Annotated in this window: 188 protein-coding genes, 4 tRNA genes, 10 pseudogenes and 1 CRISPR repeat array (2 of these 203 cut by a window edge); of the genes and pseudogenes, 113 read left to right on the top strand and 89 right to left on the bottom strand. The window is 41.4% G+C overall.

The window, feature by feature from the left end; translation table 11 throughout:
• On the bottom strand, positions 1 to 1,277 hold the 5' portion of the coding sequence (gene lepA / locus J5A56_RS10570) for a translation elongation factor 4 (RefSeq protein ID WP_021671350.1). The gene continues 505 nt to the left of window position 1, outside the view; 1,277 of the gene's 1,782 nt are visible here — the first part of the coding sequence; it begins with the start codon at positions 1,275 to 1,277; its stop codon lies off the left edge, out of view.
• A gap of 179 nt (positions 1,278 to 1,456) precedes the next feature.
• Here lepA and J5A56_RS10575 point away from each other — a divergent pair, with 179 nt between their 5' ends.
• The 3 genes from J5A56_RS10575 to J5A56_RS10585 all read left to right on the top strand — a co-directional run bounded on the left by J5A56_RS10575 (position 1,457) and on the right by J5A56_RS10585 (position 3,972).
• Entirely contained in the window at positions 1,457 to 1,849 is a 393-nt protein-coding gene (locus tag J5A56_RS10575; RefSeq protein ID WP_021671351.1) for a hypothetical protein, read from the top strand.
• 180 nt (positions 1,850 to 2,029) lie between these two features.
• Positions 2,030 to 3,550 carry an ImpB/MucB/SamB family protein gene (locus J5A56_RS10580; protein WP_021671352.1) on the top strand — a complete coding sequence of 507 codons (1,521 nt, stop codon included), beginning with the start codon at positions 2,030 to 2,032 and terminating at the stop codon, positions 3,548 to 3,550.
• Complete coding sequence (locus tag J5A56_RS10585; protein WP_021671353.1) at positions 3,547 to 3,972, top strand: hypothetical protein; 426 nt, start codon at positions 3,547 to 3,549, stop codon at positions 3,970 to 3,972. The genes J5A56_RS10580 and J5A56_RS10585 overlap by 4 nt, the downstream gene beginning before the upstream one ends.
• Positions 3,973 to 4,787: 815 nt before the next feature.
• Here J5A56_RS10585 and J5A56_RS10590 read toward each other — a convergent pair.
• From J5A56_RS10590 to dnaN, 14 genes are all read right to left on the bottom strand, one after another.
• Positions 4,788 to 5,279: a ferritin gene (locus tag J5A56_RS10590; protein WP_021672278.1), complete on the bottom strand. Its 492-nt coding sequence runs from the start codon at positions 5,277 to 5,279 to the stop codon at positions 4,788 to 4,790.
• Between the two features lie 349 nt (positions 5,280 to 5,628).
• Positions 5,629 to 6,645 carry a branched-chain amino acid aminotransferase gene (locus J5A56_RS10595; protein WP_021672277.1) on the bottom strand — a complete coding sequence of 339 codons (1,017 nt, stop codon included), beginning with the start codon at positions 6,643 to 6,645 and terminating at the stop codon, positions 5,629 to 5,631.
• Between the two features lie 123 nt (positions 6,646 to 6,768).
• On the bottom strand, positions 6,769 to 6,957 hold the full coding sequence (xseB, locus tag J5A56_RS10600; RefSeq protein ID WP_021672276.1) for an exodeoxyribonuclease VII small subunit: 189 nt from the start codon (positions 6,955 to 6,957) through the stop codon (positions 6,769 to 6,771).
• A gap of 39 nt (positions 6,958 to 6,996) precedes the next feature.
• Entirely contained in the window at positions 6,997 to 8,301 is a 1,305-nt protein-coding gene (gene xseA / locus J5A56_RS10605; protein WP_021672275.1) for an exodeoxyribonuclease VII large subunit, read from the bottom strand.
• 28 nt (positions 8,302 to 8,329) lie between these two features.
• A complete protein-coding gene (locus J5A56_RS10610) occupies positions 8,330 to 9,751 on the bottom strand; it encodes a S8 family peptidase (RefSeq protein ID WP_036920063.1) in 1,422 nt (473 codons plus the stop codon).
• Positions 9,752 to 9,847: 96 nt separating this feature from the next.
• A tRNA-Lys gene (locus J5A56_RS10615) sits at positions 9,848 to 9,920 on the bottom strand.
• 39 nt (positions 9,921 to 9,959) lie between these two features.
• Positions 9,960 to 10,032, bottom strand: a tRNA-Lys gene (locus J5A56_RS10620).
• A 780-nt stretch (positions 10,033 to 10,812) separates the two neighbouring features.
• Complete coding sequence (locus tag J5A56_RS10625; protein ID WP_021672273.1) at positions 10,813 to 12,228, bottom strand: threonine/serine ThrE exporter family protein; 1,416 nt, start codon at positions 12,226 to 12,228, stop codon at positions 10,813 to 10,815.
• Between the two features lie 785 nt (positions 12,229 to 13,013).
• Positions 13,014 to 14,717, bottom strand: coding sequence for a tetratricopeptide repeat protein (locus tag J5A56_RS10630; RefSeq protein WP_021672271.1), 1,704 nt, complete (start codon positions 14,715 to 14,717; stop codon positions 13,014 to 13,016).
• 20 nt (positions 14,718 to 14,737) lie between these two features.
• Positions 14,738 to 16,411: a DNA repair protein RecN gene (gene recN, locus J5A56_RS10635; RefSeq protein ID WP_021672270.1), complete on the bottom strand. Its 1,674-nt coding sequence runs from the start codon at positions 16,409 to 16,411 to the stop codon at positions 14,738 to 14,740.
• 63 nt (positions 16,412 to 16,474) lie between these two features.
• On the bottom strand, positions 16,475 to 17,401 hold the full coding sequence (locus J5A56_RS10640) for a DUF4835 family protein (RefSeq protein ID WP_231370820.1): 927 nt from the start codon (positions 17,399 to 17,401) through the stop codon (positions 16,475 to 16,477).
• Positions 17,337 to 18,548, bottom strand: a complete 1,212-nt coding sequence (gene coaBC / locus J5A56_RS10645) for a bifunctional phosphopantothenoylcysteine decarboxylase/phosphopantothenate--cysteine ligase CoaBC (protein ID WP_021672268.1) — start codon at positions 18,546 to 18,548, stop codon at positions 17,337 to 17,339. Before coaBC ends, J5A56_RS10640 begins: the two co-directional genes overlap by 65 nt.
• A 4-nt stretch (positions 18,549 to 18,552) precedes the next feature.
• Positions 18,553 to 19,407, bottom strand: a complete 855-nt coding sequence (locus J5A56_RS10650; protein WP_021672267.1) for a 3'-5' exonuclease — start codon at positions 19,405 to 19,407, stop codon at positions 18,553 to 18,555.
• A gap of 95 nt (positions 19,408 to 19,502) precedes the next feature.
• Positions 19,503 to 20,627, bottom strand: a complete 1,125-nt coding sequence (gene dnaN / locus J5A56_RS10655) for a DNA polymerase III subunit beta (RefSeq protein WP_036920061.1) — start codon at positions 20,625 to 20,627, stop codon at positions 19,503 to 19,505.
• Positions 20,628 to 20,838: 211 nt separating this feature from the next.
• Here dnaN and J5A56_RS10660 point away from each other — a divergent pair, with 211 nt between their 5' ends.
• Positions 20,839 to 21,240, top strand: a complete 402-nt coding sequence (locus J5A56_RS10660; RefSeq protein ID WP_021672265.1) for a DUF3127 domain-containing protein — start codon at positions 20,839 to 20,841, stop codon at positions 21,238 to 21,240.
• Positions 21,241 to 21,824: 584 nt separating this feature from the next.
• Here the strand turns inward: J5A56_RS10660 and J5A56_RS10665 are convergent.
• On the bottom strand, positions 21,825 to 24,197 hold the full coding sequence (locus J5A56_RS10665) for a mechanosensitive ion channel family protein (RefSeq protein WP_021672263.1): 2,373 nt from the start codon (positions 24,195 to 24,197) through the stop codon (positions 21,825 to 21,827).
• Between the two features lie 185 nt (positions 24,198 to 24,382).
• On the opposite strand from J5A56_RS10665, the gene J5A56_RS10670 reads away from it, so the two are divergent.
• The 11 genes from J5A56_RS10670 (at position 24,383) to J5A56_RS10720 (ending at position 36,463) form a co-directional block, all read left to right on the top strand.
• On the top strand, positions 24,383 to 25,297 hold the full coding sequence (locus J5A56_RS10670) for a hypothetical protein (RefSeq protein ID WP_021672262.1): 915 nt from the start codon (positions 24,383 to 24,385) through the stop codon (positions 25,295 to 25,297).
• A 732-nt stretch (positions 25,298 to 26,029) separates the two neighbouring features.
• Positions 26,030 to 26,380 (top strand): NADH-quinone oxidoreductase subunit A, encoded by a 351-nt coding sequence (locus J5A56_RS10675; RefSeq protein WP_013264896.1) that lies wholly within the window; start codon positions 26,030 to 26,032, stop codon positions 26,378 to 26,380.
• A complete protein-coding gene (locus tag J5A56_RS10680) occupies positions 26,371 to 27,294 on the top strand; it encodes an NADH-quinone oxidoreductase subunit B (RefSeq protein WP_021672052.1) in 924 nt (307 codons plus the stop codon). The genes J5A56_RS10675 and J5A56_RS10680 overlap by 10 nt, the downstream gene beginning before the upstream one ends.
• 18 nt (positions 27,295 to 27,312) lie before the next feature.
• Positions 27,313 to 28,887 carry an NADH-quinone oxidoreductase subunit C gene (locus J5A56_RS10685; RefSeq protein ID WP_021672053.1) on the top strand — a complete coding sequence of 525 codons (1,575 nt, stop codon included), beginning with the start codon at positions 27,313 to 27,315 and terminating at the stop codon, positions 28,885 to 28,887.
• A gap of 44 nt (positions 28,888 to 28,931) precedes the next feature.
• Complete coding sequence (gene nuoH, locus J5A56_RS10690) at positions 28,932 to 30,029, top strand: NADH-quinone oxidoreductase subunit NuoH (RefSeq protein ID WP_021672054.1); 1,098 nt, start codon at positions 28,932 to 28,934, stop codon at positions 30,027 to 30,029.
• A gap of 5 nt (positions 30,030 to 30,034) precedes the next feature.
• Complete coding sequence (locus tag J5A56_RS10695) at positions 30,035 to 30,571, top strand: 4Fe-4S dicluster domain-containing protein (RefSeq protein ID WP_021672055.1); 537 nt, start codon at positions 30,035 to 30,037, stop codon at positions 30,569 to 30,571.
• A gap of 12 nt (positions 30,572 to 30,583) precedes the next feature.
• Positions 30,584 to 31,123 carry an NADH-quinone oxidoreductase subunit J family protein gene (locus J5A56_RS10700; protein ID WP_021672056.1) on the top strand — a complete coding sequence of 180 codons (540 nt, stop codon included), beginning with the start codon at positions 30,584 to 30,586 and terminating at the stop codon, positions 31,121 to 31,123.
• Complete coding sequence (gene nuoK, locus J5A56_RS10705; protein WP_021672057.1) at positions 31,120 to 31,428, top strand: NADH-quinone oxidoreductase subunit NuoK; 309 nt, start codon at positions 31,120 to 31,122, stop codon at positions 31,426 to 31,428. Before J5A56_RS10700 ends, nuoK begins: the two co-directional genes overlap by 4 nt.
• Positions 31,429 to 31,440: 12 nt before the next feature.
• Positions 31,441 to 33,495: an NADH-quinone oxidoreductase subunit 5 family protein gene (locus tag J5A56_RS10710; RefSeq protein ID WP_021672058.1), complete on the top strand. Its 2,055-nt coding sequence runs from the start codon at positions 31,441 to 31,443 to the stop codon at positions 33,493 to 33,495.
• A gap of 4 nt (positions 33,496 to 33,499) precedes the next feature.
• On the top strand, positions 33,500 to 35,011 hold the full coding sequence (locus J5A56_RS10715; protein WP_021672059.1) for a complex I subunit 4 family protein: 1,512 nt from the start codon (positions 33,500 to 33,502) through the stop codon (positions 35,009 to 35,011).
• Between the two features lie 12 nt (positions 35,012 to 35,023).
• Positions 35,024 to 36,463 carry an NADH-quinone oxidoreductase subunit N gene (locus tag J5A56_RS10720; RefSeq protein WP_021672060.1) on the top strand — a complete coding sequence of 480 codons (1,440 nt, stop codon included), beginning with the start codon at positions 35,024 to 35,026 and terminating at the stop codon, positions 36,461 to 36,463.
• A gap of 386 nt (positions 36,464 to 36,849) precedes the next feature.
• On the opposite strand, the gene J5A56_RS10725 is transcribed toward J5A56_RS10720, so the two are convergent.
• Positions 36,850 to 37,323, bottom strand: coding sequence for a transposase (locus J5A56_RS10725; RefSeq protein WP_021672061.1), 474 nt, complete (start codon positions 37,321 to 37,323; stop codon positions 36,850 to 36,852).
• 338 nt (positions 37,324 to 37,661) lie between these two features.
• Positions 37,662 to 38,219 carry an outer membrane beta-barrel protein gene (locus J5A56_RS10730; RefSeq protein WP_021672062.1) on the bottom strand — a complete coding sequence of 186 codons (558 nt, stop codon included), beginning with the start codon at positions 38,217 to 38,219 and terminating at the stop codon, positions 37,662 to 37,664.
• Positions 38,220 to 38,482: 263 nt separating this feature from the next.
• Between J5A56_RS10730 and kdsA the strand changes: the two genes are divergently transcribed.
• The 3 genes and pseudogenes from kdsA to J5A56_RS10745 all read left to right on the top strand — a co-directional run bounded on the left by kdsA (position 38,483) and on the right by J5A56_RS10745 (position 41,644).
• Complete coding sequence (kdsA, locus tag J5A56_RS10735; protein WP_021672063.1) at positions 38,483 to 39,241, top strand: 3-deoxy-8-phosphooctulonate synthase; 759 nt, start codon at positions 38,483 to 38,485, stop codon at positions 39,239 to 39,241.
• Positions 39,238 to 40,209 carry a KpsF/GutQ family sugar-phosphate isomerase gene (locus tag J5A56_RS10740; protein WP_021672064.1) on the top strand — a complete coding sequence of 324 codons (972 nt, stop codon included), beginning with the start codon at positions 39,238 to 39,240 and terminating at the stop codon, positions 40,207 to 40,209. The genes kdsA and J5A56_RS10740 overlap by 4 nt, the downstream gene beginning before the upstream one ends.
• Before the next feature lie 140 nt (positions 40,210 to 40,349).
• Positions 40,350 to 41,644, top strand: a pseudogene (locus J5A56_RS10745) (phospholipase D-like domain-containing protein).
• Positions 41,645 to 41,669: 25 nt separating this feature from the next.
• Here the strand turns inward: J5A56_RS10745 and J5A56_RS10750 are convergent.
• Positions 41,670 to 42,284, bottom strand: coding sequence for a response regulator transcription factor (locus J5A56_RS10750; RefSeq protein WP_021672066.1), 615 nt, complete (start codon positions 42,282 to 42,284; stop codon positions 41,670 to 41,672).
• 54 nt (positions 42,285 to 42,338) lie between these two features.
• Positions 42,339 to 43,295: a helix-turn-helix transcriptional regulator gene (locus J5A56_RS10755; RefSeq protein ID WP_021672067.1), complete on the bottom strand. Its 957-nt coding sequence runs from the start codon at positions 43,293 to 43,295 to the stop codon at positions 42,339 to 42,341.
• 715 nt (positions 43,296 to 44,010) lie between these two features.
• Here J5A56_RS10755 and J5A56_RS10760 point away from each other — a divergent pair.
• The 4 genes from J5A56_RS10760 to J5A56_RS10775 all read left to right on the top strand — a co-directional run bounded on the left by J5A56_RS10760 (position 44,011) and on the right by J5A56_RS10775 (position 47,938).
• A complete protein-coding gene (locus J5A56_RS10760; RefSeq protein WP_036919951.1) occupies positions 44,011 to 45,159 on the top strand; it encodes a replication initiation protein in 1,149 nt (382 codons plus the stop codon).
• Positions 45,160 to 45,273: 114 nt separating this feature from the next.
• Positions 45,274 to 46,215 (top strand): hypothetical protein, encoded by a 942-nt coding sequence (locus tag J5A56_RS10765; protein WP_021672069.1) that lies wholly within the window; start codon positions 45,274 to 45,276, stop codon positions 46,213 to 46,215.
• 15 nt (positions 46,216 to 46,230) lie between these two features.
• Positions 46,231 to 46,932, top strand: coding sequence for a hypothetical protein (locus J5A56_RS10770; protein ID WP_021672070.1), 702 nt, complete (start codon positions 46,231 to 46,233; stop codon positions 46,930 to 46,932).
• A 418-nt stretch (positions 46,933 to 47,350) separates the two neighbouring features.
• The gene (locus J5A56_RS10775) at positions 47,351 to 47,938 is read left to right on the top strand and encodes an SMI1/KNR4 family protein (protein ID WP_021672071.1); all 588 of its coding nucleotides are present in this window, start codon (positions 47,351 to 47,353) and stop codon (positions 47,936 to 47,938) included.
• A gap of 298 nt (positions 47,939 to 48,236) precedes the next feature.
• On the opposite strand, the gene J5A56_RS10780 is transcribed toward J5A56_RS10775, so the two are convergent.
• From J5A56_RS10780 to J5A56_RS10825, 10 genes are all read right to left on the bottom strand, one after another.
• A complete protein-coding gene (locus J5A56_RS10780) occupies positions 48,237 to 48,779 on the bottom strand; it encodes a 5-formyltetrahydrofolate cyclo-ligase (RefSeq protein ID WP_021672072.1) in 543 nt (180 codons plus the stop codon).
• Positions 48,779 to 50,455, bottom strand: a complete 1,677-nt coding sequence (locus J5A56_RS10785; protein WP_021672073.1) for a S41 family peptidase — start codon at positions 50,453 to 50,455, stop codon at positions 48,779 to 48,781. Before J5A56_RS10785 ends, J5A56_RS10780 begins: the two co-directional genes overlap by 1 nt.
• A gap of 155 nt (positions 50,456 to 50,610) precedes the next feature.
• Complete coding sequence (locus J5A56_RS10790) at positions 50,611 to 51,114, bottom strand: dCMP deaminase family protein (RefSeq protein WP_021672074.1); 504 nt, start codon at positions 51,112 to 51,114, stop codon at positions 50,611 to 50,613.
• A 104-nt stretch (positions 51,115 to 51,218) separates the two neighbouring features.
• Positions 51,219 to 53,306, bottom strand: a complete 2,088-nt coding sequence (locus J5A56_RS10795; protein WP_021672075.1) for a M3 family metallopeptidase — start codon at positions 53,304 to 53,306, stop codon at positions 51,219 to 51,221.
• Between the two features lie 435 nt (positions 53,307 to 53,741).
• On the bottom strand, positions 53,742 to 54,407 hold the full coding sequence (locus J5A56_RS10800) for a Crp/Fnr family transcriptional regulator (protein ID WP_021672076.1): 666 nt from the start codon (positions 54,405 to 54,407) through the stop codon (positions 53,742 to 53,744).
• A gap of 54 nt (positions 54,408 to 54,461) precedes the next feature.
• Positions 54,462 to 55,478, bottom strand: a complete 1,017-nt coding sequence (locus J5A56_RS10805) for an FAD:protein FMN transferase (protein ID WP_021672077.1) — start codon at positions 55,476 to 55,478, stop codon at positions 54,462 to 54,464.
• A 138-nt stretch (positions 55,479 to 55,616) separates the two neighbouring features.
• Entirely contained in the window at positions 55,617 to 56,309 is a 693-nt protein-coding gene (locus J5A56_RS10810; protein ID WP_036919944.1) for a DUF6048 family protein, read from the bottom strand.
• A complete protein-coding gene (locus tag J5A56_RS10815; protein ID WP_021672079.1) occupies positions 56,263 to 56,766 on the bottom strand; it encodes a DUF6452 family protein in 504 nt (167 codons plus the stop codon). The genes J5A56_RS10810 and J5A56_RS10815 overlap by 47 nt, the downstream gene beginning before the upstream one ends.
• A 76-nt stretch (positions 56,767 to 56,842) precedes the next feature.
• Positions 56,843 to 57,796 (bottom strand): glycosyltransferase family 2 protein, encoded by a 954-nt coding sequence (locus J5A56_RS10820; RefSeq protein ID WP_021672080.1) that lies wholly within the window; start codon positions 57,794 to 57,796, stop codon positions 56,843 to 56,845.
• A 52-nt stretch (positions 57,797 to 57,848) separates the two neighbouring features.
• The gene (locus J5A56_RS10825) at positions 57,849 to 58,388 is read right to left on the bottom strand and encodes a DUF4199 domain-containing protein (protein WP_021672081.1); all 540 of its coding nucleotides are present in this window, start codon (positions 58,386 to 58,388) and stop codon (positions 57,849 to 57,851) included.
• A 259-nt stretch (positions 58,389 to 58,647) separates the two neighbouring features.
• Between J5A56_RS10825 and J5A56_RS10835 the strand changes: the two genes are divergently transcribed.
• Positions 58,648 to 58,721 (top strand) — tRNA-Thr (locus tag J5A56_RS10835).
• Between the two features lie 392 nt (positions 58,722 to 59,113).
• Here J5A56_RS10835 and J5A56_RS10840 read toward each other — a convergent pair.
• The 3 genes and pseudogenes from J5A56_RS10840 to J5A56_RS10850 form a co-directional block, all read right to left on the bottom strand.
• A pseudogene (locus tag J5A56_RS10840) lies at positions 59,114 to 61,194 on the bottom strand (GDSL-type esterase/lipase family protein).
• An 814-nt stretch (positions 61,195 to 62,008) separates the two neighbouring features.
• Positions 62,009 to 63,634: a chaperonin GroEL gene (groL, locus tag J5A56_RS10845; RefSeq protein WP_021672083.1), complete on the bottom strand. Its 1,626-nt coding sequence runs from the start codon at positions 63,632 to 63,634 to the stop codon at positions 62,009 to 62,011.
• Between the two features lie 140 nt (positions 63,635 to 63,774).
• Positions 63,775 to 64,044 carry a co-chaperone GroES gene (locus J5A56_RS10850; protein ID WP_021672084.1) on the bottom strand — a complete coding sequence of 90 codons (270 nt, stop codon included), beginning with the start codon at positions 64,042 to 64,044 and terminating at the stop codon, positions 63,775 to 63,777.
• A gap of 222 nt (positions 64,045 to 64,266) precedes the next feature.
• Here J5A56_RS10850 and J5A56_RS10855 point away from each other — a divergent pair, with 222 nt between their 5' ends.
• The 6 genes from J5A56_RS10855 to J5A56_RS10880 all read left to right on the top strand — a co-directional run bounded on the left by J5A56_RS10855 (position 64,267) and on the right by J5A56_RS10880 (position 69,289).
• Positions 64,267 to 64,974, top strand: a complete 708-nt coding sequence (locus J5A56_RS10855) for a DNA alkylation repair protein (RefSeq protein ID WP_021672085.1) — start codon at positions 64,267 to 64,269, stop codon at positions 64,972 to 64,974.
• Between the two features lie 230 nt (positions 64,975 to 65,204).
• The gene (locus tag J5A56_RS10860; RefSeq protein WP_021672086.1) at positions 65,205 to 66,116 is read left to right on the top strand and encodes a sugar phosphate nucleotidyltransferase; all 912 of its coding nucleotides are present in this window, start codon (positions 65,205 to 65,207) and stop codon (positions 66,114 to 66,116) included.
• A gap of 159 nt (positions 66,117 to 66,275) precedes the next feature.
• A complete protein-coding gene (locus J5A56_RS10865) occupies positions 66,276 to 67,313 on the top strand; it encodes a DHH family phosphoesterase (RefSeq protein WP_021672087.1) in 1,038 nt (345 codons plus the stop codon).
• 59 nt (positions 67,314 to 67,372) lie between these two features.
• Positions 67,373 to 67,882, top strand: a complete 510-nt coding sequence (locus tag J5A56_RS10870; protein ID WP_021672088.1) for a nitroreductase family protein — start codon at positions 67,373 to 67,375, stop codon at positions 67,880 to 67,882.
• A gap of 251 nt (positions 67,883 to 68,133) precedes the next feature.
• Positions 68,134 to 68,511: a YccF domain-containing protein gene (locus tag J5A56_RS10875; protein WP_021672089.1), complete on the top strand. Its 378-nt coding sequence runs from the start codon at positions 68,134 to 68,136 to the stop codon at positions 68,509 to 68,511.
• A gap of 112 nt (positions 68,512 to 68,623) precedes the next feature.
• On the top strand, positions 68,624 to 69,289 hold the full coding sequence (locus J5A56_RS10880; protein ID WP_036919953.1) for a WG repeat-containing protein: 666 nt from the start codon (positions 68,624 to 68,626) through the stop codon (positions 69,287 to 69,289).
• Positions 69,290 to 69,353: 64 nt separating this feature from the next.
• Here J5A56_RS10880 and J5A56_RS10885 read toward each other — a convergent pair whose 3' ends face one another.
• Positions 69,354 to 69,758, bottom strand: a complete 405-nt coding sequence (locus J5A56_RS10885; RefSeq protein ID WP_021672091.1) for a hypothetical protein — start codon at positions 69,756 to 69,758, stop codon at positions 69,354 to 69,356.
• Positions 69,759 to 69,910: 152 nt separating this feature from the next.
• Between J5A56_RS10885 and uvrA (J5A56_RS10890) the strand changes: the two genes are divergently transcribed.
• Complete coding sequence (gene uvrA / locus J5A56_RS10890; protein WP_021672092.1) at positions 69,911 to 72,787, top strand: excinuclease ABC subunit UvrA; 2,877 nt, start codon at positions 69,911 to 69,913, stop codon at positions 72,785 to 72,787.
• Between the two features lie 549 nt (positions 72,788 to 73,336).
• On the opposite strand, the gene J5A56_RS10895 is transcribed toward uvrA (J5A56_RS10890), so the two are convergent.
• Genes J5A56_RS10895 through J5A56_RS10905 form a run of 3 tightly spaced genes read right to left on the bottom strand, consistent with a single transcriptional unit; the run spans position 73,337 to position 77,066 of the window.
• Positions 73,337 to 74,890 carry a peptide MFS transporter gene (locus J5A56_RS10895; protein ID WP_021671112.1) on the bottom strand — a complete coding sequence of 518 codons (1,554 nt, stop codon included), beginning with the start codon at positions 74,888 to 74,890 and terminating at the stop codon, positions 73,337 to 73,339.
• A gap of 8 nt (positions 74,891 to 74,898) precedes the next feature.
• On the bottom strand, positions 74,899 to 75,648 hold the full coding sequence (locus J5A56_RS10900) for a porin family protein (RefSeq protein ID WP_021671111.1): 750 nt from the start codon (positions 75,646 to 75,648) through the stop codon (positions 74,899 to 74,901).
• A gap of 26 nt (positions 75,649 to 75,674) precedes the next feature.
• On the bottom strand, positions 75,675 to 77,066 hold the full coding sequence (locus tag J5A56_RS10905; RefSeq protein ID WP_036919077.1) for an amino acid ABC transporter substrate-binding protein: 1,392 nt from the start codon (positions 77,064 to 77,066) through the stop codon (positions 75,675 to 75,677).
• A 213-nt stretch (positions 77,067 to 77,279) separates the two neighbouring features.
• On the opposite strand from J5A56_RS10905, the gene J5A56_RS10910 reads away from it, so the two are divergent.
• From J5A56_RS10910 to J5A56_RS10920, 3 genes are all read left to right on the top strand, one after another.
• A complete protein-coding gene (locus J5A56_RS10910; protein WP_021671109.1) occupies positions 77,280 to 77,963 on the top strand; it encodes a gliding motility-associated C-terminal domain-containing protein in 684 nt (227 codons plus the stop codon).
• A gap of 121 nt (positions 77,964 to 78,084) precedes the next feature.
• Positions 78,085 to 80,913 (top strand): excinuclease ABC subunit UvrA, encoded by a 2,829-nt coding sequence (uvrA, locus tag J5A56_RS10915; RefSeq protein WP_021671108.1) that lies wholly within the window; start codon positions 78,085 to 78,087, stop codon positions 80,911 to 80,913.
• Positions 80,914 to 81,091: 178 nt separating this feature from the next.
• Positions 81,092 to 82,279: an AGE family epimerase/isomerase gene (locus tag J5A56_RS10920; protein ID WP_021671107.1), complete on the top strand. Its 1,188-nt coding sequence runs from the start codon at positions 81,092 to 81,094 to the stop codon at positions 82,277 to 82,279.
• Positions 82,280 to 82,483: 204 nt separating this feature from the next.
• Here J5A56_RS10920 and tnpC read toward each other — a convergent pair whose 3' ends face one another.
• From tnpC to pheT, 4 genes are all read right to left on the bottom strand, one after another.
• Positions 82,484 to 84,163: an IS66 family transposase gene (gene tnpC, locus J5A56_RS10925; protein ID WP_249112090.1), complete on the bottom strand. Its 1,680-nt coding sequence runs from the start codon at positions 84,161 to 84,163 to the stop codon at positions 82,484 to 82,486.
• 63 nt (positions 84,164 to 84,226) lie between these two features.
• Entirely contained in the window at positions 84,227 to 84,571 is a 345-nt protein-coding gene (gene tnpB, locus J5A56_RS10930; RefSeq protein WP_211807225.1) for an IS66 family insertion sequence element accessory protein TnpB, read from the bottom strand.
• Positions 84,572 to 85,183: 612 nt separating this feature from the next.
• Positions 85,184 to 85,915, bottom strand: coding sequence for a YebC/PmpR family DNA-binding transcriptional regulator (locus tag J5A56_RS10935; RefSeq protein ID WP_021673062.1), 732 nt, complete (start codon positions 85,913 to 85,915; stop codon positions 85,184 to 85,186).
• A gap of 12 nt (positions 85,916 to 85,927) precedes the next feature.
• Complete coding sequence (pheT, locus tag J5A56_RS10940) at positions 85,928 to 88,396, bottom strand: phenylalanine--tRNA ligase subunit beta (RefSeq protein WP_021673063.1); 2,469 nt, start codon at positions 88,394 to 88,396, stop codon at positions 85,928 to 85,930.
• A gap of 280 nt (positions 88,397 to 88,676) precedes the next feature.
• Here pheT and ypfJ point away from each other — a divergent pair, with 280 nt between their 5' ends.
• From ypfJ to J5A56_RS13575, 5 genes are all read left to right on the top strand, one after another.
• Positions 88,677 to 89,561: a KPN_02809 family neutral zinc metallopeptidase gene (gene ypfJ, locus J5A56_RS10945; protein ID WP_021673064.1), complete on the top strand. Its 885-nt coding sequence runs from the start codon at positions 88,677 to 88,679 to the stop codon at positions 89,559 to 89,561.
• A 482-nt stretch (positions 89,562 to 90,043) separates the two neighbouring features.
• A complete protein-coding gene (locus tag J5A56_RS10950; RefSeq protein WP_021673065.1) occupies positions 90,044 to 91,078 on the top strand; it encodes a hypothetical protein in 1,035 nt (344 codons plus the stop codon).
• Between the two features lie 57 nt (positions 91,079 to 91,135).
• Positions 91,136 to 91,348, top strand: a complete 213-nt coding sequence (locus tag J5A56_RS10955) for a hypothetical protein (protein WP_021673066.1) — start codon at positions 91,136 to 91,138, stop codon at positions 91,346 to 91,348.
• A 30-nt stretch (positions 91,349 to 91,378) separates the two neighbouring features.
• Positions 91,379 to 92,230, top strand: a complete 852-nt coding sequence (locus J5A56_RS10960; protein ID WP_249112091.1) for a hypothetical protein — start codon at positions 91,379 to 91,381, stop codon at positions 92,228 to 92,230.
• Complete coding sequence (locus J5A56_RS13575; RefSeq protein ID WP_249112092.1) at positions 92,206 to 92,379, top strand: hypothetical protein; 174 nt, start codon at positions 92,206 to 92,208, stop codon at positions 92,377 to 92,379. Before J5A56_RS10960 ends, J5A56_RS13575 begins: the two co-directional genes overlap by 25 nt.
• A gap of 762 nt (positions 92,380 to 93,141) precedes the next feature.
• Here J5A56_RS13575 and thrA read toward each other — a convergent pair.
• Positions 93,142 to 95,575: pseudogene (thrA, locus tag J5A56_RS10965) on the bottom strand (bifunctional aspartate kinase/homoserine dehydrogenase I).
• A gap of 154 nt (positions 95,576 to 95,729) precedes the next feature.
• Between thrA and J5A56_RS10970 the strand changes: the two are divergent.
• Entirely contained in the window at positions 95,730 to 97,304 is a 1,575-nt protein-coding gene (locus J5A56_RS10970) for an NAD(P)/FAD-dependent oxidoreductase (protein WP_021673070.1), read from the top strand.
• A 224-nt stretch (positions 97,305 to 97,528) separates the two neighbouring features.
• Here J5A56_RS10970 and nadC read toward each other — a convergent pair whose 3' ends face one another.
• The 5 genes from nadC to J5A56_RS10995 form a co-directional block, all read right to left on the bottom strand.
• Complete coding sequence (nadC, locus tag J5A56_RS10975) at positions 97,529 to 98,395, bottom strand: carboxylating nicotinate-nucleotide diphosphorylase (RefSeq protein ID WP_021673071.1); 867 nt, start codon at positions 98,393 to 98,395, stop codon at positions 97,529 to 97,531.
• 15 nt (positions 98,396 to 98,410) lie between these two features.
• A complete protein-coding gene (gene nadA / locus J5A56_RS10980) occupies positions 98,411 to 99,403 on the bottom strand; it encodes a quinolinate synthase NadA (protein ID WP_021673072.1) in 993 nt (330 codons plus the stop codon).
• A gap of 71 nt (positions 99,404 to 99,474) precedes the next feature.
• The gene (nadB, locus tag J5A56_RS10985) at positions 99,475 to 101,064 is read right to left on the bottom strand and encodes an L-aspartate oxidase (RefSeq protein WP_021673073.1); all 1,590 of its coding nucleotides are present in this window, start codon (positions 101,062 to 101,064) and stop codon (positions 99,475 to 99,477) included.
• Positions 101,065 to 101,495: 431 nt separating this feature from the next.
• Positions 101,496 to 102,203 carry a response regulator transcription factor gene (locus J5A56_RS10990; protein ID WP_004359596.1) on the bottom strand — a complete coding sequence of 236 codons (708 nt, stop codon included), beginning with the start codon at positions 102,201 to 102,203 and terminating at the stop codon, positions 101,496 to 101,498.
• 40 nt (positions 102,204 to 102,243) lie between these two features.
• On the bottom strand, positions 102,244 to 103,800 hold the full coding sequence (locus J5A56_RS10995; RefSeq protein WP_021673075.1) for a sensor histidine kinase: 1,557 nt from the start codon (positions 103,798 to 103,800) through the stop codon (positions 102,244 to 102,246).
• Positions 103,801 to 104,497: 697 nt separating this feature from the next.
• Between J5A56_RS10995 and J5A56_RS11000 the strand changes: the two genes are divergently transcribed.
• Positions 104,498 to 106,825 (top strand): outer membrane beta-barrel family protein, encoded by a 2,328-nt coding sequence (locus J5A56_RS11000; RefSeq protein ID WP_021673077.1) that lies wholly within the window; start codon positions 104,498 to 104,500, stop codon positions 106,823 to 106,825.
• 320 nt (positions 106,826 to 107,145) lie between these two features.
• On the opposite strand, the gene tilS is transcribed toward J5A56_RS11000, so the two are convergent.
• The 3 genes and pseudogenes from tilS to J5A56_RS11015 all read right to left on the bottom strand — a co-directional run bounded on the left by tilS (position 107,146) and on the right by J5A56_RS11015 (position 110,530).
• Positions 107,146 to 108,516 (bottom strand): tRNA lysidine(34) synthetase TilS, encoded by a 1,371-nt coding sequence (gene tilS / locus J5A56_RS11005; RefSeq protein ID WP_021673078.1) that lies wholly within the window; start codon positions 108,514 to 108,516, stop codon positions 107,146 to 107,148.
• Positions 108,506 to 109,708: a class I SAM-dependent rRNA methyltransferase gene (locus J5A56_RS11010; protein WP_021673079.1), complete on the bottom strand. Its 1,203-nt coding sequence runs from the start codon at positions 109,706 to 109,708 to the stop codon at positions 108,506 to 108,508. Before J5A56_RS11010 ends, tilS begins: the two co-directional genes overlap by 11 nt.
• A gap of 148 nt (positions 109,709 to 109,856) precedes the next feature.
• Positions 109,857 to 110,530 (bottom strand): annotated as a pseudogene (locus J5A56_RS11015) (3'-5' exonuclease).
• 57 nt (positions 110,531 to 110,587) lie between these two features.
• On the opposite strand from J5A56_RS11015, the gene J5A56_RS11020 reads away from it, so the two are divergent.
• The 6 genes and pseudogenes from J5A56_RS11020 (at position 110,588) to J5A56_RS11035 (ending at position 116,221) form a co-directional block, all read left to right on the top strand.
• The gene (locus tag J5A56_RS11020) at positions 110,588 to 113,095 is read left to right on the top strand and encodes an FtsK/SpoIIIE family DNA translocase (protein WP_249112093.1); all 2,508 of its coding nucleotides are present in this window, start codon (positions 110,588 to 110,590) and stop codon (positions 113,093 to 113,095) included.
• Between the two features lie 45 nt (positions 113,096 to 113,140).
• Positions 113,141 to 113,755, top strand: a complete 615-nt coding sequence (locus J5A56_RS11025) for a LolA-like putative outer membrane lipoprotein chaperone (protein WP_021673082.1) — start codon at positions 113,141 to 113,143, stop codon at positions 113,753 to 113,755.
• Positions 113,756 to 114,025, top strand: coding sequence for a hypothetical protein (locus J5A56_RS13580; RefSeq protein WP_249112095.1), 270 nt, complete (start codon positions 113,756 to 113,758; stop codon positions 114,023 to 114,025).
• Positions 114,025 to 114,735, top strand: a complete 711-nt coding sequence (locus J5A56_RS13770; RefSeq protein ID WP_282958290.1) for a DUF5687 family protein — start codon at positions 114,025 to 114,027, stop codon at positions 114,733 to 114,735. Before J5A56_RS13580 ends, J5A56_RS13770 begins: the two co-directional genes overlap by 1 nt.
• 10 nt (positions 114,736 to 114,745) lie before the next feature.
• Positions 114,746 to 115,252, top strand: a pseudogene (locus tag J5A56_RS13775) (DUF5687 family protein); the annotation flags it as partial.
• 63 nt (positions 115,253 to 115,315) lie between these two features.
• Positions 115,316 to 116,221 (top strand): patatin-like phospholipase family protein, encoded by a 906-nt coding sequence (locus J5A56_RS11035; RefSeq protein WP_021673084.1) that lies wholly within the window; start codon positions 115,316 to 115,318, stop codon positions 116,219 to 116,221.
• A 28-nt stretch (positions 116,222 to 116,249) separates the two neighbouring features.
• On the opposite strand, the gene J5A56_RS11040 is transcribed toward J5A56_RS11035, so the two are convergent.
• A complete protein-coding gene (locus tag J5A56_RS11040; RefSeq protein WP_021673085.1) occupies positions 116,250 to 117,428 on the bottom strand; it encodes an IS4 family transposase in 1,179 nt (392 codons plus the stop codon).
• A 528-nt stretch (positions 117,429 to 117,956) separates the two neighbouring features.
• Here J5A56_RS11040 and J5A56_RS11045 point away from each other — a divergent pair.
• From J5A56_RS11045 to J5A56_RS11115, 16 genes are all read left to right on the top strand, one after another.
• Positions 117,957 to 119,837: an IS1634 family transposase gene (locus J5A56_RS11045; protein WP_211815511.1), complete on the top strand. Its 1,881-nt coding sequence runs from the start codon at positions 117,957 to 117,959 to the stop codon at positions 119,835 to 119,837.
• A 318-nt stretch (positions 119,838 to 120,155) separates the two neighbouring features.
• On the top strand, positions 120,156 to 120,851 hold the full coding sequence (locus J5A56_RS11050) for a CRISPR-associated endonuclease Cas6 (protein ID WP_021672601.1): 696 nt from the start codon (positions 120,156 to 120,158) through the stop codon (positions 120,849 to 120,851).
• Complete coding sequence (gene cas10, locus J5A56_RS11055) at positions 120,838 to 123,330, top strand: type III-A CRISPR-associated protein Cas10/Csm1 (RefSeq protein WP_211815512.1); 2,493 nt, start codon at positions 120,838 to 120,840, stop codon at positions 123,328 to 123,330. Before J5A56_RS11050 ends, cas10 begins: the two co-directional genes overlap by 14 nt.
• Positions 123,331 to 123,342: 12 nt before the next feature.
• On the top strand, positions 123,343 to 123,807 hold the full coding sequence (gene csm2 / locus J5A56_RS11060) for a type III-A CRISPR-associated protein Csm2 (RefSeq protein WP_021672599.1): 465 nt from the start codon (positions 123,343 to 123,345) through the stop codon (positions 123,805 to 123,807).
• The gene (gene csm3 / locus J5A56_RS11065) at positions 123,791 to 124,510 is read left to right on the top strand and encodes a type III-A CRISPR-associated RAMP protein Csm3 (RefSeq protein WP_021672598.1); all 720 of its coding nucleotides are present in this window, start codon (positions 123,791 to 123,793) and stop codon (positions 124,508 to 124,510) included. The genes csm2 and csm3 overlap by 17 nt, the downstream gene beginning before the upstream one ends.
• A 2-nt stretch (positions 124,511 to 124,512) precedes the next feature.
• Complete coding sequence (gene csm4, locus J5A56_RS11070; RefSeq protein ID WP_021672597.1) at positions 124,513 to 125,514, top strand: type III-A CRISPR-associated RAMP protein Csm4; 1,002 nt, start codon at positions 124,513 to 124,515, stop codon at positions 125,512 to 125,514.
• Positions 125,507 to 126,619, top strand: coding sequence for a type III-A CRISPR-associated RAMP protein Csm5 (gene csm5, locus J5A56_RS11075; protein ID WP_021672596.1), 1,113 nt, complete (start codon positions 125,507 to 125,509; stop codon positions 126,617 to 126,619). The genes csm4 and csm5 overlap by 8 nt, the downstream gene beginning before the upstream one ends.
• Before the next feature lie 3 nt (positions 126,620 to 126,622).
• Positions 126,623 to 127,021 carry a Card1-like endonuclease domain-containing protein gene (locus tag J5A56_RS11080; protein WP_211815513.1) on the top strand — a complete coding sequence of 133 codons (399 nt, stop codon included), beginning with the start codon at positions 126,623 to 126,625 and terminating at the stop codon, positions 127,019 to 127,021.
• On the top strand, positions 127,018 to 127,188 hold the full coding sequence (locus J5A56_RS11085) for a hypothetical protein (protein WP_211815514.1): 171 nt from the start codon (positions 127,018 to 127,020) through the stop codon (positions 127,186 to 127,188). Before J5A56_RS11080 ends, J5A56_RS11085 begins: the two co-directional genes overlap by 4 nt.
• Before the next feature lie 134 nt (positions 127,189 to 127,322).
• A complete protein-coding gene (locus tag J5A56_RS11090) occupies positions 127,323 to 127,742 on the top strand; it encodes a DUF1887 family protein (RefSeq protein ID WP_211815515.1) in 420 nt (139 codons plus the stop codon).
• Between the two features lie 11 nt (positions 127,743 to 127,753).
• Positions 127,754 to 129,082, top strand: coding sequence for a TIGR02221 family CRISPR-associated protein (gene csx2 / locus J5A56_RS11095; RefSeq protein ID WP_021672594.1), 1,329 nt, complete (start codon positions 127,754 to 127,756; stop codon positions 129,080 to 129,082).
• Positions 129,063 to 129,419, top strand: coding sequence for a hypothetical protein (locus J5A56_RS13585; protein WP_021672593.1), 357 nt, complete (start codon positions 129,063 to 129,065; stop codon positions 129,417 to 129,419). The genes csx2 and J5A56_RS13585 overlap by 20 nt, the downstream gene beginning before the upstream one ends.
• 18 nt (positions 129,420 to 129,437) lie before the next feature.
• Positions 129,438 to 130,883: an ATP-dependent DNA helicase gene (locus J5A56_RS11100; protein ID WP_021672592.1), complete on the top strand. Its 1,446-nt coding sequence runs from the start codon at positions 129,438 to 129,440 to the stop codon at positions 130,881 to 130,883.
• A gap of 60 nt (positions 130,884 to 130,943) precedes the next feature.
• Positions 130,944 to 131,921, top strand: coding sequence for a CRISPR-associated endonuclease Cas1 (gene cas1, locus J5A56_RS11105; protein ID WP_021672591.1), 978 nt, complete (start codon positions 130,944 to 130,946; stop codon positions 131,919 to 131,921).
• A 436-nt stretch (positions 131,922 to 132,357) separates the two neighbouring features.
• Positions 132,358 to 133,593, top strand: a complete 1,236-nt coding sequence (locus tag J5A56_RS11110) for a site-specific integrase (RefSeq protein ID WP_211796008.1) — start codon at positions 132,358 to 132,360, stop codon at positions 133,591 to 133,593.
• A gap of 14 nt (positions 133,594 to 133,607) precedes the next feature.
• The gene (locus J5A56_RS11115; RefSeq protein WP_004341614.1) at positions 133,608 to 133,967 is read left to right on the top strand and encodes a hypothetical protein; all 360 of its coding nucleotides are present in this window, start codon (positions 133,608 to 133,610) and stop codon (positions 133,965 to 133,967) included.
• A 48-nt stretch (positions 133,968 to 134,015) separates the two neighbouring features.
• Here the strand turns inward: J5A56_RS11115 and J5A56_RS11120 are convergent, their stop codons facing one another.
• Together J5A56_RS11120 and J5A56_RS13590 are read right to left on the bottom strand one after the other, a co-directional pair.
• Entirely contained in the window at positions 134,016 to 134,318 is a 303-nt protein-coding gene (locus J5A56_RS11120; protein ID WP_004341615.1) for a helix-turn-helix domain-containing protein, read from the bottom strand.
• Positions 134,319 to 134,355: 37 nt separating this feature from the next.
• Positions 134,356 to 134,634: a helix-turn-helix domain-containing protein gene (locus tag J5A56_RS13590; protein ID WP_004585710.1), complete on the bottom strand. Its 279-nt coding sequence runs from the start codon at positions 134,632 to 134,634 to the stop codon at positions 134,356 to 134,358.
• A gap of 221 nt (positions 134,635 to 134,855) precedes the next feature.
• On the opposite strand from J5A56_RS13590, the gene J5A56_RS11130 reads away from it, so the two are divergent.
• Together J5A56_RS11130 and J5A56_RS11135 are read left to right on the top strand one after the other, a co-directional pair.
• Entirely contained in the window at positions 134,856 to 135,209 is a 354-nt protein-coding gene (locus tag J5A56_RS11130; protein WP_036920189.1) for a helix-turn-helix domain-containing protein, read from the top strand.
• Positions 135,193 to 135,513 (top strand): helix-turn-helix domain-containing protein, encoded by a 321-nt coding sequence (locus J5A56_RS11135; RefSeq protein WP_021672582.1) that lies wholly within the window; start codon positions 135,193 to 135,195, stop codon positions 135,511 to 135,513. The genes J5A56_RS11130 and J5A56_RS11135 overlap by 17 nt, the downstream gene beginning before the upstream one ends.
• A gap of 75 nt (positions 135,514 to 135,588) precedes the next feature.
• Here J5A56_RS11135 and J5A56_RS11140 read toward each other — a convergent pair whose 3' ends face one another.
• The 6 genes and pseudogenes from J5A56_RS11140 to J5A56_RS11165 all read right to left on the bottom strand — a co-directional run bounded on the left by J5A56_RS11140 (position 135,589) and on the right by J5A56_RS11165 (position 148,808).
• Entirely contained in the window at positions 135,589 to 141,075 is a 5,487-nt protein-coding gene (locus tag J5A56_RS11140) for an Eco57I restriction-modification methylase domain-containing protein (RefSeq protein WP_211815517.1), read from the bottom strand.
• Entirely contained in the window at positions 141,062 to 141,493 is a 432-nt protein-coding gene (locus tag J5A56_RS11145) for a DUF1896 family protein (RefSeq protein WP_036920188.1), read from the bottom strand. Before J5A56_RS11145 ends, J5A56_RS11140 begins: the two co-directional genes overlap by 14 nt.
• Before the next feature lie 137 nt (positions 141,494 to 141,630).
• Positions 141,631 to 143,760: a type IA DNA topoisomerase gene (locus J5A56_RS11150; protein WP_021672576.1), complete on the bottom strand. Its 2,130-nt coding sequence runs from the start codon at positions 143,758 to 143,760 to the stop codon at positions 141,631 to 141,633.
• A gap of 34 nt (positions 143,761 to 143,794) precedes the next feature.
• On the bottom strand, positions 143,795 to 145,189 hold the full coding sequence (locus J5A56_RS11155) for a DUF3945 domain-containing protein (RefSeq protein WP_211796011.1): 1,395 nt from the start codon (positions 145,187 to 145,189) through the stop codon (positions 143,795 to 143,797).
• A gap of 173 nt (positions 145,190 to 145,362) precedes the next feature.
• Entirely contained in the window at positions 145,363 to 147,060 is a 1,698-nt protein-coding gene (locus J5A56_RS11160) for an ABC transporter ATP-binding protein (protein WP_021672572.1), read from the bottom strand.
• A 3-nt stretch (positions 147,061 to 147,063) separates the two neighbouring features.
• A pseudogene (locus J5A56_RS11165) lies at positions 147,064 to 148,808 on the bottom strand (ABC transporter ATP-binding protein).
• A gap of 204 nt (positions 148,809 to 149,012) precedes the next feature.
• Between J5A56_RS11165 and J5A56_RS11170 the strand changes: the two are divergent.
• The 8 genes from J5A56_RS11170 (at position 149,013) to J5A56_RS11205 (ending at position 158,991) form a co-directional block, all read left to right on the top strand.
• Positions 149,013 to 151,388, top strand: a complete 2,376-nt coding sequence (locus J5A56_RS11170) for a TonB-dependent receptor (protein WP_036920187.1) — start codon at positions 149,013 to 149,015, stop codon at positions 151,386 to 151,388.
• A gap of 18 nt (positions 151,389 to 151,406) precedes the next feature.
• Positions 151,407 to 152,588: a hypothetical protein gene (locus J5A56_RS11175; protein ID WP_021672569.1), complete on the top strand. Its 1,182-nt coding sequence runs from the start codon at positions 151,407 to 151,409 to the stop codon at positions 152,586 to 152,588.
• 125 nt (positions 152,589 to 152,713) lie between these two features.
• Positions 152,714 to 153,694: a helix-turn-helix domain-containing protein gene (locus J5A56_RS11180; RefSeq protein ID WP_004341627.1), complete on the top strand. Its 981-nt coding sequence runs from the start codon at positions 152,714 to 152,716 to the stop codon at positions 153,692 to 153,694.
• Between the two features lie 142 nt (positions 153,695 to 153,836).
• Positions 153,837 to 155,078: a hypothetical protein gene (locus tag J5A56_RS11185; protein WP_249112096.1), complete on the top strand. Its 1,242-nt coding sequence runs from the start codon at positions 153,837 to 153,839 to the stop codon at positions 155,076 to 155,078.
• Positions 155,079 to 155,104: 26 nt separating this feature from the next.
• On the top strand, positions 155,105 to 157,390 hold the full coding sequence (locus J5A56_RS11190; protein ID WP_021672567.1) for an efflux RND transporter permease subunit: 2,286 nt from the start codon (positions 155,105 to 155,107) through the stop codon (positions 157,388 to 157,390).
• 103 nt (positions 157,391 to 157,493) lie between these two features.
• The gene (locus tag J5A56_RS11195) at positions 157,494 to 158,297 is read left to right on the top strand and encodes an outer membrane lipoprotein-sorting protein (RefSeq protein WP_021672566.1); all 804 of its coding nucleotides are present in this window, start codon (positions 157,494 to 157,496) and stop codon (positions 158,295 to 158,297) included.
• Between the two features lie 111 nt (positions 158,298 to 158,408).
• On the top strand, positions 158,409 to 158,642 hold the full coding sequence (locus tag J5A56_RS11200; RefSeq protein ID WP_014709373.1) for a hypothetical protein: 234 nt from the start codon (positions 158,409 to 158,411) through the stop codon (positions 158,640 to 158,642).
• 22 nt (positions 158,643 to 158,664) lie between these two features.
• A complete protein-coding gene (locus tag J5A56_RS11205) occupies positions 158,665 to 158,991 on the top strand; it encodes an RteC domain-containing protein (protein WP_025070559.1) in 327 nt (108 codons plus the stop codon).
• A gap of 44 nt (positions 158,992 to 159,035) precedes the next feature.
• Here the strand turns inward: J5A56_RS11205 and J5A56_RS13780 are convergent, their stop codons facing one another.
• From J5A56_RS13780 to mobA, 5 genes are all read right to left on the bottom strand, one after another.
• A complete protein-coding gene (locus tag J5A56_RS13780; RefSeq protein ID WP_308339624.1) occupies positions 159,036 to 159,269 on the bottom strand; it encodes a PDDEXK nuclease domain-containing protein in 234 nt (77 codons plus the stop codon).
• Between the two features lie 12 nt (positions 159,270 to 159,281).
• Complete coding sequence (locus J5A56_RS13940) at positions 159,282 to 159,485, bottom strand: permease of the drug/metabolite transporter (RefSeq protein WP_211815600.1); 204 nt, start codon at positions 159,483 to 159,485, stop codon at positions 159,282 to 159,284.
• Between the two features lie 303 nt (positions 159,486 to 159,788).
• Positions 159,789 to 161,798 carry a conjugal transfer protein MobC gene (gene mobC, locus J5A56_RS11220; protein ID WP_211796013.1) on the bottom strand — a complete coding sequence of 670 codons (2,010 nt, stop codon included), beginning with the start codon at positions 161,796 to 161,798 and terminating at the stop codon, positions 159,789 to 159,791.
• Between the two features lie 186 nt (positions 161,799 to 161,984).
• Entirely contained in the window at positions 161,985 to 163,220 is a 1,236-nt protein-coding gene (gene mobB / locus J5A56_RS11225) for a conjugal transfer protein MobB (protein ID WP_021670803.1), read from the bottom strand.
• Complete coding sequence (gene mobA / locus J5A56_RS11230; protein ID WP_004341650.1) at positions 163,205 to 163,618, bottom strand: conjugal transfer protein MobA; 414 nt, start codon at positions 163,616 to 163,618, stop codon at positions 163,205 to 163,207. Before mobA ends, mobB begins: the two co-directional genes overlap by 16 nt.
• 796 nt (positions 163,619 to 164,414) lie before the next feature.
• Here mobA and J5A56_RS11235 point away from each other — a divergent pair.
• The 22 genes and pseudogenes from J5A56_RS11235 to J5A56_RS13610 all read left to right on the top strand — a co-directional run bounded on the left by J5A56_RS11235 (position 164,415) and on the right by J5A56_RS13610 (position 181,217).
• Positions 164,415 to 165,197 carry a ParA family protein gene (locus tag J5A56_RS11235; protein WP_211796014.1) on the top strand — a complete coding sequence of 261 codons (783 nt, stop codon included), beginning with the start codon at positions 164,415 to 164,417 and terminating at the stop codon, positions 165,195 to 165,197.
• Entirely contained in the window at positions 165,181 to 165,609 is a 429-nt protein-coding gene (locus tag J5A56_RS11240; protein ID WP_021672608.1) for a DUF3408 domain-containing protein, read from the top strand. The genes J5A56_RS11235 and J5A56_RS11240 overlap by 17 nt, the downstream gene beginning before the upstream one ends.
• A gap of 25 nt (positions 165,610 to 165,634) precedes the next feature.
• On the top strand, positions 165,635 to 165,988 hold the full coding sequence (locus J5A56_RS11245) for a DUF3408 domain-containing protein (RefSeq protein WP_036920215.1): 354 nt from the start codon (positions 165,635 to 165,637) through the stop codon (positions 165,986 to 165,988).
• Entirely contained in the window at positions 165,985 to 166,581 is a 597-nt protein-coding gene (locus J5A56_RS11250) for a hypothetical protein (RefSeq protein ID WP_021672606.1), read from the top strand. The genes J5A56_RS11245 and J5A56_RS11250 overlap by 4 nt, the downstream gene beginning before the upstream one ends.
• A 29-nt stretch (positions 166,582 to 166,610) precedes the next feature.
• Positions 166,611 to 167,351: a ParA family protein gene (locus J5A56_RS13855; RefSeq protein ID WP_036920211.1), complete on the top strand. Its 741-nt coding sequence runs from the start codon at positions 166,611 to 166,613 to the stop codon at positions 167,349 to 167,351.
• The gene (locus tag J5A56_RS11260; protein ID WP_021672603.1) at positions 167,339 to 167,941 is read left to right on the top strand and encodes a hypothetical protein; all 603 of its coding nucleotides are present in this window, start codon (positions 167,339 to 167,341) and stop codon (positions 167,939 to 167,941) included. Before J5A56_RS13855 ends, J5A56_RS11260 begins: the two co-directional genes overlap by 13 nt.
• Before the next feature lie 145 nt (positions 167,942 to 168,086).
• Positions 168,087 to 168,386: a DUF4134 domain-containing protein gene (locus J5A56_RS11265; RefSeq protein ID WP_004332848.1), complete on the top strand. Its 300-nt coding sequence runs from the start codon at positions 168,087 to 168,089 to the stop codon at positions 168,384 to 168,386.
• Between the two features lie 4 nt (positions 168,387 to 168,390).
• Positions 168,391 to 168,720, top strand: a pseudogene (locus J5A56_RS11270) (DUF4133 domain-containing protein); the annotation flags it as partial.
• A gap of 46 nt (positions 168,721 to 168,766) precedes the next feature.
• Entirely contained in the window at positions 168,767 to 171,253 is a 2,487-nt protein-coding gene (locus J5A56_RS11275; RefSeq protein WP_211815518.1) for a TraG family conjugative transposon ATPase, read from the top strand.
• Positions 171,254 to 171,402: 149 nt separating this feature from the next.
• Positions 171,403 to 172,032 (top strand): DUF4141 domain-containing protein, encoded by a 630-nt coding sequence (locus J5A56_RS11280; protein WP_004341668.1) that lies wholly within the window; start codon positions 171,403 to 171,405, stop codon positions 172,030 to 172,032.
• Positions 172,033 to 172,034: 2 nt separating this feature from the next.
• On the top strand, positions 172,035 to 173,111 hold the full coding sequence (traJ, locus tag J5A56_RS11285; protein WP_021670550.1) for a conjugative transposon protein TraJ: 1,077 nt from the start codon (positions 172,035 to 172,037) through the stop codon (positions 173,109 to 173,111).
• Positions 173,112 to 173,130: 19 nt separating this feature from the next.
• On the top strand, positions 173,131 to 173,754 hold the full coding sequence (gene traK, locus J5A56_RS11290; protein ID WP_036918453.1) for a conjugative transposon protein TraK: 624 nt from the start codon (positions 173,131 to 173,133) through the stop codon (positions 173,752 to 173,754).
• Positions 173,751 to 174,083 (top strand): TraL conjugative transposon family protein, encoded by a 333-nt coding sequence (locus J5A56_RS11295; protein WP_004341671.1) that lies wholly within the window; start codon positions 173,751 to 173,753, stop codon positions 174,081 to 174,083. Before traK ends, J5A56_RS11295 begins: the two co-directional genes overlap by 4 nt.
• Entirely contained in the window at positions 174,034 to 175,401 is a 1,368-nt protein-coding gene (gene traM, locus J5A56_RS11300) for a conjugative transposon protein TraM (protein WP_021670552.1), read from the top strand. Before J5A56_RS11295 ends, traM begins: the two co-directional genes overlap by 50 nt.
• Positions 175,402 to 175,439: 38 nt before the next feature.
• Positions 175,440 to 176,360 carry a conjugative transposon protein TraN gene (traN, locus tag J5A56_RS11305; RefSeq protein WP_021670553.1) on the top strand — a complete coding sequence of 307 codons (921 nt, stop codon included), beginning with the start codon at positions 175,440 to 175,442 and terminating at the stop codon, positions 176,358 to 176,360.
• Position 176,361: 1 nt separating this feature from the next.
• Complete coding sequence (locus J5A56_RS11310) at positions 176,362 to 176,946, top strand: conjugal transfer protein TraO (RefSeq protein ID WP_021670554.1); 585 nt, start codon at positions 176,362 to 176,364, stop codon at positions 176,944 to 176,946.
• On the top strand, positions 176,946 to 177,800 hold the full coding sequence (locus tag J5A56_RS11315; RefSeq protein ID WP_021670555.1) for a toprim domain-containing protein: 855 nt from the start codon (positions 176,946 to 176,948) through the stop codon (positions 177,798 to 177,800). The genes J5A56_RS11310 and J5A56_RS11315 overlap by 1 nt, the downstream gene beginning before the upstream one ends.
• 24 nt (positions 177,801 to 177,824) lie before the next feature.
• On the top strand, positions 177,825 to 178,286 hold the full coding sequence (locus J5A56_RS11320) for a DUF3872 domain-containing protein (protein WP_021670556.1): 462 nt from the start codon (positions 177,825 to 177,827) through the stop codon (positions 178,284 to 178,286).
• Positions 178,270 to 178,785, top strand: coding sequence for a glycoside hydrolase family protein (locus J5A56_RS11325; protein ID WP_021670557.1), 516 nt, complete (start codon positions 178,270 to 178,272; stop codon positions 178,783 to 178,785). The genes J5A56_RS11320 and J5A56_RS11325 overlap by 17 nt, the downstream gene beginning before the upstream one ends.
• Before the next feature lie 115 nt (positions 178,786 to 178,900).
• On the top strand, positions 178,901 to 179,779 hold the full coding sequence (locus J5A56_RS11330; protein ID WP_021670558.1) for a hypothetical protein: 879 nt from the start codon (positions 178,901 to 178,903) through the stop codon (positions 179,777 to 179,779).
• Positions 179,776 to 180,720, top strand: a complete 945-nt coding sequence (locus J5A56_RS11335; RefSeq protein ID WP_249112098.1) for a caspase family protein — start codon at positions 179,776 to 179,778, stop codon at positions 180,718 to 180,720. The genes J5A56_RS11330 and J5A56_RS11335 overlap by 4 nt, the downstream gene beginning before the upstream one ends.
• Positions 180,681 to 181,217, top strand: coding sequence for a hypothetical protein (locus J5A56_RS13610; RefSeq protein ID WP_249112099.1), 537 nt, complete (start codon positions 180,681 to 180,683; stop codon positions 181,215 to 181,217). The genes J5A56_RS11335 and J5A56_RS13610 overlap by 40 nt, the downstream gene beginning before the upstream one ends.
• A gap of 138 nt (positions 181,218 to 181,355) precedes the next feature.
• Here the strand turns inward: J5A56_RS13610 and J5A56_RS11340 are convergent, their stop codons facing one another.
• From J5A56_RS11340 to J5A56_RS11370, 7 genes are read right to left on the bottom strand one after another with little or no spacing between them, the layout of a single operon-like run.
• Positions 181,356 to 181,586, bottom strand: coding sequence for a hypothetical protein (locus tag J5A56_RS11340; protein WP_021670560.1), 231 nt, complete (start codon positions 181,584 to 181,586; stop codon positions 181,356 to 181,358).
• Between the two features lie 4 nt (positions 181,587 to 181,590).
• Entirely contained in the window at positions 181,591 to 181,845 is a 255-nt protein-coding gene (locus J5A56_RS11345) for a hypothetical protein (protein WP_021670561.1), read from the bottom strand.
• Between the two features lie 26 nt (positions 181,846 to 181,871).
• Positions 181,872 to 183,146: a PcfJ domain-containing protein gene (locus J5A56_RS11350; RefSeq protein WP_021670562.1), complete on the bottom strand. Its 1,275-nt coding sequence runs from the start codon at positions 183,144 to 183,146 to the stop codon at positions 181,872 to 181,874.
• 16 nt (positions 183,147 to 183,162) lie between these two features.
• Positions 183,163 to 183,693 (bottom strand): antirestriction protein ArdA, encoded by a 531-nt coding sequence (locus tag J5A56_RS11355; protein WP_021670563.1) that lies wholly within the window; start codon positions 183,691 to 183,693, stop codon positions 183,163 to 183,165.
• Positions 183,694 to 183,714: 21 nt separating this feature from the next.
• Positions 183,715 to 184,131 carry a PcfK-like family protein gene (locus tag J5A56_RS11360; RefSeq protein ID WP_004365304.1) on the bottom strand — a complete coding sequence of 139 codons (417 nt, stop codon included), beginning with the start codon at positions 184,129 to 184,131 and terminating at the stop codon, positions 183,715 to 183,717.
• A gap of 12 nt (positions 184,132 to 184,143) precedes the next feature.
• Positions 184,144 to 184,362 carry a hypothetical protein gene (locus J5A56_RS11365; RefSeq protein WP_004332867.1) on the bottom strand — a complete coding sequence of 73 codons (219 nt, stop codon included), beginning with the start codon at positions 184,360 to 184,362 and terminating at the stop codon, positions 184,144 to 184,146.
• 12 nt (positions 184,363 to 184,374) lie between these two features.
• Positions 184,375 to 184,584, bottom strand: a complete 210-nt coding sequence (locus J5A56_RS11370; protein ID WP_004366574.1) for a hypothetical protein — start codon at positions 184,582 to 184,584, stop codon at positions 184,375 to 184,377.
• A 638-nt stretch (positions 184,585 to 185,222) separates the two neighbouring features.
• Here J5A56_RS11370 and J5A56_RS11375 point away from each other — a divergent pair.
• From J5A56_RS11375 to J5A56_RS11405, 7 genes are all read left to right on the top strand, one after another.
• Positions 185,223 to 186,239, top strand: a complete 1,017-nt coding sequence (locus J5A56_RS11375; protein ID WP_021670755.1) for a CRISPR-associated primase-polymerase type B — start codon at positions 185,223 to 185,225, stop codon at positions 186,237 to 186,239.
• Between the two features lie 245 nt (positions 186,240 to 186,484).
• Complete coding sequence (gene cas2, locus J5A56_RS11380) at positions 186,485 to 186,955, top strand: CRISPR-associated endonuclease Cas2 (protein ID WP_021670756.1); 471 nt, start codon at positions 186,485 to 186,487, stop codon at positions 186,953 to 186,955.
• Positions 186,956 to 187,152: 197 nt separating this feature from the next.
• Positions 187,153 to 188,779: direct repeats of the CRISPR family, unit length 37 nt; unit sequence CTCCGAGAGTATCTTCCATTAAAACAAGGATTAAGAC.
• A gap of 606 nt (positions 188,780 to 189,385) precedes the next feature.
• Entirely contained in the window at positions 189,386 to 189,967 is a 582-nt protein-coding gene (locus J5A56_RS11385; protein ID WP_196801642.1) for a DUF488 domain-containing protein, read from the top strand.
• A complete protein-coding gene (locus J5A56_RS11390; RefSeq protein ID WP_021670762.1) occupies positions 189,960 to 190,448 on the top strand; it encodes a DUF488 domain-containing protein in 489 nt (162 codons plus the stop codon). Before J5A56_RS11385 ends, J5A56_RS11390 begins: the two co-directional genes overlap by 8 nt.
• A 237-nt stretch (positions 190,449 to 190,685) precedes the next feature.
• A complete protein-coding gene (locus J5A56_RS11395; RefSeq protein ID WP_155945324.1) occupies positions 190,686 to 191,306 on the top strand; it encodes a dual OB domain-containing protein in 621 nt (206 codons plus the stop codon).
• 226 nt (positions 191,307 to 191,532) lie between these two features.
• Entirely contained in the window at positions 191,533 to 192,822 is a 1,290-nt protein-coding gene (gene serS / locus J5A56_RS11400) for a serine--tRNA ligase (protein ID WP_021670765.1), read from the top strand.
• A gap of 170 nt (positions 192,823 to 192,992) precedes the next feature.
• Positions 192,993 to 195,362, top strand: coding sequence for a bifunctional dihydroorotate dehydrogenase B NAD binding subunit/NADPH-dependent glutamate synthase (locus J5A56_RS11405; RefSeq protein ID WP_021670766.1), 2,370 nt, complete (start codon positions 192,993 to 192,995; stop codon positions 195,360 to 195,362).
• A gap of 99 nt (positions 195,363 to 195,461) precedes the next feature.
• Here the strand turns inward: J5A56_RS11405 and queC are convergent, their stop codons facing one another.
• Positions 195,462 to 196,118, bottom strand: a complete 657-nt coding sequence (gene queC / locus J5A56_RS11410; protein ID WP_036918683.1) for a 7-cyano-7-deazaguanine synthase QueC — start codon at positions 196,116 to 196,118, stop codon at positions 195,462 to 195,464.
• 117 nt (positions 196,119 to 196,235) lie between these two features.
• Here queC and J5A56_RS11415 point away from each other — a divergent pair, with 117 nt between their 5' ends.
• The 5 genes from J5A56_RS11415 (at position 196,236) to J5A56_RS11435 (ending at position 201,617) form a co-directional block, all read left to right on the top strand.
• Positions 196,236 to 197,486, top strand: a complete 1,251-nt coding sequence (locus tag J5A56_RS11415; RefSeq protein WP_021670768.1) for a phosphoglycerate kinase — start codon at positions 196,236 to 196,238, stop codon at positions 197,484 to 197,486.
• A gap of 728 nt (positions 197,487 to 198,214) precedes the next feature.
• Entirely contained in the window at positions 198,215 to 198,853 is a 639-nt protein-coding gene (locus J5A56_RS11420; protein WP_021670769.1) for a SanA/YdcF family protein, read from the top strand.
• Between the two features lie 113 nt (positions 198,854 to 198,966).
• Complete coding sequence (locus J5A56_RS11425) at positions 198,967 to 199,326, top strand: LytTR family DNA-binding domain-containing protein (RefSeq protein WP_021670770.1); 360 nt, start codon at positions 198,967 to 198,969, stop codon at positions 199,324 to 199,326.
• Positions 199,327 to 199,333: 7 nt separating this feature from the next.
• Complete coding sequence (locus J5A56_RS11430; RefSeq protein ID WP_021670771.1) at positions 199,334 to 200,221, top strand: hypothetical protein; 888 nt, start codon at positions 199,334 to 199,336, stop codon at positions 200,219 to 200,221.
• A gap of 784 nt (positions 200,222 to 201,005) precedes the next feature.
• Positions 201,006 to 201,617 carry a type 1 glutamine amidotransferase family protein gene (locus tag J5A56_RS11435; RefSeq protein ID WP_036918701.1) on the top strand — a complete coding sequence of 204 codons (612 nt, stop codon included), beginning with the start codon at positions 201,006 to 201,008 and terminating at the stop codon, positions 201,615 to 201,617.
• 243 nt (positions 201,618 to 201,860) lie between these two features.
• Here the strand turns inward: J5A56_RS11435 and J5A56_RS11440 are convergent, their stop codons facing one another.
• The gene (locus tag J5A56_RS11440; protein WP_021670773.1) at positions 201,861 to 203,405 is read right to left on the bottom strand and encodes an alpha-L-fucosidase; all 1,545 of its coding nucleotides are present in this window, start codon (positions 203,403 to 203,405) and stop codon (positions 201,861 to 201,863) included.
• Between the two features lie 256 nt (positions 203,406 to 203,661).
• Between J5A56_RS11440 and J5A56_RS11445 the strand changes: the two genes are divergently transcribed.
• From J5A56_RS11445 to J5A56_RS11460, 4 genes are read left to right on the top strand one after another with little or no spacing between them, the layout of a single operon-like run.
• The gene (locus J5A56_RS11445) at positions 203,662 to 204,978 is read left to right on the top strand and encodes an MFS transporter (RefSeq protein ID WP_021670774.1); all 1,317 of its coding nucleotides are present in this window, start codon (positions 203,662 to 203,664) and stop codon (positions 204,976 to 204,978) included.
• A gap of 55 nt (positions 204,979 to 205,033) precedes the next feature.
• Positions 205,034 to 205,822 carry a glucosamine-6-phosphate deaminase gene (nagB, locus tag J5A56_RS11450; RefSeq protein ID WP_021670775.1) on the top strand — a complete coding sequence of 263 codons (789 nt, stop codon included), beginning with the start codon at positions 205,034 to 205,036 and terminating at the stop codon, positions 205,820 to 205,822.
• A complete protein-coding gene (locus J5A56_RS11455) occupies positions 205,822 to 207,810 on the top strand; it encodes a glucosamine-6-phosphate deaminase (protein WP_021670776.1) in 1,989 nt (662 codons plus the stop codon). The genes nagB and J5A56_RS11455 overlap by 1 nt, the downstream gene beginning before the upstream one ends.
• Before the next feature lie 24 nt (positions 207,811 to 207,834).
• Complete coding sequence (locus tag J5A56_RS11460; RefSeq protein WP_021670777.1) at positions 207,835 to 209,229, top strand: sialidase family protein; 1,395 nt, start codon at positions 207,835 to 207,837, stop codon at positions 209,227 to 209,229.
• 348 nt (positions 209,230 to 209,577) lie between these two features.
• Here J5A56_RS11460 and J5A56_RS11465 read toward each other — a convergent pair.
• From J5A56_RS11465 to J5A56_RS13785, 10 genes and pseudogenes are all read right to left on the bottom strand, one after another.
• A tRNA-His gene (locus tag J5A56_RS11465) sits at positions 209,578 to 209,653 on the bottom strand.
• 87 nt (positions 209,654 to 209,740) lie between these two features.
• Positions 209,741 to 210,127, bottom strand: a complete 387-nt coding sequence (secG, locus tag J5A56_RS11470; protein WP_021670778.1) for a preprotein translocase subunit SecG — start codon at positions 210,125 to 210,127, stop codon at positions 209,741 to 209,743.
• Positions 210,128 to 210,136: 9 nt separating this feature from the next.
• Positions 210,137 to 210,907: a hypothetical protein gene (locus J5A56_RS11475; RefSeq protein ID WP_021670779.1), complete on the bottom strand. Its 771-nt coding sequence runs from the start codon at positions 210,905 to 210,907 to the stop codon at positions 210,137 to 210,139.
• A 70-nt stretch (positions 210,908 to 210,977) separates the two neighbouring features.
• On the bottom strand, positions 210,978 to 211,514 hold the full coding sequence (locus J5A56_RS11480) for an LptE family protein (RefSeq protein ID WP_021670780.1): 537 nt from the start codon (positions 211,512 to 211,514) through the stop codon (positions 210,978 to 210,980).
• Between the two features lie 39 nt (positions 211,515 to 211,553).
• Positions 211,554 to 212,794 (bottom strand): annotated as a pseudogene (locus J5A56_RS11485) (sigma-54 interaction domain-containing protein).
• A 186-nt stretch (positions 212,795 to 212,980) separates the two neighbouring features.
• Positions 212,981 to 213,981: pseudogene (locus J5A56_RS11490) on the bottom strand (lysylphosphatidylglycerol synthase transmembrane domain-containing protein).
• Positions 213,982 to 214,028: 47 nt separating this feature from the next.
• Entirely contained in the window at positions 214,029 to 215,165 is a 1,137-nt protein-coding gene (locus J5A56_RS11495; RefSeq protein WP_021670783.1) for a PdxA family dehydrogenase, read from the bottom strand.
• 77 nt (positions 215,166 to 215,242) lie between these two features.
• Positions 215,243 to 216,304: a 23S rRNA (adenine(2503)-C(2))-methyltransferase RlmN gene (rlmN, locus tag J5A56_RS11500; RefSeq protein WP_021670784.1), complete on the bottom strand. Its 1,062-nt coding sequence runs from the start codon at positions 216,302 to 216,304 to the stop codon at positions 215,243 to 215,245.
• A gap of 328 nt (positions 216,305 to 216,632) precedes the next feature.
• Entirely contained in the window at positions 216,633 to 216,794 is a 162-nt protein-coding gene (locus J5A56_RS11505) for a hypothetical protein (protein WP_021670785.1), read from the bottom strand.
• A gap of 318 nt (positions 216,795 to 217,112) precedes the next feature.
• Entirely contained in the window at positions 217,113 to 217,247 is a 135-nt protein-coding gene (locus J5A56_RS13785) for a hypothetical protein (protein ID WP_021670786.1), read from the bottom strand.
• Between the two features lie 551 nt (positions 217,248 to 217,798).
• Between J5A56_RS13785 and J5A56_RS11510 the strand changes: the two genes are divergently transcribed.
• A complete protein-coding gene (locus J5A56_RS11510; protein WP_021670787.1) occupies positions 217,799 to 217,954 on the top strand; it encodes a hypothetical protein in 156 nt (51 codons plus the stop codon).
• Between the two features lie 160 nt (positions 217,955 to 218,114).
• On the opposite strand, the gene J5A56_RS11515 is transcribed toward J5A56_RS11510, so the two are convergent.
• Positions 218,115 to 219,092 (bottom strand): FecR family protein, encoded by a 978-nt coding sequence (locus J5A56_RS11515; protein ID WP_021670788.1) that lies wholly within the window; start codon positions 219,090 to 219,092, stop codon positions 218,115 to 218,117.
• Between the two features lie 241 nt (positions 219,093 to 219,333).
• On the bottom strand, positions 219,334 to 219,858 hold the full coding sequence (locus J5A56_RS11520) for an RNA polymerase sigma-70 factor (RefSeq protein ID WP_021670789.1): 525 nt from the start codon (positions 219,856 to 219,858) through the stop codon (positions 219,334 to 219,336).
• Between the two features lie 256 nt (positions 219,859 to 220,114).
• Between J5A56_RS11520 and J5A56_RS11525 the strand changes: the two are divergent.
• A pseudogene (locus tag J5A56_RS11525) lies at positions 220,115 to 223,452 on the top strand (SusC/RagA family TonB-linked outer membrane protein).
• A 4-nt stretch (positions 223,453 to 223,456) separates the two neighbouring features.
• Positions 223,457 to 224,989, top strand: a complete 1,533-nt coding sequence (locus J5A56_RS11530) for a RagB/SusD family nutrient uptake outer membrane protein (protein ID WP_081691251.1) — start codon at positions 223,457 to 223,459, stop codon at positions 224,987 to 224,989.
• A gap of 244 nt (positions 224,990 to 225,233) precedes the next feature.
• Here J5A56_RS11530 and J5A56_RS11535 read toward each other — a convergent pair whose 3' ends face one another.
• The 4 genes from J5A56_RS11535 to J5A56_RS11550 all read right to left on the bottom strand — a co-directional run.
• Entirely contained in the window at positions 225,234 to 227,276 is a 2,043-nt protein-coding gene (locus J5A56_RS11535) for a hypothetical protein (RefSeq protein ID WP_021670792.1), read from the bottom strand.
• 770 nt (positions 227,277 to 228,046) lie between these two features.
• Positions 228,047 to 229,438: a phosphoglucosamine mutase gene (gene glmM, locus J5A56_RS11540; protein ID WP_021670794.1), complete on the bottom strand. Its 1,392-nt coding sequence runs from the start codon at positions 229,436 to 229,438 to the stop codon at positions 228,047 to 228,049.
• 102 nt (positions 229,439 to 229,540) lie between these two features.
• Positions 229,541 to 230,179 (bottom strand): DUF4827 domain-containing protein, encoded by a 639-nt coding sequence (locus J5A56_RS11545; protein ID WP_036918704.1) that lies wholly within the window; start codon positions 230,177 to 230,179, stop codon positions 229,541 to 229,543.
• A 175-nt stretch (positions 230,180 to 230,354) separates the two neighbouring features.
• Positions 230,355 to 230,686, bottom strand: partial view of a patatin-like phospholipase family protein gene (locus J5A56_RS11550; protein ID WP_021670796.1) — the 3' portion only. It continues 535 nt past the right edge of the window; the window shows 332 of its 867 coding nt (coding positions 536–867); its start codon lies off the right edge, out of view; the stop codon is at positions 230,355 to 230,357.

Raw genomic sequence — 230,686 nt, forward strand, 5'->3', positions numbered from 1 at the left:
AGTTCACCTCGTTTATCAAGGCAAAGCGTCATGATGGGACCTATATACTCACTGGAGGTAATGATTGAAGCTTTGATATATGGTTCTTCAATATGGTCAATCATCGTCTGATCGGGAAGGCCAGATGGATTATGAACTTCTTTCTTATTTCCTTGTTTGTCATAGACCATATAGCTAACGTTAGGTACGGTGGTGATGACATCCATGTTGAACTCACGATCCAAACGTTCCTGTATAATCTCCATATGAAGCAGACCTAAAAAACCACAACGGAAACCAAAGCCTAAAGCCTGAGAACTTTCTGGCTGAAAGGTTAGGGAGGCATCATTCAACTGAAGTTTCTCCAAAGAAGCGCGTAACCCTTCATAATCATTCGGGTCGATAGGGTAGACTCCTGCAAATACCATCGGCTTTACCTCTTGGAATCCTTCAATAGCTTTCTTACAAGGATTGATGACATGTGTAACTGTATCACCCACCTTCACCTCAGTGGCATTCTTGATACCAGAGATGATATATCCAACTTCGCCCGTAGAGAGCTGTTGGGTTGGTACCATTTCCATCTTTAATACGCCCACTTCATCAGCTACGTATTCCATACCAGTTTGTACGAACTTAACCTTATCACCCTTTTTGATAACGCCATTTTCAACCTTACAAAGCGTGATAATACCACGGAAAGAATTGAAAATAGAGTCAAAAATAAGTGCTTGCAAAGGTGCTTTGATATTTCCAGTTGGTGCTGGGATACGCTTAATGATTGCTTCAAGAATGTCTGGCACACCCTCACCAGTCTTTCCACTTGCACGAATAATATCCTTTGGGTCACAACCAATAAGGTCAACAATCTCGTCCTCTACCTCCTCAGGCATAGCATTTGGCATATCAATCTTATTGATAACAGGGATAATCTCCAAGTTATGATCAATAGCCATATAGAGGTTTGAAATCGTCTGAGCCTGTACTCCCTGTGTTGCATCAACGATAAGCAATGCTCCTTCACAAGCAGCAATGCTTCGTGAGACCTCATACGAGAAGTCAACGTGTCCCGGAGTATCAATAAGATTAAGGACATATTTTTCCTTATCCAATGTATACTCCATTTGGATAGCATGGCTCTTAATCGTAATACCACGTTCACGCTCCAAATCCATATCATCGAGCATCTGCCCACCAGTAATCTTAATCGTCTGAGTATATTCCAAGAGACGATCTGCCAAGGTAGACTTACCATGGTCAATATGGGCAATAATGCAGAAATTTCTTATATGATTCATCCGTTTGTCTATAATTTCAACATGCAAATATAGTCATAATTATTGAGAATTAAGAATGTTAAAATAAGAAATTGCCTATTTTTTCTTATCTTTGCAACGGATAAATGGTTAGGCATAATATAAAAAGAGATATCTTCGCATAATGGTCCTAAACCAAATTAATATTAACTTCAAAGAGAATGAAACACTTACTTTATGCAGGCATACTGCTGCTCTCTCTCTCTGCTTGTCGTAACAGTTTGGAAGAAAGAGCAGCACAAGAATGTAAAGAATATACTGAGAAGAAATGCCCTACACCCGTAGTCAATGACACAAGAATGGATAGTATGGTATTTGAACCATCTTCTCGTACAATTCACTATTATTACTTGCTCGTCGGAAATGCTGATAATGAACAGGCTGTTATCTCAAAGAAAACGGAGTTAAGAAAAGCTTTAAATGATGCTTTGAAAGCTGATGCTGGCACCAAGGGATACAAGGACGCTGGTTTTAATTTCAGATACACCTATCGCTCAGGTAAAACTCCTTCAAAAGTTTTGTTGGATGAGACCTATACCGAAAAGGATTACTAAGGGAAATAAAGGATTTAAAAATCAAAGGGAGTTACAGAATTTAAGACATTATTTTGAATTGGCTGCAAAAAAACATGTCTTACCTTCTCTAATTCCCTTTAAATCAATAACTCTGGATAAAACAATCGATTTAAATTCTCTTATTCCTTGTTCACGCATCTAACTTCTAATCATACCAAAATGTCTTCATCAAGAAAGCCATCTACCAAAACTTACATTGCCATAGACCTAAAATCGTTCTATGCCAGTGTGGAGTGTGTGGAACGTGGACTTGACCCTATGACGACTAACTTGGTTGTTGCGGATGAAGGAAGAACAGAAAAGACAATTTGTCTTGCGGTTTCACCTTCTTTGAAAACACATGGTATTCCCGGACGAGCGCGTTTATTTGAGGTGATACAACGATTAAGAGAGGTCAATGAAGAGCGTAGCACCTTGACTGGAAAAGCACTAACAGGAAAGTCATATAATGCGAAAGAACTCGAACAGCATCCCAACTGGGCTGTTGACTATTTAACAGCAATGCCCCGTATGGCGCATTATATCAAACATAGTGCAAAGATATACAATGTCTACCTACGATATATTGCCCCAGAAGATATACATGTGTATTCGATAGATGAAGTGTTTATTGATGCCACTTCTTATCTCTTCAGCTATCGTATGACAGCCCACGAACTGGCAATGAAGATGATACGTGACGTACTACGTGAGACTGGTATTACAGCAACTGCTGGCATTGGTACAAATTTGTACCTCTGTAAGGTAGCGATGGATATTGTTGCAAAGCATATCCCAGCTGATAAAGATGGTGTACGAATAGCCGAATTAGATGAACAAAGCTATCGTGAAAAGCTATGGAACCATCGTCCACTGACCGACTTCTGGCGTGTTGGAAAGGGTATTGCACAGCGTCTTAATTCCTATGGAATAGACACGATGGGAAAGATTGCACGTTGTTCTATGCATCAAGAGGAACTTCTATATAAGCTTTTCGGTGTGAATGCAGAGTTGCTTATCGACCATGCTTGGGGATGGGAGCCTTGTACAATGGAAATGGTTAAGGCTTACCGACCAGAGCATAGTTCGATGAGCAGTGGTCAGGTTCTACAAGAGCCATATACCTTTCGTAAAGCAAGAGTTGTTGTACAAGAAATGGTTGATGCTATTGCGTTAGACTTAGTTGAGAAGCGTTGTGTTGCAGATCAACTCGTTTTGTCCGTTGGATATGACCGTGAAAGCCTTACTTCGATGGCTGGAAAGAGTTATACTGGACCTGTGGCTATTGACTGGTATGGGAGAAAAGTACCTAAAAGTGCCCATGGAACAGCAAATCTTCATCGATTTAGCTCCTCGTCTCGATTGATTAGTAAAGCTATTCTTACTCTTTATGATGATATTGTTGATAAACGTTTGTTGGTCAGACGACTAAGCATATCAACCAATCACGTCATTAGTGAGGAGCAAATGAAACATCAAGTCTCCAAACCCATTGAACTTGATATGTTCACTGATTATGAAGCAGTAAGACGAGAAAAGCATGTTGAAGAGGCAGAGTTAGCACGTGAACGTAAAATACAAGAAACCATTATTAATATCAAAAACAGATTTGGCAAGAACTCTCTTCTACGTGGTTTGAACTTTGATGAAGGCTCAACGGCAAGAGATCGTAACAAACAGATAGGAGGACATAAGGCATGACAGATAATTATGACGACATCATTCATCTTCCACATCATGTCTCCAAACGTCATCCGCAGATGAGTCTCTATAATCGTGCAGCACAGTTTGCCCCATTTTCCGCCCTTACAGGCTATGAAGAAGTTATTGCTGAGACAGCTCGACAGACAAATCCAAAGATAGAGATAATGGAAGATGACCGTCAACTGATGGACAGAAAGCTTTCAATTCTTACCACTTGTTTAGAAGAAGAACCAACAATTACAATTACTTACTTCCAACCCGACGGATGTAAGGATGGCGGGCAATACCTTACAATTAAAGGTATTGTTAAAGCTATTCATACCAATGAACGTATTATTATTTTGAAAGACAAAAAGAAAATAAGCATTGATGCTATTATCGGCTTAGAAGGAGAGCTGTTTTCTTCTTTCAAATTTTAGTCGCTTATCATAAAAATGGTTCTATAACGAATCGTGTGGGTAAATAGTTTTTCCTTGCCAGCGTTCCTATGTTTACTGGCTTAGATGAAGACGAATTAATCTACAAAAAGTATAAAGGAGTTTGAGCTAAACAAGCTTCTACACACCTCCTGTTTATTCTTAGTATTCCAACATCTTGCTCACAATTTATCCCCTGTCATCCTTATATCATAGTGAATTTAACCCTTCGCACCATATGTGCTAACCCTCCGCACCACATGTGCAGAGTAACAGCACCACAGCAAATGATGGTAAACATTCACAAACATAGTATGAATTAAGACCATAAGATATCCTATTCCGTTGGCTAAAGAGTAAAACACTAAAACTAAACTGAACAAATAATTTCTTTCTATGAATACAACAGATATTATTCTAATCGGGTCAAACAACCCACACGATTCGTTATAGAGCCATAAAAATAGGACTTGAAGATGACGGTAGTAAGACATACCTTCCTGTATTATTACAACTCACAAATATTATAGATCTCTTCAAAATTAAATGATTTTCTCAAGCAAGAGAATGAATGTATTGGGGCTTCTATAATTCAAAGAGACGCTTTACGTATAATACACATTATGATAAATAAAATAATTAGATCTAAGAATATTTTCCTATTTCGTCTTTCTATATTTGATTCTTTTGGTTTGATACCCTTTAATTCAATTGCACTTATAAAAGGATGTACCTAACAATGACATGGGAAGTCAATAAATATAAAAGTAGGAGGTAAATCTTACTTATGTGTAATATTTACCTCCTACCGATTTCTTTTAACTCTTACGAGCCTGCTCAAGTTTACTGTCAATATGTGCAACAGCATGACTTTCTAAGTGAGAGAATGAATCCAGAATGTCCTTAACATTCTTTTCCTCCTCTACCTGTTCATCAATATACTTTGCTATAAAGTTCTGTGATGCACGATCCTTCTCTTCATCAGCAACGTCTGCCAACTTATTAATAAGTTCTGTAACTTTCTGCTCATGCGCAAATGTGTCTATAAAAGCCTCCTTAGCATCAACCCAGCTTGTCTTAACAGCATCAATGCTGGTAATAATAACTTCACCACCACGGTGAAGAACAAACTGTGCCATATCCATTGCATGCTGTCTTTCCTCTTCTGCCTGCTTATACATCCAGCTTGAAAAACCTTTCCAGCCTTCCTTGCGGAACCAACAAGACATTTGTAAATAGAGGTTTGACGACCACATCTCTGCCGCAATCTGCGCATTGAACGCATCCTGCATTTTCTTTGATATATTCATTTCTTATCCTTTTAAATTAACAATTACTTACTACTTCGTTAGTCACTAATAATAATTCCAGCTACAAAAGTACTATTTTTTTGTTATTCTTCCAAATAAACAACTCTTAAATATTTTCTAATATTTGTTCATAAAAGAGTTAGCTGATTTCGTTTTACCGTGCAATTCATAAACTTAATTTCCTGTCACTCTTGTCATTTGTAATAGGCACTTAACTTGTTATATTACAGTAAGATAGATAAAATGTTAAAAATGACAGCAAATTGAATTAAAACAATTCTACGTTTTGATGCAATTCTTATTTTCAATATTATATCTCCTTGAGCATCTCTATCTGCTCGATCAAAGATTATTCAATTACGACTGTTGTCCAACCATGCTTATCTTCTATCGTACCATACTGAATATCACGAAGTGTCTCATAAAGCTTAGTTGACCATGGACCTGGCTTATTACCAAAGTTATAAACCTTACCTGTATCCATATCATCGAGATGAGAGATCGGAGAGATAACGGCCGCAGTTCCACAAGCTCCTGCCTCCTCAAAATTATCCAACTCATCTTCTGAAACAGGACGGCGTTCTACCCTCATACCCAAATCTTCCGCAATTTGCATAAGACTCTTATTGGTAATAGATGGCAAAATTGAACTTGACTTAGGCGTAATATAAGTGTCATTCTTGATACCAAAGAAGTTGGCTGCACCACACTCATCTACATATTTCTTTTCTTTTGCATCTAAATAGAATTCTGAAGCATAGCCTTGTTCATGAGCACGACTGTTAGCTCTCAGTGATGCAGCATAGTTACCGCCCACTTTATACATTCCAGTTCCTAATGGAGCAGCACGATCTACATCACGAACAATAACATAAGGATTGGCACAGAATCCGCCTTTAAAGTAAGGACCTACAGGAGTAACAAAGATCAAAAAGCAATATTCCTCTGCTGGACGAACTCCCACCTGAGCTGATGTACCAATTAACAACGGCCGTATATAAAGTGAGGCACCACTCTCGTAAGGTGGAATAAATTCCTGATTAAGACGAACAACTTTCTTAACCATTTCTGTAAATAATCCCGTAGGCACCTCTGGCATTACAATACCACGGCTTGTACTCTGCAGACGTGCTGCATTTTCTTCTACTCGAAAAACACGCACCTTTCCATCAGGACAACGATACGCTTTCAATCCTTCAAAGGCTTCTTGACCATAGTGAAGACAAGTTGCAGCCATATGCAGTTTAAGATATTCGTCTGAACAAACCTCTATCTCCCCCCAATGACCATTATGATAGTAACAGCGTACATTATAATCAGTTGGCATATAGCCAAAGGATAAATTTGACCACTCTATATTTTTCATATTATTTTCGTGTTAAGTTATTATTCATGACAATTATCTACAAAAGTAAGCAAAAATATCTTACCATGCAACCAAATGATAAGTTAATTAAACTTGCTTCTGGTAAAAAAAGAAGATAAAGGCTTATTGTTTCTCTAAAAGTTTCTGAATCTCGTTGTCAGTACGCTTCAGCTTTTGTTTACAAAGTTTCACTAACTCTTGTGCCTGTTTCAATTGGGCTGCCATAGAGTCAATATCAAGTTCACCATCCTCCATTTTGTTAACAATTGCTTCCAGCTGACGAACAGCTTCTTCGTATTTTATTTCTTTCATTGCTCTTTTACTTTTATTTTAGATGAAATATATACTCATTTAAGATAGACGTTCCACCCTACTTTCCACCTCTCCTTTTTCCAATCGTGTTATTATAGTGTCACCAATCTTTAGGTCCTTAGCATTACGAACGGTCTTTCCATTACATAAGGTGATACTATATCCACGCTTTAAGGGTAATGAGGGGTCGAGTAATCGTGCTCGTTGCTCAAGAATTTCAAGTCGATGTTGCTCAATAGACAACCGATTTTGTAGTGTGGGTAATATGCGACTTTGTAACGTACTAAGATGGAAATTAGTCTGTTTCATAGTTTCTTTTAACTTCATAAGAAAACGCTGAGACAAGCCATCAAGCCTTGCCTCCTGCTTTGTACGAACAACGGAAAACAACACAGGAATATGTATGCCAATATGCTGGACACGCATTTTCTCTACTTCCAATGCTCGTCTAACGCTGTCAACAATTTGAGTTTGTGCATTCTCAACTCTCATAAGCGTTGATGCAAGATGGTCAATGAGATAAGCTGCTGCTGCCGTCGGCGTTTTCACACGTTGAAACGACACCATATCCAAAACACTTTCATCACGTTCATGCCCAATACCTGTTACGATTGGAAGTGGGAAGTTTGCCACATTCTCTGCAAGGCTTAAAGTATCAAAGCCACTGAGGTCGGCTGTTGCACCGCCCCCTCGGATGATAACAACACAGTCGAAATCATCTTCACGACTGTTGATTTGGTTCAAAGCATTGATAATACTCTGCTCAACATGATCACCTTGCATGACTGCAGAAAATAACTCTACATGGAAGTAGAGTTCATACTCATTTGTTTCTAACTGATTGCAGAAGTCTCCATAACCAGCAGCTGTTTCAGAAGAAATTACAGCTATGCGTTGAGCAAAAATCGGAAAGTGAAGTTCTTTTTGTAATTCAAAAACTCCTTCAGCCTTCAACTGGCGGATAATCTCCTGACGCTTACGCATCATATCCCCCATTGTGTACTCAGGATTAATATCATCAACGATCCAAGAGAAACCATACTGAGGGTGGAACTGAGCATGAACTTGCAACATTACCTTCATTCCAGTCCGCACTTCCTGTCCTGTCATGCGTATAAAAGCAGGCTTAATAAGCATCCAAACATTACTCCAACACTTAGCTGAAGCACGTGCTATAGGTATATTGCTACCTTCGTTTTTCTCTATCAACTCCATATAGCAGTGTCCACGATTTTCTCGAGCTTCAGACAATTCTGCTTGAACCCAATAAGAACGTGACATTGTGCTATCTATAACATCTGCGACAAGACTGTTCAATTCAAAAAGTGAAAGTGCTTTTATCATCTTTCAATAATTTTTATAGAACAATTAACTACTGATTAAAGCAAGTAGCTGACTGATAAGCTGACCAAAAGTCAGGGATACCATAACCCATGATATTGTCTGGATATTGATAGTTATTTCCTGATTGGCGCACAAGGTCTATTATCTCTTTGGCTGGCTTGTTTGGAAATGCCTGCCATAAACAAGCAACCATACCAGCAATTAGCGGACAAGCAAATGAAGTCCCATTATCAGGAACAATATATCCCCTACCCGACACAACGTTCGTAGGACAACCATAAGCCATTACATCAGGTTTTACTCGATCATCAGCGGTAGGTCCAATTGATGAGAATGGAGCATTAACCCTATCGAGAGAAACTGCCCCAACAGTAAGAATATCATGAGCATCAGCAGGAACATTAATCTTCTTCCAAGTACCCATACCATCATTACCAGCACTATTAATAAGTATCATTCCCTTACTTGCTAAACGAGAAGCAACTTTTGAGATAGCAGCTGTCTGACCATCTAAATCTGCATATCGATAGTTCATTGATTTATCATCGAAACCATGATAACCCAAAGATGAACTAATAACATCTACACCAACAGAATCTGAGAACTCAACAGCAGCTATCCAGAAATCTTCTTCTGCAGAACTCTCTGTCAAATAATCTTCCGTCCGAAGTAGCCAGAAATCAGCTTTAGGAGCTGTACCTACAAAAAATGTAGGTTGATTCATTGCTATTGTGGATAATGTCTTGGTGCCATGATCCATCTCTTTATAGACATCATTGTCATAACCCGCAACAAAATTATGCGTACCTTTTATATTTATTTTTTTAAAAGCTGGGATTTTATCAACATTCATAAAACCTGCATCCAATATGGCTATTGTCATTCCTTGTCCCATAAAACCAAGGTCATGCAGTTTTCTGCCATTCAAGCTCTCAATCTGTCCCTTACCCATACCATAATAATCATGAATGGTTGAATCAAGAGATTGAAGTTCAGAATTATAACGTACTCTCTGAGAGAGTGGGCGAATAGAGTCTGGTGAGACAAAAACCAACTTACTATCTTTTACAAAAGACAACACTTTTAGGTCTTCCAATGTTTGTCGGTTGTCGCCACGCACAAGTACAGAGTTATTCCACTTACTTACGGCAACAACCTCTCCCCCATTCTTCTTAATTTGTTGAATATAATTAGGTGACACAGGAAGGTCTGTGGAATCAAGCTTCAACCCCTGACGTTCACGCCGCTGAAGAGAAGCTTTAGAAAGGAATTTCTCAGGCTTATCCAAGGAATATGGTGTTCCACTTTTATCCTTCAATGTAACACGGAACATATAGCATTTTCCTCCTGGATAAGCTATTCGCCCATCACTCTTTGTAGATGCACATAGACCAGTGCAGGACAAAATGAGTAGAAATATGATGTAACTTCTGAGATGAATTTGTTTCATAATCTGCAAACTTACACAAAATAATCGAATAACACCACCGAGATGAAAAGAAAATAAAGAAAAAAAAGGATTTCCTATCTCAGGAAATCCTATTTGTACACCCTTAGGGATTCGAACCCTAGACCCACTGATTAAGAGTCAGTTGCTCTACCAACTGAGCTAAGGGTGCATATTAAACGAAATGATCAGGGTTATAAAGCAATCTTTGTACACCCTTAGGGATTCGAACCCTAGACCCACTGATTAAGAGTCAGTTGCTCTACCAACTGAGCTAAGGGTGCTCATTTCGTTTTTGCGAGTGCAAAGGTATTACTTTTTTGCGAATTAACCAAACTTTTTTTCTTTTTTTATTCACAAATAGGTTTGCTATTTACGGTATAATTATAAATGTTTAATATAACTATATGATAATATGATGATTACAAACGACATAACTTTATGAGGATACTATCTTTTTTATGTATTCATAAATATCTTTCTCTCTCAAGATGTAAGAACTTACTTTTCTGATATACTTTATTTGGGGATTTACATTTACTGAGCAGAAGAACAGGAAAAGAATGCGATACCCTATCTATTCATATTTTTTTTACCGCTATCTAAATCATAATACTCCCTTGTTATTCCATAACTATGTAAAAGATTTTCGTCATCTTGAAATCAATATATGGTCATTTGGCTTCGAAGAGATGCCCACTTGGCTTGCAAAAGGTGCCCTTTAAAGCTCTTACTAACGCCCTTTTAGACCCCAATTAAGCACCTTTTGAAAACAGATTTGTAACTAATTGATTTTATGTTTGTTACAAAGCCACATTTTCTTTCTATTTTTGATTACAAGTATAGGTTCTTTTGCCGACCTCATGTAAAGTTATTTCATATTGCGCCAATCATCGTTCGCAATATAGAAAAAGACAAATCGTCAACAATACAATATGCAAAAAGCATCTACGCCTTTAACGAAAGATCCTTATTTTGCTCTTAAAACATTGATTATTTCATTAAAAAAGGATGAAACCTGCAATAGTTTCATCCTCATACCATTCTTATATAAAAATCTTCTATTATACATTATATTGATGCAAATCAACAAACTTTCCACGCTCACGACGCTCGTCTATCAGACGCTGTAACTTTGCGTTACGATGAGGTGCTATCCATTTTCTCGCAAAAATATTAGGTATAGCAACACCCAAAGCGATGCAAAGTAACACCAAAGAACCATTGATCGTAAACGTCATAGCATGTGTTACCTCCCCAACAACACCATGCATTCCCATAAAACCATAAAGTGCACGATACATAAGTACACCAGGTACAATAGGGATAACAGCAGGAATAGTGATACACTGGTGTGGTGTATGGAGGAAATGAACAGCTTTAATATTAATTATTGATATCAATGCTGAGCCACAAAGCGAACCAACAACAATACCTAATCCAAGTCCTACACTCCCTGATGAAGGCTCAAGGAATACGAAGTTTCGGGTACAAACACAAATAATACCACCCACAGCAATCCAAGGCATTAAACGATATGGAATGTTATAAATTGTTGCAAAACCCATAGCTGAGATTGCAGCTGCAATAGCATAAACATAGAAGGAGTGATGTGGGATTGTAGATAGATTTTTTACGAAGCCATCAAAGCAACCGCATTTAATTGCCAACATAATACCAAACGACATTGAGACAACTATAAGCATTGTGTTCATTGATCGGATTAGTCCAGTATTTATATAATTGTCTAACAAGTCATTAACTGCATTTATTAAAGGAACACCTGGCACAATGTAAAGTGCACAAGCCAAGAGTGGATGCCATGGAGTATGCGTAAACAGAATTGGACGTAGAAATTCAGGAAGTACCGCTTGAACACTTGGTGTTGAAATGAAAGATGATAACCAAGCGAGTACTGTACTTACGAAGGCTGCTACAGCAAAGTTTGCATAGATGTTTGAACCAGAATGATTCAAAAACATACGCAAACGATTACCCAGAATAGCAGCAATTGAAGCATAGCAAAAGGCAGTCCAGTCACAACCGAATTGAATACAGAAACCACCGCAGGCAAGTCCTGCACCAATAGCGATCATCCAGTCTGTATAATAGTGTTTACCATGGGCAATCTTCTCAAGTTCTTCTTCGTACTTATCCAATGAATAATCCTTTTGGATAGCACGCCATGAGAGTTTTGAGACTTCTTGAATAGCAAGCATATTAATTACATGCTTATCACAACGCTGCATCTTAGAGAAGCTATGAAATTCGTCACTCACATTTACCTGCAACATATAATAATCAATATTCATGTGTAGGTTCTCCTTTGGCAGTCCCAAATAAGCTGCGGTACGCTCCATGTTTCTTTTAACACGACTCGTATCTGCTGAACTTTCCATGAGGATTTGTCCGGTGCGAAGAAGCAAATCAAGTTTTCTACGAAGGGTTTTCTTGGAACAATCCATCTGTTTTTCGTCCATACAAAACAATCTTTTAATATTAAAAACTGTTGCAAAGGTACAACTTATTATTCATATTGGAAAATTACACTACTAAAAATCAAATCTTTAGCTTAATTATGATAGCAAAATATGCAAACAAGTATAATACCTGATAACGACAAACAAATAGACTTTATTTGTTCTAAAGCCACTCAAATGCTTTCTTTTTGAATTGAATCTTACACTCTTTTCACTCAGCCTTGACATCCTCTTTGCTCCCTTTTCACGATGCATAGACAAACTGCAAGTGTGCCGTCAATAATATACGTTGATTACCCAATGTTCTTTCTGCATTATACTTACGGACTATGAAAACGACAAGCCATACTTAGTAGGACGACACGCCAGTTCGTTTCACAGCGATGCATGAAACAATAAACTCAGGTCTTCTTCTTTCAGGCAAATCATGATAGCGAATATTATACATCCTCTCAATTATATATTTGTACTCATAGTAGAAATATTATTGTATTGTATATCAAATAATTACAAATTTGAATGTACAAATACAACCAATATTAATTCTATTTCACTTCTCCTTCTCAGAGACTTAGGAAGACATTTCAAACAAGTGAGAAACTTTAGTAACTTTATTTAAGGTGGGTTCTATTAATTAACTTTGTCATATTTCAGATTCTCTTCGAGAGCAAATTGATAGGGAACAACGAAGTTATGCGGACATAAAGACTGCGTAAACTGGCAATTTGCTCTCGAAGAGAATCTGAAATATGACAAAATGTAACCCAGGATTTAATCATTTAATTTCAGTGGGGATTGATAGAACCCACCTTATACTTCTGCAGGAAAGTATCTGCTTGCGTATTGCCGAGTTCCTTAGCCTTTTGAATATTTTTCAGACCTTCTTCTTTCTGTTTACTCTCACATTGCGCAATACCAAGAATAAGATAGGCATCAGGCAAAGAAGCATCAAGTTGGATTGCTTGCTGAGCAGCACTAATAGCAGCATCTATTTTATTCAGACGTAACAGGAGACTTCCTGCCTCTGTTGGATACAAGGCTTCCTTTGGGTCAAGTCGTGAGGCAATAAGAATATCCTGCAATGCTTGCTGCCACATACGAGCTTTCACTTCACACTGTTCGCGCATGTAATAAAAAGCGGCTCCAAGACGTCCCTGATTAAAATATTCATAGGTATAATAATCCTGCACAGCCTTGCGAAACTCTCCCATCTTCTCTAACTGCTGACCACGTGTATAAAAATATGGTGCAGAAGTAGAAACGTATGGTGTATCGCATAGTTCGATACTCTTATTAAGTAAGTCGAGAATCTCTTGGTCAGTAGCCCCCAAATGCTGACGACTCTGTGCCATCTCCAAGTAAAGTTCTGGATTATTAAACTTAGTCTTTGTTAGTGCTTCAAACTCTGTATATGCCTTTGCATAATCACCTTTTGCAAAGATAATCTGTGCCTGAAGATGTCTATATGCATCATTAGCTTTAGTTGATTGAGCTTTTTGAATCTCGTCTAAAGCTTTGTCAAGTGTCCAACCAACTGACTTTGTTTTTTCTTCAGAGTCCTGAGCAAGTGTACCACGATAAATAAGACGAGCATAGTTATAATGTGCTTCATCCTTTGCTGTCACCTTTCTAACAGCAGTTTGCATCGTCTTATCAGCATTAGCAATCTCACCCTTAGCTATCTGAATGTTCGCTAAAGCATAATAACCATCATTTGACTGTGGGAACTTTGCTATAAAATCATTGACAACAGCTTCATGTATGTTGGAAGGTTTTTCTGAGGAAAGCATCAATGCGACAACAGCCTCTTCTATCTTATTGGGTAAACCTATACAGATTCCACTTTGTCGAAGGGTGATATCGTTCTGTGATAGTCCGTTAACAGTAAAGTCATTCGCATAGTTTACATCTGTGGAACTCTGTGAATCACCTGATATATTGAACAAACCGATAACCTGTCCTTTCGTATTAAAGACTGGGGCACCATTCAACTTATCAGTAGCCGTAGACTTCAGAATAGCATAATTATACTTATCCATAAACTTTTCAACGTTTACCACATCAGCCTTCTCTGCATTGCCACTCTTTGGCATAGGCGTAATCCAGACTTCATCATTAGCCGAAACAGTTGTTGTCAAAGGAGCAGCAATAGTCTTACCATTCACTTGGAATTTAACAATATCATAAATCTCATTGGCACCAAGCAGACACTCCACTTCGTGTTTCTGTCCTTTAGCATCAATAATGACAGCCTTATCTGCCCCAATAAAGGGTTTCCAAGGGCTAATAGCAATACCGTCCGTACTGATACATACGCCATTAGATGTTGCCAAAATACTACCATCTGCTTTAAAAGTGGTCAATATAAAGGCCGCATCTGCAGCTTTCTTCACGGCACCAGGCTGAGCAGAAATGTTTGTAGAGATACCCAAGACGAGGGCAATGGTCAAAATTAAAGTTCTTAGTTTCATGTTCATTCTTTCTTTCATTGTATATTTTTAGCAAGGTGTTATTTTTTTCTCTTACTCAATTCTAACAATTCACGAGCATTCTGTAAAGCTGCATCAGAAACATCAGCGCCAGAAAGCATCTGTGCAATCTCATTCACGCGCTGCTCTCCAGTTAATTCACGCATGTGACTGTGCGTTCCTTCTGCGGTTTCTTTCTTCTCTACTTTATAGTGCGAACTACCCAAAGCCGCAATCTGTGGAAGGTGAGTAATGGAAATTACCTGACGGTTGTTGTCTCCCATTTCCTGCATGATAAGTGCCATCTTCTGCGCAATCTTACCACTTACACCTGTGTCAATCTCATCAAAAATAATGGTTGGTAACTTAACTGCCCCACTTACCATTGCCTTCAATGACAACATTACACGAGCAATCTCACCACCAGAAGCTACCTGTGCAACAGGTTCCATAGCCGTACTTGTGTTGGCAGAGAAGAGGAATTGGACCTTGTCACCACCATCCATTGCCAAAGGCTTAGGCAACAACTCTACCTTAAACCTGACATTCGGTATTCCAAGCGGAATAAGACGACTACTCATTTGTTCCTCAACCGTCTTGATTGCCTCACGCCTGAGTGCAGTCAACTTCTCTGCATGCTTCTCACATGCTGCACGCTTTGATTTCACTTCTTGCTCAAGCAACTCCAATTCTTCATCGCTGTTGTCAATATTCTTTAGTTGTTCAGCAATGTTATCACGAATCTCTATGAGTTCTTTCTCTGTAGAAACGTGAAACTTCTGTTCAAGTGTATTCAATAAATCAAGCTGCTGGTTTATGCTATCTAAACGAGAAGGATCAAAATCAATATTCTCAACTTCACTCCCAATCTCACCTGCAATATCCTTCAGTTCTATATGTACTGATGATAAACGCTGTTCAAGTTCTTGTGCCTTAGGATAAACCTTCTCAACATTTCCAAGATTATCAAGACTCTGTCCTAATTTGCGAAGGATTCCGTTATCATCGTCATTCAAAAGATTATCCGCCTCATAGAAAGCCGTTTTGATATCTTCTGAGTGTGAGAGAGTTTCACTTTCTTGTTCAAGTTCTTCTTGTCTGCCTTCTATCAAGCCTGCACTCTCCAACTCACTGAACTGAAAACGCATGAATTCTTCATTTTCCTGAGCTTGTGAAATATGCTCTTTAACATCAGAAAGACGGTGTTCTGCTTCTTTATAATCTTCATAAGCTGAACGATAAGCAGCCAATTCCTTACCATCTTGAGCAATAATATCCACAACATTCAGTTGGAAGTCATCTTTTTGCAACAAAAGATTCTGATGTTGTGAATGAATATCTATCAACTGTTCACCCAATGCACGCATCATCTGCAATGACACTGGAGTATCATTGATGAAGGCACGTGACTTGCCGGTAGATGTCAGTTCGCGACGAACAATGGTATCTTCTAGTTCAAAATCAATATCATGCTCTTCAAAGAAGGATTCAAAGCCATAGTTAGAGAGGTCGAAATGTGCCTCAATCGTACATTTCTTTTCTCCTTGCTTTATCTGTTTACTATCAGCTCTATTGCCCAATAATAAACCGATCGCCCCCAAGATAATACTCTTTCCCGCACCAGTTTCACCCGTAATAACAGAGAAACCCGAGTGGAAAGTAATATCCAACTGATCAATCAATGTGTAGTTTTTTATATATAGATGTTTCAGCATATATTTGCTAATTATAATAATTGAAGTTAAAGAATAGGATTCTTTCGCTTTACTATGAAGCTGCTATTGCTTTATTTTATCCCATGTAATATTCTGACTGGCATTAATACCAAATAGAATATCGTAGACCAACTCCTTTTCTTTTTGTGTTCCTTTGCCTTTGTATATATTAGCTAATTCATCCTTCTTATAGTCTGTCCATATTTGTGGCAACATACTTATTGGACGATTCTCATGTGCTTTCTTTAACCCATTCTCCAAGGCTGATGTAATATTTGTACGTCCACGTTCAACATTATTAGCCATCTCGTCCAATCCAGTCCTATAATAATCATACTGCAATTGACGGAAAGGCTTCATCGCACCATCAAGATAATCGTTAATGATAGCAAATCGGTTACGGGAATTATCAAAGGCTTTCCATCCTGTAAAATTAAGATTCTGTGCATTATTCGTAAGAATCATACAACGTTGTAGGATATCTTCTCCACCCATAGGAGAGAATGAATCCAAATTTAATCCTATAATAAGGTAAGCATAATAAGCTATCAGAGCCGTCAGCTGATTATCGACATTCTCCTCATTAAACTCAATTTGATCAAACTGAGCAAAGGTGAAATTAAAATCACCATCTTGATTATTATAGAGCGTAGAACTATAGGCAGCATTATAAACAGGGCGGTTTGCTTGTATCAAAGCAGAACAAGTAAAGAGGTTGCTACCTGGATCATACTTACTAACAGTAATATTAAAGTTACAGTTTATACGTTCATTTCTTTGAAACTGGTAATGAGTCCATTGACGTGTATTAATAAACTGTTCCAAAGTCTGTTGCAGATTCTCAAAGACAGAAGCATCCGTGCCCTGAATCTGATTATGATTCACGGTTACTTTTGCATTTAGCTCTTGAGCTGCTAACTCTCCTTTAGAGAATAGAAACAAGCTCGTCAATAATATCACGAGCCACTTCAGTCTTTGGTTTCTTGGCATAACTCTTCTTACCTTCTTTGTTGATAATCATTATTTGGTTATCATCTGTTTGGAAAGTTGTCCCTGGAATCCTCGTAGAATTCAAAACAATGAAGTCAGCATTCTTCTTTTCCAACTTTCTTTGGGCATTACTCTCTTCTTCATTCGTTTCCAAAGCGAAAGCAACAATACGTTGCTTTTCTCCTTTCATACTACCGATAGCTGCAGCAATATCCTGCGTAGGCTTCAGTCTTAACAGCAAGTCGTCACCCTCACGTTTAATCTTTTGCTCCGCAACCTCCTCTGGTCGGAAGTCGGCAACCGCAGCACAAAGTATTGCTGCATCACATCTTGGAAATTCTCTTACTGCAACATCATACATTTCCTTGCAGCTTTCAACATCAACTCGTTGAATACCATCAGAGCAAGTAAGACTTACAGGTCCTGCAACGAGCACAACCTTTGCTCCACGTCGGAAACATTCTTCTGCTAAGGCAAAGCCCATTTTGCCAGAAGAATAGTTGCCTATAAAACGTACAGGATCAATTTTTTCGTATGTAGGACCAGCTGTAATAAGAATCTTTTTATCTTTTAAATCTTCTGTATAAGATTGATTTTCGACAGAATCTGAGAAGAAGTTGTCCAAAGCTTTAACAATATTCTCAGGCTCTTCCATTCTTCCTTTTCCTTCAAGACCACTGGCAAGATATCCACTACCTGGCTCAATAATATGATTGCCAAAGCTACGCAGGGTTTCTATGTTCCTTAGTGTTGAAGGATGCTTATACATATCCAAGTCCATCGCAGGTGCAATGAAGACTGGTGCTTTCATTGAAAGATAAGTAGTAATTAGCATATTGTCAGCAACACCATTAGCCATCTTTCCCAACGTTGCAGCAGTACAAGGAGCAATAACCATTACATCTGCCCATAATCCAAGGTCTACATGAGAATTCCACGTACCATCTTTCTGCGAGAAAAACTCACTTATAGCGGGCTTATGGGTCAATGCTGACAACGTGATTGGAGTGATGAATTCTTTGCCAGCAGGTGTGATAACTACCTGCACCTCTGCCCCACTCTTTATCAGTTCACGGATAATAAGACAACTTTTATATGCAGCAATAGAGCCAGTTATACCTAATACTATTTTCTTCCCTTTCAGCATTACCTTACTTATTATTAAACTCTCTTAGGCGAATACGTGTCAAAATCTGCTTTGTATTATAAGTAAAATCACTTGCAAGCATCCAACTATAATAACCTGGGTCTTTGTGTAATACCTCTGCAACATCCCAGCCTTTGTACTTACCAAAGTTAAATACCTCATGACGACGTGGCTTTCCCGAAGCATCTAAAATCTGATTACCATCCTTATCCGTCATATCACACCATATTATACGACCCGCAAAGTCAACAAAGTCATTCATGCGTGAGAACTCTGCAAGCTCATCCATGTCGTTATTCAACATACGGTCTGCTTCCTCCTGCTTGCCAGGTGCATACATCTCAAGTTCACCCTGCAACACACGCCATGTAGCCTCAGTATCCTGATCAGCCTTATGTGCTTCAAAATCATCTTCCATCTTCTTACCACAATAGAATTTATAGGCGGCAGCAAGATTACGACGTTCCATCTTATGATAGATATTCTGTGCATCAATCAGTCGACTTTTTGAGAAATCAAAGTCAACACCTGCACGCAGAAATTCCTCGGCCAACATTGGTACATCAAAACGATTAGAATTAAATCCTGCAAAATCACATCCAAGAAACTTTTCAGCTAATTCCTTTGCTTTCTGCTTAAAGGTTGGTGCATCAGCCACATCAGCTTCAGAAATACCCGTCAACAAAGTTACCTCTGCAGGTATAGGCTTCTCGGGATTGATAAAAATATTCTCTCTTTCTTCCTTTCCATCAGGATAAACCTTGATGAAAGAAATCTGGATAATACGATCGTTTACAAGGTCAAGTCCTGTCGTTTCCAAATCGAAAACTATCAAAGGCTTTGTCAAATTCAGTTTCATACGTCTGTATATAGCCCTATATATAATTAGAAAGGAGAATGGCTATATAGAAGATACACAGCCATCCTCCCGATAAAATCTATTTAACTTTTTTCTTAATCGTTCAACAGCATCGGCATAATAAGCATGAGAATATCCTCATTCTCTGGCTGAATACCTGGTACGATAACACCAGCACGTGATGGGTCGGCCAATTGGATAACGACATCATCACACTCAAGGTTGTTCAAGATATCAAGCATACTTGAACCCTTGAAGCCAATGCTCATAGGATTGCCACCATACTCGCAGGTAACGTTCTCCTTAGCACTTGTTGCGAAGTCAATATCTTCTGCATTCAACTCCAACAAACCTGCTGACACGTGAAAACGAATCAGCTGCGAAGAATCACTTGCAAAAGGTAAAACACGGCGCAATGCACCAATCAATGACTTACGATCAATAGTAAGTTGATGAGGATTATCCTGTGGGATTACGCTATTATAATTAGGATACTTACCCTCTATCAAACGACAAGCAAGATTTCCTTCAGCAAAAGAAACCTCCGCTGAACGCTCATCAAAATGGATGACAACGTCACCACCATCCTTTGAAAGAACATTCTTCAACAATGAAGCTGGCTTCTTAGGAAGAACAAATGATGCAGGGATATCACTCTTAATAGAAAAAATCTTATTTCTGACAAGCTTATGACCATCGCTGGCTACAACAACCAAACCATCTTCCTTCAAGTCGAAATAAACACCATTCATTACAGGGCGAAGCTCGTCCTGCGCTGTTGCAAATAGTGAACGTGTCAAACTATCAGATAATTTATCAGCCTGAAGTGTAATGGTTGTGGCATTATCCGATACAGGCTGAGCTTTTGGATATTCATCAGCACCAAGAATTGGGAACGAGTATGAACCATTCTGATAGGTAACATAAATATTCATCTCATCCAAATTTGCATCCAGTATCAAAGGCTGTTCTGGGAGTTCCTTCACAGCATCAAGAATTGTATGATGATTTACAACAAAATCACCTTCGCCTTCACAACTCTCAAGATTCAATGTTCCGCGCATGACATTCTCACTATCTGATGCGGTAATAGTAAGCTGACCACCATGAACTTCAAACAAGAAGCAATCCAAGATGGGCAGAGAATTCTTGCTATTAATTACTCGAGAGAGAGTCAACAACCGGCTGCTCAATGCAGTGCTTGAAAGGTTAAATCTCATTAGTATCTATTTTAGTTAATATTCTGTTACACTTATTAGATATCCAGACGGCCGAAACAAGTCCACTACCATCTTTCAACTTCATCGTACAAAAATACAAAAAAGGGACGTGAAAAACAAAAATTAAGTATAAAAGTTTCGGTTTTTAGAACTATTTTAGTAATTTCGCAAACAGAATAAAGTAATAAAATAACCAAAACAAGTAAAATAAATGGATATACAAGGAAAAGTAATCGCTGTTCTTCCTGCACGTGAAGGAACTTCAGCACGAGGACCATGGAAGTCACAGGAGTATGTGATTGAGACACACGACCAGTATCCTAAGAAGATGGTTTTCAACGTCTTTGGTGCTGATAGAATTGAGCAGTTTGCTATCAAGGCTGGCGACGAACTCAATGTTAGCTTTGACATTGATGCACATGAATACAATGGTCGTTGGTTCAACAATATTCGTGCATGGAACATTCAGCGCGTTGATGCTACGGCAGCTATGGCTGGTGCACCTGTTGCTGCTGCGCCTGTTACACCACAGCCAGATTCTGCTGCGCCACAGGCAACTCCATTCCCTCCTGCACAGCCTGAAGAGAACTCTACAGATGACTTACCATTCTAATAGAATTGTGATTTTTCAATATAAATTGACAGACTCTCTAATTTAGCGAGTCTGTCTTTTTGTTTTATGAGACTTTGCCTTAGGAGGAAAAGGTTGGGAAATAGGTACACAAAAACTAATAATAAAACTCTTTCCAAACATTGGAAAAAAGTAATACCTAATAAGAAATATCTTTTACCTAAAATACAATATTAGTTTTGTTTTAAGTTGCTGTCACTTTTAACATTTCATATATCTTGCTGTAATATAACAAGGTAAGTGTCTATTAGAAATGATAGGAATGACAGAAAATTAAGTTTATGGATTGTCGGTAATACGAATTCGGCTAATTGATATAGATACTTTGCTGGTTCTTCAGAAATACGGAATGATGAAGTAAGTTACCCGATATAATAGGACACACAGAGAAAAGGAGAGTATGGAGGAAAACATTATCATCCAACATTCAACACTAAACATTCAACACCCATCACTCTTAATACTTGAAGTCCCATTCTTCTACCATGATACAAATGAACTAATCTTTTCACCTGGATAAGGCTATGTTATAGAGAAAGCTTGTGGATTGTCCCTAATTTGATAAGTTAATCCGTTAAGGCTTCGTTCTGATGTTTGATTGTAATCTCACGCTGTGGGAATGGTATTTCAATACCATTGTTGTTCAGCGTTTCATAGATACATTCCATGATAATGGCAATATCATTTGCTTGGGTGAATACGTTTAGCCAAACAATAATCTTAAGAGTAATACAGCTATCATCAAAGCTATTAAGTCTGATTATAGCATCTTGCCCCTTCTTTGTAACACCGAGTTTGTTAATTGCATCAATGAGTAATTCTCTAACTTCTTTTATGTTAGTTCCGTAAGCTACTCCAACTTCAAGTACTCCCACCTCATAACCATTGTTTTTGGTCATATTCTTATAATTCTTGGTGAATAGTTGTGAATTTTGGAAAGCGATAACAGAACCATCAAGGGCATCAATCATTGTTGAAGTATAGTTGATTGAACTTACCTTACCACGTATGCCATCGCAGATGATATAGTCACCAATTTTGATTCGCCCAGCCATCAATGATATACCATAATAGATATTCTCAAGAATATCTTTCATGGCGAAACCGATACCTGTTGATAGACCACCAGTCACTACTACCAACCATGTACTGCTGACTTTGAAGATGCCGAGTGTAATCAAGAGCCAAGCACCCCAAACCACAACTTGCAGGACATTGATATACATCGTTGCACGTGCTTCAGCCGTAGAGGGGTCATTATGTTGCAAGTATAACTTTATAGCGTCGCGAATAGTTTGGTTCAGATAATTAAAGATGAACCATAAGATAGCTACAATCGCTATCGAATAGACACTAATCTGTATCTTGTCAGAATCGATAAAGTTCGTGCGGAACAAGTCCCAAGTTAGCCCACTAAGATTAAATACATCCGTAGCCCAATAAATGGCAATAATAACAGAAATTACTAAAGCTGTCGGTATGAGGACAATATCAATAAGGCGAATAAGCCAAATTTTTGTTGATGATAGATTCTTAATTGGATGCTTCTCTCTGTACTGGTTCAGATAATCTTTAAAGAAAGCAATCGTAAGGATACAAGCTAACTGCATAGACCACCAGATTATTACCTGCACAGCTAACATTGTATATCCAATCCATGCACTTATAAGTGAGAAGATGAACACAAATTGAGAAATATAGGCAAAGTTCAAGTCGTAACGTGGTACCAGTCTATGGTACTTGTAAATCATTCTCGCCTGCCATAATGCATCAATGAATAATAGTGGCGTGAACAGTAACGTTACAACAGAGCTTGGAAGCATCACGATACGAAAAGCAATGACACAGAAGCCTATCATAATGAGTGGATAGTAAATGCGGTAAGCATTATGGGTTTGTGAACCATCTACACGTAGGAGCAAGGAAGCAAAGATGACGGACAGCATCCATGTATATTCTAATAAGAGGCTGCATGCCATGTGCACGAAGTTAGAGGGCGAGAACAATCGTATGATAACAAGGACAATGCTAAATGTGACGACAGAAGCAAGCATGATAATACAAGTACGCTTGGCAAGGAAGGCTTGACTTTTCTGTCCGAATCGATTGGTCTTCATTACTCTTGTTACAAGGAAACGGATACTCAGATAGTTGATGAGAATGGCTATCAACCCATAGAGAAGAATCATACTAAAGAGAGTAATAATCCATCTCACATCCCATTGTGATACTACGAGATTGTTTGGAGTGTATTTCTCAGAGAGCGTAGTGTTCATCTGACTAATATGGAAACCTGCCGTCTTGAGGAGTTTAAAATAATTGTCTTCAGCGTTTGTGAATATGCCAGATTGAATTTCATTATATCGTTTTTGTGCGTATGCATCAAGTGCCTGCAACTGCTGCTGACTATATTTGTAGTATTGGATGAATTCTTGATAAGAGTCATTGCGCTCCTTTAACATTCTTCGGATACTTACAGCAAGGGTAAGACATACATTGCGGTCAACTTTCATCTTAGTACTTAAACCGAAAGTGTACATCGTACTAAGTACGTTGACAAGCGAATCGTAACGTGCAATTTCTTCATTACTTTCCGTAATAAGGTCATGGAAAGGTCGAGTCTTTGTTTGGAAGTCTTTCCAAAGCTCTGTTGCCTGTTGGCAAGCATAGGTAAGGTCAAAAATGTTGTCAGTCTTCTGTGAATAGAGCATCAATGACACTTGAGCAGATTTTTCTCCAATTTCCTTCAGCTGATTTGCCACCTGTTCGGTAACATATCTTGAATTATTCAGCTGTTTCGTCTGTTCAAGATGCTGTGCTATCAATTCTTGACGTAGCACTTGAAGCGAACTTTTTAGAGAATCCTCTTGTAGTACAGCACTTGCTGGAAGTATGAGGGTATATAGGAATATGGTGATGAAGAATAGCTTTTTTCGCATATCTGTTTTGTTGTAAAGAATATTTTCTTTGATTATCTCAATGAACGCAAAGGTACGGAAAGTTTGTCATTTAGACCTATTTAATAATGTAAAATGATACTAAAGATGTATTTGTTTATGCTTTTCTTTGGTCATAAGATATATAAATGGAAAAAATAATGTAAGTTTGCAGAAAAAAACATACTATGATATTGATTGCCGATAGTGGAGGCTCCAAAACTGATTGGGCATTGGTTAGCTTGCCAACAGATACCTATAAGTGCGTTCTGAAAGCTCGCACACAAGGTTTTAACCCTTTTCACCAGTCTAAGGATTTCATCTTGATGACTTTAAAGCGAGAGCTAATGCCTGAGTTGTACAAGGCAGCAAACCAAAGTAACATCTTTTGTAATCAGGCGGATATAGCCAACAAGATTACACAAGTCGTTTTTTATGGAGCAGGATGTACAAAGGCTCTATCGTCCACCGTGAGTGAAGCATTAGCTGCTGCGTTTCCTTCTGCTTTGATAAAAGTGGAGACTGATTTGTTAGGGGCAGCTCATGCTGCGTGTGGACGTGAGGCTGGTATAGCCTGCATTTTAGGTACTGGAGCTAATAGCTGTCAGTATGATGGCAAACAGATAATGGCAAATATCCCCCCATTGGGTTATATCTTAGGAGATGAAGGAAGTGGAGCGGTACTTGGGAAGTTGTTACTAAATAGTATATTTAAAGGTGATTTATCGGAGGAGATTCGTGATTTATATTTAGAGTGGAGTGGACTGACCTATTCTGAAATCATAGATAAGGTTTATCGTCAGCCACTTGCAAATCGTTTCTTGGCAAGCTGTTCAAGGTTTATTAAAGATAATCTACAATATACAGAATTAGAAACCTTAGTAAAATTGAATTTTGATAATTTCTTTCAAAAGAATATACTGAAATATTCTAATACATCTCTTCGCTCAATTTCTGCAGTTGGCGGTGTTGCTGCAGCTTTTGAAGAACAATTAAGAAAAAGTGCTGGTAGGTTCAATTATCAAGTTGATAAGGTGCTTGCCTCTCCCATTGATGGATTGATAGAATATTATGGTTCTATAACGAATCGTGTGGGTAAATAGTTTTTTCCTTGCCAGCGTTCCTTTGTTTTATGGCTTTATGACTGAGAAGAAGAAGACGGATTAATCTACAAATATAAAGGAGTTTGAGCTAATCAAACTTCTACACACCTCCTGTTTATTCTTAGTATTACAACATTTTGCTCACAATTCATCCCCTGTCATCCATATATCATAGTGAATTTAACCCTCCGCACATGTGGTGTTAACCCTCCGCACCATATGTGCTAAGCACCAGCACAACATGTGCAGAGTATCAGCACCGCAGCAAATGATGGTAAACATTCACGAATATCGTATGAAATAAGACCTTAAAACATCCTTTTCCGTTGGCTAAAGTGTAAAACGCTAAAACTAAACTGAACAAATAACTTCTTTCTATGAATACAACAGATATTATTCTAATCGGGTCAAACAACCCACACGAATCGTTATAAAGCCAATATCATTCTTAGTTCATTTATTTTTACATCAGTTGATTGTTTGATGAACGTATAGATACACTCTGTTAGGTATCTTGCAATCAAGGGATAGTAAATGTGCTGCATAGATAAATTGTTTTTGCTGTGTTGAGACTTAATCTGCAAGGCGTTTGCAAAGTGGAGTTTGCAAAAAGTGGTATTTTTTCTACTTATTTTGCGTACGTTCTCAAATATTTTTGTATCTTTGCACACGTTTTAAAACAAGTATACTTAGAACAAGATTGAACAATTAAATTATAGCTATATAAAGTTTATGTATTTCACACTTTTTGTTACCGTTTTGATAACGGCCGCATTCTTGGTAGTAGCAGCTTATGCTATTGCTAAGTGGATTGGTCCGCGTTCATATAATCCGGCGAAGGGTGAGCCTTATGAGTGTGGTATCCCGACTTACGGAACCTCTTGGTTGCCAGTGCATATCGGTTACTACCTCTTTGCCATTCTTTTCTTGATGTTTGACGTGGAAACCGTATTCCTCTATCCATGGGCTGTTGTTGTAAAGACATTTGGACCACTCGCACTTGCTACGATTGGGTTCTTTATGCTGGTATTAGTATTTGGTCTTGCGTATGCTTGGCGGAAAGGAGCACTTGAATGGAAATAAGAAAGCCAAAAATCAAGTCTCTTCCATACGATGAATGGAAAGACAATGACACGCTTAGCAAGATGGCAAGCGAACTGAACGATGGTGGGACTAACCTCGTTCTCGGAAACTTGGATCAGCTTATAAACTGGGGGCGTAGCAACTCTCTTTGGTCACTCACCTTCGCTACATCATGCTGTGGTATTGAGTTTATGTCTGTAGGTTGTGCACGTTACGACTTCTCTCGTTTTGGTTTTGAGGTGACGCGTAACTCTCCACGTCAGGCAGACTTAATTATGTGTGCGGGTACCATTACAAACAAGATGGCACCAGCTTTGAAGCGTCTTTATGATCAGATGGCTGAACCAAAGTATGTAATTGCTGTTGGTGGTTGTGCTATCTCTGGTGGTCCGTTCAAGGATAGTTATCACGTTATGCGTGGTATTGACGAGATTATACCTGTAGATGTTTATATCCCAGGTTGTCCTCCACGTCCTGAAGCTATCATTTATGGTATGATGCAGCTTCAGCGTAAGGTTAAAGTTGAAAAATTCTTTGGTGGAACCAACCATAAGCAAACTACTGAGGAGCGTGAGTTGGGTAAGAGTAATGCTGAACTTATCTTCAGTGAGAAGTTAGGTATCAGTCCTGAAGAGATTAAAGAAAAGCGTGAAGCTGCTTGGGATGAATTAAAGAAACCTACTCCAAAGCCAGCACGTCCTGTGGTGAAGCCAACTGCTGCTGCAAAGCCTGATAATGCTCCTGCTAAACCAGCAGAGACTACAACTTCTTCTTCTGAACCTGTTGCACCAAAGAAAGATACGATTGTCGTTAACCAACCTGTAACAAAAGAAGATGTTGAGAAGTTGGGAAAGGAAATTGATCAGATTGATGCTGCAAGCAAGACTTCGGACGAGACTTCTACTAACAAATAATATATAAGGTACGCGAGAATGAAATTAGAAAATAAAGAATTCGGTTTTGATAGCTTTGCTTCAGAAATGGCAAAGCTAAAGAATGAGAAGCATTTCGATTACCTTGTAACTGTTGTCGGCGAAGACTTTGGTGCAGATGAAGGTCTCGGATGTATCTATATTCTTGAGAATACAAATACGCATGAACGTTGTTCAGTCAAGCAACTTGCAAAGAAAGTCGGAGAAGAATCTGTTATTCCTTCTGTCTACAACATTTGGGCTGATGCTGACCTGTTAGAGCGTGAGGTCTATGACTTCTATGGTGTTAAGTTCCTCGGGCATCCTGATATGCGTCGTCTCTATTTGAGAAATGACTTTCAAGGTTACCCACTCCGCAAGGATTATGACATGAATCCTGAAAAGAACATGTATACTACGGAGGATGATATAGAACTCAATACGACCTCAGAGTGGAATCTTAATAATATTGGTGAACTTGTTGAAACACAGCATCCGTTGTTTACTGATGATAACTTCGTTGTGAATATTGGTCCTCAGCATCCATCTACCCATGGTGTGCTTCGTTTGCAGACTGTGCTGAATGGTGAAACTGTAACCAAGATTTATCCACACTTGGGTTATATCCACCGTGGTATTGAGAAGCTTTGTGAGCAGTTTACATATCCTCAGACCTTGGCATTGACTGACCGTATGAACTATCTGTCAGCAATGATGCATCGTCATGCACTCGTTGGTGTTATTGAGGAAGGTATGGGTATTGAATTGTCGGAACGCATCCTTTACATCCGTACAATTATGGATGAGTTGCAGCGTATTGACAATCACCTACTTTACACATCTTGTTGTGCTCAGGACTTAGGTGCTCTCACAGCCTTCCTCTATGGTATGCGTGACCGTGAACATGTACTGAACGTAATGGAGGAGACAACGGGTGGTCGTCTTATCCAGAACTATTATAGAATAGGTGGTTTGCAGGCAGACATTGATCCAAACTTCGTTTCAAATGTCAAGGAACTTTGCAAATACTTACGTCCAATGGTTCAGGAGTATTTGGATGTTTTTGGTAATAATGTTATTACCCGTAAGCGTTTCCGTGATGTAGGTGTTATGGATGAGCAGGATTGTATTAATTATGGTGTAACTGGTCCTGCTGGTCGTGCAAGCGGTTGGAAGAATGATGTGCGTAAGAACCATCCATACGCAATGTATGACAAGGTTGAGTTTGAGCAAATTACCTTGACACATGGTGACTCTATGGATCGTTACTATTGTCATATTCAGGAAATTTATCAGAGTCTTAATATCATTGAGCAGCTCATTGATAATATCCCTGAAGGTGAATTCTATATTAAACAGAAACCAATCATCAAGGTTCCTGAGGGACAGTGGTACTTCTCTGTTGAGGGTGCAAGTGGTGAGTTTGGTGCATATTTGGATTCACATGGAGACAAAACAGCATATCGTTTGAAGTTCCGTCCTATGGGTCTAACACTTGTTGGTGCTATGGATAAAATGTTGCGTGGTCAGAAGATTGCCGATTTGGTGACAACTGGTGCTGCACTCGACTTTGTTATTCCTGATATTGACCGCTAACAAGGTTATCATTAAAGTAATCAATTAAGAATTAAAATCATACTATGTTCGATTTTAGAATAGTAACAACATGGTTCGATGAGTTGCTCCGCGTCACTTGTGGCTTGAGTAACTTTTGGACCGTTCTGATTGAGTGCGTTGCGGTGGGACTGGCAATACTTCTTGCTTATGCTCTGCTTGCAATCGTGCTTATCTTTATGGAACGTAAGGTCTGCGCCTACTTCCAGTGCCGTATCGGTCCTGTCAGAGTAGGATGGTGGGGTACCTTGCAGGTCTTTGCCGATGTGTTGAAGATGTTGATTAAGGAGATTTTTGCTGTTGATAAGGCAGACAAACTGCTTTATTATTTAGCTCCTTTCTTGGTAATCATTGCATCTGTCGGTACATTCTCTTTCCTTCCTTGGAATAAGGGAGCTAATATCTTAGACTTTAATGTGGGTATATTCCTTGTAACAGCTATTAGTTCAATTGGTGTTCTTGGAATTTTCCTTGCAGGTTGGGGTAGTAATAATAAGTATTCTGTCCTTTCTGCTATGCGTGGTGGCGTACAGATGATTTCCTATGAGTTGTCTTTGGGACTTTGCCTTATTTCTGCTGTTATCCTTACCGGTAAGATGCAGATTTCTGGTATTGTTGAAGCGCAAACAGGTCCTTGGCAATGGCTGATAATACAAGGGCATATCCCTGCCATTTTGGCTTTCCTTGTGTTCTGTATTTCTGGTAATGCAGAGGCTAACCGTGGTCCATTTGACTTGGCAGAGGCTGAGAGTGAGTTGACTGCTGGTTACCATACAGAGTATAGCGGTATGGGGTTTGGTTTCTACTATTTGGCAGAGTATCTTAATCTTTTTGTTGTATCAGGAATTGCAACTACTGTATTTTTAGGTGGTTGGGCTCCTTTGAACATTGGTTTAGATGGCTTTGATACTGTTATGAATTATATCCCTGGTCTCGTTTGGTTCCTTGGTAAAACATTCGTAGTAGTATTCTTGCTGATGTGGATTAAGTGGACATTTCCACGTCTCCGTGTCGATCAGATTCTGAAATTAGAGTGGAAGTATCTTATGCCACTATCATTGGTTATCCTCGTGTTGATGACCGTGTGTGTAGCAATGGGTTGGACATTCACTATTAATGGTTAAAGAGAATGGAAGATAAAAAACAATCATATTTTGGTGAGGTCGGGAGCGCAATCAAGACACTTGCTACAGGTATGAAGGTGACAATGAAGGAATACTTCACACCTAAATCTACCGAGCAGTATCCTGAGAATCGCAAAACAACCCTTCACGTCGCCAAGCGTCACCGTGGCCGTTTGGTCTTTAAGCGTGACGAGGAAGGAAATCACAAGTGTACTTCTTGTACAATGTGTGAGAAGGCTTGTCCTAATGGTACTATCAAGATTCTTTCTGAGATGGTTACCAATCCAGAGACAGGTAAGAAAAAGAAGCAGCTCGTTGATTATGAGTATGACTTAGGTGATTGCATGTTTTGTGAGTTATGTGTGAATGCCTGCAACTTCGATGCAATTGAGTTTACGAATGACTTCGAGAATTCTGTCTTCGATCGTTCTAAGTTAGTTCTTCACCTTGATAAAGAAGTCTATGAGGGCGGTTCACTGCCAGGACTTATTGAAGGTGGTGCTGACTGGAAGGTTGGAACATTCAATACTAAAAAGAAATAAAGGTTTAGAGATATGGCAAGATTAATTATGTTTGCGGTACTCGCCGTTATTATATTGGCTTCGGCCGTATTCTGCGTATCGACGAAACGTATCATGCGAGCTGCGACAGCATTGCTGTTCGTACTCTTTGGCGTTGCAGGTCTCTACTTCCTGCTTGATTACACATTCCTTGGTGCTACCCAAATCAGTATTTATGCTGGTGGTATCACAATGATGTATGTTTTTGCTATCCAATTGGTAAGTAAGCGTACATTGCAGGGACTTTCTGAGCGTTGGTTAGGAAAGCGTACTTTCCTTGCAGCCTTCATAGCTTTAGTTGGATTTGGAACAGTAGTACTCGTTATGTTGAAGAATGAAGTTCTGCGTCAAACTGTTGTGAACGGTGATTCTTTATCAAATGAGGTTACAATGGAAACCATTGGTCATAACTTGATGACAGCTGATAAATATGGTTATGTTCTCCCATTCGAGTTCATCTCTGTATTCCTTTTGGCTTGTATTATCGGTGGCTTGGTTATTTTGAATAACAAAAAGAAGGAGGAAAGCAAATGATACCAGTAGGATATTTCTTTGTCCTTAGTGGACTCTTGTTCTTTATCGGAGTATTTGGTTTTGTAACCCGTCGCAACCTTATTGCAATGCTTATCTCCGTAGAGTTAATTCTCAATAGTGTTGATATCAACTTTGCTGCATTCAACCGTCTGCTCTTTCCTGATGGATATGAGGGTATGTTCTTCACACTCTTCTCTATCGGTGTAAGCGCTGCAGAATCAGCTGTTGCACTCGCTATTATCATCAATGTTTACCGTCTTTTCCACAGCGATCAGGTGAACAGTATTGAAAATATGAAATTATAAAGAGAAACAAATATGTTTGATTACGCATTTTTGATACTTCTTCTACCGTTCCTAAGTGCTATTGTGCTTGGCTTGTTCGGAATGAAGATGCCTCGCAAGGTCGCTGGTATCATCGGCACTTGTATTTTGGGAACACTATTTGTGCTTAGCCTTTATACAGCTTACCATTATTTCTTCTATACTGGTGAATATACAGCTATGGGCGAGACTTTCAACGTAACTGATGGTCGTTTAGCAAATGGTACATACCCAACTGTTACAGTCTTTAATTTTACATGGTTGAAGTTTACAGAACTTCTGACATTCAACATTGGTTTACGCCTTTCTCCAATCAGTGTAATGATGTTGATAGTCATTACTACTGTCAGCTTCATGGTTCACATCTATTCATTCGGCTATATGGCTGAGCGTGATGAGAACTACAAGTTTGAGGAGTATGAGCATGGTTTCCAGCGTTTCTACGCCTACCTGTCACTCTTCACGATGTCAATGCTTGGACTCGTCGTTTCAACAAATATCTTCCAGATGTATCTCTTCTGGGAGTTGGTAGGTGTATGTTCATATCTATTGATAGGATTCTATTATCCAAAGCATACTGCGGTACATGCCAGCAAGAAGGCATTTATTGTAACTCGTTTTGCAGACTTATTCTTCTTGATTGGTATTCTGTTCTTCAGCTTCTATGTAGGAACATTCAACTTTGATCTCAACGTCAATCCTGGTCTTACAGAAACATTAAAGGGTTTGGCAAGTAATCCTACATTAACTTGGGTACTTCCAACAGCACTTTTCTTGATGTTCATTGGTGGTGCTGGTAAGTCTGCTATGTTCCCATTGCATATCTGGTTGCCAGATGCTATGGAAGGACCAACACCTGTATCTGCTTTGATTCATGCAGCTACAATGGTTGTTGCTGGTGTATTCCAAGTTGCATCATTGCTGCCTATCTATGTACAGTTTGGCGCACAGGAACAACTTCATTGGATTGCTTGGATTGCAGCTTTCACTGCTTTCTATGCAGCTGCAGTAGCTTGTGCACAGCGCGATATTAAGCGTGGTTTGGCTTTCTCAACCATCTCACAGATTGCTTATATGCTTGTTGCACTCGGTGTTTGTTTCTACGACAGCAAGCATGGTTCATTTAATAGTGCTGAGTATCTCCACCACGGAGGTCTTGGTTATATGGCAGCAATGTTCCATCTCTTCACTCATGCAATGTTCAAGGCTTTGCTTTTCCTTTGCTCTGGTGCTATCATTGTTATCATTGGAAGCAACTTCAAGGATTATATGGGTGGTTTGCACAAATACATGCCAATAACAAATATCTGTTTCTTGATTGGTTGCTTGGCAATTGCAGGTATTCCTCCATTTGCAGGTTTCTTCTCAAAGGATGAGATTATCTCTGCATGTAATGCACTTCCTGGTGTAGAAGGACAAGCTTTGAAGTGGATTATGACACTCGTAGCTGGTATGACAGCATTCTATATGTTCCGTCTCTACTACGTAATCTTTTGGGGTGAGTCTTATTACGAGCAGGACCCAGAGAATCGTCGTCGTCCACAGGAAGTTCCTTTCGTAATGTGGGGTCCATTGGTATTCCTCGCAATTATTTCTATCACTGCAGGTTGGATTCCATTTGGTCACTTTGTTAGTGCCAATGGTCTCAGCTACGATATCCACATCGATTGGAGTATCGCTACAACCAGTATCATTGCAGCAGTCATTGGTATAGCTCTTGCAACCTGGATGTATATGGGCAAAAAGCAGCCTGTTGCTGATGCTTTGGCGCGTACATTCCCACGTTTGCACAAAGCTGCCCTTAACAGATTCTATCTTGATAATGTATGGCAGTTCTTCACACACAAGATCGTGTTCCGTTGCTTCTCTATTCCAATAGCATGGTTTGATCGTCATGTTATTGATGGTACTTTCAACTTTATGGCTTGGGGTACACAGGAGGCTGGTGAGTCCATCCGTTCATGGCAGAGTGGCGACGTTCGTCAGTATGCCATATGGTTTATCACTGGTGCAGTAGCATTAACATTAGTATTACTTTGCTTGATTTAAAAAAATGAGTTGGATATTAACTGTATTTGTAATTATCCCCGTCCTGATGCTTTGTGGCCTTTGGGTTGCTAAGAATGATAATCAGGTACGTGGCGTGATGGTAGCCGGCTCTACGGCACTTTTGATAGGTGCTATCTGGCTGACCGTTTATTTCGTTCAGCAGCGCAACGCAGGTAATCATGATGCGATGCTGTTGGCAAATTCTGTCATGTGGTTTAAGCCTCTGAATATAGCCTTTTCTGTAGGTGTAGATGGTATCTCTGTTGTAATGATTTTGCTCTCCGCAATCATTGTCTTCACAGGTACATTTGCCAGCTGGCAGCTTGAACCAATGAAAAAGGAGTATTTCCTTTGGTTTGTACTCTTGTCTTCAGGTGTATTTGGCTTCTTTATCTCTACGGATATGTTCACTATGTTCATGTTCTACGAGGTAGCTCTTATTCCTATGTACCTCCTCATCGGTGTATGGGGTACTGGTCCAAAGGAGTATTCTGCAATGAAGCTTACTCTGATGTTGATGGGTGGTTCTGCACTTTTGGTACTTGGTATCCTCGGTATTTACTACTTCAGTGGTGCTACCACAATGGATGTAATCGAGTTGGCACGTTTGCACGCTATGCCAAAGGATGTACAGAACATTTTCTTCCCATTGGTGTTCATTGGTTTCGGTGTACTTGGTGCATTGTTCCCATTCCACACATGGTCTCCTGACGGTCATGCTTCAGCCCCTACAGCCGTATCAATGCTCCATGCTGGTGTATTGATGAAGCTTGGTGGTTATGGTTGCTTGCGTATCGCAATGTTCCTTATGCCTGACGCTTTAGAGATGTGGGCACCTGTATTCCTTGTGTTGACAACAATCTCTGTGGTATATGGTGCACTTTCAGCTTGTGTTCAGACCGACTTGAAGTATATCAATGCCTACTCTTCAGTTTCACACTGTGGCATGGTACTCTTCGCTTTGCTTATGACCACACAAACAGCTATCACAGGTGCTATTCTCCAGATGCTTTCACATGGTTTGATGACAGCCTTGTTCTTTGCATGTATCGGTATGATTTACCACCGTGCAGGAACACGTGATGTACGTTACCTTGGTGGTTTGATGAAGGTTATCCCATTCTTGGCAGTTTCTTACGTAGTAGCAGGTCTTGCTAACCTTGGTTTGCCAGGCTTTTCAGGTTTCGTTGCCGAGATGACAATCTTCGTAGGTTCATTTGAGAATGCAGGAACATTCCATCGTGTAGCAACAATCATTGCTTGTACAGCGATTGTTATCACGGCTGTTTATATCTTGCGAGTAGTAGGAAAGATCCTCTTCCAGACCATTCCAAATAAGAAGTTCTATGAACTGCATGATGCAACATGGGACGAGCGCTTCTCTATTGGTGCACTCATCTTCTGTGTAGCAGGTTTGGGTCTTTTCCCATTGTTCTTTGAGAATATGATTATGGATGCGGTTCATCCTATCTTTGATCACATTATCACATATATACCAAATTTGGGTAATCTTTAATAAACTGGCGAAATGAATTATAGTGATTTCTTTAAGATGATTCCGGAAGCAAGTCTTATTGCTATCCTGATTGTTTTGTTCGTTGCTGACTTTGCAACGGCAAAGACTGAAGAACGCAAGTGGTTCAACCCGCTGGCTTCGGTGCTCCTTCTGGCAAATACTTTTGTTTGTTTGCTCCCTATGGAAGCACAGACAGCATTCGGTGGTATGTATGAAACAACACCTGCTGTCGACGTAATGAAGGCAATCCTCTCAATGGGTACCTTTATCGTTGTTGTTCAGAGTCGTGTTTGGGCTGCAAAGAGCGGTAAAGAAGCTGAGTTCTATATGCTCATCGTTTCAACACTACTCGGTATGTTCACGATGATGAGCGCAGGCAACTTCTTGATGTTCTTCCTCGGTCTTGAAATGGCATCTGTGCCTTTGGCATGTACTGTTGCCTTCGATATGTATCGCAAGAACTCTGCAGAGGGTGCAGCTAAGTTTATCTTGACTGCAACATTCTCAAGCGGTGTAATGCTCTATGGTATCAGCTTCCTTTATGGTCAGTTCGGTACACTTTACTTTGCTGATATTGCAACAAAGATGGAGGCAACTCCATTGGTAATCATGGGTCTCGTGTTCTTCTTCAGTGGTCTTGGTTTTAAGATTTCTCTTGTTCCATTCCACTTTTGGACAGCTGATACCTATCAGGGTGCACCAACAACCGTTACTGGATATTTGAGTGTAATCTCAAAAGGTGCAGCAGCATTCACATTATTGAGCATTCTCTTTCATGTCTTTGGTGGCATGATGGACTATTGGCATGTGTTGCTGATGATTGTTGTTGTACTCTCAATTACTATTGCTAACCTCTTTGCCGTACGTCAGAGTGAGTTGAAGCGCTTCATGGCGTTCAGTTCTATCTCTCAGGCAGGTTATATTATGTTGGCTGCAGTTGGTAATGATTGGTCAAACTCTGTTGCTGCTCTTAGCTACTACGTTTTGATTTATGTTGTTGCTAATATGGCAGTCTTCACAATCATCTCCGTTGTAGAACAGAATAATGGTGGTAAGACGAATATTGATGATTACAACGGTTTCTATCAGACTAACCCACGCCTGAGCTTCTTGATGACCTTAGCGATGTTCTCACTCGGTGGTATTCCTCCGTTTGCAGGTATGTTCTCTAAGTTCTTCATCTTTATGTCAGGTGTTAATGGTGCTGATATTAACACAACGATGGGCGCATGGGCATACGGTGTTGTATTCATCGCATTGCTCAATACCGTTATCTCACTCTACTACTATCTCAAGATTGTGAAGGCAATGTATATTGTTCGCACAGACAATCCATTGCCAACCTTCAAGAGTGACTGTAACACTAAGTTTGCTTTGGCTATCTGCATGGCAGGTATCCTTCTCTTTGGTGTATGCAGCTTTGTATATGACTGGATTGCAGCCACGGTTTAATCGTTGCTGCATTATTAGTTAAGCAATATAAATCGCCTAAGGATCTACTCAGATTCTTAGGCGATTTTACTTACCAAGTATTGCTATTTCTAAATCAGTTCAGCATTACTTCGTCTTCTAACTTTACCTTGTAGTTCATTTTCTCCTCATATATAGTTTATGTGTACATGCTCCGCACATGTTGTGCTAACGCTCCGCACGTGTTGTGCTGTTGGTATGCACCAATGGTGCTGAGTACTAATAACATTGTAATGCAACGTGTGTAGGGGAGCCCCTCTTCATGTTTCTGAATTCTAAAGGACAACAGATTTGCTGTGAGGAATGCGATTAAGCGCACCCCTACAACGAACAACAGTTTGTAGATGAAGTTCCTCTTGGCTGTCAGTTCACTTATCTCTGCGATTAAGCATCTGTTTCTTACATCTTGTAAGTCCTTCAACCTTGGTTTCTTCGTTGGCAAGCGTAGCTGGATTGACCACTGCCTTTGCTATGGCTCCCATACTGTTCGACAAGTCTATTGTTATGTCGCTGACCTTTAGTCGGTTTTCCTCTGGCAACTGCCTTAACACAGTTATCACGTTGGATGGCTTTGTCTCTTTTACAATGGTTATTATCGTATGCTTTTTCCCATGCCTATCCTTGTTGTGGAGTATCGTGTATACCTCATGGCAGAAAGACGTCTCGCCTATGCCCAAATGCTCTCCCATGTTCTCGGGCAATAAAACTTGTTTGGAGGCGTACTCACGCTGCTCCCATGAACTGAAGTCGTTGATCACCTCCTTGTAATTTTTGGCAAACGTGCCATCATTTATCATGTATGTATGCAATAGTGACTTCGCTGTCACTGCTTCATTGTCCATCCGCTGCCTTAAAAAAGCGCAAGCTCTTTCGAGTATTGCGTCTTCCTGAGGGCTATGCTTCCCAACGGTACGATGTAGTTATGGTTATCTTCCGTTAGCCATCTACGGAGGCATACGTGTAAAAAAGAGAGTGTGTCAAAATACAATTACCATTTTGATAATATTACAGTTTGACACACTTCATTAAAAAAAGACCATTTCAGTACTCGATTTTGAGTAAAGAAATGGTCTTTTCTTTGCTTTTAGAAAAAACTACTTATACTTTGAAAGTTGTCAAGTTATTAATTTACATTTTGACACACCTTCTTCGATAACTATTGAATTTTCAAATCAATACCTTAGAAGTTGTAATATACACCGAAAGTGATATTATTACCGTTAAGAGAGGCACCCCAAACATTATTTGCCTTAGCACCACTTACATCATATTTAGCAGACTTCCATCCAACGAAACCAATGTGAGTTATAAAACTTACCTTTGGGCTAAGATTAACAGCAAGACCTGGTCTTAAACCTGCTTCCCATTCATTAATAGACGCAGAATTTACTCCAGAATGAGCGTGGTTATAATGAGTATAACCCAAACCACCATCAACGAAAGCATTCACATACTTTGAGCGTACGAGAGTGTAACGAGCGTATGGTGCAAGTTTGAAATAGTTACGAGATTCTCCCTCATATTGAACAGGATTACCTTTACCCCAACCGATTGTGGTACCAATTGCCCAATCCTCATTGACATTGTAACCAATCTCTGGAAGGAACTGATAAGTTGTAACAGCATCAGAACCATCAGTCTTAGAAGAAGCGATACCAACGCTACCACCAACATAAACCTGTGCATTTGCTGCAAGTGACACGAATGCTACTGCAAGTGACAATAAAATCTTTTTCATAATAGAAAACTTTTAAATTAATACTGAATTATATCTATTTTACCTTATGCCATATACCACTTTTAGCGGTAATAAGCACATTCTTTGAGTGTAAAGTGATTTAATTTAAATAACCAAATTTTATAAACAAGTTTTACCCTAATTATGTAAATGTAGGTTAAATACTTGTCCGTTCACCTTATTATATATAACTTTGTAGCCAATCCCGATAAGATTTTCCAATACATTCTGATGATAACAGAAGCACATTATATTATCAAATTATGATGAAAAAATCTACTTTCATTGCAGGTCCCTGCGTTATTGAAAGCTCTGAACTACTTAGCACAGTTGCTGAAGAGTTAGTTAGGCTGAATAAAAAATATGATATCAACATCATTTTTAAAGCAAGCTTTGATAAGGCTAATCGCACAAGTATAAAATCCTTTCGTGGTCCTGGACTTGACAAAGGTCTTGCCATGTTACAAAATATCAAGGAAAAGTACGGATTAAGATTACTGACTGATATTCATGAAAGCTATCAAGCTGAGCCAGTTGGAGAAGTTGTTGATGTTATCCAGATTCCTGCTTTCCTTTGTCGTCAGACAGACCTATTGGTGGCTGCAGCAAAGACTGGTAAGATTGTAAACATTAAGAAAGCACAGTTTCTTAGTGGTAGAGATATGCGCTATCCTGTACAGAAATGTCAGGAAAGTGGGGCTAAGGAGGTATGGCTGACTGAGCGCGGAAACAGCTTTGGATATAACAACCTCGTTGTTGACTTCCGTAATATTCCTGACATGAAAGAGATTGTACCAAATGTCATAATGGATTGTACGCATAGTGTACAGCGTCCAAGTGCTGGAGATGGGAAGACTGTTGGCGATCGAAAGTTTGTTCCTTCAATGGCATTAGCTGCCAAAGCTTTTGGAGCAACAGGCTATTTTTTTGAAGTACACCCTACCCCAGACGAAGGCTTGTCTGATGCAGCGAACATGTTAGAACTTGACAACTTAGATGAATTAATTGGAAAACTCGTATGAACGAAGCAGAACAAAGATTGACACAAGTCAGAGCATATGCTACACAATGCATTAAAGAGGAAGCTGATGCAACATTGAACCTAATCAACCAGTTGGATGAAAACTTTGATAAGGCCGTTAGCCTGATGTTTCATTGCACAGGTAAGGTTATTGTTACGGGTGTTGGCAAAAGTGGAAACATTGGAGCAAAGATAGCTGCAACGCTTTCTTCTACGGGCACACCAGCTTTCTTTGTTAATCCTCTGGATGTCTATCATGGTGATTTGGGTGTAATGACAAGGGATGACGTTGTGTTAGCATTGTCTAACTCAGGACAGACTGACGAATTACTCCGCTTTATCCCGATGGTACTTCACATGAAAATTCCAATTATCGGAATGAGTGCCAATCCTAATTCTTTGTTAGCAAAATATTCTACGGTTCATATAAAGGTTTGGGTTGAGAAAGAAGCATGCCCACTCAATCTTGCTCCTACAAGTTCAACGACAGCAGCACTTGTTATGGGTGATTCTTTGGCGATTGCCCTTATGCGTGTCCGTAACTTTAAGCCAAAAGACTTTGCACAGTTCCATCCAGGTGGAGAATTAGGTAAACGCTTGTTGACTACAGCACAAGACGTGATGCGCTCAGACGAGCTTCCTGTTATTCCGAAGGATATGCACTTAGGTGACGCTATCATACATGTAAGCAAGGGTAAACTTGGCTTGGGTGTATCACTTGAAAATGGGAAAGTAATCGGACTAATAACAGATGGAGATATCCGTAGAGCTATGGAGCGTTGGCAAGCAGAATTCTTTGACCATACTGTTAATGATATAATGACTAAAGAGCCAAAGATAGTCTTACAAACAACGAAGATAACGGAGATACAACAGATTATGCAGCAAAACAAGATACATACAGTGTTAGTATGTGATGAGCAAAGACACTTATTAGGTGTTGTTGACCATTATAGTTGTATGTTGTAAAGATAGTGTATTGCGATCTTATCTGCGATAGTTATATTGAGCAAAATAGCCTTCGTTTGCTTATAGGTTATTATTGCTATTGACGGAAAATGAGAGAAAGAAAAGTGAACTTAAATAGAAAAAAAGCCATCACATTGGTGATGGCATTATCTTATTTATTATTTCCAACATGTCTTTCAGCACAAAATGTGACAAAAAAATCTTTGATGAAAAGACATGAAACGATGATGAACAGAGCTGATTCTATGATTGTCAATCAGCTTCGTAAGAAGGGAGTACATTTCTCTCATAATAATTCTGTTACCCTTCTTACAACTGGAAAAGACAAGTTTAACGACCTTTTCAAGGCTATCGATCAAGCACGTTCAAGCATTCACTTGGAATACTTTAACTTTCGTAACGACTCTATCAACGAAGAATTGATACGACACTTAGCCGCAAAGGTAAAAGACGGAGTTGAGGTTAGAGCTGTCTTTGATGGTTTTGGTAATGCAAGTAATAACCGTCCCATGAAGAAACGCCATTTAAAATCAATTCGTGAGAAAGGGATTGAGATTTATGAATTTAAGCCAATGGCGTTCCCTTGGCTTCATGACATCTTCAATCGTGACCATCGTAAGATAGTTATTATTGATGGTAAGGTAGCTTATACAGGCGGAATGAATGTGGCAGACTATTATATTAATGGTACGAAAGTCGTTGGCTCATGGCACGATATGCATTGTAGAATAGAGGGAGATGAAGTTAACACATTACAAAACATCTTTCTTAGAATGTGGTATTTAGCATCAGGACAGAAGATACATGGTGCTAAACACTATCGTGGAATATCAAATACTGATTATATAAAAGGATTGAAACCAGACACCTGTGGGAGTGCAGGAAATAAGATGGTGGGTATTATCAATCGTGAGCCGCACATCTCAAAAGATATAATCCGCTACTTTTATGTTAATGCTATTAATGACGCAAAAGACAGTATAAAACTTATCAATCCATATTTTACCCTGAGCAGAGCCTTGAAGAAGGCTTTGAGGAATGCCGTAAAACGAGGCGTAAAAGTTGAGATACTGCTGAGTGTAAAGAGTGATATCCCATTAACTCCAGATTGTGGATTCTATAATGCACATCAACTAATGAAAGAAGGGTGTACGATCTGGATGTATGAAAAGGCTTTCATCATACAAAGATTATCACTGTCGATGGACAATTTTGTACGGTTGGTTCTGCCAACCTTAATGCAAGAAGTCTACGTTGGGACCGAGAAGAGAATGCCGTTATAGTTAACGCATGTACTACACATGAGTTGGATGTCCTCTTCGATACTCAAAAAAAAGATAGTTTTAAGCTTACAGAAACAAAGTGGAAACAATGGCGTACACCATGGCAGCGTTTCCGTGGATGGTTTGCCCACCTACTTTCTCCCTTTTTGTAACGAATAGAAATAGAAGATTGCAGTATTATATCTTATTGATATCAATATAACCATGCATCACTGCATAGATGGTCAAGGCTGATACACTCTTCATCCCAAGTTTATCCATTATATTCTTGCGATGAGTAATTACAGTGGTCAGACTGATATTAAGTTTTTCAGCAATCTCTTTGTTTATCAATCCTTGTACTATCAAGGACAAGACCTCTATTTCACGATTGCTAAGAATCTTGTTCTTTAACACCTGAGGAAGTTCTGGAAGATTCTTACCACCAGAATGACCATATTGTGCAATCTTTAGAATAGCTTTGACAAGTTCGTCTTCAGGAACATTAATACAGAAACTATGGAAACCTGACAGCTGAGCATTGGGATCCTTTGTAAGTGTAAGAACAATAGTCTTATGGATACATTGAGAGAAGAATTGTCTGTTCTCCAAGACAATTACTTGTGACACAAAATAATGATAATACGAATTTGGCTGTACATTCTCAAACTCTTGAAAACTTGAAAATGAGTCGACTGTCATGATAGGTATAACATTCTGTAATATATGTTTCAATCCCAACACGACAAGCGTATTGGAATCAACTATAGCTATCTTAGGACGTCCCATGTTCATATTAGCAGGATTTTCCATCGTTTTATTTATATAGTAACAGGGTGACTCACCCACTCTATTATTTGCTTTCTATTACAATTTTACACTACTTATATCCACAAGATTATTCACAATTGCATAGATTGTTAATCCTGCTGGTGAATGTATCTGCAACTTACGAGCAATATTACGGCGGTGTGTAATCACCGTGTTTGTAGAAATACACAGATGATCTGCAATCTCCTTGTTTGTCATTCCCTGTGCAACAGCAACAATAACATCCTTTTCACGATCACTAAGAACCTCGTTTGACACAGGACTCTTAGTAATCATATTCGAAATCTTTACGCTTACATCATTCTGCTTACTCTTTTGTTCTAAACGTCTAATTACTGGAATAAAGATTTCTTCTTCAACCAAAGCATGCTGTTCAAGCCATGCTTCACAGTTATAGATATCATATAAAGTGGCTGTGAGGCGGTTGTTATGATGTGCATCAGAAGGGAGGTACTTGATAATAATACTCTTCAATTCGCGCAACTTCACATCCGTTTGGCTATGATGCTTAGAATAAGTTTCAATATCGTATGCATCATTCGCCTCACCTTTCAGCAGTGTATCAACGTATGGGAACACATTCTTCTCTTCATATTGCATATGATTATGAATAGAATGAGCATATTCATCATAAAGACGGAGGATAAGACGAGCAAGGTTATCCGTTTCGTCCAAAGAAGCACTCAACTCCTTACGAATAAAAGGTAACTTATACTCAAGGTAATAAGTATGACTTGCTCTAAGATATTGCATAAGGGTTGGGATTGACAATCTATCAACATCATCAAACCCCTTGTATCCATTTATCGTAAAATTGACTACCGCCAAAAATGTGAAAGTATCTACATTTTGATCATCACAAACCTCACTCACAGTCTTATCGCCAAAGCCCAAACTGATACCAAAACTCCCTAAGCTCTGTAATAGGTCATAATTATCTCTGATAAGGTAAATCATCTTATCATCGGGCTCATACATTTTCTGATTCTTCATCTTGTAATTTTATAACGATATCGTATGCAAATAACAAAAAAAAGTCAATAATGCAATAGTTGCAGTAAAGTATTTAGTTTTTATCATTAATTATTGCCTCCCCAAAAGCACTATGTCTTAACTACAAAACAATCAACTATTTTCATAAATCTTCTCATAAAACACAATTACTTAAGTGGGTTCTATTAATTAGCTTTGTCATATTCCGAAACTATCTTCGAGGGCAAATTGATAGTGAACAAAGAGGTTATATGAGCATAATGGCTGAATGAACTAACAATTTGAACAAAAGAGGGTTCAAAAAGTGACAAAATGCAACCATTGATATAACGGAGGTGGGAATTAATAGCCCCCCTTAGTACTATCTGTCAAACTTTACCCTTATAAATAGATTGCTTCTTAACTATATACCTATTAATGACAACGACCACCCTCTCTTCCCATCTTCTGCCAATGTGATGTAGCCCATCACAGGTGGTGTTCACTGTCAACACCATTGGTGCGAAAGGCTAACACCAGTGGTGCGAAGGGTTAGCACCATACAAACTGATTATCAGAACATGTGCAACTTACTCTTAGGAAAACTCAAATTAAAACTCTTCAAATTACAAAGAAGAAACTATTTTTGTTATTTAGTGGTCAGATCCAAATAAAAGTGGTATCTTTGTGGCTTATAAAGTGTTATAAAAAACATGATAAAGCTAAGATAACAGATATGACAACAGATAAAACAGCTATTAGAAAGGTTACACGTAAGCGTGGAGCGAAGGCACAGAAGGCTCCACTAAAAAGCCGTACTATCTCGAACGATCTTATCCCAATAGAAGAAGAAACTTGGCTTCTTCAGCCAATTGCTGTGACGATGATGCGCCATGATTATTCACTTATTCAGGTGAGAATTTTGGTATCTATTGTTGAGAGTCTGCAGTCTATTTTACATGGTATTTTGAACAACAAGCGAGGTTTTCAGCTTGACTTATTCCACACTGATGAGTTGGATGAGGACGGACGTATGCCAATTAAATTACCTTTTAAGGAATTAGGTGTTGACCCCAATCACTATCCTCAATTGCGAAACTCACTGAAGATGCTTGCCTCTATTCCTGTAGAGATTCCTTATAAGACGGCTGAAGGAAGAAAATACACAAAGGCAACCAACCTTTGTGACGTATATATACCTGAAGACCGTTCTTATAACAAATATGCAATTCTAAAGCTTGATCATAGCGTAGCAGAGCGTCTTGTATCTTTAGACTTTGGTTATCATCGATTGGGCAAACAGATTGTTTTTGCATGTAAGAATCGTTATACCCAACGTATCTATATGTTTATTGAGTCATGGGTAGATAAAGGTCGTACTGTTATCAAGACATTCGAGTTCCGCAAGATGCTTCGTTTGGAAAACAACTACAAGAAATTCTCTGACTTCTGTCGTCGTGTTTTAGACCCAGCTATGCAAGAATTAAGAGAGCTTGCTGAGAAAGGCTTCTGCGATTGTCATTTTGAATATGAGAAGAAGTATGACCGTGGTCAGCGTGGTGGTGAACCAGATGAGCTTATCTTCATCATACACCGCACAAAGGATAAGATGAACGTACAGCTGCAAGAAATGACACAGAACCAGCGTCGCCAGTTCCAGCAGTATCTTGTACAATACTTTGATTTTACACCTGTTAATGCGCAAGCCATGGCTGAGCGTATTACAGCAGAGACCTATCAAGAGGCGGTACAGAAGCTGATGAGTCTGCGCGACCGGTTTACCAAGACTTTTGTTAAAGATAAAGCGGCCTACACATTTAAGAGCCTTGATGAGATGTTGAAATCAAAGGAAGTTCCCAACACTATTGTAGAGGAAGTGGAATAATATATAGGAGGTTTCCCTTACGGAATAGGAATTTACCTATTGGATATTTGAGACCAAAAGACTACTTTTGCAATAGAGATATAACATAAGTAGTCATTTTTAAAGGTTACAGATATGAAAAAGAATATTTTATATACATTCGCATTAGGGTGCTTAAGCCTTTCACTTTCTTCATGTGGCACATACTTCTCTGCCGGAGGTGGATATGGTGGTCCTATTTCCGTATATGATGATGGTTATAACGTTGGATACAGCAGTACATACGGCAGAATTGGATACGAAGAGGCACGACGACAAGCGCTCTTTTTATCAGACAAGATGGCCTATGAACTGGGCTTAAGTGATGCACAATATCAAGCTGTGTATGAAATAAATCTTGATTATCTCCTTAATATGCAGGGCGAACGCTCTCTTTATGGAGACTATTGGACACGTCGTAACAGCGATTTGTTCTATGTGTTGAATGCTCGCCAATATAACTATTATATAGGTGAAGATTATTTCTACCGCCCAGTTTATTGGTACAATAATAATTATGCTTATCGGGTTTACAATCGTTACAACGACCACAACTATTACTATCGTTCACGTCCAGCAGAATACTATACCTATCGCGGTGGACGAAACAGATATAATGAGAGTTATTATGCAGGGCGCTTTGGGGCACGCCGTAATCCACCTGCTGTAACGAATCGTACAAGAACTCCACAAGAGGTTTATCAGAATAATAGTTCGTGGAATAACCCTCAACAGAATAATGGGTATAGCAGCTTCGGCAATGCAAGAAGAGAGAATATGAACACTGCACCAAGCAGGTCTTATAACCAGCAGTTTGGAGGGGCAAGACAACAGTCAGAAAGACAGACTTACCAACCTCAACAACAGCAGTATTCTGCTCCAATGCCACAGCCATCAGGCAGTAACAATAGTTCATCATTTGGAAATGCTTCTCGCTCATCATTCCCAAGTGCTCCAATGAATTCAAATCAGTCTTCATCGGGCTCAACTCGTTCTGATGCGCCAACGAATAATAGTAGGTTCGGTGGACATAGATAGTAGAAAGATTAATATATGAAAATAACGGACATAAACCGCTCAAGAGTAGCCTCTGTAATGGTCAGAGGCTACTTTCATGCTTTCTTCTCAGGGCAAGCAGATGCCTTGTATCCTGGAAAGAAACGCTTAGAACCAAAGGAATACAAGCAATTGTTGGTTAACAATTTTGATAACCTTTCGAGTCAATTTGTATCTGTGCTCTTCCCTGTACTTATTCGTCTGAATTACTCAAATCTTGAGACTGTAACAGAAGATATGAAACGACGACATTTCTCAGAGACAACTTCTGCAAAGATTTTATTGCGTTATGCCTGTGGGAGTAAGGAGTTATATGACCTTGTAACAGCCGAATATCAAAAACAGATATTTGCTCTGCTTGACGGACATTTACAGTCTGCTGAAGACTATTTTGTTGATTGCCCTACTTTAGCACATGAAAACAACGTACCTGTTTCACTGGCTATCCGCTCTATCGTTCGTGTACAAATGCAAGCCTATGCAGCTGGAGTAACACAAGCAAAGACAGAGATTAATGGATTGCACCAGGCAACTGTATACCGTTTGATGATTGCAGGGATGATGACACTTTTGCATGAAGAGCCTGTAAAGTTTGAAGAGGAGAATTTAGAAATGATGTTCAGAAAGGTATCATTAAACTCTGATAACTTTGAACATCTCATGAATGAAATGAATCAAGCCTACGAAGACTTGGTCTAATACAAATTTTTCAAAACAAAGACTTTAGAGAGGTAGCACTGAAACACTTATATTATCCGTCACCATAAAGCAGCTATACAACCTCACTTTTACGGCTTTTAAGGTTAGAATTTCTTTTACATTTTATTCTACAAAGCCTGTTAGAAGACAATATAAAACATCTTTCTTTAACGCGCATATAATCAATTGTAAATCAAGACTTTACAATATAGAATAAGGAAAGGTGCTTAGTTGGCTTTTAAAAGGGCGTTAATCAGACCTCAAAAGGGCAGAACATCTTAGTAGGCATAATGTTGATTACAGGAATCCATCAAGTGGGAAGAAAATCAATAGAGATTAAATCAACTATTGTCAAATTCTTCATTTTTAATGATGAGCCTTTACCATAAATAGTATAGCGTATATAGAAAAATAGAATATGAATAAAACATATAGGGATTTAATTTATAGATTTCAGAACCTGGGTATTGAAGAATCCCAATCCACCGGTGCAATCCTTATAGGAAAAGCGCCCCATATAGCCCCCGAGGCTTGGCTAAACACCCTGTATCCTCCGCTAAGTAAGAACGATGTCCAAGCATTGGAGAAAGAATTAGGCATGGAAAATCCCATCGATTATAAAAAATTCTTGTTAGATGTAAGCAATGGGTTAAACATATTGGTTGGAACCTTTTGTTTAGACGGGTTAAGAAGAAACTATAAAAGAAGCACTGATGAAAGCCGCCAACCGTTTTCGATTATTACGGCAAACATTCGGGAAAGACCTAGAAATGCCGCAGACGACCATTTCTTTACAGGCGGTTATGACTGGGACGGTTCTTATCTTTATATAGATAAAAGAACAAGCACCGTGCACTATTGTGATAGAGACGATGCAACCTCCCTATTCCAATGGGAAACGTTCGAGCAAATGCTTATATCAGAGTTAAAGAGGATATACTCACTGTTTGATGAGAGGGGAAGAAAAATAGATGAAGACCTTTATACCACCCCAATTAAAAGGTAATATAAAGCCTCGTGATATTAGTCATATAAGGGTATCAGTGAACACCCATACAAGGGTATTGACGAACACCCATATAAGGGTATTTACGAACACTCTTATAAGGGTATTAACAACAGGTATACAATAAATCCGAATCGGAAACGTTATCTTTTACAAGACAATTAGTGCTTAATCGGAATCCAATTAAGCACTCTTTTATAATAAGAATATTTTTTGACATTATCTATAAAATCTAAAGATACAACACACTATCTTTATGTCTTATAGAAGATTGATTTTTTCACAGATTCTCATAATCTTAGTAGATACATTCATCTACCTTTATATCTGTCTCTTCAGTTGGTATGTTTGGAAGGAACTGAAAAGGGAAACAGATACCAACCTTATATGCCTTTGTGAGCAACAGAAGAAAACGGTCATAATAACCTTTTCCACGTCCAAGACGATTCCGCTCCTTATCAAAAGCCATGCCTGGAATAAGCGCAAATTCTATAGAAGAGAAATCCGTAAAAGCTTCACCTATAGGCTCAAGTATTCCATAACTACTCGTTTCAAAGGAATTTGGATTACGATAGAGTCGAAGTTCCATTTCGGTATCACTGATGACAACAGGAAGAAGGACAGTCTTTCCTTCATTATGAAGTTGCTTGATGAGGCCATGTGTATAAACCTCATCAGGCAATGAATTATACAGAAGAACTGTCTTAGCACTTTGTAGACGTGGGTGATTGAGTACTCGCTGAATAAGTGGACTTGACTCCTTTATCAATTCTTCTGTAGAAAACTGTTTCTTACGTGCCCTAACGTCTTTCCGTAAGGACTTTTTATCAAACTGTATCATCAACGTAGAGGGATTGTTTTACGTAAAGAACCAGAGTACTTCAATGTTTTCTGTTTCGGTTTAAGCAACAAGATAGAAGGCATGTGGAACACTTTGATGGCTTCCTTAACTGCTGCATCATTACGGTTTATATACTCTATCCAAGCCTGTTCATCAAGGATATTATAAATGATACGGCTGTTGAGATAGTCCTCCAAAAGTGAATGAGAACGCATAATCATCAAGTTGCGTCGGCGCAATCCATTCTTTTCTGCAAAGTTAACGAAGTCACTCACAAGATTCTGCTGCTCTAAGTAGTTAGCTAAAAGCTTCATCTCACCAAAGTTACTGAGTTTCTTTCTGTTACTATCAGTATAGTTAAAAGCATACTGAAGGATAAGTCCACTCATCACAGCCTCCTTATAATAAGAAGTTACCTTTGAAGTATCTTCTGGTACAAAGATATCTGGCGTAATACCACCGCCACCATATACGGTACGACCATTTACTGTATGATAAGCTGGTCCCTCATGTTTGATACTATCCTGAGAGAAGAACTCACCATGCTGATAACGTGTGAGAATATCATTCTCATAGTCAGCATTATCACCAGGCTTGAATGGCTTTTGAATACAACGCCCTGAAGGAGTATAATAACGTGCTATTGTCAATCGAATCAAACTACCATCATTAAACTGAATTTGCTGCTGTACCAATCCCTTACCAAAGGAACGACGACCAACAATCGTTGCACGGTCGTTATCTTGCATAGCACCAGCAAAAATCTCTGCAGCAGAAGCTGAACCCTCGTTGATAAGTACAACCATAGGAATATGTTGATAACTTCCCTTACCATCACTACGATAATTAACACGTGGACTCTTTCTTCCTTGTGTATAAACAATCAGACGATTTTTTGGAAGGAACTCATTTGCCATCTGTACAGCAGACTCCAAGATACCACCTCCATTATCACGAAGGTCAATAACTAAGTGATCAGCACCCTGAATATTAAGAGTCTGTAAGGCTGCTAACATCTCTGCATAAGTTCTTTCACCGAAGTTTTTGATACGAATATAACCAGTTGTATCATTAAGCATGTATGCTGCTGAAACGCTCTTTACAGCAATATCACCACGAGTAACAGTAAACATCTTAACACCATGTTCACCATAACGCTTCACACCGATCTTCACCTTCGAATCCTTCGGACCCTTAAGGCGGTGCATAGCTTCTTCGTTTGTTACATCTTTACCAACAAATGCTTTACCATTGATGCTAACAACCTTATCACCAGCTAATAAACCAGCCTTATCTGCTGGTCCATCTTTAATAACGTTTTGTATACATAATGTATCTTGACGAATATTAAATTCTATCCCAACTCCAGAGAAAGAACCCTTCAAGTCATCCGTTGCTAATTGAACATCTTTTGCACTAATATATACCGAATGTGGGTCTAATTCTGACAGGATCTCAGGAATAGCCTTATCGACAAGTTCGTCAATATTGACAGAATCAACGTATTGGTCATCTATAATATGCAACAGATTACTGAGTCGACTACTACCATTATTTATGATATTCAGTCGATTACCAGAGAAATGATTGGCATAGAATGTACCAATAAGAATACCGATAACAACACACAGTGCCATCAGTAGTGGTAGAAAACGATTGTTTTTATTCTGATTCATAAAAACCTAACCCTCGCCCTTTCTTGCAAAAGGAAAAGACTTAGAGGGATTCTATAATTACTTGTTATACTTTATTTTTGATATTAAAGAAGAATCATATTAGGTGCAAAAGCTATATGATTACAGTCCTACAGCTACTCTAATTCCTCCCTTTTCTATATAGATTCTGAAGAAGAGCAGCAGCTATCTTCAAGGCTTATATACTCCACTTTAACCCCTGCCCTTGTCAACAGGTCTATGCCATCTGTAAGACGATACTTCTCGGCATATACAACACGACGAATACCAGCTTGAATGATGAGTTTTGAGCATTCGATACAAGGAGATGCTGTCACATAAAGCGTTGATCCTTCGCTATTATTGCCACTTCGAGCAAGTTTCGTAATAGCATTAGCTTCAGCATGAAGGACATAAGGCTTTGTTACGCCCAACTCATCCTCACATACATTTTCAAAACCACTTGGTGTGCCGTTATAGCCATCGCTAATAATCATCTTATCCTTCACAACCAACGCACCTACCTGACGACGTTTACAATAGGAGTTCTCAGCCCAAATACGTGCCATACGAAGATAACGATAATCAACAGCAGTTTTATTACTTCCTTCTACAGAAGCAGAAGACGTTGAAATATGTTCTATCGAATGCTCATTAATCATTGTCTTGATAGTTTTTGTAAATAATCACGGAACAAAAGAAAACAGCAATTAGCCTTTCTTCTACGAAACAATATCTTTAAAGATAGTTCAACATTAAAAAGCTATTACTGCCCCTTGGTAAGACCATCTCTCTCTTTCAACGCATCAATAGTTGGCTCTCCGCCACGGAAACGCTTATAGAGTGTCATAGGATGTTCTGTTCCTCCACGTGAGAGAATATTATCTCTGAAACGCTGAGCAGTTGCCTGATTAAAGATTCCTTCTTTCTTGAATACGCTGAAAGCATCAGCATCAAGGACCTCAGCCCATTTATAACTATAATATCCAGCAGCGTAACCTCCTGCCATAATGTGAGAGAATTGCACAGTCATACATGTATCCGTACGCTGCTCTTCAATAATTGCTGGTGCCCACGCTTTCTTTTCAAATGGGATGATATCTTCTGTGAACTCGTTCTTCTGCGTGTAATAAGCCATGTCTAAAAGTCCGAAACTAACCTGTCGCAGACAAGCTGTTGCCGCACCGTAGTTACGACTCGCAATAACCTTATCAATCAACTCATCTGGCATTGGCTCACCAGTCTGATAATGGAAAGCAAAGGTACGAAGGAAGTCTTTCTCAACCGCAAAGTTTTCCATAAATTGTGAAGGTAGCTCGACGAAGTCCCACCATACATTAGTTCCAGACAAACTCTCAAATCGTGTATTGGCAAAAATGCCATGAAGGGAATGTCCAAACTCATGTAAGAAAGTTTCAACCTCGCCTAATCTCAGTAATGCAGGCTTATCCTCCGTAGGCTTAGAGAAGTTCATCACAAGAGATACATGTGGGCGAACATTCGTACCATCACGCTCAATCCACTGACCTTGGAACTCCGTCATCCATGCACCGTCACGCTTTCCTTTACGTGGGTGGAAGTCAACATAGAGTACAGCTAAATAACTACCATCCTTATCGCAAACCTCATATGGTTTTACATCTGGATGATAAACTGGTATATCCTTGTTCTCTTTGAAGGTAATACCATAAAGACGTGTAGCCAAGCCAAAGACACCCTTGATAACATTGCCTAAGTCTAAGTATGGGCGAAGCATCTCGGGATCAAGGTCGTATTTCTTCTTCTTCAGCAACTGACTATAATAAGCTAAGTCCCAAGGCTCCATTTTGAAGCCTGCACTTTCTTCTTCCTTAGCAAATGCTTCTACTTCCTTACGTTCCTGAATAGCTGTTGGCTTATAAGCCTCTATAAGGTCATTGAGGAGTTTATACACATTCTCAACCTTCGTAGCCATGCGATGTTTCATCACATAGTCAGCAAAGGTATCATAACCAAGAAGTTGTGCCATCTCTCTACGAAGATTTATCAGACGCTTACAAAGTTCAAGGTTATTTGTGTCGTTATCTTTTATACAAAGCGTATTGCGCGCCATATAGAGGTCTTTACGCAGTTCACGCTGAGTACTATACATCATAAATGGACCATAGCTCGGGGCATCCAAAGTAAATACCCAGCCTTCTAATCCATGCTCTTTCGCAGCTTCATGTGCCGCTTCACGTGCTGAATTAGGAAGTCCATCAAGCTGTTGTTCATCAGTAATATGCAGAGTATAGGCTTTATTCTCATTCAATACATTCTGTGAAAACTGCAGTGATAGCATTGAGGCTTCCTCAGTAAGCTTGCGCAAACGGTCCTTTCCTGCTTCATCCAACAACGCACCACTACGAACAAAGCCCTCATAACTTTTCTCTAACAAACAGTTTTCCTCTGGTGTCAACTCTCCATGATGTTCATAAACATGCTTGACACGCTCGAAAATCTTAGGATTTAAGCTAACATCATTACTATGCTTCGTGAGAATAGGACTCATTTTCTGAGCCAAAGCATCCATTTCATCATTGGTCTCAGCACTTAGCATATTAAAGAACACACTCTCCACACGACTTAGAAGGTCATAGTAATGTTTACGCCCCTTAACCTCATCCTCTGGTATAATCGTATTTTCAAAGGTAGGTTCATCAGGGTTATTGATAATCTTCTCAATCTGCTCGTCCTCACGTCGAATACCTTCCATCATTGCTTCTTCATAATCAGCAAGTGTAATACGGTTGAAAGGTACTGTATTATGTGGTGTATCGTAAGGTCGGAAGAAAGGATTTACACGTTCTTTCTCCCCTGTTATACTGTCTGTCATGTCTTTTCTTGCTTTCTCTTAATTTAATTTACAAAGGTAACTCAAAAAAAGGAAAATACTATATAAAGAGGTGGAATTTAACGCAATTTTGTTTCTATATTACGAGTAAAGCAATAAGTATCTGCTAATAGGAGTAAGTTTTGTTCAGACACCACTTATGTTTAATGTTAGAAAAAATGATATTATAGTAAGAAATATTCGAGATCGAAAAATCTTTAACAACAAACTCTCCATGTAAAAACGTCTTATTATACCATTCAAACGAGTGGGAATCCTTTGATAGTACTATTCTTTTTTACCAATAAGTAGCCTGTTTCTCAGCAATAAATCAGATGGTGCTTACCAACAGCACCAGTGGTGTTTACGACCAGCACCAATTGTGCTTACCAACAGCACTACATGTGATAGGTAACAACACAAAGATAAAAGTTAGTTCTATCCTCTTAAAGTCTCCAACTGTGGGACTATAATAATTCCCCTACTCATTGTCAATAGTCCTTCATTTTGTAAGGCATTGAGCATACGAGAGACATTAAGACGACTTTGATGTAGCTCTTTAGCAAGCTCTTCCATCCTTATTCTCAACACCTTACACCCAGCTTGTGTAAGGCAACGAAGACGCAGAAAGTTAACAAACTGCTGACGAATATCACTGGATTGTTGTCTCCATGGGATACGACTCATTCTCTGTGCCTGCATAGAAATACTGTTGAGAAGATTAAGACGGAAAATAAGGTAAGAATCAAGTAATCGTAAAACTTCTGCTTTATCCAACGAAAGCAAACTACAATCAGTATGCGCTATAAAATCCTTTGTATAACGTTGCTGTAATCCAAAGAGGTGTTCAGGCTGAATAACAGCAGGAGCAGAAAGTTCTTCTTCTATACGATAACGATAGTTATCAGCATAGCTAACGACACGAAGCGTACCACTCATCAGAAAGAAGAGTTGTGTACATTTATCATCCGTGCTTACAAGTGGCCTGTCAACTGCCAATTTATGAAAGCCAAACTTTGTTTGCTCCACAATATCAGACAATTCATCCGTACTTATACCGATAAAAAGTGGTAGTTCAATGAGTTTATCGTAGAGCTGAAGCATAACATTAATAAGAAATTATATAGCCGCTTTCTGCTTAGAAAGCGGCTATCTTCATTATTCTACAAACTTTCCTTTCATAGAATGGCTATACCATACCTGCAAATTACCTTTTGCATTTGAATAAATGAAATAAGCCATCAACTCTGGGTGACGCTCAAGCAATTTGCGTGATTTTTCAATTCCCATCACCATAAAGGCAGTAGCATAAGCATCAGCAGTAGCACAGTTTTTTGCTAAAACAGTAGCCGAAAGAAGCGAATGTTGTACAGGATAACCCGTTTTAGGATCAATCGTGTGTGCATATTTCTTTCCTCCTTTATAATAGAAGTTACGATAGTTTCCACTCGTAGCCATAGCCTTGTCAGTGACATTCAATACGGTTTGAATCTCTTGATTAACCTTCGCACTATCATCTGTTGGTTTTGTAACTCCAATCTTCCATGGCAGGCGTTGCTCACTATTACCCATCGTTACAATCTCACCACCTATCTCCACCATAAAGTTTTTAATACCATTACGACGTAAGAAACGAGCTACTATGTCTGATCCATAACCTTTAGCAATAGCAGAACAATCAAGCATTACACCTTTATTCGTCTTCTGAATGGTGTTGCTAACAAGTTTCACCTTATTATATCCAACTATTTGATGCAAACTATCAATCGCCTGCTTAGAAGGGTGTTGACCCGTCTTAAAGCCAAAGCCCCACATATTTACCATAGGAGCAACTGTAATATCAAAAGCCCCGTCTGTCTCTTTTGAAATTGACTCGGCGAGTGTAAAGACTTCTCTGAACATTTCATTTACCTTGACAGGCTTGTTCTGATTAATCTGTGATATCAGTGAATTGGTTTCAAAAGTTGAAAAGGTTTGGTTTACCTTCTTCAATTCTGCTTCTATCTGCGGTTGAAGGTCTTCATCGCTTTGGTAGGTTATATTATAAACTGTACCAAAGATAAAGCCCTTGTTATGCTGATAAGGCATTGAGTGCTGACAACGAACAATAGCTATTGAACCGATAATCAGCACAAGTAGAAAAGGTACTTGCCAATATATTTTTTTCTTATTCATATAATGTTTATTAATTAAGAGTTAAAGAGTAAATTAGAATTAGAAGAAAAAAGATGAGAATTAAGAGTTAATTCTTTTCTTAGCATAACGCTTAAAGCATATACAACTATTTCCTACTTATTATAAACAACTTACTCATTATAATTCAAATAATACATTAAAAGTCGCACCAAGTCGTGATGAACCTCCACGACCATAGCCTGGGACGTACCATGCTTCGCCTATATCGCCCATCTTATGAGCAAGGCGTAGTTTATAACGAACGCTCCAACCCATACGAATAGGACCAAAAATCTTTGCATCAACACTGCCAACAAGCTCTGCCCAGAGCTGACTTCCCTTATTACCAAGAGCACCATAAGATGATTGTGTTCCCCAAATAGGGTCAGCAATACCTGGACTAAGAACATCATACTTGAACGAGGTATACCCCACTCTACCGCCCACTAAGAAGCGATAGTCATCATGTTTATTCTTTAGCATATTGAAATCACAGCCCACACGCCCATAGGGTGCACTGGTCTTAAAGTTCGTCCCAGTAGTCTCGTCAGTCTTATCTGCCTGCCCAATGCCCGCCTCGATGATAGGAAAGTATCTATCCTTAATATTTACACGAAGCAAAGCCTCATACTGGCCGTATGAAGCAAGCCAGCGCATACTTGGTCCTACAAGGTCAACACCAACTGCTACTCCCCTAAAGAATGGAATAGTATCTTCCTTAACCTTTGGGACAGACGGTCGGTGCTGTGCTTTAGCTGTTGTTGGAAACAGCAGAAGCAAAGCATTAAGGATTAGTAAAACTGATAAGTATATGCTCTTTCGTACCATCATAATCAACGTTAGGATTACTGATTTCTATCTGACTTATACGCGTACCTTTTGCCGAAACAGCTGTAAGGGTATGGAAGAATACTGGAGGACAATCAACACTCTCAAAGTGACTTATATTCGTCTTCGATATTGTTACTGTATCTATCGTTGTCACACCTGCCTTACTCTTGAATACAAAGCGTAATTTATCGCTATCACCACTATAACTCATCGGTAAACTAAACTTCGTCGTATTGACCTGTTTGTTCAATAGAATGGTGTCGGTCCTGTTCTTACGTATAGCTGAGATAGTAAGTGTATCATGCAAAGTATCACCCTGAACAACATAATTAGCCCGAACACCATTGGTTACAGGACAGTCTATGTCAGAACAAGAACTCAGCCAACTTAGTCCTCCAAAAAGAAGTACAAAGGTACTGATACTGCTTACTATATGTCTGATTTTTCTATAGTTCATTATCTTTTATTGATATCTATATAAAGAGCAAACTGTACTAACCTCTCATCAGTTACCACTTCAGAAAGCTGTCACATTATATTTCTTTCTCAATCTGATAGTCATTCCGCTTTGGATTACTACGACTGATAAGGTCGCCTATAAAACCGGCAAGGAAGAGCTGTGTACCTAAAATCATCGCAACGAGTGCAATGAAGAACGAAGCATGATTTGAAAGCAAATCTCCATAAACGCCATTCACAAGCATTACCACCTTCTCAACAATCAACCAAAGAAATGCAATAAAACCAATGAAGAACATAAACGATCCCATCAGACCAAAGACATGCATTGGCTTCTTACCAAAGTTAGTAAGGAACCAGAGTGTCAATAAGTCCAGATAACCATTAAAGAAACGATTAATACCAAACTTTGATTTGCCATACTTACGTGCCTGATGGTGTACAACCTTCTCGCCGATACGTGCAAATCCAGCCTCTTTAGCAAGATAAGGGATATAACGGTGCATCTCTCCATACACCTCAATATTCTTTACAACATCACGACGATAACCCTTTAAACCACAGTTAAAGTCGTGCAAATTATGCACACCGCTAATCTTACGTGCCGTAGCATTGAAAAGCTTTGTAGGTATAGTCTTTGTCAATGGGTCATAACGCTTCTGCTTATAGCCACTGACAAGGTCGTATTTCTCCTCCATTATCATACGATAAAGCTCGGGTATCTCATCAGGAGAATCCTGTAAATCAGCATCCATCGTTATGACAACATCCCCTTTTGCAGCATTAAAACCACAATAGAGTGCTGGACTCTTACCGTAGTTACGGCGGAATTTTATGGCATGAACGTGTTCTGCATCCTTATGATGCAATTCCTCAATAACATCCCAGCTCCTGTCTTTAGAGCCGTCATTGATAAATATTATTTCATACGTGAAACCGTTAGCGTTCATTACGCGCTGAATCCACGCGTATAATTCTGGTAGACTTTCTTCCTCATTATAAAGAGGAATAATTACTGATATATCCATATTCTGAATTAGGAGTTTTCTATTAGATATGAGGAGTTAATTAAATTCTATCTTATGATGGTTGATTCTTTACTTTTTTAGACATAATTGCTGCAATAAATAGCGAGAAAAAACCACCCAATATCACTGCATATACAAAACTGCTGGCAGCCAAAGAGAATGGTTGGAAAGCTTCAGACAATGCCGTAATAAACTGTTTGTATGGAATACCTATAGCCGCAAGAAGACTTTTACCTTCGTTACTGGAATAGATATTAGTAACCATCATGAGTAATTTCCCTTTGTCGAGATACTCCATATAAAGCCACTGCAACAAACTGAAGATAATTGCAGAATTAAAGAAAACACGTAAACAATAGAACAGAGCACGACGAAAAGAGATAACTCCATTGCGTCCCTCCTCACGAAAAACCTTCAGTCGATAAGCTACAAAGAAAGGTGTCGAGAGAGAGAGTAAGAAACTAAATTGTGCCAAAACTGGTAGAACAGTCATACCCAATAAGCACGCAAAACTTGCCACCCAAATGATAGCAAGATAAATACCATCATAACGAGCATAAGCTGTCAGTTGTTTAAAATCTTCATTAATCATGCTACAAAAGTACTGATTATTTATTATAAATAATGTGGCAGTCTACCAAATTTATATTTTTTTGTTAAAAACAGAAAAAGTTCTGTATCCTTTTTGCCAGTATTAAATAAAATCTGTATCTTTGCACCCGCTTTAACAGCAATGAAAAAGCAGAAGACGGACAAGTCTCTTACGACCAGCTCCCTTTGAATCCCCCAGGACGGGAACGTAGCAAGGGCAGAAGGTTGTAGCGGTGCGATAGGAATCGCTTGTCCACCCCGCCTCTTTAGCTCAGTTGGCCAGAGCACGTGATTTGTAATCTCGGGGTCGTTGGTTCGAATCCGACAAGAGGCTCAAATTAATAGAATGACTAAGAACAGAGAAGAAGGTATGTCGTGAGGCATACCTTTTTTTGTATGCTCGGCATGAGCATTGCCTAACGCGTGGACCCCGAAACCCATGATTTGGGATCGCTGTAAATTAATAGAACTCTCTTTAATTGTTGTCTGGTAAATATCTTCCACACAAGTTATTCATTAGTAACTTATTACTATGGAGCTCACATGCCATGTTTTATCAATGTGCTGTTGCCCAACACGCATGGTGTCAGTGGTGAACACCATTGGTGCTATTGGTAAACACGCATGGTGCTAAGAGCTAAACACATTGCAACATGCTATCAAAGTGAGGACAACTTGTTGTAAAAAAGAGTCATACTGTGCCAGACAGCACTAAATGCAAAACACCTATTTCCTAATCGTCCATTGGAAGGTACTGCATGGTAATCCCACTTCATTCACAAGATTTGCACGTGTGAAAGGCTGCCAGCCATAACGGACAAAGCGAGGGCGTGTAACAGAAGACGACCTAACAAGAATCGTGTTAGGCGATGTTATCTGTGCTTCTGCAGGATAAAAAATACCATCTGCTCCTGACACCTCGAAACCAATAATATGACTACCATTAACTGACAGCGACTGCGCATGTGTAAATTGCAATTCAAGACCATTGTCTTTCACTAATACAAAATGGCAAACTGGTCCCTCAGACTCAATCTTATAATCATAACTATGGTGCAATGCCTGTAAGCCAAGACGATTTCCAACTGGTTTTTTATTGGTATAATGCACATCTAATGAGTCACCCACATCTGTTGTCACAACCATCCACGTGTTACGTAACGTTGATGCCATCCGACGCTGCGAGTCACGGAAACGTGGCCATGAAGGACGATTTAGACTGGAGAGTTGTACAAATAGAATGGTAATTCTGGATTATGGAAGAAACGACGCCAACTCTTCTCTAACATTGGGAAAAGTCGTTCGTGTATCTCTATGTTGTGTGCATTTGACTCACCTTGATACCAAACAACACCCTTGATAGCATAACCTTTCAAAGGTAACATACCAGCTTCAAACATATAAGCAGGTGCATAAGGATGACGTTGCAATGGATTCTTACTCACACTGATATTTTGTAAAGCTCGCTCACGCGCCCATTTCATTCCGTAGTCGCCATGAAACCAATCACGCAGAATAGCTGGCATACGCTGTTCTAACGTCTGGCGATCTATCCATGACTCAGTGGTCGTTCCACCAACAGCATTACAGATAATACCAACAGGGACCTGCAAGCTGTCAGCAAGTTTCTTTCCGAAATGATAAGCCACAGCCGAGAAATCACCCAAAGACTCACAAGAGCAGTTACGCCATGGTCCAATGCGAAGATACTGATGACGATTAACAGAGTCGCAAGCACCAGCCGACCATGCCACAGCAGTCGTTGGATAAATTGCAGACATATTAAAGAGATGTAAGCGAGTCTGACTATCAGCCTCATCTAAATCTTGCTTTCTACTCTGTACAGCATTCACAGGCAATTCCATATTCGACTGTCCAGAACAAAGCCATACCTCTCCAACATATATATCCTTAACCGTAAGCTTTTCTTTCTTCGTACTTATCATTGCTTTATAAGGTCCACCAGCCTTCTCTGCTGGGAAAGCAACTCTCCACTTCCCTGCTCCATCAGCTACCGAAGATAGCACACGACCATTAAAATTCACCTTAACAGTTTCGCCCGTATTTGCCTTTCCACGGAATACGATTGGTCTGTTACGCTGAACAACCATACCATCTGTATACAATGGAGAAAGTGCAAGACCTCCATAATTGCCTGTCAAAGCACCATATACGGTTTCAGCAATAATCTTAGCACCCTCAGCATTTGGATGGATAGCATCTGCAAAAAGGTCAGGACGGCTGTATAAAGGTGTATTCAAGTCAATCAATGGTGTTCGTGTAGCAGCAGCAACTTGTCGTATATGCTTCTGAATCTGCGCATGCCAGTCACGTGTACCACTATCAAAACGAGGGTGACGATCAAAGATAGGCGTCATAAGACAAATCCAAATCTTAGCCTTGGGATTTGCCTGACGAAAACTATCAATCAACTGGATATAATCAGCATTAAAATCCTCACTATGCTCTGGCCAGTTACGTGGATCAGTATCATTGAGTCCAAGATGAATAACAACAAGGTCTGCTTTGAAATCCAAAGCCTCTTTATACTCTTTTTGGTCAACATAAGGACGATGCCCGAGGTGAAGCAACGTAGTACCAGAGTGCCCGAAGTTTCTAACTTCATACCCTCTACCTAACATCTGCTGCAGTTGTGCTGGATAACAATTCTTTTCCCTATCGGTGATTGTCATTCCCCATGTCACACTATTTCCCACACATGCGACCTTAATCTTTCCACCTGCAACGGCAGTCAGAACCATAAGGAGTAGACCAAACAATACAATTGTTCTTTTCTTCATAATCATTTATAATGTAGTAATGAAAGATTTTGCTTTTTCTTAAAAACTTAACTCATGGATAAATTCCGTACAAAGGTAAATATAATATATGAATAAAGGATATACTCCAAATGACAAAAACGAAACTGTGGCAAATTATCATACAATAACATAAGAACATGATAAATCTTATAGACTACCGACAATTCTTGTAACATTACAATATCTTATTTCCTGAAAAGAAAAATATCATAAATTTCTAAACCTTTAAACTATAAAAAGTCCTTTGTCAGAAGAAGACCGGGACTTATTTTCTTCAATAAAGACAAAAAAATACATGTGTTCGCACACATTTTTTCAATGAAAAATAATCTACGAAAAGTTTGCATGAAAAGTAAAAATAACATATCTTTGTGCCTGTTATCCTGAAAACAATCTTTTACCTTTAAAAGACTAATACCTATTGAGTAATTAAAGCGATTCCCTGTGAAGGTCATCGCTTTTATTTTTTATCCCTTTATCAAATAGTTGTAGTTGGCATTACACACAATTAGCATGTAAAGAAATCCCAACCGCTTGTGTAAAATCAAACTTCCTGTCACTTCTATCACTTGTTGAAAACACTTAACTTATTAATTCACAGTGTAGTACACGAAATGTTAAAAGTGACAGTAAACTGAAATTAAACTTTTCTTGTAGATATGTGATAATCTCTCTCTTACTTGGGAATAGCCATATCTTCACTTAAGACCAAAGATACGATTACAATAGGTAGAAATAAAAAAGAAGACACCTTTTGATGCCTTCCTTTTTATTTATAATGTTTTAAAGAATATGCTTATTACATCATACCGCCCATGCCCGGAGCAGCTGGCATAGCTGGAGTATCCTCAACCTTATCAACAATGAGGCACTCAGTTGTCAGGAACATACCTGCGATTGAAGCAGCATTCTCAAGTGCAACACGAGACACCTTAGCTGGGTCGATAACACCTGCAGCACGAAGATCCTCATAAACATCCTTGCGAGCATTGTAACCATAGTCACCCTTACCCTCACGAACATTGTTTACTACCACTGCACCTTCGCCACCAGCATTAGCAACAATCTGACGGAGAGGCTCCTCAATAGCACGACAAACGATATTGATACCAGTCTGCTCGTCTGCATTCTCACCCTTAAGGTCCTTCAATGCTTCCTGAGCACGGATGTAAGTAGTACCACCACCTACAACAACACCCTCTTCCATTGCAGCACGAGTAGCGCAAAGTGCATCGTCAACACGGTCCTTCTTCTCCTTCATCTCTACCTCAGAGTTAGCACCTACGTAGAGAACAGCTACACCACCGGAGAGCTTAGCTAAACGTTCCTGCAATTTCTCCTTATCGTATGAACTTGTTGAGGCAGCAATCTCATTCTTAATCTGAGCTACACGATTCTTGATAGCTTCCTTCTCACCAGCACCATCAACAATAGTTGTGTTGTCCTTAGAGATAGTAACCTTCTTAGCTGTACCGAGCATCTCAAGAGTAGCCTTATCCAAAGAAAGACCCTTCTCCTCACTAATAACCACACCACCTGTCAATACTGCGATATCCTCAAGCATTGCCTTACGACGATCGCCAAAGCCAGGAGCCTTTACTGCACAAATCTTCAAACCTGCACGCAAACGGTTAACAACCAATGTTGTCAGAGCCTCAGAATCAACATCCTCTGCAATTACCAACAATGGACGACCACTCTCAGCTGCTGGCTGGAGGATTGGAAGGAAGTCCTTAACATTTGAAATCTTCTTATCATAGAGGAGAATATATGGGTTCTCCATATCACACTCCATCTTATCTGTATCTGTTACGAAGTAACCAGAAAGGTAGCCACGGTCAAACTGCATACCCTCAACAACTCCAATACTTGTCTCACGGGTCTTGCTCTCCTCAATAGTGATAACACCATCTTTAGAAACCTTACGCATAGCATCTGCAAGCAACTTACCAATTTCCGGGTCATTATTGGCACTTACAGTAGCAACCTGTTCAATCTTATCATAGTTATCACCAACAACCTCTGCTGAGTTCTTGATATGTTCAACTACCTTATCTACTGCCTTATCAATACCACGCTTGAGATCCATTGGGTTAGCACCAGCTGTAACATTCTTCAACCCTTCAGTAACGATAGCCTGTGTAAGGATAGTTGCTGTTGTCGTACCATCACCAGCATCGTCACCAGTCTTGCTTGCAACACTCTTAACGAGCTGTGCACCAGCATTCTCGAAGTTATCTTCAAGTTCTACTTCCTTAGCAACGGTGACTCCATCTTTAGTGATCTGAGGAGCACCAAACTTTTTACCAATAACAACATTACGTCCCTTAGGACCGAGTGTTACTTTTACTGCGTTTGCCAACTGGTCTACACCACTCTTCAAGAGTTCACGCGCATCTGTATCGAATTTTATCTCTTTTGCCATTTTCTTTATTCTTTATTATGTTTGTTTATGTTTTGCTTTCTGTTAATCTTTTTATAGTATAGAACATCTACTATATACACTATAATTGATAAACAAAAGCAGTTTTATTTCCTTTCACCTAAAAGAGGATAGGAGAAGCCTTACTCAACAACTGCCAACACGTCGCTCTGGCGCATCATTAAATATTTCTCACCATCATTCTCAAGCTCAGTACCAGCATACTTACCATAGAGGACCTCATCGCCAACCTTGAGAATCATCTCCTCATCCTTGGTACCATTACCAACGGCAACAACTTTGCCACGCTGTGGTTTTTCCTTGGCAGTATCAGGAATAATAATACCACCAACTTTTTCTTCTGCCTGTGCTGGAAGCACGAGGACTCTGTCTGCTAAAGGTTTAATTGTCATAATTGTATATGTTTTAAGATTTTAATTTTCAATCTGTTTGCGACCTGTCAACAAGTCGTTTCGTCTTTCATTATACGAAAACTATGCCAAAAGGACTTGCTGACAACTACAAGAATATAATCTGACAACCTGTCAGTTCTTCTTGCCATTTAGACTAAAAACAAAATAAAGAATTATCTTTGCATTAGAAAAAGAATATGGTAAAACATTAAAGAATTTATTATGAAACAGATTACTAAGACTATTACAAGTGAACTTCAAGCACTGTCAAATGCTGAAAAACGAGAGATTTTCCCGAGGTTCTTTAAGACTGGCAAAGGAGAATATGGAGAAGGCGACCGCTTCTTAGGTGTCACTGTTCCCAATATCAGAGCTATTGCCAAGCAATACAAGAACATTTCCTTGAACGAAATACGAGAACTGATACAATCAGAATGGCATGAGGTACGCCTCTGTGCTTTGCTTATTATGGTGGAGAAAAGCAAGAAAAAAGATGAGACCTTACGTCAACAGCTATTTGATCTCTACCTTTCTCAAACCGATAGAATTAACAACTGGGACCTTGTTGACCTATCTTGCCGCTTCATTGTAGGAGAATACCTACTCAACAAATCACGTGATATTCTTTATCAGTTAGCTCAAAGTCCACTACTATGGGATAATCGCATCGCCATCGTTTCAACCTATGCTTTCATTCGTAAAGGACAGTTAGAGGATACCTATGCACTGAGCGATATAATGATGCACCACCCACACGACCTCATGCACAAAGCTATTGGCTGGATGCTTCGTGAAACAGGTAAACGTAATCCTGAGCGTCTTTATGATTACGTTATGAACCATCGAGCAGACATGCCACGCACTATGTTACGTTATGCGATAGAGAAGTTTTCACCTACAGAGCGGTCCGTTCTCATGAAGCGTGTATAATAATTTCCTTTATCAGTTTATCAAATAGACAAACAAGAGTGCTCTGATATATACACAAATATTTGCAACATAGGTATAGTTAACTCGTGAATAAGCGATTTAGATTTTAGTTGAAGAAAAAACAACATATTTACTTCTCATAAATCATAAGACAAAATAATAATATATCCCATCTTTTTCTTACCTTTGCAATCAGAACATAATATATAGTTTAACGATATAAAAAGAAAATGAAACCTACATTATTACTCCTTGCGGCAGGTATGGGAAGCCGCTACGGCGGGCTGAAGCAGCTCGACGAATTAGGTCCTAATGGTGAGACCATTATGGACTATTCTATCTATGATGCAATTCAGGCAGGATTTGGTAAGATCGTCTTCGTTATCCGTAAGGATTTTGAGGAGCAGTTCCGCAGCCAAGTTCTTTCAAAGTATGAGGGTCATATCCCTGCAGAACTCGTATTCCAAAGCATTGATGCACTGCCAGAAGGATTCTCTGTACCAGAAGGTCGTGAGAAGCCATGGGGTACAAACCATGCTGTTTTGATGGCAAAGGATGTTATCAAAGAGCCTTTCTGCGTTATCAACTGCGATGACTTCTACAACCGCGACTGCTTCAAGGTTATTGGTAAGTTCCTTGCTGACCTCCCAGAGGGTGCAAGAGATAAGTATGCAATGGTTGGTTTCCGCGTAGGTAACACGCTGAGCGAGAATGGTACTGTTGCTCGTGGTATCTGCTCTACAGATGCTGAAGGAAACTTGACAACAGTTGTTGAGCGTACAGAGATTGAGCGCCGTGATGGAGAAATTAAGTATAAAGACGATAACGGTGAGTGGGTTGCTGTAGATGAGAATACTCCTGTATCTATGAACGTATGGGGTTTCACACCAGACTACTTTGATTATAGCGAGGCTTACTTCAAGGAGTTCCTCTCTGATCCAAAGAACATGGAGAATAAGAAGTCTGAATACTTCATCCCATTGATGGTAAACAAGCTCATCAACGATGGCACATCAACAGTAAAGGTACTCGACACTACCAGCAAGTGGTTTGGCGTTACATACGCTGCTGACCGTCAGAGCGTGGTTGACAAGATTCAGTCATTGGTTGACGAGGGTGTATACCCTGCTAAATTATTCTAACAGATACCCCCTGCTTGGCTACTATCACCGCAGACATCCTACGAATTCTTTCAAGGTGCAAGACGGATATCCAGGCAGGGGACTCATTTTCTTATCTCTACACACATCGGGCATAACAGCCCAACCATCTTCAAACACACATCAAAGCTTATAGCTATAATGGAATTAAACCTACTGAATCAAGAAGAAATTGCAACATTACGCAACCTTCTATCCAATGCGACAAATATCGTAATCTGTGCTCATAAGTCGCCTGATGGTGACGCAACAGGTTCGTCGCTGGCATGGATGCACTATCTTAAACAGATTGGCAAGACCAACGTTAAGATATGTATGCCTGACGCTACACCCGATTTCTTGCATTGGCTTCCAGGACATAATTCCGTTATTCGTTATGACAGACGACCAAAGGAGGTTGAGAAGGCGTTTAAGGAAGCTGACCTCGTTTGCTGTCTTGACTTCAACCAAAACTCACGTGTAGATGCAATGCAAGAGGTTTTGGAGTCTTCCACAGCCCCTCGCCTACTCATCGACCACCACTTAGAACCTGAAACAAACAACGCATTGACAGTCTCACATCCAGAAATGTCAAGTACATGTGAGATTGTCTTCCGTCTGATTAGTCAGTTAGATGGCTACGAGAAGATGACAACCCAATGTGCGTCCTGCATTTATTGTGGTATGATGACCGACACAGGTGGTTTCACCTATAATTCGTCACGCCCAGAGATATTCTATATTATCGGTCAGCTTCTTGCAAAGAACATTGATAAGGACGAGATTTATAACCGTGTTTTCCATAACTACTCTACCAATGCCCTCCGCCTCCGTGCACACATCATCCTCAACAAGATGAAGGTGATTGAGGAGTTGCACGCATCCTATTATACCGTAACAAAGGAAGAAATGGCACAATTCCATTTCATTAAGGGCGACATGGAAGGACTGGTTAACATCCCACAGCAGATAAAAGGGCTCAAACTAAGTATATCTTTGCGCGAAGACACAGAGAAGCCAAAGACCGTACTTGTGAGCCTTCGATCCTGCAATGGCTTCCATTGTCAGCCAATGGCTACAAAGTTCTTCAATGGTGGAGGTCATGCTGATGCTTCTGGAGGAAGATTGAACTGCACCATCGAAGAAGCTGAACAGATTGCTATTAAAGCTATCTTATATTATAAAGAAGAGTTGAAATAAACAGAAACTAACATCTGTTCTACCCCACTCTCCTCATCATCTTGCTTTAATTACACATTATGAATATTTTAGAACTATCCCAAAAGCGTTTTTCCGCACGTAAGTACAGCGACACACCTGTGTCAGAAGAGGACTTAAGATATATCCTTGAGGTGACACGTATGGCACCATCATCTGTAAACAAACAGCCATGGAAGTTCGTTATCGTGAAGTCAGAAGAGGCACGAAAGAAACTACAAGAATGTTACGACCGTGAATGGTTCAAGTCGGCACCACTCTACATCATTTGTATGCGTGAGGTTGAAAAGAACTGGATACGCCAAGAGGATAACAAGCAGCATGGTGATATCGACGTAGCCATTGCAACAGAACATCTCTGCTTAGCTGCAACAGAACGTGGTTTAGGCACTTGTTGGGTATGTAACTTCAATGTTGCCAAACTGAAAGAAACCTTCCTATATTCAGGTTATGAACCGGTTGCCATCATTCCTATCGGTCATCCTGTTGATGACTGTCCAATGAATGAGAAGAAAAGGAAGCCATTAGAAGAAATAATAGACATTATATAATCTTTATCAACGATTTCTGTTGTCTATTGAACATATTCCCATTGATTCGTCATTAGCATCTTATATTTATAACGTAACGACTATTACGAATCTATCGCCTTACCCTCAACCGATGTGCTGAGGTTTCGCACAATGACATATAACGTTAGCGTGAAAGTAAAGTGTAATTAAATTCAGATTCAAAACTAATTTTTATAAGATAAAAGCAGAGGAATAATCTGCATCTTATCATTCTAATTCAACAATTAATTATGCGTATTCTTGGAAATATCATCTGGTGGATTTTTGGCGGTTTAGAGGCTGCTATCGGTTATTTTACAGGTAGCTTGGTACTCGCCATCACCATTATAGGCATACCTGCTGCAATACAAACATTCAAACTTGGACTATTATGCTTATGGCCTTTCGGGTCAGAAGTAAGACAAGGGAAAAGCCTTTCGGGTTGTATCACCATTCCACTCAATATAATTTGGATTATTTTTGGTGGCTTATGGGCTTGGTTGACCCACATCTTCTTTGGTATTCTCCTTGGCATAACCATTATAGGAATTCCTTTTGCTAAGCAACACTTCAAACTGGCAAGACTATCTCTAACACCATTCGGTAAGGATGTTGTACTTAACCTTTAAGGACAACAACTAAAAAAAGACATTTGAAAATCATTTGAATAAAATTCTTTTAAATTCTTGGTAGAATTATCAAAAGTCAGTATCTTTGGCAAAAACAAAGGAGACAAAGCCCATGATTACGCAAGACAACTTCAACCAAGAATACGCTGACCCTATAGAGGAACAGCAGATTCGCCATTTCGTGTGCATAGAGATGGGACGACAGATACATAGATATATCAAAGCAATGCACGGTAGCAAACAACAGATGCTACGTTTTGAAGAGCATCTAAAAGACCTTCCTTTGAAGGAGAAGGAGGCTGCTATTGCACGCTATATAGATTTGAATCGTAAAGCCATTAAGGGATTAGATATGAAGATTATCTTAGCTCGTGCAATGGCAAACTACTCTGACACGTTCGAATATCTCGTTACATTGGTCAACGATAAACGAAAGATGGTGAAATACTTGAACCTTATCCGTGAAATCTATATCCAGTATCATGAGGTTATTGAGCGGAAAGGGAAATTTGGTATTCTCGACCATAGAGGTCGTACTCTCGTTGAACCGAAATATGAGTTCCTTCGCACTTGTTATGTCTATGTTGATGATTTGCGAACAATGCCGCTCATAGCACAATTAGATGGTAAGCTTGGTTTAATCCTTCCTGACGGGAAAAATACCATTGTAGCACCGTTCATCTATGATAGTATATCGTTGAGAGATGAACCACCTTACTTTGAAGCAAAGAAAGACAACAAGAAAGTCTTACTTAACACAGATGGTGAAGAGCAATAAATTTGAAAAGAGCTGTAACTGCCAATGCGGTTACAGCTCTTTTCAAATTACAATAAAATACGATTTAAACTTTCTTCAGCAAAGCAGTCAATCCTTGAAGCTGTTCCTGCCACATGGAAATCTTGCTATTTACCTTATCAAGATCAACGCCCTGATTTAGTTCTGGTGAATCACGTTGCTGCTGCAACAAGCTGATATACTGATTAACCAATGCAATCTTAGCTTTTATAGTCTTTTTCTTAGGGTAGCCACGCTTATCAACCTCTTTCTGATATTGTTCAGATATTGCGTTGATTCGTTGTCCACACTCTTCATACTGGCTCAACCACTGCTGGTAAGCTGCACTATTCTGCTTGTTTTCAAACTGTGTTGTGTTTGCAGATTCACCTATCTGCTTGTATGAGCTTTGTGCCATACCCATCATTGGAAGGACCAACAAAGCAATAACCAATAATTTCTTAACTCTCATAATTGTGTTCTTTTAAAATAAAATATCAGCTGCAAATATAAAGTAAATATCAGAAAGAACCAAAGTTTTTTTGTAATTTTGCATATTACTCTCCGTCCTTTAAATCACTTTTAAGAGTTTGTAAGGATAAATATAGAATAAAGTTGAATAATATGAATAAATATATTGAGGTAAAAGGGGCTAAGGTTAACAACCTAAAAGATATAAACGTGAAAATCCCTCAAGGTCAGTTTGTTGCTATCACTGGCGTATCAGGTTCGGGCAAGTCATCGCTTGCTTTCGACACACTCTACGCTGAAGGACAACGCAGATATGTTGAGAGTCTTTCCGCTTATGCCCGTCAGTTCTTAGGTAGAATGGCCAAACCAGAGGTCGATTTCATCAAAGGACTTCCCCCTGCCATAGCCATTGAGCAAAAAGTTATCTCACGTAATCCACGTTCGACAGTGGGTACTTCTACCGAAATATACGAATATCTCCGTCTTCTCTATGCTCGCATAGGTAGAACTTTCAGTCCTGTATCGGGCGAAGAGGTAAAACATCATTCTGTTGAAGATGTCATTGAGAAAGTGATGTCCTATTCTGAAGGTACAAAGTTCTGTATTCTTTCCCCTCTCCATATCATTGAAGGGAGAAGCGTACAAGCCCAACTTGAAATGGAGATGCAGGAAGGCTATGCACGTATCTATGTGGATAATGATTTCATTCGCATAGAAGACTGGCTTGAACAAAATCCTGCTGATGAGAGCAACAAAAGCAAAGCTAAAAACAAGGATAAAGACATCTATCTCGTTATTGATCGACTATCGGTCGATAAGTCCAAAGATACATTGACTCGACTCACTGATTCTTGTGAGACAGCTTTCTATGAGGGCGATGGCAATATGCGGTTGATGATTCTCCCAGCTAAACTAACCTACGATTTTTCAACTCGCTTTGAAGCTGACGGTATCCGCTTTGAAGAGCCAAACGACAATATGTTTTCGTTCAATTCTCCCCTTGGTGCCTGTCCTACTTGTGAAGGATTTGGGCGAGTTATAGGAATTGATGAGAAGTTAGTCATTCCTGATTCCTCTCTTTCTGTCTATGATGGCTGCGTACAATGTTGGCATGGTGAGAAAATGGCAACGTGGAAAGATGAATTTTGCAGACGTGCTGCAAAGGATAATTTCCCTATCTTTAAACCTTATTATGAACTAACAAAGGCTGAGAAAGAAAGCCTTTGGAAGGGTCTTCCAAGCGAAAGGAAGAAGGATATTCACGACCGAATCTGTATTGATTCCTTCTTCCAAATGGTAAAGGAAAACCAGTATAAGATTCAATATCGTGTTTTGCTAAGTCGTTATCGTGGTAAGACTGTTTGTCCTGACTGCCATGGAACTAAACTAAAGAAAGAAGCTACGTGGGTCAAGATAGGTGGTATGGCTATCACCGACCTTGTTGATATGTCTATTATCAACCTTAAAAAGTGGTTTGACAAGCTGGAACTAACAGAGCATGAGCAGGAAGTTAGTAAGCGATTGATGACCGAGATAACAAGTCGTCTGCAGTTCCTTTTAGATGTAGGATTGGGCTATCTCACCCTTAACCGCCAATCAAACTCATTGAGTGGTGGTGAGAGTCAGCGCATCAATCTCACAACTTCCCTTGGTTCTTCCCTCGTTGGCTCACTCTATATACTTGACGAACCATCTATAGGTTTACACAGTCGAGATACCGACCGACTCATCCATGTACTGAAAGAACTTCAAGCATTAGGTAACACGGTGGTTGTTGTAGAACATGATGAGGAAATCATGCGTGCTGCAGACTACCTGATTGACGTTGGACCAGATGCAGGTAGACTTGGCGGAGAGATTGTTTTCGAAGGTAAAGTATCTGATATCAAGCGAATAGAGGGAGATATTAAAGAGAAGAAAAATACTCAATCACTGCAACTGCTGGAGCAGTATCCTCATTCATATACCATTAAATACCTCACAGGAACGGAAGTTATCAACACACCTACAAGTCGACGCCCTTGGAATATGGCGATAGAATTGAAGGGAGCACGCATGAATAATCTTAAGGGTGTTGACGTAAAGTTCCCTCTGAATGTCTTTACTGTAGTGACAGGAGTCAGTGGTAGCGGAAAGTCTTCCCTTGTGAAAGGTATTCTCTACCCTGCTCTAAAACGTCATTTAGATGAAGTTGCCGACACACCAGGTGAATATTCATCTATCGGTGGTGACTGGAAACAGATTAAACACGTGGAGTTTGTAGATCAGAACCCTATCGGTAAGAGTACACGCTCTAACCCTGCAACATACGTAAAGGCATACGACGAAATCAGAAAGCTATTTGCAGACCAGCAGTTATCTAAGCAGATGGGCTTCACGCCACAATATTTCTCATTCAACACAGAAGGTGGTCGCTGCGAAGAATGTAAAGGTGCAGGTGTCATTACGGTAGAGATGCAATTTATGGCAGACCTCGTTTTGGAATGTGAAGAGTGTCACGGACAGCGTTTTAAGCATGAAATTCTTGACGTACAATTCCAAGGAAAGAATATCAACGACGTTCTGAATATGACAGTGTCTGAAGCTATTCAGTTCTTCGGTGAACACAAACGCAAAGCAATTGTCAACCGCTTGAAGCCTTTGGAGGATGTCGGACTGGGCTACATCAAACTCGGACAAAGTTCTTCTACCCTCTCTGGTGGTGAGAATCAACGTGTAAAACTCGCCTACTTCATTGGACAGGAACAGCAAGAGCCAACACTTTTTATCTTCGATGAGCCTACCACAGGTCTTCACTTCCACGATATTCAGCGTCTACTTCACGCCTTCAATGCCCTCATTGACCGTGGTCACAGCGTATTGGTTATTGAACATAACCTCGATGTCATCAAATGCGCCGACCACGTTATTGACCTTGGTCCAGATGGTGGTGATAAAGGTGGATACCTCGTCATAGCAGGTACGCCAGAGGAAGTGGCACATTGCAAAGAGAGCCTAACAGGTAAGTATTTGATTGAGAAGCTAAAATAGATAAGATTTGTAGTATTGTGTTGTACAGAGAATGAAAGATAACCTAAAAGGTTCACACTATGTACGACAAAAACACTTCGTATAAATAAGAAAAAGATATTAGCATGTGTGAGGAGGACACAAGTTTTGTAGACTGCGAAATATATTTACATTTTTCACAATTCTCCTACTTTTAAATAGGCATTAAAAGCCTTTTCTTCCCGCATTCGTATTTATCAACATATCAAGTTGTTACAGAACCGCACAAGAAGAGGTGCTTAGTTAGCCTTCAAAAGGGCGTTAGTTAGACCTCAAAAGAGCATCTTTAGGAAGCCAATTGGGCGTCTTTTCAAAGCTAAAAGGGCATCTATTAAAATTTAGCATTTGAAAAATACGGACAAAACATAAGTGGATATATCAACTTTATAAGTTATGACATATCCACTTTCTTATAGCATTGACGCAAATATTTAATATAATCTGCCAAGATTCATTTGGTTATTTGACAATGTCCTAAATACTCAAAATCAATTAGCTATAATTCCCTTATAAGAGGTCAATCATTTTACATTAAGACTTCGTTACACGCTCCAGCCACTTCACCATACCGAACATAACAGCCATAGAAATGATACATACGATGGCAAAAACAAGCCAACAAGTCCAAATTGACCACTTGTTATACATCAATGGACCAATCCAAAGGAAGCCATTACCAACAGCTGTAGCACCTAACCACAATCCCTGACAAAGTCCCTGAAGATTCTTAGGAGCAACCTTACTTACAAAACTCAGACCCAGTGGAGAGATAAATAACTCAGCAACGGTGAGGAAGAAGTAAGTGAGGATAAGAATCATCGGACCAGCCTTCATAGTTGCACGGACAGCAGGCTCAAGAGAAGTAAACTGCTCAGCTGAAGGATAATCATGAACCAGTGAAAATACCATTAAGAAGAGATAGGCAAAGCCTGCGATACCCATACCGTAGGCTATCTTACGAGGTGTGGAAATAGGCTTACCTTTCTTGGTGAAATAGGCAAAGACCCACATAATCAATGGAGTAAGAGAGATTACAAAGAACGGGTTAACCGCCTGCCATATCTCCGGTGCTACAGAATCCGTATTGACGAAGTCGCGTGCGAAGAAAGAAAGGCTCTGACCATTCTGATGGAATGAGAACCAAAAGAATACACTGATACCCAATACAGCAAAAAGAGCATACATACGCTGTTTAATCTCCTTTGCCATTGACGCTTTCTCATCCTCGGTATACTCAACATTGACTATCTGCTCCTTCTTGCCTGGCATTGGGAAGAGTTTCTTTGAGCTCATGAAGATAACAAGAGAGATGAGCATGGTAACAACACTGGCAATAAAGCTATAATGAACACCTGTATTGAACACATCAAGATAATGAGGACAGAATGATGCTAAATCAGCAGCATTACCACCCACCTTGGTTGCAAGTTCCTGCAAATTGCTGAGATTGTCACCAATAGTACCATTGATATACTTATGGCAAAGCTGTGGCAAAGCTGCATCATAAGTCAGACCATTGCGTCCCAGCCACCAGCTACGCAATACAGGAGCTATGAATGGAGCAGCCAATGCACCCAAATTAATGAAGACATAGAAGATCTGGAAACCAGCATCACGCTGTCCCTGCGCCCATTTCAGACGCTCGGGTGAAACTTTTGCCGCTTCAGTCTCAAAATCATCATACATCTGACCGACGATAGCCTGTAAATTACCTTTAAATAATCCATTACCAACAGCAATCAATACCAAAGCAAAGATAGTGAAGGCAAGCAGATAAGAATTATTTTCAGGTGTAGCGAGAACAGGGATAGACAATGCCACATACCCCAGTGCCATCACGACAAGACCACTTTCAATTGTACGCTGATAGTTTTGTGTGCGGTCAGCAATAACACCACCTACCAAGCTCATGACATAGATTGCAGCCAAAAAAAGGGATGCAATCAGACCTGACGTTTCGTCTGACAGACCGAACTTAGAACACAAGAATAATGCGAGAACCGCATTCATAATGTAGTAACCGAAGCGTTCGCCCATGTTACTGAAGGCTGCTTGAAGCAATCCTTTTGGGTGATTTTTAAACATAGCTTATCTTATTTAGTTTTGGTTATATCAAAAAGATAGGTAGCCTTGACAACAATGTTGCCATAATTAGACTTACCGAAATAGTCTTTCTTTGAACTTCCATAGATATTACCTAATCCATAGTAATAACGAGCATCGAGCAGGAAATGTCCAACATGTCGGTTGCAATACTCCATACCTAAGCCAGCCACAATGCCATAGTCTAATTTCTTTTCAATAGGCATTGATTCTTGTGCGATGGTCGTATTACTTCGCCCTGTACCATCGGTGGCAAGGTTAGGTGTATCATAGTTCTTAGATGTTGACTCTCCAAGATAAACTCCTAATTGTGGTCCCGCTTGGATGAAGAAGTTAAAACCATTCCGCTCACGTCCCCATGCAAGATGTGCAAAAACGGGTATCTGAACATAATTAATGGTTCGTGAGTATTCTTCAGCCAATCCATTAGAATTAATTACAGGCTGGTCTGTACCAGTCAGTATCTTCTCTTTCCACCCGATAGAAGCATAGTTAACCTCACCATAGATAGAACAAATGGTATTAAAATACTTCTCACAAACATAACGCAGACTTAATCCACCCGTGACTCCGCCATGCATAGACTGCCTTACACTTGGCGTAAAACCTACGTTTGAGAGTACGTACCCTCCATTTACACCAATAGCAAAGTCGTTACGATGGTCTCCTATTTGCGCTGCAACAGACAAAGGCAGCGCAAGTAGGAAGATAACTAATATTTTTGAGATTCTATTCTTCATATTTGGAATAAGGTCTCTTCTACAATTTAATAGACAAGATTCTCCATTGTCTGGTCTGTCTTGAAATGAATCAGTTGGAAGTTGTCATTAATATATCCACCCTGCCCTATACGAACAAAGTCGTAACGAGTTTGTAATGGACGATACTTAACCTCTGAGGCTGCACCCTTAAAATTCTTTCCGTTTGCCTTCAAGCCACGTATGAAGAACTGTGTCATATCGTAACCCGTAAGTGCCATACGGGGAATATTTTGCTTTGCCATAGGCTCTCCATATTGTTCTAAATATTTTGCCTCTAATTCCTTCGTTTTATCCGCTGCCTTATTATAATAATAGGTAGATGGGATATAAGTATTATACTTGAAGTATTGGTCGAGGTTATAGTCCTGATAAACAAACCATTGGTTATATCCAAATAAACTGATGGCTACACCTGGACGTGCCTTCTTAAGCTGAGCTAACTTAGCAAAGACCTCATTCAACTGTGGACTTTTCTCAGAATTAAGAATAACAACATTAGGGCACGTTGCATCAAAGTGCTTTAAGAAGTCTGTGGCTGATGATTTTGAGCTTGTGAGATTATATTTAATCTTTTGTAAATCAAGCTGTTTCCTTAAATTTGTGGTAAAATCACCCACCTGGCTTGTTGCATCTTTGCAATTAACAAAGATAGGATGATGTGATCTTTGGAAACGCTCCAAGAAAGCAGCAATAGCCTTATTTGTTAAGGATGCATCAGTCTGATATACTTGGAATATGTTAGGATTTGTTTCAACATCGTTGCCTGTTATTGAGAAAGGTATCACAAGCTTGATATCATACGCACGACAAAAATCAGCTAAAGGCTTTACCTGCTCAGAATAAAGAGGTCCAAAGATGATATCTAATTTAGAAGCATTTGGTTCGAGTAATGTACTACGAATATCAGCCCCCTTTGGTACATTCCAAGCATGCACATCTGTGGTAATACCTTCACTCTTCAACTGATTAAGAGCCAAGAGGACACCACGATAGAACTCTACCATACGTTTTCCATCACCGTCTTGATTATGCAAAGGAAGCATAACACCAACACGAATTGCATTCACAGCCTTTACTGGAGCCTGAGCAACAACAGGTTTAGCAGCTGACTTTTTGTTTGTCTTACCTTTTACAGAACCATCTGGCAGGAAGTCTCCCTCCTTTGAATAAGGAACAAATATCAAATCACCTTTCTTCAATTCATAGCCAGCCTGCTTCATCGTCGGGTTACCATCAAGTAACTGTGGGATTGTTACGCCATATTCTTTAGCAATACCAAAGATAGTTTCCTTACGTTTTACCTTGTGTTGATCACGCCATTGGGCACTTTGTGCCAGCACGCTATAACTAAAAGTCATAGCCAAAAACAACATAAGGTATTTGAGATATTTTTCCATATACATACTTTTGTATTCTAATAGTAACAAATTACAACTGCAAATATACAAAAGAAATCTGTAATCAAAAGATGTAGAATGATAAAAAACACAAAAACACTTATAGCATATTATTATTTGTGCAGACTGCTACATTTACTTGTTTGTATGGAAAAAATTGTGTAAATTTGCACGATTACACATTTTCAAGGTAACATCAAACGAACTATTAAAATGAAACAATATAAATTTAGGATATTTGGTATGGTACTGTCGCTGCTTCTTTCTTCCATAGCATGGGCACAAAATTGCCAACCTTCAGGTAAATACACCGATGCAAATGGAGAAACCAATACGATTGCAGCGGGTGATACTTATGCAGGATCGGCTCCTCTAATAGTTTCGTTTTCAGCTAATCCATCTACAACAAACGATGCTGCCACAAATTACGAATGGCATTTCTTCAATCAAAAGAATCCACGTTCAGCCTTTCTTATCCGTTACGATGAGAATACAGAATACACCTTTACAGAGGCTGGAACAACGAGAGTGGTGCTTTATGAAATTCTGAATGGTGACACTACACGCTATAATGCTATCAGCTTCTCTATCAGTGAAAGTAGTCTACAAATGCCTAATGCTTTCTCCCCTAATGGCGATGGCATCAATGATGTCTATCGTGCGAAACCTGGTTATAAAAGTATTATAGAGTTCAAAGCTATTATATTCAATCGTTGGGGACAAAAGTTATACGAATGGAATGACCCTTCTGGTGGCTGGGATGGTAAGTATAAAGGCAAAGATGTTGCCCAAGGGACTTACTTCGTCAATGTCACTGCAAAAGGAGCTGACGGAAAAGAGTTTCATATCCATAGAGATGTCAACCTCCTTAGAGGATATACACAGAATACAAGATGATAGAATAATGAAGTTTAGATAATATTAAAAGGTAATTCTAACTTTCCTTTCGGCTGACATTTCAAAAAGGAGTCATTAACATTCAGCTATTCATCAACACTCAACACATTACCACCAAACAATGAACGAAAAGATAGAAGTCTTTGGAGCCAGAGTACATAATCTGAAGAATATAGATATAACCATCCCACGCAACTCACTTACAGTATTTACTGGACTATCTGGTTCAGGAAAGAGTTCGCTTGCTTTCGATACTATTTTCGCTGAAGGTCAGCGTCGATACATTGAGACTTTCTCTGCATACGCACGCAACTTCCTCGGAAATATGGAGCGTCCTGATGTAGATAAGATTACAGGACTCTCTCCCGTCATCTCCATTGAACAAAAAACGACCAATAAGAATCCACGTTCTACCGTCGGAACAACTACTGAGATATACGATTATCTCCGACTTCTCTTTGCTCGTGCAGGCGAGGCATACTCTTATATGAGTGGTGAAAAGATGGTAAAATATACAGAGGAGAAAGTAGTGGATATGATTATGTCTGACTATCAAGACCGTAAAATATACATCCTCTCTCCACTCGTCCGCAATCGTAAAGGTCACTACCGTGAACTCTTTGAGCAGATGCGTCGCAAAGGTTATCTCTACATACGCATAGATGGAGAGATAGAGGAGCTTACTCGTGGAATGAAAGTAGACCGTTACAAGAACCATAACATTGAAGTCGTTATTGACAAGATGAAGCTTGGTGGTACGGAGAATAACACACTACGTGAACGTTTAGCCAAGACGATTACGACTGCTATGAAGCAAGGAGAAGGTTTGATTATGATTCTTGATAACGAACGCAATGAAGCTAAATACTTCTCAAAACGACTTATGGACCCTGTCACAGGCATAGCCTACAAAGACCCTGCACCAAACATTTTTTCATTCAATTCACCCGAAGGTGCCTGCCCTCAGTGTAAAGGCTTGGGTGTCATAGATGAGATTGACTTAAAGAAAGTGATTCCAGATGACGAACAAGACATTCATAGCGGTGCAATTATCCCTTTAGGAAAATACAAGAACCAGATGATTTTCTGGCAGATAGATGCTTTATTGAAGAAGTATGATTGTAGTCTTAAAACACCCATCAAGGATATACCAAAGGAGGCAATGGATGAGGTTCTGTACGGTTCGCTGGAGAAGTTGAAGATAGCCAAAGAACTTGTACATACCACCTCCGACTACTTTGTATCCTTTGATGGTATCATTAAGTATCTCCGTACTGTTATGGAGAACGACGACTCCTCAGCAGGAAAGAAGTGGGCAGACCAGTTCATTGCCGAAACTCAATGCCCAGAATGTCATGGGCACCGCCTGAATCGTGAGGCTTTATCCTATAAAATATGGGACAAGAATATTGCTGACCTTGCGGAAATGGACATTACCGAGTTGAAAGACTGGATTGACCATGTTGAAGAACACTTGAGCGAGAAGCAACGTACAATTGCCGTTGAAATTATAAAAGAGATTCGTAAGCGTATAAACTTCCTACTCGATGTGGGACTTGATTATCTCGCCTTGAACCGTCAGAGTGCAACTCTCTCTGGTGGAGAGAGCCAGCGTATCCGCCTTGCAACACAGATTGGTTCACAACTTGTCAACGTACTTTACATCCTCGATGAGCCATCTATTGGTCTGCATCAGCGGGATAACGAACGACTCATTAACTCGCTCAAGGAACTACGCAATATGGGTAATACGGTCATTGTTGTTGAGCACGACGAAGACATGATGCGAGCAGCAGACTGGATTGTAGACATTGGACCAAAAGCTGGTCGCAAAGGTGGTGAGGTTGTATTCCAAGGTAAGCCTGAAGATATGCTCAAGACACACACACTCACCGCACAGTATCTAAACGGTGAACGTGCTATCGAAATCCCAAAGGAACGACGAGAGGGCAACGGAAAGACCATTCAACTCACTGGTTGTAAAGGTAATAACCTAAAAGATGTGGACGTAACTTTCCCACTTGGCAGTCTCACTGTCGTTACGGGTGTATCTGGTTCTGGAAAGAGTACGCTTATCAACGAGACTTTACAGCCTATTCTTTCACAACATTTTTACCGTTCTCTGAAGCGTCCAATGCCTTACAGAAAGATTGAAGGCATTGATAACATTGATAAGGTGGTGAACGTTGACCAAAGTCCTATTGGTCGTACTCCTCGCAGTAACCCAGCTACATACACGGGTGTATTCTCTGATATTCGCCAACTATTTGTCAATCTTCCTGAAGCAAAGATTCGTGGTTACAAGCCGGGACGATTCTCTTTCAACGTGAAAGGAGGACGATGTGAGACTTGTGGCGGTAATGGATACAAAACTATTGAAATGAATTTCCTGCCTGATGTGATGGTACCTTGTGAGGTCTGCCACGGCAAACGCTATAACCGCGAAACCCTTGAAGTACGCTTTAAAGGAAAATCAATTGCAGATGTATTGGATATGACAGTCAATATGGCTGTAGAGTTCTTTGAGAACGTACCACAGATTCTGCCGAAGATAAAGGCATTACAAGATGTTGGCTTAGGATATATCAAACTTGGACAAAGTTCCACTACCCTCTCTGGTGGTGAGAGTCAGCGTGTCAAGTTAGCAACCGAACTCGCAAAGCGTGACACAGGTAAGACACTTTACATTCTTGACGAGCCTACGACAGGTCTTCACTTTGAAGATATTCGTATCTTGATGGACGTCTTACAGAAGCTTGTTGACCGTGGCAACACAGTAGTCATCATCGAGCATAATCTCGATGTCATCAAACTTGCAGACTACATCATTGACATGGGACCAGAAGGTGGTCGTGGTGGCGGTCGTATGTTAGGCTGTGGAACACCAGAGATTGTGGCAAAGAATAAGGAAAGCTATACTTCCCGCTTCCTTGCAAAAGCACTAAAATAAGATATACCCTATTGGCAAGAGAGAAAGAGTTTTCAATTCTTTTCTTTGGATAATTGATAATTTAGTCCTAAATTTGCCAAAGCACAGTAGTAAAGGACAGCCATACAAAAGCACAGATTGTCCTCTTTACTTTACGATACATTTGGATTTTAAAACATTGTCTATATCACCTAAAATTATGGATAAAAAAGAATACTTACGTTCATGGGCTGAAACCTATAAGAACGACCTTACAAACAACATTATGCCTTTCTGGTTGAACCATGGTTGGGACAAAGAGAATGGCGGTATTTACACCTGTCTAAATCGTGATGGTTCATTGATGGACACAACCAAATCGGTGTGGTTTCAAGGACGATGGGCATTCATCTGTGCTTTTGCATACAACAATGTAGAAAAGAATCAAGAATGGCTTGAAGCCTCTAAGTCTGCTATCGACTTCATTGAGAACCATTGCTTTGACGAGGACGGACACATGTACTTTGAGGTAACAGCAGAGGGTAAACCACTGCGTAAGCGTCGCTATGTCTTCTCAGAGACTTTCGCTGCAATCGCTTTTGCAGAATACTCTTTGGCTACTGGTGACAAACACTATGCGGAAAGAGCATTACAAGTATTCCATGATGCACAACGTTTCCTCTCTACTCCAGGTTTCCTTCCTGCCAAGTATGAAGCGGGTGTCGAGATGCAAAGTCATTCTATCATTATGATTCTCATCAACGTTGGCTCACGTCTTCGTGCGGTAATTGACGACCCAACATTGACTCAGCAGATTGACGAGTCTATCTCATTGCTCCGTCGCTACTTCATGCACCCTGAGTTCAAGGCACTGCTTGAAACAGTTGGTCCTAAGGGAGAATTCATTGACACCAATGCTGCACGCACCATCAATCCTGGTCATTGCATTGAAACGGCATGGTTTATCATGGAGGAGGCTAAGTTACGCAACTGGGACAAAGACTTACTTGACACTGCCCTCACCATCTTCGATTGGTCATGGGACTGGGGATGGGATAAGCAATATGGCGGTATCATCAACTTCCGAGACTGCCGAAATCTCCCACCACAGGACTATTCACAGGATATGAAGTTCTGGTGGCCACAGTGTGAGACAATCATTGCTTCACTCTATGCCTACCTTGGAACAGGAGACGAAGAATATCTCTATCGCCACCAACGTATCAGCGAGTGGACATACGCCCACTTCCCTGACCAAGACTTCCCAGAGTGGTACGGCTACCTGCATCGTGACGGAACCGTTGCACAGCCTGCAAAGGGTAACATTTTCAAAGGACCTTTCCACGTTCCACGTATGATGATTAAAGGCTATATGCTCTGTCAAGAGATATTGAAGACTATGGAATAGTATAAGATACTAAAGAATACAACAGAAACTCCCATAACTTTACCAACGATGGTACGTTATGGGAGTTTTATGATACCTTTAAAGCATAAACTTATATGAAAACAAAACAATAATTAAACAAGAACACTGTAAGCATCCAAAATTCGCCGTCTTGTCACTTCACAAAAAAACCTTATATGACTGGCTTCATATAAGGGTTCTATGCTATTTATAGTTTATGGGTAGCAGTTTAATCAATTCCTCATCCTCCATGTCCAGCAAGGGTTTTGCTAATACCTGCCTTAACCACACATTAGGTTCTATCTTTGCTTCCCTACAACATGCCATGAACGTATAGAAGATGGCATTGTTTTCGGCTCCTTCGTTGTTGCCACAGAACAGATAGTTTTTCCTTCCCAATGTAATGGGTCTGATGGCTTGCTCCATAAGATTGTTGTCTATATTGAAACGCCCATCTTGTACGTATCGGCTGATGCGTATCCATACGGCGAAAGCATAACGCAGAGCTTTCTCCATAGCTTCGCCAGGGAGATACTCCTTGTGTACCTCCTTCATATATGCTTCAAGAGCCTTTAATATAGGATATGCTTTGGATTTTCTTTCAGCCTGAATCTCTTCGTAGCTGGCGTTACTGTGTTTTAAGTTTGCTTCTAACTCGTAGAGTACAGCGATCATCTTAACGATATGGGCGGCATTCTTATCATTTGTCGATAAATGCTCGAACTTTCGCCGGACATGTGCCATACATCCCAAGAGCTCTATGCCTTGAACGTTTTCAAATCTGCTGTAAGCTTCATACCCATCGGATTGTATAGCACCATGATAGCCTTTGAAGAGTTCGTCGGGTACGGCTCCCGATCGTGAACCTTCCTTCCAATGAAAGAAGACCCCTCGGCAGTGCAGCGCATCTCTTACTCCCCACAGATAACCCTTGCGAGTCTTACCCTTACGGTCGGCAACTTGTACGCTTGTCTCATCAACTTGCAAGTAGGGACTCTGTAAAATCAACTTTGCTTGGAGTTTATATAGAGGATATAAAGCGTTAGCTGTGCTGTGAACCCAGCTGTTTATGGTAGAGGTTGGGATGTTGATGCCATACTCTTTCCATCTGGTGCTTTGTCTATACTCTGGCAAATGATAGACAAACTTTCCTGTGATAATCTCAGCCAGCAGAGAGGCATCGGCAAAACAATCCACAGCTTGCTTCTGTAAAGGAGCTTCCAGTATGTCAATCTTTGCATCCGTGGGTTTTGCATCTTTCAAACGGCAGACGATGCGGTCTTCAACCTTAACATAAAAGCTTGAGGGACGTAAGCACAAGTGTTCTGTCTTATCGTGACCGATGATAACCATACGGTTTTCATCATAACCGTCTGGATAAATCTCAGTAACCACACGCTCTATATCATTAGGAACATAAGAGGCATATGGCTTGCCTTTTCTCGTAGAACGAGCGTTACAGCTTGCTTCCCTGCGCTGCTTAGCTTGCTTCTCTACTTCCTTGATGATAGTTGGTATTTCCCCCGAAAGTTGTTTACCTTCTTTTGCCCAATCTTTATCAAAGAACGAACCTGCCCAGCCGTTGGGACTCTCAGGTAAACGCTTTTCGCTACGTCTACCGAATACCATACGCTCAAGTTCAAGAATACGTTGAGATTTTCTTGCTAACTCTGCATCCTTTTGCTTAAGTTCTGCATCCTTTTGCTTAATCTCAACATCCTTAACCTTGATCTCTGCGTCCTTTTGCTTAAGTTCAACATTCTTGCTCTTAAGTTCTACATCCTTACTTTTAAGCTCCATGTCTTTCTGCTCAAGGAGATTTATAAAATCTTCTCGAGTTAAAAAATGATAGTTAGACGCAGTCTTATTGTTGGATGTATTCATCAGAAAACCAGTTATTTATATGATACAAAGGTACGAAAAATATCTGGATTTTGCAAGAAATTTCTAAGGTTTATTGTAACGTTTCCTTCGATAACAATGAGGATTTATACCTTCTATATAAAGGACCAATTCATCCCATCGAAGTTCATAAAATCCCTTGGTTTGCTGCATGATTTTACCACTTAAACAACCCTGTGCCATCTGCTTGTGGTATACGACAAAACCACATCGTTCCCAATGAAGCAGCTTGATACGATTGCGAGAACGATTATAGAACACATAAACACAACCATCAGATGGGTTAAAATCATTACCACGGACGAATTGACATAATCGAAGCATCCCCTGGCGCATATCCACAGGAGAACAACAAACCCGATAAACATTTGTTTCATTCAGTGCAAACATCTTTTTTGTGCAAAGGTAGCAACAATGCTGCATCCACAAAAGACGGCTAATTTTGGATGCTTACAGAACACTGACACTTCCTTATTAATGGTATTATCTTTAAGTCGCACGCTGACTTTATATGAATTTACTTTACATTATTTCTTAAAATAAACTCCTTAAAAGGGCGAAAAAAGACATTCACAAGCTCATTCATAAATCCCTTACTATAAGTAAGTTACAAACCAGTGCAAGAAAAGGTGCTTAGTTAGCCTTTAAAAGGGCGTTAGTAAGCCCTCAAAAGGGCATGTTTTGAAAGGCAATTAAGCCTTAATTCAAACGCTATTAAGCATAGATTAAAAAGAAGGATGTGAAAAAATAGGACAAAAGTTTGCCTTCCGCGCATATTCTTCGATTAACAGAAAGAGTAGAAAACAACATATCGGAAAACAGAAAAAGAGACCATCTTAAAAATGTAGAGATACACAATTTGCGCACCTGTCAGTTACAATGGACATGGAAAGACAAATATGCTTTCCACCCAAAGTGCTGACTACATTTTTAAGATAGCCTCTTTCTATGTTCTTAAAACCAATTAAACCTTATTATATATAGGCACATTGGCGTATGAGGTTATTCCTCTGCTGGCTTCATGTTAGTGTAAACATTCTGCACGTCATCGAAATCTTCTAAACGCTCAACCATCTTATCGATCGTCTCACGCTCTTCAGGTGTAACGTCCTTCAAATCGTTAGGAATACGAGTGAACTCTGCAGAAGTAATCTCGAAACCATTGTCTTCTAAGTGTTTCTGAATCTCACCAAAGCTTGTTGGCTCACCATAGATAGTGATTTCGTTCTCTTCCTCATCCTCATCGAACTCATCATCAACCCCATAGTCAATCAAGTCGAGAATCAACTCTTCCATATCTAAACCCTCTTTCTTCTTAAAAGTGAAGACAGCCTTTTGATCAAAAAGGAAGCTAAGAGAACCCTGTGTACCAAGGTTACCATTAAACTTATTGAAGATTGAACGAACATCACCTACTGTACGTGTAGTATTATCTGTCAATGTATCAACAAATATAGCAACTCCATGAGGTCCATAACCTTCGTATGTCACCTCCTTATAGTCGCTGGTATCCTTACCCATGGCGTTCTTAATAGCACGCTGGATATTATCCTTCGGCATATTCTCACGCTTACATGTTGCAATAATTGCACGAAGGCGTGGGTTGTTCTCTGGCTCAGGACCACCTGCCTTAACAGCAATAGCGATTTCTTTACCTAACTTTGTGAACGTACGGGCCATGTGACCCCATCTCTTGAGCTTAGTTGCTTTGCGATATTCAAATGCTCTACCCATTGGATTTGTTTGTTAACGGAGTTCTGCTCCGAGTTTATTTGTTAAATTCTTAATTAATTTCTGCATGATGGCATCAATAGCCTTATCGTTGAGTGTCTTCGTCTCATCCTGAAGAATGAAGTTGACAGCATAACTCTTCTTGCCCTCTGGAAGGTTCTTACCTTGGTAAACATCGAAGAGTTCAACACGCTTCAAGAGCTTCTTGTCTGCCTGACGTGCAATCTCCTCAATCTGTGCAAACTCAACATTATTGTCAACCAACAATGCAAGGTCACGGCTTACAGCAGGATACTTAGATATCTCTTGGAACTGAAGTTTATTCTTACGAATAGCCTTCATCAGTCCAGCCCAATCCAACTCTGCATAGTAAACCTTCTGATCGATATCGAAACTCTTCAAGAGTTTATGACTAAGAATACCCATCTCAACGAGTACCTTACCTGCACGTGTCTTCAGTGTGATTGCTTTGTCAAAAACATTATTGTCAGACTTCTCGCTAACGAGTAAGCCCTGTGCGATACCGATTCGACGCAGAATATTCTCAACGTATGCCTTCAGTTCATAGAAAGAAGATTCCTGATCAGGGTGCGCCCATGAACCTTGTATGCGCTTACCTGTCACCCACAAAGCCATGTGGTAATCCTGTGTATAAGCCTTGATAGGACTTTCCTCTGTCCACTTCTCCTTATTGTACTTATAGACATTACCAACCTCAAAGAAGCGGAGATTCTGTGCCTTGCGGTTCACATTGCGTACAATACTCTCCAAACCACCGAAGAGAAGGGTCTGACGCATCACACCTAAGTCGGCTGAAAGAGGATTCATCACCTTCACAGTCTCCTCCCAAGGATAAGCATTGAGGTCTGTCTCCTCATAGTAAGAGCTCTTGGTAAGTGAGTTGTTCATAATCTCAGAGAAGCCAGCACCAACCAACTGTTCACCAATGATATTCTCACGATGATAGTTCTTGTCAGCCTCTTCTGCAATTGTCAATGAAGACTTCAACTCTGTAGGAATCTCTACATTATTATATCCGTAGATACGGAGGACATCTTCTACAACGTCACAAGGTCGCTGTACGTCAACACGATAAGGAGGAACGAGGAGGTTGAGACCCTCTGCATCTTCCTTTTCAACCTTCATTTCAAGGCTTTCAACAATGCGCTTAATCGTTTCATGACCAAGTTTCTTACCAATAAGACGATCGCAATACTCATAGTTCAAACGAACTGGGAAGCCCTCCATCTTAGTTGGATACTCGTCACGAATCTCCATACTTACCTTTCCACCTGCAAGTTCCTTACAAAGGATTGCAGCCTGCTTGAGTGCATAGATAACGCCATTCGGGTCGATACCACGCTCAAAACGAAAACTGGCATCTGTAGAAAGACCATGACGACGAGCGCTCTTACGAATCCATGTCGGGTGGAAATAAGCACTCTCCAAAACTATGTTTTTGGTCGTCTCATAAGTTCCACTACCCTTTCCACCGAAGACACCAGCGATACACATAGGGTCTTCCTCATTGCAGATAGCAAGATCGTGTTCGCCAAGGGTATGCTCATCGCCATCCAAAGTAACGAAATTCTTACCTTCGTTCTTGTCCTTAACAATAATATGATTGCCCTTAACCATATCTGCATCAAAGCAGTGCATAGGTTGTCCGTAAGCCATCATGATATAGTTAGTAATGTCGACGATGTTATTGATTGGGCGTAGACCGATAATATTCAGTTTATCCTTCAACCACTGTGGACTTTCCTTTACCTCACAATCCGTCATACTCAAACAAGCATAACGACGGCAAGCATCAGTATTCTCGATCGTCACATCAATAGGAAGGTCATGATTATCAACCTTAAAAGCATCACAAGAAGGGCGATGCAATGAGGTTTCATAACCATTCTGTATCAACCATGCATAGAGGTCGCGCGCCACACCATAATGACTTAACGCATCAGCACGGTTTGCCGTAATGTCTATTTCAATCAACCAGTCACTATCCAACTGGTAATACTCTGATGCTGGCTGACCTACTGGTGCATTGTCTGGTAACACGATAATACCATCGTGCGCTGTGCCGACACCAATCTCATCCTCGGCACAAATCATTCCAAAACTCTCTACACCACGCAGCTTACTTCTCTTAATCGTAAACTCATTGTCACCATCATAGAGTACACAACCTAAGTCAGCTACGATAACCTTCTGTCCTGCTGCAACATTCGGTGCACCACATACGATCTGCTGTGGTTCGCCCTTGCCAAGGTCAACGGTTGTTACGTGAAGATGATCAGAGTTTGGATGTGCCTCGCAAGTGAGTACCTTACCGACATACAATCCCTTCAGTCCACCTCGTATCGTTTCAACTTCTTCCAATGCGCCAACCTCCAAACCAATAGAGGTGAGTGCAACAGCAATCTCTTCTGGAGTTAGACTGAAGTCAACGTATTCCTTTAGCCACTTATATGAAATATTCATTATATTGTTATATTGTTTGTTCTGAAAATACGTGCAAATTTACTAAAAAACTCAGACATAGCAAAAGGATAAAAGAAAAAAGCGGTTATGGTAGAAGAAACTCCCTCTTTCTTCCATTATAACAATGAACAACAACAACTTTTGCTTATGAACAATAGACGTAAGTGCCTTTAGCTCAACAAAAGGGATGGCGATTATTCTTTAATAATTGCAGATCTCAAGATAATCTCTTACCTTTGCAGGCATAAAACAAGTTTAGACAAAAAACTAAAGAAACAATATGAGACTTACAGGACGTAGAGAAAGCAATAATGTAGAAGACCGACGTGGCATGGGTACTGGTGCAAAAGCAGGTATTGGAGGCATTGGAGGTATCATTATCATAGCTCTTTTCACCTTTTTAAGCGGTGGCAACTTAGGGGATTTCGTTAACAACGTTGTGCAAACACAGATGCAGGGACAGACTGAAGTACAGACCGATGGGCAACAACACCAATTCACAGAAGAAGAGGAGAAACTTGCTGATTTCTCAAAACAGATTCTTGCTGGTACTGAAGATGTCTGGACAGAGCAGTTTCAGCTTCACGGTATGAAGTATCAATACCCTACCCTCGTTCTCTTTACAGGTGCTGTACAAACTGCTTGTGGCAATGGTTCGGTCGCTATGGGACCTTTCTATTGCTCTGCTGACCAGCGCCTTTACCTTGACTTGAGTTTCTTTAGTGGTATGCGTAAGGACTTAGGAATAGAAGCAAAGGGCGATCTTGACTTTGCCTACGCTTACGTGATTGCGCATGAAGTAGGTCATCATGTAGAATATCTCCGTGGTATTCTTGGTAAATGTCATGCAAAGATGGCACGTGTCAGTCAAGAAAAAGCTAATAAGCTCAGCGTAAAACTTGAACTCCTTGCCGATTACTACGCTGGCTGTTGGGCACATTATGACAACGAGAAATTCCAAAGTATTACTGATGGTGACATTGAGGAAGCGGTTGATTGTGCTGAGAAAATCGGTGACAACTATCTTCAAAAGAAAGCACGTGGCTATGCACAGCCCGAAACCTTCACACACGGAACTTCCGAACAACGTATGTATTGGTTGAAGAAAGGTATAGAAACTGGTGATTGGGACACAACACCCTTTGCCCCAGGAGAGTTAGATTAAAACTTAATCAAAACCTTCCTGTAACTAAAAAGCATTCTTATAGCATAGCAAGTAAGCCTTGCCAGCTATAAACATAATCTGCTTTTAGAAGCAAAACGATTACAAATGACAATTTATCTTCATGATAAAAAAGAATTATTTTCACGAAAATAAATATTTCCTTTCACGTGAATAAATATTTTTTTTCATGGAAATAATTCGCAAGATAGCGATAATTACAGTTTGCCTTTTAGAGGTGTAACGAGAGTGTATTGAGGTAAAAAGAACTATTGATGGCGATTTCTTCTTTTATATAATCTAAAACCACTTTATGTAAAAAAATTCTGATTAGTTTTCTTTTTAGCCGTTTTTTATTTACCTTTGCATGAACAAAACCTAAATAAAATCTTAACAAAGAGTAGCCTACAATACCTATTCCCCATTTAATAGTGTAAATAAGTTGACTACAAACTTGCTTGAAAAAACATAAAAACTTAATAACTATGACCAAAAAGTTAATAGTATTATCTCTAATACTACTGTTGCCTATCACAATATGGGCACAGAGTTCTGTGACATTTGATTTTTCAACGTCTTCATCAGATGATGCTGTACCTCCAATAATAAAAAAGGATGGTATTACTCTGAAGTTTAGTGCTCTCTCAAAAGAATTTTTGTCTGATTATCATAAGCAGGAGAATTCTATTTTCTTGAGACTCAAATATAAAGGATTACTATCAATAGAAAGTAAAGATTACATTATTACATCTATTAAATTTATTACTTATGATCGGAAGCATCTTTTAAAGGTGTATAATGGAGATAAATTATCTATTAAGAAATTCAACAAAACTAATGATAAACTTTATTTACAAGAATGGTCTGAACATACTTCCAGTATATCTTTTGCCGCTTTTGGTGGATATAACGTAGATATAAAATCAATCAAGGTGACATATGTCATTCCTATTGCAATATCATCTGCTGAAAGAGCAACACTTTATTATAGTGATAAGTCATTTATTATTCCTAAGGGCATTGTTGCACGCACCTATAAAATCGAAGGTAATGTACTTTTTCAAAGTAAGGAGTATAAAGAAGGAAATGTACTTCCGAAGGGTACTGCTGTCGTTTTAGAGGCTAAGGAAGGTAATTATTTCTTTGAAGAAACAAATAAGACTGGTGATACTGACCCTGATAATGTTTTGCGTGGTTCTGATAATAAAACGATGACGACAGGAGGAAAGCTGTATTATGTGTTTGGTAAAGGTAGTAATGGTGTCGGTTTCTATTGGAAAGAGCCAGATGGTAAGGTCTTTACAACAGAAGCACACAAAGCCTATCTTGCTTATTCTCCATCAACAACCGCACATGCAAAGAGTTTTCTCGGTTTTGATGTTGCTTTGGGAATAGAAGATTCTTCAGCGATTGAAAAGGTAGCGATTAGTAGTCCTATTTATAATCTTGCTGGGCAGCAAGTGGATAAGGATTATAAGGGAATAGTAATCGTAAACGGAAAGAAGTATCTTAACAGATAAGTCTTCAAGCTGTCATGCATGGTACAATAGTGATTAACTGATTTTTAATAAGTAGACATGAAAACATATATCAAACCTTTAATAAAGAATTATCACGTTTTATCCTCTTTTCATTTGTTGGCTGGCTCACCAGAAAAGGCAGGAAAGGCTTTGACGAATGATCAAGGATTAGTACATAATCAGCCAGAGCCAGATATAAAACAATTATCGAAAGGAGACTTGTTCTCTGATTATAATATTACAGACTCTATGACGGAATGGAGTGATTAACAATACTTTACTATAACTTAAACAATTACGATGATGAAAAAACAAGTAACATGGTTTGGGCTTTTGTGCTGCTTACTTTTGTTTGCAGCCTGTGAAAAGCCTGTATTAGAAAGCAATGAAAGTGGTAAAAAGCCTAATGGCACAAAGGAAAAACTTACCAGAGTTGTACGTATCCATCCTAAGGAGCTACGCGTTGAAACGATAGAAGAGGCAATGCAGGCAAAACGACAGCCTATGAGTAGGGCGAATAGTGAAGAAAAGAAGAAAAATAAGTTGTATGCTGTCAATGTCTACGAGAAGAAACCTAATGATGAGAGTTATTCTCTGTATGCTTATGGTTTGTTCACGAATCTTTCAAAGATTGCATTAAAGATGAACGTGGAGAACCTTTATAAAGTAGAGTGTTTGACAGTTGAGGAGGGAGACGATAGGCTTGGAACTAAGGATGGAGAGTATTTGGCTCCTTTCTTGCATGGAGCGAATAAAGGGACAAAGGCTGCAAATACTTTTGTTTTCTCAAAAGATGAAAACATGAATAACTTAACGAATAGTGAAACGATCATAGCTAATGGACAAGGCATTGCAAATCCACGTCTTGTCAAGCTCTATGGTACTATCAATGATTTCAGTCCTAAAATAACAAAAGATCTAACCATTGATATGCGAAAGGCTGTGTTTGGATTGCGTTTCAAGGTAACACCGCCTGATGAAGGTAAATTAGTTATTACATATTTGGGGTGGCGTATAACTGTGATGGATAACAGTGCTGCGTATGATAATAGTGCGACATATTCTTTCTACGATATTGTAAATGCAAGTCAAGAAGGTTATCAAGCAACAGTTGACGTAAAGATTACATGGACAAAAGTGACGGAACCATAGAGCAGGAAACCAAGCAGTTAACTGTCAAGCGGAATGTTATGACTGTTATAGATATTAGTGTGGAAGGACAAAAGCCACAAGGGTTTATCTTCAACGAAGAAACAGGTGACATGAAAACTGAGAATGTTAAGTGGAAACTGGTATTATAGTCTTTAATTTCAATCGAGTAGGAGGTAAATGTTACTCATAAGAGGCATTTACCTCCTACTTTTACATTTACCGACCTCCCACACCACCGTACATACCGTTCAGCATACGGTGGTTTCGGGTTTTCTCATCTCACGATGTGTGGCAAGTTGTTTTCAGCTATCCCTTTGAGTACGACCACTTCTATTCTATTGTCGGATTCCGTCCTATCGTACGAATAGAGAGTTCCTTTCGGACATCTGGTTACAAACAAAATCGCAGGGTAGCAATCATTTACTATTGCACTGCCCGATTCAGTCCTTCCCCATAGGCACACGTGCCTTAGGTACTATGGCATCTTCTGACTTATCACGACAAGTTTTGCTCCATGAGTTACGTAAAAGAAATAAATCGTCATGTCCGTGAGACCTCCTCGGATAAGGGCATTGTCTTTCCATCTTATACCTACTTCATTTTTCGCTTCGCTCAAGGAAACTCCACCAACCGTTCCGAATAGCTATGGGACTTTGATTTGTTTGGCAATCTCAGCCACGGTTATATGCCTTATATGAAATTTCTGTCCGTTAGGTCAGATGTTTGCCGCCAGCTTCCTTCAGATTTCACCTCACGATGAGCACCCTCTGGCTATGTAATTCCTGCTATTAGGGCTTACTCGGGACTTACACCCGTTAGACAATGCTCATGCCGAGCGTACTAAACAGAAAGGGAGCATACATAGCGTACGCCCTTTTCTTTTTGATATATAATGCTTTACTAATGTCTCTTTAGATGTTAGCGATACTCATGATGTTTGCAAACACTCCGGCTGCCGTTACCGATGCACCGGCACCATAGCCCTGTATCTGCATAGGATACTCCTTATAACGATCAGTGGTCAGTAGGACTATGTTGTTAGAACCTTCAAGATTATAGAAAGGATGGGTAGAAGCCACTTCCTTTAGTGCAACATTCGTCTTGCCACGTTCCATTGTAGCAACGAAACGCCAGCGTTTACCCTCTTGTGCAAGCTTCTGACGACGCTCTTCAAAGTTGGCATCAAGTTCAGGAAGACGTTTCCAGAAGTCTTCTACTGTGCCTTGGAAATAATCGTCTGGGACAAAGAGATGCTTTTCAACATCCTCTTGTTCCACCTTGTATCCAGCCTCACGTGTGAGGATAACCAGCTTACGAACAACATCCGTTCCACTAAGGTCAATACGTGGATCTGGCTCACTATAGCCCTGCTCTTTAGCACGTTTAACAGTTTCAGAGAAGGGAACATCAGCTCCAATCTCATTAAAGATGAAGTTAAGCGTACCTGATAATACGGCTTCAATCTTTAGTATTTTGTCACCTGAATTACGTAAGTCGTTGATAGTACCAATGATAGGCAAACCTGCGCCCACGTTTGTTTCAAAGCGGAATTTGACACCACGCTGGATAGCAGTCTGCTTCAAGTGATAGTAATTCTCGTATGCACTTGATGCTGCTATCTTATTGGCTGCAATCACAGAGATGTTATTCTCCAACAAAGACTGGTAAAGTGCTGCCACCTCTTTAGAAGCAGTACAATCCACAAATACCGAGTTAAAGATATTCATCTTGAGGATAACATCACGCAAGTGCTCTGGACTTGAAGGCTCACTCTCTTTGAGTTCCTCAAGATAATTATTGAGGTCCAAACCGTCACGATTGAAGATAGCATTTTTAGATGAGGCAATACCCACCACATTCAACTTCAAGTTAGAATTTTGCTTTAGCTCTTCATACTGGCTCTTAATTTGTTCTATGAGCTTTCCTCCTACCGTACCAACACCACAAATAAGAGATTAAGCACCTTGTATTCTGACAAGAAGAAAGAGTCGTGAAGTACATTTAACGACTTTCTTAAATCCGAACCCTTAACGACGAATGAGATATTCATCTCTGACGCACCCTGCGCAATAGCTGTAATACTAATACCAGAACGACCAAGTGTCTCGAAAAGCTTGCCACTGATACCAGGTGTTCGTTTCATATTTTCGCCAACGATAGCCACTGTTGCAAGTCCACTTTCAGCGTGCATTGGGAACATACGACCATCTTCTATCTCAAGGCGGAATTCTTCATTGAGCACCTTCACTGCATTATCAGCATCTTCATCCTTCACACCGATAGAAGTATTGTTCTCTGAAGCAGCCTGTGACACGAGGAAGACACTGATACCATTGTTAGCAAGAGAGCTAAAGATACGTCGGTTGACACCAACAACACCCACCATAGAAAGACCCGTCACGGTTATAACCGTTGTGCCTTTAATAGATGAAATACCCTTAATAGGCTTTTGGTTGTTTTCAATGTGCGACTTGATGATCGTACCTTTCCCATCAGGATTAAACGTATTTTAACCTTAATAGGTATATTCTTTACGCAGACTGGGTATATCGTTGGAGGATAGATTACCTTTGCACCAAAGTTACAAAGCTCCATAGCCTCGGTATAAGAAAGCTCGTTGATAGTATAAGCACCTTTGATAACACGAGGGTCAGCGGTCATAAAGCCATCAACATCCGTCCATATCTCTAACACTTCAGCATTAAGCATTGCAGCAAGGATTGAAGCAGTGTAGTCACTTCCACCACGTCCGAGATTGGTTATGTCGCCTGAGTCACGGTCTTGTGCTATGAAACCAGGTATTAAAGAGATGCGAGGAAGGTCAGAGAAAGTGTCTAATACAAGTTTGTTAGTCAGTTCTGAATCAAGACTTCTTTTGCCGTGTTTCTCCTCAGTCTTAATAAACTCACGTGCATCAAACCACTTAGCTCCACGGATAAGGGTTGCAACGATTCTTGAACTAAGGCGTTCACCATAGCTCACAATAGTGTCCTCTGTCTTATGACTGAGGTCATGAATTAAGAATACACCGTAATAAATAGACTGGAGTTGCTCGAAGAGACTATCCACTTTGCAGAATAGTATCTCACGGTCATGTGGGTCGGTAATTATTGCATCTATCATCTTGTGATGTCGTGCAACAATTGAATCAAACTCTGTTCTCCAACTATCATCACCGTTCAAGGCGAGTTTAGAGGTAGCAATAAGCTGATCGGTTATACCACCTAAGGCACTAACAACCACAATGACGGGTTGATGTTTTGCCTCCTTTTCTACAATCTTTTGCAGACTTAAAATACTCGAAACAGAACCTACGGATGTTCCACCAAACTTTAATACTTTCATTCCTGATGTTTAATTTGTTATTATTCGGCATCCCCGTTACAATGGGGGAAGTGCAAAACTTGGTCACAAAAATAACAAGAAATATTGCAATAGCCAACGATTTTCTCGATATATTTGAGTAAATTTGTGGCAAAAAGAAGAAGTTATACGATATATGACAGAGGAATATCAGTTACGTGTTTTGCCCCAAGTTGGCTATAATGAAGACAACATAAAAGCATACCTTGCTAAGGAAAAGGGACTGGATGAGCGTACAATTTATCGTGTTCGGGTATTGAAACGTTCTATTGATGCACGTCATCGCGACATATATGTTAATTTGAAAGTTCGTGTTTATATAAACGAATTTCCACAAGATGACCCTTATGTTAAGACTGAATACCAAGACGTAAGTAGTCGTCCTTCGGTCATTGTTGTGGGTGCTGGTCCTGCTGGTCTGTTCTCTGCTTTGAAACTTATAGAATTAGGATTACGTCCAATAGTCCTTGAACGTGGAAAGAATGTACGTGATAGAAAGCTCGATATTGCTTTGATCACCAAGACGCAAGAGATTGACCCTGAGTCGAATTACTGCTTTGGCGAAGGTGGTGCTGGAGCTTATTCGGATGGAAAACTTTATACACGAAGTAAGAAACGTGGACCTGTAGATAAGATTCTAAACGTCTTTTGTCAGCATGGTGCATCGCCTTCTATCCTCGCAGATGCCCATCCGCATATTGGAACAGACAAACTTCCACGTGTGATAGAAAATATGCGTAATACGATACTTGACTGTGGAGGTGAGGTTCATTTCCAAACCAAGATGACCTCATTAATCATCGATCGTGATAAAGTTGTTGGTGTTGAAGCTGTTGATAATCGTGGAGCAATCACTATGAAGCGAGCTTTTCATGGTCCTGTTATTCTTGCAACAGGTCATTCGGCACGTGATGTCTATCGCTATCTTGCAGAAGCAGGTATTGAGATGGAAGCAAAGGGAATTGCTGTTGGTGTACGATTAGAGCATCCTTCTCATCTCATAGACCAAATACAATATCATAATAAGAACGGAAAAGGAAAGTATCTTCCAACAGCAGAGTACTCTTTCGTGACACAAGTACAGGGACGTGGCGTTTACTCTTTCTGTATGTGTCCAGGTGGTTTTGTGATTCCTTCGGCTACTGGTCCAGAACAGACTGTTACCAATGGTATGAGTCCTGCCAATCGTGGAACGCAATGGTCGAACTCAGGTATGGTTGTTCAGCTGAATCCAGAAGATGTTAAAGGTGATGATGTTCTACGTATCTTGCGTTATCAGGAACAGTTAGAACGAGACACATGGCAGCAGGGAAATCGCAAGCAGACAGCTCCTGCGCAGCGAATGGCAGACTTCGTAAATAATCGTCTGTCGTATGATTTGCCTAAGTCAAGCTATGCACCAGGATTAATTTCCAGTCCGCTTCATTTCTGGATGCCATCCTTTGTTACGAAACGACTCCAAGAAGCTTTCAAAACCTTTGGCAAACAGGCTCATGGATTCCTTACTAATGAAGCCGTAATGATAGCCTCAGAGACTCGTACCAGTTCTCCTATTCGTATTCTGCGTGACCGAGAACGACTCATGCATATCCGCCTTGAAGGGCTATTTCCTTGTGCGGAAGGTGCTGGTTATGCAGGTGGAATCGTCAGTGCAGGCATTGATGGAGAACGATGTGCAGAAATGGTTTCGGCTTATCTCCAACAGCTATAAGCTTATCTTTTAATAGTAAGAAAGTGATTAGGCTTTACTTATAGTTTACTTGAGAAGGTATTAGAAGACTTGAAGTATCATCCTCTACTCCTATAGAATATCTTTATCGAATTATTTTCACGAAAAGAAAAGTTTATTTACGTGAGAAAAAAATATTTCTTTACATGAAGAAAAGTGTTTTTCTTCATGTAAAGAAATTAGATTTATTGACATCTTACTAAGAATCAATCTTTTGAGACAACTGCCTTGAAGCTCATATCAAGTCCCTTAACACTATGTGTTAGGGCACCAAAAGAGATGAAATCGACTCCAGCTTTTGCGTAAGGAATCATCGTTTCAAAAGTAATTCCACCGCTTGATTCCGTCTCACAGCGACCAGCTACAATATTGACAGCTTTACATGTGTCCTCTGGTGTGAAGTTATCAAACATAATACGGTCACAGCCTTCATTCAGAGCTTCTTCCAACTCCTTAAAGTTTCTTACCTCACATTCAATCTTAAGGTCATCTTTACCATGTTCCTTGCAATATTGCTTTGCACGTGAAATTGCATTATGCACACCACCACAGAAGTCAACGTGATTGTCTTTTAAGAGAATCATATCGAAGAGACCAATGCGATGATTCATTCCGCCGCCTATCTTCACAGCTTCCTTTTCCAACATTCTCATTCCTGGTGTTGTCTTACGTGTGTCTAAAACGCGTGTCTTCGTACCAGCATCAACAAGTGCCTGTTGGTACTTGTGCGTCATGGTAGCAATACCACTCATACGTTGTAGGATATTAAGCATAAGACGCTCTGTCTGTAACAAGCTCTGCGTTCTACCCTTCACACTCATGGCAATATCACCAGGTTTCACATGTGTACCATCTTTTATATAGACTTCCACTTGTAGTTCTGGGTCGAAAAGGTGGAACACTCTTTTAGCAACCTCAACTCCTGCCAAGATTCCTTCTTCTTTGATTAACAACCTACTTTCACCCATAGCATCTGCAGGGATACAACAAAGCGTTGTATGATCACCATCTCCTATATCCTCACTGAAAGCGAGTTCGATAAGTTTATCATTAAGTTCTTCTACCGACAACATAATAATATGATTAAATTATAAACCTAAACTTTTTGAGATATCCAACATCTTATGGATTGACTTGACAGCCTTCTTTGCCAACTCAGGTTCCACCTCGATAGCTGGCCATTCATATTTCAAGCAATTATACAGCTTCCTCAATGTGATATATTTCATATACTCACACTCGTTACAAGGGCTATCGCTATCATTAGGAGGGGCAGGAATGAAAGTTTTTTGTGGAGCCAACCGCTGCATTTCAACAAGAATACCACTCTCTGTCACCACAATAAACTCCAGAGCATCACTCGTAACGCTATACTTTAGCAAGGCAGACGTGCTCCCTACCTTATCTGCCAAACTAAGTATGGCTGGTGGACATTCAGGGTGAGCCAGGACTTTAGCAGCCGGATGTTCGTGTTTTAGTTGTTGAATCTTCTCAACAGAGAATCTATCATGAACCTCACAAGCTCCATCCCAAAGCAACATCTTGCGTCCTGTTTGTTCGCTTATATAATGACCTAAGTTCTTATCTGGTCCAAAAATAATAGGGGTGTCTTTTGGTAAAGACTCTACAATTTGCTTTGCGTTACTACTCGTTACTACAACATCAGTTACCGCTTTAGTTGCCGCCGTTGTATTGACATAGCTTATCACCGTATGATCAGGATGAGCCTGTACGAACTTCTCAAACTCATCAGCAGGACAACTCTCAGCCAAAGAACAAGAAGCATTAAGGTCGGGAACAAGAATTGTCTTTTCAGGACATAAGATTTTATTTGTCTCACCCATGAAATGTACGCCACACATAACGATGATATCGGCATCAGTAGAGGCAGCCTTTTGTGCCAAAGCCAAGCTATCTCCAACAAAATCAGCTAATTCTTGGATTACACCTTCTGTATAATAATGAGCCATGATAAGCGCATTCTTTTCCTTACACATTCGGCGTATTTCTGCTTTTACGTCAATCCCTTCTGGAATAGGTTCATCTATATAACCTTGTTCCAGCCACTTTTCGTTTATCATTTTATTTTGTATTATAAATCGAGCGTACAATAACTATTGTACTGTTCGTATCACCTTACTATATTCCTATACTACTTCTTGTCGTATGCATGCTTTGGATAATCTACCGTATAGTGCAAACCTCGACTTTCCTTTCGCTCTATAGCCTGTCTTGTTATGAGATAACCAACATTTATCATATTGCGAAGTTCACAAATATCCTTCGTTGCCGTGACACGCTTAAAAAGGTTCTCTGTTTCCTCATATAGCAAGTCAAGCCTTGCCCAAGCACGTTTCAAGCGCAAATCACTTCGTACAATACCCACATAGTTACTCATGATTTCACCAACTTCTTTAATACTCTGCGTGATTAAGACATGTTCTTCATTGGTCATTGTACCCTCATCATTCCACTCTGGGACATGCGTATTAAAATCATAGTTATCTATCACCTGAAGTGCATGGTCAGCTGCTGACTTAGCGTAAACGACGGCTTCTATCAGCGAATTGCTGGCAAGTCGGTTTCCACCATGTAGACCTGTACACGAACATTCACCCACAGCATAGAGTCTATGAATAGAACTTTCAGCATTCAAATCAACCTTTATTCCTCCACAGATGTAATGTGCACTGGGACAAACGGGGATATAGTCCTTTGTTATATCGACACCAATACTCAAGCATTTCTCATAGATATGCGGGAAGTGGTGTTTTGTTTCTTCAGCATCTTTATGTGTTAAGTCAAGGCAAACATGGTTTAGTCCATGAATCTTCATCTCATGGTCGATAGCTCGAGCAACAATATCACGCGGCGCAAGAGAGAGACGTTCGTCATACTTCTGCATGAACTCCTGCCCATCAGGGAGTCGCAAAATGCCACCATAACCACGCATTGCCTCAGTAATCAGAAATGCAGGGTGGGTCTCGGAAGGATTATAAAGAACCGTAGGATGGAACTGTACAAACTCCATATCCTTTACTGTTCCCTTGGCACGATAGACCATTGCAATGCCATCACCAGTAGCTATGACAGGGTTAGATGTCATTGCATAGACTGCTCCGACACCTCCTGTTGCCATAAGTGTTACCTTACTCAAGAAAGTATCAACCTTTTGGGTATCAGGATTGAGGATATAAGCACCATAACATTCAATGTTTGGAGTTTTACGCGTCACCGTCATTCCTAAATGATGTTGCGTGATAATCTCAACAGCATAGTGATTCTCAAAAATTGTGATATTAGGATTTAACCTCACTGCTTCCATTAATCCACGCTGTATCTCAAATCCTGTGTCATCAGCATGATGGAGAATACGAAAATCACTGTGACCACCTTCACGATGTAAGTCGTATGTACCGTCTTTGTTCTTATCAAAGTTAACGCCCCATTTGACAAGTGTCTTGATTGCTTCTGGCGCATTACAAACAACTTGCTTAACAGCTAAAGGGTCAGAAATATAATCACCAGCGATCATAGTATCGTTGATGTGCTTTTCAAAATTATCTATGGCAAGGTTCGTTACCGCTGCTATTCCTCCTTGCGCCTTAGCCGTATTGGCTTCATCTAAAGAGGTCTTGCAAACAAGGGCAACCCTTCCCTTACCACTATTTGCCACACTCAAGGCATAACTCATTCCTGCTATACCACTACCAATAACCAAGAAATCGAAATTGTATATCATAAGGCCTTTACGTCTGATATCATAAATTAGTAGGTGCAAAAGTAATAAAAATTACCATAACATCAATAAGAAAAGAGTATTTATATTTATACGTGCATGATAAAAGTGTTTCTAATCATATTGAATATTAGTTCTTTTTTATCTGATTTAATGGTAAGCAAGCCTCTCTCTTTCCATTTCTTACTATTGTGCGGATGGTAAACACCAATGGTGCGGATGGTAAACACCAATGGTGCGAAATACTAACACATAGCAAGAAGAACTCTAATTTGTGATATGTCTACTATGTTTTCATCTATATTTTAGGATAGATTCTTATCTCTCAACTTCCTTATTAAACAATAGAAACGCTATTCTTTCCTCTCTTGAAAAGGAAAGAATAGCGTTACTTTTTAGAGGTTCTGTAAATAAAACATTACAGACTATAGTTTTTACTGCTCGTCTGGTACAATGAGTTTATAACCCTTACCGTGAATATTGATAATCTCAACCTGTGGGTCTGGCTTCAAATGCTTACGCAACTTAGTGATATAAACATCCATTGAACGTGCATTGAAGTAGTTATCGTCAATCCAAATGGTCTTCAAAGCATAATCACGCTGAAGAATCTCATTAGAGTGTGCGCAAAGCAAAGCAAGCAATTCATTCTCCTTTGTTGTAAGCTTAGTTGCCTTCTCTGGGTTGTTATCCAAAGTAAGCAACTGCTTCTGTGTATCAAAGGTGAAACGACCAATAGTGTACATTGTTGACTCCTTGGTCTTTTTTCCTCTTACACGACGAAGGATTGCCTCAATACGGAATACGAGTTCTTCCATAGAGAATGGCTTAGTGATATAATCATCAGCACCAATCTTGAAACCTTCCAAGATATCCTCTTTCAACTGCTTTGCAGTAAGGAAGATGATAGGAACTTCTGCATTTGCCTGACGAATCTCTTGTGCAAGGGTGAAACCATCCTTCTTTGGCATCATAACATCAAGCACACAGATATCATACTTGCTCTTCAAGAAAGCTCTGTAACCAACCTCACCATCAGGGCAGAGGTCAGCTTGGAAGCCTTTTGCCTGCAGATATTCACTCAACAGTGTTCCGAGATTCTCATCGTCTTCACACAACAGAATTTTCAATTTATCATCCATAACTTATACGTATTAAATTGTTTATACTCTTAATTATCTTTTATTCTTCATCTTCCTCATCGCGAATAACGGGGAGTTTAATGACGAATTTTGTTCCTTTACCATATTCGCTCAGCACCTTAATCTCTCCTTCATGTAAGTCAACCATCTTCTTTACATATGCCAAGCCTAAACCAAAGCCTTTGACATCGTGAAGATTACCAGTGTGAACACGATAGAACTTATCAAAGATCTTCTTTAAGTTCTCCTTCTTTATTCCTTGACCAGTATCACGAACTGAGAGATAGAGATTCTCATTCGTGTTCCATGTCTTCAGATAAACATCTAATGGTTCGTCTGGTTTTGCATATTTAACGGCGTTATCCAAGAGGTTAAAAATAACATTCTGAAAATGCATTTCATCAACATACATGAGCGAGTCAACCGCTTCAATCTCTGTATATACTTTACCACCAGTATGCTCAACACGCAAACTAAAGGAATGAGCAATCGTCTCAACCATTTCGTTAAGGTCGGTATATTTCTTCTTTAACACAGCCTTCTTGCGATCATACATACTCATCTGGAGTACCTTCTCAACAAGGAAACGCAGACGTTTAGACTCATCATTAATTACACCTCCTAAGTGTTCTATCATCTTTGGGCTCTTTGTCAACGTCTTATCGTTCATCATCTGAGCAGCCAGAGAGATACTTGCGATAGGCGTTTTGAGCTCATGTGTCATGTTATTGATAAAGTCATTCTTTATCTCACTGTAACGTTTCTGTCGGAAGATGGTTACAATCGTGAAGATAAAGGTAACCAACAACACGAAAGTGAAGATGATGGATGGAATCATAAACCGTACACTGGAGAAGATGTAGTTGTTCATCTGTGGAAAATGAACCTTTACAACGCCCATTCTATTTACAGGATCGTTGCGGAACAACACCTGAGAATAAGTATTCTCCTCACCATCACTCACATAATCAGGACATTTATAAACCTCTCTACCATCTTGTGTCGTCACCGTGAAATGATAAGGAATATTGATTCCATTGTTCATCATTTCCGCCTTTAAGTCCTGATCCAACAGCTTAAAGTTAATTCTATTTCGCAACGGCTTATCTGAAGCAGAATAAAGGATATTGTATATCACCTCCTCCAACATTGCCTTCTGATAGACGTAACGATTGCGAACAATCTCCTGCATGTTGCGCTTTGTAGCAGACAGTGTACTACTATCATTGCGCAGAATCATAGCTTTTGGTGTCAAAGATGGCTTTGCTTGAAGCAGTTTTGCCTCAAATGAAGTATATGGCTCCCCCTGTTCGTCTGTGACAGGAGCTTGATGAGCGGAAGTAGATGTATCTTTATCTGTATTCTGCTCTTCGCCTTGTGAGCGTTCTTTCTTATTTATATCATCCTCCAAATAACGAAGAGTCTCATTCAACTCCATATTGCGAGATGCTTGATAGAGGGCACGGTTGACGGATTCGTCAAACTGTTCCTTCTTCATCTCAGCCATTTCTTCAATGTAGTTGAGCTGGAGCAGAAGCAAACCAAGGAACGAGAGTCCCATGATTATGGCTATTGTCCAAATTGTTTTCTTCTTCATTACTCTCTACTTTATATCCATACTGCTCATAGAAGAAATCCACTCACAGCACCATATATTTATTTTTCGACTGCAAAGATAGGATTTCCTTAAATAATTAACATCTAAAAGTTAAGAAATAACATATAATTGTTTTTCATTAACTAAATATTACTTTTTAGATTAATAATTATCAAGTATAGTCTTCAACATGTAACTTTAACCACTCCAAAAGATCTGCAAGAAAGTAAAAGAGCTAATAAAACATTTATTTAGATTCACAAAACAAAAGTAAGTAAGTCTTTCTATAAATCAACAAAATGCATTAGCTGAAAACAAAACGTTTATTTTTTATACAAAAGAATACACCTAAGAAAAATATTATTTTATTATCTTTGTAGACTCATTAAACCTATTGCCTACAAACAAAAATAAATTAATATGCTATCCAGTAAACATCTCTCACATAAGTTAATCTTTCATGTATTACAATATTATAATGAGAATAATAATCAAACTTCTCATATTTTACCGATGTGTTGATGCCCAACACAAGTGGTGATGGTGGTAAACACCAATCGTGTTGAGTGCTTAGTATACTATAAAAATAGATATAAATATAACAAACCTCATGACAATTCAAAGATTACAAACAAGACCTTTCGCATCATACATCATCTTAGTTATAACTCTATTGCTGCTGAACTCATCCTGTCTTATGGCTCAGCAGAACATAATCTTTAATATCCAGCAACAAACAAAGCACCCTATTGATGCTGCAACAATTATCATTTCTGATCAGAAAACAGGAAAAGTAATTGCCAATGGGCTAACCGAGACGGACGGAAAGTTTAATTACACCCTTATTGATGGTAGTTATCAACTATACTGCGGAGCTATCGGATGCCGTGATACTACTATTCTTTTCTCCATTCCAAATAACCATTCCATTTATAACATCTATTTATATCCTGACGGTACAGAGCTGAAAGACGTTATTGTCACAGCCCGCAAACAACGCTCACTCATCAAAATGGAAAGTGGAAAGATACGCATTTCTGTTGCAGAATCCTATCTTGCCAACCTTGGCAACTCTTTAGATGTTCTGCGCCACACCCCAAGTGTAAGGCTTGATAATAAAGGAAATCTATCGCTTTCTGCCCTTGGCAATGCCGCCGTTTACGTGAACGGAAAACGCATACGACTTCAAGGTGAAACGCTTACAGCCTATCTGCGTACTATTCCATCTTCTAACATTGCAAGCATTACTACTTCAACCAACCCTGATGCAAGTTATGATTCAGAAGGGGCAAGCGGTATTATTGACATAAAACTAAAAGACAACAACGAACGAGGGCTTTACATTTCGACCTCTCATGGTACATCTTTTTGGAATCACATACGCCAAAGTTCTGATTTTAGTATGACTTATAACAAACAGACATGGCAGCTGGGCATCAACTATAGTCATAACATTGGACACTATGACATGGAGTATGGTACTGATAGAATGCAAGAAGGAGACCGAAACTTTTCAGAGACCGATGATACTGACAAGCGAAACACTTACGCAGGAGGACTGGCTTTTGTATTCCAACCTAACAAGAAACACAAACTTATGCTGAACACATCAGTTGATGCCTTAACAGGTCCCGGAGTGACAGCAACAACTACATGGATATATAAAGGTAGAGACACGCTTCATGAAATACTTAAAGCAAGGAATGATTATACCAAACAAGAGAACACAAAATATACGACAGGCATAGGCTATCAGTTTAATATTACAGAACAACAGACCATCACTGCAAATGCAGATTGGATTCACGTTGATGTTGTAAGTAATAACAATCAGCCCAATGCGTTTTACTCTCCAAATGGAACATTACTAAGGGAAGACGACTATCCAGCTAAATCCAAAAAGAAAATAAACATCATCTCATCTGCTATCGACTATAATCTAAAGAATAGTCATGACGGAGAACTCCTAACAGGTATTAAAGCTGCCAAGGTAGAAAGCAAAAATCGCTTTGGCTTCTATGCAAAAGGTGTGCTTGACAACACAAGATCTAACAGGTTTACCTACCAAGAGTCAAACCTTGAAGGCTATATACAATATGCCCAGAAATGGAAACATGTACAGGCAACTGCAGGTATGCGGATTGAATATATGCAGACTATCGGGACTTTAGAATCCTATTTGGACGGAAAACTGATGGAGGAGAATAAGAACAATCACACAAGACTCTTTCCTAATCTTTCTATCAGTTATAATCTTAACAACAAAGCAAAGCTCACACTTGCCTATAGTAAACGGCAAGACAAAGCAAGATACGAAGACCTTAACCCCATTGAATATCTGTTAGATGAACTAACCTATTGGAAAGGGAATCCATTTATTCAGCCACAAATAAATCATAGGATATCTTTAGATTACACAAAGAATAATCTTAGTGTAACGCTCTCTTATAATCAGCTAAACAATTATTTTACACAGCTTCCCGATACATACAAGAAAGACTGCATAGTCATGACAACCAAGAATATTGGTAAACAGAAGCAGCTGGCACTTGACCTTATCTATAACAAACGTCTCACCTCATGGTGGGATGTCAGTGCAAACATCGGTGCTTACTACTTTATCAACCATCTTGATTATGAATCTTATAGAGAAGACTACCGTCGCCCCTCATGTAACCTTTCACTTTCAAACGACATACAACTACCTGCAAAAGTTCGTATGGAACTGTCTGCAAGATACGCAAGTAAACGACAAGGCAGAAGTTATGAGGTCCTCAAACCAAGTGGAGGTATAGATATTGGATTGAGTAAACGATTACTCCGAGACAGACTCTCTCTATCTTTAATGATTACCGACCTACTCCACACTGAGCGTTGGGATAGCTATGGACGTAAGGGAGCATTAGATTTAGACATTTGGGGGCACAGTGAAAGCCGCCAAGTTATCTTCCGTGTACATTACAACTTCGGAAGTAGTAAGTTTGAAACAGGTAAGAACAAAGTAAAAGAGGCAGAACGTCTGTAGCTATCTGTTAATCACTATCAACCTTTTTGTTGAAAGCTTAAGAGCTTTTTGGTGAAAACTTAAGAGCTTTTTGGTGAAAGCTTAAGAGCTTTTTGATGAAAGCTTAGGAGCTTTTTGATGAAAGCTTAAGAGCTTTTTGATGAAAGCTTAAGAGCTTTTTGGCTAAAAGGTCAACCCTTTCTGCGAAAACAGTCGACTGTTTTTGAAAAATAGTCAACTGTTTTAAAGAAATGGTCGACTGTTTTGATTATGATTATTAAGACCATTCCTTCACTACACAAGTAGATAAAAGATTAGAATAAACAGAAAGCTCTTCTACATTACAAAATCTCAATCTGTAGGCAAGAACTACTCTGTGGGATCAACTTAAAACAATCATTGATACGAAGACCGAGGACCCAAAGGATAGTACCTGTAGCATCAAGGAGGACCAACTGGTTACGTTTTTCAAAGCGGTTACGTTTGAGATTGGTGAGAAAATCACTCACAAGTTGAGTACCACACATGCCAAGAGGAGTAAATCGATCGCCTTCTGCAACACGTCTTAAGGTCAAAGGAAATCGAATAGAGGATGCATTAAGGTCAACAATCATAGGATTCTTTGAATAAGAAACGTTTGAAGATGGTGTCAATGCTCGTTGTGTCAATCGAAGAGAAAGGTGCTCATCATAGACATAACGCCCTGTTTCAGGGATTACAAGCTCACGTGGTTCAGCTTCCTCGCGAGGCAAAACCATAAAGAATCCACGATCATGAGTAAGTTCATGTGTTGACGAATACCACAACTGCCCGATCTGACCATCAAGATGTGAAACCATCTCGGCTATCTGAGAAGATGAAAAGCCAAGCGGTTTAAGCACATGAAAAAGGAAATAAGAAGGAGAAGGAAATACTCGAACAAATGACAAATCAATCTGGAAAGGTTCATTCATCAAGTTACTTAAACTAACTTGACTCGCAGAACCGACAAAGCTAATAGCCTTGCCCAAAGCCGATTTAAGCGATTCTTGCACAATAGCATCTACCTCAGAGAGATGATTAGCAGTAGTAAGGATAGTATCCGTAACCGACGGATTAATCTCAGATAACTGTGGAAGAACATTCAACCGAATCTTATTCCGTACCACATCATCTACAAGATTAGTGCTATCAATAACAAAAGAAACAGCATACTTTTGGAGATAATCTTCAATTTCTTGGCGTGTCACACATAGCAAAGGGCGGATAACATCATTATTGCGAGGACGAATACCCATCAAACCACTAAGGCCTGTTCCACGAACAAGGTTTATAAGAATCGTTTCAACAGAGTCTTCTTTATGATGTCCCACACAAACACCATCAGCACTCAACGCCTCTTTCAACTGAAAGAAATAACAATAACGCAGTTCACGCGCTGCCATCTCAATACTCACCTTATGCAAGTCGGCATAAGCCTGCGTATCAAAATGGGCTTTATGAAGTGGAATATCCTCACGTTGACATAACTCCTCACAAAACTGTTCATCCCTCAAACTCTCCTCTCCACGTAGGTGGAAATTGCAGTGAACAGCCTCAACACGATAGCCCAACTCCTTGAGACATAGCAAGAGGGCAACACTATCAGCACCACCAGACAGAGCTACCAAATAAAGAGCATCTACTCGTAGCAGATGCTCAGAGGCTATGAATCGTTTTACTTTATTCAACATAAAGGACTAAACCCTTCAAATATTCACCTTCTGGATGATAAATATTAATTGGATGGTCAGCAGGTTGATGAATCTGATGCAGGATGCGTACCTTACGTCCAGCTTGTGCGGCAGCAGTGAAGACAGCCTGTCGGAAGTTATCCTTTGTGACTACCTGCGAACAACTGAAGGTAAACAAGATTCCTCCCGGCTTAATCTTTTCAAATCCTTTGACGTTCAATCGTGTATAACCACGCAAACCATTCTTCAAAGCACTACGATGCTTTGCGAAGGCTGGGGGGTCGAGAATGATAAGATCATACTTACCATCGTTGTCATCAAGATATTTGAAAGCATCCTCACAGATTGCCTCATGGCGTGAATCATTAGGGAAGTTGAGTTCTACATTCTTATTAGTCAACTCGATAGCCTTAGCCGAACTATCCACAGAATGCACCACTTCTGCACCGCCACGCATAGCATAAACAGAGAAGCCACCCGTGTAACAGAACATATTTAGTACACTTCTTCCCTTCGCATAATACTCCAAGAGAGAGCGGTTCTCACGCTGATCAATGAAGAAACCAGTTTTCTGACCCTTCAACCAGTCAATATGAAACTTTAAGCCGTTCTCTATCGCTATATTATTGTCTGTATCTCCATATATAAAACCATTCTCCTGACCGAGGTCTGCCTTGAAAGGAAGAGTTGTTTCACTCTTATAATAGATACTATCCAACTTATCGCCCATCACCTTAACAAGGGCTTTCGCTATCTCCTCACGGCATACATGCATACCAACTGAATGAGCTTGCATAACAGCAGTCTTGCCATATATATCAATAATCAATCCAGGAAGATTGTCGCCCTCACCATGAACAAGACGATAAGTTGTGTTTGGGAACAGTCCTACTCCTGTTGATTCTTCCCGAATAACACCAATAGCCTGACGAACTTGAAAAGCCGCTCTCAAACGACTTTCCCAAAACTTATCATCTATCTTTACGTCGTGGAACGAGAGAACACGGACTGCAATAGAACCAATTTGGAAGTGCCCGACAGCAATAAACTTCTTTTCATGCGTCATAACACGCACAATATCCCCTTCCTCAAGTCCTTCTTCTATCTTGTTGATAGCACCTGAGAAAATCCATGGATGGTAACGAAGAAGACTTTCTTCTTTGCCCCTTTTCAAATATACTTGCTTATACATAAAGTTTCTATTTAGCGTTTATCGTTTTCCTCTACTTGATGATTCCAGAATTATTTACATGAAAATAAATATTTATTTACGTGAAAAGAAATCTTTTTCTTCATGAAAAAAAATATTTATCTCTACGATAATAATTTACATAGAGACGTTATTTTGATGTCACTTCTGATGTATTCCTCGCTTCTTCTGGTGTAGGTTTTACCTTGGGAGGGACTACTACGAGTTCGTAATTACCACTATGTTTCAATTCATGCAGACGCTCATAGAGTTTAATACATGTCCAAGCATCTGTAGAAGCATATATTTTCTGCTTATCACTTAATATCTCATTCTCCCAGTTCGATAACTGTTCACGCTTCGTGATACGCTCATGGAAAACATTAGCATAAAGTTTCTGAAGGCTCATATCTTCAATACCCAACGCCTTAACATAGTCTTGAAGGTCGATAAAAAAACCTGGTTTAAAGTCTACACGCTGATGTAACATCAAGATATCATCACTCAATGAGAGTCCCACCTTTGGCACTGTTGTATCTTCAAGAAAACGTTTAATACAATCTGGTACACCTATGATATTCAATCGAAAGAGAAAACAGACATCACGATCGCAAGCCTGCAAGAGTGCTACTTTGCGACGTTGCCCTTTTTGAAGACAGGACGCGTCTCCGTGTCGATGCCGATGATATCCTTAGAAAGCAGATAATTAACCGCTTTCTCAGCTTCAACTTCATTTAAGACAACGACTATCTTCCCTGGGAAGGTAACCCTTGGCAACTGTGATATTTTACTCTTATCAAATCTATTGTATAATACTGTACTCATTTTAGATTGCATACTAACTTGCAAAATTAAAAAAAAAGTTTGAAAAACGGCACTTATGTGGCACTTATTTATTACTTTTGCAAGGATAAAAGAACAACGATAAATGGCAAAAAGAAAACAACACAGAAAAGCAAGACTTTCACCGAGGCGATCGGACTAAATAACATTATTAACGACAAAACAGGATTTGTTGCTGGACTTATCCTTTTATGCGTTGCTATCTACATCTGTGTCGCTTTTTTCAGCTATTTCAGTACTGGTGCAGCAGACCAAAGTTTAGTTACTGATCTCCGCCCTGGAGAGGTGGAGAATGCGAATAGAGTTTTCCAAAACGTCTGCGGTTCACTCGGTGCAATCATTTCCTACGGACTTATCTCACGCTGTTTTGGTATTCCAGCCTTTATCATTCCTGCCTTCATTGCCCTTTGTGGACTTCGCATGATGGGAGCTTACAAGAAACTGAACTTAACGAAATGGTTCATGGGAATGGCTTTGGTAATGATTTGGTCATCTGTTACTTTTGCAAAAGCCCTCACGCCATTACTGGGAGATCAAATATATAATCCTGGCGGAGACCATGGAGCTTTCTGTGTACAATATATGGAGAATCTTGTTGGTTCACCGGGATTGATAGCTATCTTGGTAATTGTCATGTTAGCTTATCTTACCTATATCACCTCTGAAACAATTACCGTCGTACGCAAGATGATAAATCCTTTTGGTTACATCCGTGACAAGGTGAAGTTTACAGTGGTACATGGCAGCAAAAGCGATAGCACAGAAGATCTCTATAACGATGAGGTTGTAATAGAAGATGAACCAGTAGAGGCAATAGAACACGTTGATCCTACTCTCGCTGAACCTATTGACTTACCAACAGAACCAACAACCACTCCACAAGAGCCAGACACACTCAACTCGTCCTATGGCAATGAAAAGGGAACAAAGACACCAAACAATATTACCCCAGGCTTTGAGATTGAGGAGAAGAAAGTTGAAGAGAAAGCAAATAGCAAGACACTCGCAAGTAACAACCTTCCACTGACACCAATCAATCCTCGTGAACCTTTCACAAAGTGGAAGTTCCCTTCACTTGATTTGTTGAGAGAATATGCTTCTGATTCTAAGACTAACTATGTAAGCCAAGAAGAGTTAGAAGCTAACAAAGATCGTATTATCAAAGTTCTAAATGACTTTGGCGTACAGATTCGTAGTATTCGTGCAACTGTCGGTCCGACAATTACTCTTTATGAAATTACCCCTGCACAGGGTATTAGAATCTCTAAGATTAAAAACCTTGAAGACGATATTGCACTGAGTTTGGCTGCTATCGGTATTCGTATCATAGCTCCTATGCCGGGTAAGGGTACAATTGGTATTGAGGTTCCAAATGCTAAACCCAACATCGTATCAATGTTCTCTATCCTAAACTCACGTAAGTTCCAGGAGTCAACAATGGAGTTGCCGATTGCATTAGGTAAGACTATTACCAATGAGGTGTACATGGTAGACCTTGCTAAGATTCCTCACTTACTTGTTGCAGGTGCTACTGGACAGGGTAAGTCAGTTGGTCTGAATGCTATCATCACCTCCCTACTCTATAAGAAGCACCCAAACGAACTGAAGATTGTACTCGTTGACCCTAAGAAAGTGGAGTTCAGCGTCTATTCTCCAATTGCAAAACCATTTATGGCTGCTGTTGAGGAGAATGAGGAAGAGCCAATCATCACAGATGTTCAGAAAGTTGTAAAGACGCTAAAAGGTCTATGTGTACTTATGGACGAGCGTTATGACCTACTGAAAGCAGCTCGTGTTAGAAACATAAAGGAATACAACCAGAAATTCCTTAGACATGAACTGAATCCAGAGGAAGGACATGAGTTTATGCCATATATCGTTGTCATCATTGACGAGTTTGGTGACTTGATTCTTACTGCTGGTAAGGAAGTAGAAATGCCTATCACACGTATCGCACAGTTGGCACGTGCCATCGGTATTCACATGATTATTGCAACCCAGCGACCAACAACATCTATTATCACAGGTAATATCAAAGCAAACTTCCCAGGACGTATTGCTTTCCGTGTTGGAGCGATGATGGATTCACGTATCATTCTTGATCGACCAGGCGCACAACAGCTCGTTGGACGAGGTGATATGCTTTATCTCAATGGTGCTGACCCTGTCCGCGTACAATGTGCTTTCGTGGATACACCAGAAGTAGAGAACATCACAAAGTTCATTGCTAACCAGTTAGGACCTGTCCGTCCAATGGAAATCCCAGAGCCTTTGTCTGAGGATGAAGCTGCTGGTGGTGGCTCACTGGACGCACAAACTCTTGACCCATTGTTTGAGGAGGCAGCACGAGCTATCGTTGTATCCCAGCAGGGTTCAACAAGTATGATACAGCGTCGACTGTCTATTGGTTACAACCGGGCTGGTCGCCTAATGGATCAAATGGAAAAAGCTGGTATCGTGGGTGCGGCAAAAGGTTCAAAACCACGTGAAGTATTAATAAGTGATGAGGTAAGTCTTGACAACCTTCTTACAATCCTGCGTGGCTAATAAAGTTTTTACATATACGGATAAAATCATTAAAACGATAAAACTATGAAGCAGATTAAATATTTATTATTGTTCGTTGCCATCTTTATGGCAAATAGTATAGTAGCACAAAATGCTAATCAAGCAAAGGCATGCCTGGATAAAGCTACTGCTAAAGTGTCTAATTTAGGCGGTTTTACTGCCCACTTTGCCCTCTCCAGACCAGGTTCTGTTGGCAGGACATCGGGCACTATTTCTGTGAAAGGAACTAAATTTGTTGCTACTACTCCACAGACAACCGTATGGTTTAATGGTACGACACAATGGTCATATATGAAGTCAACTGACGAGGTGAACGTTTCTACACCTACAGAGGCGCAACGCCTTTCAATGAATCCTTACGCATTGATGACACTGTATCGTCAGGGCTACAAGCTCTCTATGACAACAGAGGGTGGTGCTTACGTAGTACACATGAAGGCTACCAATCCTAAACGCAATATCCCAGAGGCATATGTAACAGTCAATAAAGCTTATCAGTTGCAGAAAATAAAGATCAAACAGGCTAACAAGTGGACTACTATAACAGTCTCTGACATCCAGCGTAAGAATTTTTCTGATGCTATTTTTACTTTTAATAAGAAAAGTCATCCATCTGCTGAGATTATAGACTTGAGATAAATGACTTACTGGGAGGCTATACAAACACTACATAAGCACTTCTACCTATCTGGTAGAAGGCATAAAATATGGCAAGCCAACAACGTAGCAAAGCTTTTTTACTACGTGTTGGCTGTTTTTCTTTATGCTTATTTTGCGTGGATAGGATATACATTAGCCGGCCTCACTATCCACGATAATCTTGGAGGTTATCGCTTTATCTATGCCCTGCTACCCATATTTCTGTTCATTGATTATCTTTCAGATATACAACAGACCATCGGTTGCTGATGCATATCCGTCCTTATCTTCTCCTACCGCTTCCCAAACACAGCTATACAGACTATCTGATTTTGCGTCAGTTGATAGTTTTTAAGAACGTAAACCTCCTCTTTATCTGCATTCCTTTTGGTATTAAAACAGTCATTCCAGAGTTGGGTGCAACAGCTATGATTGGTTATACAGCAGGACTTTACCTCCTTCTGCTTATCAACGGACAGTTTTTCCAGTTTACACAAGTGCTGACGGCACGTGGACTTTTGTATTGGCTCATACCGATTTTTACTTATTTCTCCATCGCAGTAATAACAATATTCTTCCCTTCTCCACAAAGTTACCTCCATCACTGTGCAGAGGTGGGCAATGCAATGATAAGAGGAGAGCTATGGATATATGCTGTTATGGTATTGTTGCTAATAGGAATGATATTGCTAAATCGCAATGTCCTTGAACAGCGTATCCGCCAAGAACAATACCCAGCAACAAGATCTAAAAGTACCAAAAGTAATATCAAACTCACTTTCTTCGATCGTTTCAACTTAATCGGAGAGTACCTTAAAATTGAGTTATGGACAATCCTCCGAAATAAGAGCCTACGCCTTATATTCATTTTCAACACAATTGGTATCTTTCTGTTTAGCCTAATTATTGCTATTGACCCAGAAAGTGACATCGTAAAATCAATGGCTTCATTTACTACAGCTTTATCATCTACGGGTTAAGTTCACTTACAAAATCATGTGTTATGAAGGCAATTACTACGAGTGCCTACTGATGCAGCGTAATAGTGTCCAAACTCTTTTGTTAGCAAAGTACTACTTCTATACTGCCCTGCAGTTAGTTCCATTGCTTACCTTCCTTCCCATAGTTCTTATTGGCAAAATAAGCTTTTGGACGATACTTGCCTACGCTCTCTTTACAGCTGGTGTTGCCTATCGTATTCTCTTTCAAATGGCAATATATAATAAGGTGACATTTTCTATGCAAGCAACCCACACGGGTAAGAATGCAAATACCAACTACGTACAGCTCGTCGTTACTGTCATAGCTATACTCAGTCCCTTCCCTATCGTATCGTTAGGAACATGGTGGCTAAACCAACCTACCCTCACCAATAGTCTCCTTTCCCTCTTCGGCATCAGCTTTATCGTCACGCACCGCCATTGGATTAAAGGCATCAGTCAAAAGATGAAAGCCAATCAATACGAACAATTAGAGGGCTTTCAGAAGAGTAGATAATAAAATCGGAACAGCATATACTTACCCAAAGAAAACATCAAGGATTACTAAATAGCACATAAAATGAAAAAGAACGTAGCTTTAGTACTATCAAGTGGTGGTGCTCGTGGATTAGCTCATATCGGAGCCATTGAAGAATTGGAACAGAGGGGCTTTTGCATAACATCCATATCTGGCTGTTCTATGGGAGCCTTAATAGGTGGAATGTATGCTGCTGGCAAGCTAAAGGAAGTGAAAGACTGGATGCTGAAATTGGACAAGAAGAAAATGTTTTCACTAACCGATTTTTCTTTTAGCTTGAATCACGTAGTGAAGGGAACTAAGGTTATGGATGCCTTAAAAGAAATTGTCCCTGATGTAAATATAGAAGACTTACCCATCCCCTATACTGCCGTTGCTACAGATTGGAATAGCGGACAAGAAATCATCTTCCGTTCTGGTAGTTTATACGAGGCAATACGTGCCAGCATTTCCATTCCATTGTTTCTCGACCCTGTACGCAAAGGAGAAATGCTACTGGTAGATGGAGGATTGGTTAATGCCTTACCCCTAAATCGCATTGCAAGAAAGAAAGGAGATATTCTCGTAGGTGTCAATGTAAGTACACACAATTATAAAGAGGAGCTGTCTTTCTTTGAGATGATAGAAAGAAAAAAAATAAAGAAGTCATTACCACCCTTTATCTCCGAACGACTTATAACTTTTCAAGAAGGATTGGCACTAAACTATCTAACCTTACTTTCTCGCACCATCTCCATTATGCTTGAACAGAATACACGACAACAAATCCTCATCTCAAAGCCCGACATCATTGTTCAAGTGCCAATGTGTCGATACGGCATCTTCGATTTTGACAAAACTGCCCAAATATCATTGATTGGAATGAACAAAATGCGTGAGGCCTTAATAGAGTATGAGCAGAACCACTCTTCCTTTTGGGATAAACATAAATTCTCAATAAAATATTAGTACTGATGCGATAAAATCGCGTTAAGTTTTACATATTATCAAATAGAGGAAGTTCTTTGACATATTGATTGTAAATGACAGAGGTTCTCGGCTTAGTGATTAAATCTCTGAGGTGAGTTTTCTCCAAAGCAGAAACTCTTATCAGCGCTGCCACTTCCGTAATGGTGTATGGACTTTTGTTGTCAGCCTTTATTCTTGCAACAAGCAGATAGGCGATGACTGCAACCCAGAGATGGATTCGGACTGCATTCTCGGAATACCCCCACAAGGTCTTCACGACAATGTTCTGCTTTATCCACTTGAAGAACACCTCTATGTCCCATCTGTGCCTATACAGGACGGACACTTCCACTGCGCTAATCTCGAAGTTGTTAGTGATGAACACTATTTCTTCACACGTCTCCTCATCATAGTGGCAGACTGCCCTGAAAGGCTCAGGGTAAAGTGCATGAGTCTTTGGCTGAGTCAAGCGAATGGTTAAGTCGCCTCGAATACCATCCTCTCGGGAGAAATCTTTTCTATGGCCAATAATCTCGTATTTCATGTTGTCCTTCGGTCTGGTAACCCAATAGGCTCCAGCCAAATGGAAGCGAAAGAACTCATCGAAGTCAACATAGGTCTTGTCCATCATATAGAAGGCAAGAGGCTCCGGCGCAGTCAGTTCAAGTTCGTTGCTGTCATGCCATCTGCCATCCGTGATGTGGATGTTTGCTGGAATGCTCCCGCGCAAGTCAAGTAGAGTGTGCATCTTCACCGCTCCTTTGTTGTATTTTTCTAAAGCCCATGTCGCAAGTTTGACACTTGTGGAGATGGTCGTGGAATTGAGGGAGTAAAGTACGTTGTCTATGGTGACATCTGGTATCGAGGTCCTTGTGTATAAAGGCCTTACCAGATTTATCATATAGATGCCAAACTCCTCATAGATGTTGTAATCCCGATTGTCGTTAGCTCGGGAAAGTGATGACAGGTTGACCGTGTTGCCAAATCCAAGATGGTAGAGGATGTCCTTGTGGGCACCTAGACACAGACAGATGTACCGTAGAGAATCACAACTCGTCAGCTGTCCAAACAAAAGGTGCAGAAGCAGGTTGTAACAAGTCAAATCCTTGACATGCCAGTCGCCACGGTACTTCTTCACGCACTTGTCGAACTGATAACGAGGTATGTACTTCACAACTTGTGAAAACACATATCGACCGACGTTCATAACAATGCAATTTTGGTTGCAAAGTTACGCTGTCATTTTCAAATCAAAAAATCAAAGAACGCTCTGAAACCCTTATTAATAGTAACTATTCAGCGATAAGGTGTATAAACTATTATTGATTATCAGTAAGTTACATAAATAGATACAGACAAATTCTAATAAAGAATGTCTTTTCGAGCCTTTTTGCCACAATGTTAAGTTTATAAGTTCTTGATATTCAACGTTTATTATCGCTGAATAGTTACTATTAATAAAGGGATATATAAAGTTTAATTTAAAATTATTGCATCACTAGTAGTCTAACTTCTGTTACTCCGTTAAAAACTATACGAAAAACATCCACACGTTTAACGTAAGAACCATAACCCAAGTTTAACTGGCAAAAATATTTTTCATAAATATTCGGGATGTTTTGTGTAGTATCAATTTTATAAATGATTGATAATCAAGCATAGGGTATTGTAACGAGGAGTAAAATCCGAATTGTAGGACACCGTCATATCAAAATTATTTTGTTACTTTGCACTCATGCACGCAAATGTACAGACACGATTCAACCCTGCAACAGGCGACATGGCTCCTTATTATCGCATTAAGGAGTCATATCGTGACGTGCAGGGTCATGTACATTCGCTAATTCTGTTGAACATCGGGTTTGAACCTTCACTTACTGCCGTACAGGTTCGAAAAATTGCATACGCACTTACCGAACGCTTCAAAAACAGAAGTACACCCTCGCTTTTCAAGGAACATCTTGACGGACTTACTCCTATTGAACAGGCAAAGGCTGACGAATGGTGGAGCCGTATGGAGCAAGAAGGTGGAATCGATAGGTTTAACAAGGAAGAGCAGAAGTCGCTGAGAAAATATGAGAACTACGTTGACCTTGAGACGGCAAAATATACTGACGCAAGGAATGTCGGTGCTGAGTGGCTCTGCAAGCAGACGATAGACAAACTGCAATTAGAGGGTTTCCTGCGCAGAAACGGCTGGACGGAGAATACGATCCGCACGGCTTTGTCAGCATTGATTGTTCGCACAGTATATGCAGTTTCTGAACGTTCGTCTTATTATTATTTGCGCGATAACTCAGCTGCTGGTGAACTTTATAGTGGAGTTCCTGGCTGGACACCAGGAATCAATTCTCTGTATAAAGTCACTGACAAATTATATGAACTAAAGGAACAGTTAGAGCGTCATCTGTGCAACGTTACTGACGATCTCTTTAATATAGACAACAAGTTGATGCTCTTCGACTTAACCAACTTCTATTTCGAGGGCAGTAAGCGTAACAGCGACAAGGCTAAGTTCGGTCGGTCAAAAGAAAAACGCTCTGACTGTAAGCTACTTGTACTTGCACTATGTATCAATAAAGAAGGTTTTATACGTTATTCTTCTATCTTGGAGGGTAATACAGCAGACCCCAAGTCTCTGCCCGATATGATTGACACGCTGGCAAAGAAGAATCCATCACGGACAAAGGATACGCTCGTTGTCATGGATGCAGGTGTTGCCACGGAAGAGAACTTGGAGCTGATTAAAAGAAAAGGTTACAATTATCTCTGCGTATCTCGTACGAAAATGAAGGACTATACGCTCAGTGATGATAACAGGAGTGTTACGGTAATGGATGCCCGTCGGCAGAAGATAACGCTGAAAGAGGTTAAGACAGAGGATGACAAGGATTATTATCTCGAAATAACATCTCCTTCGAAAGCTATGACAGAGTCGTCCATGAACAGGGTCTGGAGAGAGCGTTTTGAGATGGAACTGCAGAGAATAAACGATGGAATCTCTAAGAAAGGTGGAACGAAAACCTATGAAAAGGTTGTTGAACGTACAGGACGTGCCATACAGAAGTACCCATCTATAGCGAAGTTCTATCAGATAAGCTACATAAAAGATGAGAAGAAACCCAAGCAGATGCTGCGCATAGACTGGGAGATAAAAGACCTCTCCGCAATGGAATCTGGTCACGGAATATACTTCCTCCGCAGCAATGTCAGGACACTTGATGAGCGCGTGACATGGGAATACTACAATCTCATTCGTGAGATAGAATGCACGAACAGGCAACTAAAGAATGATCTCAACCTCCGTCCTATCTATCATCAGAAAGATGAGAGAAGCGACGCACACCTCTTCTTCGGTTTATTAGCCTATTGGGTGGTAAACACCATCCGTTGTCAATTAAAACGAGAAGGAGAATCCTGTTACTGGACCGAGATTGTACGACGTATGAGCACCCAGAAGCTCGTCACAACAAAAGGGAAGAATCCATTAGGAGAGAACATCGAGATGCGCCAATGTAGTAGTCCTTCGAAGCAAGCAAAACAGATATACGATAAGTTGAACTTAAAACACTCACCATACAAAAAGAATAAAATTTGTAGGACACAGAACCCATAAGAAAAACGAGGAAAGTACGGTCACTGCAAGAAATAGGCGAAAGTGGGGGTTAAACTTGGGATAAATAGTTTCACTGCTCAATTCATAGTATTATTACCCAAAATAGGTTTTAATAACCTGCATGAAGTGAAATTTATAAAAACAACCATTAATTAAAAGATTTTTCGGAATTATCAAACAAATTAAATATATTTCATTATCTTTGCATTCATTGTCCTAAACATGATACACCGATATTATAAGGAGTGTATATTCCTTAATGAACAATGTCTGATTGAGTGACAAGCCACCCATAACCTAAAATATAAAGCCAAAACAATGACCAAAATAAAGACACTGACCATACAGTTTGATACCCCCTTACGGCGATCAGAAATCCCACTATTTCGCGGAGCCATTATTGCAGCAATTCCATCAAGCAATATCCTATTCCATAATCACGATAGAACATCCCTACGGTACTCTTACCCTCTGATACAATATAAGCGTATTGGTGGGAAAGCTGCTATCACCTGTATTGGTAAGGGAGTGGATACTATAGGGCAATTTTTCTCTATAAATAAAGACCATAAATTAAGGATTAGGGACAAAACAAGGGCTTTTCCCATACAGAATTTACAAGCCCTACAGACCGAAATACAGTGCTGGGATTGTAGTTTTGATTACCGCATACGGGATTGGCTACCCCTAAACGAAACAAACTACAAAGTTTATACTGAAACAACGAGTCTCATAGAACATATAAAAATACTCGAAAAAATCCTCATCGGCAATATATTATCCCTCGCTAAGGGGCTTGAAATAAACATTACATCAACAATTTATGTTTCCATAACAGCTATCGAAAACATACGAGGTGTTAGATATAAACGAGTTCCTTTACAATGTATGGACATACAGTTTAAAAGTAATCTGTCTTTGCCCGACTTTATAGGTATAGGCAAACATACAAGTGTGGGATTTGGTATAATAACTAAGAAAAATAACGTAAAAAATAAATATGGACAACATTAGAAAACATATCTACCTAGCAGCTATACTACACGAAATCGGAAAGTTTTACCAAAAAGCAGACACCGAGAATATTACTATAACTTCTAGTCCGATACATATAGGTGAACTTGAAGCTCTCTTCTACCTAAAACAAGAAGCCAAATATACCTTATGGACAAAACTATTTATTAAGGAAAACCAGCGAGTCTTTAATAAGCTGCTTAATAATACTCAAAACGAGTCAAGTAACAAAGACAATCTGAAGACCTTAGTCAAAAGTCAGATTAGTAAAATAGAACAAATCATCAAAGAAGCATTATTATTATCTTCTGGTAAAGAAGATTATACTGAAGAGCTTTCTACAGAGAGCGAAAGCAACTGGAAATCTTGTAAGAACGAAAGATTAATTCCCATATTAGAAACAATTGGTAATCAAGATGAATTGTTAACGAATAAAGAATGGCATCAACTTCCTGTACAGAAGCAGATTCCTTCTATTGATAATTTTCCTCAAAAGAAAATTATTGAAGTTCCTAACTATAGCAATCTCTGGAAGGAATTTAAAAGTGAATTTGACTCCCTCACTCACGGTACTTACCAAACTTTTTCAGACACCCTCTTGACATTACTATACAAATACACCTCTTGCATTCCATCCAATATAACACACTCTCCAGATATTTCACTCTATGATCATATCAAAACAACAACAGCGCTAGCCATCTGCCTTTACGATCTTATGTGCTCAGGAGAAAAACCAAAAGATCGTTTCCTCCTCATTGGTGCCGACCTCAGTGGAATTCAATCATATATCTATCAGATAGTATCAAAATATGCTGGTAAAAACCTTAAAGGCCGATCTTTTTATATTCGTTTGTTATCAGACGCAGTTGTGCGTTATCTATTGAAACAACTAAACCTCTTTCAAGCAAATATCATATATAATAGTGGTGGAGGATTTTATCTTCTAGCACCTAATACAACTGGTATCAAACAGAAGCTTAAAACAGCTATCAAAGAAATTGAACAAAGAATATTCACAACACATGGGACATCACTATATGTTGCAATTGATAGCATTACAGTTTCTGATGATGCTTTACTACATAGAAACGGAGAAGATATAGGTAAACTATGGGGGAATCTGTTTATAAAAAAAGATCAACGAAAAAATCAAAGATATGCAGCAATGATGGAAGAGGATTATAAAATATTCTTTAGCCCACAATCAGGTCTCAATAAATTTGATTGTATCTCTGGAGAAGAAATTCCTGCCAACGAACAAAGCTACAGCGAGGGAGAACTTTCACCACTCCGTTATATTACAAAAGAACAAATAGTTTTAGGCCATAAGCTCCGTAACTTTGATTTAATTATCATCAGCGAATCAGAAATACCTTATTTAGCAGACAAACATTCTGTAGAGCCTGCTCAATTAGGCTTCCATTACTACCTTCTAAAACAAGAAGAATTAATAAAAGTAAAAGATAAAATATGTTTTGAAAAAGAACCGCTAACTATTTTACAAGCAAATACAAGCCAAGATAGTAATAGTCTTATAAAAATAATCGAGAATTCTAATACCGTCTATGGTTTATTCTATTATGGTGGAAACGAATTAGGCTTCACACGAATACCAACTTTTGAGGAACTATGTCATAAATTAGATACAGATAATGCTTTTAGACGATTAGGAGTTCTAAGAATGGATGTCGATAACCTTGGACGTATATTCCAAGCTGGTATAAATCCCCAATATACATCTCTATCACGTTATGCAACATTAAGCCGTTCGTTCGATTATTTCTTCTCAGGTTATCTAAATGAAATATGGAGAGAAACAGATCCAAGTAAATCAATCATCATATATAGTGGTGGTGACGACCTTTTCATTGTTGGTAGTTGGGAAAAAACTGTTGAGATTGCAAAACGAATAAGAGAAGATTTTCGTAAATACACTTGCAACAATCCTAATTTATCAATATCTGGTGGCGTCGCCTTGTTATCACCTAAATTTCCAATAATGAAAGGTGCAGAAGAAAGTGCTATTGAGGAAGATAGGGCTAAAAAACACCGATGCAAGCAATTAGAAAAGAATTCCTTTTCTCTACTCAACACAGCATTGAATTGGGATGAAGAGTTTCCTGCCGTTGAAGCACTTAAAAATGAGATAAAAGAACTGCACATTGATGATGCCATTAAGAGTTCCTTTATATCAAAAGTTCTCAGACATAGAACTAATGCAGAGATGAATTCACACAAAATTACAAACTTCAAAACCTATTGGATGATTGCGTACGATATGGGCAGGATGAAGAACCGTACAAAAAACGTACAAGCGAAAGAATTAATTAATCGATACATAAAAGAGATCTGTGGTAATAGCTTTTGTCTAAATAACAAAACTATAAACTCTTCCTATCACCCTTTAGAACTGTGGGCATTAGCGTGCAGATGGGCAGAATTAGAACTACGAACAAACAACAAACAAATAAATTAAAAGAGAACAATTATGGTAACACCTTACAATGAGAACAGGTATCCCGACAAGAGAAGAAACAGTTGGAATACAAACAAGATTGGGTCTGAAACTCCAGAGGAAATTCTGACAAAAGCAGATTTCGATGAAAGTTGGATTACGGAAGGAGCCAACGAGAGACTTCCAGATTTTGCTGAAATCCTTGGGAAATATATGGCAAGGAATGGACTTACTAATTCTAAAATCCGCAGTATTTATGGAGAAATAAAAAGAATACAAATGGGTAAATTTGAGATAGAAAAAGCTTCTTTCTTTTTACTCCGTCCGAAAGTAGCCTATGCTTTTGGAAGAGATGAAAAAAACAAAGGATTAAAACTATTCAAACTCATCTTTGAGAGAGTATATCTTCTTGTCAAAGATCAAAAAACCTATAATAATTTCTGCAATCTTATAGAAGCTATCCTTGCATACCATAAAGCGTATGGAGGAAAAGATTAAATTATTACATTATAAAGAACTATCTATGACTACAACAAGATTAAAAAAGAAAGTTGTCTATACTGGTACTATTATATTAAAGACCGGTTTACACATTGGTGGAACAAATGCAGCACTCAACATTGGTGGACCAGATAAATTTGTAGTTCGTAACCCTTTAACCAATATTCCTTATATACCAGGAAGTTCTCTTAAAGGGAAGCTACGATGTTTAGTTGAATTAGCAAATGGAGAGTCTAATGAGGGTAAACCTTCAAACAATCCACAAAGCAAAGCTGGTGCATTGTTTGGTACTGCAGGAGATAGTGAGTCAAATCATGCATCACGCCTAATTGTAAGAGATGCAGTTATGGCAACACAAACTGATGACGAAAATGAACTAAAAATATTTGGACTTAAACGTTCTGACATACTAGACTTTAGCAGTACTGATTTACCGTTTACCGAAAGTAAAACAGAAGTAAATATAGATCGCATTACAGCAAAGGCTAACCCACGAACTTTTGAAAGAGTACCAGCAGGTGCATTTTTCAAGCTAGAAATGATTCTAAATATCTTTGAAGGAGAAGATGAAAATAGTTTAAAAAGCACTCTAAAGCAAGGAATTACCCTTCTACACGACGATTACCTTGGAGGAAACGGTTCACGTGGATACGGCCAAGTTGAAATAAAAATAATGAAAGAAGACGAAAAGACTTATTGAGTATGAAGACATTCTCAATCATAAAGCTAACTAACCTCTCTCCCATTCATATAGGAATGGGTAGAGAGACTACAGATTGTTCTGCGCACACGCTACATTCAGATACTCTCTCTGCAGCATTGGCAGCTATGCGGGTACAAATTAAAGGCCCTAAAGAAATTAAAGAGTTTATAAATTCTTTTTCTATCAGCTCAGCCTTCCCCTTTTGGGAAAACCATCTTTTTCTACCAAAACCGCAAGGCCGCCTACAGGTTAGAATCAGAGAAAAAGAAGAAAGCCTAACACGTAAAATTCTTAAAGGAGTCCAATATATAGAAAGTAGTCTTTGGAGTCAACTAATTAAAGGAGAAGTAATTTATGTAGATCAAAATCAAATACACAAGAACCTGCTCTCTGGTTCAATGAATAACAGATCATTTCCTATTATCTCACGTTCACAAGTAAATGAGCGAGTTAGCGTATCACGGGAAAAAGGGAAAGATGCAGAACCCTTCTTCTTCGAGTGGGATTTTTATCACAATAAAGCTGGACTCTATGTTCTTACTGATGCTAAAAAAGAATTACTCAAAGAATTATATGAGCTCTTCACCATACTCGGTGAACAGGGAATAGGAACAGACCGAAATATTGGTGGCGGCAAATTCAATGTTGAATATGGAGGGACATTAGAATTAGGGGAAACAAAAGAAAATAGTAACGGACAATTGCTTCTCTCACTCTATATCCCAACAGAAGAAGAGCTTCCAAAACTCAACCTCAAGAACTCCCTGTATAGCATTTTACCTCGAGGTGGTTTTATGGCTGGTAGCTGTAATGAAAAAATTCGGCATATTCACAAAAAAAACATATATATGTTCAATGTCGGTTCTTACTTCATTACAAAAGAGCAATTACAAGGAAAAGTCGTAGATTTACAGCCCACATGGAACAGTAACGAAATGCATCCTGTCTACAGAAGCGGATTACCTCTTAGTGTACCTATTAAAATATTAAACTATGAGTAAAGTCAAAATAGATATCGTGAGCAGAGTTCATATTGGTTCTGGTGAAATTCTGCAATATGGAAGTGATTTCATAGATTTCCAAGAAGGGGGTGATAATTATGTAGGTATTATATCTCCTCGAAAAATAATGTCTCTGATAAAAAATGATACAAAAGCATTAGACGCTTGGATAGCAACTATTGAAAGAAAAAAATCTATCATTGACTTTATGAAGACCTATGCTCCAAAAGCAATTACTGATGATTATTGCTTCAGAATTGATCATACGTATGAAACTCTTAAAGAAAATGACACCCTCCAAACTTTTATTCATAACGGTTTAGGAGATCCCTACATCCCAGGGAGTTCTATCAAAGGTGCAATACGCACAGCTGTCCTATCCAATATTATCAATAAAAAAAATGAAGTGGAAAATCTTGTTAATCCTACAAGGATTAATGCAAAAGCTATAGAGCAGCACTTGTTAGGAGAAAATCCGAACAAAGATATATACCGTTTTCTCAAAATTGGAGATGCCGTTTTCGGTAATAATTATGAAAATATTGTAAGATTATTTAGTATTAATGAACGGGAAACAAACAGCTACTGGGATACATCTAAAAGCCAGTTGGTTGAAACATTGATGCCCAAAGATTCATCTGTCTGCGAAATAAGACTTGATTTAAAAGCTTATGGATACGCAAAAAAATATGTCCAAGAGCTACCAGAATGTATGTCATCACTCAATAAAATGTTCTCTACTATCAATCAACATACAAAGAGCTTATTAGCTCATGAAATAAAATATTGGCAAGACCATATTAATAATCCAAATGCTGAAAACGTAGATAAATACATTAAAAACCTGGAAATCATTATGGAACAGATACAAAAATGCAAAGACCCAAGTAAGACCTCCTGTATCCTACGTTTAGGAGCAGGATCAGGATGGCGATTCATTACTGGAGCATGGGCTGAAACATTTGAAAAATTCAACGAAAGTATTGTTCCTGTAGCACGTCCTCAAAATCAAAGATATAGTAATTACAGCTTTCCTAAATCAAGAAGGCTTGATAGTTCCTGTAAACCTTTAGGTTTCATACGTATGACATTATTAGAGGATTAAGCAATGAAAAAAAAGGTACATATAGCGCTTGTCGGAGGTCAAACTATGCCTGTTATTCTCGGCATAAAAGAAAGTTTTCCAGACGAAATCATACTTGTACATTCTGGAAAAAGTGAATCTGAGGCAAAACTTATAGAGAACCTCTGTTCTGAAAAATGCTATCTTCAAGAATTTACACCAGTTGATTATGAAACTATCAAAGTTTCTGTTGACAAACTGTTACACAACCTTACTGGTGATGAGATAACCATCAACCTATCTGGTGGTACCAAACCATGGGTTCTTTCATTTGCCTTACAAACACAAGGAATGAAGAATGTAACTCTACTATATATTGATCAAAATAGTATATGCTACAACTATACCCAACAAAAAAATGGTCAAGTAAGGGTCTCAGTATGAAAGAATTAATGCAGTACAATGGTCAAATTGCAAAATCACATTTCTTATTAGATGATTATACAGAAGATGACCTTGACACCTTACAAGAAATAAAAGCTATAAGGCAATATAACTTTAATGAATTCAATAGATTAACAACACCAGGAAAAGATGGACAAAAAAAATAAACAATCAAAGTAAAGGAACACTTCAAACCTCCAATGGTTCATACATAGAATGGGACAAAAAAGAAAATTACATAACTCTATCACTGAGTGGTAAATATGGATTTAAAGAAAACACATTTGAGTCCCCACACATTATGCAGATTGTTTTCAACTCGGGCTGGTTTGAATATGAGGTTGCACAGATGATTAGCAAATGGAAATATGCCAAAGAGATTTGGTTAAACACCATTTATCCATATAATAATAAGTATCCCAAAAATGAGATAGACATAATTGTCAATACAGGTTATAAACTTCTTATGATAGAGTGCAAGACCCAAATATATGACAACACAGATATTGATAAATTCAACACAGCTGTGAAAAACTATGGTGGATTGGGATCTAAGGCACTCTTCATTACAGATGCAAAGATGAAACCAGAAGCTATAGAAAAATGTTCAGACAATCATATTCTCTCATTTAGTATGAAAGACTTTGAAGATCGACAGTCAGCACAAGTATCATTATTCCAACTACTTGACCAAGAACTTTTCTATATAAATACCAAATAGTAATAAAAATAATGGCACGAAAACTATTCATATCCGTTCTCGGAACGGGTCTATACGAAAAAAGTGTGTATACACAGGGAGACATCAGGTCAAGTGAAACAAGATTCATCCAACAGGCAACGCTTGAGTTGATTGGATGTAAAGAGACTTGGACGGAAGAAGACAGGATTTGCATCCTGCTCACAGACAAAGCGAAAGAATTAAACTGGGAGGTATCATCACGCAAACATCCACATACGAAGGAGGAAATAGCCTACGAGGGACTGAACACCTTGCTCCAAAGAATGGATTTGCGCCCTCAGATTACCCCTGTATCAATCTGTGATGGGAAAAACGAGGACGAAATGTGGAAGATATTCCAGACTACATTTGAACAGATACAGGATGGGGATGAACTTTACTTCGACCTTACTCACAGCTTTCGCTATCTACCGATGCTCATTCTTGTTCTTGGCAATTATGCCAAGTTCCTAAAAAACATACGCATAGCACACATTTCATACGGCAACTATGAAGCACGCAACGAAGAGGGGTCTCCTATCGTAGATTTGCTACCGCTGACTGTTCTTCAAGACTGGACCTTTGCTGCAGCCAATTTCCTGCACAATGGACGAAGCGAACAGCTGACGCAACTCACTCAACAGGTATTTAAACCAATCCTCCGCGACACAAGGGGAAAAGACCAACAGGCGCAGGCACTCAGGAAATTCTCAGAAACACTGAACAATATTACCAATAATCTTCAAATGTGTCGTGGATTAAATATTACAGAGGATAAGGACATCTGCCGTCTGAAAGAATCTATCGATCAGTTATCTGAAGACATCATTGCACCTTTAGTTCCTGTGGTGAAAAGGATAGAGCTGTCATTTACGAAGTTTATCCCAGACTCTAATATCCTTAATGGACTGCATGCTGCACAATGGTGCTACGACAACCACATGTATCAACAGTCAATAACAATTCTGCAAGAAACGATTGTAACCTATATCTGTAATAAAAATAAACTATCGGTAACTGACAAAGATGCACGTGCTTTGGTCAATAAGGCTTTCTACATTGTATATGAAAAACTACAGCAGAATGATGAGAAATGGGAACTCCCGAACTATGGTAAAGGTAACGAGGCTAAAGACAAGGTGAGAGAACTTATTAAAGATCCTGACATAGAAAAACTATCCAGGAGCTTTAGCACAGCTTCAGGTGTACGTAACGATTTCAACCATGCAGGATTCCGACCTAACCCGATGACTGCAGACAAGCTCGCACATAAAATTGAAGAAAGCATTAATAAAGTTCATAATATAATATTTGGTGATTATGTTCATCAACCTCTCTAACCACCCTTTCGCCTCTTGGTCATCCTCGCAGCTATCGGCTGCGAGGGAATATGGCGAACTGCAGGAAATTGCCTTTCCGAACATTGACCCGGAACTTAGCAAGGCTGCTGTACAGAAAGAGGCTGCAGCCTGTGTAACGATGATACTGGAGACCTACCCTACAGAAAACCTAACGGTGCACATTATGGGCGAACTTACTTTCTGCTACTATGCCGTCAGACTACTGAAGAAAGCGGGAATACGTTGTCTTGCATCTACAACGGAGCGCATTGTTGAGGAGACAGAAGACCATCAGAAACTTGTACGTTTCTCCTTTGTCCAGTTCAGAGAGTATTAATCATTGCTATCAAAGAAAATGACTGAAAAGAATGACAAGCAGATAGTTCTGACACCTTCCCAGCAACAGGCTTTCAATAAGCTGAAAAACTTTGTCAATGGGAGTAGTGCCATCACGTTCATCCTTACTGGATATGCTGGAACAGGAAAGACTACGCTGATGAAGACACTCATTGAATGGATAAATGAGCAGAACAAAGAATTCCAACTACTTGCCTCAACAGGCAGAGCAGCAAAGATCCTCAGCAACAAGACAGAATGTGAAGCAAAAACAGTTCATAGTTGCATTTATACCTTTGATGATTTCAATCAGGATATCGAAAAGGTCGTCAACCGGATTGACGACTCAAAAGGTGTTGACGATACAGGACAGTTACTATTGCAATTTACATCAGTCTCAGCAAAGAATTCTGATTATGACCGCAAAATCTATATCATTGACGAGGCATCTATGATTTCTGACTTTCCCGATAAAAACCCTACACAGGCTATATTTGGAACAGGAAGATTACTACATGATCTCATCAACTACGATTACAAAGGTTGTTTTATCTTTGTAGGTGATGCTTGTCAGCTACCACCTATTGCACAAGAGTTCTCTCCTGCGCTTGACAAGGAATATCTGGAGGATGTTCACAGAATGAATGTTGAACGTGCTACGCTCAATGAGATTGTACGCCAGCAGGATGGTAATGACATTGTCGTCGCTGCTGCACGTATGCGCGCACTCTACCAGAATCCACCTCACGTGAAATGGGGAAAGTTCCCTTTCCGTGGTTACAAAGACATCGAGATACATCCTAACAAACTGTCGATACTCAATGCGTATATTAACAACGTAAAGCAGAACGGTTTTGAAGATGCTACCCTACTCTGCGGAAGCAATGCTGCTTGCAATACACTGACAAGTATTATACGCCCTGCACTCGGCTTCCACAGTTTATCACTTGAAGTAGGCGAACTACTACTTATCACACAGAACAACAATACGACAAGGCTCATGAATGGTGACCTCGTAAAGGTTATCTCCACAGAGCGGCGCATAAGACGTGCAGGACTCACCTTTCTGCAAGTTGAAGTGGAAGAAATAGTTAGCAAGCAAACTTTCTCTCTCCTTCTCATAGAAGACATTCTATATGGTAATATGACCAATCTTACACAAGAAGCTCAAAAAGCACTCTTCATCGACTTCTACCGACGAATGAAGAAGCAGCATATCAAACCCAAGACTGATGCCTTCAAGACAGCTATGTTTAACGACCCATACCTCAATGCTCTCCGTGCTGTCTATGGTTATGCCCTTACTTGCCACAAGGCACAGGGTGGAGAGTGGAAGGACGTGTATCTCGACATTCCTCGACACCTCAGCCACTCTCCGAAGCGTTCTGCCTATCAGTGGCTCTATACAGCTATGACGCGTGCCAGCAACCGGCTTCACGTAGCAGATGACTTTTTTATCGGTTAAAAAGACACAACTACAATTATCAAATTAGAAATAAAACAAGTACTATAATACTGCAAACTTATGGAACTAATACTCAACACATTTGGTGTTTCACTCAATCGTGACAATGAAGGCTTTGTTATCAACACCCGTGATGGTAAACAACGCATACCAGCCGTAGGTATAGACAGCATACAAATCAGCCGTGGTGCACAGATAACAAGTGATGCCGTTATGCTTGCCATAGAAAAAGAGATAGAAGTCATGTTCATGGACAAGACAGGAAAACCTATCGGACGTATATGGAGTCCAAGATATGGTAGCATCTCTACCATCCGGAAAGGACAGTTGAACTTTACTTATTCTCACAATGCAGTAGAATGGATAAAGGAAGTACTCCTCAAGAAGATAGAAAACCAACAGGCTTTAATGTTACTTTTTAACAATGGAAACCATCCCGAAGTAAAGACAGAAAAGAACATTGCACGGTTGGAAGATTATCGTACTAAAATTCGCAAACTTGATGGCGAGATTGTTAACGACATAGCACCTATGTTACGAGGATGGGAGGGGCAGGCTTCACGTATATATTTTAGCACGATAAATACCTTCCTTCCTGAACAGTATCGATTCAGTGTCCGTTCACAACATCCTGCCCTTGATATTACAAATGCCTTCCTCAACTATGGATATGGTATTCTCTACGGACGTATTGAAGGGGCACTTATAAAAGCAGGAGTTGACCCGTATATCGGTATACTACACCGTGATGATTACAATCGTCCTGTACTTGTCTATGATATCATTGAGATGTATCGTATATGGGTTGATTATGTGGTTTATACACTTCTTGCACAAAACGTGATTACGGAAGAATTCTATTCTGTCCGCGAAGACGGCTCTTACTGGCTTGAGGCATTAGGACGACGTGTACTCATACAATCACTCAATGACTATATGGACGAAGTAATAACCCAAAAAGGAGTAACGAGATCTCGCCTTACAATGCTCTCGCTTTATGTTCAATCACTTGCTCAAAAGTTTAAGGAAGAACTATAAAAAGCAAAAGCTATGAAAATAAATATTTCAACTTAGCCCAGCATATACCTTATACTTTCATTACATTTTTACCCAAAAATCTATCCCCAAGGTTCAAGAAAAGGCGAAATAGCGTGAATGATTTGTGAGTCAGTCGGTTCTGATTTTTAAGCCTTTCGGAGCAAAACCTCGAAAAGACGGGGTTATACCAATTTCGGACAGAGCAACGTTACCAAAACATTACCACCTCCTTTGCAAGTGAGGATTGGGAAAAGCGGTAACGAACAGCACAAAATCCGACCTGAACTTCGGGGATTACCTCCTGCAAAGGTACGTCGATGAAAAGAAACAGGCAAATAAATTGCGGATTGTTTCTTTACCATTGAACGACAATGTTTTGCATAGCAACAAATAACCTGACAATGAATAGTTTTGTAAACCGTAAAAAGTCAGAGTTATGCGTAGTACGTTTAAGGTTCTGTTCTACCTCAAAAAGAACGCTCCCAAGAAGAACGGTTCCGTTCCCGTGATGTGTCGTATCACCATTGACGGCACCATTGCCCAGTTCAGTTGCAAATGCGATATCCATCCTGATTTGTGGGACATCAAGAGCAATAGAGCTTCGGGAAAAAGTGCCGTTGCGTTGGAAACCAACCGTTTCTTGGACAAGATACGTGTCGGCATCAATGCCAAATACAAGGAGATAGCCGAGCGGGATAACTATGTCACTGCCGAGAAAGTGAAGAATGCTTTCTTGGGCTTGGAAATGCGGCATGAAACCTTGCTGAAAGTCTTTGCCCAGCACAATGAGGACTTTTTCAAACAGGTAGATGCGGGCTTGCGAAGCCCATCCACCTACCACAAGTATTGCACGGTCTATAAACATTTGGAGGAGTTCATCAAGACCCGCTACCGTGTCAGCGACATTGCACTGAAAGAACTCACTCCGGCTTTCATTACTGATTTCGACATCTTCCTGCGTACCGAAAAGCAATGTTCCCACAATACAGTATGGATTTATATGATGCCTTTGCGTCGTATGATTACCATTGCCCAGAACCACGGATGGATAGTTCGTGACCCGTTCGTGGATTACAGCATATCCGCCGAGAGTACCGACAGGGACTATCTGACCAAGGATGAAATCCGCAGGCTGTTGGATTTGAAATTCAGGCGTAAATCAATGGAACTTGCTCGGGATTTGTATGTTTTCTGTTGCTTTACAGGCTTGTCCTTTACCGATATGAAGAACCTGACCAAGGACAACCTTCAGACTTCCTTTGACGGGAAACTCTGGATTATGACCAAGCGACAAAAGACGGGTGTGGAGTCCAATATCATGCTTTTGGATATTCCGAAGCAGATTATCGAGAAGTACGATGGCACGGCGAAGGAGGATTACCTCCTGCCCGTTCCGCAGTATATTACCGCCTGCAAGAACATCAAGAAAATCATCGGACTCTGCGGTATCGGAAAAGAGATTACGTGGCATACCAGCCGCCATACTATGGCGACGGAAATCTGTCTGACCAACGGCGTTCCCATCGAAACCCTTTCCAAGATGCTCGGACATACGAACATCCGCACCACGCAGATTTACGCCAAAATCACCCACGAAAAGGAAAGTCGGGACATGGCGGCACTTTCCGACAAACTGAGTAAGATAGAGCAGTTCAATGGTATCACTATATAAAAGGAGGACGAACGATGAAAAGAGAAATCATAACCATTGGAGAGAATGGAAAGGTACATATCCCGACAGCTCCCGTTTGGATGTCGGCTTGCGAAATAGCCTCCTTGTTCGGAGTATTCTCCGGTAAGGTAAACAGTCACATCAAATCTGTCTTCAAAGAGGGCTTGCTCAGAGAAGATGAGGCGATGCAAACCCTATTGTTCAAGGGCGGTGCGGTGGATTTATACAACATTGAGATGATAATGATGCTGTCATTTCGTTTTGCCTCTCCTCACGCCCAACTCTTCCGCAAATGGGCTATCAGGAAACTTACCCAAAAGAAATCTACCACTCCGCTACTTGTATGTTACAACAAAGATGGATGGTATAGTTAAATATGAGAACAGGCAGTAAGAAGCTCTTTTCTTACTGCCTGTTTCTTGTCAAGGCTTCTCAAACCGAGGACGGTAATTCTCCTGCAACAGCTTTTCCACATCTTCTTCCCGGTAGAGTACCTTTCCGCCTAACTTGATAAAGGAGATTCTTCCCATGTTGCGATAATCCTGCAACGTGCGCCGGTTGATATGCAACAAGCGGGACAGCTCATCGTCCGTCAGATAGCGATGCCCGTTAAGCAGAGGTCTGTTCTTTTTCCGCAGGACATCTATTCCCTTTATCATGCGGTCGCTCGCGTTGAGAAAGTGCGCAATCTCTTCGTTGTTCTTGGTCTTTACATCGTTGTCCATATTTTACATCGGATTTAGTGGTGATACTATTCATTGGTCATAAAGCGGAGGATTGTTCGAGCAATTTCCCGACATCCTCCGGCTTGTAGAACATCTTATACCCTATTTGCGTATAGGGCAGCATCCGGTTGCTGCGGTAAGTTTGCAGGGTACGCAAACTGATGTTCAGGATTTGGCAGACATCCTGATTGTCCAGCCACCTGCCCATACGCTTTTCGTCACACTCCCGACACAGGGCATCGACTTTGGCGGTCAAAATGCGGAAACACTCCATCATGGCTTCATACGTTTTCTTCTCGATTGTTATTACTTCCATATTTCTGTTCGTTTTAAGATTACACTTTGTGCAAATGTACTTACGGAGTAAGTATTCAAAAGCAGCTTTTCCCTTACTGCGTACTTGTGGCTTCGATATGGATACTTTTGTCGTATGGCTTTTGGAATCATACAGAAAAATCTCTATTCAGTACATATTTAGCATACAATCCGGACGATTTTAACTCCCGAACTTTGCAGCATAATCAAATTCAAAGCGTCATGGATGTCATAACAATCGAAAGTAAAGCCTACCACGAACTGATGGGCAAGATAGAGAAAATCCTCCGTTATGTAGAGAAAGAGGAAAAGGCAAAGATAGAGTACGAAAACCGCCTTGTTACCAACGATGAGTTAGCCGAGATCCTCGGTATCAGCAAGCGTACCCTTCAGCGTATGCGCAGTACGGACAGAATCAGCTACAAGATGATTTATGGGCGTTGCTACTACGACCTGCATGACATCGAGAAGGCGATACGCAACAAGAGCCTGTACTGCAATCCTCAGAACCTGAAAGAGCTACGGCATAACTTCGAACTTAAAAGCAGGAGGGTAAAGAATGGAACTATTAGATAGAGAGACCTTCCTTGAATGGATGGAACGCATCATGAAGCGTTTTGATGAGTTGAAACAGACGGCTCCCGACATCCCCCAACGTCCGATGATAGATGGAGAACCGCTGCTGGATAACCAAGAGGTCTGTCTGATGCTCCAAATCAGCAAGCGCACCTTGCAACGTTATCGGGCATCGGGTACACTTCCTTTCCACATCGTTTACCACAAGACGTGGTATTTGGAATCGGAAATCCTTGCCTTTATGCAAACCCACTTTACGGAGAACCTCAAACGCAAGAGGAAGAGAGTGCCCAAAGACACGTAATTTTGGATTGATCGCAACAGCAAAGCTCCCGTTTTGTCGTAATGACAAGTCGGGGGCTGCTGCTTGAATTACAGATTACATTTTCGGTCTGACGATAAACACCTTTTCTGTCAGAGACGGCGGTAGTCCGTCCATTGCGGGCTGTGTAGCAGAGCTACTCTGCCCATTGCTTTCCAACGGTCTGTCGGTTTGAGCCACGGAGGTGCTGACGGAGGAGGCGGCGACAGTTGGCTCAATCGGACGTGACCGTTCCATTTCTTCCCTCGCTCTTTCGCCATCCTGCATCATTTCCACTTCCTCTTGCGTACTCTCCGACTGCTCAATGGGCTTTAGAGAGAGCTGTATTTTTCGGTCAAGGGCAGCAAGTTCCGTTTTGAGGTCTTTGAGCTGCTCTTCCTTCTTCCAAGATCCGTTCACGACCTCTTGCAAAACAGGAATATCCTTGGCTATCTTTTCCGTGTCCGCCTTAAACTTCTCAATCAAGCCGGGTATCTTCTCCAAGGCGTTCAGGAAATTCATACTGGCGAGTTGCGGGTCTGCCGCAATCCTACCATTGTTGTAACTGTACTTCATTCCGCTTTCTCCCATAACGAAGAACTTGTTCTGCGAAAGGTCGAAAAGGTCTTTGGAGGAGGACTCCGTCTTGACCACAAGATTAAATCCGTAGAGTGTTCCGATATTGAAATACTCTCCCCGTGTGCAGGCTTTCTCGTTGATTTCCGCAAGCTTGGCGGCAATGCGTTTCGGGTCGCTTCCTTCCACCCCTTTGAGTGTTATCGGGTTGAGGATATTGCCCTCCTTATCCTTCTGTACACGACTTTGGTACAAGTCCCAGTCGCTTTGGAAACGGGCTATCAATTCCTTGTTTCCGTCCACCGTTCTCATAACTTCGTCCAATCGGCTTCGGGAGGATGATTTACTGCGTATGAACGCCTGCCGTTCGCTGTCCAAGCCGGCAATCTTCTTTTCCAATTTTGCCTTTTCCAGCAAGTCGGTATTGCCCGAGAGGATGGCGACATATTCGGAAAAGTTCATTCCCGACTTCTCGTCCATACTTCCCTCATCAATGGTACGGCTACCCATACGGTTGTTTTTAAGCTGTTCGATGAAGAGTTGCTTGTTGTGCAACAAGTTGAATTTATAGCTGTCAAGCGACTTCTCCACGGCGTAGATGATGACATCCACCTTATTGTCCGCATGAAATTTGGCGACCTCGTTCCCCTTACGCACGGCTCTTCCGTCCCTCTGCTCCAAGTCGGAAGGACGCCACGGTGTGTCCAAATGATGGATGGCAACGGCACGCTTCTGGGCATTCACGCCCGTGCCGAGCATAGAAGTGGAACCGAACAATACACGGATTGAGCCTTCATTCATCCCTGCAATGAGCGTCTTTCGAGCCTTGTCGGTCTTGGCTTCCTGAATGAAGCGTATCTCCTGAGCGGGAATGCCGTGGTCTTCCACCAATTTGCGTTTGATTTCGCTGTAGGGATTCCACTCGCCCGGCTTGTATGTGCCGAGGTCACTGAACACAAACTGCGTTCCTTTCTGCTCATTGAACTTGCGGTAGTACTCCGCAATCTTGGCGGCACAGTGGGAAGCCTTGTTGTCCACATGATCTCCGTACCTGTTCGGGTCGATGAGCCTCAAATCCAAGCTCATCTTCCTCGCCATATCTGTGGCAATGAGCATCTTGGCTTTCTCCTCCCGTTCGGAGAGCGGTGCGCGGCCGAGCAATTCCGCATTACCTGTCTTGGCAAACTCCACCAACTTGGCGATAAACTCCTCCTGTTCGGGTGTGGGCGGTATGTTGTGCATAATCTCCCGTTTCTCCGGTCGGTCGATGCCGATGTCCTGCGCTGTCCGGTAATCAGTGATTTGAGCGTAGAACGCTGCCAACTCCGGCACTTTGATAAAATAGCGGAAACGCTCTTTCTGCACGATTTCGTTGGTGACGGAGAACTCATAGTCCACCGACTTCTTGGCGAAGATGGCAGCCCACGCGTCAAAGGTCTTGATGTTCTGTGCTTCGAGGGCTTGGGGACGCAAATACTTGAACAGCAGGTACAACTCCGTAAGTGAGTTCGATATGGTCGTCCCCGAAAGGAAGGTTGCTCCCAAGTCTTTCCCCGTCCTTTCCTGAATGGTTCGTATGGCAAAGAGCATATTCAAGGCTCTTTGGCTGCCCTCGCTGTTACCCAACCCTGCCACACGGTCGTGGCGGGTGTTGAACATCAGATTTTTGAACGTATGCGACTCGTCCACGAAAAGGTGGTCTATACCCATTGTCTTGAAATCCACTATATCGTCCTTGCGGTTCTCTATCTTGAACTTGATTTCATCCAGCTTCGCCTGTAAATTCATCTGCCGCTTGACAAGCCCTTTCTCCATCGCACGGGAGATGCTGCGTCCCTGCTGACGCAAAACCTCCAAGTTCTCTTCCACGCTGTCCAGCTCGCCCTGAAGGATTTTCTGCTGTATCTCGTCCGACTGCGGTATCATGCCGAACTGGTCGTGCGTGAGGACAATGCAGTCCCAGTTGTTGTTCTTGATGTCGTGGAAAATCCGTTGTCGCTTGTCGGGCGTGAAGTCGTTCTTGCCCGGATAGAGCAGTTTCGCATTCGGGTAAGCCGTTTGGAAGGTCTGTGCTATCTCCTGCACGTTGGCTTTGAGAGCGAGTATCATCGGCTTGTTTGCCAAGCCGAGCCGCTTCATCTCATAAGCTGCGGTACACATGATAAGCGTCTTTCCTGCTCCCACCTGATGATCGCAGATACCTCCCCCGTTGAGTTTGAGCATCCAAACGGCATCTTTTTGGCTGCCGTACAAACTCTCGATGCCCAAGCCTTTCAGATTGAGGTCAGGGAATGTCTGATGGGAACCATCATACTGAGGACGCACAAAACAGTTAAAGGTATTGTTGTAGAGTTTTTCCAATCGCTCCTTGAACTCATCGCTCTGCTCGTTCAGCCAATCGGTGAAGCCGTTTCGGATCTCGTCGATTTTAGCGTTTGCCATCTGTATGGCTTCGGTATCCCGAACCTTGACCTCCTTGTCGCCGACCATGATTTTCTTGGTGATGTCGGGCGTTGTATTCAGCAAGGCGTGCTTCATCAGGGCAATGCCGTCGTAGCGACGATGTTGCCCCCGTACACAGAACCTGTCCCAGATATTGGCATTGTGCATCCGTGCCTCCACGGAGTATTCGTCCGCACTTGAATTGTAGCGTACCGTCACTTCCGTGTCGAAGAGGTGCGAGGCATAGTCTGAGTAGAGATTTACGGGAATCCATCGCTCCCCGAAGTTGAAATCCAAGTCCACGAAAGGTATCGGTTCGGGGATGGCATCTTTCAGCGCCTGCAAGGAGGCTTGCGCCCTTGTGTCTTCCGGATGCTCCAAAAGGTATTGTTCGATACGCTCCGATGCGGCGACCACATTGCCCGATATGAATTTCTCGGCAATTTCATACTCTCCCTCCAAGGGATTGTAGTAAATCCTGCCGTGCAATTCGGAGAGCATCTCCTCTTCGGAACTTTCGGGAAGCAAAGAGAGCATATACTCGGTGTCCACCGCTCCGAATTTATTGAGTGAAGCCGAGAGCGCCTCTTGGGCATTGCCCACCTCTGTCACTTCGTGCAGGCTGAAGGAAACGGGCTGATGGAAAATATCGGCTTTGAGCGTTTCTTTATCCACCTTCCGTTCCAAGAAGAGGATTTCCCTGCCACCGGCATCCATCAGGATCTGCTCGTGGTTCTTGCGGTCGTTCAAATGTCCGTACTGCCGCACGAAACGGTCGTACAGTTCATTGAGGTTCTGTCGTAGGGATTCATTCGCCACCTTGCGTTCCGCTTCATAATCATAGAGGGCGTGGTAGGCATCCCGCAGGTCTATGTAGAGCAACATTTTCTGTCGTTCTTGGGACGGGAGGTCTATGGGCTGGAACATGCGGTTGTCCTCCATATCACGGACAAGCATTCCGACCTGAAAGTCCGAAGCCAGCAAAGACCCCTCTTTGAGATGTTCGTGCCATACTCCCTCATAGGAACGCTGCTGCATCCCTTTCTCCTTGTCCTGTTGCCACCACAGCTCGTTCGTGTCTTCCAGTCCGTGTGCCGTCTCATCGCTTTGTGAAACCTCGGAAAATGGGGGAGGTGAAGCGACAGGCTTCTGTTTTGTGGCAGCTTTACGTTTGGGCTTTTCTTCCGGGATAACATTGCCGAAAAGGTCGAGCAGTTGTACCTGTGGTGTGACACTGCTTCGGGCTTGCTCCACAGGCTGTTCCTCTCTCGGCTGCACCACCTTTTGGTGCGGTTGTTCCTCTGTCGAAGCGGCTGGTGTAAGCGTTGGCTCTTCCTGCTTGACTTTGGGAGAAGCGGCAACTTTGGGCTGCTCCTGAATGGAGATATGCCTTTGGTACAACGCCATATCCAAGCGTTTGGCTAAATCCGCCAGCAGGATTTTTCCCATATCGGTGGCGATGCCTTCCGCTCCACCCTCGTGATGGAACAGGATGGCGGGCTTGCCGTAAGGGTCGGTGTCCTGCTTCCATTCGGTATGTACGATTTGCGACATGCTTCGCAGATAGGTGTTGAACAGTACTCCGCTGGGGCGTTTCTCGCTCTTGATGAAACGCTTTTCCTCTTCGGTAAGACTTTTCTTATTGCTCTGCTTTTGCAGGACGATAAGGTCACTGCCCACTTCCGTCCCTGCATTTTCCGAGAAGAGATTATTAGGAAGGCGAACTGCCGAAATAAGGCGGGTATGGTTCATCAGCCACTCCCGTACCGGTTCATTCGTCGGGGCATTCATGACGCCTTGCGAGGTGATGAACGCCAACACGCCACCCTCACGGAGCATATCAACGCCCTTGACGAAAAAGTAATTGTGCAGGGATGTGCGTGCGACCTTTCGGGCAGGTTCTGCCGTCTTGCTGAAAACAGGGTCGAAGACGGCCACATCTCCGAAAGGGATGTTACTGCTGACCACATCGAAAGAACCGTTGAGCTTGGATTCGATTTCCTCGAAGCCTCGGATGCGTATCTTGTCTTCGGGATACAGGGCGGAGAGCATCTGTCCTGTGAGAATATCTTTTTCAAAACCGAAAGTCGTATGTCCTTCGGCTGCAATGCCGTCAAAAGAGCGGATGAACTCGCCCATTCCCGCCGAAGGGTCGAGGATGCGTTGAGGGACGATGCCTGCCTCCCGTAAGGAAGCGGCAATCTCCCGTACTACGGGTGCAGGAGTATAGAAAGCGGTCATCACGGAATTTTTCAGGCTCTGCATATAGCTCTTGTATTGCGATTCGGAGGTGGTGTTATCCCGAATGGTGCGATGCAGTTCCATCACCAAGGGGAATAGCTCCAACTCCGACTTGTTCCATCGGGCAATGTCCTCCATCGTGTTGGCAGGAGAGAGGATACACTTCAATGCGCCGAAGCCCGTATAGGCTGCCAATATCGTGCGTTCTTCGGGTGTCGCCGTGCGTTGTTCCCGATGCAGGGCAAAGATGGTCTTGATGGCTTCTATGTTTGCCCTTAGATGCTCCTTCTTGTTATAACTTGCCATCCTCTTCGAGTTTTAGTTGGACAAAACCCGTAATCTCCGTATAGAGGGAGTTGTATTCGGGCATATAGGCGAACTCGTCCGAAATCGGATACTTGGCAAAAACCTCTTCCAAGAGCGGGCGCAGACGGATGGCGGTCTCCCTGACAGCTTCAAGCGGCACTTCAGCAGAGAACTCGTTCCAAAGAACAGAGGAGATGGTATCATGGTGGGAAAAGTGCAAACCCGCATAGAGCGTCTTATTGGCAATGCCGATACATTCGGCTATGGGAAGACCGGTATCGAAGGCTTCGGCATAGGCTTCGGAAGCGGCTGCCGCACGCTCTTTGACGAAGGGAATGTCATCGGCTTTTTCGGGATGGCTTTCCCGAAGAAAAGAGAGCAGGGATAGCTCGTAATAGGAAAATCGAATGGCTGTCATATCTGTAATTTTAATGGGTATATAATGCAAAGGCACTCGACGTCCCCGCCGAGTGCCACCACTAAAATCCGCAGTAAAAACAACAGGATTGTTTATGACCGCATCATTCAGTGGCAAAATTAGCAAATTACGGGGATTTACCTTCGGGATTTGCCCGGTTTTTTACGCTCGGGGAAGACAAAGACCGTCTTGAACTCTCCGTCCAAGGAGAGAGAAGCCTCGAAGCTCTTGCCCGTTTTGGAGGTAAAGCCCTTGATGATGCCAGTCTCTCCGTTTACCGCCAACTGCGTCAGTTGCTCGTCCGTGAGGCTCTTGCCTGCCACGCTGCGGAAAAGCGTCAGCCCACAATCGGCATCAGAGCATTTGGCACATCGGGGATAGAAGACCAGTGAGCCTTTGCCGCATTTGGGACAATGGATGTCGCTCTGTTTTTTGGGGAAGAGGATTTTGGAGGAGAGCAGTTCGTCGGTAATCTGTGTGGCGTAGTTTTCGATGCCCTTGCGAAACTCTTGCTCTTTCAACTCTCCCCGTTCGATTCTCGCCAAGTCCGCTTCCCACTGTCCGGTCATCTCGGCATTACCGATTTTCATTTCCCTAACGATGGAATAGACGGCAAGTCCTTTCTCAGTAGGGACGAGCGACTTCTTTTGGCGCACCATGTACTCGCGTGCAAAGAGGGTTTCGATGATGGCGGCACGGGTAGCGGGCGTGCCGATACCGCAATCCTTGAGCTGCGCACGCAATTCTTCGTCCTCCAACTCTTTGCCCGCCGTCTCCATCGCTGCCAACAGCGAACTTTCCGTGTGCAGGGGCTTGGGCTTGGTCGTTCCTTGTGCCAGCGAACAGGCACAGAGCGGAAGTTGCTTACCTTCCTCCCATTGAGGGATGATGATGCCTTCTCCATTCTCTCGGCTTTCCCGTTCTTCGGCTTCCGCCTGCTCCTTGTCTTTTTTTCTGCTGTTTTTGAGGACGGCACGCCAACCCTCTTCCTTGATGATTTCACCTTTGAGGATAAACTTCACATCCTCGCAGGCGGCAGTAACCGTACTGACATCCTTCACGCAACGGGCCGAGAAGGCTTCGAGCATACGTCCGACTATCATATCGTAGATGGCTACTTCCTCTCCGAACATGTCTATCGGCTTCTTGCCCGTAATGAGCAGGGCGTGGTGGTCGGTCACTTTCTTGCCGTCCACCGAATGCGCATTAAATTCGGTCAGTCGGCGGGCATGGACACCCCAGATGGGATGGTCGTGCAAAAAGGCTATCAGGGCAGGTATTTCGGCAAAGACATCTTCGGGAATATATCGGCTGCCCGTGCGAGGATAGGTGATGTATGCCTTTTCGTAGAGCTTCTGCGCCAAGGAAAGGGTCTGTTCCGCCGAATAGCCGAATCGACTGTTCGCTTCTTTCTGTAGGGTGGTCAAGTCGTACAGAAGCGGTGGCTCCTGTCTGGTCTCCTTGCGCACAATCGTTTCCACGGTGGCATAAGGAGCCTGTTTGAGTTTATCATACAGGGCGGTGGCTTCCGCCTTATCGAACCAGCGGTCGGCAGAAGAGAAACGGAAACTCTCATCACCTTCCTTTACAGTAAGGCTGAGTTGCCAGAATGGCTGCGGCTCGAACTTCTTGTTCTCCAAGAAACGGGAACAGACCATACAGAGAGTCGGAGTCTGTACCCTGCCCAAGGAGTAAGTGCCTCTTCCTGCCGCAATGGATATGGCTTGGGTGGCATTGATACCCACCAACCAATCGGCTTCGCTGCGGGCACGGGCGGCATAATAGAGATTGTCATACGCCGCTCCGCTTTGTAGATGGGCAAGTCCCTCTTTGATGGCTTTGTCCGTCAAAGAACTGATCCATAGGCGGTCGAAGGGACGGGGAATGCCCAAGTATTCGTAAATGAATCTAAATATAAGTTCACCTTCCCGTCCGGCATCGGTGGCTACGATAATACCCTCGCATTCCCGGAAGAGTTTTTCGATGACTTTGAGTTGGGCTACTGCCACAGCATCGGCTTTATAACCTTTGCCCTCCTTAATCTGACGGGGAATAAGGGTAAAGACGGGAGGAAGAATCGGCAGGTTCTCTTTGTGGAAACCCTTGATGCCGTAAACTTCGGGCATGGCTGCCGTTATCAGGTGCCCCAATGCCCACGTGACGGTATAGCCGCCTCCTTCGATATAACCATTCTTCTTGTTGGTTGCCCGAACGACACGGGCGATTTCACGAGCTACGCTCGGCTTTTCTGCTATGATGACTTTCATTTGTTCTTACTTTTTGGATATTAGTGGTGGCGGATTACATTTTCATTCCCTTGGAACGCTTCTTCTCTTCTTCCTTCTGTTCCTGTCCGGCAGTAGGCTGTGTCTGTCCCTGCTTGAGCGGTTCATTCACCAGCTTGGTAGCCTCGTTGGTCTTGCCTTCGGAATTGACGGCGACCTGCGTGCGGGAAGCATTGTCGGGAGTTACCTCTTTGGCTTGGGACTTGTCAGGATTCCATTTGAGGAAGTCGAACTTGTTCTTCTCGAAATTCGGACGTACATAGGCATTGAAAGGCTCTCCTTTCTTGTCGATAAGCCCGGTCATATAGACCGTCTGACCTGCTTTGAGCTTCGCTTGCTCTTCGGGAGAGATGTCACGTCCCAACATCTTCTTGGGGACACGCAGTTCTTTCTGCTCCGTTTGTTCCTGTCCTTCGGGAGCTTGTCTTTGGCGTTGTCCTTGCTTGGGAGAGCCGAAACGAAATTCAATAGATCGCTTGTCGGCATTGAATTGAAGGTTGGCATTGAAATGCTTTCCCATTTTGGAGGTCATGCCCTCTACATAGATGCTCCTTCCTTCCGAGAGTTCCTTTTTCTGCTCATCGCTCAGCTTCACGCCCTTGATTTCATCGGGGATGCGTACCCTGTCGGCACTCAGGGCGATGATGTCGTTCGTCAGGCGGTCGATGCTCACGAAGCTGCGGGTCGGCTCCTCTTTGCCGGGGAAGGTCAGCTCCACGGTGCGACCGAGATTACCCGTTTCTCTGAGGGCTTTCTTGTCCTCGTCGGTGAAGGTATGCCCGAAGAACTCGCGCTCCAATTGAGGTTCCTTGCGGATGGCATGGACAACGGGAATGAATGTTCCGTCTCCGGAGGCTTTCAGGGAAAGACGGGCATCGGTATGCAGGGAGACTTCCCCGATTTTGATGCTGATGGGAACAAGTGGAGTCTTTCTGTATTGAAGCAGGTCATCAAGATGCTTGCCCTTTTCCAGACTCTCACGGCTTATGCCCATCTGCTCAAACTGTTCCCATTTCACCTTGTCGGGGTCAATGCCTTGGAAGGACTGTTTCTGCTCTCCCGCATAGTCCGAAGGATTGATACGGGCGGAGTCCAGCATCTCCTTATTGGAGGGGACATCCGGTGCTTTGAGTATCTCCGAGAGCACACGTGCACTGGCAACGGCACTCTCAAAAGGCACTTTGAAGAAGTTCAGCGGTGTGGGATGCTTGAACTGACGCATGAAGTTGGAGAGGAAATTCTCCAGCGCATTGCTGTGCTTGTCGAACTTCAGGAAACTCTGTTCATGCTCGGCGGTGGGCGGAACGGTTCTCAGCCCGCCTTTCTCGTCCGTACCTGTGACGGCTTTGAGATTCTCGTCCTTGGAATCTTTCACCAAAAGGACTTCTTGGTCTTTGATTTTTTCGTCCATATTACAATGTATTTAATAACACCAACAGCGGTGCACGGACAAAAGTAAACCAAAGAAACCGTGTATGTTAGAGGTTTGAGATAACTGCGTACTTGTGGCGTCGATATGGATGGAAGTGGCAAAAAAAGAGGTATGGCTCAAACTCCATACCTCCATATTTTTCATTGATTAGGTTATTGCATTGACAATAGTTTGCAATACACTCCGCCTTTTGCTTCGAGTTCGGCGTGCGTTCCATTCTCTACAAGTTGTCCCTTGTCCATCACGATAATCTGATTAGCGTTACGGATGGTTTGCAAATGATGGGCAATGACCAAGACTGTGCGATTTCGGATAAGGGCAGACATTGCCTGTTGTATCTTATATTCATTGACAGGGTCAACATTGCTCGTTATCTCGTCCAAAAGAATGATGGGAGCGTCTTTCAAGAAAGCACGGGCGATTGAAAGCCTTTGTTTCTGCCCTCCAGAGAGTCCCAAACCGTTTTCTCCGATTTTTGTTTCATAACCTTCTGGCAGACTGATGATAAAGTCGTGTATCATCGCCCTACGTGCTGCTTCTTCAATTTCTTCCTGCGTAGCATTGCGGTTGCCCACTTTGATATTATTGGCAATGGTGTCTGAAAAGAGAATAACATTCTGCATCACCACACTGATTTCACCGAGTAGATAATCATAGTCCATTTCTCGAATGTCTATACCTCCGATACAGATTCTGCCAGCCTGCGGTTCCCAGAAACGGAGCAAAAGGTTGGTAATGGTTGTTTTACCAGAACCTGACGAACCAACAAGTGCCGTTACCGTTCCTTCGGGAACATGGAACGTGAGAGCTTTCATCTCAAAGCCTTCCTTCTCATAATGGAAACCGACTCCTTCGAATGACAGGTCGAAGCGTTCCGCTGTTTTCGGCTGTTCAGGATTGGTGATAACAGGGGCATTCAACAAATGGGAAATGCGTCCATAGCTGTCCTTTACCTTGATGTAATTCAGCCAATGACTCTCCATATTGACAAAAGGTTTGTAGAACTCTTTCGAGACAATAATGAACATAAGATAGGCGAAAACGGAAAATTCTCCGTACCAAGTCCACCAAAGACCGATTGTAGCCATCAGAGCGAAAGCCAACTCTATCAGGAAAGTGTATCTGCCCACACTCACAGCTGCCAAACGAGAAGTATTCTTACTGCTTTCTCCAAATTCACTGACAGAGTGGTCGAGTCTGTCACGGAACATTCCTTTTTCTCCAAACACTTTCAAAACCGGAATGCCCTTGACGTATTCTACAAAGAGGCTGACCATATCCGCCAGATTGTCCTGAGACTCTTCCTGTGCTTTCATTCCCGAGCGAATGCCCCGATACAGAGAAAACAGGGCAATAGGAAGAATGGCTACCATTGTCAATCCCATGCGCCAGTCCACACAGAACAGTCCGATGCCAAGTATCAGAGCTACAATGAAATCAGCAGACATCCGTGTCCATAGATGTCCTACTACCATTTCCATGTTATCCACGTCTTTGTGAATGACTGTACTTATCTCTCCCAGACGCTCATTGGTATAGAAACCGAGTGAGAACATTTTCAGTTTCAATATGATTTTCTCGCGGATACGTTCCACAAGATCAAATCCGGCAAAATGCTTGCTCATATCGGCAATGGCATTGGATAGGGTTTTCAATACCAGCAGACCGCCAAGTAACCATGCTGCCGAAATGAAAGAGATGCTTTCTCCCTGTATATGACGGTCGATAAGGAACAAGACGGTTAGCATGATTGCCGTGCCACAAAGAGCATAAACCACGAAAAACAGTGCAGAGATAATCAGATGCCGCACTCCGCGAGCGGTCAATTCATTCAATATATTGCGTACCATTGTTTATACCTCCTCTTCTTTCAGTTGCCATTTACTTACTTGTTCTTGCGTCTCCGTCATATTGCGGTACAGAGAACAGTCTTTCATCAGTTCTTGGTGTGTTCCTTTTGAGACAACCTGCCCTTTGTCCATCACAACAATACGCTCCATATCCTGAATCGTATTGAGACGATGGGCAATGGTAATGACGGTCTTGTTGCGCTGCAATTCATCAAGAGCTTCTTGGATTAGTTTCTCATTCTCTCCGTCCAAAGCAGCGGTGGCTTCATCGAGAATAACTATTGGAGAGTCTTTGAGTAACATTCGGGCAATGGAAATACGCTGTTTTTCTCCGCCGGAGAATTTTACGCCAGCTTCGCCTGCCAGCGTATCATAACCATTCGGCAATCCCATGATAAAATCATGAATATGAGCACGCTGTGCTGCCGTTTCCACTTCCTTTTGTGTGGCGGTAGGTCTTCCTATACGGATATTATCCCGAATGGTTGTGTTAAAGAGAAAAACCTCCTGCTGTACCATCGAAAAATAATCAGCGATATTACGTTCGGAGAGTTCCGTAATATTCTCTCCTCCCAATCGGATAGTACCTGTTTGGGGGTGCCAGAACCCCATCATCAAACTTGCCAGCGTGGTTTTTCCCGACCCTGACTCGCCTACGATAGCTGTATGACTACCTTTCGGAAATTGAAGACATACATCTTTCAGCGCATTGTCTTCCTTGTTTGGATAGGAAAATGTAACGTGCTCGACACAAACATCCGTTTGTGTCGTATCCGTTTTCTTGTTCGCAGTTTCCTTTGCCTGTACCTCTGTAATGGACTGTACTTTTGCCAACGACTGACCATAGACGATTCGGAAATGTTGGAATGTTGCCAACTTAGCAAAGGAGGATGAGAACAGTCCACCCAATATCAGGGCAAGGATAAAACGTGCCACCGTCAGTTCGCCCGAAGTCATCAGCCATAGCCCGACAAGAGTCATTACCACGATACCACCTTCCAAGAGTATCGTTATCAATGTCATGGGAACGGTAACGCTAAACATGCTCCGCTTTACCCAACGGATGTAGTCGCGCATACCACCAAGTACTCGTTCCGTTCTATTTTCCTCGTTACTGAAGGCTTTGATTACCGATATGGTAGCCACATATTCCAAAAGGTCTTCCGACATTTTTGCGTACTTTCCATAAAGTGTTGAAAGCTCCTTCCCCAAAGTGTTTTAACAGCCATTTGCAGAAGAAATGCTACAGGCAAAAGAGAAATGAGCGACAGCCCCAAACGCCAGTCCAACACCATAATGATTACCCAGAGTAAGGCAGGAAAAAGCGTAGCCGAAAGGATTTCGGGTAATCCATGTGCTAAATAAATTTCAATTTGTTCCACATCATGGTTGATAATATTCACCAAGTCGCCAACTTTCCGTTCTTGAAAGAAACCGAGCGGCAAGCGTTGCAGATGACTTATGATACGCAACCTCAATCGTGTAAGGGCATTGTAAGCCGACCGGTGTGCCCGCCAAATTGAGGTTCCATAGAATACGCCTCGAAGCATTGCAAATAGTATCATTATTCCTCCAATACCCCAAACTATTAAGGGAGAGAGTGTGCCATTCATCAGCTTGTCCACTGCCCACACTACCAGCAGTATAGGGAGTGTACCTAAAATAAGGTGCAATATGACCACTGCATTGGAGAGCAGGCTGCGGCTCTCCCGTTCCTCATCAAGAGGTCTGACTTTTTGTTTATCCATATATGTGATGTGTCGTTTTGATTTTTTCTGCTGCAAAAGTACGGCAACAAACAGGAATAAAATAACCCCAATAAGCATTACACTGCCCCAAAACAACAATTTGCTCGCATATAAACACAACAGGGGTATAAGCGTGGATAATAGGGTTATTTATTTGCTCGGCAGGTAAGTACCTTTGCACAGAATCTCACAAACAAATATGATATGTCAATCAGCTCAATAGTCCATTTATACAAAAGAATGCTCATTGTCGGCTTTCTATTGTTGTGGTCTTTTCCTATGTTTGCACAACTGCAACCAACAGAAATAAAAGTTATTGATGCAGAAAATGGGAACAGTATAGAATTTGCCGCCGTACATTGGAAAGGTTTGAATGCTCCAACGTACACAAATGGTACGACTACAAACAGGAAAGGTATTGCAAAACTAAGTGCATCAAGTAATCAAAAACTTATGCTTATGGTAAGTTATGTCGGTTATCAGACCATTACCGATACGATTACTGCAAATGGGAAGCGTTATACCATAAGACTACTCCCGGAATCAACAGAGTTAGCAGATGTAGTGGTCTTCGGAAAAACAAAAGCACAAGTTCTCAGAGAGTCGCCTGAAGCAGTTTCTGTAATAAATGCGAAAGAACTTCAAGGCAGATCTATTTCGTTAGAAACCGTTTTGAATAAAACCATAGGTTTGAAAGTTGGGCAGACCGGCGGTTTGGGAAGCAGTTCGAGAATTATTGTTCATGGATTGGAAGGAAACCGCATTCAAATCTTATGGGACGGAATACCAATGAGTACTTCTGACGGGGCTTTTTCTCTTGATGAAATTCCGATAGACATTATAGAAAGAATAGAAGTCTATAAGAGTATCATACCCGCCCGTTTCGGATGTGATGGATTGGGGGGAGCCGTCAATATCGTTACTAAAGAGTTTAGTACGGACTATTTAGATGCCTCGTATGAATTCGGGTCTTACCAAACACACAAAGGAAGCGTCTTCTCTCGCAAGAACTTTCCAAAGAGTGGCGTTCTACTCGGTGCGGGAGGTTATTATACATCTGCAAAGAATGACTACTCTTTCAGAGTTCCCGAGAGAGAAAATCTGTTGGTAAGACGTGACCATGACCGTTTTCGTTCGTATATGTTAAAGGGAAAAATTGCTTTCACGAAACTTTGGTTCGATGAGATTAGTACCGAGTTCGGGTATTACAATCGTTTCAATGAAATCCAAGGTATCTTAAAAAACATACAACATGCCGAAAACCAATCAGGAATGTTTATGTTGGAAAACAAACTGATAAAAAGCGGAATGCTGAACGACCGCCTTAATCTTGAGTCCCATTTCTCCCTTTCACATACAACAAACAATTTTGTGGATACGGCACGAGTTAATCACGATTTCGAAGGAAACATATATCCGAGTCCGAATGGGCAGGGAGAAACAGGAGATGTTCCTCACAACTCAAATGACAAAGGCTTGGAAATCAATGAACGTATCAATTTTGATTACAAGTTGTCCGCCAATCACAGTTTGAATCTGAACACACTTATTAACTACGCCAGAAGGCAACCGAGCGACAACATTGCAAGTCAGCATGCAGGTTTTGTTATCGGAGGATTTCCCAGCAAAAAGACCAGTGTCATTTCGGGGTTGACTTGGGAGTCAAAACTCTTTGATAAGAAACTGACGAATATGCTCTCCGCAAAGTATTTCCACCTCCATTCCGAGATAGAAGATTTGACTTCATACGAGCTGATTGAGGCTCCGAAGAAAAAGAACAATACGACCTCACAAATAGGCTGGATAGAGGCAATAAAATACGAGCCCTTCAGAGGTTTTCACTTGAAAGCATCTTACCAGCGGGCAATACGCCTTCCCAATTCACAAGAACTATTCGGTGATGGTATCATCACCTTTCCTGCAGCCGGATTGAGACCAGAGAAAAGCCACAACTTCAATCTGGGGTTCTTAATAGACAAAAATGATGTCCTCGGATTATCGCGATTGCAGTTTGAAGTGAACGGCTTTTATATGCAGGTAAGCGATATGATAAAACTGATGAAACAGCACATGGCAGCCGGATATGTAAACGCAGAAAAGGTACATATTAAAGGTATAGAAACCGAAATAAAATTGGACATATCGCCAACGGTCTATGCCTACGGAAATCTAACTTATCAGGATGTGCGTGATGTCTTGAACTATTTACCCGGTACCCAAGCCCCCAATCCGACAAAAGGATTGCGACTGCCGAACATTCCCTATTTGTTCGGCAACTTCGGGGCGGAGTATCACAGCAACCGATTATTCAAGAATTGGTATGTCAAGGCTTTCTGGGACGGCAAATTTACTGAGGAGTTCTTCTACTTCTGGGAACTTACCGAATTACAGAAACGACGTATTCCCCGCAGTTTCGTCAATGACATAGGGCTATTGTTGACCTACAAAAGCAAATATTCCGTAGCCTTGGAATGCCATAATATAATGAACAAAGAAGTTTGGGACCAATTCCGCCAACCATTGGCAGGACGGACACTTCACCTCAAATTCAGATATGTCTTCTCAAAAGGAATTTTCTAATTTAACAAATATAAAAAGATGAATACAACAATTTTCAATCGTATAGCTTTTTCTGCTATGCTGGTCGGCTTCATAGGGCTGACATCTTGTAACAAAAATGATGAACCTACGCCTACTCCTCAAGAGGTGCAGCAACATTTCACCTTTGTGCATTATGTGGACAAAAGTGCTTATGTAGGGACATTCAGTGATTTGACTCCTCAAGCGACCAACAATAAGAAAGCATTTGAATTCGGGTTCGGTTGCTACCTCTTTGCTAAGGGTAATACAGTGCTTGTACCCGAAGGGAAATTCGGGGATAAGATACATAAGTTTACAAGAGGTGCCCATGGAGAACTGATAAAAGCAGGTACTATGACATTTGAACAGATGGCTCAACCCGGAGAAATTAACTTCGTTGATGAACAGCGGGCATACGTTGCTTTGCATGGACGTGGAAAAATTGCGTTAATCAATACTTCAACATTGCAAAAGGAAGATGAAATTGACCTCTCGTCTTATGCGGTTCAAGACAACAATCCTGATCCCGGCTGTAATGTCATCCGTGATGGAAAGATGTATGTTGCCCTCAATCAGCTCAATTCGCCTCATACCTCTGTACCGGGTACTGGAGCAGAGGTAGCTATCATTGACCTCAAGACGAAAAAGACTGAAGTTATCAAAGATAACCGCACAAGTGTTGTAGGATTGTTCCGCCATTCTGACGCATTCATAGACGAGCGGGGTGACATCTACTTTTACAGTGCGGGCAACAACTTCAATGTTGCCGATAAGGAAGGTTTCCTGCGTATCCGCAAAGGAAGCGACAAATGGGATAGCGATTATCTGTTCAACCTATCGAAGACAACCATAAAAGGAATAGGCAAAACAGGGCAGTATATGATTAAGTCTTTCTATGCAGGTAATGGTATTGTGTATAGTTGCGTGAAAGTAACGGATACAGAATTTGGAATACTCAAGAAAGACTTCCAACCCGTGAAAATCGACATTTGGAACAAAACCATCGAAAAACTTGATTTGCCAATGACCGACAGCAATGGCTCTTTTGCTATAACTCGCTACAAGGACCTCATCGTCTTTGGAATGACATGTAACAATGGTACGGGGTATTACACCTACAATACCAAGACAGGCGAATGCTCGCAAAACCCAATTGTTACTGCCATAGGAGTTCCTTCAAGTTTAGTCGCATTTGAGTAAACTCTCATTAAAAATATTTCTCATGGAGCTATTGGTTCTTTTTTGAGAGTAATACGGATAAAAACTTACGATAATTCAAGTTTTTATCCGTATTTGTTTGTAACTTTGCAAAAAGACATGATAAAATGACCATAGAATTTTGTGCAATCAATAAGCCTGAAGATTGGATGGAGATGGTTGCCGAACAATTTGGCACATCAGTAATAAACAATGGATTTACCATTCCTTCTTCTATTGGTAGTGGATTCTTCAAACAATATTATCCTCTGCCATGGCTAACATTGACTTATATCAGTTTCGTAGCATACGAGCCGATAACTATGATACGTCGCTCGGTGGAAAACTCGAAATGGATTCCTGTCATGTTCTATATCAATGAGCATAAACACGAGCAGATAATAGGAACAAGTACAAAAACGGTCGGAGTGGACACGCTCGATGGCATTTTCATGCCTTCAAGTAGCATCCCGACTGAGTGGAGTTTTCCTCCAAAGAAACGATACGAAAATATTACACTGACTTTCAATAAGGATTGGATTGAAAAGATTGATGCAGCACATGAAACCTATATCGGTCGGCTTCTCCAATCGGACAAGGCTTTTTATTTGTTTGAGACCATTACACCTGCAATGCAACAGGTCTTGGATAACATTAAGTCTATAACTGAAATCGACAATCCTTTTTCAACGCTTCATTTGCATGGAAAAACTATGGAATTACTGACAATGTTCCTTGAAAAGCTCGAAAAACGTTCGGAAGTAAAATCTCTTGCCAACCTAAACTTGAATGATGTTGAATCAGTATTCCGTGTTCGTCGCCAGATTCTTCAAAGTCTCAGTAATGTACCGAGTATTCCCGAATTGGCGCGTGAAGCCAATATGAGCAGTTCCAAATTACAAAAGTGCTTCAAGCAGGTTATTGGAAAAGCCATCGCCGAATATGCCCTATCTGAAAAGATGGAATGGGCAAAACGACTGCTTTCCACTCGCCTCTACTCGGTGTCAGAAGTAGGCTATAAAGTTGGATATGCTAACCTCAGTCATTTCACAGAGGCTTTCTGCAAATATCACAGGATAAAACCTAAGCAATATCTTGATTCATTATAAGTTTTACACAATAGGGACATTACTTGCTTTCTGAGGGTTATTTTGCCCTAAACAATCTTTCGAACTTTGCCTGCAAAAACATCAGGCAATGAAAATAACGACATTTAAGTTTCATTTTTTTGCCGGAGTAACAATCTTATCATTGTTTTCCGGTATTTCTGTTTATGCACAATCTCCGAATGAAACAGACTCTCTCTATACAGAAGAAATCTCATCGGATAACCGCATTAAACTCAATGGTTATCTCCGTGCAGGTTTTTTCGGCGGAGAAAAAGAAATACGCAATTACTACGGAGAAGGTGCCTTGAAATTAGAAGTTCCCATCGGCATAAGTGCTTCTGCCTTTTCGGAAGTCCGTTACAGAGCTGATGGCAACAACAATCATAAGTTCGATATCCGCGAGGCTTATCTAAATCTTAATCTTGGTAAGTTCGATTTTCGTGTGGGTGAGCAAATCGTTCTTTGGGGGCGTGCAGATGGATTCAATCCGACCAACAACGTTACTCCCCAAGACTTTTGTGTATTCTCTCTGGAAGAAGATGATAAGCGGTTGGGGAATTTTGTCGTGAAAGGTGTCTTTAATCCTTATCCCTTCCGTATCGAAGTGGATTGGGTACCTGTTTATAAATCGTCATTGTTCCCATTCATCGGAAACCCTATGGGAGATGGGATTGTATGGAACAATGAAAAACGTCCTTACCGATGGAAGAATCAGTCTTTCGGAGTGAAAATAGATTTGGAAAAACCGTCTTTCGACCTCTCTCTTTCCTATTACAACGGGCTGCATAAATTTCCCGGCATCGCGTATAAAAAAACTCCTTCTGAAATCCAGTTATCACAAGAGCCCTATCGGGTGCATATTGTTGGAATGGACTTTTCCTCCTCGTTGGGCAACTACGGACTAAGAGGGGAATTTGCCTGTTCACTCCCCGAAAAAAGTAATAATTCCATTTATTCCGTTCCCAATAAGCAAATAGAATACACGATCGGGATTGACCGAAGCTGGGATAATTTCAGTTTGATTGTACAGTACATAGGTAAGTATATACCGGACTTGGCGACAGACATCAAAGGCAATCCGATAGAACAGAAACTTAACTCGCTGAACCGTATTCTTTTCACGCAACACGAACGTTGGAATCATTCGGTTTCAGTCAGACCTGCACTGTCATTATTTCATGAGACATTAAATGTGGAACTACTTGGGTTATGCCAATTCAGTACAAAAGAATACTTCTTTCAACCCAAGGTACGCTATGCCATAGCCGATGCCGTTACGCTTACGGTGGGAGGTCAGCTGTTTTACGGACCAGATGACCGATTATTCGGAATATTGGAAAAGACCAAGAACTCGGTTTTTACGGAGTTGAAAGTTTCGTTTTAGATTATCTCATCTCAAAATAATATCGAATGAAGAAATTAGCTGAATTTGTGATACGATACCGCTGGGCGGTCATCGTATTCTTTCTTGCACTGACAGCTTTTATGGGCTTTCAGATGAAGAATGCAAGTTTTAATCCCGACCTGCTTACCTATCTGCCGGAGCATCTGCCTTCCCGCATGAACCAAAAACAGATAGAAAAGATGTTTGGAGGAACGGATATGGTGATGATTGTCGTACAGACAGATGATGTCGTGAATGGCAAGACACTGAAGCGTGTAGAGCATTTCTCACAGGACATGCAGAACATAAAAGGCATAGAACGAGTGATGTCTGTCTTTGAATTGAAAAATGTCCGTAGTGAGAATGACGCAATGACCGTTGATGCGGCCGTGAAAATGATTCCACGGACTGCTGAAGATGTTGCCACTATTAAGAAAGAGCTTGCCGGTAACGACCTTGTCTATGGAAGCGTGATTTCCAAAGATTTTACGACCACAGCCATTATTGGATTGCTTGAACCTGGAGCAAAGGACAAGGACGTAATAGACCAAGTGGAGGCAATGATTGCCAAGTATCCCGGCACAGAGAAAGTTCTTTTGGGAGGTTCTCCGTATATGCGAATGCAGAATGCGGGAATGATGCAGAAGGATATGGCTCGGCTCATTCCTCTCGGATTGTTGTTGATGATGGTCTTTCTCTTTATCAGCTTCCGTCAGTTCAGAGGGGTATGGCTTCCCATTCTGATTGTAGTCATGGCGATATTCACGGCATTGGGTGCAACACCTTTGTTGGGATGGAAGTTTGCCGTTACGACCATTATTTTAGTTGTATTGCTGATTGCCACCGCCAATTCCTATGGCATACACATGTTTGCCCGCTACCAAAGAGACAATCTTCCCGGAAACAACTATACAGCAAAAGAATTGTCTGTCAAAATGGTTACAAGTCTCGGCGCTCCCATTATCTTGTCAGGATTGACAACCATTGCAGGGTTGCTCTGTATGTTGGGACATGTGCTGATTCCCGGTGGACAGATGGGAGTTCTTGGCAGTATCGGTATCGGACTTGCCTTGATTGGAAGTCTGTTCTTTATACCTGCATTGAGTTCGGTACTTCCCAAAACCAAACCTCGATTGAGAGCGGATAACAACCCTAAAAGCAAAAGAGGAATAGGGTTAGACAGATTGTTGGACTTTATTGCCGATTGGGTAACGAAAAAGCCCAAGACTATTTTGGCTTTATTCGTGGTCATTTCTCTAATCGGAGCAGCCGGACTGTTGCGTTTCAGCATCAACTCAAATCCCGCCGAGTTGTTCCCTGACGGACATCCTGCGAAGGAGTCCGCACAAATCATCAATAAGGAACTGGGGGGCTTCTTTCCTCTCTGTGTCGTGTTCGAAGGCGACATCAAAGACCCTGCCTTGTTGAAGAAAATTGATGATTTGGAGAAAAAGGTGCGAGAAATCCCCGAAGTGGGAACAACGCAGTCTATCGCAAAAGTTACACGTCAGATCAGCCGTGCTCTCTATAACAAAGGCGAAGAAGGTTATGATAAAATCCCCGACACCTACGATGCCGTATCACAATACTTCGAGTTGTATCTGATGAGCGGCAGTCAGAAGGATTTGGAAAAGATGGTGGATTTCAATTTTGAGAAAGCTCTCTTGATGATTCGTTTCAAGGAATTGAACACACCGGTATTGCGACAATGTGTTGCTCAAATCAAGGAAATGGTAAAAGATGACCCCAATGTGAAACTTGTTGGTGGCAATGCCGATGTATTCACGGATATGGACAAGCATGTCGTAAGCGGGCAGTTCCTTTCTTTGTTGATTTCCCTCGTTGTTGTATTTATCATTATATCCCTCGGTTTCAAATCGTTTAAGGCAGGATTACTGCAAATCGTTCCACTCATGTTTGCCATGTTGATGCTTTTCGGACTGATGGGATATTTTGGTATTGACCTGAACTTTATGACCGCCTTCCAAGCCTCTATCCTTATTGGAGTCGGCGTGGACTATACGATTCATGTTGTCTGGCGGTATCGGGAGGAACGACGTGCGGGTTACGACGATAAGGAGGCTGTACATCGCTTGTTCAAGGCAACGGGACGCGGTATCGTATTCAATGCCATTGCCGTTATTATCGGATTTGTAGTTCTGCTCTTTTCAGGCTTCCTGCCCGTTCGCTTTTTCGGAATGATGATGGTAACAATCATTTTCGTATGCCTCATTGCCGCAGTGCTGCTCGTACCTGCGCTATGTATGGTGTTGAAACCGAAATTCTTGAGACAGAAAATCCATTGCAAATAACTTAAAAGGACTGAAAGGATAAAAGCAATAAAAGAAACAGTCAAAAGCTTATGAGCTTTTCAAAGAAGATTGATACACGAATATTCATCAAACAATAAATACAATGAAGAAAGTTTTTTTATCGGCGGTTATAATAATCGCAACCATGTGGGCAAATGTTGCTCATGCACAAGGAGGAGTATCTCCGCAACAAGTACAACAAAAAGCCATTGAAGCCACTCGTATTGCCGGAATGGAAACAGAATCATCAATGACGATTTACAGTCCGTCCGGAGACAAACGAGTTCGCAAGATGACTATCGTCAGTAAACTCTACGAGAATGGTAGTTTGGAAAAAAAACTCATTCGGTTTATCGAACCTGCTGATGTGAAAGGCACCGGGTTTCTATCGTTCGATTATTTGAAGAAGAACGATGACAAGTGGATTTATATGCCGGCTCTTCGTAAAACCCGACGTATTGTAAGTTCAGAGAATGCCAAAAGTTTCATGGGGTCTGAGTTTTCTTACGCCGATATGTCCACACCAGCTGTCGAAGATTTCAACTATAAATTCTTGAAAGACCAAAATGTAGGTAATCATGTCTGCTATGTCTTAGAAATTACGCCAAAGAACAAAACCATTGCCAATGAAAACGGTTTCTCTAAGAAAATAGCCTATATCGACAAGCATATTTTTATTATCCGTAAGGCTACATACTACAATCTTGCCGGAGAGAAAGAAAAGGAGATGACCGTCTCTGCAATCACGGAAGTGGATACAAAGCACCATAAGTATCGCTTTAAGGAGATGACAATGATTAATCTGAAAAATAAAAGAAAGTCGGTATTGAATAACAACGTTATTAAGTTCACCCCTTCAATTTCGGACAGTTATTTCACCACTCGCACACTGGAACAAGGCAAGTAAAACTTCTCTTTTCCATTCTACCTCCATTTGTTGCAATCAGAAGTTGTAACAGGTGGAGGTTTTGTGCATTTATCATAAGCACAAACAATTTAGCAATATAAAAATCATAATATGAAACAACTGATTGAAACAGAAACCTTTGAGTTGCTGCTATCAGACAATAGCAAAACTGCAACAGACAATCTTATCAAGGAAATTATAAGGTTGGGGGAAACCGAAGCAAACCTTGCTTCATTGTATCGTACTCTCCATTACACTCGATTCCATTTAGAAAGTATGACTGAAACATCAGGCATACCAACTGAAATGGGAAAAAAATGTATCAGAGCTGCTCTTTGTCATTGACACGGAGCTGGAATTAGTGAAAATGCGAATGCAGGGACTTCTTCCTGCTTTGTCCGTCAAACCCGCCAAGAAACTCTGTTGGACAGGCAAGGCAACAGATTTAGTTGAACTCCTTTATGCTCTTGACACCTGCGACTGTATCAATGATGGAGAAATAGGTGTGGAGGAATTAGCTGATGTTCTTTCTGAAATCTTTGGAGTGGAGATAAAGAACTGCTACAACGTCTATATGAACATGAAACGCCGCAAGGATGACAGCCGTACCTACTTTCTTGATGAACTCCGTGAGAAGCTGAACAAGCGTATGGTGGAGAGTGACCTGAAAGGTGGCAAGTTCAAGAAACGGTAAATCAAAAGGGAGATATTCCGGTATTTCGGAGTACCTCCCTTCATTCATTCTTTGATAAGCACTTCCAACTTCTTGGCTATGTCCTCAGATGTTGGAAGCAGTTCCTTGTATGCCTCCGGCAATTCGGGTGAGAGGCTGTATGTTGCCACCCCGATAGGCATTGCAGAAGTTTTGAGGGCATACTCCACAATCGTCCTGCTTTTGGATTTGCAAATGATGATGCCGATGTGAGTGGTATATTGTGCGTACTCATATTCTTTCTTCTTTATAGATGTTATTCTTGCCGCCTCTTACCGAAAAGCCTTTATTACCCTGAACACTGCCCACAAGCAGGTGAAAGGTGCGGTGAAGACTCCTATGACGACAAAGAGGAGCAGTTTGACAATATAGTAAACAATCCACTGCCCATTTGTCCCAGCCATCATCTTATAAGGAATGTACTTTTCCACAAAGAGATAGCCTGACCATATCGCCATCAGCACATATCCGGACATCCATCGCATATCCTCAACGCCTTTGGTCGCCAAGAAGTTCCATTTGAAACCTATGACAAACAAGGCGATGAGAAACAACAGACTGAAGATGCTTCGCCAAATCTCACTACGTTTTCTTTTCTGAAACAAGGTGTACAGAGTATCGGCTGATATCTTTCCGCACATTCTGAGCATAGTCCTTTCCCGCAATCTGAGCATTGGGCAACTGCTGGTTCTTGGGTATGATTAAAACAATTCATAGTGTAATCAATTAACGTGTTCAAAAATACAAAAATTCTGCCTTAGAGCCAAGAAAAACAACCGTTATTTCTTGGTATTGAGTAGTTTGGAAAGTTCCGGATCATCGGCAATCCGTTGCAACTCCCGTTCCACGATGTCCCGCACATCCGTCTTTACCCGTTCGTAATTCGCCTTGATTTCCTGTTCCAACATATCCTCTCCGTTTTCATTCGTGAAGTCTGTCAGAATGGGTATCGGGCGGTAAGCAGCCGTTTCCTTTGCAACTTTCGCATTGTCCACTACAATCTCACAGTGGAATATCTTCTGCTCGATACGTTCGGAGAAGTTATCTGCGACCGCTCCCACGAACATTCCCTGTGTGAGCGTGGAAATCTTGCTCTGCGGAATCAGGCTGTCCATCTGTGTGGAGATGGAAGTGGTCTTATCGCTACGGGTGATGCTCATGCTCTGCCGTTTCTGAAGCACCTTGCCAAACCTCTCTGAGAGCGTCTTTGCCGTTTCGCCGACCACCTGACCGGAGAAAATGTTTCCGACAGTGTTCATCACCACGGCAGCTTCCTTGTCTCCATAATCGCGCTTCAGTTGCGAAAAGTCCTGAAAGCCCAAGCATACCGCCACTTTGTTGCTTCGTGCAGTGGCAATCAGATTGTCGAGCCCTTTGAAGTATATGGTAGGTAGCTCATCTATCAACACGGAACTTTTCAGCATTCCTTTCTTATTGATGAGCTTGACAATGCGCGAATTATACAACCCCAATGCTGCTCCGTAGATATTCTGTCTGTCAGGGTTATTCCCTACACACAGGATTTTAGGCTCTTGGGGATTATTGATGTCGAGTGTGAAATCATCTCCTGTCATAATCCAATAGAGCTGCGGACTTATCATCCTTGACAAGGGTATCTTGGCGGAGGCTATCTGCCCTTGCAACTGGTCAGCCGCCCCTCCGAGCCAAGCGTCCATAAAAGGAGAAAGGTAATTCTCCAATTCGGGATAAGAAGTCAGTATTGGGAAAATGTCTTCATACTTACGGCAGAGAAACTCAATAGCGTGCGGAAAGGTACAGTATTTTCCTCCCTCGAAAATGCGGAGATACCAAATGATAGCGGCAAAGAGTACGATTGGCGACTCCACAAAGAAATCTCCTTGTTTCTGTACCCACGTCTTGTTAAGGTTGAGCATGATGGTGTACGCCGACTCGTAGGCATCTGAAATGTCGCTCATGAAATCGGGGTGTATCGGATTGCAACGGTGCGACCGCCGAGGGTCGTCGAAGTTGATCACGTAAAACTTCGGCTTGACTTTATATCCTTCCGAGTGATGCAGCAAATGATTGTACACAATCGTGGAGAGGTCGGGATATTTGAAGTCGTAGCAGTAGATGGCAAAACCTTTTTCGATTTGCTGCTTGATGAAATTATTGATGATGGCATAGGACTTACCGCTGCCCGGCGTTCCCAAGACGGAGACAGCTCGGAAAGGATTGACCACGTTTATCCACCCCTTGTTCCATTTCTTGCGGTAATAGAATCGGGTCGGCAGATTGACCGAGTACTCGTTCTCCAAAAGTCTTGTCTCCTGCATAAAGGATTCATTCTCTTGATTGAAGACATCCTCCATCAGGTTGTTCTTCAAGAGTCGGCTCATATAGAGTCCCGCCATCAGCAGACAAACATAGCCTACGGTTATCGTAAAAGTATAGAGAGCCGTATTCGCCTCTATGGGCAGTGGCAAGGCAAGTATCCACCAATTGAGGAAGAAAAAGACAAAGCCGGCGCTCATGAATGCCCATATCTTCGACCACGTGATATGCTCCTCTTTCACACCCTTTGTACCCAAACAGGAAAGCCCCATCAGTACCAGCGCAAAGAGCTTGGTGTAAAGCATATTTCCAAATAGTCCCGCCGTGCGATGGAAATTCATCAGTATCCTGTCCACCACACCGATGTTCAGCCCCCATAGTTTGATGGCTTCATAGCAATACCAATAGAGATGGGCAACCACCAGTATGATACTTACGGCACGCAGAAAATCCATGATTTTCGCCAGTGCTCTCAAATCGTCTTCTTGTTGCATAGTTTTTCGTTTAATTTCGTTCTTACTTTTATGATTGTTGAAATTGTCTTATAAGACTTTTCAAATTGTCTTATAGGACAATTTTAATTCCCTTATAAGAGAATTTGACACCTCTGATAATTCCTGATAATCAACATCTTACAATCTTCGTTTTTTTTTCTACACTTTAGAGATGGAAAATACGGTTTATAACCGAGGCTTCTTCTGTTTCTTCTTTCTCTGCATCCGTCTACGGAACTGTTCTTCCTCCCAATCCGTTCCGTTGGCTTCCATAGGCAAATCAAGAAGACCGCCCAAGAAGGAATTTTCTTCCGACGGGAGCGTATGAGATGCAGACTGATTTTCACCTTGAGGAGTATTAACAGAGAGTTCGGGATGCGGACGGTCGAACCACTCGGCAATAGCGTTTGCCGAAAGTTCCTTGCCCAATCTCGAGCCATTGATGACACAGCCGTTGTTATGGTCTATAAAGGTGACACCATAGAGCCGCCCTTCCTCGTTCTCTCGGAAGATGACATCAATACCCCTGTGATGCAGGTTCCCCCTGAAATCCTCTCTTGTGGCAGAACGCTTCAATGCTCCGGCTACGATTGCTTTGGTCTTAGGAGCAAGATGCTTTTCCTTCAGTTTCTCCTTTGACGCCTTGAATCTATTTTGCAGAGCTTCATATCCGACAGACTTCCCAAAGAGAGAGGATTTAAATACTTTTCCGACTTTATTCCCCTTGTCATCCGTGGCAAAGTAGAGAAGTCCCATATAGGTTTTTCCGCGTATCTCTCCCTTAACCTCCTCCACACATATATTATAGGTGGAGAGCAAAGCACGGTATTCCTTAAAACTCGGACAATGGTAGAATTTTGCTGCCGGTTTGATAACCGAAGCCAGTTGCTTTTTAAGATTCTCTCCGTCGCCGTAGCAGACTTTTTGCAGGCGAAACACTTCTTTTTCCTTCCGCATTTGCGCAGGGATCAAACCGTACTTCTGTTCCAGTTCTTTGAGAATACGGGTACTGGTATAGAAATTATTACCATCGTTAATCTTCTTTCCCCGTTCATCGACAGCTAAGGTGACAATATGCAGGTGATGCCTGTCTATGTCTTCATGCTTATAAACGATAAAGGGTTGATTAGCGTAGCCCATCTTTTCGATATACTCCCGTGCGATGGCTGAGAACTGCTCATCGGTAAGTTTGTCATCGGGATGCGGATTCAAGGAGATATGTATAACCGGTTTCTTAGTGAGGACATGACTCGGCATATATGCCATAAAGTCCTGCATACAGGCGGATATATCGTGTGTTCCATCAGCCGGAGAGAACACTTTGTTGGTCTCCAGAATCTTGGCAATGCCCTCATTTACTTTCTCTCCATTGTACGCCAACGCGCCGTAAAGGGAACTGCCATAGTTTATCTTTGCGACCATTTCTCTTGAAATTCACGGGTTAGATGTACGATTTCGCCTCCGACAGCCGCCAATTCGAGTGTCAGTTTCTCCAGTTGGGCAAGCATCGCAAAGGCTTTTTTCTCGGTGAAATTGCTCTTTAAGGCGACCACAGCTTGGTTATAATTCACCCCGACACTGCGAAATTGTCCGTACAAAGTCGTCAGTTTTTGATAGTAATCAAGCAGTGAACGATCTACTTTTATCACTCGGAAAGTCTCATCAAAGACCCTTGCCTTGATGAAAACAGCCCTGTTCGGGACACCTGACTGTTCATAAAGCGTCAGGAAACGCGCAAACTCCGTGTCCGTAAACCGAACCATGCAACAATGGCTGGCTTTCTCTTTTTTCAGGGGTCTCCCCACATGTCTCTTTGTCATTTTACTTTGGATTTTAGTGTTTCACGGCATCACCGGCATTCAAGACAAGGCATTCTCTCTTCCAAGAAAAAACGACTTCGGAGTTTTTTCAGCCCTCTGCAAGAGCAAGAGTTCTGAGTTACCGAATTTATTTCGAGTAACGCAGGACATATCTTGCTATTTGCTCCGGCGCAAATAAATCCGTCCGCGAAGGACGGAAGTCGAGTCCCTCAAAAAAGAACGCTTTATGCCTCGAAGGCTTCGGCTTACCGCTTGGGTGCAAAGTTACTAAGCGTTGTGCCTAAATCACTTACCTCTTACGGAGCCACAAATACGCAAATCGAAGCCACAAGTACGCAGTTAGCAAAAAGGGCAGAAACAAGGGGATAAAGGCTTCTATATTTGCCCCGTCAAACAGGTGTTTGCAGGTTGGTGGACATACCTGCCTGCCCAAGTCTGAAAACCTGTCCGCAGCCATTTGAACAGACAATTACGGAAATGGAAATAGGAATGAGAATGTGTACAAGTTATTGCACCCGTCACCCCTCACACCCTTGCGCAAGGGTACAAGTGTGGACATATGGATGGGTGGACGTGTGCAAGTATGCCTCCCGTCATATAGCTCCACCCTTATACAGGGAGGGACATATCCCGAAAGGCAGGTCTATGTTCCCTTATCGGAATACCTCGCCGTATGTCTGTCCGGGGATTTATTCCCTCACAGACTCATTTCCATATCTGCCTTTTCAAGGAAACAAGCCAAGGCGTGCATGCGCCTTTCCTCACATATATGTAGAACCATTAAACAGAAAATGAAATGAAAAAGAAACCTGTTTTCATTGCCTTCTCCACCCAAAAGGGCGGTGTCGGCAAAACGACCTTTACGGTCTTGGCGGCAAGTTACCTGCACTATGCCTGCGGGTATAACCTTATTGTGGTGGATTGCGACTATCCGCAATTCAGCATCAATGCCATGCGTCAGCGTGACGCACAGGGCGTGGATCGCAACCCCGCACTGCAAGAATTGGCAGCCACCCAATTCTCCGAGTTACAAAAGCCTACGTACACCATCCTTTGTGCCACGGCAGAGGCAGCCGTGGATACGGTCAGGGAATATCTGGACACGCACGAGCCGGATACGGATTTCGTCTTTTTTGACCTGCCCGGAACCATCAACAATGACGGTGTGCTGACCACTCTCTCCGGTATGGATTACATTTTCACACCCATCTCCGCCGACCGTATATCCTTGGAAAGCACGCTGAGCTTTTCAGCCATCATCAAGGATGCGATAACCGACAATACAGACACTGCCAACAAAGGGATCTACCTCTTTTGGAACATGGTGGACGGCAGAGAGAAAACACCCCTCTATGCGATGTATGAAAAGGTCATTGCCGATTTGGGACTTCCCATCTTAAAAACGGCAGTCCCCAATACGACCCGCTACAAAAAGGAGGTAATGGAGGAGGGTACGACCCTCTTCCGTTCAACCATCTTTCCCGCCTCTCGCACGCTGCTTAGAGGCAGTCGTCTGAAAGAGCTTGTGGAGGAAATCTTGTCCATCGTAAAACCTGAAGCATATGGTAGGAAAGAATAAAGGGGCGATAGATCCCGTCGCTATCCGGGAATTGATTTCACAGGGTATCCCGATGAAAAAGAAAGAGAGCGAGATGATACCCCCTCCCACAGTCGAAGAGGAGGATGAGTCTGTTTCGGAAATACAGAAAGAGGCTTTGGAAGAACCACAACTACCCATCCGAACACGTCGCAAGAATCCCGCCAAAGGAGATTACATCTCACTCTTCATGCACCGCAATGACCTGTATGACCGCAAGGCAATCTACATCTCCAAAGAGTTGCAGGACAAACTGTCGGAAATCGTCCTCTTCATCCGAAAGAGAGAGATGACATTGGGTATGTACGTGGAAAACATCCTTCTCAAACATTTGGAGGACTACAAGGAAGAAATCAACCGATTAAGTGAAAAGAACTTCAAGAAATTATTGTGATATGAAACAGAAAAAAGATCGACCAATGACAGGTCATAAGTCCTGCAGAGAACGAAAAAGCGTCTCTTCAAAAGTAACCATCCGTAACTCCACCACGCTCATCGAACATTCCGAGGGACACCCTACAGGTCTCCTTCAGGAAGAGAGAAGCGATTACGAAACCGCCTTTCTTCAACCCCTGAACATTGGAGACCGAAAGGGCGTGTTCATTTCCAAAAAGACACAGGAAGAGATTTCCGAAATCGTCTATGTGGCAGCCGCAGGCAAACTGACGATTGGGGCATTCGTAGAACATATTCTCCGGCATCACTTAGAGAACTATCATGATGAGATAGATGCCTTGTTCGAACAACAGTTCCGTAAACGTTTCGAGCGATGAAGCAGGTGATTGTTATTCTGCTGTCGGTAGGCTTAGCCTATCTCGGCAGCGTACAGGTCGTCCGCTTTCTATACGGGCGCTATTGGAGTGCCGTGAGACTCTATCGTGACTTGCAACTCTTTTTCAGGGAACGGGGCAAGGGCAAAGTCGTCGTCACCATCCGTATCCCCCAAAAGGAATCCTCCCAAGAGGAGAATGTCCTTTTAGCCGAGTTGCCCATTGAGACCGAAAAAGAGGAATCACAGGATGAGAACCCAGACTCCGGAGGGTTGAAAGAAAACGCTCCCGTCATTCCCGAAGAAGAGGATTATGTATTGGTGGAAGTCCAAGGTGAAAGCCACTCCTTTTCGGAAAGCATCACAGCGGAAGAGCTGCAACAAATGGGTAATGTCCTCTCTTGCAAAAATGCTCCGATAGAGGAAGCTGCGAAAGCCGCTGAAACCATCTATAAGATACACGACTCCCCTATGTTCCAAGCGATTAAGAAAGCGGCCGGGGAACGTGTCCGCGAGCTGCTGGAGCGCGTTGCCGAAGAAGCTCCGAAAGAGGTTCAGTCAGGCAACTTCGATTACAAACGATTTATCAAGACATAGTATTCACCCACTCAAAGAAAAGAGAAAATATGAGTAAACCCATTTATCTCGCCATCGCTTCCCCCAAGGGAGGTGTCGGCAAAACCTCGCTTACGGTACTTGCCGCAAGCATTCTGCATTACCACAGAGGATGCGATGTCGCCGTCGTGGATTGCAACCATCCCGTCTATACCATCGCCCGTCTGCGGCAACAAGAGTCGGAAGAACTGAATCATCAAAACCTGATGCGTCTGAAGCATCGGGCATCCTATGCTCCTTATCCGATTATCTGCGCTCCGGCGCGGGAAGCCCTGAACCGGGTGGAGCGACACTGTGCGGACAATCCTCCTCGCTGCATCCTCTTCGACCTCCCTCCATTGATGCGTACCGAAGGGACGGTGGAGCTGCTTTCAGCAATGGATGCCGTCGTCTTTCCCGTTACGGGCAGTCCGATGGATATGGAAGCCGTCCGCCATTTCATAGACATCTTGGGAGAGCAGATACTGACGATGGGCAAAGGCAATATCAAGGAGCTTTACCTGCTTCGCAATATGACACAGGCTTGGGAACGTGAGGAAGCCGACGAACGCTGCCGCACCCTTGGCGATGAAACGGGAGTCCTCTTGATGCAGACCTCATTGAGCCACTCCCGTTTGTATCGTCCGCTGCTTTCCGAACGCAGAAGAGGGGTATGCACCCTCTTCCCACCCCACGGAGGGAAGTTGAGCAGGCTCTGTATTGAGTTAGGTAATGAGCTTCACGAAATCCTGCAACGCCTATGTACCGAATAGTCCTTGTCCTTCTCTTGCTCTACCTTTTGTGGTTGCTTCTTTTTCTCTTGTATGAGGGGAAAAGAAGAAAAAAGAGAACACCCCCAAAAGAGCCTTTTCAAACGGTCAATGAAGCCGAAATCATCGGTAAAAGTCACTTCAAACTCAGCCACTCGACGCCACAAGTACGCAGTTATCCAAAAGGCGAGGCAGAAGCAAAAAAGGCTTCTATATTTGCCCTCGAAAATGGACAAGAGCCATCGGAAGAGCCAGATGATCTGCCCGACATAGACGAGATTCCTTTAGTGTATGAATCTTCGGATGCTCCATCCTTTGAAGAAGAGGAAGATGAAGAACTTCCCGTATCGGGAGAAAGCGAATATGCCACGGGAATTGATTTTGAACGGGTGCTGGAAGCCTTGGCGGTCATTCACCGAAATGCCTCTTCCATAGCGGAGCGACAAAGGGCCGGTGAGACATTGACCGAATTGGAAGGCACTCGTCTGATGGAAACACTCCGAAGCGACAAAGTTCGTTCTTCCACGATAGACGATATTGTCCGCAACCGTTTTGAAGAGCTTTATGTTCCTTCTGACGGCAGGGACAAATAGTAACAAACCCATTAAACAGTCAAAGACGATGAAAGAAAAAGAGTACGGCTGACCCCAAGAGAGCCACCACTAACATCCGAAAGTAACAACAGTATTCACCCGTCGGAAGGATATATCCAATCCTCTCGGCACAAAACAAAGATTTATGACCAAAAGACATTTTCTTATCGCAGCTGTTCTGCTGCTTTCCATTTCCTCTGCCTTTGCCCAAGGCAACGGCTTGTCGGGCATCAACCAAGCCACCAACATGGTAACTTCCTATTTCGACCCAGCCACGAAACTCATCTACGCCATCGGCGCAGTCGTGGGACTTATCGGAGGGGTAAAGGTCTATTCAAAGTTCTCGTCCGGAGATCCCGACACCTCGAAGACCGCCGCGAGCTGGTTCGGAGCCTGTATCTTCCTTATCGTGGCAGCCACCATTTTAAGAAGTTTCTTCCTCTAAGCCTATGGAGACCTATCCCATCAACAAGGGGATCGGTCGCTCGGTAGAGTTTCAGGGACTCAAAAGCCAGTATCTGTTCATTTTCGCCGGAGGGTTGCTTGCCCTTTTCGTGTTGTTTGTCATCCTCTATATGGTGGGTGTCAATCAATGGATCTGTATCGGCTTCGGAGGGATTGCCGCATCCGTTCTGATATGGCAGACCTTCTCCCTGAACAGGAGGTATGGGGAACACGGGCTGATGAAGCGTTCCGCCTTGTACAGCCATCCCCGATACCTTATCAACCGACGACGCATTCCCCGTCTGTTGCGGCACAAGGAACTGCCAAGACGAAAGAGGAAACATCGTAAGAATACTGACAAAAAGAAAAGGAGGACAAAGAATGAGAAACGTACTGAAAGCCACCACGCTGGAGAACCGCTTCCCGTTGCTTGCCGTCGAAGAGGGCTGTATCCTCTCGAAAGACGCCGACATTACGGTCGCCTTTCGGGTCGAGCTTCCCGAACTCTATACGGTGACGAGTGCGGAGTATGCCGCCATCCATTCTTCTTGGGTAAAGGCAATCAAGGTGTTGCCGACCTACAGCGTCGTACACAAGCAGGATTGGTTTGTCAAGGAGGGCTACCGTCCGGACTTGCAAAAGGAGGAGATGAGTTTCCTCTCCCGCAGTTTCGAGCGACACTTCAATGAGCGACCGTTCTTGAATCACGCCTGCTACCTGTTCCTGACCAAGACGACCAAGAACCGCAACCGGCAGCAAAGCAACTTCTCCACCCTCTGCCGGGGGCATATCATCCCCAAGGAGGTGCGGGACAAGGATACTGCCCGCAAGTTCCTCGAAGCGACCGAGCAATTCGAGCGGATTATGAACGAAAGCGGTTTTATTCGCCTCTCTCGCCTGACGGACGAGGAGATTATCGGGACGGCGGAGACACCGGGACTGATTGAGAAGTATTTCTCGCTGTCCCTCTCCGACACGACGGTTTTGGAGGACATCGACCTCAAAGCCGACCAAATGCGTATTGGCGATAAGCGGCTCTGCCTGCATACCCTTTCCGATACGGAAGACCTGCCCGGGCTGGTAGGCACGGATATGCGCTATGAGCGATTATCCACCGACCGAAGCGACTGCCGCCTTTCCTTTGCCGCTCCCGTAGGGCTGTTGCTGCCGTGCAACCATATCTACAACCAGTATGTACTTATTGATGACAGTGCCGAGAACCTGCAACGCTTCGAGAAGAGCGCACGGAATATGCATTCACTCTCTCGTTATAGTCGCTCCAATCAAATCAACAAGCAATGGATTGACGAGTATCTGAACGAGGCGCACAGCTTCGGGCTTACCTCCGTCCGCTGTCATTGCAACGTTTTGGCGTGGAGCGAGGATGAGGAGGAACTCCGCCGTATCCGTAACGACGTGGGCGGTCAGCTGGCTCTGATGGAGTGCAAGCCACGACACAACACGGTGGATGTGCCGACACTCTTTTGGGCGGGTATTCCCGGCAATGAAGCCGATTTTCCTGCCGAAGAGAGTTTCTACACGTTCATCGAACAGGCGGTCTGCTTCTTCAATGAGGAGACCAACTACCGTGATTCGTTGTCACCGTTCGGCATCAAGATGGCAGACCGCAGTGGCAAGCCCATTCATCTCGATATCTCCGACCTGCCGATGAAGAAAGGCATCACCACGAACCGAAACAAATTCATCTTGGGTCCTTCGGGCAGTGGCAAGTCGTTTTTCACCAACCACCTCTTGAGGCAGTATTGGGAGCAGAACACCCATATCGTCTTGGTGGACACGGGAAACAGCTATCAGGGCTTGTGCGAGATGATACGCCACAAGACGCAGGGCGAGGATGGGGTGTACTTCACCTACTCGGATGAGAGCCCCATCAGCTTCAATCCCTTCTATACCACCGACAAGGTGTATGATGTGGAGAAAAGGGAAAGCATCAAGACACTGCTGCTGACCCTTTGGAAGAAGGATAACGAGCCAGCCACCCGTTCGGAGGAGGTCGCCCTTTCCAATGCCGTTTCACTCTTTATCGAGCGTATCAAGACGGACGACGGTCTCGTTCCTTCGTTCAACAGCTTTTACGAGTATCTCACCACCGACTACTCGGCATTGCTCCGTGAGAAAAAGGTCAGGGAAAAGGATTTTGACTTGGCCAATTTTCTCAACGTGCTGGAGCCGTACTACAAAGGTGGCGAATACGACTACCTGCTGAACTCGGACAAGCAGCTCGACCTGTTGAACGCCCGCTTTATCGTCTTCGAAATCGATTCCATAAAGGATCATCCCATCCTTTTCCCCATTACCACCATCATCATTATGGAACTCTTCATCAACAAGATGCGACGTCTGAAGGGAATACGGAAAGTCATCCTTATTGAGGAGGCTTGGAAAGCGATTGCGTCCGCGAATATGGCGGGATATATCAAGTATCTCTACAAGACGGTAAGAAAATTCTTCGGTGAGGCGGTCGTGGTGACGCAGGAGGTGGATGACATCATCTCCTCAGACATTGTCAAGGAGTCCATCATCAACAACTCCGACTGCAAGATACTGCTTGACCAGCGCAAGTACATGAACAAGTTCGACCAGATTCAGGCACTCTTGGGACTGACGGACAAGGAGCGGGGGCAGATACTCTCCATCAACCAGAGCAACGATGCCACACGGTCGTACAAGGAGGTGTGGATCGGACTGGGAGGTGTGCAGTCTGCTGTCTATGCCACCGAAGTTTCGAAAGCCGAATACCTCACCTACACGACGGAGGAGACCGAGAAAATGCGCGTACTTGCCCGTGCCGAGCAACTCGGCGGGAATATGGAGCTTGCCGTCAGGCAGCTCGCCGAAGAAGAGTAATCAATGAATGTTTAACCGCGTAATACAACAAGTCCGAAAAATATGATGTCATATTTCAAGAAAACAGTCGACTGATTTTCAGATTTACTCGACTGATTTTTCCGAGTGGTTCGAACGACATTGTATCTACGCTAAAATCAATTTGAAAAATGAGAAAGAAAATTTTAATGCTTATGGCGTGCGGTTGCCTCTTGGCAGGCAGCGCACACGCCCAGTGGGTGGTCACAGACCCCACCAATCTTGCACAGAGTATCATCAACACGACCAAGGAAATCGTGCAGACCTCCAAGACGGTCAAGAACACGCTTGACAACTTCAAGGAGGTCGAGAAGCTCTACAATGAGAGCAAGAAATACTACGATGCCCTGAAAAAGGTGAACAACCTCGTGCGGGACGCCCAACGGGTAAAGGAGACGATTTTGATGGTCGGAGAAATCTCCGATATCTATGTGAAGAACTACAAGAAGATGCTCTCCGACCCGAACTTCCGACCGGAAGAGCTGGTTGCCATTGCCAACGGCTACACCAAACTGCTCGGAGAAAGCAACAACCTACTCAAGGAACTGAAGCAGGTGGTGAACATCACCACGCTGAAGATGACCGACAAGGAGCGTATGGACGTGGTAGATCGCTGCTACAAGGAAATCAGGGACTACCGCAACCTTGTGCGTTACTACACGAACAAGAACATCTCCGTGAGCTATCTCAGAGCCAAGAAGCAGCAGGATACCGACCGGGTGCTTTCGCTCTATGGAACGGATAACGAAAGGTATTGGTAATCATGGGAGCGGAATTTGAAAACCTGCACCAAGTCCTCCGTTCGCTTTACACGGAGATGATGCCGATGTGTGGTGACATGATAGGTGTCGCCAAAGGCATTGCGGGCTTGGGCGCACTCTTCTATGTGGCACTCCGGGTATGGCAGACGCTTGCCCGTGCCGAACCCATCGACGTCTATCCGTTGCTCCGTCCCTTTGCGCTCGGTCTCTGCATCCTCTTCTTTCCGATGGTCTTGGACACCATCAACGGCGTGCTCAGTCCCGTTGTGCAGGGGACACACAAGATGCTCGAAAAGCAGACTTTCAGCATGGACGAATACCGCAAGTTGCGGGACAAGCTGGAGTACGAGGCGATGGTGAAGAATCCCGAAACAGCCTATCTGGTGAGTAACGAAGAGTTTGACAAGAAACTGGATGAACTCGGTATCTCTCCCTCGGATATGGCGACGATGGCGGGAATGTACGTGGAACGCAGTATGTACAACCTCAAGAAATGGTTCCGCAATATGGTGCGGGAGCTCTTGGAACTGCTTTTCGCCGCTGCCGCCCTGCTCATCGACACGCTTCGGACATTCTTCCTGATTGTCCTCTCCATCTTGGGACCGATAGCCTTTGCCATCTCCGTGTGGGACGGTTTCCAAAGCACCCTCACGCAGTGGTTCACGAGGTATATCTCCATCTATCTGTGGTTGCCTGTAGCGGACTTGTTCAGTTCGATGCTGGCAAAGATTCAGGAACTGATGCTCAAACACGACATCACGCAGTTACAGAATGATCCCACCTATACGATAGATGCTTCGAACGGGGTGTACCTCGTCTTCATGATTATCGGCATCATCGGCTACTTCACCATTCCAACGGTTGCAGGCTGGGTAATACAAGCCGGAGGAGCGGGTAACTACGGTAAAAACGTGAACTATGCGGCAGGAAAGGGTGCCGGTATCGCAGGTGCTGCGGGCGGAGCCGTTGGTGGATTTGCCGGAGGACACGGAAAACAGGTCTTGCATAGTGCGGGACATAAAGCCAAGGAGGTGGCAGGGCAGCTTTTCCGCAGGAGAAGCGGAAATGCTCCCGAATAATAAACAAAAATGAAAAGCAATGGAATTTAAGTCATTAAAGAATATCGAAACAAGTTTCAGGCAGATACGCCTCTTTACCTTGGTCGTCGTCTGCCTGTGTACCGCCCTTGCGGGCTATTCGGTATGGAGTGCCTACTCCTTTGCCGAAGCCCAGAGGCAGAAAATCTATGTGTTGGATGGCGGTAAGTCGCTGATGCTCGCCTTGTCGCAGGATCTGTCGCAGAACAGACCCGCAGAAGCCAAGGAGCATGTGCGCCGCTTCCACGAGTTGTTCTTCACCCTTTCGCCCGATAAGAGTGCCATTGAGGGGAATATCTCCCGTGCGCTGCTCTTGGCGGACAAGAGTGCCTACAATTACTATCGGGATTTCTCCGAGAGAGGGTACTACAACCGTATCGTGGCAGGAAACATCAATCAGGTCGTGCAGGTGGACAGCGTGCTCTGTGACTTCGACCGCTATCCCTACGCGGTACGGACGTATGCCCGGCAGATGATTATCCGTGCCACCAACGTGACCGAGCGCAGTCTCGTGACCGTATGCCGCCTGCTCAATACGAGCCGCAGCGATGACAATCCGAACGGTTTCAATATCGAAGGATTCGAGATTGTGGAGAACAAGGACATCAGTACCCGTAAGCGATGAAAAAGAAAAGTCTGTTCCGAATGATGCAGGAGGGAGCGGAGGCAAGACTCCGCCGCCTGTGCGGACGCATCCCCGCTCACCTGAGGCTGTATGTCGTCCTGACGATGCTTCTTTTCTTCGCTTTCCTTGCCAATTATGTTTTCTTCAGCGGTTTGTTCCGCCTCTTCTCCGACGGAGACTCCGAGGAGGAAACGTTACCGGCAATCGAGCATATAGAAGCTCCTGACGTAAGGCGGCTCTATCCCAAAGACAGTATCAACCTATTAAAGTATTACGATTATGTTCCCATTCAAAAGAAAGACAGCCTCCGATACGAGCACCTCGCCTGAGCTGACGGAGGAAGAGAGACAAAGGCGAAAGAAGTTTATCATTTACCCCCTGATGTTTCTGCTTTTTGCAGGCTCTATGTGGCTCATCTTCGCTCCTTCGGAGAAAGAGGAGGAGAAACAGTCAAAGGGCTTCAATACGGAAGTACCGGATCCGCAAGCCTCGGAACTCATCGGCGACAAGAAGAAAGCCTATGAAAAGGAGATGATGGAACAGAAGGAGCAGGAACGAAGTCGTGCCATGCAAAGCCTCAGTTCCATGTTCGGCGAGATGACAGGAGGGCAACCGGTGCAGAGTTCCGAAGAGTTGGCCTTGAAGACGAATTTGTCGGAAAGAGACAACGGTTTCGGCTCTCGCACTACTGCTCCGCAGGAGGGATTCCATGCTTCGGCTTCCGCTTACCAAGACATCAACCGCACGCTCGGCAGTTTCTATGAGATGCCGAGAGAAGATCCGGAAAAGGAGGAAATGCGTACCCGTTTGAAGGAGTTGGAAAGTCGTATGAGTAATGAACAACAGTCGCCCGCTATAACCGTGAACGACCAGATGGCTCTGCTTGAAAAGTCCTATCAGCTGGCAGCCAAGTATATGCCCGCAGGAGGCAGGGGGCAGTCCGTTCCCGCTGCTCTTCCTTCGACTTCGGGGAGTGAGACGGCTTCCGAAAGGAAAGCGGTCGCAACCACCCGAAACGGGAAGGCGGTAGCCTTTCCCGTTGCCCCCGTGAGCGAACAAGTGGTGTCGGCTCTGGCACAGCCGATGAGCGACTCGACTTTCCGCTCCGAATATGTCAAGGAGAGGAACTACATATTCCATACCGCCATCGGAACAGCCCCGCTGACGGAGAAGAATACCATCTCCGCCTGTGTGCATACCCGGCAGACGGTTACGGACGGGCAAACGGTACGTTTCCGTCTCTTGGAACCGATGCTGGTATCCGGCAAGGAAATCCCTCGGAACACCTCGGTGGTCGGCGTGGCGAAGATACAGGGTGAACGCCTGAACGTACTCATCTCTTCGCTGGAATATCACGGGAACATCATCCCCGTGGAGTTGGCGGTGTACGATACGGACGGACAAGCAGGGATATTCATCCCCGGCTCGATGGAGCGCAGTGCCGCCAAGGAGATTGTCGCAGGAATGGGTACTTCCGCAGGCAGCAGTATGAACTTCTCCACCGATGCGGGCGCACAGCTTGCCGCTGATTTGGGGAAGGGACTGATACAAGGCACTTCGCAGTATTTCTCAAAGAAAATGCGCTCCGTCAAGGTACATCTCAAAGCAGGATACAAGGTATTGATCTACCAACCTGAAAACAAGTAATTCACAGTTATTATTCACCACTTTAATCCAAAGTAAAAATGAGAAGAACAGTTTTAGCCATCGCCCTGATGCTGGGCGCAGTCTGTGCCAACGCACAGGAAACGACTTCAAGCGGAGACCTCTATGAGGGTCTGACCCGCAAAATTGCCTTTGAGCGGATGATACCGCCTCACGGTCTGGAAATCACCTATGACAAGACAGTGCACATCATCTTCCCCTCTACCGTCCGCTATGTCGATTTGGGTTCGCCCAATCTCATTGCGGGAAAGGCGGACGGAGCGGAGAACGTTATCCGTGTGAAAGCGACGGTCAAGGAGTTCCGTGAGGAGACGAATATGAGCGTCATCACGGAGGACGGTGCGTTTTACACATTTAATGTCAAGTATGCTGATGAACCGCTGCTTTTGAACGTGGAGATGACGGACTTCATTCATGACGGTGCGAGCGTAAACCGCCCGAACAACGCGATGGAGGTCTATCTAAAGGAACTCGGCAGCGAGAGTCCAATGCTGGTAAGGCTCATCATGAAGTCCATCCATAAGGAGAACAGGCGTACCGTCAAGCACATCGGCAGCAAGTCCTTCGGCATTCAGTACCTGCTCAAAGGGTTGTACTCGCACAACGGACTGCTGTACTTCCATACGGAACTGCGCAACAAGTCCAATGTACCGTTCGACATCGACTTCATCACGTTCAAGATCGTGGACAAAAAGGTCGCCAAACAGACGGCCATGCAGGAGCAGGTACTGCTTCCGCTGCGTGCCTACAACTATGTTACCTGCGTGGCGGGACAGAAGAGCGGTCGCACGGTATTCACCCTGCAAAAGTTCACCATCCCCGATGACAAGCAGCTCATTGTGGAGATGCACGAGAAGAACGGTGGAAGACACCAGTCTTTCATTGTGGAGAATGAAGACCTTGTGCGTGCAAGGGAAATCAACGAACTCAAAGTGAAGTAGTATGAGAAAGTCTTTGTTTTTCCTGTTTGTCGTGTCGCTTGCCCTCTTTGCAGGGCAGGCGCACGCCCAGCGTTGTCTGCCCAAGATGAAAGGTATACGCCTGACCGCTGGTATGGCGGACGGTTTTTATTCTCCCTCTTCCAAGAATGAAACGGGCTATTCGTTCGGGGCTTCGCTTGCCACCTACACCAAAGGCGGGCATCAATGGGTGCTTGGGGCGGAGTATCTCCGCAGATACCACCCTTATCGGGAGAGCCGTATTCCTGTGGAGCAGTTCACGGGCGAGGGAGGTTTCTTCTCTGGCGTGCTTTCAGACGGAAGTAAAACCTTTTTCCTATCAGCAGGTATTTCCGCCTTGGCGGGCTATGAGACGGTCAATGGTGGAAAGAAACAGCTCTTTGATGGCTCCACACTACATAATAAAGACGGTTTTATTTACGGTGGGGCAATCACCCTACAGGCGGAGACCTATCTGAGTGACCGCCTTGTACTGCTGCTCTACGGCAGGGAACGTTGTCTGTGGGGAGGCTCTACGGGGCGTTTTCATACACAGTACGGTGTCGGACTGAAAATCATGCTGGACTGATGGATGCACGACAGATGAGAGAGATTCCCATTGCGGACTTCCTGAACGCAATGGGGATTCATCCGACTAAACAGAAAGGAAATGCCTTGTGGTATTCCGCTCCGTACCGCATGGAGCGGAGACCCTCCTTCAAGGTTGATATAAATAGAAACGTATGGTTCGACTTTGGCATTGGCAAAGGCGGAGACATCTTTGACTTGGCAGGAGAGTTTATCGGAAGCGAGGATTTCCTCCTGCGGGCGGCATTCATTGCACGGAACGGAGCTTATCCGCTTCCCATAATAGAACATCCACAAAGGAATGAAGAGAAAGAACCCGTCTTCAATGATATTTGGGTGCGACCGTTGCAGGATACCAGACTGCTGGGTTATCTGGAAGAACGAGGAATCAATGCCCACGTTGCCATCCCCAACTGCGAGGAGGTGAGGTATCGTGTACGGGGCAAGCGGTACTATGCCATCGGCTTCCGTAATATGAGTGGAGGACTGGAATTGCGCAACCGTATCTTCAAGGGTTGCATACCGCCCAAAGACATTTCACTGAAGCGCAACGGCTCGGACGTCTGTTCCGTCTTTGAGGGCTTTATGGATTATCTCTCTGCTATGCAATTAGGTATCATCGCTTCGGACTGGCTTGTCCTTAATTCCGTTTCCAACGTGGAGAAGGCGGTGAAAGTCTTGCAGGGCTATGAGAGGATAGAATGCTTCCTCGACAATGACGAGGCGGGGAGAAGGACTTTTCAGAGACTACACGACTGTTTCGGAGAGAGGGTCATCGACCGTTCCTCCCTGTATGCCGACCACAAGGATTTGAATGAGTTTCTGCTTTCCAAGAATGTAGGGAACAATGTATAACGAACAACAAAACGATAATGAACAATGAAAAAGAAAATATTGAATACGATTTGGGTAATGGGAGTGCTTGTCCTCGCCGGGTTTTGTCTATCTGCTTGTAATCACGAGTTGGATATTCAGCAGGCGTACCCCTTCACGGTAGAGACGATGCCGGTGCAGAAGCACATCGTCAAGGGACAGACGGCGGAGATACGCTGTACGCTCAAACGGCAGGGACGGTTTGAAGACGCACGCTATACCATTAGATACTTTCAACCTGATGGAAAGGGACTGCTGAAGATGGACGACGGCACGGTGTTCAAACCCAATGACCGTTACCCTCTTACAAAAGAGGTGTTCAGGCTATACTATACCTCTGCTTCCTCTGACCAGCAGACGATAGATGTGTATGTGGAGGACAATTTCGGACAGACGGAAAAACTCTCGTTTGAGTTTAACAGTCAAAAGGACGAGGAAAAGGAGAAAACGAATGGGGACAAGAAGTAAACTTCTCGTTTTATCGTTCTGCCTTGTTTGCCTATCCTGCTTCCGCCTTTCCGCTCAGGAGGGCGGAAAGGCTCTCTTTTCACTACCGCCGTTCGAGCGTGCCGTTGTCTGCATCAAACACTTCGAGGGCTTACACGGACTCAAGGACGCTCCCTATGTCGGATACGGGCATCAGCTCTTACTGGGCGAACACTTCACGGCAGCAATGACGGAACGGCAGGCGGACTCTATGCTCCGTGTAGACCTGATGAAGCGTCTGATGATATTCAAGGACTACGGCAAGGATGCCCTGCTGCTTGCCGTTCTGTCCTACAACGTTGGAACGGGCAGGTTGCTGGGATATGGTAAACACCCCAAAAGCCAATTGCTGCGAAAGATAGAGTCGGGCGACAGGAATTTCTACCATGAATTTGTCTCTTTCTGCCGATACAAGGGCAAAGTCCTCAGGGGGCTTGTCAAACGACGAAAAGTAGAGTTTGTCCTGTTTTATATACCCTGATTTTCAAATACGCCTCTTGCGATATTTTTATGCTTCGCAAGGGGCGTTTTCCTGTTGTTTTCTTCGCCTTTCTCGCTATGAATGAGTAACTTTGCAAACTTAATAAGAAAAGATAATGATTATATCGCAGAAGACTATTGAAAAGTTGAGAGAGTTAATAAATGAAGAAACAGAATATCGTTCTGGTTCTAAGCTTGTTGCTTTTTTCAATCAATATGGATTTAGAGATGTGTATGGAAATGGCTTTCCCTCAAGATGGATATACACAGAGGAGAAAATACGTGCATTGAATGGAAAGCCCGAATTAGATAGATGTATTAAGGATGTTTTTGCGCCAGTAAATTTTATCGGAAGATTCTCTGAATTAGATTCTTTTATAGCAGACTTCAATCAATACCTCTGTTTTGATGGGTGGAATGTTATACGTAAAGGTCGAGAAATAACTTTTTCAAAAGCAACAGGGGTAGATATTGACAAGGAAAAGGAGAAAGAACGCATCGTAAATAATACGGAAGCAGAATTCCTAAATGCGGAATTTACAGATATTTCAATTGAAAGTCTCCCTATAGACAATTATGTGCTACCCTATATAGCAGCACGTATCAGCGAAATCAAAACTTGTTTATCTGCAAAAGCTGCTTTATCTGTAATATTCCTTTCTGGAAGTACATTAGAGGGTGTTTTGTTGGGATTAGCTCAAAATAATCCAGCAATGTATAATCAAGCTAAATCTGCTCCAAGAGATAACAAAACGGGAAAGATTCGGCCGTTTCATGAATGGACACTTAGTAATCTTATTGACGTATCTTGTGAGGTTGGTTTCCTAAGAGAGGATGTCAAGAAATTCAGTCACTCATTGCGAGATTTTAGAAATTATATTCATCCATTTCAGCAGATGTCAGAGCATTTTTCCCCAGATGAAAATACCGCAAAAATTTGCTTTCAAGTACTGAAGGCCGCATTATTTCAAATAACTCAAAACAAGAAAAGATGAAAACAATTGCTTTTGTTATCGGGAACAATGATTATTTTGAAGGTGCTCAGCTAAAGTGTGCTGTAAATGATGCCTCGGAGATAGCAAAGATCTTTCGTCGTCTTGGGTATGATGTTCGTGAGGAACTAAATATCAAGTCAGAAGATTGCTCACGTATACTAACAGATTTTGAAGATCAGATAAAGGATTACGATGCTTCTATCTTTTACTTTGCAGGACATGGCTTTGAACTTGAAGGCGAAAACTATTTAATACCAATAGACTATCAAATACCCCCTGTAAATAAACATGACGCAAACAGATTCTGCCTTAGGTTAACAGAGGTCTTAGGAATTCTCAAAACACATTCAGGAAAAGTAAATATAGTAATAATAGATGCCTGTAGAAGAACTTTTGATAGAGGAGTTGCAAGTTCTTTTGCACAAGTACAGGCTCCCAAGGGAACTCTTATTGCCTTTTCCACCTCTCCAAACGAAGGAGCGAAAGATGGGAATGGGCAAGATGGTCATAGTGTGTATACAAGTGCCTTATTGCAATATATAGGAAGGGAAACATTATCTGTTGAGAGTCTTTTTAAGAAAGTCAGAAAAACGGTCTATAACCTAACTAATGGAACTCAAACGCCATGGGAACATACGTCTTTAATTGGGGATTTCTTTTTCAATACTGGGCAATTGGTTTATTCGGTAGAAATCCCTTATGATGAAGTTGTCGTTAAAGACTCACTGTTTGATGGAGGCGATGTTTTTGGCAATTTAATCTTGGAACTCCGTTCTTGTGATTGGAATAGACAAAACCCTGCAATGGAAAAGGTTCGCAGAATACCTGCTTCTGACCTCAACAAAATCAACAGTTTATTTTGGGACGCAATTTATACCAAGCTAATGGTTATGCGTGGGAAGTGCAAAGATTTTTTGAAAACCTTGGGAATAACCTATTAAAATACAATAAAGATGGAGAAAATCATGTACTCAATGGTATTCTGTTCGAGATATACTTTGATAGTAAAGGAGATTTTCGGAATGAACTAAAAAGACATAATTTTGACAGAGTGTTTTTTCTTCGGAAAAATCCAATATTTGCAAAATCTTTTGGCTTTATAGGGGATGTTCTCCAACCATATAAAGAACAACTCTTTTATATTCCTACTATTCATGATGAGCCAATTGATATTGACATCAGTGCAGAAGAAAAAAACAACTCAACAATATTTGGAGATGAAACAATTCAAATTATACACAAAGTTAATGTAGAGAATAAAGATATAACGAAAGCTTTCTCTCGCAGATGTGATGATGGCATAAATGAGTTAGGAGTAAAATCTTGTTTGTCTAATTTGCTTACAGCTCCGCAAGATTTGATTCAAATACATAGCAATGTTTCGTTACAGAATATAGCTTTTGCAAAAGAACTGTTTAATGAAGATTTAACTTGGTAATGGCTTTTTGTTACTTTTGAGCCGTCTCAACTCACTGTCAAAAGTAACGAGGTGTTTTCATCGGGGTTTCTTTGCTCCTTTCTTTGTCCGCCCGAAGCTCACGAAAGAAAGGAGCGGTCGGCAAATCTGCCGACCGCATTACTCCATCTGTTTGTCTTGAACGGTTATCCGTCCCATCCTTACATCGGGGTGCGTGGAGAAAGCCCAATTGATTTCCTCATCAGGAAGAGTGCTGTGAATGCTTCCATCCATCACCATTCCGCAATCCTGAATGACCTTTTGCCGTGCATCCTCTCTGCTCTCGGCAACCACTTCAAACACTCCTTCGAAGATGTACTGCGTCCGTATTCTGTAAACTCTCTTCTTCATGTTCTCAAAATTTAGCAATTAGTAATCTGTGTTCCTTTGGTTCTCCATTTGATAACCTGCGCTGGGTAAGCCAAAAATGGTGTGCGCCATAACCGTATGCAAAGAACTTGTCAAGTTCCGTTTCTTCGGCTATCCGCTTGACGGCTGCCCTCAGTTCCTCTTCATTGGCGGATAGAGTAATGGCATTGATTACTCTTACAAGAATATTGGGTATCTCGTCCGCCCAATTACATACGATGCTTTCTATTTCTGCTTTCATATCTGTGATGTTTTGGTGATTGTTGCTTATGCTGTCGCTCTCATTCTCTGCCTTATCAATTTGCGGTTGGCATTGACAAGGCTCACTATCTGCTCGTGATACTCCGTGTTCTTGTTGCACACGCCACGGCTTTGCACGACTTTGAGTGTGTCCAAACTAACTTCAATCGTTTCTATCCGTCTGCCCTCAATGGTCGCCGAAAGGATAAGCGAGTTCTCTTTGAGATAGTAGGCATTGTCGAACACACAATGGTGCATTGCCACACCCTCATCCAAATGTTCCTGCACGCTCTCCAAAACGTGGACTTGGATTGTGCCGTCCGTGAAACGGATACCGAAGAATTTTGATTTGAGTTCGTGAAAACGTTTCTCGTCCTCCATTGCCTTTTTGCGTCTCTTCTCCTTTTCTTCCCTTTCCCTTTGTCTGCGGAGTTCGTGTTGTCTGCGGTCGTGTTCCCTATGCAGGTCGGTGGGGCAAACATACTTCGGACTGTGTATGTCCTTGCCCAATCTGCGGAGCATATCCACATAATCGCACCATATTGAAATGTCCTCTATGTCATAGCCGTTGCGAGTGGCGACTTTATAGGATTGCCAACAAGCGTCAAATGCCCTCGAATTGTCAAGAAAGTATTTCAGATGCTCGGCTCTACCTGCTTTAATCAATGTTTCCGCACGGCTGTCGGACAATAGGGCTGGAATGAGAACAGTTGGTGCGATGTCGTGAAAATCATTCTTAAATCCATTCCTGCGGAATGCTTCCGTTGCCTTGAACTTCGGATATATCGGAGAGTATGATATATGGCGGTAGGCTTCGTTGTCGTTTCTCACTGCCATAGGCGAGCAATAGGAAAAGGTGTCGATGTATCTGCCCAATACTCTCTGAACGGCAACAATCGTCTTTCGTCCTTGTGCGCTCCACCAATACTGACCGATTTCAATAACGTAGGACGTTGGTTTGCATCCTTTCTCCATTTCTGCGGAGAGGAGGAACATTCTTAATACTTGGTACTCTCCACAAGTGGTAAGTATCGTAAAGTATTGCTTCTGTCTTATCTTACGTTCAAAAGTCGTTCGGACTTGCAACTTTGCTCTACAATGAGGGCAAGTGCAATGTTCGGTTGTCTTCTCTATTGTCCAACTATGCCCACAATCCATACACGTGATACGACCTTTGGGAAGTCGGTAGGCGAAATGGTCTATACACTCACGGAATGCCCATTTGCTCTGTGTCTTGGTTATCGGTCGTAGGTTCTTGCTCTCGGCAAGTACTGCTTTCTCGAACTTGTTTCTCGGTTTCATAATCTGTCCTCCTTAATCAGTTATTGCGAAATACATAACCGTCCTTGTACCAAAAGTCCATATCGAAAAGGTCATTGGCATATTTGGAGAAGTCGAAGTAATTCAGTGCAAAATCGGATAACTCATTCTCCATTTTTGCAAGTTCCTCCGCAAAATCCTCCCTGCTTGCATAACTTCCTATGTAGTCCGATTGGAAAGACTTCACAAGGCTGTATGCGTCTTGTGTGAGTTGGGTGTTGTTGCCCTCCACCCATCTCCAAAAGGCTTCTTTCTCCCTGTTGTTCAGTCTATCCAATTCGTCCCGAAGTTCAAAGAAGTTTTCCTTCAAATGCCCCTCGTCAATCAGACCATCGGGGATTTCCTCCCACGCTTGGAACATAAATTCGGGTTCTTCCTCATCCTCGTATATCTCGGCACAACGCTCCATAAAGCCGTCTAAGTCGTAGAAGTCCGAAAGTTCCACCCATTCACCCTGCAATGAGCCGTTGTTGTACTTGGCATAAGTGCCTACATAGATGCGTGCTTCGTTCAAATCCTTTGCTTCCATTTTTCTTTTGTTGTTCAAGGGTTAAAACTCGAATAATGAGGGTTGTGCTATCTGCTGTTCCACCTGCTTCTCCGCTTTTGGTTTCTTGGCGGTCAGTTTGCGGTATTCCTCTGCTTGGTATCGCTCGATAGCCTTTTTCCGTGCTTCTGCTTTTTCCTCCTCTGTAAGTTCGATAGTATGGTTTACCACGACTTGGCAGTTGATGGACTTGCCCACCTCGATGTTATCCTCATCGTAGTAGTGAACGGCAAGGGAATATACCTCCTCATCGGACAGACCTGCACACCCCATTCTTTGGACTTCCGTCAAGATGTAGGTAATGCACTCGTCTATGTTTTTATTCTCCTTGCGGAAACTCTCTGCAAAGAGTTCATCGTATGATGCTCTCGTTTCCAAATAGTTTTGGATAACGTCCTTGAAATGTTCTGTTCCTTTCATTGTCTTATATAGTTAGATGGTTTCTAAAATGATTTCTTGGATATGAATAGGTTCAACTTCTGAAAAGAGATAGAGTATAAATTCCTTTCTGTCCTTCCGATAGAGTTCCTTGTATAGTTCCCCAAAGGTGGATATGTTTCCGTTGAGGTAAACCGATACCATATACTCGAAGATGTTGTCCACTTCGTAGTATCTGCATTGCTGTGCGATTGTCTTGCTTCTTCTTTTCATATATCTGTCTGTTTAAGAAATGAGTATCCAAAGTATTGTCCCGATGATGAGGGCATAAGCCAAAATGTATGCGGCGATTGCCAAAGCAATGGTAAGGAGTAGCCGAATGAGGAGTTTTCCCACACATATCCATGCCAGCCAAAGCCAGACGCTTCCGCCACAAAGGAGAGAGCCTGCGAGTGCAAGTACCACCCAAATTGATATTTTGTATCTCAGTTTCATCTTGTCTGATTTTTTTGATTTTATGCGGATTTTAGAGGTGAGGGAGTTGAGTTTCCATTTTCTTTTTCCCTGCTTCTCGCATATCCGACATTTTTTTTATGCGTCTTTCCGTCGGGTCGGTCGTTTTCGTTTCAGTGGCGTAAAAAGGTAGGGCTTAGGACAAACAAGGTTTTATGGCGAGAATACTACCTGCAATGAAATGGAAGTGTGGAGATTGTCGTCTAAACGGCTTGCCGCCCCGACCTTTTTTGTCCGTGGAAGCCCGGAACTACCTTTGCCGCTGACAACGAACAACCGATCCCGACATAATACACGGGCATAAGTGGAGGATGTGCAGACGGAGAAGCGGGGCGAAAACAAAAAACGCAGTTTTCGAGACTGCATCTTATCATAAAAACGGAATACACGGAAAACAAAAAGCCGCCCCAACGGACGGCTCTATGAAAATAATTTGGAGAAAATTCTTTTTTCTCACGATATACCTTTATCTTTGCAATAGGTTATTCGAGTTATGCAAAGCGTTGTATATCACTGTTGAAGATAGGTCGCTAAATCATTACCTACTGCATTTCATAACTCATAAGGCTGTTCATAGCCAATTACTTAGACCTAAATGATAGATTTTATGCAAAAACAATATGCTATTATTCGGAACCAACATACAATCTGCGGCGGACGAACTAAAGAAGGTACAGGAAGAATATCTCTATAACAGTCTTCGCAATCCTAAACCCTCTATTGCTGCTACAATACAGCAACTACGTATAGTCTACAGCATGGATGCCAAAGGCTATGCACAACTAAAACGTAAGCTACCTTATTTCGTCTGTGGACAATTTAATCCACCTTTCCGCAGAAAAGAGAACTTCGCCTATACGGAGAGTTTTATTCTTGACTTTGACCACCTGGCATCCAAACAACTGTCACTAAAAGCCATACGTAACGATATCATCCAAGATGAACAGGTTATGATGTGTTTTACCTCACCAAGTGAAGATGGTCTAAAAGTTATGTTTCGTCTGAAAGAACGATGCTATGATGCTGGATTATATTCTATCTTCTATAAGGCTTTTGCAGCAACTTTTGCTATGCGTCATAATCTTACACAAGTAGCCGATAGCAGAACGTCTGATGTTGCACGGGCATGCTTCGTTAGCATAGACCCTGATGCCTATTTCAACCCCAACCCAACACCCGTTGATATAAAAGCCTATATTGACGAAACAAATCCCGACTCTCTCTTCAAAATGAAACATGAACAAGATGAACATGATAAAGTCACCAAGAAGAGCGAGGAAGAAAAGACACCCCTACCGAAAGATCCCGATAAGGATGTACTGGCACGTATTAGAATGCAACTCAATCCAAAAGCACAAGCGCAGGTTGAACAACGACCAGCCTACGTACCAGAGCGACTCAATGATATTATCGGTGACTTAAAACTCTTTATAGAAGAAACTGGATTACAAGTGACTGAAATTATTAATATTCAATATGCCAAGAAAATCCGAGCACGACTTGGACAAAATGAGTCTGAGATAAATCTCTTTTATGGGAAACGTGGATTCAGCGTCGTCATATCTCCCAGACTTGGAACAAATGAAGAACTGAATGAGTTGCTTGCCGACTTAGTAAAAAGTTTCTTGCAGAGATAAAAGGATAGGAAACAATCGTACTATCTGGCAAACTTCTTACTTGGAACTTCGCCATTCATGAACAAATGTATCGGAGTTGAATATTAACAATGAACCGACTCGGACTATTCACAACTGACGTTAGCGTCCAGCACACATGGTGTATATGGTCAGCACCATTGGTGTTAACAACTAACACGCTATGTGCTGACTACATACACCAACGTTAGATAGTATCAATTGCAAATTAAACGAATACAAACATAATGCGAAAAACTATCCCCTACATAGAAATACTACGGAAACTCTGTAGAGCTGGCGTACAGAATTCACCTCCCATCAACCGAAGGACGGGTGATTTCAGCGATATGCAGACTCTACAAGGGCGTGTAGACTTTCTCTTGGGAGTAGTAAACAAACCAGCTCGACCCGCTACTAATATGCTATTCTTCGTTATGTATGATATTGAAAGCAACAAGGTGCGCTATCATATTGCAAAATATTTGGAACGTAAAGGATGTACTCGCATACAACGATCCATCTTTCTTGCCGACCTCGACAAGACCGTTTATGACCAAATCAAGAATGATCTTGCCGAAGTACAGTCATTATACGACAATCATGACAGCATCATCGTATGTCCCGTCTCCACTGATCAGTTGCAAGCTATGAAGATTATCGGTGAAGATCTCAATATAGATATTATCACTCATTCGCGTAATACATTGTTCTTTTAATAGGGTAAATAAGAAGTAATATTCCAGTAAGATTACCTCTCTTAAAGAATATTTAACGCATCGATCTTTGAAATTTTGAATAATTATTTGTACCTTTGCAGTCGCAAACAAAGTGGTTAATTTATGTTAACTAAAGCGTTCTGCCAAAAGTAAATACACTTCAAACAGCGATAAACAAAGAAATATAAGTCTTAGCTCTCCGAGAGTATCTTCCATTAAAACAAGAATTAAGACTTATCCCTGATACAAGCTGTAACCTTTGTGGCAATGCTCCGAGAGTATCTTCCATTAAAACAAGAATTAAGACGTTCAACAACATTCTTTTCATAATTTGCAGCACAAACTCCGAGAGTATCTTCCATTAAAACAAGAATTAAGACATCGTATGCTGTACCTTCTGTGTTCTTAGGCGATCTCCGAGAGTATCTTCCATTAAAACAAGAATTAAGACGAGTACGAACTACTTTTACTTGCCATATATCGCACTCTGCTCCGAGAGTATCTTCCATTAAAACAAGAATTAAGACAACTCTCTTAGCGCTTGTAGTAATTAATACGTACACTCCGAGAGTATCTTCCATTAAAACAAGAATTAAGACATTGCAGCTATTCCTATGTTAGCTGCTGGTATTCTCCGAGAGTATCTTCCATTAAAACAAGAATTAAGACACAAATCTACGGCTACTAAAAATGGTAATTTCTGTTGGCTCCGAGAGTATCTTCCATTAAAACAAGGATTAAGACTAATTTCAAGATTATGATATTTAGCTGTATAATGCTCCGAGAGTATCTTCCATTAAAACAAGGATTAAGACTCTTGAGATGGTTTCTCTAATTGTAAGCATAAGTGTAACTCCGAGAGTATCTTCCATTAAAACAAGGATTAAGACATTCCTAGCATCTTCTTCTAAAAGAATTTCTTTTAATCTCCGAGAGTATCTTCCATTAAAACAAGGATTAAGACAAATTATTATCTTTAAACCATTGCCAATTAGTTTCTCCGAGAGTATCTTCCATTAAAACAAGGATTAAGACAGATATTATCAAGTACTTTAGTTGTTTGCAATGCCTCCGAGAGTATCTTCCATTAAAACAAGGATTAAGACCTAAGTGAGACTCGAACTCACGTAACCTGTTTTGCTCCGAGAGTATCTTCCATTAAAACAAGGATTAAGACTAATTTTTACTTTAAAAATGGTACTTCTGAAATGCTCTCCGAGAGTATCTTCCATTAAAACAAGGATTAAGACTCTACGTCTTTGCAGATGTAACCTGTAACTGAAAAACTCCGAGAGTATCTTCCATTAAAACAAGGATTAAGACTCGAAGTTTTTAACGTCTGCGTCTTTGCAGATGCTCCGAGAGTATCTTCCATTAAAACAAGGATTAAGACTTTGCCATTGTCTCCGACAACCATTTTGGCAAACTCCGAGAGTATCTTCCATTAAAACAAGGATTAAGACCCAGTAACGTCTGTCTTTCGCATCCTGGACGCGACTCCGAGAGTATCTTCCATTAAAACAAGGATTAAGACAAGCTATGAAAAATAATAGTTCTAATTGTACATTCTCCGAGAGTATCTTCCATTAAAACAAGGATTAAGACCATCGTTATAATCAGAGTCTTCAATATAGTCTGTCTCCGAGAGTATCTTCCATTAAAACAAGGATTAAGACCCGTTTCTGTTCTCCTTACTTGCTATGCCGATAGCTCCGAGAGTATCTTCCATTAAAACAAGGATTAAGACCGCACAACATTATACTGAACAAGTCCCTCTGTCTTGTTACCTCCGAGAGTATCTTCCATTAAAACAAGGATTAAGACATACCAGCCTGCCCATAAATCATCATCTTTATTGGGTTCTGTGTGTCCTATTACATAGGGAAACTTACTTCATCACTCTGCATTTCGAAAGAGCCCAAAAGTATCTATACCATTTAGCCGATTTCGTTTTACAGAATTACCCCAAACTTGATTTCCTGTCATTCCTGTCATTTGTAGTAGGTTATTAACTTACTATATTACAGTAAGATAAATTAAATGTTAAACGTGACAGCAAAACGGAAATAAAACTTTCTGTTGTTTTATGTAACAAATATCTTTCTTCTTTGGGAATACTTATTACCCGATAGTGTGGAAGAACTTTTTTATAATTAGCTTTTTGTGTACACAAGGATTAAGACAACTAAAATTATAAACTAAAAATTAAAACACCGAGAGTAATTTCCATTAAAACAAGGATTAAGACCTTGTTAAACACACGCCTTATAGCAACAACCTTGACTCTAAACTCTAAGAGAACTTCCATTAAAACATAAAACAAGGATTATTAAAGTGGACGGTTAAAAATCATTATATCGCAAGATTTTTATGCCTTGCCAGATAAATAATTCAATGATTTTATGTAAGTTTGCACAAAAGAATATGACTATGGAAGAACTATCATATTTATACTCTATCGGGCATGGAAACAAAAGCCTTGAAGAGTTTATCGCTGAACTGAATCAATTTAACATTGAGTATCTTATTGATATTCGATCAAAACCTTATTCTAAATTCTACCCATGGTTCAATAAGGAGGCACTACAACATTCTATCAATGAAACCAATAATATTAAATATGGGTATATGGGCAACCTCATTGGGGGACTGCCAGATAAGAAATTCCCCTGCTATACAGACGACCGCATTGATTACGAAAAATTAGCGAAAATGGATTTCTTTCAGGAAGGCTTGAGGAGACTCATAAAAGCTAATAATAAGAAATTCAAGACTTGTATCATGTGTAGTGAGGCAAATCCGAATATGTGCCACCGAACAAAACTAATTGGTGTAGAACTCCAAAAGCAAGGTATCAACTTACAACACATTTACCTAACCAAACGCGGAGAAATTATTCTAAAAGGTCAAACAATGGTTATGAATGAAATTCTAAATAATAATAACAATTTCAATAACATTTTTCAAGACAACACCGATATTCACCTAACATCAAGAAAACAATATGTATGACTTTGAAATCTACACAATCGGGGTCTATGCTTCCACAGAAGAATCATTCTTCAATAAGCTAACAGACAACAAAATTGATGTATTCTGCGACATAAGACAACGCCGTGGAGTAAGAGGTAGTAAATACAGCTATGTCAACATCCGTTATTTACAAGAAAAACTTACACAGTTGGGAATCAACTATGTATATGCAAAAGAACTGGCACCAACAACTGAAATAAGAGAGAAACAACATGCTGAAGATGCCCTAAAAAAAGAACAGAAAAAAGATCGTAAAGAATTGGGACTTACATTCAGAATGGCTTACAAGCAGCTTATCCTACGTGATTTCAACTATAAACCATTATTGAATTCCCTGCAAAAAATGAATTGTAAGAAAATTGCCTTATTCTGTGTAGAAGAAAGTCCATTCGCATGCCATCGTTCCTTAGTTGCAACTGACTTACATAATAAGTTTGGACTACAAATTAAACATCTTTAATTTTCTGCATATGACTAAAATTTAACACCTAAATTCTTAAGTGATAATGTTTAATCTTTAAATGTCATGTTCTGTTTTTACCCAAGGGAACAAGATAAGCTACAAAGAAAAGGGCTGAAAAAGCTGATTTTAACAGACATAAGCTAACTGACACGATTGCGTGCAGCAGACAAGCCATCAAATTTATCACCTATAAATCTATTCAACTAATTCATAAAAGAAACGAATTAATTCATTATGGAAACAGTATTAATCGTGTCAAGGACACGCATGGCTAAAGGAGTTTGTGTAAGTGGAATCATAGAGAATACTTGTGAATTTATCCGCATCCATGATCATAAGGGGGCTTGTCTTAAGGATGACGCACCCTACCAAGTTGGCGAAAGGTGGGAAATGGATGTAAAAAAAGCATGGAACGCAAGACAACAACCACATATAGAAGATAAACAAGTTACTCCTCATAGGCGTATTGGACAGATTAGCATGAAAGACCTTACAACTTTTGTGACAAACAACTGCCATATAACAAAAGGAAGTATTATGGAACTCTTTGACTATAAACTCACTTTTGAAAATAGTCATTACCCCACGGCTTATATCACTGATAAAGACACACCAGACCATAGTGTAGAGTTCTGGATTGCAGATAAAGATTTAATTAAAAAAGTATACACCTTTGATACAGGACACAAAATATACTATCGCTATGGAGATTACAAAATTAAATACGTTGGTTTTCAAGAACCTTTAGAGATTATCCCACAAGGAACAATGATTAGAATGTCTCTAGCAAATTGGTGGTCAAAAGACCCAAATCTCGAAGATAGGTGCTATCTACAGCTTTCTGGCTGGTACTAGACAGAAAAAGAATAAAGAAAACGAAACTACGCAAAAATATGCACACCATACAAATCATCAGTCACGACTTTGTCTTTTGTAATCATTAATTCTATTATTTTAAAAAGTGAAAGCCTTTTAGCCGTGTAAGTCAATGCTTAAATAAGTAAGGTAAATGTTATTGAGATATAGAAGTTTTTTTGTAACTTTGCTCTCAGAAATAAATTAAAATAAAGATTAGAACGTTATGCTTACATTAAAGCTCATCAGTGAAGAAACTGAACGCGTCATCAAAGGATTGGAGAAGAAACACTTCAATGGTGCACGTGAAGCAATTGAGAAAGTATTGGAATATGACCACTTGCGTCGTGAGACTCAGCAGAAGCTTGACTCAAACAAGCAACAGCAAAACCAACTCTCGAAGCAGATTGGCGGACTGATGAAAGAAGGAAAGAAAGACGAAGCTAACAAGATAAAGGAGGAGGTAGCACTCTTAAAGTCTTCTGACAAGGCTCTCCATGAGATTATGGAGAAGGCACAGAAAGACATGACAGATGTGTTGCTAACCATTCCTAATATCCCTAATGATCAGGTACCAGAAGGTAAGGATGCTTCTGACAATGTCGTTGTAAAAGAAGGTGGTGAGAAACCTAACCTACCTGCTGACGCATTGTGCCACTGGGACTTGCTGAAGAAGTTTAATTTAGTAGACTTCGACCTTGGTGTGAAAATTACAGGTGCTGGCTTCCCACTCTATATCGGTAAGATGGCTCGCTTCCAGCGTGCTTTAGAGGCTTTCTTCCTTGACGAAGCCCGTAAGAGTGGATACTTGGAGGTACAGCCACCATTGGTAGTAAATCAAGACTCTGGTCAGGCAACAGGTCAGCTGCCAGACAAAGAGGGACAGATGTATCACGCCAACCTTGACGACCTCTATCTCATCCCAACAGCAGAAGTTCCTGTAACCAACATCTTCCGTGATGAGATTCTCAACGAACAAGACCTACCTATCAAGCGTTGTGCTTATTCAGCTTGTTTCCGTCGTGAGGCAGGTAGCTATGGTAAAGACGTACGTGGTTTGAACCGTTTGCACCAGTTTGACAAGGTTGAGATTGTACGTATTGACAAACCAGAACATTCTTACGAATCATTAGACGAGATGCTTGTGCACGTAGAAGGATTGTTGAAGAAGTTGGAACTCCCTTACCACATCCTCCGTCTTTGTGGTGGTGACATGAGTTTTACATCAGCTATCTGTTATGACTTCGAGGTGTGGAGTGCTGCTCAAGAGCGTTGGTTAGAGGTATCGAGCGTATCAAACTTCGAAAGCTATCAGGCTAATCGTCTACATTGTCGCTTCCGTCATGCGGAGGACAAGAAGATTGAACTCTGCCACACGCTGAACGGTTCAGCACTTGCTCTGCCACGTATCGTTGCAGCTATCATCGAGAACAACCAGACCCCGGAGGGTATCCGTGTACCAAAGGTGCTCGTTCCTTACTGTGGTTTCGAGATGCTCGACGACAAGATGGACTAAGAATACTGCCCCTCCGTATAAAAAGGAGGGGCAGCATTACTGCGAACAACTAATAAAAACAACAAAAGTTACTTACCCTATTCAATCTTTCACCTTTCTCTTTACATTGGATAACACCCATTGTATAAAGGGAATATAGGGTCAGAACTTCTAATATCTATTACCACTCCATGAACAAGATTATCCGTAAACAACAGTTTTCAGAGAAGGTCTTCTGCATAGAAGTAGAAGCACCACTCATTGCACGAAGCTGCCGTCCTGGCAACTTTATCATCGTGCGTGTTGACAACCACAGCGAACGTGTACCTTACACCATTGCGAAATCGGACCCAGTAAAGGGTACGCTCACCATGGTTATTCAAGAGGTGGGACGCTCATCAACAAAACTTTGCCAGCTGAATGAAGGCGATGAGATTGTCGATATTGTCGGTCCACTTGGCACCCCATCCCACATTGAGAACTACGGTACGATTATCTGTGCTGGTGGTGGTATCGGTATTGCTGCCATCCTCCCTATTCTTACAGCACTAAAGAAAGCTGGCAACAGAGTCATCTCTGTTCTTGCTGGTCGTACCAAGGAATTGGTTATCATGGTAGATGACGTAAAGAAATACTCTGATGAGGTTATCATCATGACCGATGATGGCTCATACGGAGAAAAAGGTGTCATTACTGTCGGTGTAGAAAAGGTGATTCAGCGTGAACATGTAGACAAGGTATTGGCTATCGGTCCTCCTATCATGATGAAGTTCACCTCCCTTTTGGCTAAGAAATACGGCATCCCTAACGATGTTTCACTCAATACTATTATGGTGGACGGAACTGGAATGTGTGGTGCTTGCCGCCTTACAATTGGCGGAAAAACTCGCTTTGTCTGCATTGATGGTCCTGAATTCAATGGCGACCTCGTTGACTGGGATGAGATGTTCAAGCGAATGGGGACGTTTAAGGAAATTGAGACCTCCCCCAACCCCTCCGAAGGAGGGGAGTGCCTGGCGGAAAACAAGCTGGGGGAAAAGGCTAAAGAAAAGACAACAGATAAGAACAACACTGATAAGGGTGCTACAGACTGTCAGAAAGAAAATACAGCCCACTTATCAGAAGAGATGAAGGGCGACGATTGGCGCACCGCTTTACGCAAGGCACTTAAACCAAAAGAGCGCACTACCATTGAGCGTGTAAAGATGCCAGAGCTTGATCCAGCTTATCGTGCGAAGACTCGTTTAGAGGAAGTAAACATTGGTCTGACACCTGAAATGGCAATGCAGGAAGCTAAACGATGCCTTGACTGTCCAAAACCATCTTGCATAGAGGGTTGTCCTGTAAACATTCATATTCCTGATTTTATTAAGAATATAGAGCGTGGAGACTTCCTCGAAGCAGCCAAGATACTCAAGGAAACATCAGCTTTGCCAGCCGTATGTGGTCGTGTTTGTCCACAAGAGAAGCAATGTGAGAGCCGTTGTATTCACCTCAAAATGAACTCACCAGCCGTAGCCATCGGTTATCTTGAGCGTTTCGCTGCCGACTACGAGCGCGAGAGCGGACATATGGCATTGCCAGACGTAGCACCAGCTAATGGCATCAAAGTGGCTGTTATCGGCTCTGGTCCTGCAGGATTGAGCTTTGCTGGAGATATGGCAAAGCGTGGATTTGAGGTTTATGTCTTCGAGGCATTACATGAAATTGGTGGTGTATTGAAATATGGTATCCCTGAGTTCCGCCTTCCAAACAAGATTGTGGATGTTGAAATAGATAATCTTCGCCGCATTGGTGTGCACTTCCAAACAGATACTATCGTTGGTAAGACCATTAGTATAGAAGAGTTGAAGGAGAAAGGTTTCAAGGGAATCTTTGTTGGTTCAGGTGCAGGATTACCTAACTTTATGGGTATTCCGGGTGAGAACGCCATCAACATCCTTTCAAGTAATGAGTACCTAACACGTGTAAACCTCATGGATGCAGCCAACCCAGAGACCGACACACCTATTATTATGGGTAAGAAAGTTTTGGTTATTGGTGGTGGTAACACGGCAATGGACTCTTGTCGTACGGCAAAACGATTAGGCGGCGATGTAACCCTCGTCTATCGTCGTTCAGAAGCAGAGATGCCAGCACGTCTTGAAGAGGTGAAGCATGCTAAGGAAGAAGGTATTAACTTCCTCACCCTCCATAACCCAAAAGAATATAAGACCGATGAAAAGGGACGTGTCTGTGCTGCCGTCTTAGACGTAATGAAACTTGGAGAACCAGACGTAAGTGGACGTTGCCGTCCAGAGCTTACTGGTGAGACCATCACCGTTGACTGTGATCAGGTCATCGTTGCCGTAGGCGTATCCCCTAACCCATTGGTTCCAAAGTCTATAAAGGGATTGGAGTTAGGACGCAAAGATACGATTGTCGTCAACGACCAGATGCAGAGTTCACAGCCTGAAATCTTTGCTGGTGGTGATATCGTACGTGGTGGCGCAACGGTTATCCTTGCAATGGGAGACGGAAGAAGAGCCGCTGCAAATATGGCAGAACAATTGTTGGGTTAAATCTCATCACTTATAATTAGCGAAACAGTCGGATAGAAGCCTCTACCCGACTGTTTTGTTTTTAGTTGTAAAAGAATAATTCATCTTTGACAGACCGCTTTAATCTTTGCGATAAACAGTTGGGTCCTTCACACCTGCTTCCTCAAAAGCCTCCTTACGTTCCACACACGTACCGCACTTACCACAGTGTACGTCAGCACCTTTATAACAGCTCCACGTCTTAGAATAGTCTATTCCCAACGCAGCACCACGCGCCACAATCTCAGCCTTAGTAATCTCCGTATAAGGAGCCTCCACACGCACTTTCACAAAAGTTCCAGCCTCCGTAGCACCATTCATCGCATGGATAAACTCTGGACGGCAGTCAGGATAAATCGTATGATCACCACCATGGTTTGCAATATACACACGCTTCAACTCATGACTCTCAGCAATACCCGTTGCAATCGCAAGCATAATACCATTACGGAAAGGTACAACCGTCGACTTCATATTCTCTTCCTCATAATGCCCCTCTGGGATAGCCTCAGCACCATTAAGCAATGAACTCTTAAAATACTGGTGCATAAAAGAAAGTGGAATCGTAATATGAGGAATACCCAACTTCTCACAATGGTACCGAGCATAAGGCAGTTCCATAGCTCCATGATTTTGACCATAGTCAAAAGAGATTGCCAAGGCGATAGTCTCCGCCTTATCATAAAGCAACGTGATAGAATCAAGTCCACCACTAACAATAATAACTGAATCTTTCATTACAATCTTATTTTTCTGCAAATTTACAAAAAAGATAGTGTATGATTTCACCAATCCATCAAAAATTAGTATTTTTGCGGATAGGAACATTATAACGTTACAAATAATAAAAAACAAATGAAAATTAACGATTTTAACTTCGCTGGACACAAGGCTATCGTCCGCGTAGACTTCAATGTGCCTTTGGATGAGAATGGTCATGTAACAGACGAGACACGTATCCGTGGTGCTTTGCCAACACTGAAGAAGGTATTGGCTGATGGTGGTGCTCTCATCATGATGAGCCACATGGGTAAGCCAAAGGGAAAGGTGAAGCCAGAGCTTTCATTGAGCCAGATTGTTAAGAACGTAAGCAATGCTCTCGGTGTTGAGGTTAAGTTCGCTAAGGATGCTGGTAATGCTGAGGCTGAGGCTGCTGCATTGAAAGCAGGCGAAGCTCTCTTGCTCGAAAATCTCCGTTACTATCCAGAGGAGGAAGGCAAGCCAGTAGGTGTTGAGAAGGGTACTCCTGAGTTTGACGCTGCAAAGGCTGAGATGAAAGATCGTCAGAAGGACTTCGCTAAGAAGCTCGCTTCATACGCTGACGTATATGTAAACGATGCATTCGGTACAGTTCACCGCAAGCACGCTTCTACAGCAGTTATCGCTGACTACTTCGATGCTGACCACAAGATGTTGGGTTACCTCATGGAGAAAGAGGTTACAGCTATCGATAACGTATTGAAGAACGCTCAGCATCCTTTCACTGCTATCATCGGTGGTTCAAAGGTTAGCTCTAAGCTTGGTGTTATTAAGAACCTCCTTGACAAGGTAGACAACCTCATCATCGGTGGTGGTATGGGTTACACCTTCATCAAGGCACAGGGCGGTAAGATTGGTAAGTCACTCCACGAGGACGATTTAATGCCAGAGGCATTGAACGTAATGGCCGCAGCTAAGGAGAAGGGTGTAAACCTTTCACTCTCTGTTGCTACTGTCTGCGGTAAGGACTTCTCTAACGACACAGAGCGTCAGGTATTCCCAATCGACCAGATTCCTGATGAGTGGGAAGGTATGGACGCATCTGATGAGAGCATCGAGGCATGGAAGAAGATTATCCTCGCTTCTAAGACAATCCTTTGGAACGGTCCTGTAGGCGTATTCGAGTTGGAGAACTTCGCTAAGGGAACTGGTGAGATTGCTAAGGCTGTTGCACAGGCAACTCAGGAGAACGGTGCTTACTCACTCGTTGGTGGTGGTGACTCAGTTGCTGCTGTTAACAAGTTCGGTCTTGCTGACAAGGTTTCTTATGTATCTACTGGTGGTGGTGCTATGCTCGAGGCTATCGAGGGTAAGGTACTCCCAGGTGTAGCTGCTATCGAGAAGTAAGAGATTTATCTATCTCTCAAATATACACAAGCCGTTGCTTCATCATGAAGTGACGGCTTTCTTTATATAACGAACTAAAAGAAGAAACAAACCATATAAGAAAGTAGTATCTAATAGTTTACAAAAAAAATAATTAACGATTTACAGCCCAACAACAGGTTATAAACTTCATCAAACTACACTCCTTTGTAATAAAAACTTCATACCTACAATTTTAATAGATGCTTAATCGGAGTTGAAATAACGCCTAATTAGCTTCTAAAAGATGCCCTTTTGAACCCTTACTAACGCCCTTTTGAACCCTTACTAAGCACCTATTGAAAGGCAACCTTACAACCACTTGATAGATAACGACTTATAAAGGTACTGAAATTGCGCCTTTTTTGAGCTTTTATCTACATCTTTCCCACGCCATTTGTAAACATTTACGAACATAGAACTTCATATCCTTTGAACTTTGAACATTGAACATTGAACTTTATGATTTGAATAATACGCTTTTAACTTTACCTTTGTCGGTAATCATAATTATGAATTTTGAATTATGAATTATGAATTAACAATTCACAGTTTCATACACCCTCAGCACTATTTCATCAGCAGGTGGGAAAAAGATAAGAGTAGATAATAGATAAGCATTAACTTTGCATCAAGGTTATTACAAGATTCTATCAAAACTATTGCACTTATAGGCATAACGCTTTGATACACATAAAGAAAAGAAACAGATGAAAAGAAACAAACAAAGGAAAAAGAAAATCATTATTTCCATCACCGCTATCATTGCCCTATTTGGAACCATAATTCTATTATGCAACATTATTGTTGATAAGAATGCAAAAGGAAGAACATTCAATGATATCAATGATGTTCCCACTATGCAGACAGCCTTACTGCTCGGCACTAACCCAAAGGAAAGGGGAGGTAAAAGACCGAGTTCCTTCTATATGGCACGTATCAAGGCGACTGCAGAACTATATAAACATGGGAAGTTCCGACAGCTTATCATTAGTGGTGACAAGCGAGAAGAAGGCTATGACGAACCACAAACAATGCGCCATGACCTTATAGAAAGAGGTGTACCTGATAGTATCATCATAATGGACGGACAAGGCTATCGTACCCTACTGTCTATGAGAAATATCAAACAACACTTTCGGGTTAACGATATGATTATCATCTCACAGAAGTGGCACAATGAGCGGAGCATCTTCTTGGCAGACAAGATGAATATTAAAGCTGTGGGATATAATGCTGATGACGTACGACATCCAAGGGCCATATGGACACATATAAGGGAGTTATTGGCAAGAGTTAAACTCTTTATTGACTTGTATGTTACACATCGAAAAGACTTCTGTGAGTAGCCATTCTAAACCATTGAATGACTGACAGAAATAGATTTTCTATACAAAGCAACAAGAGTATAGCTTTTTATTACTAAATTTGCAGTACTATAACAATTTGTTGATAATAAGTAGTGAAACAGCTGTTAATCATACAAAACGGAAGCACAGAAATGATGCGACTGGCGTTTGACGAGATTCTTTATATCCGATCAGACGGCAACTACTGTGTGATGACACTTTCGAATGGTGAGGAGATACAGCTATGGATGAGCCTCAAAGCCATTACAGAACTCATTGATCAACAGATGAGACAGCAAGAAATTGTATTCGTAAGGGTGGGTAAACAATACGTTCTCAACCTTCACTATATCAGTAGAATTGACACAAAGAAGGACCAACTGAGCCTGTGGAGAAAAGAACTATCACAAAAGATAGTACTCGACTCTATCTCACACAAAGCGTTGCAGCTCCTTGAAGAGGGTATAAAATAAAAGCAGAATGAGTTATAGTGACGACGATATTCAGTTCTTAGGAGGTGCGGAATTCAAACCTTCTCAGCTAACAGACAAGCAGCAACCAGCATCCCGTAGATGGTGGATAGGAATTGTTGCACTTGCTTTTATCGCCCTTTCTGCTGCAACCTTCTACTTCTGGCAGAAAGCAAATAGCCGTACCCTCGCTTTTGATTACCCATTAAGTCGTACATCAACAGAAATCATTCGCGACTTGGAGAAGATGCCAACAGACTCTTTACAAGGGGTAACGATGAAGGTAGATTCGCTCTATGGCGTAAGTATGAGACTATACGAACTGCATGGACTCACACCTACCCTATCTCGCACTGCCCCTTCTGACAGCGACTCTACCGTCTGTCTTGTCACACATGGTTGGGACTTCTATTGGGATGAAAACCATCAGTACAAATACATTGGCGACTTTATCTATCATGGTAAGGAGTATGCAAGCAACCATAACAAGGCTGGCTTTGTAGCTATTGTTGGCGACAAGTGGCAAATAGGCATCGGTCAAGATGATTCCATAAAGGAGTATGTCAAAGCCCACAATGGTAGCATGTTCCGCCAATTTGCCCTCGTATCGGCAGGACAAATATGCGAAGAGCAGTTTGCCTTAAAGGGAAAAGTGACACGCTGTGCATTAGCACGTAAAGCTGGCTCTACAATGATTTGGTATGTTGAGACTATCCATAAAGAATCCCTCTACGACTTTGCACAAGCCCTTGCCGACTATGGCTTTACTGATGCCGTCTATCTGACAGGTGGAAACAATGGTAACACCTTCTATCGCACACCAGCCGATAGCATCTGTGGAGTAGCTGACTGGAAGGGATACGGAAATAACCTACTTATATTTAAGAAAACAAAATAGAAACAAGTTAATAGGAATATCAAATAAAAAATAAAGACTCATCTGTACGTAAGTATATTGAAGAGAGTATGACAATTTTAGTTCTTAAAACAATATATATATATTTTTTAGTTTGAATAAGATGTTTATATCTTGTTTTTTGTATATTTGCACTATATTTTAAAAGCATTTAATCAATGAATAAGGTTATGTGTAACTCTTCTGCGATAAGATGTATAAACTACTGTTGATCATCAACAAGTTACATAAATAGATACATACAAGTTCTGGTAAAGAATGTCATTTTGAGCCTTTTTGCTACAATGTTACGTTTATAAGTTCTTGATATTCAACGTTCATTATTGCTGAAGAGTTATTTTGTTTGTAATTAAATATAAATAATATGGAAATTATCTCATTAAGAGGTCCCCAAAATAGTGGGAAAACAACAACACTAACGATTGTGCATGATAAGCTATTGGAACAAAGCTCTCAAAATTCTAACAATTGTTTTAAAAAAATATCCAATGGTGATTTTCTTGATGTCATAGAATACAACGGAAGAAAAGTTGGTATTGTTACACAGGGAGATTATCCAGAAGGAGAATGCTCTGTAAAGAATCATCTCGAAGAATTAAAGAATTTGGGATGCGATGTAGCTATTTGTGCTTGCACAATCGGTGACGGCAAAGACGATATTCAAGCAGCTATCAATGCTTATCCTATGCACGATTATATTGAAAAGAAACGGGTTAACGATGCCACACTATACAACACAGCCAATCATGAAGATGCGAATAAGATAATGGCACTACTAAACCTCCAAAAAGTTTTGTTTGTCTTATTGAATGAGTACACAGATTGGGAAGGTGCTTTTCTCTCTACAGCCCTTCATGTTGGCGTAATACCAGGTAGTGAAATCAAGTACAGAGTGCATACAGTTGCTCCGACATTAGATGCAGTCTGTTCCATTGGTGGATTCAAAACATTGCCCGACTATTCTTTTGAGAACATGCCCAAAGAGTATGCAGCCTTAGTGCTTATCGGTGGCAATCAATGGAATTCTCCTGAAGCAGAACTTGTTGAGCCATTGGTACAAGAAGCATTGGATAAGGACAAACCCGTAGGAGCTATATGCAACGGAGCATCATTTCTGTGTGCTCATGGCTTCTTGAACAACGTAAAACATACGGGTAATGGTCTCGACCAACTTAAACAATGGGGTGGTGAAAGATACACGAACAAAACAGGATATGTGAACGCACAGGCTGTAAGTGATAAAAATATCGTTACAGCAAATATTACTGGTCACTTGGAGTTCACTCGTGAAATGCTCTCACTTCTGAAAGCCAATACCTCGGAAAAGATTGCAGCTTGGTATGACTTTTATAAGAATGGATTTGTAAAACAGGAGTAATTCTAACAAATAAAATTGATGGGGAAAGGCTGTGGTAAAATGCATATGCCATTTTGATAATCTTACTGTTTGAAATAATTCATTAAAAATGACCATTTCTCTACTCGATTTTGAGTAAAGAAATGGTCTTTTCTCTATTTTAGGAAAAACCTACTTATAGTTGAAAGTTGTCAAGTTATTAATTTGCATTTTGACACACGCTCATTTTATATAACTTATTGCAATAAGCCTTAGAATAATAGCCTAATCTCTTAATCGATACAAACCAATCTCAGAGATAGCAGGTACGGCACGCACCTCACTGATGATAAGGCGAACCTCCTTAGCAGTCTCGACAGGGAACTTCAACAAACGCTTATGACCAACGGTCGTACCCTTTGTAACTTTCTTCCAGTTGCCCTTAGCATCCTTCACTTCAAGTGAGAACTTCTCAACACGCTGTCCCTTACGGATATCCTCTTGCACAGAAAGGACATTAAAGGTAGCAGGTTTATTCAGTTTGAATGAGAAGACAGCCTTACCATCCTTCATCTTTGGACGTACAGAAGTGTCATAATTATCGTCAATAACATTGCGACCCTTACCCTCTGAAAGCGCACAAGTAACCTTAGCCTTTGCCAAGAGATTATCAGTGAAGGTATTTACATACAACTGACGGAAACCACGAAGACTTCTTATATCTGCCTCAGAGAGTTTACCTTCCTTATTAGGAGGGAGATTCAAGAGAAGTACACCATTCATTCCGACAGATGTGAAATAGATGTCCATCAGTTCCTTTGGTGACTTCACCTTGCTATCCTGATCCTCATGATAGAACCATCCCGGACGTATAGACACATCAATCTCAGCAGGATACCAAATAAGTGACTTTGCTTTTTCAATCTTCTTACGACTACCAAGGTCTTGCCCCATCATATCACCAACAGGTGCAGTCAGTACTTCCGTCTGTGAGTTCTTTGCAATAGCATCCTGATCAAGATTGTCCTTTGGCACAACACTCCATTCCATTTCACGACCACGGCCAGTCTCTGTACCAACCCAACGAACATCAGGTCCCATGACAGCTATCACTGCCTCTGGCTGCAACTTACGAATAAGCTCATACCAACGTACAAAGTCATACACCTGCTTCTTACCATTTGGTCCTTCACCACAAGCACCATCAAACCACACTTCACTTACCTTACCATATTGTGTAAGCAATTCCGTCAACTGCTTAACAAAGAAGTCGTTATAAGCTTCAGTTCCATAAAGGTCTGAATTACGATCCCAAGGAGAGAGATAGACACCAAAGTCCATACCATACTTCTTGCAGGCATCGCTCACCTCACGTACAACATCACCTTTACCCTTCTTCCATGGAGAGTTCTTAACACTATGTTCTGTATAAGCCGATGGCCACAAACAGAAACCATCATGATGCTTACAAGTAAGGATAGCACACTTAAAGCCTGCTGCCTTCAACTCACGTATCCACTGATCTGCATCAAGATTGGTAGGATTAAAGATAGCTGGAGATTCCTTGCCATCACCCCACTCTCTCCCTGTATAGGTGTTTACACCATAATGTAAGAAAGCTGTAAGCTCCTGACGCTGCCAATTGAACTGACGAGCAGATGGGACAACATTTGCTGCCTTACGAACAATTTCCGCAGGAGAATCTGTCGGATTGATTATTACAACGTTCTGCTCCTGAGCACAAAGCGTTGGAAGAACTACCGGCGAGAATAATAAGCTTGTACAAGCTATCGTTGCCTTAAAAAGATGGGAATAAGAATTCAGCCACATAATTATTAGGTAATGATTTATAAATGTAATTTTAATATTCTACGGCAAATTTAATTATTTTCGTCGAGAAAACCAAATACGTACACAATAAAACGCATTTATAAGCGTTATATGTACAATAGTATGAATTCAGAGAAGTGCGGTTTTCAAAGTAAGAGATTCACTGCATTGGTAAATTAAAGTTAAATAAAACCTTTTTGATAAGTAAAAACCTCTCTTTAACTGTTACTTTCTTTAGAAATCCTATATAAAGAAAATGAGTCTAAACCCTAAGAACCTAAAAGAGGAAAACAAGATGCTGCATAGTCCAGCAACATGGGTTCCTACGCTTTATTTTGCCATGGGTATGCCTTTCGTCGTACTCAATATGGTTTGTACACTGATGTATAAAGGAATGGGAGTATCTGATAAGCAGATAGCCTTCTGGACCTCCCTCATCATGCTTCCATGGACACTAAAGCCACTGTGGAGTCCGTTCTTAGAGATTTATAAGACAAAGAAGTTCTTTGTTGTATTAACACAGCTGCTTACAGGTGTGCTTTTTGCATTAGTAGCCTTTGCCCTTCATCTTCCTTTCTTCTTCCCCGTTACAATCGCAATACTTGCTGTTATTGCGCTGAGTGGCGCTACGCATGATATTGCTGCAGACGGAACCTATATGTCTGTTCTCTCAAATGAAGAACAGGCACGCTGGATTGGTTGGCAGGGAGCCTTCTATAACATTGCTAAGATTGCTGCAACAGGTGGATTAGTCTACCTTGCAGGTACGTTTATTGAACATTTCGGCGTAACAAAGGCATGGATGTTTATCATGCTTATTATTGCTACAATTATGATAGTGATAGGCTGTTACCATATCATTATACTCCCAAATTCAAAGAAGGCTACAACTGATTCTGCTAAAACATTAAAAGAATTGTTAGGTGAACTTGTTGAGGTATTTATCGACTTCTTCAAGAAGAAACACATTATATATTATATATTCTTCATTATCCTCTATCGTTTTGCAGAGGGTTTTGTAATAAAGATTGTTCCTCTCTTCCTTAAGGCATCACGTGCCAAACAAGGTTTGGGATTAAGTGAACAAGAGATTGGACTCTGCTATGGAACCTTTGGTGCTGCAGCCTTCGTTATTGGCTCAATCCTTGCAGGCTATTACATCGCATGGAGAGGATTACAGAAGAGCCTCTTCTCCCTCGCATTAATCTTTAATATTCCATTTATTGCCTATACATTATTAGCAGTCTATCAACCAGAAAACCTTTGGTTGATTGGTGGTGCTATCGTTATGGAAAACTTTGGCTATGGCTTCGGCTTTGTTGGACTTCCACTCTTTATGATGCAGCAGATTGCACCGGGTAAACACCAGATGGCGCACTATGCTTTTGCAAGTGGTATTATGAACTTGGGTGTAATGTTACCGGGTATGTTGAGTGGTATTTTCAGTGACATGTTGGGTTATCGTCACTTCTTTATCTTCGTCTTGGTATGTACCATTCCAGCGCTGCTTATAACATGGTTCGTTCCATTCACATACACAGACAACACGAAGAAAGAAAAGATTGAAGCATAAAAAAGTAGAGAATTTATAAACATAAAACCAAAATAAATAATTAAAACCAAAGATTATGAGATTAATAATAGAACCTAATTACGAAAAGTTATCAAAATGGGCAGCAAACTATGTTATTGAGCGTATCAATGCTGCTAAAAACCAAGACAAGCCATTTATACTCGGTTTGCCTACTGGTTCTTCACCAGAGGGTATGTATGCTGAGTTGGTAAAGGCTTATAAGGAAGGCAGAGTAAGCTTTAAGAATGTTGTTACATTCAATATGGATGAGTATGTAGGCTTGCCAGAGGATCATCCACAAAGCTATCATAGCTTCATGGCAGAGAACCTCTTCAACCACATTGATTGTCCAAAAGAGAACATTCATATCTTGAATGGTAACGCAAAAGATCTTGAGGCAGAGTGCCAGCACTATGAGGAAATGATTCATAAAGCAGGTGGTATCGACCTCTTCCTCGGTGGTATCGGTCCTGACGGACACATTGCCTTCAATGAGCCTGGCTCATCACTTCGTTCACGTACTCGTGTCAAGACATTGACATCAGACACACGTATTGCCAACTCACGTTTCTTTGACAATGATCCTAACAAGGTTCCTGTACATGCATTGACTGTCGGTGTGGGTACTGTAATGGATGCAAAGGAAGTATTGATACTTGTAAATGGTCACAACAAGGCAGAAGCTTTGCGTGCTGTTGTAGAAGGTCCAATCACACAGAAGTGGACAATCAGTGCTTTACAGATGCACGAACATGGTATCATTGTTTGTGATGAAAGTGCAACAGACAAGTTAACTGTAGAAACATACAAATACTTTAAAGACATAGAAAAGGAGAACTTGTAATGAAACTGAATTTAAGTTCACAGATTGTACTCAATCAAATACCTGAGGAGTTTTATCGTCCAGCAACAGCTATCGAACGCTCGGAGATAACACGTTTTGAGAAGGTTCCAACAGATATCTTCCCAACGATTGAAGAAGGAACTATCGACATAGTCAATCAACTTGAGGCAGACATCAAGAAGAGAGAGCAAGAAGGAAGAAAATATGTAATGGGCGTTGGGTCTGGTTCTTCCCTCACTCCTATCTTTCAGGAGCTTATCAAGCGTCATCAGACTGGCAAACTGAGCTTCAAGAATGTTGTTATCTTCAATGCTTACGAATATTTCCCACTGAGTGTCGAAAACGTAAATCGTAGTATTAATCAGCTCAAAGAACGTTTCTTGAATCATATTGACATCGATGCTGAGAACATCTTTACACCAGATGGAACAATTGCTCAGAACGACGTACAGGAGCATTGCCGCCAGTATGAACAGAATATTAAGGAGTTCGGTGGTCTTGATGTTATCCTTTTGGGTATTGGCCGTATGGGTAATATCGCTACCAACGAACCAGGTTCAAGCCTTACATCTGCTTCTCGCCTTATCTTGATTGATGAGACATCACGTGAGGAGATGAAGATGAGCTTCGGTTCTCAGGAGTCTGTTCCACCATGCTCTATAACAATGGGTGTTAGCACTATTCTCTCTGCACGTAAGATATTCCTTACAGCATGGGGTGAAGAGAAGGCTGACATCATTAAGAAGACCGTTGAGGGGAAGGTGAGTGATGTTGTTCCTGCATCATTCTTGCAGACACATAACGATGCACATGTTGTTATTGACTTATCTGCTGCAGCTAAGCTGACACGTATTCAGCATCCTTGGCTCGTTGCTTCTTGTAAATGGACAGATAAGTTGGTACGCTCTGCTCTCGTTTGGCTCTGTCAGATTACAGGTAAGCCTCTTCTCAAGTTGACCAACAAGGATTACAATGAGAATGGTCTTAGTGAACTTCTTGCACTCTATGGTTCTGCATACAATGCAAACATCAAGATCTTCAATGACCTCCAGCATACAATTACAGGTTGGCCCGGTGGTAAGCCAGATGCTGACGACACCTATCGACCAGAACGTGCCAATCCTTTCCCAAAGAGAGTGATTGTATTCTCTCCGCATCCTGATGATGATGTTATCTCAATGGGTGGTACCCTCCGTCGCTTGGTACAACAGGGACACGATGTTCACGTAGCTTACGAAACATCAGGTAACATTGCTGTGGGTGACGAGGAAGTTGTGCGCTTCATGCACTTCATCAATGGCTTCAATCAGCTCTTCGCTGGTGAGCAAGATGAGGTTATCAAGTCTAAGTACAAGGAGATTAAGGAGTTCTTAAAGAATAAGAAGGAAGGTGACATCGACACACAGGACATTCGTACCATCAAGGGACTTATCCGTCGTGGCGAGGCACGTACAGCTTCTACCTTCAACCAGATTCCTCTCGACCATGTTCACTTCCTTGACCTGCCTTTCTATGAGTCTGGTAAGATTGAGAAGCTCCCAATGGGCGAAGCTGACGTAAATATCGTAAGAGAACTCATTACTAAGGTACAGCCTCATCAGATTTATGTGGCAGGTGACTTAGCTGACCCACACGGTACTCACCGCAAGTGTACAGATGCTGTCCTTGCTGCTATCGACCTTGAAAAGGAAGCTAAGTCAGAATGGTTGAAGGACTGTCGCGTATGGATGTATCGTGGTGCCTGGGCAGAATGGGAAATTGAGAACATCGAGATGTGTGTACCTATCAGCCCAGAGGAGCTGCGTGCAAAGCGTAACTCTATCCTCAAGCATCAGAGTCAGATGGAAAGTGCTCCATTCCTTGGTAATGACGAACGTCTCTTCTGGCAGCGTTCAGAGGACCGCAATCGTGGTACAGCTAAGCTCTATGATGACTTAGGACTTGCTTGCTACGAAGCAATGGAAGCTTTTGTTGAATACAAGTTTTAGTGCTTATAAGACAAACAAGAATTAATGTATAGGAAGATCTTATTAACTGTTTCCCTCTGCGCCTCACTCTTACAGGTAGGTGCAGTAGGAACAGAGAAGAACAACAATATCAAGAACGATGATGGTTTTACCACCATCGTTTTTGATAGAGCTAATAGCCCAGTTCCTTATCGTATCCCTGCAATTACCGAGACACGTAAGGGAACACTGTTAGCTACTTGCGACTTCCGTCTCAGTCACACTGATGTGGGATGGAATAATAGAAATGGTCTGTGGCAGATTAACGTTGTCATGAAGACAAGTAAGGACTTTGGTAAGACATGGTCTGATACGGTTTGTGTGGCACGTGGTAACGAACATGCAGCTGACCCAATCCGTACTGCTTTCGGTGATCCAAGTATCATTGCTGACCGCACGTCAGACAATGTATTGCTTCATTGTGTAGCAGGTAAGAGTGCTTATCAGACTGCAACCCGTCAGAACCCACAGCATGCCTACTTCTTCCACAGTACTGATGGTGGTAAGACATGGGACAATGGAACAGACCTTACCGAGATGATTCACGGTCTCTACGATGGCAAGCTGCCTAATGGTGGCAATCCTGATGGTATCTTCCTGACGTCAGGTAAGATTATGCAGAGCCGTTACGTCCGCAAAGGCAAGTTCTATCGCCTTTATGTTGCGCATCCAATCCGTCAGAAGGGCGTTGACCGCTGCGGTACCTTTGTGATCTATTCTGATGACTTCGGTCGCACATGGAACGTTTTAGGCACTCCATCAAAGGCTCCTTCTATTGCTCAGGACGAGTCAAAAGTTGAGGAAATGCCTGATGGTAGCGTATTACTGAGCTGCCGTGACGTTTACGGAGGCAGACGATTCAACATCTTTACTTACAAAGATGCAGCGAAGGCTACAGGTAGCTGGGGCGAAGAAGTTATGCCACAGAACATGACTGGCAAGCAGGTAAATGCCTGCAATGGCGGTATTCTGGTTGTTCCTGCAAAGCGAGTTGCTGACGGTAAGAAGCTTTTTGTTGCCCTTCAATCAGTACCACTTAGCGCACGTCGTGACAGTGTAGGCTTCTTCTACAAGGAGTTGGCATCTTACGCTGACTACTCTACTGCTGATGCATTAGGCAGCAACTGGAAGAAAGGTCTACGTGTAACTGACGAATCTTCATGCTATTCAACAATGGTACTTATGAAGAACCAGCGCATCGGCTTCCTCTATGAGGTACGCGGACAGAACGACGGCTATGATATTGAGTTCAAAAGTTTATCGTTGAAGGCTATTACAAAGGGAGCATATGAGCTCCTTCCCTACGTTGATCGATCTAAGTACATGATAGAGGCAGCAAAGGCTCACCAAACAAAAGTGCCACTTGCTGTAAAAGAAAAGCAAGTGAAAAGAAAGAAATAATAGCCTGGAAAGGAGAGCATATCGGTATTGAGTTGCCATTACCAGAAGTGGTACAGGGTAACTTGAAATTAACAATGAGCTGTAGCAATCGATTCTCGTCGACTGCTACAGCTCATTTTCTTAATGCCATTATCACTGATGACTTCCAAAGATGTATTAACCATCCAAACACCTTACAAACATGGCTTATGCGTAAGCATCCAAAACTCGCCGTCTTGCCACTTCACAAAAAAACCTTATATGAAGCCAGTCATAAGACTTACTCGGACTTACACCCGTTAGACAATGCTCATGCCGAGCGTACTAAAAAAGCGGAGGTCTTTAAAAGACTTCCGCTTTGTTATTGAAGGGTGGAGGGTGGGACTCGAACCCACGACATTCAGAACCACAATCTGACGCTCTAACCAACTGAACTACATCCACCATATTGGCTATTTCTTTTAGCGATTGCAAAGATACGGGTTTTATTTGGATTGACCAAATATTTCCCGTACTTTTTTATCAAACACCTTTATTTTGCAGGAGTTGCTGGAGCAGCTGGAGCCTGAGTTGCTGGAGCTTGTGCAGCTGGAGCAGCCTGCTTCTGCTGACTTGCACCGAAGTTTGGCAAGTTGTTAGGGTTTGTTGTATTGTCTTGTGTTGCAGCATTCTCAATAACACTTTCATCTGTGCTTGCTGATGGTGCAACGTAAGCACTTGCTACGCTGATAACAACCATTGCGATAGCTAAGCCCCAAGTAGTCTTTTCTACAAAGTCAGTAGTCTTGCGAACACCCATGATAGCATTAGATGATGAGAAGTTTGATGAAAGACCACCGCCCTTTGATTCTTGAATCAGAACGACGCCAATCATCAAGAGTGCTGCAATCACGATAAGGATTACGAATAACGTGTACATTTTCTTGTCTTATTTTTTATTGTTATTTATTATCAATTTCTCCAAAAATCGTATTTGGTCTGCAAAGTAACGATTTTTTTTCGGATATACCAAATTTAATCGCCTAATAATTTCCAATGCTTTAGAATATCTACCTTGTTTTATATAAATTCGTGCTAATGTCTCCGTGAAGTAGCCAGTATCTTCATTTTCAGCTGCTTCATTGTGATCATGTTCTTCTGGTTCGTATTCAGTCTCGTCTTGTAAAGTGATTTTACCTCCTTCATTGAAAATGAAGTCGTCGATAAGCTCTTGACCTCTTAATTGTGGAGTAATATCCCCATTTTGCTTGTTTTCGCTTTCTAAGAGATAAGCAACGTAGTCTACTGTGGCATCAGCTGGTGTTGGTTTGCGCCTTCCTTCTGTTTCTTGTGCTACCTCTTCCTCATCAGGAATCTGCTCTAAGAAGGTGTCGATAAGCGATGTTGTGCGGTCTTGCTCTTGTTCAGCAACTGTTTTGGTATTAAGAGTAGCCGACTTCTTATCTGCTTTTCTTTGTTGTGGAATCAGCTGGTAATGAGCTTCCTCAACGAGTTTGAAGAGGATATGACGGTCAGAGATATATACCGCAGCACGTCTTAACTCATCATCGAAAGTAGGGTCGTGGAGCAGAAAAAGATTCTGTAACAACAGAATACGAGCTGGCTGGTAATAAGGATAGAGCGCAAGCATACTCCGGAGATCGTATAAGGTCTCCTTGTTTAGATTCTCCGGATGATTAATAAGATTGGCTATATCCATAGTGCGATGGTTGTTTATGAGAGGGTGATAAGAATAATAGTCAATGAAATAAAGTGATGATGTGATAGGCTTACCAGTTTGCAACGGTTGCATTGAATATCTGGTCAGTAAGGTCTTTCACCATCTGTGTAACGAGTTCCTCTTGTACAGAATTCAGACTACGTACTGTTTCATAGCTTGCGGTAGCTGTGAACTGGCGTTCAAAGTCCTCATTGTGATTTGTATTGTTCGTAAAGCGTACGTTAACAGTGATAGAAAGTTCTGTCTGTGCAGAGTATCCTTCACTCGATACACTCTTGTTGCGTTGCTGATACTGTGTGATTTCACCCTCTATCTTCAGGTCTCCATTGCGCTTCACTTGCTGTAGACGGGTGTGATTAGCGAAGACATCTTTCAACTGATTGTTAAACATTGGTCCCATTGGTCCCCATACGTATGTTGAACGAATAGGGAAATCAGCAATTTGAATGGTGTGCACCTTGCTGTAATCAATACTTGCACCATTGAATTTATAGGATACACTGCAAGCTGCTAACAAAAGCAAGCAGATTGCTGTTACACCCCATGTCAGTGGTCGGGTAGATGTGAATTTCTTTCCTATCTTCATTGTTTTCTAAGAGGGTAGAGCCCTTTTTGTAACTATTTCTTAATCTTTGTCTAATCCGTATTGTCTGATACGGCGATAGAGTGTGCGGTCGCTGATGCCAAGTTCCAGTGCAGCCTTCTTTCTATTTCCGTTGTTACGCTCTAATGCCTTCTCAACTAACTGCTTTCCGATATCATTCAGATTGAGCGTTTCTGGTTCTGAAATCTCTTCTGCTTCAGCATCTTCAACTTGTTCAATGGTGCCAGTAGGGGTAATAGCTTGCTTGTTAGAGGTCGCTGGAAGATTAGAAACTGTTGGTGGGGCAGGTTGGAAGCCGCTCGCACCATTGAGTTGTCTGTTTTCTTCCAACTGCTTGCGAACATTATTGAGGTCACGACGTAAGTCGCTTACATTGCCTCTCAACTCATAGAGAATCTTGTAGAGAATCTCACGTTCACTCTCATAGCTGTGCGAACTACTGTTTTGTATTGTTGCTAACTCAGTGCTGTCTTGGTCACGTGGAATAAAATGCAACAATGTTTCTGCATCAATCTCACGCTTTTCACTAAGAACAGACATCTGCTCTGTGATGTTCTTTAACTGGCGAACATTACCAGGCCATTTATATTGCAACAGAATCTGGCGTGCCTCATCAGTGAGTGTAATCTTTGGAAGGCGATACTTTTCAGCCATTTGCATCGCAAAGAGACGGAAGAGAAGGATGATATCCTCACCACGATCACGGAGTGGAGGCATCTGGATAGGTATTGTGTTGAGGCGATAGTATAAATCTTCACGGAACTTACCTTCGCTGATAGCCTTTCGCATATTTACGTTGGTAGCAGCGACGATACGCACATCAGTCTTGCAGATTTCTTGTCCTCCAACACGGATGTATTCGCCTGTCTCAAGCACACGAAGCAGTCGAGCCTGTGTTGCCATTGGTAGCTCTCCTACCTCATCGAGGAAGATAGTACCCTTGTTTGCTATACCGAAATAACCCTCGCTCTCACCAATAGCCCCTGTAAAAGAACCCTTCTCGTGTCCAAAAGTTCACTATCAATGGTTCCTTCTGGTATAGAACCACAGTTAATAGCAAAGTATTTCTCACGACGACGAGGAGAGTTATCATGGATTACACGAGGGATAATTTCCTTACCGACACCGCTCTCGCCGATAATTAGCACAGATAAATCTGTGGGTGCTACCTGTAAGGCGACATCCAAAGCGCGATTAAGTCCATCGCTATTGCCAACAATGTTATATCGTTGTTTTGTTCTCTGTAATTCTGTTGTATTCATTTAACTGACAAATTTACCTATTTAATTTGAGAAAGCTGCAACTTTGGCAGACTTTAACAACTTTCTTTTTGTCTTTTCTTTGCTATTCTCAGAGGAATGAATCTACTTGTTCTGCATTATTTCCATGAAAAGAAATAATTATCCATATGTAAATAATTTACAGTGTATAAAACTATTGGGTGTAGATTACTTGTTTTTCTTTCTATCCAGTTTGATAAGTAGTAAGCCAATAGCTGTCCAAATAAGTTCGCGTATACGAACAAGTAGAGCAACGAAGATACCTGCTTTGAGCGAAAGTCCTAAACCTTTTACTGACATCAGAAAGCCACCTTCACGACCGCCTAATTGTAGAGGAATGAAGAAGAGCATATTGGCAAAAAGAGAGGTGAAGGCAAGGATGAGAATACAATCAAAGTAATTTACGGATGGAAACAATACTAAAAGGATGAAGAATATCTCCAATGCGCTACAAATTCTGCAAGATAATTCCAGCAAAACGACAGTGATAAAGGTGCGAGGATTTTGGTTATGGAGTGATGCTATTTGTGTATCAATTCTATCAAGTTCTTCCTTATGGTTGGCTACAAAAGGCTCTGCCCATCGCTTAACAACAGGAATATGCCGAACAAGATTCATCATACGAACTGCCAAACCTTTCTTATATCCAGTGAGGAAGAACCAAATTGCAGATGTACAGAAGATAAAGATAACTGCTAACATTATGCCCATCAGTAGGTTGACAGACTGTGTGAGGATATAAAGGAAAATAGAAATAAGCCAAAACCAAAAATGACTAAAGATATGCGTCATTGCATAAAGGACAACAGAAGATGTTGCACGTTCAGCTCCTATCTTTGGTGTTAGTTCCATAATTCTGTATGGCTCACCACCCATTAGTCCGCCAGGAGTTGCATAATTAAGTGCAAAACCAGACACTGTTACTTTATAGAGCCAAAGAAACGAAACCTTCTTGCGTTCTTCTACGTCTTGTGTCTGACTGCGTATGATTGTATACCATGCAGTGGTATTGAAGAGATATAAGAAAGCCCATAGTATTACAACAGCAAAGAACCAATAGCCTGCATGCTGGATTTTTTGCCATGCATCAGCAAAGTCAAGGTTGTACACCATAATACAGAGTACAACCATGCCAATATAAAGAAGAAATTTTGGAACCTTTTGTTCATAAGTCTTCTTAGTCAATGTCTGTCATAAGGAGCGAAAGAAGACACGCTTAGTGTATCTCCTTTGCCTTATTGTTTTCACCATTGTTTGGTGAACGGTCTTCACGCTTACGTGGAATGGCAAAGCGCACCTTATCACTCTCGTCTCTTCTTTCCTTGTAAAGCTTTGGAAGAGGGTTACTCATTGGTGCATCATATTCAATGCGATTGCGGAAGATATCTATCGCAAGATAAATGGCATGACGGAAAGGAAGTTCGTCAGCAATGCCCTTACCTGCTAATGAAAGGCTATTAGGTATTTCTGCAGAAGTACGAACAAGTGGTAATCCTGCTGTATAAGTAATGCCATGGCATGAAGAAAGTGTACGGAAAGGCGCAAGTCCTTGTTCGTAATACATTGCTAAAATGCCATCAAAATGTTCGGTATGGTTGCAGCCAAAGAATGTGTCGGCAGCGTAAGGACCGAATGCTTGTATGTCATTATCAACTAATTCATCAATAGCTGGGAGGATAATCTCCTGTTCCTCAGAACCTAACAGACCATTGTCGCCTGCCTTAGGATTTAAACCAAGCATAGCAATGCGTGGACAGGATAGGCGGAAGTCACGGCGAAGACTCTTAAAAAGTACGGTCGCATTGTTGACAATACTTGCCTTTGTGATGGATTCTGCTACTTGGCGGAGTGGGAGATTGCGTGTAGCGAGAGCAATGCGTAGTCCGTCATTAATCAAGATAGAAAGCCCCTGTTCCTCTGTCTCCAAGTGATCTTCTATATATCGACTCTGACCACTGAAGTGGAAATGCTCATTGTTATCAATAGGAGCTGTAACGAGAACGTCAAATAATCCCTGGCGGTAGTCGTCTAAAGCCTTGTCTATAGCACGTAATCCAGCTACACCTGACTCTTCAGAAGCAACGCCTAACTCAACTTTTATCTCATCGTCGAAGACAGGCAATAGGTTGAGTCGTCCATTTTGTGCTTCTGATGCATCTTTTATGATGGTGAAATTAGCTTCCATATCAAGTGCGTTCCGATGATAGGTGGCTACTTTAGGTGAACCATAGATGATAGGAGTACAAAGATCCAACATCTCTGGTTCGGCAAAAGTCTTAAAGATAAGTTCATATCCTATGCCGTTAGTATCTCCGTGTGTGATTGCTACGCGGATTTTTTTATTATTGTTCATATAATTATATCTTGTATTATATTGTAATATTCACTTCTTTTTGGCTCTCAAGTGTAGTCTCTTTGTCTTTTTCTTTCTTACTTCCCTACCTTTTTTCTTTTTCCTCTTTCTTCTTCGATCTTCTTTGCTGTTGAGAGTAAGCCGCAGGCCGCAAAGATATCCTGTCCACGACTGGCACGAATGGTTGTGAAAACGCCATGTTGTGTCAGATAGTTTCTAAACTTCTCCATCTTGTGGTCATCAACACCTTGCAATGGGATATTAGGAATAGGATGGAAGCGGATAAGGTTTATTCTGCAGTCTAATCCCTTGAGTAGTTGTACGATAGCTTTCGCATGTTCTTCGCTATCGTTAAAGTCCTTGAAGACAATGTATTCAAACGACAAGCGGCGCTGATGGGAGAAATCGTAATTGCGGAGTAATTCGATAATACTATCAATTGACATACCTTTCTCTGCTGGCATCAGCTCTTTGCGTTGGTCGTGCAATGGGGTGTGCATACTGATGGCAACGTGACAGTCGCTTTCATCGAGAAATCGTTTTAGCTTTCCTTTGACACCAACGCTACTCACCGTGATACGCTTTGGTGACCATCCGTAACCGAAGTCAGCTGTCATAATCTCTGTTGTACGTAAAACATTGTCAAGATTATCCATTGGCTCGCCTTGCCCCATGAAGACGATATTCGTCAGTTTGTCACGTTCAGGGAGTGAATAAATCTGATTGAGAATGTCAGTAGCTGAAAGACTACCTTCAAACCCCTGTTTTCCAGTCTGACAGAAAAGACAGTTCATCTTGCAACCTACCTGTGAAGAAACACAAAGGGTGGCACGGTCTTCGTCGGGTATATACACCGTTTCAACAAACTTGCCACTATCAGTAGGGAAGAGGTATTTTATGGTTCCATCCTTAGAGTGCTGTGCGTCGATAGGCTCTTTACAACCAACAGCATATTCAGCAGCGAGTTTCTCTCTGTTAGCTTTTGAGATGTTTGTCATTTCATCAATACTTTTCACATGCTGCGTATAGAGCCATTTAGCTATCTGTCCACCTGTAAAAGCTGGCATTCCGAGCGATTTGGCCACCTCTTTCAGTTCGCCAAGTGTCATTCCCAACAAATACTTCTTTGCACCTTCCATTCTCGTTCTCAATGTTTTGTTGCTGCAAAGATAACGAAAAAATAGCTAATATTCGTGTTTTCCTTCCTTTTTTGAGTGTCGGAGGCTTTAAAGGAAAAAGAGGGCGTGTCAAAACTATAATGAACATGCTTTCTTTAACTCAGCGTTTTGATATACCCTCTTTCTTTTTAGGTTGTCTTATGGTTTGCCAAAATGTGACTTCAGATAAGCGAATTGTTTGTGAATATTGAGTTTTGCATAATCTATGTGGGGGGTAATACTTAAATCGGAGATATCTCTCAATAATTTCAAACTTTCCACATTGCATTTGGTTCACACATCCTGTATCTTACATAGCCTTTAATTTCGGCAGAAGTTCTGTGGCATGTAAGTCAATTACGTAAGAGGTTAAAAATGCAGCGAGTAGACCATCAATATATTGTACCTCTGGTAGTTTTTCTGTAGCGAAGGTGATGAAGTCGTCAAACCATTCTATACATGCCTGCTTCAATTCTGGTTGTCTGATTGCTACTGTCCTCCTTTGTTTGATATTTTTTCTTCTTAGGCATATATCTTGCTTATTTTTTCAGTTTATTATTGTGTTGTAAATTGTTTTTAGACTGTTCCCTCATTGTTGTGTAAATGTTTGTAACCATAGATGACTGCTGGCTCGAATGAGGATGTCCATACGTATAAGGCAAAGATCCGAAAAAAGATATAAATTCAAGACTGATAACTGAAAATGTTAGCCGACACCATATATAAAATATGTATCTTTCTTCTGTGATATAGCACAATGCTTTGATACGAAAAGAATATCTACAAAATATTACAAAGGCTTTGTAATCTCTCTACAAGCGGCTTGTAATCTCTCTACAAAGCCTTTGTAGTATTCCGTAATACGACCTCTACCATTCCCATACGTCTTTGTAATTTTCAAAACTGGCTCCTTCTGCGTATCCATAAGCTATGAAGATGCTGTTAGTATATTCCTGTTCAGCTGGTGTAATACTTTTTTTACTATTGCGGCAAACGTAGTCTTAATTCCGTAATCCTGTTAAATATTTTGCGGCATTACAGTCAGTCCTTATTAGATTATGTATGATTTTTCTTCACCATACTGTTTTTTGTCATACAAGAACTAAGTTAAACACATAATTCACCTTCCCCATAAGAGAATTCCATATGACTAACCCTCCAAAACGTTTGACTTATCCAGGCATGGTATTGAAGATAGATCTGAGTAGTGTAGCCATCTGTTTTTTGTGTAGAAATTTAGCGTCCATTGTCTAGTAAATTCGTTCATCACATAAAAAATCCGCCGTAAGAAACAATATTATCGTATTTTATTGCTATCTTTGTCACCTCGTATAGAATTATACTTCTATTATTGACATCATATAGTTAGTGATAATTCTGCAAACGATAAAACTCTTATGAGCTCATTGTTCCTCAGAGATTTATAAATTTATTAACAAGAAATCGCACATTTGGCTGCGAAATTAAGGTATACCAATGGAGAATTTACAATACTTTGTCGGATTACTTGCTGTTTTGGTTATCGGAATACTCTTTATTAAAAAGATAACTGGTTGCATTTTTCGCATCATCGTCACAGTAATAATACTTGCTGTTGCATACTGGACTTTGACTGGTTCACACGTCCTTTAGCCAGTTGATATGTTTCTTTGTGATAGTAGGAAACAAATAAGTATTGTACTTTTAAAACCTATTTAAAGTAAAAATATTTTATTAAAAGATTAGAAGTTTTTGGCGGTGTTTTGCTTTTTGCAGGTACTTTTCATGTTGTCTTTTATCGTTTTGAGAGTTATTATTTTGAGAGGGTTATCTCTTTGTTGTTGATGGTGTAGTGGAATGAGATAGTATAAGCGAGTCCATCTAAAACGTTTCTTATATCCTTCTTTCTTTCAATAACACCTGTATAAGTTCTTTTATTATCCAACTTAGAATCAACAATAATCTTATAATCGTAAAACTGTTCAAGGATATGGGCAATCTCTTTGATTTGCATATTGCTGAATGGAATCATATTATCATGCCATACAGCATCAACTGGTGTATAGCTATTTTCTTTCCTGATGGTCTTGGAATCCTTGCTGACAGTAGCTTTTTGATTTGGTTGAAGAATCACCTTTCCTTCTCCGTTCAGCCCAGTTACTTCCAATCTTCCTTCTATCAAGCTGATAACCTCTTTGCCATTAGCAGCTTGATCTTTGAAGTTGAAGGTAGTGCCCAATACCTTTGCTGATGCCCCATCACTGCTTACAATGAAAGGCTTTTCAGCGTTTTTTGTAACCTTGAACAATGCTTCGCCCTTTAAGTTAACCTTTCTCTCATTGCCTTCAAAGTTATCAGCGTAACTAATGGTTGCTCCCTTGTTGAGCCAAACAGTAGAGTTGTCAGGTAAAACAACCTTTTTTACCTCGTTCAAAGCAGCAACTGTGATCATCTCTGCTGACTGGTAAAGATAAGCGAAGAGACCTCCTCCAGCCAATAATACCGCTACTACGATAGCAGCAGCATAGCGGAAGAAGTGGATATTGCCCTTATATTCCTTTTGTTCTTCGTAGTCTTTTATTTGGTTAAATAGTTTTGTCTCTGCTTCTTCTATTTTCTTAGACGTAGCAGCTTGGTTGTTCTTTCCTAAATGGAAAGCCAACTCCAGTTCGAAGAATTCCTTTCGGTTTTCCTCCGAGGCTGCCAGGCATTCTGCCAGCTGCTCCATCTCTTTGGCTGTTGTCTTGCCAAGAAGATAGTCTTTAATGGTCTTATTATTTATTTTACTCATTCTGTTTTATTCAACTGGGGTGTATTGTATTTTTATCTTTTGGGCAGCAGTTTTTCTACTACTTCTTTCTTATAACAACCTTATAGGTCTTTTTACGTAATAGCAATTAATAAAAAATGTTATAAAAGGGGCACTTTGTCTGTTTCTGTGTCTGTTTACCATAGTTCATTCATTATTAATGTCGTATTATTTCCGTGATAAAAAGAAATTCGTCAATCAGATGTCTTTCATCTTGAAGTCCCTATGTGTGGTGCTTGAGTCTTGTTCTTAAGGCCTTTACAGCCTTGTATAAATGCACCTCAACAGTACGAATTGAGATACCTAACTGCTCTGCGATCTCCTTGTTTTTCTTGTCGTGCTGATAACTCAATATGAATACCTCGCGGCATTTGGCTGGAAGATCTCCGATGGCATCATTGATTTGTTTCCTCGTTTCTAACCCTTCAATATAGCCCATCACGTCATTAGCCTCTGGGTTATAATAGTCTAATTTAAACTGAGTAACTTTCTTAATGCTATCGGCATGGTTATTGACAACCGTACGATGCTTAATGACATTTAGTGCTTTGGTATAGACAATGCGATAAAGAAAAGCCTTGATGTGGCTTTCGTCTTCAATATCTTCTCTGCGTTTCCATAATTCCATGAAAGCTTCCTGTACAATGTCCTCTGCCTCATCATCATGTACAAGACGAGTGGCATAGAATGAGAGAGAGGGGTATAACGCTCTAAATATCTGTCGGAACCTTTGTTCTGGTAATATCATTATCTATTCTTTAGCCCTGCAAATATCTGGTTCTATCCTATTTACATTTTACTTTTTGCGATGTTATCAGCAGGGTATGCTTAATATTTATGAACAAAGATACACTTTTTGTACTTGTTTAGATAAAGGAAGGGGTTAATTTATGTGAAATGGCGATAAGACTTCTTTATTAAATAAAGATAATTGACTATCTTTGTGTATGTAAACTCAATGTTTGTTAGTGTATTGTAAAATTAATACCATTTGAACAGATTTCATGGTGATAGCTGATTGTTTGAAAGTATTATTTCCCCTCAGAACGTTTATGTGTGCCTTCCTTTTGTTTGTAGGTATACATGGTGCTTCTGCGCAGGTGTCATTAACGACAAACCAAACAGACTTAAAGACTGTTATACAGCGTATTAAGTCGAAAACTAAGTATCGTTTCTTTTATGATGATGCACTTGGAAAACAGAAGGTTAATGCCGTTTCTATAAGTAATTTGCCTATAGATTTTGTGCTGAATAGGCTTTTTGAAAACACGGGGATTACTTATAAATCATCGATAATATTATTTATCTTAAGAAAGAAAAACCTGTTGTTCAGAATAAAGATGCTGGTAGTTCAGAGGCTGCTTTGCAACAACGTAAGGTTGGGCAGCCAGCCACACCAGTGCTCTATACCTTCAATGGACAGGTGCAAGATGTGTCGGGTAATCCGCTTGTTGGAGCAACCATCATGATAAAGGGCAGTTCAAAAGCACGTGCCTTATCGGATTTGGAGGGAAAGTTTGTGCTGAAATCAGAAACTCCTAATCCTGTATTGCTTATTTCCTGTATAGGTTTTGATACGATAGAAAAGCGTGTTAATAATCGACATAATCAGTTGTTTGTATTGAAAGAGAACTTCTATGAGTTAGAGGATGTTTTCGTGACGGCTTTGGGCATCAATCGTTCGCGTACGGCTTTGAACTACAATGTCAAGCAGATGAATGGTGAGGAGTTGAGCAAGGTAAAGACAAGCAATTTTGCAAATGCCTTAGTGGGAAGAGTGGCAGGCGTCTTTATCAATGAATCAGCAGCAGGAATGGGTGGTGCAGCACGTGTAGTAATGCGTGGTCCGAAGTCTTTGGTGCAGAGTAATCAACCACTTTATGTGATTGATGGTATTCCTATTAATAACCGAAGTAATGATGATATTAAGGGCGGTATTTATTCGTTGCAGCCTGGCTCAGAGGGTATTTCAGACATTAATCCTGATGACGTTGAGAGTGTTTCTGTTCTTAGTGGAGCTGCCGCTGCAGCCCTTTATGGTTCCGCCGCAGCACAGGGAGCTGTGATGATAAAGACAAAATCGGGCAGAGTTGGGAAAACTTCTGTGGAGTTTTCTACAAGTACACAGTTTCTTTCTCCCTTTGTTTTACCCGATTTTCAGAATGAATACGGTAACCGAACGAATGAAATGAAGTCGTGGGGAACGAAGAATACGTCAGAAAAAAGTCGTTATACACCTAATGATTTCTTCAGAACAGGAGTTAACTTTACGAATAGTGCAACGCTGACATCAGGTAATGAGCGCAATCAAATCTATCTTTCTTTGGGTTCATCAACAGTGAGTGGTATTATTCCTAACAATGATTTTCAACGTTATAATCTTACATTTAAGAATGTTTTTTCGGCATTGCAGGATAAGCTCAGGCTAACTTTCTCTTTTAAGTTTGTCAGAGAAAATGATAGGAATATGTTGGCACAGGGACAATACTTCAATCCTTTGACTTCTGTTTATCTCTTCCCACGTGGCGAAGACTTTAATGCTATCAAGAAATTTGAAACTTATGACGTGGTACGCAATATCAATATCCAGAATTGGAGTTATGGAGATGACTTGAAGATGCAAAACCCTTATTGGGTTACTAATCGAATGTTGAAGACAACGAAACGTAACAGATACCTTACCGATCTTGGTGTAAAGTATCATCTAACACGTTGGTTGGCTCTTGAAGGAAGACTTCGTTGGGATGAAGCTGTGAATAAGTTAGAAGACAAACGTTATGCTTCAACGCTTGATATTTTTGCCCATTCGCCTTATGGATATTATAGTTATTGTAAGGTGAATGACCGCTCTTTCTATGCTGATGTCATGGCAGACGTTTCTAAACGATGGGAAACTTTATCACTTGTTGCAAATGTTGGTACGGCTTTCACAAATACATCGTACGATGTGGCAGGCTTTCAGGGAGGACTAAAGGCTCCCTCAAACATCTTTACTCCTAATGGAATCGACTATAGTAGGGTGTCGGGTGATAATCGTCCTGTCTTTGATATCACTCGTCATGCCATCCATTCCGTGCTTGGAAGTGTGGAGATGGGTTGGCAAGATCGTGTCTATCTGACGGTGACAGGACGTAACGACTGGGATTCTTCATTGAGTAATACAGCACAGCAGTCTTTCTTCTATCCTTCTGTGGGTATGTCGGCTATTCTTTCAAAGATGCTTAAATTACCGAAGTTTGTTGACTTTTTGAAGTTTCGTGCATCGTGGGCATCAGTGGGTTCTGCCATTTCTCCTAATATTTCTTCAGCTTGGCGTTATGAGTATATCCCCTCAACAGGTACTTATCACACGGTGACCTATAAGTTTCCTGAGAACTTCTACCCAGAGCGTACAAACTCATGGGAAGCGGGTATGACGGCTCATTTGTTCAAAGAAGCATTGTCAGTAAAGTTTACGCTTTACCAATCGGATACGAAGAATCAAACCTTCCTCCGACAGATTACGCTTGGTGGTGCATTTAATCGCGAGTATATACAGGCGGGAGATGTGCAAAACAGAGGTTTGGAGTTGGGTATTGGTTATAACAAGAAGTGGAATAATCTCCGCTGGTCGGCGAATATGACCTATAGTACGAACCGTAATCGAATCGAAAAATTACTTGATAATCCTAACGAAACACTGCGCCAAGGTGGTTTGAATGGTTGTGAGGTGATATTGACGCAAGGAGGTACGATGGGAGACCTTTACACATTCACTGATTATAAGCGTGATGCACAAGGAAATATCTTGCTCAACACTGAAGGGCAGGTGATGCAGATGGAGTTGCCTTCACCTAAGTTGGTAGGCTCCGTTTTGCCTAAGGCACACTTTGGATTGAATAATAATTTCTCATGGAAAGGATTTGAACTTGGGATGCTGATAACCGTTCGTTTGGGTGGTGTTTGTGTTTCACAGACGCAGGCTTTCATGGACTCGTATGGTGTTTCTAAGAAGACTGCTGAACTGAGAAACAATGGTGGCGTTGCTGTTGGTAATCAGTTGGTTTCTACAGAGAAGTATTATTCGGTTGTTGGAGGGGAAACACCGATTTGGGATGAGTACATCTACAGTGCTTCTAACGCCCGAATTAAGGAACTTTATGTGGGTTATACTTTCAATAAACTGATTCGTGGGGTAAAGGTGTCAGTCGCTTTGACAGCAAGAAACCTCTTGATGCTGTATTGTAAGGCACCTTTCGATCCTGAGGCAACCCCTTCAACGGACATATATTATCAAGGATTTGATTATTTTATGCAGCCCAGTCAACGTTCGTTGGGCTTTAGTATCAACGTAAAACTCTAAGATGATGATGAATAGTAGAAAGAAAATCCTTTCCTTCCTCTGTATGCTGATAATATTGTCTTCTTGTACGGGTAAGTTTGTTGATATTAATCGACCTGGTAGTAAACTGTCATCAGAGGAGTTGAAGCGTGATAACTATGCTGTCGGCTCGTTCTTGATTCAGATGCAGGGAGTAGCTTTTCCAGAGCAGGAGAATGCCTATCAAACGATGATAGACTTCGTTGGTAATTATCTTGGACGTTATACAACCTATACCAAGGAATTACCTAAGAATCATACACTATTCAATGCAAGCAACGCTTGGTGTGCTTGGCCAGCCTCTTACGCACCTCCTATGGTGTCTGCATTTAATGAGGTTGTCAATCTGAATGGTAAAGAGAATGTTTCTTATGCGTGGGCATTGATTCTTCGTGCACAGGCTTTTCTCCGTTTTACGGATATCTACGGTCCTTTCCCACTCAGTATGAATGCAGATAATGCTGTGGTTTACACTTCTCAGCAGGATATATATATGCAATTGATTAAGGACTTGAATGAGGCTACTGACTATATCTCATCTGATACGCAACTTGATAAGGAAATGGTGGCTTTTGCACCTTATGACCTTGTTTATAAGGGCGATTTCAATAAGTGGCGTAAGTTTGCTAATTCACTTAAGTTGCGTATTGCCGTACGTATAAGCAATGTAGAACCTGCGATGGCGCGTTCTTTAGCTGAGCAGGCGGTGAGAGATGGCGTGATAGAGGGAAATGAGGATAACTGTGCTATTCGTTATAATAAGTCGGGTTTGTGGACAACTGCAGTTTCATGGGGCGATAGTCGTATCTGTGCTGACATTGAAAGCTATATGACGGGGTATAAAGACCCACGAATGAGCAAGTACTTCACCCTGCCGATAACGGAAGGAAAACGTAAGTATATTGGCTGTCGGGCTGGTGCTGCAATTGGAAGTAACGTTGTTGCTAAGCGTCTTTATTCTACTGTAAACGTGCAAGAAACGACCCCAGGACTATGGCTTACTGCATCAGAAATGGCTTTTTGTAAGGCTGAAGGAGTCTTGCGGGGTTGGAATATGGGCGGTGGCAGTGCCAAAAATTATTACGAACAAGGTGTGACACTGTCCTTCAATCAATGGGGTGCAGATGGTGTTGCAACCTATTTGTTGGACGATACTTCTACAGAAGCTAACTATGCAGATGCTTTAGGGGGCTTTGGAGGTTCAGCTGCAAGGGTTTCTACGATTACTATAAAATGGGATGATAGTGCCTCTATGGATGAGAAAATGGAGCGGTTGATTACGCAGAAGTGGATTGCTTTGTTCCCGAATGGACAGGAAGCATGGAACGAAATTCGTCGCACGGGTTATCCTCGCATCTTCTCTGTGCCACAGGCAACAAACGGCTATACATTATTAACACCCAATAGAATACCTTTTGATAAGAATCAGCAGATTAATAATCGCAGCAATTATGACAAGGCAGTCGAACTTTTAGGTGGTCCTGATGATTATGCAACACCAATGTGGTGGCAGAGATAGATTGTTTTTCTTTGTTTATGGGCGATGTTGGATATTTGGTATTGGGTGAGTATTCCTAAAGAAGAAACATATTATTACATAAAACGAAAGAAAGTTTTGTTTTAAGTTGCTGTCACTTTTAACATTTCATGCATCTTACTGTCATATAACAAGTTAAGATTCTACTACAAATGGCAGAAATGACAGGAAATTTCCTCATGTCTTTTCTACTGAACCAACAAGTTAATTATCCTATACTTAATTCTCACTTTAAGATAGAACTTTCTGTAGTCTTCGATTCGTACTTAGGAGAACGGTTAACTTTCCTACCATAGTCAAGCGAATAAGCTACTTTTAGGGAAGCAAAAGAATTGTCCCGTTCACTGACTTTACGTTCGAAAAACTGGTAGTTAGGCGCAATAAAACTTCGTGTACGCTTATTTCTCTGCATAAAGAGATTCCGTGAAGTAACTACTACGGACAGATTTCCATGACTCCATTCTGCAGACAAGTCATAGAGGAATGGGAGGTGTAGGTGCTCCTGACAAGCTACTAAATTCTTGCGAGCTGTCCGTGCAGAGGCTGACAGCGAGAAATCGCCCAGAAAGTAATTTGCTTCCACACGTGCATAACTGCATCCTATGTATTCGTCAGCAGATCCCGTCACCCTGTAACACTCATAGCCACCATCCCATTTCACATTGAAATCACTTATAGGTTTCCATGTCGCAGACAGCAACAGCTGACACTGATGATAACGCGTATCGCTCGAATAGGTATTAATCAACCTGTTATTCTCCTTTAGATACACATTGCTTATTGCATTGCTCATATATTCATAACGAGATGAAAGTAGTGCCGACCATTTCTTGAAATTAAGCGTATAAGTCAAAGCAGGACCAAGTAACGTGGAATTATCCATCGTTGGATTGCCACGACGCACCAAGACACGATCTATCTGCTGTTCTGCTGCGTTTACGGTGTTCAATGTTGGGAAGGTATTTCCTAAGGCAAAGAATAGTTGTAAAGCTTGATGTTTATCTGGACTCCACGAGAACATTGTATGAAAACGTGGAGCAAAATGTGTCACCTCCTGCTCTCCACGCAGCTTGTAAGCAAGGTAAGACACACCGGGACGCGCTACAAACATCAGCTTTCGTCCCCACCGCTTCGTATAATCAACAAAGAGCAAAGATTCAGAAGATAGCAGATGCTGCAGACTTGGAGAACTACCTCTATACTCATCTTGGCTTATCTTTAGAAATTCAATCAAGCTAAACGTTAGATTATTTTCCTTAGGGAGAGGAAGCATGAAGCTCGTATGGAAGTTTAGATACGTATAATCCTCATTCACATCACTCACGAATGCTCTGTCTTCGAGAGTATTACGCTTATAGGTATTGCGTGCATAATAACCATCCAGCGAACATTCAAGACTCTTTCCACCCTTGAAATTTCGGTTAAAGTACAGAGAAATAGAGGGTTTTATTGTCTTATCGTGCTCAAGAACATTATTGGTAAATGCCAATGGAATAGTATAGCCTGTATATACCAAACTACCATTCAGAACATCATCACGGCTTGTACTGACCTCAATACCGCTTCTAACCATCCACGTTGTACGCTCTGTCCTCCGACTAAGACTGGCATTAATATAACGTCCGATACTTTTCAAATCAGTATCATATGCTGACTCTTGCTTATGGATAGGGTTATCCAGCAGATAATCCGTCGTAGTCTCACCGTAAACCTTAGGGTTCTGTACATTAGTACCAGCCCAAAGGTTAACGTTATAATGCCCAAGACTATACTTTGATATAAGGTTGTAATCACCTTTCAAATAACCCACTCCCTGCAGAGCCTCCACCTGTGTATAACCTCCCGAGGTGTAATTCTTGACAATATAGTTCATTACAACCTTCTCATTTGCATACTTTCCCGTAGGCATATCATAGTATTCAACACGAACAATATCCTTTGGGCGCAACGTAGCTATCTCTCTCACAGAAGCCTTACAGCCGTTGATATATAACGTTGCCGTTCCTACTGGCGTCGTTATAACACCATTCTCTGCATCCACATTGACACCTGCTAACATCATATTCTTTACAAGGTCAAAACCAGAATGAGCATGCTTCCGCTGTTTTGGGGTAGGAATACAATTGATATAGTCTACCTCTCGTTTTACCATATCACCTGCAACAATCACCTCTTTCAACTGAACTTCCTGTGAAACAGAATCTGTCTGTGCTGCAACAGTAAGTGGCATCACACCTAAGATTGCGCAAAAAATCTTCGTTTTGTCCATCTTAACTACTATTATTCAAGCATATACAAGAGTATATAACATTAACTTTGGGCTTTATAACTATCGTCACAAAATAAGAAAATAAATAGGGAAAAAGCAAGAAGAACGATGATAAAAAATATCAAATGTAGTAAAAACTTCTTCAATTGAGGCAGATTATAAACTAATAATGAACAATATTACAAGACATAAACAGCCTTTCTCACATTCCAAATCTACATTTTATCCATTTCGTGCCATAGGTCCGCACGAGTCGTGCATGTGGTAAGCACAACATGTGTTGCAGCTTGGCACAAGAACAGATGAGGATATATCGGAATTATAAACTATACCCTTTAATGTTTTATAAGTTAGCAGAATCAGATACGAAGGTGTGGGGTGTTGGATGTTAGGTGTTGGATGTTGGGTGATAATGAAATGTCTATAACAATTAGCCAATTTCGTTTTATCAGATAACTCATAAACTTAATTTCCTGTCATCTCTGTCATTTGTAGTAGATACTTAATGTGTTATATTACAGCTAAATGCATGAAATGTTAAAAGTGACAGCAACTTAAAAATGAAACTTTCTTCTGTTTAAAGTAATAATATATTTCTTCTTTGGGAATACTTGTTATTCAAAGTTTGAAAGAGCTTTTTTATTATTAGCCTATCGTGTATCTGCTTCCCCAACTTTTTTGTTGGGCTGAAGTCGAAGCATATCAACGAAAACGAGGATGCTTCGGAACAAGCCAAAAGCATCCTCTTTCTTATTATAACAAGGTTAAGTTTACTGCATATCGTAAACTATCTGCATCAATTTCTTGCCTAATGTGTCAGCAGCCTCCATGGTGTTAGCTTCGCTGTAAACACGGATAATTGGCTCTGTGTTTGACTTACGGAGATGAACCCAAGCATCAGGAAAATCGAGCTTAACGCCATCGATATCTGTTACTTGTACATCCTTCTCCTGTCCGTAAAGTTCTTTCACGCGCACGAGAATTGCATCAACATCTGTATCAGGTGTAAGGTCAATGCGATTCTTTGCAATGAAATACTCTGGGAAGGTCTTGCGAAGTTCGCTTACTTTCATTCCCTTCTGTGCCAAAGAACTAAGGAAAAGTGCAATACCAACGAGAGCATCACGACCATAATGGCTATCAGGATAGATGACACCACCATTACCTTCACCACCGATAACAGCACCCACTTCTTTCATCTTCGTGGTAACATTCACCTCACCAACAGCAGAAGCATAATACTTACCTCCATGTTTCTCAGTTACATCGCGCAGTGCACGAGTTGAAGAGAGGTTACTCACAGTGTTACCCTTCACGTGTTCGAGGATATAGTCAGCCACTGTGACGAGTGTGTATTCCTCACCATACATCTGCCCATCTTCCTGTATGAATGCAAGACGGTCAACATCTGGGTCAACAACAATACCCAAATCATAGCCACCCTTAGCAACCTCACCCATGATACCAGTAAGATTCGCTGCAATTGGTTCTGGATTGTGAGAGAAATCACCAGTTGCATCACCATTCAAGAACTTATATTCTACGCCTAAACGGTCGAGCAACTTAGGTAGGATAACACCACCAACAGAATTGATAGCATCAACAACGACACGGAACTTACGCCTCTTGATTGCTTCGACATCTACCAAATCAAGACTCAAAACTTCTTCTATATGGCGTTCATCAAATGAATTGTCATCAGTATAACTACCCAAACCATCCACATCAGCATAATCAAAGTCCTCACGCTCAGCAATATCCAATACCTCAGCACCATCAGCCGCAGTAAGGAACTCACCCTCCTCGTTCAGCAGTTTCAAGGCGTTCCAATGGCGTGGATTGTGAGAAGCAGTAATGATGATACCACCATCAGCACCGCACATACGTACAGCCAACTCTGTTGTAGGGGTTGTAGCCAAACCGATGTTCACAACATCTGCACCAATACCCATCAGCGTACCACATACTACATTCTTGACCATTGGACCAGAGATGCGTGCATCACGACCAACAACAATCTTTAGCTTCTTCTCTGGGTGCTTACGTGCAATGAAAGTAGCGTATGCAGAAACGAATTTAACGATGTCCAGCGGGTTCAGAGTATCGCCCGCACGACCTCCGATAGTTCCACGGATGCCGGAAATAGATTTAATAAGCGTCATACTTAAAATATATTTGAAGGGTATTGCCCTTATTGTTCTTTTGCGTTATTGTTCTTTTTCTATTTTATCCCCCATTTTCCCTTTTATACTTTTTACCTTTCATCAGAGTCCCCTTTGGAAGGTAAGATCATAGTAGCAAGGATAGACTGCCTTTGTAGCATTAATCTGTCCTTGTTGTGAAGGTACGATAAGCCTCACATGTGATAACTTTGATGTAGCATCAACCAATCTACCAAGACCAACATAAGGCATTGGTACCAACCAACCAGCAGGTACGGAAGTACTCTTATAGACATCATACATCACACTGGAAGAAGGATCAAACGAAGCAGTATAAGTTCCACTTGTGTTTGTTACAGACATCTTGTCAACCTTAGGACCAAAGATAAGGAATTGATTAGACAACTGCAACGTATCTCTGAGAAGGTTACGCTCAGTGAAACGACAGAGAACAGTAGCCGTCTCACCTTTCTTTATAATCTCACCAGTTCCTTTCTCAACAATCTGCATATAAACGCCAGTATTTGGAAAAAGAACATACTGGTTCTTTGTTGTATCGGTTGTATTCCCTTGCTTAGTGAACTGTTCTTCGGTAATTACATTTATACCTTTCTTTACTATAAATTTATTAATTGCCTCTGTCTCCCGTTCCAACTGATCAGCATAAGTTTCGCCCTTACTACACGAACTAAATGCCAGCACTGCAGCCAACACCACAAGGAGAAAATTGATCTTCTTCATTTGCTTTTTCATTTTAATTATGTTGTGCAAAGATAAGAAAAGTATTTAGAAAGGGAAAATAAGAAGTAAGAAAAATATATTAAAAGGTAGCTTGTGAAAACTTTTTTTGTTGGATTTCTATCATTTAGAAAGACCATTTTACTTTTATAGGTGGCGTAAGAGAGGAGTATTATTATCAGAGAAGCTCAGGGAGATTATCCCTTACAAATCGTTCACCTAACTGGAAACCTTCCTCATATAGATTCTCAAGTTTCTCAATATCTTTCTCCATTCGACCAACAACAATAGGTTTTTCAGGGCGAATAACAAGAATCTTACCTTGTTCCTCCAACTCATCCACCAAGTCAAGCTGACGGTTATAAGCCTCTACCCTACGGCTTAATACAACGCGTAAACGAGGATAATTACGATAGACAAACTTAGGTTGTTTATGATCGCGTCCCATGTCTCGCCATCCTTTGTTACGTGTACTGATAACCACGTTCGTTTCGTGTCCAGTCTCTATAG

Source organism: Prevotella melaninogenica (genome assembly GCF_018128065.1).
Classification (GTDB): domain Bacteria; phylum Bacteroidota; class Bacteroidia; order Bacteroidales; family Bacteroidaceae; genus Prevotella.

What these genes read in the sequence shown, in the direction of transcription:
- J5A56_RS10630 (WP_021672271.1), bottom strand. Translation starts at nt 14,717, where the DNA reads ATGAAAGAAAGAATGAACATGAAACTAAGAACTTTAATTTTGACCATT.
- cas2 (WP_021670756.1), top strand. Translation starts at nt 186,485, where the DNA reads ATGCGAAAAACTATCCCCTACATAGAAATACTACGGAAACTCTGTAGA.
- J5A56_RS10800 (WP_021672076.1), bottom strand. Translation starts at nt 54,407, where the DNA reads ATGCTTCAGCTCTACGATAAACTCATTGAACTACCACTTTTTATCGGT.
- traN (WP_021670553.1), top strand. Translation starts at nt 175,440, where the DNA reads ATGAGAAGAACAGTTTTAGCCATCGCCCTGATGCTGGGCGCAGTCTGT.
- cas1 (WP_021672591.1), top strand. Translation starts at nt 130,944, where the DNA reads ATGGAACTAATACTCAACACATTTGGTGTTTCACTCAATCGTGACAAT.
- J5A56_RS11100 (WP_021672592.1), top strand. Translation starts at nt 129,438, where the DNA reads ATGACTGAAAAGAATGACAAGCAGATAGTTCTGACACCTTCCCAGCAA.
- J5A56_RS10580 (WP_021671352.1), top strand. Translation starts at nt 2,030, where the DNA reads ATGTCTTCATCAAGAAAGCCATCTACCAAAACTTACATTGCCATAGAC.
- J5A56_RS10895 (WP_021671112.1), bottom strand. Translation starts at nt 74,890, where the DNA reads ATGTTTAAAAATCACCCAAAAGGATTGCTTCAAGCAGCCTTCAGTAAC.
- J5A56_RS11195 (WP_021672566.1), top strand. Translation starts at nt 157,494, where the DNA reads ATGAAGAAAGTTTTTTTATCGGCGGTTATAATAATCGCAACCATGTGG.
- J5A56_RS11460 (WP_021670777.1), top strand. Translation starts at nt 207,835, where the DNA reads ATGTATAGGAAGATCTTATTAACTGTTTCCCTCTGCGCCTCACTCTTA.
- csm2 (WP_021672599.1), top strand. Translation starts at nt 123,343, where the DNA reads ATGGTAACACCTTACAATGAGAACAGGTATCCCGACAAGAGAAGAAAC.
- J5A56_RS11375 (WP_021670755.1), top strand. Translation starts at nt 185,223, where the DNA reads ATGCTATTATTCGGAACCAACATACAATCTGCGGCGGACGAACTAAAG.
- nadC (WP_021673071.1), bottom strand. Translation starts at nt 98,395, where the DNA reads ATGTTGTCGGTAGAAGAACTTAATGATAAACTTATCGAACTCGCTTTC.
- J5A56_RS10960 (WP_249112091.1), top strand. Translation starts at nt 91,379, where the DNA reads ATGATGAAAAAACAAGTAACATGGTTTGGGCTTTTGTGCTGCTTACTT.
- J5A56_RS11310 (WP_021670554.1), top strand. Translation starts at nt 176,362, where the DNA reads ATGAGAAAGTCTTTGTTTTTCCTGTTTGTCGTGTCGCTTGCCCTCTTT.
- J5A56_RS10805 (WP_021672077.1), bottom strand. Translation starts at nt 55,478, where the DNA reads ATGAATAAGAAAAAAATATATTGGCAAGTACCTTTTCTACTTGTGCTG.
- csm4 (WP_021672597.1), top strand. Translation starts at nt 124,513, where the DNA reads ATGAAGACATTCTCAATCATAAAGCTAACTAACCTCTCTCCCATTCAT.
- J5A56_RS10875 (WP_021672089.1), top strand. Translation starts at nt 68,134, where the DNA reads ATGCGTATTCTTGGAAATATCATCTGGTGGATTTTTGGCGGTTTAGAG.
- J5A56_RS10610 (WP_036920063.1), bottom strand. Translation starts at nt 9,751, where the DNA reads ATGAAACAAATTCATCTCAGAAGTTACATCATATTTCTACTCATTTTG.
- J5A56_RS11325 (WP_021670557.1), top strand. Translation starts at nt 178,270, where the DNA reads ATGGGGACAAGAAGTAAACTTCTCGTTTTATCGTTCTGCCTTGTTTGC.
- uvrA (WP_021671108.1), top strand. Translation starts at nt 78,085, where the DNA reads ATGAACGAAAAGATAGAAGTCTTTGGAGCCAGAGTACATAATCTGAAG.
- J5A56_RS10640 (WP_231370820.1), bottom strand. Translation starts at nt 17,401, where the DNA reads ATGCCAAGAAACCAAAGACTGAAGTGGCTCGTGATATTATTGACGAGC.
- J5A56_RS11445 (WP_021670774.1), top strand. Translation starts at nt 203,662, where the DNA reads ATGAGTCTAAACCCTAAGAACCTAAAAGAGGAAAACAAGATGCTGCAT.
- nadB (WP_021673073.1), bottom strand. Translation starts at nt 101,064, where the DNA reads ATGATATACAATTTCGATTTCTTGGTTATTGGTAGTGGTATAGCAGGA.
- J5A56_RS11175 (WP_021672569.1), top strand. Translation starts at nt 151,407, where the DNA reads ATGAATACAACAATTTTCAATCGTATAGCTTTTTCTGCTATGCTGGTC.
- J5A56_RS13590 (WP_004585710.1), bottom strand. Translation starts at nt 134,634, where the DNA reads ATGGAAGTAATAACAATCGAGAAGAAAACGTATGAAGCCATGATGGAG.
- J5A56_RS11200 (WP_014709373.1), top strand. Translation starts at nt 158,409, where the DNA reads ATGAAACAACTGATTGAAACAGAAACCTTTGAGTTGCTGCTATCAGAC.
- J5A56_RS11390 (WP_021670762.1), top strand. Translation starts at nt 189,960, where the DNA reads ATGTATGACTTTGAAATCTACACAATCGGGGTCTATGCTTCCACAGAA.
- J5A56_RS13855 (WP_036920211.1), top strand. Translation starts at nt 166,611, where the DNA reads ATGAGTAAACCCATTTATCTCGCCATCGCTTCCCCCAAGGGAGGTGTC.
- J5A56_RS11260 (WP_021672603.1), top strand. Translation starts at nt 167,339, where the DNA reads ATGTACCGAATAGTCCTTGTCCTTCTCTTGCTCTACCTTTTGTGGTTG.
- pheT (WP_021673063.1), bottom strand. Translation starts at nt 88,396, where the DNA reads ATGAATATTTCATATAAGTGGCTAAAGGAATACGTTGACTTCAGTCTA.
- J5A56_RS10815 (WP_021672079.1), bottom strand. Translation starts at nt 56,766, where the DNA reads ATGAACTATAGAAAAATCAGACATATAGTAAGCAGTATCAGTACCTTT.
- rlmN (WP_021670784.1), bottom strand. Translation starts at nt 216,304, where the DNA reads ATGGAAGGTGCAAAGAAGTATTTGTTGGGAATGACACTTGGCGAACTG.
- J5A56_RS11315 (WP_021670555.1), top strand. Translation starts at nt 176,946, where the DNA reads ATGGATGCACGACAGATGAGAGAGATTCCCATTGCGGACTTCCTGAAC.
- traJ (WP_021670550.1), top strand. Translation starts at nt 172,035, where the DNA reads ATGGGAGCGGAATTTGAAAACCTGCACCAAGTCCTCCGTTCGCTTTAC.
- J5A56_RS11360 (WP_004365304.1), bottom strand. Translation starts at nt 184,131, where the DNA reads ATGAAAGGAACAGAACATTTCAAGGACGTTATCCAAAACTATTTGGAA.
- J5A56_RS11480 (WP_021670780.1), bottom strand. Translation starts at nt 211,514, where the DNA reads ATGAAGATAGGAAAGAAATTCACATCTACCCGACCACTGACATGGGGT.
- J5A56_RS10585 (WP_021671353.1), top strand. Translation starts at nt 3,547, where the DNA reads ATGACAGATAATTATGACGACATCATTCATCTTCCACATCATGTCTCC.
- J5A56_RS13785 (WP_021670786.1), bottom strand. Translation starts at nt 217,247, where the DNA reads ATGGATACGCAGAAGGAGCCAGTTTTGAAAATTACAAAGACGTATGGG.
- J5A56_RS11120 (WP_004341615.1), bottom strand. Translation starts at nt 134,318, where the DNA reads ATGGACAACGATGTAAAGACCAAGAACAACGAAGAGATTGCGCACTTT.
- J5A56_RS11145 (WP_036920188.1), bottom strand. Translation starts at nt 141,493, where the DNA reads ATGACAGCCATTCGATTTTCCTATTACGAGCTATCCCTGCTCTCTTTT.
- J5A56_RS11240 (WP_021672608.1), top strand. Translation starts at nt 165,181, where the DNA reads ATGGTAGGAAAGAATAAAGGGGCGATAGATCCCGTCGCTATCCGGGAA.
- J5A56_RS10865 (WP_021672087.1), top strand. Translation starts at nt 66,276, where the DNA reads ATGGAATTAAACCTACTGAATCAAGAAGAAATTGCAACATTACGCAAC.
- J5A56_RS11370 (WP_004366574.1), bottom strand. Translation starts at nt 184,584, where the DNA reads ATGAAACTGAGATACAAAATATCAATTTGGGTGGTACTTGCACTCGCA.
- J5A56_RS11040 (WP_021673085.1), bottom strand. Translation starts at nt 117,428, where the DNA reads ATGAACGTCGGTCGATATGTGTTTTCACAAGTTGTGAAGTACATACCT.
- xseA (WP_021672275.1), bottom strand. Translation starts at nt 8,301, where the DNA reads ATGATAAAAGCACTTTCACTTTTTGAATTGAACAGTCTTGTCGCAGAT.
- J5A56_RS11190 (WP_021672567.1), top strand. Translation starts at nt 155,105, where the DNA reads ATGAAGAAATTAGCTGAATTTGTGATACGATACCGCTGGGCGGTCATC.
- J5A56_RS11340 (WP_021670560.1), bottom strand. Translation starts at nt 181,586, where the DNA reads ATGAAGAAGAGAGTTTACAGAATACGGACGCAGTACATCTTCGAAGGA.
- J5A56_RS10955 (WP_021673066.1), top strand. Translation starts at nt 91,136, where the DNA reads ATGAAAACATATATCAAACCTTTAATAAAGAATTATCACGTTTTATCC.
- J5A56_RS10935 (WP_021673062.1), bottom strand. Translation starts at nt 85,915, where the DNA reads ATGGGTAGAGCATTTGAATATCGCAAAGCAACTAAGCTCAAGAGATGG.
- J5A56_RS10625 (WP_021672273.1), bottom strand. Translation starts at nt 12,228, where the DNA reads ATGGACGAAAAACAGATGGATTGTTCCAAGAAAACCCTTCGTAGAAAA.
- coaBC (WP_021672268.1), bottom strand. Translation starts at nt 18,548, where the DNA reads ATGCTGAAAGGGAAGAAAATAGTATTAGGTATAACTGGCTCTATTGCT.
- nuoK (WP_021672057.1), top strand. Translation starts at nt 31,120, where the DNA reads ATGATACCAGTAGGATATTTCTTTGTCCTTAGTGGACTCTTGTTCTTT.
- J5A56_RS10680 (WP_021672052.1), top strand. Translation starts at nt 26,371, where the DNA reads ATGGAAATAAGAAAGCCAAAAATCAAGTCTCTTCCATACGATGAATGG.
- csx2 (WP_021672594.1), top strand. Translation starts at nt 127,754, where the DNA reads ATGGCACGAAAACTATTCATATCCGTTCTCGGAACGGGTCTATACGAA.
- J5A56_RS10880 (WP_036919953.1), top strand. Translation starts at nt 68,624, where the DNA reads ATGATTACGCAAGACAACTTCAACCAAGAATACGCTGACCCTATAGAG.
- cas10 (WP_211815512.1), top strand. Translation starts at nt 120,838, where the DNA reads ATGGACAACATTAGAAAACATATCTACCTAGCAGCTATACTACACGAA.
- J5A56_RS10695 (WP_021672055.1), top strand. Translation starts at nt 30,035, where the DNA reads ATGGAAGATAAAAAACAATCATATTTTGGTGAGGTCGGGAGCGCAATC.
- J5A56_RS11235 (WP_211796014.1), top strand. Translation starts at nt 164,415, where the DNA reads ATGAAAAAGAAACCTGTTTTCATTGCCTTCTCCACCCAAAAGGGCGGT.
- J5A56_RS11335 (WP_249112098.1), top strand. Translation starts at nt 179,776, where the DNA reads ATGAAAACAATTGCTTTTGTTATCGGGAACAATGATTATTTTGAAGGT.
- tnpB (WP_211807225.1), bottom strand. Translation starts at nt 84,571, where the DNA reads ATGTTTGCACTGAATGAAACAAATGTTTATCGGGTTTGTTGTTCTCCT.
- J5A56_RS10710 (WP_021672058.1), top strand. Translation starts at nt 31,441, where the DNA reads ATGTTTGATTACGCATTTTTGATACTTCTTCTACCGTTCCTAAGTGCT.
- J5A56_RS10870 (WP_021672088.1), top strand. Translation starts at nt 67,373, where the DNA reads ATGAATATTTTAGAACTATCCCAAAAGCGTTTTTCCGCACGTAAGTAC.
- J5A56_RS10885 (WP_021672091.1), bottom strand. Translation starts at nt 69,758, where the DNA reads ATGAGAGTTAAGAAATTATTGGTTATTGCTTTGTTGGTCCTTCCAATG.
- mobA (WP_004341650.1), bottom strand. Translation starts at nt 163,618, where the DNA reads ATGACAAAGAGACATGTGGGGAGACCCCTGAAAAAAGAGAAAGCCAGC.
- J5A56_RS11395 (WP_155945324.1), top strand. Translation starts at nt 190,686, where the DNA reads ATGGAAACAGTATTAATCGTGTCAAGGACACGCATGGCTAAAGGAGTT.
- J5A56_RS10850 (WP_021672084.1), bottom strand. Translation starts at nt 64,044, where the DNA reads ATGACAATTAAACCTTTAGCAGACAGAGTCCTCGTGCTTCCAGCACAG.
- J5A56_RS11520 (WP_021670789.1), bottom strand. Translation starts at nt 219,858, where the DNA reads ATGATATTACCAGAACAAAGGTTCCGACAGATATTTAGAGCGTTATAC.
- J5A56_RS10720 (WP_021672060.1), top strand. Translation starts at nt 35,024, where the DNA reads ATGAATTATAGTGATTTCTTTAAGATGATTCCGGAAGCAAGTCTTATT.
- J5A56_RS11180 (WP_004341627.1), top strand. Translation starts at nt 152,714, where the DNA reads ATGACCATAGAATTTTGTGCAATCAATAAGCCTGAAGATTGGATGGAG.
- J5A56_RS11080 (WP_211815513.1), top strand. Translation starts at nt 126,623, where the DNA reads ATGAAAAAAAAGGTACATATAGCGCTTGTCGGAGGTCAAACTATGCCT.
- traM (WP_021670552.1), top strand. Translation starts at nt 174,034, where the DNA reads ATGTTCCCATTCAAAAGAAAGACAGCCTCCGATACGAGCACCTCGCCT.
- J5A56_RS10715 (WP_021672059.1), top strand. Translation starts at nt 33,500, where the DNA reads ATGAGTTGGATATTAACTGTATTTGTAATTATCCCCGTCCTGATGCTT.
- J5A56_RS10905 (WP_036919077.1), bottom strand. Translation starts at nt 77,066, where the DNA reads ATGGAAAAATATCTCAAATACCTTATGTTGTTTTTGGCTATGACTTTT.
- J5A56_RS13575 (WP_249112092.1), top strand. Translation starts at nt 92,206, where the DNA reads ATGGACAAAAGTGACGGAACCATAGAGCAGGAAACCAAGCAGTTAACT.
- J5A56_RS11045 (WP_211815511.1), top strand. Translation starts at nt 117,957, where the DNA reads ATGCACGCAAATGTACAGACACGATTCAACCCTGCAACAGGCGACATG.
- J5A56_RS11025 (WP_021673082.1), top strand. Translation starts at nt 113,141, where the DNA reads ATGAAGCAGATTAAATATTTATTATTGTTCGTTGCCATCTTTATGGCA.
- J5A56_RS13770 (WP_282958290.1), top strand. Translation starts at nt 114,025, where the DNA reads ATGCATATCCGTCCTTATCTTCTCCTACCGCTTCCCAAACACAGCTAT.
- J5A56_RS11350 (WP_021670562.1), bottom strand. Translation starts at nt 183,146, where the DNA reads ATGAAACCGAGAAACAAGTTCGAGAAAGCAGTACTTGCCGAGAGCAAG.
- kdsA (WP_021672063.1), top strand. Translation starts at nt 38,483, where the DNA reads ATGATGAAAAAATCTACTTTCATTGCAGGTCCCTGCGTTATTGAAAGC.
- J5A56_RS10825 (WP_021672081.1), bottom strand. Translation starts at nt 58,388, where the DNA reads ATGATTAATGAAGATTTTAAACAACTGACAGCTTATGCTCGTTATGAT.
- secG (WP_021670778.1), bottom strand. Translation starts at nt 210,127, where the DNA reads ATGTACACGTTATTCGTAATCCTTATCGTGATTGCAGCACTCTTGATG.
- nagB (WP_021670775.1), top strand. Translation starts at nt 205,034, where the DNA reads ATGAGATTAATAATAGAACCTAATTACGAAAAGTTATCAAAATGGGCA.
- mobC (WP_211796013.1), bottom strand. Translation starts at nt 161,798, where the DNA reads ATGCAACAAGAAGACGATTTGAGAGCACTGGCGAAAATCATGGATTTT.
- J5A56_RS11515 (WP_021670788.1), bottom strand. Translation starts at nt 219,092, where the DNA reads ATGAGTAAAATAAATAATAAGACCATTAAAGACTATCTTCTTGGCAAG.
- xseB (WP_021672276.1), bottom strand. Translation starts at nt 6,957, where the DNA reads ATGAAAGAAATAAAATACGAAGAAGCTGTTCGTCAGCTGGAAGCAATT.
- J5A56_RS11110 (WP_211796008.1), top strand. Translation starts at nt 132,358, where the DNA reads ATGCGTAGTACGTTTAAGGTTCTGTTCTACCTCAAAAAGAACGCTCCC.
- glmM (WP_021670794.1), bottom strand. Translation starts at nt 229,438, where the DNA reads ATGACGCTTATTAAATCTATTTCCGGCATCCGTGGAACTATCGGAGGT.
- J5A56_RS10765 (WP_021672069.1), top strand. Translation starts at nt 45,274, where the DNA reads ATGAAAAAGAATATTTTATATACATTCGCATTAGGGTGCTTAAGCCTT.
- J5A56_RS10775 (WP_021672071.1), top strand. Translation starts at nt 47,351, where the DNA reads ATGAATAAAACATATAGGGATTTAATTTATAGATTTCAGAACCTGGGT.
- J5A56_RS10660 (WP_021672265.1), top strand. Translation starts at nt 20,839, where the DNA reads ATGGATATACAAGGAAAAGTAATCGCTGTTCTTCCTGCACGTGAAGGA.
- uvrA (WP_021672092.1), top strand. Translation starts at nt 69,911, where the DNA reads ATGAATAAATATATTGAGGTAAAAGGGGCTAAGGTTAACAACCTAAAA.
- J5A56_RS10910 (WP_021671109.1), top strand. Translation starts at nt 77,280, where the DNA reads ATGAAACAATATAAATTTAGGATATTTGGTATGGTACTGTCGCTGCTT.
- csm5 (WP_021672596.1), top strand. Translation starts at nt 125,507, where the DNA reads ATGAGTAAAGTCAAAATAGATATCGTGAGCAGAGTTCATATTGGTTCT.
- J5A56_RS10780 (WP_021672072.1), bottom strand. Translation starts at nt 48,779, where the DNA reads ATGATACAGTTTGATAAAAAGTCCTTACGGAAAGACGTTAGGGCACGT.
- J5A56_RS10990 (WP_004359596.1), bottom strand. Translation starts at nt 102,203, where the DNA reads ATGGATGATAAATTGAAAATTCTGTTGTGTGAAGACGATGAGAATCTC.
- J5A56_RS11430 (WP_021670771.1), top strand. Translation starts at nt 199,334, where the DNA reads ATGAGTTATAGTGACGACGATATTCAGTTCTTAGGAGGTGCGGAATTC.
- J5A56_RS11420 (WP_021670769.1), top strand. Translation starts at nt 198,215, where the DNA reads ATGAAAAGAAACAAACAAAGGAAAAAGAAAATCATTATTTCCATCACC.
- J5A56_RS11535 (WP_021670792.1), bottom strand. Translation starts at nt 227,276, where the DNA reads ATGGACAAAACGAAGATTTTTTGCGCAATCTTAGGTGTGATGCCACTT.
- J5A56_RS10740 (WP_021672064.1), top strand. Translation starts at nt 39,238, where the DNA reads ATGAACGAAGCAGAACAAAGATTGACACAAGTCAGAGCATATGCTACA.
- J5A56_RS11035 (WP_021673084.1), top strand. Translation starts at nt 115,316, where the DNA reads ATGAAAAAGAACGTAGCTTTAGTACTATCAAGTGGTGGTGCTCGTGGA.
- J5A56_RS10590 (WP_021672278.1), bottom strand. Translation starts at nt 5,279, where the DNA reads ATGAATATATCAAAGAAAATGCAGGATGCGTTCAATGCGCAGATTGCG.
- J5A56_RS11510 (WP_021670787.1), top strand. Translation starts at nt 217,799, where the DNA reads ATGGAGAATTTACAATACTTTGTCGGATTACTTGCTGTTTTGGTTATC.
- recN (WP_021672270.1), bottom strand. Translation starts at nt 16,411, where the DNA reads ATGCTGAAACATCTATATATAAAAAACTACACATTGATTGATCAGTTG.
- queC (WP_036918683.1), bottom strand. Translation starts at nt 196,118, where the DNA reads ATGAAAGATTCAGTTATTATTGTTAGTGGTGGACTTGATTCTATCACG.
- J5A56_RS10995 (WP_021673075.1), bottom strand. Translation starts at nt 103,800, where the DNA reads ATGAAGAAGAAAACAATTTGGACAATAGCCATAATCATGGGACTCTCG.
- J5A56_RS10730 (WP_021672062.1), bottom strand. Translation starts at nt 38,219, where the DNA reads ATGAAAAAGATTTTATTGTCACTTGCAGTAGCATTCGTGTCACTTGCA.
- J5A56_RS11545 (WP_036918704.1), bottom strand. Translation starts at nt 230,179, where the DNA reads ATGAAGAAGATCAATTTTCTCCTTGTGGTGTTGGCTGCAGTGCTGGCA.
- J5A56_RS11160 (WP_021672572.1), bottom strand. Translation starts at nt 147,060, where the DNA reads ATGGTACGCAATATATTGAATGAATTGACCGCTCGCGGAGTGCGGCAT.
- nadA (WP_021673072.1), bottom strand. Translation starts at nt 99,403, where the DNA reads ATGATAAACGAAAAGTGGCTGGAACAAGGTTATATAGATGAACCTATT.
- J5A56_RS11135 (WP_021672582.1), top strand. Translation starts at nt 135,193, where the DNA reads ATGGAACTATTAGATAGAGAGACCTTCCTTGAATGGATGGAACGCATC.
- J5A56_RS13940 (WP_211815600.1), bottom strand. Translation starts at nt 159,485, where the DNA reads ATGTCCGGATATGTGCTGATGGCGATATGGTCAGGCTATCTCTTTGTG.
- J5A56_RS10855 (WP_021672085.1), top strand. Translation starts at nt 64,267, where the DNA reads ATGAAACAGATTACTAAGACTATTACAAGTGAACTTCAAGCACTGTCA.
- ypfJ (WP_021673064.1), top strand. Translation starts at nt 88,677, where the DNA reads ATGAGACTTACAGGACGTAGAGAAAGCAATAATGTAGAAGACCGACGT.
- J5A56_RS11250 (WP_021672606.1), top strand. Translation starts at nt 165,985, where the DNA reads ATGAAGCAGGTGATTGTTATTCTGCTGTCGGTAGGCTTAGCCTATCTC.
- J5A56_RS10725 (WP_021672061.1), bottom strand. Translation starts at nt 37,323, where the DNA reads ATGGACAATGAAGCAGTGACAGCGAAGTCACTATTGCATACATACATG.
- J5A56_RS11440 (WP_021670773.1), bottom strand. Translation starts at nt 203,405, where the DNA reads ATGTGGCTGAATTCTTATTCCCATCTTTTTAAGGCAACGATAGCTTGT.
- J5A56_RS11245 (WP_036920215.1), top strand. Translation starts at nt 165,635, where the DNA reads ATGACAGGTCATAAGTCCTGCAGAGAACGAAAAAGCGTCTCTTCAAAA.
- J5A56_RS11000 (WP_021673077.1), top strand. Translation starts at nt 104,498, where the DNA reads ATGGCTCAGCAGAACATAATCTTTAATATCCAGCAACAAACAAAGCAC.
- J5A56_RS11140 (WP_211815517.1), bottom strand. Translation starts at nt 141,075, where the DNA reads ATGGCAAGTTATAACAAGAAGGAGCATCTAAGGGCAAACATAGAAGCC.
- tnpC (WP_249112090.1), bottom strand. Translation starts at nt 84,163, where the DNA reads ATGAATACATCCAACAATAAGACTGCGTCTAACTATCATTTTTTAACT.
- J5A56_RS11155 (WP_211796011.1), bottom strand. Translation starts at nt 145,189, where the DNA reads ATGGACGAAAAAATCAAAGACCAAGAAGTCCTTTTGGTGAAAGATTCC.
- J5A56_RS11345 (WP_021670561.1), bottom strand. Translation starts at nt 181,845, where the DNA reads ATGAAAGCAGAAATAGAAAGCATCGTATGTAATTGGGCGGACGAGATA.
- tilS (WP_021673078.1), bottom strand. Translation starts at nt 108,516, where the DNA reads ATGTTGAATAAAGTAAAACGATTCATAGCCTCTGAGCATCTGCTACGA.
- J5A56_RS10900 (WP_021671111.1), bottom strand. Translation starts at nt 75,648, where the DNA reads ATGAAGAATAGAATCTCAAAAATATTAGTTATCTTCCTACTTGCGCTG.
- J5A56_RS11280 (WP_004341668.1), top strand. Translation starts at nt 171,403, where the DNA reads ATGAGAAAGAAAATTTTAATGCTTATGGCGTGCGGTTGCCTCTTGGCA.
- J5A56_RS10820 (WP_021672080.1), bottom strand. Translation starts at nt 57,796, where the DNA reads ATGGATATATCAGTAATTATTCCTCTTTATAATGAGGAAGAAAGTCTA.
- J5A56_RS10755 (WP_021672067.1), bottom strand. Translation starts at nt 43,295, where the DNA reads ATGAAGAATCAGAAAATGTATGAGCCCGATGATAAGATGATTTACCTT.
- J5A56_RS11150 (WP_021672576.1), bottom strand. Translation starts at nt 143,760, where the DNA reads ATGAAAGTCATCATAGCAGAAAAGCCGAGCGTAGCTCGTGAAATCGCC.
- J5A56_RS11295 (WP_004341671.1), top strand. Translation starts at nt 173,751, where the DNA reads ATGAAAAAGAAAAGTCTGTTCCGAATGATGCAGGAGGGAGCGGAGGCA.
- J5A56_RS11495 (WP_021670783.1), bottom strand. Translation starts at nt 215,165, where the DNA reads ATGAACAATAATAAAAAAATCCGCGTAGCAATCACACACGGAGATACT.
- J5A56_RS10970 (WP_021673070.1), top strand. Translation starts at nt 95,730, where the DNA reads ATGACAGAGGAATATCAGTTACGTGTTTTGCCCCAAGTTGGCTATAAT.
- J5A56_RS11435 (WP_036918701.1), top strand. Translation starts at nt 201,006, where the DNA reads ATGGCACTACTAAACCTCCAAAAAGTTTTGTTTGTCTTATTGAATGAG.
- J5A56_RS13585 (WP_021672593.1), top strand. Translation starts at nt 129,063, where the DNA reads ATGTTCATCAACCTCTCTAACCACCCTTTCGCCTCTTGGTCATCCTCG.
- J5A56_RS10665 (WP_021672263.1), bottom strand. Translation starts at nt 24,197, where the DNA reads ATGCGAAAAAAGCTATTCTTCATCACCATATTCCTATATACCCTCATA.
- J5A56_RS11265 (WP_004332848.1), top strand. Translation starts at nt 168,087, where the DNA reads ATGACCAAAAGACATTTTCTTATCGCAGCTGTTCTGCTGCTTTCCATT.
- J5A56_RS10770 (WP_021672070.1), top strand. Translation starts at nt 46,231, where the DNA reads ATGAAAATAACGGACATAAACCGCTCAAGAGTAGCCTCTGTAATGGTC.
- J5A56_RS10760 (WP_036919951.1), top strand. Translation starts at nt 44,011, where the DNA reads ATGACAACAGATAAAACAGCTATTAGAAAGGTTACACGTAAGCGTGGA.
- J5A56_RS11090 (WP_211815515.1), top strand. Translation starts at nt 127,323, where the DNA reads ATGCAGATTGTTTTCAACTCGGGCTGGTTTGAATATGAGGTTGCACAG.
- dnaN (WP_036920061.1), bottom strand. Translation starts at nt 20,627, where the DNA reads ATGAGATTTAACCTTTCAAGCACTGCATTGAGCAGCCGGTTGTTGACT.
- J5A56_RS11115 (WP_004341614.1), top strand. Translation starts at nt 133,608, where the DNA reads ATGAAAAGAGAAATCATAACCATTGGAGAGAATGGAAAGGTACATATC.
- J5A56_RS11010 (WP_021673079.1), bottom strand. Translation starts at nt 109,708, where the DNA reads ATGTATAAGCAAGTATATTTGAAAAGGGGCAAAGAAGAAAGTCTTCTT.
- J5A56_RS10700 (WP_021672056.1), top strand. Translation starts at nt 30,584, where the DNA reads ATGGCAAGATTAATTATGTTTGCGGTACTCGCCGTTATTATATTGGCT.
- J5A56_RS10595 (WP_021672277.1), bottom strand. Translation starts at nt 6,645, where the DNA reads ATGAAAAATATAGAGTGGTCAAATTTATCCTTTGGCTATATGCCAACT.
- J5A56_RS10810 (WP_036919944.1), bottom strand. Translation starts at nt 56,309, where the DNA reads ATGATGGTACGAAAGAGCATATACTTATCAGTTTTACTAATCCTTAAT.
- J5A56_RS11275 (WP_211815518.1), top strand. Translation starts at nt 168,767, where the DNA reads ATGAGAAACGTACTGAAAGCCACCACGCTGGAGAACCGCTTCCCGTTG.
- J5A56_RS10575 (WP_021671351.1), top strand. Translation starts at nt 1,457, where the DNA reads ATGAAACACTTACTTTATGCAGGCATACTGCTGCTCTCTCTCTCTGCT.
- J5A56_RS10675 (WP_013264896.1), top strand. Translation starts at nt 26,030, where the DNA reads ATGTATTTCACACTTTTTGTTACCGTTTTGATAACGGCCGCATTCTTG.
- traK (WP_036918453.1), top strand. Translation starts at nt 173,131, where the DNA reads ATGGAATTTAAGTCATTAAAGAATATCGAAACAAGTTTCAGGCAGATA.
- J5A56_RS10790 (WP_021672074.1), bottom strand. Translation starts at nt 51,114, where the DNA reads ATGATTAATGAGCATTCGATAGAACATATTTCAACGTCTTCTGCTTCT.
- J5A56_RS11365 (WP_004332867.1), bottom strand. Translation starts at nt 184,362, where the DNA reads ATGAAAAGAAGAAGCAAGACAATCGCACAGCAATGCAGATACTACGAA.
- J5A56_RS10670 (WP_021672262.1), top strand. Translation starts at nt 24,383, where the DNA reads ATGATATTGATTGCCGATAGTGGAGGCTCCAAAACTGATTGGGCATTG.
- serS (WP_021670765.1), top strand. Translation starts at nt 191,533, where the DNA reads ATGCTTACATTAAAGCTCATCAGTGAAGAAACTGAACGCGTCATCAAA.
- J5A56_RS11385 (WP_196801642.1), top strand. Translation starts at nt 189,386, where the DNA reads ATGGAAGAACTATCATATTTATACTCTATCGGGCATGGAAACAAAAGC.
- csm3 (WP_021672598.1), top strand. Translation starts at nt 123,791, where the DNA reads ATGGAGGAAAAGATTAAATTATTACATTATAAAGAACTATCTATGACT.
- J5A56_RS10785 (WP_021672073.1), bottom strand. Translation starts at nt 50,455, where the DNA reads ATGAATCAGAATAAAAACAATCGTTTTCTACCACTACTGATGGCACTG.
- J5A56_RS11330 (WP_021670558.1), top strand. Translation starts at nt 178,901, where the DNA reads ATGATTATATCGCAGAAGACTATTGAAAAGTTGAGAGAGTTAATAAAT.
- J5A56_RS11455 (WP_021670776.1), top strand. Translation starts at nt 205,822, where the DNA reads ATGAAACTGAATTTAAGTTCACAGATTGTACTCAATCAAATACCTGAG.
- J5A56_RS11415 (WP_021670768.1), top strand. Translation starts at nt 196,236, where the DNA reads ATGAAAATTAACGATTTTAACTTCGCTGGACACAAGGCTATCGTCCGC.
- J5A56_RS11320 (WP_021670556.1), top strand. Translation starts at nt 177,825, where the DNA reads ATGAAAAAGAAAATATTGAATACGATTTGGGTAATGGGAGTGCTTGTC.
- J5A56_RS11530 (WP_081691251.1), top strand. Translation starts at nt 223,457, where the DNA reads ATGATGAATAGTAGAAAGAAAATCCTTTCCTTCCTCTGTATGCTGATA.
- J5A56_RS10950 (WP_021673065.1), top strand. Translation starts at nt 90,044, where the DNA reads ATGACCAAAAAGTTAATAGTATTATCTCTAATACTACTGTTGCCTATC.
- J5A56_RS13580 (WP_249112095.1), top strand. Translation starts at nt 113,756, where the DNA reads ATGACTTACTGGGAGGCTATACAAACACTACATAAGCACTTCTACCTA.
- J5A56_RS11050 (WP_021672601.1), top strand. Translation starts at nt 120,156, where the DNA reads ATGACCAAAATAAAGACACTGACCATACAGTTTGATACCCCCTTACGG.
- J5A56_RS10920 (WP_021671107.1), top strand. Translation starts at nt 81,092, where the DNA reads ATGGATAAAAAAGAATACTTACGTTCATGGGCTGAAACCTATAAGAAC.
- J5A56_RS11130 (WP_036920189.1), top strand. Translation starts at nt 134,856, where the DNA reads ATGGATGTCATAACAATCGAAAGTAAAGCCTACCACGAACTGATGGGC.
- J5A56_RS10795 (WP_021672075.1), bottom strand. Translation starts at nt 53,306, where the DNA reads ATGACAGACAGTATAACAGGGGAGAAAGAACGTGTAAATCCTTTCTTC.
- J5A56_RS10860 (WP_021672086.1), top strand. Translation starts at nt 65,205, where the DNA reads ATGAAACCTACATTATTACTCCTTGCGGCAGGTATGGGAAGCCGCTAC.
- J5A56_RS11405 (WP_021670766.1), top strand. Translation starts at nt 192,993, where the DNA reads ATGAACAAGATTATCCGTAAACAACAGTTTTCAGAGAAGGTCTTCTGC.
- nuoH (WP_021672054.1), top strand. Translation starts at nt 28,932, where the DNA reads ATGTTCGATTTTAGAATAGTAACAACATGGTTCGATGAGTTGCTCCGC.
- J5A56_RS11355 (WP_021670563.1), bottom strand. Translation starts at nt 183,693, where the DNA reads ATGGAAGCAAAGGATTTGAACGAAGCACGCATCTATGTAGGCACTTAT.
- mobB (WP_021670803.1), bottom strand. Translation starts at nt 163,220, where the DNA reads ATGGTCGCAAAGATAAACTATGGCAGTTCCCTTTACGGCGCGTTGGCG.
- J5A56_RS11475 (WP_021670779.1), bottom strand. Translation starts at nt 210,907, where the DNA reads ATGGATATAGCCAATCTTATTAATCATCCGGAGAATCTAAACAAGGAG.
- J5A56_RS11085 (WP_211815514.1), top strand. Translation starts at nt 127,018, where the DNA reads ATGAAAGAATTAATGCAGTACAATGGTCAAATTGCAAAATCACATTTC.
- J5A56_RS10750 (WP_021672066.1), bottom strand. Translation starts at nt 42,284, where the DNA reads ATGGAAAATCCTGCTAATATGAACATGGGACGTCCTAAGATAGCTATA.
- groL (WP_021672083.1), bottom strand. Translation starts at nt 63,634, where the DNA reads ATGGCAAAAGAGATAAAATTCGATACAGATGCGCGTGAACTCTTGAAG.
- J5A56_RS10685 (WP_021672053.1), top strand. Translation starts at nt 27,313, where the DNA reads ATGAAATTAGAAAATAAAGAATTCGGTTTTGATAGCTTTGCTTCAGAA.
- J5A56_RS11205 (WP_025070559.1), top strand. Translation starts at nt 158,665, where the DNA reads ATGCGAATGCAGGGACTTCTTCCTGCTTTGTCCGTCAAACCCGCCAAG.
- J5A56_RS11170 (WP_036920187.1), top strand. Translation starts at nt 149,013, where the DNA reads ATGTCAATCAGCTCAATAGTCCATTTATACAAAAGAATGCTCATTGTC.
- J5A56_RS10650 (WP_021672267.1), bottom strand. Translation starts at nt 19,407, where the DNA reads ATGAAACTGAATTTGACAAAGCCTTTGATAGTTTTCGATTTGGAAACG.